The organism is Bradyrhizobium sp. USDA 4354, from assembly GCF_054060315.1.
Genome location: NZ_JBSSDC010000001.1, coordinates 6,522,703 through 6,752,156, shown reverse-complemented (window position 1 = coordinate 6,752,156; position 229,454 = coordinate 6,522,703). Strand labels below are relative to the sequence as shown.

199 protein-coding genes, 5 pseudogenes and 3 riboswitches (2 of these 207 only partly in view) are annotated in these 229,454 nt (G+C 64.6%); of the genes and pseudogenes, 138 read left to right on the top strand and 66 right to left on the bottom strand.

The genetic code is table 11. From position 1 onward, the window contains the following. The 4 genes from ACVIIV_RS31505 to ACVIIV_RS31490 all read right to left on the bottom strand — a co-directional run. Positions 1–393 carry the beginning of a tripartite tricarboxylate transporter permease gene (locus ACVIIV_RS31505; RefSeq protein ID WP_456747659.1) on the bottom strand. The gene continues 1,107 nt to the left of window position 1, outside the view, so the window shows 393 of its 1,500 coding nt (coding positions 1–393); it begins with the start codon at positions 391–393; its stop codon lies beyond the left edge, outside the window. A 60-nt stretch (positions 394–453) separates the two neighbouring features. Beyond that, positions 454–951: a tripartite tricarboxylate transporter TctB family protein gene (locus tag ACVIIV_RS31500; RefSeq protein ID WP_456747658.1), complete on the bottom strand. Its 498-nt coding sequence runs from the start codon at positions 949–951 to the stop codon at positions 454–456. Between the two features lie 86 nt (positions 952–1,037). Further along, complete coding sequence (locus ACVIIV_RS31495) at positions 1,038–2,045, bottom strand: Bug family tripartite tricarboxylate transporter substrate binding protein (protein WP_456747657.1); 1,008 nt, start codon at positions 2,043–2,045, stop codon at positions 1,038–1,040. A 464-nt stretch (positions 2,046–2,509) separates the two neighbouring features. Beyond that, positions 2,510–2,647 carry a hypothetical protein gene (locus ACVIIV_RS31490; protein WP_456747656.1) on the bottom strand — a complete coding sequence of 46 codons (138 nt, stop codon included), beginning with the start codon at positions 2,645–2,647 and terminating at the stop codon, positions 2,510–2,512. Between the two features lie 266 nt (positions 2,648–2,913). On the opposite strand from ACVIIV_RS31490, the gene zigA reads away from it, so the two are divergent. After that, positions 2,914–4,119 carry a zinc metallochaperone GTPase ZigA gene (gene zigA / locus ACVIIV_RS31485; RefSeq protein ID WP_456748873.1) on the top strand — a complete coding sequence of 402 codons (1,206 nt, stop codon included), beginning with the start codon at positions 2,914–2,916 and terminating at the stop codon, positions 4,117–4,119. Positions 4,120–4,242: 123 nt separating this feature from the next. Further along, the gene (locus ACVIIV_RS31480; protein WP_456747655.1) at positions 4,243–5,574 is read left to right on the top strand and encodes an Hsp70 family protein; all 1,332 of its coding nucleotides are present in this window, start codon (positions 4,243–4,245) and stop codon (positions 5,572–5,574) included. A gap of 334 nt (positions 5,575–5,908) precedes the next feature. Here ACVIIV_RS31480 and ACVIIV_RS31475 read toward each other — a convergent pair whose 3' ends face one another. Further along, a complete protein-coding gene (locus tag ACVIIV_RS31475) occupies positions 5,909–6,352 on the bottom strand; it encodes an SRPBCC family protein (RefSeq protein ID WP_456747654.1) in 444 nt (147 codons plus the stop codon). A 188-nt stretch (positions 6,353–6,540) separates the two neighbouring features. After that, positions 6,541–7,611 carry a SphA family protein gene (locus ACVIIV_RS31470; protein WP_456748872.1) on the bottom strand — a complete coding sequence of 357 codons (1,071 nt, stop codon included), beginning with the start codon at positions 7,609–7,611 and terminating at the stop codon, positions 6,541–6,543. Between the two features lie 688 nt (positions 7,612–8,299). Between ACVIIV_RS31470 and ACVIIV_RS31465 the strand changes: the two genes are divergently transcribed. The 3 genes from ACVIIV_RS31465 (at position 8,300) to ACVIIV_RS31455 (ending at position 13,587) form a co-directional block, all read left to right on the top strand. After that, entirely contained in the window at positions 8,300–10,762 is a 2,463-nt protein-coding gene (locus ACVIIV_RS31465) for an arylsulfatase (RefSeq protein WP_456747653.1), read from the top strand. Positions 10,763–10,856: 94 nt separating this feature from the next. Beyond that, complete coding sequence (locus ACVIIV_RS31460) at positions 10,857–11,135, top strand: hypothetical protein (protein ID WP_456747652.1); 279 nt, start codon at positions 10,857–10,859, stop codon at positions 11,133–11,135. Between the two features lie 160 nt (positions 11,136–11,295). Further along, positions 11,296–13,587, top strand: coding sequence for a cytochrome c3 family protein (locus ACVIIV_RS31455; RefSeq protein WP_456747651.1), 2,292 nt, complete (start codon positions 11,296–11,298; stop codon positions 13,585–13,587). Positions 13,588–13,661: 74 nt separating this feature from the next. Here ACVIIV_RS31455 and ACVIIV_RS31450 read toward each other — a convergent pair whose 3' ends face one another. The 4 genes from ACVIIV_RS31450 to ACVIIV_RS31435 form a co-directional block, all read right to left on the bottom strand. Then, positions 13,662–14,351, bottom strand: a complete 690-nt coding sequence (locus tag ACVIIV_RS31450; protein WP_456747650.1) for a hypothetical protein — start codon at positions 14,349–14,351, stop codon at positions 13,662–13,664. A 304-nt stretch (positions 14,352–14,655) separates the two neighbouring features. Beyond that, positions 14,656–15,933 carry a formyl-CoA transferase gene (frc, locus tag ACVIIV_RS31445; protein WP_212429826.1) on the bottom strand — a complete coding sequence of 426 codons (1,278 nt, stop codon included), beginning with the start codon at positions 15,931–15,933 and terminating at the stop codon, positions 14,656–14,658. Positions 15,934–15,995: 62 nt separating this feature from the next. Beyond that, positions 15,996–17,729, bottom strand: coding sequence for an oxalyl-CoA decarboxylase (gene oxc / locus ACVIIV_RS31440; protein ID WP_456747649.1), 1,734 nt, complete (start codon positions 17,727–17,729; stop codon positions 15,996–15,998). Positions 17,730–17,792: 63 nt separating this feature from the next. Continuing rightward, on the bottom strand, positions 17,793–18,488 hold the full coding sequence (locus tag ACVIIV_RS31435) for a GntR family transcriptional regulator (RefSeq protein ID WP_167406570.1): 696 nt from the start codon (positions 18,486–18,488) through the stop codon (positions 17,793–17,795). A gap of 352 nt (positions 18,489–18,840) precedes the next feature. On the opposite strand from ACVIIV_RS31435, the gene ACVIIV_RS31430 reads away from it, so the two are divergent. The 5 genes from ACVIIV_RS31430 (at position 18,841) to ACVIIV_RS31410 (ending at position 25,069) form a co-directional block, all read left to right on the top strand. Continuing rightward, positions 18,841–20,970, top strand: a complete 2,130-nt coding sequence (locus ACVIIV_RS31430; RefSeq protein ID WP_456747648.1) for an acetate--CoA ligase family protein — start codon at positions 18,841–18,843, stop codon at positions 20,968–20,970. 199 nt (positions 20,971–21,169) lie between these two features. Then, positions 21,170–22,012, top strand: coding sequence for an IclR family transcriptional regulator (locus ACVIIV_RS31425; protein ID WP_456748871.1), 843 nt, complete (start codon positions 21,170–21,172; stop codon positions 22,010–22,012). A gap of 107 nt (positions 22,013–22,119) precedes the next feature. Next, complete coding sequence (locus tag ACVIIV_RS31420) at positions 22,120–23,088, top strand: Bug family tripartite tricarboxylate transporter substrate binding protein (protein WP_456747647.1); 969 nt, start codon at positions 22,120–22,122, stop codon at positions 23,086–23,088. After that, positions 23,085–23,570: a tripartite tricarboxylate transporter TctB family protein gene (locus ACVIIV_RS31415; protein ID WP_456747646.1), complete on the top strand. Its 486-nt coding sequence runs from the start codon at positions 23,085–23,087 to the stop codon at positions 23,568–23,570. Before ACVIIV_RS31420 ends, ACVIIV_RS31415 begins: the two co-directional genes overlap by 4 nt. Continuing rightward, on the top strand, positions 23,570–25,069 hold the full coding sequence (locus tag ACVIIV_RS31410; RefSeq protein ID WP_456747645.1) for a tripartite tricarboxylate transporter permease: 1,500 nt from the start codon (positions 23,570–23,572) through the stop codon (positions 25,067–25,069). Before ACVIIV_RS31415 ends, ACVIIV_RS31410 begins: the two co-directional genes overlap by 1 nt. 176 nt (positions 25,070–25,245) lie before the next feature. Here the strand turns inward: ACVIIV_RS31410 and ACVIIV_RS31405 are convergent, their stop codons facing one another. From ACVIIV_RS31405 to ACVIIV_RS31390, 4 genes are all read right to left on the bottom strand, one after another. Further along, positions 25,246–26,979 carry an adenylate/guanylate cyclase domain-containing protein gene (locus tag ACVIIV_RS31405; RefSeq protein ID WP_456747644.1) on the bottom strand — a complete coding sequence of 578 codons (1,734 nt, stop codon included), beginning with the start codon at positions 26,977–26,979 and terminating at the stop codon, positions 25,246–25,248. Between the two features lie 331 nt (positions 26,980–27,310). Continuing rightward, positions 27,311–28,129, bottom strand: coding sequence for a class I SAM-dependent methyltransferase (locus ACVIIV_RS31400; protein ID WP_456747643.1), 819 nt, complete (start codon positions 28,127–28,129; stop codon positions 27,311–27,313). A gap of 409 nt (positions 28,130–28,538) precedes the next feature. Further along, positions 28,539–30,047, bottom strand: a complete 1,509-nt coding sequence (locus tag ACVIIV_RS31395; RefSeq protein ID WP_456747642.1) for an amidohydrolase family protein — start codon at positions 30,045–30,047, stop codon at positions 28,539–28,541. Between the two features lie 680 nt (positions 30,048–30,727). Then, positions 30,728–31,486, bottom strand: coding sequence for a Crp/Fnr family transcriptional regulator (locus ACVIIV_RS31390; protein WP_456748870.1), 759 nt, complete (start codon positions 31,484–31,486; stop codon positions 30,728–30,730). Between the two features lie 337 nt (positions 31,487–31,823). On the opposite strand from ACVIIV_RS31390, the gene ACVIIV_RS31385 reads away from it, so the two are divergent. From ACVIIV_RS31385 to ACVIIV_RS31360, 6 genes are all read left to right on the top strand, one after another. Further along, positions 31,824–32,228: a VOC family protein gene (locus ACVIIV_RS31385; RefSeq protein ID WP_456743153.1), complete on the top strand. Its 405-nt coding sequence runs from the start codon at positions 31,824–31,826 to the stop codon at positions 32,226–32,228. Positions 32,229–32,508: 280 nt separating this feature from the next. Then, entirely contained in the window at positions 32,509–34,311 is a 1,803-nt protein-coding gene (locus ACVIIV_RS31380) for an adenine deaminase C-terminal domain-containing protein (RefSeq protein WP_456747641.1), read from the top strand. A 153-nt stretch (positions 34,312–34,464) separates the two neighbouring features. Further along, the gene (gene gcl, locus ACVIIV_RS31375; protein WP_456747640.1) at positions 34,465–36,255 is read left to right on the top strand and encodes a glyoxylate carboligase; all 1,791 of its coding nucleotides are present in this window, start codon (positions 34,465–34,467) and stop codon (positions 36,253–36,255) included. 11 nt (positions 36,256–36,266) lie between these two features. After that, positions 36,267–37,052, top strand: a complete 786-nt coding sequence (gene hyi / locus ACVIIV_RS31370; protein ID WP_456747639.1) for a hydroxypyruvate isomerase — start codon at positions 36,267–36,269, stop codon at positions 37,050–37,052. A 213-nt stretch (positions 37,053–37,265) separates the two neighbouring features. Further along, a complete protein-coding gene (locus ACVIIV_RS31365; RefSeq protein WP_456747638.1) occupies positions 37,266–38,153 on the top strand; it encodes a 2-hydroxy-3-oxopropionate reductase in 888 nt (295 codons plus the stop codon). A gap of 117 nt (positions 38,154–38,270) precedes the next feature. Beyond that, complete coding sequence (locus tag ACVIIV_RS31360; RefSeq protein WP_456747637.1) at positions 38,271–38,654, top strand: DUF1236 domain-containing protein; 384 nt, start codon at positions 38,271–38,273, stop codon at positions 38,652–38,654. 40 nt (positions 38,655–38,694) lie between these two features. Here ACVIIV_RS31360 and ACVIIV_RS31355 read toward each other — a convergent pair whose 3' ends face one another. From ACVIIV_RS31355 to ACVIIV_RS31345, 3 genes are all read right to left on the bottom strand, one after another. Further along, positions 38,695–39,072, bottom strand: coding sequence for a VanZ family protein (locus ACVIIV_RS31355; RefSeq protein ID WP_456747636.1), 378 nt, complete (start codon positions 39,070–39,072; stop codon positions 38,695–38,697). 76 nt (positions 39,073–39,148) lie between these two features. Further along, entirely contained in the window at positions 39,149–39,757 is a 609-nt protein-coding gene (locus ACVIIV_RS31350; protein WP_456747635.1) for a thiamine pyrophosphate-dependent enzyme, read from the bottom strand. Between the two features lie 10 nt (positions 39,758–39,767). Beyond that, the gene (locus ACVIIV_RS31345) at positions 39,768–40,319 is read right to left on the bottom strand and encodes a thiamine pyrophosphate-binding protein (protein WP_456747634.1); all 552 of its coding nucleotides are present in this window, start codon (positions 40,317–40,319) and stop codon (positions 39,768–39,770) included. A gap of 241 nt (positions 40,320–40,560) precedes the next feature. On the opposite strand from ACVIIV_RS31345, the gene ACVIIV_RS31340 reads away from it, so the two are divergent. Beyond that, entirely contained in the window at positions 40,561–41,610 is a 1,050-nt protein-coding gene (locus tag ACVIIV_RS31340; protein WP_456747633.1) for a hydroxyacid dehydrogenase, read from the top strand. 7 nt (positions 41,611–41,617) lie between these two features. Here the strand turns inward: ACVIIV_RS31340 and ACVIIV_RS31335 are convergent, their stop codons facing one another. Beyond that, positions 41,618–42,586: an ornithine cyclodeaminase family protein gene (locus tag ACVIIV_RS31335; RefSeq protein WP_456747632.1), complete on the bottom strand. Its 969-nt coding sequence runs from the start codon at positions 42,584–42,586 to the stop codon at positions 41,618–41,620. A gap of 136 nt (positions 42,587–42,722) precedes the next feature. On the opposite strand from ACVIIV_RS31335, the gene ACVIIV_RS31330 reads away from it, so the two are divergent. Continuing rightward, a complete protein-coding gene (locus ACVIIV_RS31330) occupies positions 42,723–42,935 on the top strand; it encodes a hypothetical protein (RefSeq protein WP_456747631.1) in 213 nt (70 codons plus the stop codon). A 3-nt stretch (positions 42,936–42,938) separates the two neighbouring features. Here the strand turns inward: ACVIIV_RS31330 and ACVIIV_RS31325 are convergent, their stop codons facing one another. From ACVIIV_RS31325 to ACVIIV_RS31300, 6 genes are all read right to left on the bottom strand, one after another. Next, positions 42,939–43,514: an N-acetyltransferase family protein gene (locus tag ACVIIV_RS31325; protein WP_456747630.1), complete on the bottom strand. Its 576-nt coding sequence runs from the start codon at positions 43,512–43,514 to the stop codon at positions 42,939–42,941. Between the two features lie 6 nt (positions 43,515–43,520). Then, a complete protein-coding gene (locus tag ACVIIV_RS31320) occupies positions 43,521–45,878 on the bottom strand; it encodes an Orn/Lys/Arg family decarboxylase (protein WP_456747629.1) in 2,358 nt (785 codons plus the stop codon). Positions 45,879–46,180: 302 nt separating this feature from the next. Next, the gene (locus ACVIIV_RS31315) at positions 46,181–48,385 is read right to left on the bottom strand and encodes a xanthine dehydrogenase family protein molybdopterin-binding subunit (protein WP_456747628.1); all 2,205 of its coding nucleotides are present in this window, start codon (positions 48,383–48,385) and stop codon (positions 46,181–46,183) included. Positions 48,386–48,392: 7 nt separating this feature from the next. Continuing rightward, positions 48,393–49,409, bottom strand: coding sequence for an FAD binding domain-containing protein (locus tag ACVIIV_RS31310; protein ID WP_456747627.1), 1,017 nt, complete (start codon positions 49,407–49,409; stop codon positions 48,393–48,395). Continuing rightward, a complete protein-coding gene (locus tag ACVIIV_RS31305; RefSeq protein WP_456747626.1) occupies positions 49,406–49,897 on the bottom strand; it encodes a (2Fe-2S)-binding protein in 492 nt (163 codons plus the stop codon). The genes ACVIIV_RS31310 and ACVIIV_RS31305 overlap by 4 nt, the downstream gene beginning before the upstream one ends. A 147-nt stretch (positions 49,898–50,044) precedes the next feature. After that, positions 50,045–50,521 carry an Lrp/AsnC family transcriptional regulator gene (locus ACVIIV_RS31300; RefSeq protein ID WP_456747625.1) on the bottom strand — a complete coding sequence of 159 codons (477 nt, stop codon included), beginning with the start codon at positions 50,519–50,521 and terminating at the stop codon, positions 50,045–50,047. 143 nt (positions 50,522–50,664) lie between these two features. On the opposite strand from ACVIIV_RS31300, the gene ald reads away from it, so the two are divergent. Further along, positions 50,665–51,780: an alanine dehydrogenase gene (gene ald, locus ACVIIV_RS31295; RefSeq protein ID WP_456747624.1), complete on the top strand. Its 1,116-nt coding sequence runs from the start codon at positions 50,665–50,667 to the stop codon at positions 51,778–51,780. A 144-nt stretch (positions 51,781–51,924) separates the two neighbouring features. Here ald and ACVIIV_RS31290 read toward each other — a convergent pair whose 3' ends face one another. Genes ACVIIV_RS31290 through ACVIIV_RS31280 form a run of 3 tightly spaced genes read right to left on the bottom strand, consistent with a single transcriptional unit; the run spans position 51,925 to position 56,020 of the window. After that, a complete protein-coding gene (locus tag ACVIIV_RS31290; protein WP_456747623.1) occupies positions 51,925–53,835 on the bottom strand; it encodes a flavin-containing monooxygenase in 1,911 nt (636 codons plus the stop codon). After that, positions 53,832–54,473, bottom strand: a complete 642-nt coding sequence (locus tag ACVIIV_RS31285) for a TetR/AcrR family transcriptional regulator (protein ID WP_456747622.1) — start codon at positions 54,471–54,473, stop codon at positions 53,832–53,834. Before ACVIIV_RS31285 ends, ACVIIV_RS31290 begins: the two co-directional genes overlap by 4 nt. After that, positions 54,470–56,020 (bottom strand): AMP-binding protein, encoded by a 1,551-nt coding sequence (locus tag ACVIIV_RS31280; protein ID WP_456747621.1) that lies wholly within the window; start codon positions 56,018–56,020, stop codon positions 54,470–54,472. The genes ACVIIV_RS31285 and ACVIIV_RS31280 overlap by 4 nt, the downstream gene beginning before the upstream one ends. Positions 56,021–56,134: 114 nt before the next feature. Here ACVIIV_RS31280 and ACVIIV_RS31275 point away from each other — a divergent pair, with 114 nt between their 5' ends. The 7 genes from ACVIIV_RS31275 to ACVIIV_RS31245 all read left to right on the top strand — a co-directional run bounded on the left by ACVIIV_RS31275 (position 56,135) and on the right by ACVIIV_RS31245 (position 62,553). Next, complete coding sequence (locus ACVIIV_RS31275) at positions 56,135–57,394, top strand: ABC transporter substrate-binding protein (protein WP_456747620.1); 1,260 nt, start codon at positions 56,135–56,137, stop codon at positions 57,392–57,394. Positions 57,395–57,481: 87 nt separating this feature from the next. After that, a complete protein-coding gene (locus tag ACVIIV_RS31270) occupies positions 57,482–58,384 on the top strand; it encodes a branched-chain amino acid ABC transporter permease (protein ID WP_456747619.1) in 903 nt (300 codons plus the stop codon). After that, positions 58,381–59,400 (top strand): branched-chain amino acid ABC transporter permease, encoded by a 1,020-nt coding sequence (locus tag ACVIIV_RS31265; RefSeq protein WP_456747618.1) that lies wholly within the window; start codon positions 58,381–58,383, stop codon positions 59,398–59,400. The genes ACVIIV_RS31270 and ACVIIV_RS31265 overlap by 4 nt, the downstream gene beginning before the upstream one ends. Positions 59,401–59,532: 132 nt before the next feature. Further along, entirely contained in the window at positions 59,533–60,288 is a 756-nt protein-coding gene (locus ACVIIV_RS31260) for an ABC transporter ATP-binding protein (RefSeq protein WP_456747617.1), read from the top strand. Continuing rightward, positions 60,285–60,998, top strand: coding sequence for an ABC transporter ATP-binding protein (locus ACVIIV_RS31255; RefSeq protein WP_456747616.1), 714 nt, complete (start codon positions 60,285–60,287; stop codon positions 60,996–60,998). Before ACVIIV_RS31260 ends, ACVIIV_RS31255 begins: the two co-directional genes overlap by 4 nt. A gap of 163 nt (positions 60,999–61,161) precedes the next feature. Further along, complete coding sequence (locus tag ACVIIV_RS31250) at positions 61,162–61,380, top strand: hypothetical protein (RefSeq protein WP_456747615.1); 219 nt, start codon at positions 61,162–61,164, stop codon at positions 61,378–61,380. Between the two features lie 114 nt (positions 61,381–61,494). Continuing rightward, positions 61,495–62,553 (top strand): YeiH family protein, encoded by a 1,059-nt coding sequence (locus ACVIIV_RS31245; RefSeq protein ID WP_456747614.1) that lies wholly within the window; start codon positions 61,495–61,497, stop codon positions 62,551–62,553. Positions 62,554–62,671: 118 nt separating this feature from the next. Here ACVIIV_RS31245 and ACVIIV_RS31240 read toward each other — a convergent pair whose 3' ends face one another. Beyond that, positions 62,672–63,559, bottom strand: coding sequence for a LysR family transcriptional regulator (locus ACVIIV_RS31240; RefSeq protein WP_456747613.1), 888 nt, complete (start codon positions 63,557–63,559; stop codon positions 62,672–62,674). Positions 63,560–63,743: 184 nt separating this feature from the next. Between ACVIIV_RS31240 and ACVIIV_RS31235 the strand changes: the two genes are divergently transcribed. Together ACVIIV_RS31235 and ACVIIV_RS31230 are read left to right on the top strand one after the other, a co-directional pair. Next, a complete protein-coding gene (locus ACVIIV_RS31235; RefSeq protein WP_456747612.1) occupies positions 63,744–64,112 on the top strand; it encodes a nuclear transport factor 2 family protein in 369 nt (122 codons plus the stop codon). Positions 64,113–64,173: 61 nt separating this feature from the next. Then, complete coding sequence (locus ACVIIV_RS31230) at positions 64,174–64,965, top strand: MBL fold metallo-hydrolase (protein WP_456747611.1); 792 nt, start codon at positions 64,174–64,176, stop codon at positions 64,963–64,965. Positions 64,966–65,027: 62 nt separating this feature from the next. Here the strand turns inward: ACVIIV_RS31230 and ACVIIV_RS31225 are convergent. Then, positions 65,028–65,264, bottom strand: a pseudogene (locus ACVIIV_RS31225) (ABC transporter ATP-binding protein); the annotation flags it as partial. 99 nt (positions 65,265–65,363) lie between these two features. On the opposite strand from ACVIIV_RS31225, the gene ACVIIV_RS31220 reads away from it, so the two are divergent. From ACVIIV_RS31220 to mmsB, 12 genes are all read left to right on the top strand, one after another. Next, positions 65,364–66,536, top strand: coding sequence for a fumarylacetoacetate hydrolase family protein (locus ACVIIV_RS31220; protein WP_456747610.1), 1,173 nt, complete (start codon positions 65,364–65,366; stop codon positions 66,534–66,536). A gap of 546 nt (positions 66,537–67,082) precedes the next feature. Continuing rightward, the gene (gene ytfQ / locus ACVIIV_RS31215) at positions 67,083–68,048 is read left to right on the top strand and encodes a galactofuranose ABC transporter, galactofuranose-binding protein YtfQ (protein WP_456747609.1); all 966 of its coding nucleotides are present in this window, start codon (positions 67,083–67,085) and stop codon (positions 68,046–68,048) included. Positions 68,049–68,163: 115 nt separating this feature from the next. After that, on the top strand, positions 68,164–69,708 hold the full coding sequence (locus ACVIIV_RS31210; RefSeq protein WP_456747608.1) for a sugar ABC transporter ATP-binding protein: 1,545 nt from the start codon (positions 68,164–68,166) through the stop codon (positions 69,706–69,708). Further along, positions 69,705–70,697: an ABC transporter permease gene (locus ACVIIV_RS31205; protein WP_456747607.1), complete on the top strand. Its 993-nt coding sequence runs from the start codon at positions 69,705–69,707 to the stop codon at positions 70,695–70,697. The genes ACVIIV_RS31210 and ACVIIV_RS31205 overlap by 4 nt, the downstream gene beginning before the upstream one ends. Next, positions 70,694–71,674: a galactofuranose ABC transporter, permease protein YjfF gene (gene yjfF, locus ACVIIV_RS31200; protein ID WP_456747606.1), complete on the top strand. Its 981-nt coding sequence runs from the start codon at positions 70,694–70,696 to the stop codon at positions 71,672–71,674. Before ACVIIV_RS31205 ends, yjfF begins: the two co-directional genes overlap by 4 nt. Next, positions 71,671–72,447, top strand: a complete 777-nt coding sequence (locus tag ACVIIV_RS31195; protein ID WP_456747605.1) for a FadR/GntR family transcriptional regulator — start codon at positions 71,671–71,673, stop codon at positions 72,445–72,447. Before yjfF ends, ACVIIV_RS31195 begins: the two co-directional genes overlap by 4 nt. Beyond that, on the top strand, positions 72,444–73,370 hold the full coding sequence (locus ACVIIV_RS31190) for a Gfo/Idh/MocA family protein (RefSeq protein WP_456747604.1): 927 nt from the start codon (positions 72,444–72,446) through the stop codon (positions 73,368–73,370). The genes ACVIIV_RS31195 and ACVIIV_RS31190 overlap by 4 nt, the downstream gene beginning before the upstream one ends. Positions 73,371–73,372: 2 nt before the next feature. Beyond that, complete coding sequence (locus ACVIIV_RS31185) at positions 73,373–74,449, top strand: aldose epimerase family protein (RefSeq protein WP_456747603.1); 1,077 nt, start codon at positions 73,373–73,375, stop codon at positions 74,447–74,449. Next, the gene (locus tag ACVIIV_RS31180) at positions 74,449–75,327 is read left to right on the top strand and encodes an SMP-30/gluconolactonase/LRE family protein (protein WP_456748869.1); all 879 of its coding nucleotides are present in this window, start codon (positions 74,449–74,451) and stop codon (positions 75,325–75,327) included. The genes ACVIIV_RS31185 and ACVIIV_RS31180 overlap by 1 nt, the downstream gene beginning before the upstream one ends. Before the next feature lie 73 nt (positions 75,328–75,400). Beyond that, positions 75,401–76,471: a multiple monosaccharide ABC transporter substrate-binding protein gene (gene chvE, locus ACVIIV_RS31175; protein ID WP_456747602.1), complete on the top strand. Its 1,071-nt coding sequence runs from the start codon at positions 75,401–75,403 to the stop codon at positions 76,469–76,471. Positions 76,472–76,650: 179 nt separating this feature from the next. Beyond that, complete coding sequence (gene mmsA / locus ACVIIV_RS31170) at positions 76,651–78,228, top strand: multiple monosaccharide ABC transporter ATP-binding protein (RefSeq protein WP_456747601.1); 1,578 nt, start codon at positions 76,651–76,653, stop codon at positions 78,226–78,228. Continuing rightward, the gene (gene mmsB / locus ACVIIV_RS31165; protein WP_456747600.1) at positions 78,225–79,415 is read left to right on the top strand and encodes a multiple monosaccharide ABC transporter permease; all 1,191 of its coding nucleotides are present in this window, start codon (positions 78,225–78,227) and stop codon (positions 79,413–79,415) included. Before mmsA ends, mmsB begins: the two co-directional genes overlap by 4 nt. 123 nt (positions 79,416–79,538) lie before the next feature. Here the strand turns inward: mmsB and ACVIIV_RS31160 are convergent, their stop codons facing one another. Together ACVIIV_RS31160 and ACVIIV_RS31155 are read right to left on the bottom strand one after the other, a co-directional pair. After that, the gene (locus ACVIIV_RS31160) at positions 79,539–79,964 is read right to left on the bottom strand and encodes a cupin domain-containing protein (RefSeq protein ID WP_456747599.1); all 426 of its coding nucleotides are present in this window, start codon (positions 79,962–79,964) and stop codon (positions 79,539–79,541) included. Positions 79,965–80,069: 105 nt separating this feature from the next. Further along, a complete protein-coding gene (locus tag ACVIIV_RS31155; protein WP_456747598.1) occupies positions 80,070–80,225 on the bottom strand; it encodes a hypothetical protein in 156 nt (51 codons plus the stop codon). Positions 80,226–80,398: 173 nt separating this feature from the next. Between ACVIIV_RS31155 and ACVIIV_RS31150 the strand changes: the two genes are divergently transcribed. The 15 genes from ACVIIV_RS31150 to ACVIIV_RS31080 all read left to right on the top strand — a co-directional run bounded on the left by ACVIIV_RS31150 (position 80,399) and on the right by ACVIIV_RS31080 (position 95,621). After that, entirely contained in the window at positions 80,399–80,977 is a 579-nt protein-coding gene (locus ACVIIV_RS31150; RefSeq protein ID WP_456747597.1) for a cytochrome c oxidase subunit 3 family protein, read from the top strand. Further along, positions 80,977–81,237: a cytochrome C oxidase subunit IV family protein gene (locus ACVIIV_RS31145; protein ID WP_456748868.1), complete on the top strand. Its 261-nt coding sequence runs from the start codon at positions 80,977–80,979 to the stop codon at positions 81,235–81,237. Before ACVIIV_RS31150 ends, ACVIIV_RS31145 begins: the two co-directional genes overlap by 1 nt. Before the next feature lie 108 nt (positions 81,238–81,345). Further along, positions 81,346–81,798 carry a c-type cytochrome gene (locus ACVIIV_RS31140; RefSeq protein WP_456747596.1) on the top strand — a complete coding sequence of 151 codons (453 nt, stop codon included), beginning with the start codon at positions 81,346–81,348 and terminating at the stop codon, positions 81,796–81,798. 119 nt (positions 81,799–81,917) lie between these two features. Continuing rightward, entirely contained in the window at positions 81,918–83,264 is a 1,347-nt protein-coding gene (locus ACVIIV_RS31135) for a cbb3-type cytochrome c oxidase subunit I (RefSeq protein WP_456747595.1), read from the top strand. 62 nt (positions 83,265–83,326) lie between these two features. Further along, positions 83,327–84,136, top strand: a complete 810-nt coding sequence (locus ACVIIV_RS31130) for an AAA family ATPase (protein WP_456747594.1) — start codon at positions 83,327–83,329, stop codon at positions 84,134–84,136. 3 nt (positions 84,137–84,139) lie between these two features. After that, positions 84,140–86,056, top strand: coding sequence for a VWA domain-containing protein (locus ACVIIV_RS31125; protein ID WP_456747593.1), 1,917 nt, complete (start codon positions 84,140–84,142; stop codon positions 86,054–86,056). 65 nt (positions 86,057–86,121) lie between these two features. Then, positions 86,122–86,784 carry an HAD family hydrolase gene (locus ACVIIV_RS31120; protein ID WP_456747592.1) on the top strand — a complete coding sequence of 221 codons (663 nt, stop codon included), beginning with the start codon at positions 86,122–86,124 and terminating at the stop codon, positions 86,782–86,784. Between the two features lie 6 nt (positions 86,785–86,790). After that, a complete protein-coding gene (locus tag ACVIIV_RS31115) occupies positions 86,791–87,741 on the top strand; it encodes a sugar-binding transcriptional regulator (RefSeq protein WP_456747591.1) in 951 nt (316 codons plus the stop codon). A gap of 321 nt (positions 87,742–88,062) precedes the next feature. Then, positions 88,063–89,373 (top strand): ABC transporter substrate-binding protein, encoded by a 1,311-nt coding sequence (locus ACVIIV_RS31110; protein WP_456747590.1) that lies wholly within the window; start codon positions 88,063–88,065, stop codon positions 89,371–89,373. A 92-nt stretch (positions 89,374–89,465) separates the two neighbouring features. Next, the gene (locus ACVIIV_RS31105; RefSeq protein ID WP_456747589.1) at positions 89,466–90,338 is read left to right on the top strand and encodes a carbohydrate ABC transporter permease; all 873 of its coding nucleotides are present in this window, start codon (positions 89,466–89,468) and stop codon (positions 90,336–90,338) included. 1 nt (position 90,339) lies between these two features. Then, the gene (locus ACVIIV_RS31100; protein ID WP_456747588.1) at positions 90,340–91,170 is read left to right on the top strand and encodes a carbohydrate ABC transporter permease; all 831 of its coding nucleotides are present in this window, start codon (positions 90,340–90,342) and stop codon (positions 91,168–91,170) included. Positions 91,171–91,183: 13 nt separating this feature from the next. After that, positions 91,184–92,191, top strand: coding sequence for an ABC transporter ATP-binding protein (locus ACVIIV_RS31095; protein ID WP_456747587.1), 1,008 nt, complete (start codon positions 91,184–91,186; stop codon positions 92,189–92,191). A gap of 31 nt (positions 92,192–92,222) precedes the next feature. Then, positions 92,223–92,996, top strand: coding sequence for an SDR family NAD(P)-dependent oxidoreductase (locus ACVIIV_RS31090; protein ID WP_456747586.1), 774 nt, complete (start codon positions 92,223–92,225; stop codon positions 92,994–92,996). A 37-nt stretch (positions 92,997–93,033) separates the two neighbouring features. Beyond that, positions 93,034–94,680 (top strand): FGGY-family carbohydrate kinase, encoded by a 1,647-nt coding sequence (locus ACVIIV_RS31085; RefSeq protein WP_456747585.1) that lies wholly within the window; start codon positions 93,034–93,036, stop codon positions 94,678–94,680. Positions 94,681–94,685: 5 nt separating this feature from the next. After that, entirely contained in the window at positions 94,686–95,621 is a 936-nt protein-coding gene (locus ACVIIV_RS31080) for a carbohydrate kinase family protein (protein ID WP_456747584.1), read from the top strand. 7 nt (positions 95,622–95,628) lie between these two features. Here ACVIIV_RS31080 and ACVIIV_RS31075 read toward each other — a convergent pair whose 3' ends face one another. Beyond that, positions 95,629–96,516 carry a LysR family transcriptional regulator gene (locus tag ACVIIV_RS31075; protein ID WP_456747583.1) on the bottom strand — a complete coding sequence of 296 codons (888 nt, stop codon included), beginning with the start codon at positions 96,514–96,516 and terminating at the stop codon, positions 95,629–95,631. Positions 96,517–96,640: 124 nt separating this feature from the next. Here ACVIIV_RS31075 and ACVIIV_RS31070 point away from each other — a divergent pair, with 124 nt between their 5' ends. The 7 genes from ACVIIV_RS31070 (at position 96,641) to ACVIIV_RS31040 (ending at position 105,242) form a co-directional block, all read left to right on the top strand. Next, positions 96,641–98,062, top strand: coding sequence for an amidase (locus ACVIIV_RS31070; protein WP_456748867.1), 1,422 nt, complete (start codon positions 96,641–96,643; stop codon positions 98,060–98,062). Positions 98,063–98,161: 99 nt separating this feature from the next. Continuing rightward, positions 98,162–99,112, top strand: a complete 951-nt coding sequence (locus ACVIIV_RS31065; protein WP_456747582.1) for an ABC transporter permease — start codon at positions 98,162–98,164, stop codon at positions 99,110–99,112. Next, a complete protein-coding gene (locus tag ACVIIV_RS31060) occupies positions 99,109–99,996 on the top strand; it encodes an ABC transporter permease (protein ID WP_456747581.1) in 888 nt (295 codons plus the stop codon). Before ACVIIV_RS31065 ends, ACVIIV_RS31060 begins: the two co-directional genes overlap by 4 nt. A gap of 2 nt (positions 99,997–99,998) precedes the next feature. Continuing rightward, positions 99,999–101,012: an ABC transporter ATP-binding protein gene (locus ACVIIV_RS31055; protein ID WP_456747580.1), complete on the top strand. Its 1,014-nt coding sequence runs from the start codon at positions 99,999–100,001 to the stop codon at positions 101,010–101,012. Next, entirely contained in the window at positions 101,009–102,013 is a 1,005-nt protein-coding gene (locus ACVIIV_RS31050; protein WP_456747579.1) for an ABC transporter ATP-binding protein, read from the top strand. The genes ACVIIV_RS31055 and ACVIIV_RS31050 overlap by 4 nt, the downstream gene beginning before the upstream one ends. A 55-nt stretch (positions 102,014–102,068) precedes the next feature. Beyond that, the gene (locus tag ACVIIV_RS31045; protein WP_456747578.1) at positions 102,069–103,565 is read left to right on the top strand and encodes an ABC transporter substrate-binding protein; all 1,497 of its coding nucleotides are present in this window, start codon (positions 102,069–102,071) and stop codon (positions 103,563–103,565) included. Positions 103,566–103,676: 111 nt separating this feature from the next. Continuing rightward, a complete protein-coding gene (locus tag ACVIIV_RS31040) occupies positions 103,677–105,242 on the top strand; it encodes an amidase family protein (protein ID WP_456748866.1) in 1,566 nt (521 codons plus the stop codon). A 31-nt stretch (positions 105,243–105,273) separates the two neighbouring features. On the opposite strand, the gene ACVIIV_RS31035 is transcribed toward ACVIIV_RS31040, so the two are convergent. Continuing rightward, the gene (locus ACVIIV_RS31035; RefSeq protein ID WP_456747577.1) at positions 105,274–105,600 is read right to left on the bottom strand and encodes a nuclear transport factor 2 family protein; all 327 of its coding nucleotides are present in this window, start codon (positions 105,598–105,600) and stop codon (positions 105,274–105,276) included. A gap of 143 nt (positions 105,601–105,743) precedes the next feature. Here ACVIIV_RS31035 and ACVIIV_RS31030 point away from each other — a divergent pair, with 143 nt between their 5' ends. Both ACVIIV_RS31030 and ACVIIV_RS31025 read left to right on the top strand, forming a co-directional pair. Next, complete coding sequence (locus ACVIIV_RS31030; protein WP_456747576.1) at positions 105,744–109,637, top strand: LuxR C-terminal-related transcriptional regulator; 3,894 nt, start codon at positions 105,744–105,746, stop codon at positions 109,635–109,637. 207 nt (positions 109,638–109,844) lie between these two features. Continuing rightward, positions 109,845–110,819 (top strand): magnesium transporter CorA family protein, encoded by a 975-nt coding sequence (locus ACVIIV_RS31025; RefSeq protein WP_456747575.1) that lies wholly within the window; start codon positions 109,845–109,847, stop codon positions 110,817–110,819. Between the two features lie 171 nt (positions 110,820–110,990). On the opposite strand, the gene ACVIIV_RS31020 is transcribed toward ACVIIV_RS31025, so the two are convergent. After that, positions 110,991–111,617 (bottom strand): alpha/beta hydrolase, encoded by a 627-nt coding sequence (locus ACVIIV_RS31020; protein ID WP_456747574.1) that lies wholly within the window; start codon positions 111,615–111,617, stop codon positions 110,991–110,993. Next, entirely contained in the window at positions 111,614–112,552 is a 939-nt protein-coding gene (locus ACVIIV_RS31015) for a ring-cleaving dioxygenase (RefSeq protein WP_456747573.1), read from the bottom strand. The genes ACVIIV_RS31020 and ACVIIV_RS31015 overlap by 4 nt, the downstream gene beginning before the upstream one ends. Before the next feature lie 128 nt (positions 112,553–112,680). On the opposite strand from ACVIIV_RS31015, the gene ACVIIV_RS31010 reads away from it, so the two are divergent. Next, entirely contained in the window at positions 112,681–113,604 is a 924-nt protein-coding gene (locus tag ACVIIV_RS31010; RefSeq protein ID WP_456747572.1) for a LysR substrate-binding domain-containing protein, read from the top strand. Between the two features lie 449 nt (positions 113,605–114,053). Then, positions 114,054–114,530, top strand: coding sequence for a hypothetical protein (locus ACVIIV_RS31005; protein ID WP_456747571.1), 477 nt, complete (start codon positions 114,054–114,056; stop codon positions 114,528–114,530). 195 nt (positions 114,531–114,725) lie between these two features. On the opposite strand, the gene ACVIIV_RS31000 is transcribed toward ACVIIV_RS31005, so the two are convergent. The 5 genes from ACVIIV_RS31000 to cobU form a co-directional block, all read right to left on the bottom strand. Beyond that, positions 114,726–117,416, bottom strand: a complete 2,691-nt coding sequence (locus ACVIIV_RS31000; RefSeq protein ID WP_456747570.1) for an ATP-binding protein — start codon at positions 117,414–117,416, stop codon at positions 114,726–114,728. Then, positions 117,413–118,447 (bottom strand): ABC transporter substrate-binding protein, encoded by a 1,035-nt coding sequence (locus tag ACVIIV_RS30995; protein WP_456747569.1) that lies wholly within the window; start codon positions 118,445–118,447, stop codon positions 117,413–117,415. The genes ACVIIV_RS31000 and ACVIIV_RS30995 overlap by 4 nt, the downstream gene beginning before the upstream one ends. Positions 118,448–118,606: 159 nt before the next feature. Continuing rightward, entirely contained in the window at positions 118,607–119,239 is a 633-nt protein-coding gene (gene bluB / locus ACVIIV_RS30990) for a 5,6-dimethylbenzimidazole synthase (protein ID WP_456747568.1), read from the bottom strand. A gap of 4 nt (positions 119,240–119,243) precedes the next feature. Further along, the gene (gene cobS / locus ACVIIV_RS30985; RefSeq protein WP_456747567.1) at positions 119,244–120,026 is read right to left on the bottom strand and encodes an adenosylcobinamide-GDP ribazoletransferase; all 783 of its coding nucleotides are present in this window, start codon (positions 120,024–120,026) and stop codon (positions 119,244–119,246) included. Continuing rightward, on the bottom strand, positions 120,023–120,526 hold the full coding sequence (gene cobU, locus ACVIIV_RS30980) for a bifunctional adenosylcobinamide kinase/adenosylcobinamide-phosphate guanylyltransferase (RefSeq protein WP_456747566.1): 504 nt from the start codon (positions 120,524–120,526) through the stop codon (positions 120,023–120,025). The genes cobS and cobU overlap by 4 nt, the downstream gene beginning before the upstream one ends. Positions 120,527–120,653: 127 nt before the next feature. Here cobU and cbiB point away from each other — a divergent pair, with 127 nt between their 5' ends. Together cbiB and cobD are read left to right on the top strand one after the other, a co-directional pair. Then, positions 120,654–121,595 carry an adenosylcobinamide-phosphate synthase CbiB gene (cbiB, locus tag ACVIIV_RS30975; RefSeq protein WP_456747565.1) on the top strand — a complete coding sequence of 314 codons (942 nt, stop codon included), beginning with the start codon at positions 120,654–120,656 and terminating at the stop codon, positions 121,593–121,595. Positions 121,596–121,606: 11 nt separating this feature from the next. Further along, on the top strand, positions 121,607–122,572 hold the full coding sequence (cobD, locus tag ACVIIV_RS30970) for a threonine-phosphate decarboxylase CobD (protein WP_456747564.1): 966 nt from the start codon (positions 121,607–121,609) through the stop codon (positions 122,570–122,572). On the opposite strand, the gene ACVIIV_RS30965 is transcribed toward cobD, so the two are convergent. Together ACVIIV_RS30965 and cobO are read right to left on the bottom strand one after the other, a co-directional pair. Next, positions 122,561–124,009, bottom strand: coding sequence for a cobyric acid synthase (locus ACVIIV_RS30965; RefSeq protein WP_456747563.1), 1,449 nt, complete (start codon positions 124,007–124,009; stop codon positions 122,561–122,563). The genes cobD and ACVIIV_RS30965 overlap by 12 nt on opposite strands. A gap of 7 nt (positions 124,010–124,016) precedes the next feature. Continuing rightward, entirely contained in the window at positions 124,017–124,652 is a 636-nt protein-coding gene (gene cobO, locus ACVIIV_RS30960; RefSeq protein WP_456747562.1) for a cob(I)yrinic acid a,c-diamide adenosyltransferase, read from the bottom strand. A 40-nt stretch (positions 124,653–124,692) separates the two neighbouring features. Continuing rightward, positions 124,693–124,913: riboswitch (cobalamin riboswitch) on the top strand. Between the two features lie 94 nt (positions 124,914–125,007). Here cobO and ACVIIV_RS30955 point away from each other — a divergent pair. From ACVIIV_RS30955 to cobJ, 7 genes are read left to right on the top strand one after another with little or no spacing between them, the layout of a single operon-like run. Further along, a complete protein-coding gene (locus tag ACVIIV_RS30955) occupies positions 125,008–125,382 on the top strand; it encodes a DUF1636 family protein (RefSeq protein ID WP_456747561.1) in 375 nt (124 codons plus the stop codon). Continuing rightward, on the top strand, positions 125,379–126,413 hold the full coding sequence (cobW, locus tag ACVIIV_RS30950; RefSeq protein WP_456747560.1) for a cobalamin biosynthesis protein CobW: 1,035 nt from the start codon (positions 125,379–125,381) through the stop codon (positions 126,411–126,413). Before ACVIIV_RS30955 ends, cobW begins: the two co-directional genes overlap by 4 nt. Next, positions 126,413–129,661, top strand: a complete 3,249-nt coding sequence (gene cobN / locus ACVIIV_RS30945) for a cobaltochelatase subunit CobN (protein ID WP_456747559.1) — start codon at positions 126,413–126,415, stop codon at positions 129,659–129,661. Before cobW ends, cobN begins: the two co-directional genes overlap by 1 nt. Next, positions 129,658–130,821, top strand: a complete 1,164-nt coding sequence (gene cobG, locus ACVIIV_RS30940; protein ID WP_456747558.1) for a precorrin-3B synthase — start codon at positions 129,658–129,660, stop codon at positions 130,819–130,821. The genes cobN and cobG overlap by 4 nt, the downstream gene beginning before the upstream one ends. Continuing rightward, positions 130,821–131,450, top strand: coding sequence for a precorrin-8X methylmutase (locus ACVIIV_RS30935; RefSeq protein ID WP_456747557.1), 630 nt, complete (start codon positions 130,821–130,823; stop codon positions 131,448–131,450). Before cobG ends, ACVIIV_RS30935 begins: the two co-directional genes overlap by 1 nt. Positions 131,451–131,452: 2 nt before the next feature. Further along, positions 131,453–132,184 (top strand): precorrin-2 C(20)-methyltransferase, encoded by a 732-nt coding sequence (locus ACVIIV_RS30930; protein ID WP_456747556.1) that lies wholly within the window; start codon positions 131,453–131,455, stop codon positions 132,182–132,184. Further along, positions 132,181–132,915, top strand: a complete 735-nt coding sequence (gene cobJ / locus ACVIIV_RS30925) for a precorrin-3B C(17)-methyltransferase (RefSeq protein ID WP_456747555.1) — start codon at positions 132,181–132,183, stop codon at positions 132,913–132,915. Before ACVIIV_RS30930 ends, cobJ begins: the two co-directional genes overlap by 4 nt. Here the strand turns inward: cobJ and ACVIIV_RS30920 are convergent. After that, positions 132,891–133,637: a cobalt-precorrin-6A reductase gene (locus tag ACVIIV_RS30920; protein WP_456747554.1), complete on the bottom strand. Its 747-nt coding sequence runs from the start codon at positions 133,635–133,637 to the stop codon at positions 132,891–132,893. The genes cobJ and ACVIIV_RS30920 overlap by 25 nt on opposite strands. On the opposite strand from ACVIIV_RS30920, the gene cbiE reads away from it, so the two are divergent. The 8 genes from cbiE (at position 133,636) to cobT (ending at position 140,838) form a co-directional block, all read left to right on the top strand. Further along, complete coding sequence (gene cbiE / locus ACVIIV_RS30915) at positions 133,636–134,817, top strand: precorrin-6y C5,15-methyltransferase (decarboxylating) subunit CbiE (protein ID WP_456747553.1); 1,182 nt, start codon at positions 133,636–133,638, stop codon at positions 134,815–134,817. The two genes, ACVIIV_RS30920 and cbiE, sit on opposite strands and share 2 nt — an antisense overlap. Further along, positions 134,814–135,182, top strand: a complete 369-nt coding sequence (locus ACVIIV_RS30910; protein ID WP_456747552.1) for a cobalamin biosynthesis protein — start codon at positions 134,814–134,816, stop codon at positions 135,180–135,182. Before cbiE ends, ACVIIV_RS30910 begins: the two co-directional genes overlap by 4 nt. Continuing rightward, positions 135,179–135,961 carry a precorrin-4 C(11)-methyltransferase gene (cobM, locus tag ACVIIV_RS30905; protein ID WP_456747551.1) on the top strand — a complete coding sequence of 261 codons (783 nt, stop codon included), beginning with the start codon at positions 135,179–135,181 and terminating at the stop codon, positions 135,959–135,961. Before ACVIIV_RS30910 ends, cobM begins: the two co-directional genes overlap by 4 nt. Next, positions 135,961–137,271 carry a cobyrinate a,c-diamide synthase gene (locus tag ACVIIV_RS30900; protein WP_456747550.1) on the top strand — a complete coding sequence of 437 codons (1,311 nt, stop codon included), beginning with the start codon at positions 135,961–135,963 and terminating at the stop codon, positions 137,269–137,271. Before cobM ends, ACVIIV_RS30900 begins: the two co-directional genes overlap by 1 nt. Then, positions 137,268–137,999, top strand: a complete 732-nt coding sequence (cobA, locus tag ACVIIV_RS30895) for a uroporphyrinogen-III C-methyltransferase (protein WP_456747549.1) — start codon at positions 137,268–137,270, stop codon at positions 137,997–137,999. Before ACVIIV_RS30900 ends, cobA begins: the two co-directional genes overlap by 4 nt. A gap of 45 nt (positions 138,000–138,044) precedes the next feature. Continuing rightward, a riboswitch (cobalamin riboswitch) is annotated at positions 138,045–138,264 on the top strand. A gap of 37 nt (positions 138,265–138,301) precedes the next feature. After that, positions 138,302–138,979 (top strand): energy-coupling factor ABC transporter permease, encoded by a 678-nt coding sequence (locus ACVIIV_RS30890; RefSeq protein ID WP_456747548.1) that lies wholly within the window; start codon positions 138,302–138,304, stop codon positions 138,977–138,979. 46 nt (positions 138,980–139,025) lie between these two features. Next, positions 139,026–139,775: a precorrin-6A synthase (deacetylating) gene (cobF, locus tag ACVIIV_RS30885; RefSeq protein WP_456747547.1), complete on the top strand. Its 750-nt coding sequence runs from the start codon at positions 139,026–139,028 to the stop codon at positions 139,773–139,775. Positions 139,776–139,785: 10 nt separating this feature from the next. Continuing rightward, positions 139,786–140,838, top strand: coding sequence for a nicotinate-nucleotide--dimethylbenzimidazole phosphoribosyltransferase (gene cobT, locus ACVIIV_RS30880; protein ID WP_456747546.1), 1,053 nt, complete (start codon positions 139,786–139,788; stop codon positions 140,836–140,838). On the opposite strand, the gene ACVIIV_RS30875 is transcribed toward cobT, so the two are convergent. Then, on the bottom strand, positions 140,831–141,403 hold the full coding sequence (locus ACVIIV_RS30875; protein WP_456747545.1) for a histidine phosphatase family protein: 573 nt from the start codon (positions 141,401–141,403) through the stop codon (positions 140,831–140,833). The two genes, cobT and ACVIIV_RS30875, sit on opposite strands and share 8 nt — an antisense overlap. A 72-nt stretch (positions 141,404–141,475) precedes the next feature. Continuing rightward, a riboswitch (cobalamin riboswitch) is annotated at positions 141,476–141,676 on the top strand. Positions 141,677–141,791: 115 nt separating this feature from the next. Between ACVIIV_RS30875 and ACVIIV_RS30870 the strand changes: the two genes are divergently transcribed. The 10 genes from ACVIIV_RS30870 (at position 141,792) to ACVIIV_RS30825 (ending at position 157,630) form a co-directional block, all read left to right on the top strand. Beyond that, positions 141,792–144,149: a TonB-dependent receptor gene (locus ACVIIV_RS30870; protein ID WP_456747544.1), complete on the top strand. Its 2,358-nt coding sequence runs from the start codon at positions 141,792–141,794 to the stop codon at positions 144,147–144,149. A gap of 12 nt (positions 144,150–144,161) precedes the next feature. Continuing rightward, complete coding sequence (locus ACVIIV_RS30865; protein ID WP_456747543.1) at positions 144,162–145,586, top strand: PepSY domain-containing protein; 1,425 nt, start codon at positions 144,162–144,164, stop codon at positions 145,584–145,586. A 148-nt stretch (positions 145,587–145,734) separates the two neighbouring features. After that, on the top strand, positions 145,735–147,183 hold the full coding sequence (locus ACVIIV_RS30860; RefSeq protein WP_456747542.1) for an NAD-dependent succinate-semialdehyde dehydrogenase: 1,449 nt from the start codon (positions 145,735–145,737) through the stop codon (positions 147,181–147,183). A gap of 210 nt (positions 147,184–147,393) precedes the next feature. Further along, complete coding sequence (pdxR, locus tag ACVIIV_RS30855; RefSeq protein ID WP_456747541.1) at positions 147,394–148,911, top strand: MocR-like pyridoxine biosynthesis transcription factor PdxR; 1,518 nt, start codon at positions 147,394–147,396, stop codon at positions 148,909–148,911. A 447-nt stretch (positions 148,912–149,358) separates the two neighbouring features. Beyond that, a complete protein-coding gene (locus tag ACVIIV_RS30850) occupies positions 149,359–151,368 on the top strand; it encodes a hydantoinase/oxoprolinase family protein (RefSeq protein ID WP_456747540.1) in 2,010 nt (669 codons plus the stop codon). Beyond that, the gene (locus ACVIIV_RS30845; RefSeq protein WP_456747539.1) at positions 151,365–152,945 is read left to right on the top strand and encodes a hydantoinase B/oxoprolinase family protein; all 1,581 of its coding nucleotides are present in this window, start codon (positions 151,365–151,367) and stop codon (positions 152,943–152,945) included. The genes ACVIIV_RS30850 and ACVIIV_RS30845 overlap by 4 nt, the downstream gene beginning before the upstream one ends. Before the next feature lie 9 nt (positions 152,946–152,954). After that, positions 152,955–154,250 carry an aminotransferase class III-fold pyridoxal phosphate-dependent enzyme gene (locus ACVIIV_RS30840; protein ID WP_456747538.1) on the top strand — a complete coding sequence of 432 codons (1,296 nt, stop codon included), beginning with the start codon at positions 152,955–152,957 and terminating at the stop codon, positions 154,248–154,250. Then, positions 154,247–155,929, top strand: coding sequence for a long-chain-fatty-acid--CoA ligase (locus tag ACVIIV_RS30835; RefSeq protein ID WP_456747537.1), 1,683 nt, complete (start codon positions 154,247–154,249; stop codon positions 155,927–155,929). Before ACVIIV_RS30840 ends, ACVIIV_RS30835 begins: the two co-directional genes overlap by 4 nt. Positions 155,930–156,032: 103 nt before the next feature. After that, complete coding sequence (locus tag ACVIIV_RS30830; protein ID WP_456747536.1) at positions 156,033–156,965, top strand: N-carbamoyl-D-amino-acid hydrolase; 933 nt, start codon at positions 156,033–156,035, stop codon at positions 156,963–156,965. A gap of 5 nt (positions 156,966–156,970) precedes the next feature. Next, the gene (locus ACVIIV_RS30825) at positions 156,971–157,630 is read left to right on the top strand and encodes a flavin reductase family protein (RefSeq protein ID WP_456747535.1); all 660 of its coding nucleotides are present in this window, start codon (positions 156,971–156,973) and stop codon (positions 157,628–157,630) included. On the opposite strand, the pseudogene ACVIIV_RS30820 reads toward ACVIIV_RS30825, so the two are convergent. After that, positions 157,627–158,290, bottom strand: a pseudogene (locus tag ACVIIV_RS30820) (aspartate/glutamate racemase family protein). The gene ACVIIV_RS30825 and the pseudogene ACVIIV_RS30820 overlap by 4 nt on opposite strands. Before the next feature lie 56 nt (positions 158,291–158,346). Here ACVIIV_RS30820 and hydA point away from each other — a divergent pair. The 13 genes and pseudogenes from hydA to ACVIIV_RS30755 all read left to right on the top strand — a co-directional run bounded on the left by hydA (position 158,347) and on the right by ACVIIV_RS30755 (position 173,924). Further along, a complete protein-coding gene (gene hydA / locus ACVIIV_RS30815; RefSeq protein ID WP_456747534.1) occupies positions 158,347–159,816 on the top strand; it encodes a dihydropyrimidinase in 1,470 nt (489 codons plus the stop codon). A gap of 16 nt (positions 159,817–159,832) precedes the next feature. After that, a pseudogene (locus ACVIIV_RS30810) lies at positions 159,833–160,808 on the top strand (NAD-dependent epimerase/dehydratase family protein). 1 nt (position 160,809) lies between these two features. Continuing rightward, positions 160,810–161,559 (top strand): SDR family oxidoreductase, encoded by a 750-nt coding sequence (locus ACVIIV_RS30805; RefSeq protein ID WP_456747533.1) that lies wholly within the window; start codon positions 160,810–160,812, stop codon positions 161,557–161,559. Then, positions 161,556–162,993 (top strand): annotated as a pseudogene (locus ACVIIV_RS30800) (NAD(P)-binding domain-containing protein). The gene ACVIIV_RS30805 and the pseudogene ACVIIV_RS30800 overlap by 4 nt, the downstream one beginning before the upstream one ends. A gap of 119 nt (positions 162,994–163,112) precedes the next feature. Beyond that, on the top strand, positions 163,113–164,732 hold the full coding sequence (locus ACVIIV_RS30795) for an ABC transporter substrate-binding protein (RefSeq protein WP_456747532.1): 1,620 nt from the start codon (positions 163,113–163,115) through the stop codon (positions 164,730–164,732). 31 nt (positions 164,733–164,763) lie between these two features. Further along, positions 164,764–165,796 (top strand): annotated as a pseudogene (locus ACVIIV_RS30790) (ABC transporter permease). Further along, positions 165,793–166,641, top strand: a complete 849-nt coding sequence (locus tag ACVIIV_RS30785) for an ABC transporter permease (RefSeq protein ID WP_456747531.1) — start codon at positions 165,793–165,795, stop codon at positions 166,639–166,641. Before ACVIIV_RS30790 ends, ACVIIV_RS30785 begins: the two are co-directional and overlap by 4 nt. Further along, the gene (gene nikE / locus ACVIIV_RS30780; protein WP_456747530.1) at positions 166,638–168,308 is read left to right on the top strand and encodes a nickel ABC transporter ATP-binding protein NikE; all 1,671 of its coding nucleotides are present in this window, start codon (positions 166,638–166,640) and stop codon (positions 168,306–168,308) included. Before ACVIIV_RS30785 ends, nikE begins: the two co-directional genes overlap by 4 nt. A gap of 140 nt (positions 168,309–168,448) precedes the next feature. Beyond that, positions 168,449–170,050: an ABC transporter substrate-binding protein gene (locus ACVIIV_RS30775; RefSeq protein WP_456747529.1), complete on the top strand. Its 1,602-nt coding sequence runs from the start codon at positions 168,449–168,451 to the stop codon at positions 170,048–170,050. Positions 170,051–170,067: 17 nt separating this feature from the next. Continuing rightward, positions 170,068–171,009 carry an ABC transporter permease gene (locus tag ACVIIV_RS30770; RefSeq protein WP_225128937.1) on the top strand — a complete coding sequence of 314 codons (942 nt, stop codon included), beginning with the start codon at positions 170,068–170,070 and terminating at the stop codon, positions 171,007–171,009. Continuing rightward, positions 171,006–171,929, top strand: coding sequence for an ABC transporter permease (locus ACVIIV_RS30765; RefSeq protein WP_456747528.1), 924 nt, complete (start codon positions 171,006–171,008; stop codon positions 171,927–171,929). The genes ACVIIV_RS30770 and ACVIIV_RS30765 overlap by 4 nt, the downstream gene beginning before the upstream one ends. A gap of 31 nt (positions 171,930–171,960) precedes the next feature. Next, on the top strand, positions 171,961–172,950 hold the full coding sequence (locus ACVIIV_RS30760) for an ABC transporter ATP-binding protein (protein ID WP_456747527.1): 990 nt from the start codon (positions 171,961–171,963) through the stop codon (positions 172,948–172,950). Continuing rightward, positions 172,947–173,924: an ABC transporter ATP-binding protein gene (locus tag ACVIIV_RS30755; protein WP_456747526.1), complete on the top strand. Its 978-nt coding sequence runs from the start codon at positions 172,947–172,949 to the stop codon at positions 173,922–173,924. The genes ACVIIV_RS30760 and ACVIIV_RS30755 overlap by 4 nt, the downstream gene beginning before the upstream one ends. A gap of 3 nt (positions 173,925–173,927) precedes the next feature. On the opposite strand, the gene ACVIIV_RS30750 is transcribed toward ACVIIV_RS30755, so the two are convergent. From ACVIIV_RS30750 to ACVIIV_RS30700, 11 genes are all read right to left on the bottom strand, one after another. Continuing rightward, positions 173,928–174,215 carry a YciI family protein gene (locus ACVIIV_RS30750; protein WP_071915427.1) on the bottom strand — a complete coding sequence of 96 codons (288 nt, stop codon included), beginning with the start codon at positions 174,213–174,215 and terminating at the stop codon, positions 173,928–173,930. Positions 174,216–174,292: 77 nt separating this feature from the next. Further along, positions 174,293–175,267 (bottom strand): sugar ABC transporter substrate-binding protein, encoded by a 975-nt coding sequence (locus tag ACVIIV_RS30745; protein ID WP_456747525.1) that lies wholly within the window; start codon positions 175,265–175,267, stop codon positions 174,293–174,295. Between the two features lie 42 nt (positions 175,268–175,309). Beyond that, complete coding sequence (locus ACVIIV_RS30740) at positions 175,310–176,287, bottom strand: ABC transporter permease (RefSeq protein ID WP_456747524.1); 978 nt, start codon at positions 176,285–176,287, stop codon at positions 175,310–175,312. Continuing rightward, positions 176,284–177,234, bottom strand: coding sequence for an ABC transporter permease (locus ACVIIV_RS30735; RefSeq protein ID WP_456747523.1), 951 nt, complete (start codon positions 177,232–177,234; stop codon positions 176,284–176,286). The genes ACVIIV_RS30740 and ACVIIV_RS30735 overlap by 4 nt, the downstream gene beginning before the upstream one ends. Then, positions 177,227–178,750 carry a sugar ABC transporter ATP-binding protein gene (locus ACVIIV_RS30730; protein WP_456747522.1) on the bottom strand — a complete coding sequence of 508 codons (1,524 nt, stop codon included), beginning with the start codon at positions 178,748–178,750 and terminating at the stop codon, positions 177,227–177,229. The genes ACVIIV_RS30735 and ACVIIV_RS30730 overlap by 8 nt, the downstream gene beginning before the upstream one ends. Continuing rightward, positions 178,747–180,141 carry an FAD-linked oxidase C-terminal domain-containing protein gene (locus ACVIIV_RS30725; RefSeq protein WP_456747521.1) on the bottom strand — a complete coding sequence of 465 codons (1,395 nt, stop codon included), beginning with the start codon at positions 180,139–180,141 and terminating at the stop codon, positions 178,747–178,749. The genes ACVIIV_RS30730 and ACVIIV_RS30725 overlap by 4 nt, the downstream gene beginning before the upstream one ends. A 54-nt stretch (positions 180,142–180,195) precedes the next feature. Then, the gene (locus ACVIIV_RS30720; protein WP_456747520.1) at positions 180,196–181,080 is read right to left on the bottom strand and encodes an intradiol ring-cleavage dioxygenase; all 885 of its coding nucleotides are present in this window, start codon (positions 181,078–181,080) and stop codon (positions 180,196–180,198) included. Positions 181,081–181,095: 15 nt separating this feature from the next. Then, positions 181,096–181,998 carry an NAD(P)-dependent oxidoreductase gene (locus tag ACVIIV_RS30715; RefSeq protein ID WP_456747519.1) on the bottom strand — a complete coding sequence of 301 codons (903 nt, stop codon included), beginning with the start codon at positions 181,996–181,998 and terminating at the stop codon, positions 181,096–181,098. Positions 181,999–182,019: 21 nt separating this feature from the next. Beyond that, entirely contained in the window at positions 182,020–183,393 is a 1,374-nt protein-coding gene (locus ACVIIV_RS30710) for an amidohydrolase family protein (RefSeq protein WP_456747518.1), read from the bottom strand. A gap of 4 nt (positions 183,394–183,397) precedes the next feature. Further along, on the bottom strand, positions 183,398–184,477 hold the full coding sequence (locus ACVIIV_RS30705; protein ID WP_456747517.1) for a maleylacetate reductase: 1,080 nt from the start codon (positions 184,475–184,477) through the stop codon (positions 183,398–183,400). Continuing rightward, a complete protein-coding gene (locus ACVIIV_RS30700) occupies positions 184,474–184,797 on the bottom strand; it encodes a Dabb family protein (RefSeq protein ID WP_456747516.1) in 324 nt (107 codons plus the stop codon). The genes ACVIIV_RS30705 and ACVIIV_RS30700 overlap by 4 nt, the downstream gene beginning before the upstream one ends. A 107-nt stretch (positions 184,798–184,904) precedes the next feature. Between ACVIIV_RS30700 and ACVIIV_RS30695 the strand changes: the two genes are divergently transcribed. The 7 genes from ACVIIV_RS30695 (at position 184,905) to ACVIIV_RS30665 (ending at position 193,371) form a co-directional block, all read left to right on the top strand. Beyond that, positions 184,905–185,828, top strand: coding sequence for a LysR family transcriptional regulator (locus tag ACVIIV_RS30695; RefSeq protein ID WP_456747515.1), 924 nt, complete (start codon positions 184,905–184,907; stop codon positions 185,826–185,828). Positions 185,829–185,841: 13 nt separating this feature from the next. Next, positions 185,842–187,287: a xylulokinase gene (xylB, locus tag ACVIIV_RS30690; RefSeq protein WP_456747514.1), complete on the top strand. Its 1,446-nt coding sequence runs from the start codon at positions 185,842–185,844 to the stop codon at positions 187,285–187,287. Positions 187,288–187,428: 141 nt separating this feature from the next. Further along, a complete protein-coding gene (locus ACVIIV_RS30685) occupies positions 187,429–188,952 on the top strand; it encodes a sugar ABC transporter ATP-binding protein (RefSeq protein ID WP_456747513.1) in 1,524 nt (507 codons plus the stop codon). Beyond that, a complete protein-coding gene (locus ACVIIV_RS30680) occupies positions 188,945–189,985 on the top strand; it encodes an ABC transporter permease subunit (RefSeq protein ID WP_456747512.1) in 1,041 nt (346 codons plus the stop codon). Before ACVIIV_RS30685 ends, ACVIIV_RS30680 begins: the two co-directional genes overlap by 8 nt. A gap of 89 nt (positions 189,986–190,074) precedes the next feature. Continuing rightward, positions 190,075–191,022: an ABC transporter substrate-binding protein gene (locus ACVIIV_RS30675; RefSeq protein WP_456747511.1), complete on the top strand. Its 948-nt coding sequence runs from the start codon at positions 190,075–190,077 to the stop codon at positions 191,020–191,022. Positions 191,023–191,147: 125 nt separating this feature from the next. Next, positions 191,148–191,615 (top strand): MarR family winged helix-turn-helix transcriptional regulator, encoded by a 468-nt coding sequence (locus tag ACVIIV_RS30670; protein ID WP_456747510.1) that lies wholly within the window; start codon positions 191,148–191,150, stop codon positions 191,613–191,615. Positions 191,616–191,661: 46 nt separating this feature from the next. After that, complete coding sequence (locus tag ACVIIV_RS30665; protein ID WP_456747509.1) at positions 191,662–193,371, top strand: FAD-dependent oxidoreductase; 1,710 nt, start codon at positions 191,662–191,664, stop codon at positions 193,369–193,371. Positions 193,372–193,499: 128 nt separating this feature from the next. Here ACVIIV_RS30665 and ACVIIV_RS30660 read toward each other — a convergent pair whose 3' ends face one another. The 3 genes from ACVIIV_RS30660 to ACVIIV_RS30650 all read right to left on the bottom strand — a co-directional run bounded on the left by ACVIIV_RS30660 (position 193,500) and on the right by ACVIIV_RS30650 (position 197,824). Next, on the bottom strand, positions 193,500–195,035 hold the full coding sequence (locus ACVIIV_RS30660; RefSeq protein WP_456747508.1) for a glucosamine inositolphosphorylceramide transferase family protein: 1,536 nt from the start codon (positions 195,033–195,035) through the stop codon (positions 193,500–193,502). Between the two features lie 28 nt (positions 195,036–195,063). After that, positions 195,064–196,239 carry a glycosyltransferase family 4 protein gene (locus tag ACVIIV_RS30655; protein WP_456747507.1) on the bottom strand — a complete coding sequence of 392 codons (1,176 nt, stop codon included), beginning with the start codon at positions 196,237–196,239 and terminating at the stop codon, positions 195,064–195,066. 238 nt (positions 196,240–196,477) lie between these two features. Further along, positions 196,478–197,824: a lipopolysaccharide biosynthesis protein gene (locus ACVIIV_RS30650; protein ID WP_456747506.1), complete on the bottom strand. Its 1,347-nt coding sequence runs from the start codon at positions 197,822–197,824 to the stop codon at positions 196,478–196,480. A gap of 440 nt (positions 197,825–198,264) precedes the next feature. Between ACVIIV_RS30650 and ACVIIV_RS30645 the strand changes: the two genes are divergently transcribed. Continuing rightward, positions 198,265–199,488, top strand: a complete 1,224-nt coding sequence (locus ACVIIV_RS30645; RefSeq protein ID WP_456747505.1) for an FAD-dependent oxidoreductase — start codon at positions 198,265–198,267, stop codon at positions 199,486–199,488. A gap of 124 nt (positions 199,489–199,612) precedes the next feature. Here the strand turns inward: ACVIIV_RS30645 and ACVIIV_RS30640 are convergent, their stop codons facing one another. Then, positions 199,613–200,542: a GNAT family N-acetyltransferase gene (locus ACVIIV_RS30640; RefSeq protein ID WP_456747504.1), complete on the bottom strand. Its 930-nt coding sequence runs from the start codon at positions 200,540–200,542 to the stop codon at positions 199,613–199,615. A gap of 807 nt (positions 200,543–201,349) precedes the next feature. Between ACVIIV_RS30640 and ACVIIV_RS30635 the strand changes: the two genes are divergently transcribed. The 10 genes from ACVIIV_RS30635 (at position 201,350) to ACVIIV_RS30590 (ending at position 211,493) form a co-directional block, all read left to right on the top strand. Continuing rightward, on the top strand, positions 201,350–202,510 hold the full coding sequence (locus ACVIIV_RS30635) for a transporter substrate-binding domain-containing protein (RefSeq protein WP_456747503.1): 1,161 nt from the start codon (positions 201,350–201,352) through the stop codon (positions 202,508–202,510). Further along, positions 202,507–203,172, top strand: coding sequence for an ANTAR domain-containing response regulator (locus tag ACVIIV_RS30630; RefSeq protein WP_456747502.1), 666 nt, complete (start codon positions 202,507–202,509; stop codon positions 203,170–203,172). Before ACVIIV_RS30635 ends, ACVIIV_RS30630 begins: the two co-directional genes overlap by 4 nt. 10 nt (positions 203,173–203,182) lie before the next feature. Then, positions 203,183–204,436 (top strand): urea ABC transporter substrate-binding protein, encoded by a 1,254-nt coding sequence (locus ACVIIV_RS30625; protein ID WP_456747501.1) that lies wholly within the window; start codon positions 203,183–203,185, stop codon positions 204,434–204,436. 94 nt (positions 204,437–204,530) lie between these two features. After that, a complete protein-coding gene (locus tag ACVIIV_RS30620; RefSeq protein WP_183243481.1) occupies positions 204,531–205,403 on the top strand; it encodes an ABC transporter permease subunit in 873 nt (290 codons plus the stop codon). A 33-nt stretch (positions 205,404–205,436) separates the two neighbouring features. Next, positions 205,437–206,483, top strand: a complete 1,047-nt coding sequence (locus ACVIIV_RS30615) for a branched-chain amino acid ABC transporter permease (protein WP_456748865.1) — start codon at positions 205,437–205,439, stop codon at positions 206,481–206,483. Continuing rightward, positions 206,483–207,199: an ABC transporter ATP-binding protein gene (locus ACVIIV_RS30610; protein ID WP_456747500.1), complete on the top strand. Its 717-nt coding sequence runs from the start codon at positions 206,483–206,485 to the stop codon at positions 207,197–207,199. Before ACVIIV_RS30615 ends, ACVIIV_RS30610 begins: the two co-directional genes overlap by 1 nt. Next, entirely contained in the window at positions 207,192–207,920 is a 729-nt protein-coding gene (locus ACVIIV_RS30605; protein WP_456747499.1) for an ABC transporter ATP-binding protein, read from the top strand. The genes ACVIIV_RS30610 and ACVIIV_RS30605 overlap by 8 nt, the downstream gene beginning before the upstream one ends. 33 nt (positions 207,921–207,953) lie before the next feature. After that, positions 207,954–208,943 (top strand): acetamidase/formamidase family protein, encoded by a 990-nt coding sequence (locus ACVIIV_RS30600; RefSeq protein ID WP_456747498.1) that lies wholly within the window; start codon positions 207,954–207,956, stop codon positions 208,941–208,943. A 13-nt stretch (positions 208,944–208,956) separates the two neighbouring features. After that, positions 208,957–210,696, top strand: a complete 1,740-nt coding sequence (locus ACVIIV_RS30595) for a nitrilase-related carbon-nitrogen hydrolase (RefSeq protein WP_456747497.1) — start codon at positions 208,957–208,959, stop codon at positions 210,694–210,696. Positions 210,697–210,731: 35 nt separating this feature from the next. Beyond that, positions 210,732–211,493: an SDR family NAD(P)-dependent oxidoreductase gene (locus tag ACVIIV_RS30590; protein WP_456747496.1), complete on the top strand. Its 762-nt coding sequence runs from the start codon at positions 210,732–210,734 to the stop codon at positions 211,491–211,493. Between the two features lie 104 nt (positions 211,494–211,597). On the opposite strand, the gene ACVIIV_RS30585 is transcribed toward ACVIIV_RS30590, so the two are convergent. Further along, entirely contained in the window at positions 211,598–211,837 is a 240-nt protein-coding gene (locus tag ACVIIV_RS30585) for a hypothetical protein (protein ID WP_456747495.1), read from the bottom strand. A 359-nt stretch (positions 211,838–212,196) separates the two neighbouring features. On the opposite strand from ACVIIV_RS30585, the gene ACVIIV_RS30580 reads away from it, so the two are divergent. Next, the gene (locus ACVIIV_RS30580) at positions 212,197–213,192 is read left to right on the top strand and encodes a Bug family tripartite tricarboxylate transporter substrate binding protein (protein WP_456748864.1); all 996 of its coding nucleotides are present in this window, start codon (positions 212,197–212,199) and stop codon (positions 213,190–213,192) included. A gap of 7 nt (positions 213,193–213,199) precedes the next feature. Here ACVIIV_RS30580 and ACVIIV_RS30575 read toward each other — a convergent pair whose 3' ends face one another. Together ACVIIV_RS30575 and ACVIIV_RS30570 are read right to left on the bottom strand one after the other, a co-directional pair. Then, positions 213,200–213,322: a hypothetical protein gene (locus ACVIIV_RS30575; protein ID WP_456747494.1), complete on the bottom strand. Its 123-nt coding sequence runs from the start codon at positions 213,320–213,322 to the stop codon at positions 213,200–213,202. 91 nt (positions 213,323–213,413) lie between these two features. Next, positions 213,414–213,650, bottom strand: a complete 237-nt coding sequence (locus tag ACVIIV_RS30570; RefSeq protein WP_456747493.1) for a hypothetical protein — start codon at positions 213,648–213,650, stop codon at positions 213,414–213,416. A 492-nt stretch (positions 213,651–214,142) separates the two neighbouring features. On the opposite strand from ACVIIV_RS30570, the gene ACVIIV_RS30565 reads away from it, so the two are divergent. Then, a complete protein-coding gene (locus tag ACVIIV_RS30565; RefSeq protein ID WP_456747492.1) occupies positions 214,143–215,432 on the top strand; it encodes a c-type cytochrome in 1,290 nt (429 codons plus the stop codon). Between the two features lie 4 nt (positions 215,433–215,436). Here the strand turns inward: ACVIIV_RS30565 and ACVIIV_RS30560 are convergent, their stop codons facing one another. After that, a complete protein-coding gene (locus ACVIIV_RS30560; RefSeq protein ID WP_456747491.1) occupies positions 215,437–215,736 on the bottom strand; it encodes a hypothetical protein in 300 nt (99 codons plus the stop codon). A gap of 51 nt (positions 215,737–215,787) precedes the next feature. Then, the gene (locus ACVIIV_RS30555) at positions 215,788–217,758 is read right to left on the bottom strand and encodes a 4Fe-4S binding protein (RefSeq protein ID WP_456747490.1); all 1,971 of its coding nucleotides are present in this window, start codon (positions 217,756–217,758) and stop codon (positions 215,788–215,790) included. A gap of 218 nt (positions 217,759–217,976) precedes the next feature. Between ACVIIV_RS30555 and ACVIIV_RS30550 the strand changes: the two genes are divergently transcribed. The 10 genes from ACVIIV_RS30550 to ACVIIV_RS30505 all read left to right on the top strand — a co-directional run bounded on the left by ACVIIV_RS30550 (position 217,977) and on the right by ACVIIV_RS30505 (position 227,076). Beyond that, complete coding sequence (locus tag ACVIIV_RS30550; RefSeq protein ID WP_456748863.1) at positions 217,977–218,663, top strand: biotin/lipoate--protein ligase family protein; 687 nt, start codon at positions 217,977–217,979, stop codon at positions 218,661–218,663. Continuing rightward, positions 218,660–219,199: a DUF6505 family protein gene (locus ACVIIV_RS30545; protein ID WP_456747489.1), complete on the top strand. Its 540-nt coding sequence runs from the start codon at positions 218,660–218,662 to the stop codon at positions 219,197–219,199. The genes ACVIIV_RS30550 and ACVIIV_RS30545 overlap by 4 nt, the downstream gene beginning before the upstream one ends. Continuing rightward, on the top strand, positions 219,196–220,203 hold the full coding sequence (locus ACVIIV_RS30540; RefSeq protein ID WP_456747488.1) for a DUF6352 family protein: 1,008 nt from the start codon (positions 219,196–219,198) through the stop codon (positions 220,201–220,203). Before ACVIIV_RS30545 ends, ACVIIV_RS30540 begins: the two co-directional genes overlap by 4 nt. Beyond that, the gene (locus ACVIIV_RS30535; protein ID WP_456747487.1) at positions 220,200–220,715 is read left to right on the top strand and encodes a DUF3305 domain-containing protein; all 516 of its coding nucleotides are present in this window, start codon (positions 220,200–220,202) and stop codon (positions 220,713–220,715) included. Before ACVIIV_RS30540 ends, ACVIIV_RS30535 begins: the two co-directional genes overlap by 4 nt. Next, positions 220,712–221,323: a DUF3306 domain-containing protein gene (locus ACVIIV_RS30530; protein WP_456747486.1), complete on the top strand. Its 612-nt coding sequence runs from the start codon at positions 220,712–220,714 to the stop codon at positions 221,321–221,323. The genes ACVIIV_RS30535 and ACVIIV_RS30530 overlap by 4 nt, the downstream gene beginning before the upstream one ends. Positions 221,324–221,452: 129 nt before the next feature. After that, on the top strand, positions 221,453–222,232 hold the full coding sequence (locus ACVIIV_RS30525) for a molecular chaperone TorD family protein (RefSeq protein WP_456747485.1): 780 nt from the start codon (positions 221,453–221,455) through the stop codon (positions 222,230–222,232). 29 nt (positions 222,233–222,261) lie between these two features. Continuing rightward, complete coding sequence (locus tag ACVIIV_RS30520; protein WP_456747484.1) at positions 222,262–222,480, top strand: twin-arginine translocation signal domain-containing protein; 219 nt, start codon at positions 222,262–222,264, stop codon at positions 222,478–222,480. Between the two features lie 2 nt (positions 222,481–222,482). Beyond that, positions 222,483–225,425 carry a formate dehydrogenase subunit alpha gene (locus ACVIIV_RS30515; RefSeq protein WP_456747483.1) on the top strand — a complete coding sequence of 981 codons (2,943 nt, stop codon included), beginning with the start codon at positions 222,483–222,485 and terminating at the stop codon, positions 225,423–225,425. A gap of 12 nt (positions 225,426–225,437) precedes the next feature. Continuing rightward, positions 225,438–226,034 (top strand): formate dehydrogenase FDH3 subunit beta, encoded by a 597-nt coding sequence (gene fdh3B, locus ACVIIV_RS30510; RefSeq protein WP_027571966.1) that lies wholly within the window; start codon positions 225,438–225,440, stop codon positions 226,032–226,034. A 40-nt stretch (positions 226,035–226,074) separates the two neighbouring features. Beyond that, positions 226,075–227,076, top strand: coding sequence for a formate dehydrogenase subunit gamma (locus tag ACVIIV_RS30505; protein ID WP_456747482.1), 1,002 nt, complete (start codon positions 226,075–226,077; stop codon positions 227,074–227,076). Between the two features lie 28 nt (positions 227,077–227,104). Here the strand turns inward: ACVIIV_RS30505 and ACVIIV_RS30500 are convergent, their stop codons facing one another. Then, on the bottom strand, positions 227,105–227,308 hold the full coding sequence (locus ACVIIV_RS30500) for a hypothetical protein (protein WP_456747481.1): 204 nt from the start codon (positions 227,306–227,308) through the stop codon (positions 227,105–227,107). Positions 227,309–227,645: 337 nt separating this feature from the next. Here ACVIIV_RS30500 and ACVIIV_RS30495 point away from each other — a divergent pair, with 337 nt between their 5' ends. Continuing rightward, positions 227,646–228,725: a HoxN/HupN/NixA family nickel/cobalt transporter gene (locus tag ACVIIV_RS30495; protein ID WP_456747480.1), complete on the top strand. Its 1,080-nt coding sequence runs from the start codon at positions 227,646–227,648 to the stop codon at positions 228,723–228,725. Then, positions 228,706–229,454, top strand: partial view of a TonB-dependent receptor gene (locus ACVIIV_RS30490; RefSeq protein ID WP_456747479.1) — the start only. 1,564 nt of this gene lie beyond the right edge of the window; 749 of the gene's 2,313 nt are visible here — the first part of the coding sequence; its start codon is at positions 228,706–228,708; the stop codon falls past the right edge of the window. The genes ACVIIV_RS30495 and ACVIIV_RS30490 overlap by 20 nt, the downstream gene beginning before the upstream one ends.

The following is a 229,454-nucleotide window of genomic DNA, read 5'->3' as shown; positions in this document are numbered from 1 at the left end:
AACCAGCGTGATCATGATGACGGCGAACAGCGCTCCCACGAAGGAGGAGGTGAAGGCGGCGGTCAGGGCTTCGCCGGGCTTGCCCTGTTGCGCCATCGGATAGCCGTCGAAGGTGGTCGCCACGGACCAGGGCTCGCCGGGTATGTTGAAGAGGATCGAGGTGATGGCGCCGCCGAACAATGCGCCCCAATAGATGCAGGACAGCATGATGATCGCCGATGTCGGCGGCATGCTGAAGGTCAGTGGAAGCAGGATGGCGACGCCGTTGGCGCCCCCTAACCCCGGCAGCACGCCGATGATGACGCCGAGCGTGATGCCGATGACCATCAGCATGATGTTGTAGGGCTGCAGGGCGACCGCAAAGCCGTGAAACAGATTGGCCAACTCTTCCATATCGATACGTCCTGCAGCAGTAACGGAAAATGACGGCGCAGCTCTTACAGGCTAAGCCCCTTAGAGGCCGAGCCATTCCTCGAGCGGACCCTTGGGAAGCGGGACCAGGAACCAGCGCTCGAAAACGAGATAAGTCAGGACCGGCATGCCGACCGCGATTGCGATGGTCGTCAGCCAGCGATAGCCGCCGAGCCAGCGCATGAACCAGGCGATGAACACCATCGAGGAGACGTAGAGGCCGATGAACGGCATTGAGCCGACATAGATCGCGGTCGGCACGACGACGCTCATGACCTGACGCAGCTGTCCCCATTCGGCGAACAGCCGGCCATCGTCGTCGCGCCGCGCATGCCAAAGATTGATGGCGCTCGCACCGACGATTGCGGCGCCGATGTAAAAGGGAAAGAAGCCGGCGCGCGGCCCCTCCGCGCCCCAGTTGATGCCGGCCTTCAGGCTGCCGAAGATCACGATGAGGCCGAACACGCCGATCAGCAGCGCCATGCCGATTTCCAGCGTCTTGTGTGCGGGGCCGGATTCGGATCCGGATCGTTCAGTCATGAGGCCTCCAGGCGGAAACGCAATGTTTCGCGGTCGCGGCAAGCGGGAAGACGACCGTCGTCCTCAGCCGGCACCAATGTCGTGGCTCAATTCCCCGATGCGAGGAAGCCGGCTTCCTTCATCAAGCCTTCGTGGCGCTTCTCCTCCGCCTCGATCCATTTGGCGTAGTCGGCTCCAGTCAGGAAGGTGGTGTTGAAAGCGCCGCTCTTCATGAACTCCTGCCATTCCGGCGTGGCGCGCACCTTCTTGAACAGCTCGACATAGTATTCGACCTGGTCCTTCGTGGCCTTGGGCGACATGAAGATGCCGCGCAGCATGAGATATTCCATCGCAAGACCCTGCGACTTGCAGGTCGGAATATCCTTCCAGGCCTTGCCTTCCGCGATCGGCTCGTCATAGGCCATCGGCTGGGCGTCGAAGACGCAGAGCGGACGGAGCTTGCCGCCGCGCCATTGCGCGACCGCCTCGATCGGATTGTTGACGGTCGAATCGACGTGATTGCCGACGAGCTGGACGGCGACTTCGCCGCCGCCCTTGTAAGGGATGTAAGTGAACTTCGCGTCGATCGCCTTCTCGATGCCGACCGTGATGATCTGGTCTTCCTGCTTGGAGCCGGTGCCGCCCATCTTGAACGAGCCGCTTGGGGCCTTCTTCGCAGCATCGACGTAGTCCTTGACGGAGCTGTACGGCTTCTCGGCATTCACCCACAGCACGAATTCGTCGAGCGCCAGCATCGCGACCGGAGTCAGATCCTTCCAGTTGAAAGGAATCCCAGTCGCCAGCGGCGTCGTGAACAGGTTCGAGAGCGTGATGATGATCTTGTGCGGATTGCCCGACGACGTCTTCACATCGAGGAAGCCTTCACCGCCCGCGCCGCCGGCCTTGTTGATGACGACCAGCGGCTGCTTCATCAGACTGTGCTTGGTGACGATGCCCTGAATGGTGCGTGCCATCTGATCGGCGCCGCCGCCGGTGCCCGCGGGCACGATGAACTCGACCGGACGAACCGGCTCCCAGGCGGCACGACTTGCGGTGCCGTTGGCGCACGACAACACGATTGCCGCCAAAGCGACATTCAGAACGAATGGCTTCATCTTGTTTCTCTCCCTGTCGAAACCTAACGCAGCCGCTCTTTGTCGGCTTGCTCAGCCCATCTTGAGTCACATGCCTGGGGTCACCCTTGCGGTCGATTCTCCCATGGCAGTCCCGGTAGAAACTCTATGAGCAGGGACAACGCGCGACATCCGCTCCTTTCGGCTAAGGTTCCGCCAAGGTTCGCGGGCACGCGTCCTCCTCGGCTGTTCCCGTCCTGCGCTATCGTTTCCCCGTCTTATACTTTGATGTGCAAAATAGTTCTTGGTTGGCGAATGGTATGCGAGATGCCAGCAAACAAACAATCGGCTCGGTGGGTCATGTCGGCGGACCAATCGTCGCAGTTGTGGTCGCGAGCCGGACATGGACACGACAAGAAAATGGCCCCGACGAGCGGGGCCATTTGATCAAACCTGGCGTTCTGCGGATCTGCCAGCCTGCGGTTCGGCGGGCGAAACAGACCCTCTTACAGGCCGAAACGCGGCAAGTCGCCGTTGCGATTCGAGATTTCGGCGCTCACCATCAGGAAGCTGTCGACCGCGGCCATCAGGCGGGCGAACAGCGAGGAGGAGGGGACGAGGGCAACGGAAGCAGTCTTGGACATCGGAAATCCCTTTCTCAAGACAGTCAGTCTTGCTGTCTCATTTCTGGGAACAAACTATGTATACCAGATGCCAGTGTCCATGCTCTTGTTTGCATAGCAGCATTCGTTCTTCCGCATTGCGGCATAGGCGTTGAGCCCTTCCTCGGGCAGGCACGGCGCCTTGACACGGCGTGTCGAACAGAGAATGTAATGTTATAACATTACATAGTGAGATGCCGTGTCTCGCCGTCCTCGACCTATCCCGCTCAAAAGGCTGTTCGATCTCCATGCCCAAACTCCCCGTCACCGTCTTGTCCGGCTTCCTCGGGGCTGGAAAGACCACTTTGCTGAACCACGTCCTGAACAATCGGCACGGCCTGAAAGTGGCGGTGATCGTGAACGATATGAGCGAGGTGAACATCGATGCGGACCTGGTTCGCGATGGTGGTGCCAACCTCTCGCGGACTGACGAGAAACTGGTGGAGATGACCAACGGCTGCATCTGCTGCACCCTGCGCGACGATCTCCTGAGGGAGGTACGTGCGCTCGCCGAAAGCGGGCGCTTCGATTATCTGCTGATCGAATCGACGGGCATTTCGGAGCCGCTCCCGGTCGCAGCGACGTTCGATTTCCGCTCGGAAGAGGGCGAAAGCCTCTCCGACGTCGCCCACCTGGACACGATGGTGACGGTGGTCGACGCCGCCAACCTGCTGAAGGACTATTCCTCGACCGAGTTCCTCGGCGAGCGCAGCGAGGCGCTGGACGGCGACAAGCGGACGCTGGTCAACCTCCTCGTGGAGCAGATCGAGTTCGCCGACGTGATCGTCCTCAACAAGGTGGACGATGCCTCGCCGCAACAGCGCGAGGCGGCGCGGCAGATCATCCGCTCGTTGAATCCCGAAGCCGACATCATCGAGGCCAATCATAGCCGCGTGCCCTTCGACCGCGTGCTCAACACCGGCCGGTTCGACTTCGAGAAGGCCCAGCAGCATCCGCTCTGGTACAAGGAGCTCTATGGTTTCGCCGACCATGTGCCTGAAACGCAGGAATATGGCGTGAAGAACTTCGTCTACCGCGCCCGCCGGCCGTTCGATCCGTCGAAGTTCGACAAGTTCGTCAAGGAATCCTGGCCGGGCGTGATCCGGGCGAAGGGTCATTTCTGGCTGGCGACGAGGCCGCAATGGCTCGGCGAGATCAGCCAGGCGGGAGCGATCGTGAGGACCGAAGCGCTGGGTTTCTGGTGGGCGAGCGTTCCAAAGGAGCGGTGGCCGAACGATGAGGCCTGGCGCAAGCGGCTCGGCCAGTATTGGGACAAGGTGTACGGCGATCGTCGCCAGGAGATCGTGTTCATCGGCACCGACATCGACGAAGCCGAGATTCGCCGCAGGCTGGACGCATGTCTTGTCCAGGAAACGTCCACCATGGACATCGCCGCATGGTCCGCTCTCGCCGATCCGTTTCCGGCCTGGCGTCGAGGCGATCAGTCCAACTGATCGACATGCATACCAGACACTCGGCGTGAGGTCCGGGCTCGATCATCTCGGACCAGGTCTTGCAAGGGGACGGCAAAGCCGTTAGTGCTCTGCCCCCTTTCCAATCATCCGTCAGAGTGGTTCATGTCGAGCGCCTCGCCCGCCGTCTCGATCGGCATCGATTTTGGCACCAGCAATACGGTCGTAGCCCTCGCGGCGGACGACCGCCGGGTCGAGGCCATCCGCTTCGACCACGGCGGACGGCGCCACAGCGTCTACGTGTCGGCCCTCTGCTTCTGGGAGGACCGGCCGGGCGCCGGCGCCCAGGCCGAAGGCGGCCCGTGGGCGATCGAGCAGTTCCTCGAAGGGCGCCACGTCTACCGCTTCCTGCAGTCATTCAAGACGTTTGCAGCGAGCAGCAGCTTCAACACCACCCAGGTCTTCCGGCAGCGCTACAAGTTCGAGGATATTCTGGCGGCGTTCCTGCGCACGCTGGCGCGCCATGGCGGCGACAGGTTCGGCTTCGAGACCTCCAACATCACGGTCGGCCGCCCCGTGCGCTTTGCCGGCGGCAATCCCGACGAGGTGCTGGCAATGCAGCGCTACCGGGCCGCGTTCGAGCGGCTCGGTGCCGGCCACGCGCGCTATGTCTACGAGCCCGTTGGCGCGGCGTTCTCCTTCGCCCGCAGGCTGGAGCGCGATGCCACCGTTCTGGTTGCGGACTTCGGGGGCGGCACCAGCGACTTCTCGGTGATGCGGTTCTCCCGCGCGGGCGGCACGCTTCGCGCCGAGCCGCTCGGACATGCCGGCATCGGCATTGCCGGCGACACGTTCGACTATCGCATTGTCGACCACGTCGTCTCGCCGCGGCTCGGCAAGGGATCCAGCTTCCGCTCCTTCGACAAGGTATTGCCGGTCCCCAGCGGCCACTACACCAACCTCGCGCGCTGGCATCAGCTCGCGATGATGAAGAGCAACGGCGATCTGCGCGAGCTCCGCGAGCTGGCGCGTACCGCGCTGCAGCCGGATCTGCTCGAGGATTTCATCACCATCGTCGATCTCGATCTCGGTTTTGCGCTGTACCGCGCGGTGTCCGATGCCAAGGTCGCGTTGTCGGCGCAGGACGAGACAGACTTCCGCTTCAAGGGTGGCGGCGTCGACATCGGCGCGGCCATTACGCGGAAGAACTTTGAATCCTGGATCGCCGACGATATCGCCCGGTTGGGTGCGACCGTCGACAAGGTGCTGGCCGAGGCCGGCATCACCGCGCGCGAGGTGGAGAAGGTCTTTTTGACCGGCGGCACATCCTTCGTGCCCGCCGTCCGAAAGCTGTTCGCCGAGCGCTTCGGCAACGAGCGGCTGATGTCAGGCGACCAGTTCGAGTCGATCGCCTATGGCCTGGCGCTGATCGGACACAGTCCCGATCCGGACCGATGGACCGCCAGCGGCGGGCTTGCGCCGAAGGTGGGCGCGTGACGATCGTTCGCAATCGGCCGGGCGACCTGCTTCGTCGGCAGCCGCAGTTCAATCGGGCTCTGTAGCGATCGACAGACTCGATGCGGGTTGTTCTCTCGGTTCCTCACTCTCCGTCATTGCGAGCGCAGCGAAGCAATCCAGAATCGTTCTGCGGAGAGACTCTGGATTGCTTCGCTGCGCTCGCAATGACGAGGTGGATAGATTCGCGCATCCGATCGGACAGTGCCGCAGGGTGGGCAAAGGCGCGGAGCGCCGTGCCCACCATCTTTCCGAGGTTGAGAGCGCATTGGTGGGCACGCTACGCTTTGCCCACCCTGCGATGCTGGTTTTACCGCTACTGGTTGATCTCGGGCTCGACCAGCTTCGCCAGATTCCGCAGCGATTCCTGCCAGCCGAGATAACAGGCCTCCGGCGGGATGACGTCGGGAATGCCGGCTTGCGTGATGTCGATCTCGGTGCCGACCGAGACCTTCTTCAGGTTCACGGTCACCTCGATCATACCAGGCAGGTTGGGATCGTCGAACTTGTCGGTGTAGCGCAGGCGCTCGCCGGGCACGAGCTCGACATATTCGCCGCCGAACGAATGGCCGTTGCCCGTGGTGAAATTCCGGAACGACATCTTGAATGTGCCCCCGACCTTGGGCTCGAGATGATGCACGGTGCAGGTGAAGCCGTTCGGCGGAAGCCATTTCGCCATCGCATCAGCCTCCAGGAAGGCGCGATAGACCTTCTCCGGGCTGGTGGCGAGAACGCGGTGCAGACGGATGGTATTGGGCATGGTTGTTATCCTCAGTGATTGATGGGCCCGAGTTCGGCGTCTATGGCCCATTCATGTCACAAGGACGGCGGGGAAGTTGTCGATCCGACACGGCCTTGCAGATTTTCTTGTCGGGAACGCCGGCGGCAGATGGTCTGGCGCGAGCCGCCAGGCAGCCGCCACGCCTCGGCCGTCATCGTGAACGCCCGTCACTTCGTGATGACGTGCTTCGTCGGCGCGACGGTGCTGGTGGGCGCCATCGGTGAGATCGAGAACGTCAGCCACGTATTCCAGCCAGCCGGCCGATTTTCTGCGGCGAACTCGCCATAGCCCTTCAAGTTCAAATATCCCTGCCAGTCGCCGACCGGAAACAGGTATCCGATCTGAGGACCGGCTCCCACCACGCGCGACCGGAAACCACCCAGGATCGGGGGCTGACCAAAATCGTCCGTGATCTGTTGATAGTAGTAGCCGACCAGCCCGACGAAGAGCTGCTTCGAAAGAAACTGCGAAGCACCCCAATCGATGTGGAAATCGGTGCCGCTTTGGTATTGCGTGTCAGGGTTCTTGAAATTGTAAGTGAACCCGGCGACTGCCGAAAATTCGTGCCCCAACTTCTCATTGAAGTAGGTGTAGCCGCCGCCGCCGTCGATCGCGCCGTGACCGATGCCAAGGTTGGCAAGACGGGTTGCCGAGTAGGCGCCGACCGGAATATCGCTGGTCAAATAGGTCATGAAATTGTGGACGCCGGCGTTCCACTTCAGCGTCACCTGCGGATACAGATCGCCGACCGAGGTGACTGAATCGGAGAGCGTACCCGTGCGGGTTGTCGCAAATGGCCCGACCGCCGCTGTCAGCGTTCCGTCGAGCGTTGCGGCGGATCGGCCAAACAAGCCGGTGATGCCGATCGCCAATTGTCCGCCGAGCACCGGCGTCGCGAACGTGTAGGTTGGGTTGAGCAGGAGAAGGTCGCCCTGCGCGTTCAAGCGCAGATTCAAATCGACATTAATGTTGGCGGGGATTCGGCCGACACGAATTTCTCTTGCCGCCGCGGCGCTACCGAAGGCCGAGACGCTGGTGTGATAGTAGACCTCGGCCATTGACCAGCCAGGAACCGCAGGGACCGCCGCAAGGCTGCTGAAGCGCCCCGGAAGCCAGTACGAAACACCGTCCTCATCTGCATAGGCAGCGTCGGACACAAATCCGGCCAATGCCACAGCCACGACGATCGTTGCGCGAATAAGGCAATGAGACTTGGGTTCGGATATGCACTGAATCATCTGCTTGTCCTCCGGCAACCAAACGCCAGTGTATCGATCCGCGATTCATTGTCTCGCGCCAAGGTAGAGAGTTCGTCAGGTTCGGCTCTGCATGTTGCGTTCAAGTCACGCTGATCGCCGCAAATTTCGAGCCCCGCAGAAATACCGACAGCACCATTGATCATAAGTGCAGCGATCCAGGAGGCCTGCTACGCAGGGCCATTGTTGTTGAAGATGTCAGCACTGCACTATAGTGCGCCTCTGTGTGATTGACCGCGGTGCTGCGGCCTACGCTCTCCATAAGCCCTGTAACACAATGCATTCGTCACGCAGTTTGGCTGCGGCGATAGGCCAGTAGAGTTAACCCGTCTGCGCCGCTCGGGTCGTCTCCATCACCCTTTGATTTAAATCAACATTCGACAGCCGGATGCGATCTCAAGTAGAGTGGCTGTAGTGCAGGGGAGTATATTTTAATGGATATTCGCAAGATAGTTATTGCGCTGATCCCCGGCTTGTCACGGCTCCAGCATCTGCAGAGCAAACATAAGGACTAGCACGAGCTCGTCAAAGCGCCGCTCGCGCACGAATCGTCTTGAGCGAGATCAAGACGCAGACTGCCCCAAGGTTCAGATGGGGACGACGTACTGCCGATGGGGAGAAGATTTCGGTTTTCCAGTTCTGGTGCAATTCGGCTTTCAGGAGGTTGCGAATGATGTGCGTCTCGAACCTACAACGCCAAGCCACCTCACGCCTTTTGCTCGCTGCTCTGTTGCTGTTGCCGTTGACACCCAGCAATGGTCACGCGCAGCAAATCACTGACACCCTCGGTTCTCCCGGAGCGACGACCACCATCGATGGCAGATACCTGCCGAATCCGCCGCAGCCGTTCAGGGGCGAGATCAGTCCCAACGCGGTGCAGTCGAAGCCGTACTGGCCCGCGCTGATCGCGCCGCCGAAGGGCGCGCCCAACGTGCTTGTGATCATGACCGACGACGTCGGGTTCAGCGCGCCGAGCACGTTCGGCGGCGTCATCCCGACACCGGCCCTGGACCGCATTGCTCAAATGGGTCTGCGCTATACGCGCTTCCACACCACAGCGCTCTGCTCGCCAACGCGCGCCGCGCTCCTCACCGGCCGCAACCATCACTCGGTGGCTACCGGCGTTGTCGTCGATCAGGCCACTGGCTATCCCGGCTACAACAGCGTCATCCCACGCGACGCCGTCGCTATCGGCGAGATCCTCCGGCAAAACGGCTACGACACATCATGGTACGGTAAGGACCATAATGTGCCGCAGTGGGAGGGGACGCAAGCTGGCCCCTTCCATAATTGGCCGACCGGACCCATCAAGGGTTTTGACTACTATTACGGCTTCACCGGCGACGACGCGAGCCAGTGGCAGCCGAACAACCTGTTCCGCAATACCACTCCGATCCAGCCTTTCCTTGGCAATCCGGGCTGGAATCTCATTACCGCCATGGCCGACGAGGCCGTCGGGCGCATCAAGATGCTGCAGGAGGTCCAGCCCGACCGTCCCTTCATGATCTACTACGCGCCCGGCGGCACACATTCGCCGCATCATCCGACACCGGAGTGGATCAAGAAGATCAGCGACATGCATCTGTTCGACAAGGGCTGGAACGATCTGCGCGAGCAAATCTTCGCCAATCAGAAGAAGCTCGGCGTGATTCCGCAGAACGCCCAACTTACGCCCTGGCCGGATAGCATTCCGAAGTGGGATACGCTTTCGCCTGAGGCGAAGAAGCTCTACATCCGCCAGGCCGACGTCTATGCGGCGTACCTTGCCTACACCGACCACGAGATCGGTCGCGTGATCCAGGCCATCGCGGATGTCGGCAAGCTCGACAACACGCTCGTCATCTATATCAGCGGCGACAATGGCGCGAGCCCCGAAGGCACGCTGCACGGCCTGTTCAACGAATTCGCCGTCGCGAACGCCGTGCATCCGACTGTGGAACTAAACATGAAGTTCTACGACGGCTGGGGCTCCGACCAGACTTATCCCCACTACGCGGTGGGCTGGGCATGGGCCTGGGACACGCCGTACAAATGGACCAAGCAGATCGCATCCTATTTCGGCGGCACCCGCAACGGGATGGCCATGGCCTGGCCGGCGCGCATCAAGGACGCCGGCGGCATCCGGCACCAGTTTCATCATGTGATCGACGTCGTACCGACGATCCTCGAAGCGGCTGGCCTGCCGCAGCCGGTAACGGTCAACGGCATTGCCCAGAAGCCGATCGAAGGCGTCAGCATGGCTTATACGTGGGCGGACGCCAACGCGACGGGCCAGCGGACAACGCAGTACTTCGAGATGTTCGGCAAGCGAGCCATCTATCATGACGGCTGGATCGCAGCGACCCCTCCGTTGAGCCCTCCTTGGGAGCTTAGTTTGGCGGAGCCGCCCACGGATGTCATGAACAGCTTCCGCTGGGAGTTGTACAACATCAACGAAGACTGGACGCAGGCCAACGACCTCGCGGCCAAGATGCCGGACAAGCTACGCGACATGCAGCAGCTGTTTGCTATGGAGGCTACGAAGTACCAGGTCTTCCCGCTCGACGACACGCGCCTGACCAGGTTCATCTCGCACAAGCCGAGTTACTCCGCGGGTCGGACCAACTTCACCTACACAGGTGAACTGAGCAACGTACCGTTCCCGGAAACCGGCTCTGCGCCTAGCCTGCTGAATCGTTCTTATACGATCACCGCAGAGGTCGAGATTCCCCAAGGCGGCGCCGAGGGGATGCTGGTCACCGACGGCGGCCGGTTCTCCGGCTATGGCTTCTATCTGCTGAAGGGGCGGCCGGTGTTCACCTGGAATCTTGTCGCCTTAGAGCGCGTCAAGTGGCAGGGCAAGGATGCGCTGGCGCCCGGCAAACACACGCTGGAGTTCGACTGGAAGTATGATGGCCCGGGCCTCGGCAAGGGCGGCACCGGCTCCTTGAAGGTGGACGGCAACGTCGCGGAAAGTCATCCCATGCCGCGCAGTCTGCCCATCACTCTGATGTGGGATGAGACCTTCAACGTCGGCCTCGACACCGGCACGTCGGTGGACGATCAGGACTACCAGGTGCCCTTTAAGTTCACCGGCAAGATCAACAGACTGAATGTGAGGCTTGGACCAAGCAAGTTGTCATCTGCGAATTAACGGGCGAGCTGCAGGGTGGGGCGGGATCACACGCCCCACCACCTTGTTGTGTCTGACCTTGGTGTTGTCTGCAAGTGGCAGAGGGGGAGGCGTCGTGAAAGTTCGTTTCGTCCTTGTCTCAGCTCTGTCTTTTGGCATTCTGCCCGTCGGATTTTCGGTGTCCCTCGCGCAAACCGCCGGCGAAAGACCTCAGGATATGCTCGCGGCGCAGACGCGCATGCAAGGCTTTGCGTGCGATAAGCCGCTCGGCGCCAGCAAGGATACGAAGCGTTCGAAGCCGGATCATGCGGTCTGGGTGCTCAGATGCAGCAATGCGAACTATCGGGTAAGCCGATTTCCCGACATGGCCGCGAAGGTTGAGGCCCTTCGATGACCAAGTCACGGCGACGCTTTTGATGTGCTGCCTCTGGTGAGCAGACGTGGCAAGAGGCTCGCGAAAGAACCGCAAGCGCGAAAAGGCCGGCACGAAGGCGCGGACGTCTGAACCTGCTCATCCCGCGCAACGGTCCTCGGCCACCCGGCCGAAAGCCTCCGTGCTGCTGCCACTCGGCGGCGCGCTGCTCGTCGTGGTCGCCGGGGTACTGCTCTGGCCCAGGGTTTCGAACCTTACTCCCAAACCGCAGCAGCTCGCCGAGCTGACGTTCGTTGGAAGCAAGGCGTGCAGCGACTGCCATGCTGCGGAGGCAAAGCTCTGGCAGACTTCGCAACACCGACATGCGATGGACCACGCGACGGACCAGTCCGTGCGCGGTGATTTCAACGACGCGGCCTTCGAATACGCCGGCACGCGCTCGCGTTTCTTCCGCAAGGACAAAGAGTTTCTGGTCGAGACCGATGGTCCGGATGGCAAGCTTGCGACCTTCGAGGCGAAGTACACGTTTGGCATCGACCCGCTGCAGCAGTACCTGATCGAGTTTCCGGATGGCCGCGTCCAGGCCCTGTCCATCGCCTGGGACACGCGGCCGAAAGAGCAGGGCGGTCAGCGCTGGTTTCATCTTTATCCGGATAGCGCCATCGCCAGCAGCGATCCCCTGCACTGGACCAAGCTGAACCAGAACTGGAATTTCATGTGTGCGGAGTGCCATTCGACTGACGTGCGCAAGGGCTATGACGCCGAGAAGGATCGCTTCGCCACCAGCTTCTCCGAGATCAGCGTCGGCTGCGAGGCGTGCCACGGCGCCGGCTCGCGCCACGTTGCGTGGGCCCGTGTCAATCCGGCGGCGCGCGGCGCCGATAACGGCCTGCTGGTCCGCTTCGACGAGCGCACCGGCATCACCTGGTCTGCCTCCGCGGGCAAATTGACGCCCGTACGCAGCGCGCCGCCACCTAGCCTGCGCAAGGAGGTCGAGACCTGCGGGCGCTGCCACGCGCGCCGCGGGCAGCTTTCGGAAGACTGGATACCAGGCCGACCGCTCTCCGACACACACCGCGTATCGCTGCTCGACCGCCAGCGCTTTCATGCCGACGGCCAGATGCGCGACGACGAGGAGACCTACAACTACGCGCCGTTCAAGCAGAGCAGGATGTTCGCCCATGGCGTGACCTGCAGCGACTGCCACGACCCGCACAGCGCAACGTTGAAGGCGCCCGGCGATGGCGTGTGTTCGCAGTGCCATACGCCCGCCAAATATGAATCCGTGGCGCACCGGCACCATGCCGATGTCTCGCCGCCACCGGGCTGTCCGGCCTGCCACATGCCGGAGCGCCGCTACATGGTGGTCGACCGCCGCCACGACCACGGCTTCCGCGTTCCGCGCCCCGATCTCTCGGTGCAGACGGGTGCACCGAATGCGTGCAACGACTGCCATCGCGACAAGCCGGCAGCCTGGGCAGCGCATCAGATCGAGGGCTGGTTCGGGCCGGAGCGGCGGGGCCACCAGACCTATGCGCGTGCGTTTCATGCGGCCTGGAGCGAAGCTGCCGACGCACAGACGCAGCTCGCCGCGATTGCCGTATCGGCTGACGTTCCCGGTATCGTCCGCGCCAGCGCGCTCGCGGAGCTTCCGGCGCCGATTCCCGATCTGATCCGGCATGGGCTTTCCGATTCCGATCCGCTCGTGAGGCTCGGCGCGCTCGATCGGCTCGAAGGAGCGCCCGCCGATCAGCTCTGGCCGCTCGCCTCGCCGCAACTGGGCGATCCCGTGCGTGGTGTGCGCATTCGCGCCGCCGAACTTCTGGCCGCGGTGCCTCCAGCAAGTCAGCCAGCGGCCGATCGCGACAGGTTCACGCGGGCGGCTACCGAATTCGTCGCTGCGCAGAAGCTGAACGCTGATCGGCCGGAGGCGCGCACGGCGCTCGGCAACTTCTTCCTGCGCCAAGCCAATCCCGGCGCGGCGGAGGCGGAATACCGCGCCGCCCTCAGGCTCGATCCTTCGTTCGCGGCGGCCGCCATCAACCTGTCCGACCTGTACCGGCAGCTTGGACGCGACAATGATGGCGAGCGAGTGCTGCGCCAGGCTCTCGCCGCGTCGGCGCAGGACGCATCTCTCCACCACGCGCTTGGCCTGACACTCGTGCGCCTGAAGCGTAGCGAGGAGGCGCTCGACGAACTGCGTCGGGCAGCCTCTCTTGACCCCGGCCAAGTGCGGTACGCCTACGTCTATGCCGTAGGGCTGAACGGAATGGGCCGGCGCGACGATGCACTTTCTGTGCTGAACCAGAGCCTGCGCGGACATCCGAACAATCTGGAACTGCTTTCAGCCGCTTTGAGCTTCAGCAGGGAGAAGGGAGATATCGCGGCCGCGCTGGGTTATGCCGAGCGATTGGCGCTCCTCCGGCCCGACGATCCACGATTGACCAACCTCGTCAGGGAGCTCAAGCGATAGCTGAGCCTGGAAGCGAGCCGCCCGCGCTGGCGGGCCTTCGCCGAAGGCAGGCGGCGGCCGGCCTTGCTTCGATGTCAAATTGCCGCCACGTCCTGTGGCGTCACCGTGAACGCCAGCCGATAGCGGCCGACCATCGGATGATTTTGAGCCCCCGCGGCGCAAAGCGCCCACGCTGAGAGCTGGTCGCCAACCGCGCGTTCGACCACGTCGCAATCATAGCCAGACAGCAGCACGATCCAATCGGCAGCGCCGTCCTCTCCCCGAATCTGCTGCTCGGTGGTGGGCGAACTCATGCGGGGCGTGTCGGTGAGCAGGAGGTGGGCGCCCGTCAGCCCCGGCTTCTGCGCCAATGCCCCCAGCGTGTCCGAAAGGTGCGCCTGCAACTCCGCCTCCCGTCCGACGTCCGGCGACGCCTGATGGTCGCAAGCGAGGTCGCCACGCCCCCCGCCAAAGCTCGCGACGATCCGGCACTGGCTGCGGACCATGCCGAGATGATGCGGCATCATTTTCCTCGACCACGGCGTCGGCGCGTTGAGCCGGTCGAGATAGCCTTTTGATGTGAGAACTTCATATTGCTCCAGCTCGTAAAGCACGAAGAAGCCTTCGGGATCCGTCGTGCTGGTCCAGCGCGATCCGCGCCGGAAGCCGGGAATGCTCATCCGCTCCGGAAATTGCTCATGCGAGTGCCAGTCGCCGAACTCGCTGCGCTGGTCGGAGCGGACGTTCCACCACATCGCGACGGCGGCCTTGCCGAGCAGTGACATGGTGACCTCCGCGTTCCCCAGATTGCGTGTAGCAGGGGCCCGGTAGACGAGCGATGGCGCTTCGAAATTGCCTCCGTCGGTCAGGACCGTTGGCTGTTTCGGACGATGACATACTACCCCTGTTTTGCCCGATGGGTCAAATCTGTTTCGTTAAAAACGAAATCCGTTTTTCGCCAAAGGGTTGGCTACTGTGCATGGGGTTGTTTTTTCAGTTTTTGCTTTGAGCCTGTCGATCGCACCGCCTTCAAAGCAAAAAGGGCCGCCCCTTCGGGCGGCCCTTGCGTGTCGTTCAAGGCGGTGCCGCTTACTCAGCGGCCTGCTTCTGCGGCGGGTCGAGCGCGCCGGACTTGTGGATGTCGGCGACCTGGTGATCGCTGAAGCCGAGCACCGAGCGTAGGATCTCGTCGGTGTGTTCGCCGAGCAGCGGCGAACGCTGCACGTCGCTCGGGCTATCCGACAGCTTGATCGGGTTGCCGACCGAGATGTACTTGCCGCGAGTGGGGTGATCGACCTCGACCACGGTGCCGGTCGCGCGCAGCGACTGGTCTTCCGCGATCTCCTTCATCGACAGGATCGGACCGCACGGGATGTCGTCCTTGTTGAGGATCTCCATCGCCTCGAACTTGGTCTTGGTCATCGTCCACTGCTCGATGCGGGCGAAGATCTCGTTGAGCCGCGGCAGGCGGGCAGCCGGCTTGGCGTAGTTCGGATCGGTCTTCCAGGTTGGCTCGCCGATCACGTCGCAGATCTTCTCCCAGACCGGAGCTTGCGTGATGAAGTAGATGTAGGCGTTGGGATCGGTCTCCCAGCCCTTGCACTTCAGGATGCGGCCGGGTTGGCCGCCGCCGGAATCGTTGCCGGCGCGCGGCACGGCATCGCCGAACGGAATGCCTTCGCCGAACTGGCTGTACTCCTTGAGCGGGCCATGAGCGAGACGCTGCTGGTCGCGCAGCTTGACGCGGGCGAGGTTGAGCACGCCGTCCTGCATCGCGGCGGTGACGCGCTGGCCCTTGCCCGAATGCGTGCGCTGATAGAGCGCGGTGACGATGCCGAGCGCCAGATGCAGGCCGGTGCCGCTGTCGCCGATCTGCGCGCCGGTGACGAGCGGCAGACCGTCGCGGAAGCCGGTGGTGGAGGCGGCGCCGCCGGTGCACTGCGCGACGTTCTCATAGACCTTGCAGTCTTCGTAAGGCCCGGGGCCAAAGCCCTTGATCGAGGCGACGATCATCTTGGGGTTGATCGCCTGGATCTTCTCCCAGGGGAAGCCCATGCGGTCGAGCACGCCGGGGCCGAAATTCTCCACCAGCACGTCGCACTTCTTGATCAGCTCGGTAAGGACTTCCTTGCCCTTGGGGTTCTTGGTGTCGAGCGTGATCGAGCGCTTGTTGTGGTTGAGCATGGTGAAATACAGGCTGTCCACGTTCGGGATGTCCTGCAGCTGGCCGCGGGTGATGTCACCCACGCCCGGACGTTCCACCTTGATCACGTCGGCGCCGAACCAGGCCAGCAGCTGCGTGCAGGTCGGTCCGGACTGGACGTGGGTGAAGTCGAGAATGCGAACGCCCGTGAGCGCTTTGGTCATCGTGTTGCTCCGTACTCTGTCTGCCCCTGCTAACCACAGGGAATAAGGGTTGAAGGGGGGACTTACTTCTTCTTCTGCAGAACGCTCTGCGGATTGAGGTTGCCGATGCGGCCGCTCTCCGAGCCCGCCGCCGGATCGATCACCGCATTGATGAGCGTCGGCTTGCCGGACTTCATGGCGTCGTTGACGGCGCGCTTGAGCTCGTCGGGCGAGGTCGCATTCACGCCGACGCCGCCAAAAGCTTCCATCATCTTGTCGTAGCGCGCGCCCTTTACGAACACGGTCGTCGCCGGGTCGGCGTTGGCGCCGTTGACGTCGGTGCCGCGATAGATGCCGTCATTGTTGAAGATGACGACGCAGATCGGAAGATTGTAGCGGCAGATGGTCTCGACCTCCATGCCGGAGAAGCCGAACGCCGAGTCGCCTTCCACCGCGAGCACGGGGTGGCCGGTCTCGAGCGCAGCCGCGATCGCCTGGCCCATGCCGATGCCCATCACGCCCCAGGTGCCGACGTCGAGACGCTTGCGCGGGCGGTACATGTCGATGACGCCGCGGGCGAGGTCGAGCGTGTTGGCGCCTTCATTGACGAGGATCGCCTCGGGATACTCCTTGATGACGTTCTTCAGCACGCCGAGCGCGCCGTGATAATCCATCGGCGACTTGTTGTTCATGAGCTTCGGCGCCATCTTGGCGACGTTCTCTTCGCGCTTGGTCGACACGGCCTTGGTCCATTCGGCGGGCGGAGCGGTCCAGCTTGACCCCATCGCCTGGTTGAAGGCGGAGACCACCGAGCCGATGTCGCCGACGACGGGCGCGACGATTTCGACGTTGGAGTCCATCTCCTTCGGCTCGATGTCGACCTGAATGAACTTCTTCGGCGTTTCGCCCCAGCTCTTGCCCTTGCCGTGCGAGAGCAGCCAGTTCAGCCGCGCGCCGATCAGCATGACGACGTCGGACTCTTTCAGCACGGTCGAGCGGGCGGCGCCGGCGCACTGCGGATGCGTATCGGGGAGCAGGCCCTTGGCCATGCTCATGGGCAGGAACGGCACGCCGCTCTTCTCGACGAAGGACTTGATCTCCTCGTCGGCCTGCGCGTAGGCCGCGCCCTTGCCGAGGATGATGAGCGGGCGCTTGGCGCCCTTGAGCACGTCGAGCGCGCGCTTCACCGAGGCGGGCGAGGGGATCTGCGCCGGCGCAGCGTCGATCACCTTGACCAGCGACTTCTGGCCGGCCTCGGCGTTCATGACTTGGCCGAACAGCTTGGCCGGCAGGTCGAGATAGACGCCGCCCGGACGGCCCGAGACCGCGGCGCGGATGGCGCGCGCGAAGCCGATGCCGATGTCCTGGGCGTGCAGCACGCGATAGGCCGCCTTGCACAGCGGCTTTGCGATCGCGAGCTGGTCCATTTCCTCGTAGTCGCCCTGCTGGAGGTCGACGATCTCGCGCTCGGAGGAGCCCGAGACCAGGATCATCGGATAGCAGTTGGTGGTGGCGTGGGCGAGGGCGGTGAGGCCGTTGAGGAAGCCGGGCGCCGAGACCGTGAGGCAGACGCCGGGCTTCTTGGTGAGATAGCCGGCGATGCCTGCGGCGTAGCCGGCGTTCTGCTCGTGGCGGAAGGAGATCACGCGAATGCCGGCGGCCTGCGCCATGCGGCCCAAATCCGTGATCGGGATGCCCGGCACATTATAGATGGTGTCGATGCCGTTCAGCTTGAGCGCGTCGATGACGAGATGGAAGCCATCCGTCAGCTCCTGCTCGGTGCCCGGTGCTTCGGACTTGGTCGCGGTATTCAGCATGGGCCTTGTCTCCCTGGTCTCAAGGTCGTTGGGGCGAGTTGTTCGCCCTTCTGGTGAACGTTGCTAGGTAAAGAGTTCCTGGCCGTGCGCTTCGACGTAAGCGGCAAGGCCGAGGGTGTGGTCGCGGGCGCGTTTCTCGGCAAGCTCGGTGTCGCGCGCTTCCAGCGCTTCGATGATGCCGAGATGCTCGGGCAGCGAGGTCGCAGTGCGGTCCTTGCGTCCGATGGTCAGCTGGCGATAGCCGCGCACGTGCAGGAGCAGGTCGTTGGTGAGATCGACCAGTACGGGGGATTCCGACAGCGAGATCAGCGCCTGGTGGAAGGCGATGTTGGCCTTGGAGTATTCCTCCACGTGATCCTCGGGCAGGCGGTCCTTGCCGAAATCCTTGAAGAAGTCACGCAGCGCGGTGATATCCTTCTTGCGTGCGGTGGTGGTGATGAGACGGGCGGCCATGCTCTCCAGCGCCGCCCAGGCGCGGATCATGTCGACGATCTCGCTCTTGGTCCTGCGCACCACCATGATGCCGCGGCGCGGCACCGTCTTCACAAAACCGTCCTGCTCGAGCATCGCGATGGCTTCGCGGATCGGCGTGCGGCTGACACCCAAGCGTTCGGACAGCGCGCGCTCGTCGAGCATCACCGGCTCGGGCGTCGAGTAGATGTCCATCTTGAGGATGGCTTCCTTCAAGGCGTCATACGCCTTGTTCTTGAAGCTGCTCTCCGGGGCAATACGAACGATTGCGATGTCTGCCTCGGCCATGTTCGGCAACGCCTTAGTTGGTTTCCGTAGTGACACGACGAATCTCCTCCAGTGGGGAGTCGTCTTTTACAGGAATATTAACGGGAAAGTTTTTGGCATACCACATGCCAGAATGTCAAGCTGCCGATTTTTTGCGGCGTTCTAAGGCATGCACCAGCTTGACAAGTTGGCTTCTGGCATACCAAATGCCATCGCCAGCCATTTTTGATCCAAGCCGGCGGAGTAGTCTTAGGCCTTATGCCACTCCGTTCCCCCGCATGGAACAGAGCGCGGCGAATGGCACGCATCACGGGCAGCCGCTAACCACGCGCGCGCTTTGAAAAGAACGAACTGAGGTCAAGGGAGAAGCCATATGTCCAATTCCAAAGATGCCGTCCGCAAGGTGCTTGACCAAGTCAAGGCGGACAACCGCACCAGCCTGACGGCCCCGGAAGGCAAGCTGGTCTGCGATGCCTACGGCATTCCGGTGCCCAAGGAGGGCGTGGCGAAGTCGGCGGGCGAGGCCGGCAAGATGGCCACGTCGATGGGCTTCCCGGTCGTGATGAAGATCGTCTCGCCGGACATTCTCCACAAGACCGAAGCCGGCGGCGTCATTGTCGGTCTCAAGACGGCCGAGGAGGCCGAGAAAGCCTACGAGACCATTCTCGGCAACGCCAAGAAATATAAGTCCGATGCCAAGATCGAGGGCGTCCAGGTGCAGCAGATGCTGGCCGGCGGCACCGAGGTCATCGTCGGCTCGATCACCGACGGCTCGTTCGGCAAGCTGGTCGCGTTCGGCCTTGGCGGCGTGCTGGTCGAAGTCTTGAAAGACATCACTTTCCGCCTCGCGCCTGCCACAAAGGAAGACGCGCTCTCGATGCTCGACGGCATCCAGGCGCACGAGATCCTGAAGGGTGTGCGCGGCAGCGAGCCGGTGAACCGCAACGCCCTCGCCGACGTCATCGTCAAGGTCTCGCAGCTCGTCACCGATTTCCCTGAGATCGTCGAGCTCGACCTCAATCCTGTGTTCGCGACGCCGAAGGGCGCGACGGCCGCCGACGTGCGCATCGTCGTCGACTTCGCCTACAAGCCGAAGCCCAAGCCGCGCCCGACCGAAGAGATCGTCGCGGCGATGAACCGCATCATGCAGCCGAAGGCGGTTGCGGTGGTCGGAGCGTCGGCCGAAGACGGCAAGATCGGCAACTCCGTGATGAAGAACCTCATCAACGGCGGCTACAAGGGCGAGATCTATCCGATTCATCCCAAGGCCGCCGAGATCCTCGGCTACAAGGCCTACAAGAGCGTCAAGGACGTGCCCGGCGTGATCGACGTCGCGGTGTTCGCGATTCCCGCGAAGTTTGTGGCGGCAGCTCTCGCCGAATGCGGCGAGAAGAAAATCCCCGGCGCAGTGCTGATTCCCTCGGGCTTCGCTGAAGCCGGCGCACCGGAGCTGCAGGCCGAGATCGTCGAGGTCGGCAAGAAGTACGACATCCGCCTGATGGGGCCGAACATCTACGGCTTCTACTATACGCCCGCCAACCTCTGCGCGACCTTCTGCACCGCCTATGACGTCAAGGGCCACGCGGCGCTGTCGTCGCAATCGGGCGGCATCGGCATGGCCATCATCGGCTTCTCGCGCTCGGCGAAGATGGGCGTCTCGGCCATCGTCGGCCTCGGCAACAAGTCCGATATCGATGAGGACGATCTGCTCGCCTTCTTCGAGCAGGATCCGAACACCAATCTGATCGCGCAGCACTGCGAAGACCTCAAGGACGGCCGCGCTTTTGCGGAAGCCGCCAAGCGCGTCTCCAAGAAGAAGCCGGTCGTCGTGCTCAAGGCCGGCCGCACGTCTGCAGGCGCGAAGGCGGCGTCCTCGCACACCGGCGCGCTCGCCGGCAACGACCGCATTTATGAAGACGTGTTCAAGCAGTCCGGCGTGATCCGTGCGCGCTCCTTGCGCCAGCTGCTCGAATTCGCCCGTGGCGTGCCGGTGCTGCCGACGCCGAAGGGCGAGAACGTGCTGATCATCACCGGTGCGGGCGGCTCCGGCGTGCTGCTGTCGGACTCTTGCGTCGACAACGGCCTGTCGCTGATGTCGATGCCGCCGGATCTCGATGCGGCCTTCCGCAAGTTCATCCCGCCGTTCGGCGCGGCCGGAAATCCTGTGGATATCACCGGCGGCGAGCCGCCGATCACCTACGTCAACACCGTGAAGCTCGGCCTGTCGGACGAGCGCATCCACGCGCTGATCCTCGGCTACTGGCACACCATCGTCACCCCGCCGATGGTGTTCGCCCGCAACATGGTCGAGGTGAAGAAGGAGATGGAGGCCAAGGGTTTTGTGAAGCCGATGGTCGCCTCGCTCGCCGGCGACGTCGAGGTCGAGGAAGCCGCCGAATATCTCTACCAGAACGGCATTCCGGCCTATGCCTATTCGACCGAGCTTCCGGTCGAGGTCCTCGGCGCCAAGTACAAATGGGCGCGCGGGGCAGGGCTGCTCTGAGGTTGCGTTCGCCTCTCCCCGCTTGCGGGGAGAGGCCGAATTCGATCGCAGATCGAATTCGGGTGAGGGGGACTCTCCGCGAGTCCATCTCTCACCGTCTTTGTGGAGATAGCCCCTCACCCCAGCCCTCTCCCCGTAAGAACGGGGAGAGGGAGAAGAGGCGGCTCGCGTCTTGTCTGATTGGCAAATGCAGGTCGCGATGAGCAAGAACGTGATCCGGCGCAAATCGCTCGAAGCCCGCTCGCCATCGGAGGCCGAGCACGAGGCGCGTGACGGCGGCGTGCAGTCCGTCGACCGCGCGCTGTCGATCATCGAGACGCTGGCCGAGGACGACGAAGGCTATCGCCTCAGCGATCTCGCGATCCGCACCGGCCTGTCGGCTTCCACCGTGCACCGACTGCTCGCAACGCTCGAAAGTCGCCGCTTCGTGCAGTTCGACCGCGGCGAATCCAGATGGCATGTCGGCGTGCGTAGCTTCACGGTCGGCGCCAGCTTTGCGCGGAGGCGCAATTTCTCCGCGCAGGCGATCCCTTACTTGCGCAAGCTGCGCGATCTCACCCGCGAGACGGCCAATCTTGCCGTTGTCGACGATGAGTTCATCATCGTGCTGACCCGTATGGAAAGCCGCGAGATCATGCGCTCGCTGACCAAGGTCGGCGGCCGCGTCCCCATGGTGACCTCCGGCGTCGGCAAAGCGGTGCTCGCAACCTATTCAGACGAGGACGTCGGCGCCGTCATCCGCCATCACGGCATGCCCCGCCTGACCGAGAAGTCGATCGTGCGGCCGAGTGACCTGTTCAAGGAGCTCGAAAAAATCCGCAAGCAGGGCTTTGCGGTCGATGATGAGGAGGCACAGATCGGCCTGCGTTGCGTGGCCGCGGTGGTATACAACGCCTTGGCCGAACCGCTTGCCGCGATTTCCGTATCCGGCATGACCAGCCGCGTCACCGACGAACGGTTGCCGGAGATCGGGCAGATCGTCCGGGATGTCGCTGCCGAATTGACGGCCGCCCTTGGCGGGTTGATCCCGGCGCCCCGCTAGCCAAAACCCTTTGGGGGGATGTCACTGGACAGCATCGGTCGTTTTGGTTGATATGCGACCAAACGACACAATGCGGCAAACGTCCGCATGAGCCTGGAGATGCCCCCATGTTCCGATTTCCCGTGCGCCTTGTCGGCGCAGCCGTCGCGCTGACCCTTGCGGCAGCCAATCCGGCATTCGCCCAGCAGCTCGAGCTCAAGCTGATGGCGCCGGCGGCCCCGGGCGGGGGATGGGACCAGACGGCGCGCTCGATGCAGCAGGCGCTGGTGGCTTCGGGCGTCGCCCGCAGCGTGCAGGTCACCAACGTACCCGGTGCAGGCGGCAGCGTCGGCATCGCGCAGTTCGTCAACGGCGCCAAGGGCGACGGCAACCAGATGATGGTCAACGGCTTTGTCATGGTGGGCGCGCTCGCCATGAACAAGTCGCCGGTGACGCTGGAGCAGGTGACGCCGATCGCGCGGCTCACCGAGGAAATCCAGGTGATCGTGGTTCCCGCGAACTCGCCGATCAAGACCGCGCAGGATCTGGCCGCCGCGGTGAAGGCGGATATCGCCAAGGTCACCTTTGCCGGCGGCTCGGCCGGCGGCGTCGACCATGTGATGGCCGCGCTGTTCGCCGGCGCCGTCGGCGCCGATGCCAAGAAGATCAACTACATCCCGTTCTCCGGCGGCGGGGAGTCGCTCGCGGCGATCCTCGGCGGCAAAGTCACCGCGGGCATTTCGGGCTTGAGCGAATATGAAGGGCAGATCAAGTCCGGCAAGCTGCGCGCGATCGGCGTGACCTCGGAGAAGCGCATCGCCGGCAGCGACATCCCGACCTTCAAGGAGCAGGGCATCGACCTCGTGATCGCCAACTGGCGTTCGGTTGTCGCACCTCCCGGCATCACGCCGCAGCAGCGCAAGACCTTGAGCGATGCGGTCGAGAAGATGGTGAAGTCGGACGCCTGGAAGGAGATCCTCAAGCAGAAGGGCTGGGAGGACGCCTATCTCGGCGGCGACGCTTTCGCCGACTTCCTGAAGAAGGAAACGGCCCGCGTCACCGACGTGCTGAAATCGGTCGGCCTGGTCAAGTCATGACCTCAGGCGATCCCGTCCTGCCGCCGCGGCGCGTCGACCGCGCCGGCCTCGTCATCGCGGCACTGCTTGCGGTGCTCGCCGTCGTGCTGGTCTGGGACGCGCGCGGTCTGCAATCCGCCGCGATGTACGGGATGGGACCGGAGGCGATGCCGGTCGTGGTCGCCAGCGGCCTTGCGCTGCTGGCGATCGGTAATTTCATCGACGCGCTGCGCGGCAATCTGCCGGCGCGCGAGAGCGCCGATCCTATTCCCGTGATTCTGATCCTCGTCGGCCTTGCGCTGCTGATCGGCATCATCGGTTTTGGCGGCGGCTTCATCCTGGCGACCTCGGCGCTGTTCGTCACGACGTCGGCGGCCTTCGGACGCCGTGCCATCCTTATCGACGCCGTCATCGCCCTCGTGATGTCGACCCTCATCTATCTCGCGTTCGACCGGTTGTTGACGCTGAGCCTGCCTGCCGGCCCGCTGGAGCGATTGCTGTGATGGATACCTTTGCAGCCTTGGCGCACGGCATGGCGGTCGCCGTCCAGCCGATGAACCTGCTTTACGCGCTGATCGGCGTGTTCCTCGGCACGGCCGTGGGCGTGCTGCCCGGCATCGGCCCGGCCCTGACGGTCGCGCTGCTGCTGCCGGTGACCTACAAGCTCGACCCCGGCGGCTCGCTGATCATGTTCGCCGGCATCTATTATGGCGGCATGTATGGCGGCTCGACCACCGCGATCCTGATCAACACGCCGGGCGAGAGCGCCTCGATGGCCACCGCGCTCGAAGGCAACAAGATGGCCAAGGCCGGCCGCGGCGGGCCGGCGCTCGCGACATCCGCGATCGGCTCTTTCGTGGCCGGCACCATCGCCACCATCGGGCTCGCTTTCCTCGCGCCTTGGCTGGTCGATGTCGCCGTGCGCTTCGGCCCCGAGGATTACTTCGCGCTGATGTGCGTCGCCTTCGTCACGGTGTCGGCGACCTTCGGCGATTCCCCGATCCGCGGCCTGACCAGCCTGTTCATCGGCCTGACGCTCGGCCTTGTCGGCATCGACAAGCTGACCGGCCAGGCCCGGCTTGCGTTCGGAGTGCCTGAATTGCTCGACGGGGTCGAGGTGACGACGCTCGCGGTCGGCCTGTTCGCGGTGGGCGAGGCGCTCTACGTCGCATCGCGCCGCCACCATACCGAAGAGAAGCTCGAGCCGGTGCGCGGCTCGCTGTGGATGACCAGGGAAGACTGGAAGCGGTCGTGGAAGCCGTGGCTGCGCGGCACCATGTTCGGCTTCCCGATCGGTGCGCTGCCCGCGGGCGGCGCCGAGATCCCGACCTTCCTGTCCTATTCGACCGAGAAGCGGCTGACGAAGCACCCCGAAGAGTTCGGCAAGGGCGCGATCGAAGGCGTCGCCGGACCCGAAGCCGCCAACAACGCGTCCGCCGCCGGCACGCTGGTGCCACTCTTGACGCTGGGACTACCGACCTCGGCGACGGCCGCGATGATGCTGGCGGGTTTCCAGCAATACGGCCTCAATCCCGGGCCGCTGCTGTTCGCCGAGCGGCCGGATCTGGTCTGGGGCCTGATCGCAAGCCTATTCATTGCCAACATGATGTTGCTGGTGCTGAACCTGCCGCTGGTCGGCCTGTGGGTGCGGCTGCTCGCGATTCCGCAGCCGTGGCTCTATGCCGGCATCCTCGTGTTCGCGACCATGGGCACCATCGCGGCGAAGCCGTCGGTGGTGGAATTGTCGATGCTGGCCGGCTTCGGTGTGCTCGGCTTCCTGATGCGCCGGTTCGACTTCCCGATCGCGCCGGTCGTCGTCGGCCTGATCCTCGGCCCGATCGCCGAGAGCCAGCTGCGGCGCGCTCTCGCCATCAGCCTCGGCGATCCCATGACGCTGCTCCAGAGCCCGATCTCGGCGACCCTGCTCGGTGTCGCGCTGATCGCGCTATTGGCGCCGTTCGTGCTGAAGGGGCTCGGCCGGTTCAAGGCGAATGAGGACTAGGCGTGTACTCATAAACTAATGTCGGCTCTGAGGGCCGAGCGGAAATCTTCTGATCGGCCAGCGCATTACTGCTGTGACCCGAATCGGACGTTTGGCAATCCGACAAGAGACGTCGTGCGGGAATCGTCGAACAGCTCGCTGCAAACAGAAGGGATGGCCCGCAGTTCAATGCAGCCTCACCCCCTCCATCCGGCCTTACCCAGACCGTCGACGAGATGCGCGTGGTCTTCTGGACGAAACCACGGAGCTCTGTTGCGGACATACATATCTAATGCCCCCGGTGCGCGCGAGACGGCCTTTTCCAGTTCTTCCTTCGCTTCCGCTGTGCGGCCAAGCTGGCCCAGCGCCGCCGCGGACCAGCGGTAGATCATCGGAAAATTGGGATACGACCGGGTCAGGCGTTTTGCGGCCTCGATCGAAGCCTCGTATTCGCCGCAGAAATATAAACCGCACGCAATGTGCAACAAGCGGACTGCCAGATAGGGATCGCGGGGATCGAGCCTGATACACACGTTGAGAGACGTGACCCCCTCCTTGTGCCGTCCGGCAAAGATCAGCGTCGCGCCTCGATGGCCATGCGCGATCGCCAGATTTGGACTCATAGAGAGAGCTCGCTCGATCTCCGCCAACGCATCGTCGGCCTCGCCGCGTGCTTGCAAGGCCCAGCCAAGGCACGAACGGGCTTCGGCATCGGCACCATCGAGTGCGACCGCCCGGCGGGCCAAGGCCTCCGCCGAGTGTTGCGCGTCTCGCAGGCCAATCTTCTGGTAGAGCGCGGCCGCTTGCAGCTGGTACAGAGCGAGCGCGCTGTAGCTGCCGCTGAAGGTCGGGTCGAGATCGATCGCCTGTCTGAAGAATTGCTCCGCGCTCTCATCGTCCTCTGCGGTCGCTTTGCTCAGATGCCACAGGCCGCGCTGATAGGCGGCCCAGGCATCAAGGCTGCCCGGCGGCCTGCGCATGGCGCGTCGGAGCTCGGCGTCTGCAATGGCGGGAGCGAGCGCAGTCGTCAGCGCTTCGGTAAGCTCATCCTGCACGGCGAAAATATCTGCGAGATCGCGGTCGTAGCGCTCGGCCCACACATGATTGCTGGTCGCCGCCTCTATGAGCTGCGCGGTCACGCGGATCCGGCTGCCGGCCTTGCGCACGCTACCTTCAAGCACGTAGCGGACGCCGAGCTCGCGCCCGACCTGTCTCACATCAACCGCTCGCCCTTTGTACGTGAACGACGAGTTCCGTGCGATGACGAACAATGAGGGATAACGCGATAACGCCGTGATCACATCTTCGGCGATACCGTCGGAGACGAATTCCTGCTCGGGGTCGCCGCTCATATTGGTCAGCGGCAGCACGGCGACAGACGGCTTGTCAGGCAACGCGAGCGCCGGAATCTCGCGTTTGGGCGTCGCAGTCCGCGGGCCCGGGTCGATGATGATGCGGTAAACGTGGACAGGCCGGGCGATGTTCTTCAGAGTTTGCTCACCCGCTTCCTCAACGTCGAACGGCACCTTGTCGCGCGCGTGATTGAAGACAGTCTGAGAGATACAGATGCCGCCGGGTTCGGCGATGCTCTCGAGCCGGGCCGCAATGTTGACGCCGTCTCCAAAGATGTCATGGGCTTCGACGATGATATCACCGATATTGAGCCCCACACGGAAGAGAATGCGCCTGTCTTCCGCGTCGTCGCAGGTAAGTTCGTTGATGCGGGACTGAAACTGCATGGCAGCCCGCACCGCTTCGACCGCACTTGGAAACTCAGCCAAAAACCCGTCGCCGGTGTTCTTCACGATGCGGCCGCCGTGCTGCGCAATTGCGGGCTCGACACCTCCGGCGAGAAGGGCCGTCAGCTTGGCATGTGTCGCCTCTTCGTCATTGTGCATGAGCCGAGAATAGCCGGCCACGTCGGCGGCCAAGATCGCTGATAATCTTCGCTCGACTCGGACCCGCTCTTGCACCATGGCCGCACCAGGCCCCACCAACCCACCATACTCTAAACGGATCAGAGCGCAGCGCCAAACGCGCCTTGACGTTTCGGTCATGCGCTAAGTTGAAACGTCAACTGTGCTGACCTGGGGTGCGCCTGAGCTGACCGCGGTGCGCACCAATAGAGGTCGAGTCCGGGCCGCCAATATCGCCTTCTGGCCCTAAGGCGAAGATCGCGGTCGCGCTCGGCATGTGAGCCGTTGAGGCCAGACCGGACGTGCCGAGAACGCGCCCAAATCGGCGATTGAGCCAAGGCGGACATCAATGGAGTGAGGCAATCGCTACGAACGATTGCTGCGGAAATGTCAGCTTGCCACCTGCCAGCATCGAATGGTCAAGCCGAGAGGCAGCATCATCCGAAATCGACGTGATCAGTCGTTCCCGCTCAGGCGCCCCTTTGTCCTTCAAGAGCTCAGCCATCGGGGTTGCCGTGAGCTGAAAACGGACATAATCCAGCATCGACGGGAATTCAATCTGTTTGGTGACAGCGGACACATCGACAAAATCAAAGCCCGCCTGCTTTGTCCAATTAGCAATCTCCTCAGCATCGCAAGAGAGATGTTCAGAACGTTTGGTGCGTGATGCCTCTTCTCCGAGACATTTCTCGAGCGCCTGTACAAAAGCGTACGCCGCCGGGGTCCTCTCAATTGCGCTGTAAACGCTAAACCCAGCGCGGCCTGCCGGTTTGAGCACCCGCACCATTTCCTTCAGCGCCAGCAGTCGATCTGGGAAAAATTGTAGCCCGAGTTGACAGAGCACAACATTGAAACTGTCTGCTGCGAACGGAAGGTCAAGCGCGCTACCCTCGATCCATTCGACCTTTGCAGATCTTGTGCGTGCAATCGCGAGCATCGCGATGTTGAGGTCAAGGCCAACCACACGTGCCGATTGACCACGTTGCTCTATCAATCTCGCGACGATGCCCGTACCGCAAGCGATGTCGAGTACGCTATCGCCTCGTTTTGGCGAAATGCGGTCGAGCAGGTCGTTGGCCCATAGCGAAGTGATGGCCGGGACCAGGTAGCGTTCGTAAAGTTCAGGCGCGCTGGCATCCATTTGCCAATGTTCATGGGCCGACATGACTTTCCCCTATGCCCGCTGGCGGAAAGTATCGAAGTGATTGCCGACGGAGCGGGCTCATTCTTTGACGGCGAAAAGCCGCCACCGGCCGGCAACGCCCTTGAGGACATGAGAACCTCGATCCAAGCATTCGACCCTCGTCATTCTCGCCCATGGTAACCCTATCGCGCAAGTCCGTGGCGGATCAATGCGTCAACACGGCTTTCCTGATGCATGAGCCGACGCGCACAACGCATCAGGTTGAGGTTTGAGACTTTCAAATTTGCGCCGAGGACGTCCGCCAAGCAGCGCCGACCGGAAGCCCTAGCAACGCCGCGCAACCGACGCGATTGACCCTGAGCCGAAGTCGGATTTGCGGCAGCCGCGCGTCCATTGCCGGCGGAGCTTGCCCACGCCGTTGGCATCGTTCCTAGGCGGCGCGAACGTAGCCGTAGCGCAGGTTCGACGGTTGCTTCGAAGCTTGCGTGTACTCGTTCTTGAGCGCCGCGAGGCGGTCCTCGGAAAAAGCCGGCATCCTGGTATTCTCGGCCGCCTTCAGCTTGATCTTGTAGAATCTGGTTGCGTTGCCCGCGAAGATCAGCTGCTTGGTAGCGCTGTTGGCATCGCCAAGCGCCGCAAAGCCGTACTTCCTCTGCATATCCTCGGGGATCTCGAGCCGGCGCAGCGCCTCTATCTGCCACTGTGGCGAGCCGTACCAGACCGAGTCGGTGCCCCACATGACGTGGTCAACACCCATCCCCTTTATCAGCGTGCCGATCAGTGCGGCGCAGAACTTCGGATGCGCCACCGCCGAGTTGGCAAAGGACGTGCCGAGCTCGGCATAGACGTTGGCGACGCCGAACTTCTGCGGGACTTCCGCGAGATCGGTGGCCCACTGGATACGGCCGGTCTGCTCGAAATCCGCCCACGCCTTGTCCGGCAGCTCGAGGAACGGCCGCAGCGCCGAGTGATAGATCACGAAGTTCATCTGCGGCCAATCCTTCGCGGCTTTTCCGATGTCCCACGCCGTTGCGTATTCCCAGACGCCGGCGAACGACTTCTCATAATCGGGCGGCAGCAACCCCTTGTGGATACACAGCGTGTTGATGCCGGCCTTCACTGCTTTCTCGTAGAACGGATACATCACCTGCTCGTCGTCGAGCCGCCATGGGAACTTCGAGGGCGCCAGCGGATCGCCAATCGTGTAGGACTTCCAGGAATCCGGTTTGTAGACCTCGATCGCCTTGTCCACCTCATCCATCCAGCCGGGTTGCTTGGGGGTGATGACGCTGTGCGCCAGCAGGCGGCGCGAACCGGCGAAGTCGTTGATCAGTTCTCGCGCCTTGACGATCTGCTCATTGGACAGCAGCCACCAACTCGGGTCGTCGAAGGGCGCGCCGCTCAGGAGCGCCATGTTGGTGTCGCTGTCGTAGTAGATCTCTTTCACATAGTTCTGGAACTTGTACCGGGCGAGCGAAGAGACGCCTTCCTCCTTCATCTTCGGATTCCAGTGCTGGCTCGCAAAGTCCGCCAGCCCCAACAGCTCCTTATGGTCGAAGTCGTCCCGCACGAAATGAGTCTGGACGTCGAAGATGAATTGGCCTGCAAGGCTCTGCGCGCGGGCCAGCATCGTCTCGGGCTCCCGGGCTTCAGCGGGCGCGACCTGGAAAACATTGCCGTAGATGTCGTTCATGGCGAGGAACGCTGCCGCCATGCCGCAGCTCGTGTGCAAGAACTGCCTGCGGCTCAAGCCGAGGTGCCTGCCGTTGACATCAGCGAGCTCGTTGATCCGTGCCTCGACTTTCTTTTGCGTATCGCTCTGCGGGGGCGGGAGATACTCGCCATTGGAGACAATCTGGGTCGGGATAGGCGTTGCCGCCGATGCCGCCTCCGCGCCCGCGACGAGACGCTGTTCTCGCTCACTAAGCCAGGTGCTCATTGTTCTCCTCCCCGTCTGTTGGCCGTCGACCGCGCTAGGCGCGCATGAGACGCGTGTGGCTACTCCCAATCAGTTGGCAGGACCGACTAGGCATACCTCTCCGGTTCAGCTACGCATGAAGCCATCACGCGCCCGAAGCCTAGGCGAATCTCTGCATCGCTTGATCCTGCGAGAGCGGCAGGCATACCCGAGAAGTCACTTGCAGTTGTGGGTATCCGCGCTGATTCAATGCTCAAACTTCCATTCGCGCAAGCGATGTGATCCGACAGTCACGCTGTCCCAAGGCCGCATCATTCTTTCATCTGATCGATTTCAGCCGAAGTGAAAGGTTCGTTGCTCAAATGGATTGCGTCGGCTCATGCCCCCGAGCCGAACACCGCAGCAGCGGCTGCCATCTCGACTCTCTGCCGGAGATCCTGATAGGTGGCTGCGTTAACTGCTGCTTTTGGACCCATAGCCGACCTCAACGCGCAGTGTTCGAATAGCGCATCCGATATGGACCGCTTCAGCGCTTGAGTTGCTGCGCCGGCGTGTCAATGACCAGCGCTTTTGACCCGTTACGGACGTTGGGGGTAGGAGATCGTCACCGCATTGGGCCGCAGCTCGGTCAGAAGAATGCGCATCCGGCGATGCTATTCGAGCATCGTGCTCGCCGGCTTTACCCGGACGCGCCGAAATGGCTAGCATCGCCCGTTTTCATTTACCGATCGGCAGATCGAAACGCGAGATGGCGCTGTACTCGTAGAGAAGATCTTCTCGAGTTCCAGCCGCATAGTGTCGTGGCATTCGCACGCCACCGCAGCGAGCCGCGATGAGTCGATCTCGATTTCGCCTCGCCGCTCAGATCTGATCGCTCCGGAAGCGCGCAGATTGCGCATCAGGAGCGTCACCGTCGTTCGTCGCACACCCAATATTTGCGAAAGCGCGTCCTGGGTGAGAGGCAGGACGTCGTGGTCGATGCGGTCGTGAAGTTGAAGCAGCCAGCGTGCCATGCGGGCTTGCACCGGATGCAGTGCATTGCAAGCCCCGCCCAATTGAAACTGTATCAGCGACGCCTTGAAGTGAAGCTGGACTACGTGCCGGATCGCAGGACTCCGGCTGAATGCGGCATGGAATCGCGCTGCGGGGATACGCGAGGCCGTCCCCCCGGCACGAACGATAGCCGTAACGGCCGCAGGGGACGACCCCAGCACGGAAAGAGTGCCCACTGCCCCCTCGCGCCCTATTGCGGCGCTGGCGACCGTCTGCCCATTCGCCATATCGACCATCACCGAAATGGCGCCACTATGAGGGAAGAGGACGTGCTCGGTATGGTCCCCCACCCGCGAGACGACCTCTTCCCGATCGAGAGTTACCATCTGTAGGTCGGGCGCCAGAAGACCGAGGTCTGCGGTCGGCAGTGCTGCCAGAAGCCGGTTACCAACTCCGCTTACAAGCATCACTGCAGCCCGATGCGAACCATCCGACCCATCGCATTCCGAGCGGCATATGGCGATGACCTCAAACTTTGTTTGAATTCGCATATGCTTTTCGCCACGAAATCCAATTCAGATGCGAAAGCTCTTAACCGCAAAAGTGAAACTCCAAGCACATGCGAAGGCGAATTCTGCTGTTGCAGGATCATTCAATTAGATCCGAGCGCCACGCGCAGACAATTGCAAAATGGGTATGGGTAACACCATAAGGGTTCCAATTTCGGCGCATGGCAAACGCCACAATGAGTGATGCGTAAATTGGTGCGATTGCGCCGCAAGCTGGTTCCCAGAGGAGAGAAGGATGCTAGGAAACGCAAAAGTGGCGGCCCGTCTTCCAGCCAAGGACCTGGAGCGCGCTCGGGCTTTCTACTCCGAAAAACTCGGTCTCGATCCGGTCGAACAGCGCGAGGGTGGATTGCGCTACGTCTGCGCAACTGGCGAGTTTGCGATATTCATCTCGGCCGGGGTGCAATCCGGCACGCATACGCAGATGGGCTGGGAAGTAGAGGATATCGAAGCAACGGTGCGCGAGCTTCGGGCGCGGGGAGTCAAGTTCGAGGAATATGACCTGCCTGGTCTGAAGACCGCTAACGGAATCGCCGAGATAGCCGGCAATTACGCCAGCAAGGGCGTAGCTGAGCGAGGCGCGTGGTTCCGCGACAGCGAAGGCAATCTTCTTGGTATCGGACAGCCGGTTCGATCCTGACCGGCGGGCCGCTCCGGTTTCGAATTGAGGACCTGACCGCCGCTTCTTGCCCAACGGCGACCTTCGACGATGTCTGCTGTTTGTGTCGCCGTTGAGGGATGAGCGGACATCTGGAGCGCCCAAACTAAGCGCATGATTTATGAGTGTATGCCCTAGCGGAAATGAGAAGGCGGGGCGCTTCTGCCCAATGCGTAAGCAAAGGTGCCGTATTATTTGAGTTGCTCCCGCCGCCATCGGCGGCAACCATCGCCGGGCTGTCCATTCCCACGCGAGGGTCCCGATGACCAAGCTCACCCGTTTCTCCGTCGCGCCGCTGCACAGCATGACCCGACGTCTCGCCGATGTCGCATCCGCACGCGCCGCGCCGGATCTGGTCATCACCGGCGCGCGGGTGCTCTCGACCTATTCGGAGCGCATCCATCCGGGGCGGGAGGTCTGGATCACAGGCGGCCGTATCGCGGCGGTGAAGCCGGCCGGAACAGCCCGGAAAGCATGGAGCGAGGTCGCGACTTACGACGCCGCCGGCGGCATCATCGCGCCGGGGCTGGTCGATCCGCACATCCATATCGAATCCTCGATGGTCACGGCCTGCGCCTATGCCGAGGCCGCGCTGCTCAACGGCACCACCACGATCTTCTGTGATAGCCACGAGATCGGCAACGTCATGGACGTCGCCGGCGTCGAGGCGATGCTGGAGGACGCGCGCGAGGCGCCGCTCTCGATTTTTTTGACGGTGCCGTCGACGGTCCCTGCGACCTCGGCTGAACTCGAAACGGCCGGCGGAGATCTCACGCCGGACAAGATCGCCGGCCTGTTCGACCGCTGGCCCGAAGCGGTGGCGCTCGGCGAGAAAATGGACTTTGTCCCGGTTACGATGGGCGACGAGCGCAGCCATGCCATTCTCGCGGCCGCTTTGAAGCGGGGACGTCCGGTATCCGGCCATGTCTACGGCCGCGAATTCGTCGCGGCTTATGCGGCGAGCGGCGTCACCGACACCCATGAGGCGATCGACCGCGACATCGCCGACGATCTGCTCGACGCCGGCGTCTGGATATTCCTGCGCGGCGGCCCGCCAACGACGCCCTGGCACTCGCTGCCGCAGGCGATCCGGACGATCACCGAGCTCGGGGCCTCGCACAAGCGCACCGCGGTCTGCACCGATGATCGCGATGCGGATGATCTCTTGCTGTTCGGTCTCGACTGGGTGGTCCGCGAAGCCGTGAAGGCGGGGATATTGCCGGAGCAGGCGTGGTCGATGGGCTCGCTGCACGGCGCGACGCGCTTCGGCATGGAGGGCGACATTGGCGGCCTCGGCGGCGGGCGTCGCGCCGATCTCGTGTTGATGGACGATCAGCTCAAGCCGCAATGCACATGGTATGGCGGCGAGCTCGTGGTCCAGAATCGCAAGATCACGCCGTGTCTCGATCAGGCATTGTCGCAGCGCTATCAATATCCGAAGGCGGCCTATGCGACCGTGAAGCTGCCTGAGAAGCTGAAGCTGACGCCGAAGCTGCCCGCGAAAGCCTGCACCGTCAACGCGATCAAGACCGCGCTGCCGGGCATCACGTTGATCCACGAGAAAGTGGCGATCGAACCCGCAAAAGACTGGCCGTCGCTGTTCGCGCGCTACGGCCTCTGCTTCGTCACGGTGGTCGAGCGCCACGGCAAATCGGCCGGCAATGTCGCCTATGGCCTGCTCAAGGATTTTGGCCTGAAGCGCGGCGCGGTCGCCTCCAGCGTCGGGCATGACAGCCACAACATCATCGTCGCCGGCACCAACGAGGGCGACATGCAGGTCGCGATCGCCGCGCTCAAGGAGCGGCAGGGTGGCGTCTGCGTCGTGGCCGACGGCAAGTTGAGAGCGCTGGTGCCGCTGCCGATCGCAGGGCTCCTGTCCGACAAGCGCGTCACCGAAGTTGCCGAGGAGGTCAAGGCGCTGAAGAAGGAATGGGCCGAGGCCGGCTGCACCATCCCCTACATGGGCTTCAATTTGATTCCCCTATCGGTCATTCCGGAAATTCGCATCACCGACAAGGGCCTCGTGCTGGTGCCGCAGATGGAGCTGGCGCCGCTGTTCGAGTGAAGCGGCTTTCACGCGTATCTCGATCTAACCGATTGAGACCGCCGCGATTTTTCCACCGCTGCCGCATCGTGGAAAATAAAATCGATCTCGTTGAGATCGGCTTCTGCGCATTCGATGATCTCGCTCGCTGACGCAACTTAAGCGAGGTCCGATATGGCGAAGATGCGAGCTATCGATGCGGCCGTGCGTATCCTGGAGAAGGAGGGCATCTCGACGGCCTTCGGGGTTCCCGGCGCTGCGATCAACCCGCTTTACTCGGCGCTGAAGAAGCGCGGCTCGATCCGCCACATCCTGGCGCGGCACGTCGAGGGCGCCTCGCACATGGCAGAGGGCTATACGCGCGCCAAGGCCGGCAATATCGGTGTCTGCATCGGCACCTCGGGGCCGGCCGGCACCGACATGATCACCGGGCTCTATTCGGCGATTGCCGATTCCATCCCAATCCTCTGCATCACCGGTCAGGCGCCGCGGGCGCGGCTCTACAAGGAAGACTTCCAGGCTGTCGACATCGAGTCGATCGCAAAGCCCGTGACGAAATGGGCGGTGACGGTGCGCGAGCCGGCGCTGGTGCCGCGCGTGTTCAGCCAGGCGTTTCATGTGATGCGCTCAGGGAGGCCGGGACCGGTGCTGATCGACATGCCGCTCGACGTGCAGCTGGCCGAGATCGAGTTCGACGACGAGACCTATGAGCCGCTGCCGGTCTACAAGCCCGCAGCCACGCGCAAGCAGATCGAGAAGGCGCTGGAGATGCTCAATGCGGCCGAGCGTCCGCTGATCGTCGCGGGCGGCGGCATCATCAACGCCGATGCCTCCGACCTCCTGGTCGAGTTCGCCGAGATCGCCAACGTGCCTGTTGTCCCGACGCTGATGGGATGGGGCGCGATCCCCGACGACCACGTGCTGATGGCCGGCATGGTCGGCCTTCAGACCAGCCATCGCTACGGCAACGCCACGCTGCTGGAATCCGACTTCGTGCTCGGGATCGGCAATCGCTGGGCCAACCGTCACACCGGCTCGGTCGAGACCTACACCAAGGGCCGCAAATTCGTTCACGTGGACATCGAGCCGACCCAGATCGGGCGCGTGTTCAATCCCGATCTCGGAATCGTCTCGGACGCCAAGGCCGCGCTCGAGCTGTTCGTCACCGTCGCCCGGGAGTGGCGCCGGTCAGGCAGGCTCCGCGAGCGCCAGGCATGGCCCGCGGCCTGTCGCGACCGCAAGAAGACGATGCTGCGCAAGAGCCATTTCGACAACGTCCCGATCAAGCCGCAGCGCGTCTATGAGGAAATGAACAAGGCGTTCGGCCGCGACACGACATATGTCACCGTCATCGGACTGTCGCAGATCGCCGGCGCGCAATTCCTCGGCGTCTACAAGCCGCGCAACTGGATCAATGCCGGGCAGGCGGGGCCGCTCGGCTGGACGCTGCCGGCAGCGCTCGGCGTGCGCGCGGCGTGTCCTGAGCGCGAGATCGTCGCGCTGTCGGGCGACTACGACTTCCAGTTCCTGATCGAGGAGCTCGCGGTCGGCGCGCAGTTCAATTTGCCCTACATCCACGTCGTCGTGAACAATTCCTATCTCGGCCTGATCCGCCAGGCCCAGCGTGGCTTCGACATGGACTACCACGTCCAGCTCTCCTTCGAGAACATCAACGCGCCCGAGATCGGCGTCTACGGCGTCGACCATGTCGCGGTGGCGGAAGGCCTCGGTTGCAAGGCGATCCGCGTCACCGACCCGAGGGATACGCAGGCGGCGTTTGCGACGGCGCGCGAATTGATGGCCAAGCATCGCGTCCCCGTGGTGGTCGAGTTCATCCTCGAACGCGCCACCAACATCGCGATGGGCACGGAGATCGACAACATCGTCGAGTTCGAGGAGGTGCTGGACCTGCCGCTCGACGAGGTTGGGACCAAGCGGCCCGGCGTGCTGCAGCCGGCGGAATAGGGAAGAGCATCATGCCGAAATTCGCTGCCAACCTCACCATGCTGTTCAACGAGATGCCGTTCCTGGACCGCTTTGCCGCGGCGAAGGCGGCGGGCTTCTCTGGGGTCGAATATCTCTTCCCCTATGATTTCGACAAAGCCCAGCTGCGCGAGCAGTTGGAGGCCCACGGCCTGACGCAGGTGCTGCACAATTTGCCAGCCGGCAACTGGGCAGCGGGCGAGCGCGGCATCGCGATCCTGCCCGATCGCACCGCCGAATTCCGCGACGGTGTGTTCCGCGCCATCGACTATGCCAAGGCGCTCGATTGCGAGCAGCTCAACTGCCTCGTCGGCATTGCGCCCGGGGATGCCGATCCGCGCGAGCTTCAGGAGACGCTGGTCGGCAATCTGCGCTTCGCCGCCTCGACGCTGGCGCGGGAGAACATCAAGCTGCTGGTCGAGCCGATCAACACGCTCGACATTCCCGGCTTCCATCTGAGCGGCACCGAGCAGGCGGTGCAGCTGATCTCCGAGGTGCGGTCGAACAACCTTTTTATTCAGTACGACATCTATCACATGCAGATCATGGAGGGCGATCTCGCCCGTACCATGCAGGAATATCTGCCCCAGATCGCCCACATCCAGCTTGCCGACAATCCCGGCCGCCACGAGCCCGGCACCGGCGAGATCAACTATCCCTTCCTGTTCCGCCATCTCGACGCGATCGGCTATCGCGGCTGGGTCGGCTGTGAATACAAGCCGCGCACCACGACGCTGGAAGGCCTTTCGTGGCATGCAGCGCAGACGTTGGAGACCTGAGAATATAGCCACGTCGACGGTGCGCTCCCTCGCCCGCTTGCGGGAGAGGGCTGGGGAGAGGGTATCTCCGAGATGGGGCTCGGGAGATCCGCTGAGAATCCCTGGGCGGAAAGAACCCTCACCCGGCGCTGCGCGCCGACCTCTCCCGCAAGCGGGAGAGGTGCACCGAGTGCGTGGACGAAATTTGCTACTACAACTGTGAGACATCAAACCATGACCAACATCGGCTTCATCGGACTTGGCACCATGGGACGGCCGATGGCCGGCCATCTTCTGGCTGCGGGCCATCGCGTTCTCCTGCATGATGTCGCGCCTGTTGCTCCCGAACTGATCGCGGCCGGCGGTATCGCCTGCAGATCAGCCAAGCAGGTCGAGGAGGAGACGGATGCCGTCATCATCATGGTGCCGGATACGCCGCATGTCGAAGCCGTGCTGTTCGGCACGGACGGGGTCGCGAGCGGCATCTCGAAGGGCAAGATCGTGGTCGACATGAGCTCGATCTCGCCGTTGGCGACGAAGGAGTTCGCCAAGAAGATCGAGGCGCTCGGCGCGGATTATCTCGACGCGCCGGTGTCGGGCGGAGAGGTCGGGGCGAAAGCTGCGAGCCTCACCATCATGGTCGGGGGGCCGGAGCGTGCCTTCGGCACCATGAAGCCGATCTTCGACAAGATGGGCAAGAACGTCACGCATGTCGGTGCCAATGGCGACGGTCAGACGACGAAGGTCGCCAATCAGATCATCGTCGCGCTGACGATCGGGGCGGTGAGCGAAGCGCTTCTGTTCGCATCCAAGGCGGGCGCGAATCCCGCGCTGGTGCGGAAGGCACTGATGGGCGGCTTTGCCTCGTCGCGGATTCTCGAAGTCCATGGCGAGCGCATGGTGAAGCGCAATTTCGACCCGGGCTTCCGCATCGAGCTGCACCAGAAGGATCTCAACCTCGCGCTCGAAGGCGCGCGCGCACTCGGCCTCTCGCTGCCGAGCACGGCGGTGGCGCAGCAATTGTTCTCGTCCTGCACTGCGCATGGCGGCAAGGCCTGGGATCATTCAGCGATGGTGCGGGCGCTGGAACTGATGGCGGGCCACGAGATCGCCGCAGCCTGAACTGTTACGCGGTAACACTCTCCAGATGTGTGATGCATCTTTCGTCGCGGGGGAACCGGAACAATGCTCGGGCCCCGCGGGTTGAAGCTACACAACAATCACTGGAGGCGTAAGGACATGAAAACCCGTCTTGCGATTACGTTGGCTGCCGCGTCGCTGCTGGCGTCGGGCGCAGCCTTTGCTCAGTCGACGACCGAACAGGGCGCCCGAGACGGCGCGCGCGCGGGCGGCGACATCGGTGGCCCGATCGGCGCGATGGTCGGCGGCACCGTCGGTGCGGCCGTCGGCGCGGGGCTCGAAATTCCGAATGCGGTGCTGGGCGGAATCCCGCGTAGTGACTCCGTCGTGATTCACGAGCGCGTCGTTGTCGGTGAGCCGCTGCCGCCCACCGTGGTGCTGCGGCCCGTGCCGAACTACACCGAGTATCGCTACGCGGTCGTGAACGACCGCCGCGTGATCGTCGAGCCGCGCACGCGACGCGTGGTCAAGATCATCGACTGATCTGCGCAACCTGATACGCTGGTTAGGGCCCTGCGGAGTGTCACTCCGCGGGGCCTTCGCTTGCCACGGGGGTGCTTGTGCGAAAGCGCGTGAGCAGCCAATCGGCTGCGGCCGCGAGCGCAAAGCCAAGGCAGGCGGTGGCGGCATCGACCAGAAAATCCTCCAACCGGGCGTGGCGTCCGGGTGCCCAAAATTGCATCAGCTCGAGCACGCCAATCAGGACGACCGCGGCCGCTGCGCTCAGCAGACGCCGGCGCGGATAGGCGAGGCCGAAGGCCAATCCCACCAGGATGAAGGCAAGCGCATGTTCGCCGTCTTGGCCGAGGTCGGAATGAGGCCGCAGGCCGGGGGGACCTAGAGTGGCGAAAGTGACGGCAGCCGCGAGCAGCCAGGCAAAGATACGAATGAAAAAGGACATCCGGACCGCTTAGCACGGATCTGGTCGGGTTGTCGCGAGGCTGGTATCAGATCGCCGTGTAGTTAATGACAAAATGTCAAAGCGGCTCGCGCACGCCCAGGCCGTGCATGAAGCGTTCCCGGATCTGCACGGGATCGCGGCGGGTGGTGCCCACGCCCGGCTTATCGTCGATCCTGACGCCGATCAGGCTGGGCTCGGAGGCAGCCATCGCATCGTCGACCAGCCGCTCGAAATCCTCCTCGTCTGCGGCCCAAGCGCTGTTGGCAAGACCGGAGCCGATCGCGATGGCGACGATGTCGGCGACGTTCGCTGCCGGTGTCGGCTGCGCGCCGGTGATCTGGTAGATGCCGTTGTCCATCACGATCATCGTGAGGTTTTTCGGCTTCAGGGCTGCGATCGTCGACAGCGCACCGAGCTGCATCAGCAGCGAGCCGTCGCCTTCGAGTGCGAAGACGCGGCGGCCGGGCTGCGCCAGCGCCACGCCAAGCGCGATCGGAAAGGCGAGCCCCATGCTGCCCAGCATGTAGAAATTCTGCGGACGGTGGCCGGCGGCCCAGAGATCGAAATTGGTGTTGCCGATGCCGCCGATCACGGCTTCCTCGTTTCCGAGCTTTGCGATCAGGCGCGAGGTGACGTCGAACCGGTTCATCACCTTGGTGTTGCGATTGTCCAACTCTTGAGTCATCTGGCCGGCCTCACTTGTCGAAGACCTTGCCGCCGGTGAGCAGCGGGTTGAGGATCAGCGCCACCGGCGCCTGCGTGGTGACGGCCTGCTTGATCGAGCGGTCGGCGATGAATTCGAGCTCGTCGAGCCGGGTGATGGTGTGGTGCTCCAGCGCCAGCGAATCCAGCACCGGACGCATGGTGCGGCAGACCAGCGACTGGCCGTAGTTGAACTCGCCGAGCGTGCCGCGCTCGGAGACGAACATGATGAGCGGGATCTGGTAGGGCACCGCGAGCGAGGCAAGCACGTTGGCGAGCGTGGCAAAGCCGGAGGTCTGCATCAGCACCGCGCCGCGCCGTCCGCCCATCCAGGCGCCCGAGACGATGCCGACTGCTTCCTCCTCGCGGGCGGTGGCAAAGGTGGTGAAGAAGGGATCGGCGTGCAGGTTCTTGATCAGCGGCGTCAGCACGCGGTCGGGCACGTAGGGGATGAGGCTGACCTCGTTCCGCTTCAGGGTTTGCAGGACGATGCCGTGCCAGCTTCTTTCGCTGACCCCTTGTGTCTGCTGTTCCGCAATCGCCATTGCGTTCTCCCTTGAACCGCGCATGCTTCTTGGTTCTGGCCGTCGCGGCGGTCTGCCGAACTTGACGCGGGCAGCGGGATTGTCAACATGTCCGCGCCGGCACCGTGATCTGCGCCAGACGGCCTGCCATGGCCGGCACCGCCATGTCATAAGTGCGGCAACGAAGAAACGGGAGGAAGCACCGGAGGGAGCGCGTCGCGCCCTTGCCGAGCTCCCTCGCGAGCGAGCCGGAAGGGTTCTGATGTCGGTCAACAACAAGCGCGTCTTCTACGTCAAATACCTGGCCAATCCGATCTATATCGACATCCTGAAGGCACGGCCCGACGTCCGGCTCGATCGGATCGAGAACGAGAGCTCTGAAGATTTCTATGCGCCGATCCTGAGCGCGGCCCATGTCTACCAGATCGGCGCCGCCCGCGATGAGCTGGCGCCGCATTTCCACGTCGATGCCGCCTTCCTGAAGCGGACACCGAATTTGCTGCTGGTCTCCAGCAATGGCGCAGGCTTCGATCCTGTCGACGTCGAGGCCTGCACGGAGGCAGGCGTCGTAGTCGTCAACCAGTCCGGCGGCAACGCTCACTCGGTCGCCGAGCATGCGCTGGCGATGATGCTGACGCTGTCCAAGCGCATCATCCAGTCGGATCGCCGCCTGCGTCGCGAGCGCGACGTCAACCGCAACGAGCTCGTCGGCAACGAGGTCGAGCACAAGACCGTCGGCATTATCGGCCTCGGCAATGTCGGCCGCCGCATCGCCGCGCTCTGCAAGGGCCTGCTCGGCATGACGGTGCTGGCCTACGACCCGTATTTGTCGGCCGAAGTGATGGCCGAGCGGGGCGGTGAGAAAGTCGAACTCGACGAGCTCCTGCGCCGCGCCGATTTCGTCTCGATCTCCTGCCCGCTGAACAAGGGCAGCCGCAACATGATCAGCGTGCGCGAATTCGCGCTGATGCAGCCGCATGCCTATTTCATCACCACCGCGCGCGGCTTCATCCACGACGAGGACGCGCTGCTGCAGGCGCTGCGCGACAAGCGCATTGCGGGTGCCGGCCTCGACGTCTGGTCCAAGGAGCCGCCGCCGCCTGAGCATCCGCTGCTCCAGCTCGACAACGTGCTGGCGAGCCCGCACACGGCAGGCGTCACCATCGAGGCGCGCCAGAACATGGGCCGTATCGCCGCCGAGCAGGTGCTGGACGTGCTCGACGGCAAGCGCCCGCCGCGCATCATCAATCCCGAGGTCTGGCCGCGTTATGCGGAGCGCTTCAAGCAGGCATTCGGGGTGACGCTGGGATAGGGTGCCGCTACGCCAGCTTTGCGCCGAGCTGCTGAAACACGGCCTCGCAAGTCATGAGGTCGAGATGGCCGCCGCCCGCGTTCTTGAAGAACGTGATATCGGACGGTGACGTTCGCCCCTGCACCCGGCCACTGGCGAGATCGTAGAGGTCGCCGAGCACGTCCGTCTCGCTGATCGCACCGCTTGCGATCGGTTGCAGAACGTCGCCGACGCCGTGGAAGGCGGATTCCCGCCGGTCCACGAAGATGCGGGACCGCTTGGCCGCCTCGTCATCGGCCTCACGGGTTTGCGGCGTATAGCCGCCGACGAGGTCCAGATGCGTGCCGGGCCGCAGATTGCGACCCTTGATCAGCGGCTGGTGCGACCTCGTGCAGGTGGTGATGATCTCGGCCTCGCGCGTCGCCGCGTCGAGATCGGCGGCGGTCTCCGCTGGGATGCCACCCGCAGCCAATCTCATGGCGAGGTCGGCGGCCCGCTCTGGAGTCCGATTCCAGATCAGCACGCGCTTCAGCGATGGCCGGACGGTGCGATGCCCCCGGACCAGCCATTCGGACATCTCACCGGCACCGACGCAAAGCAAGGTCTCGGGATTGGATGGGGCGAGCAGTTTCGCGCCCAGCGCGGAGTCCGCCGCGGTGCGCCAATGCGTGATCTCGGTCCCGTCCATCGCCGCCAGCGGCCGTCCGTTGGTGCCGTCGAACAGCACGCACACGGCCTGCACTGCCGGCATCTTGCCTTCCGCCAGATTGACCGGAAAGCTGGTGAACATCTTGCTCGCCATGTAGCGGCCGGGATCGACCGCGCTGCGGATGACGTATTGCCCTTTCTCGTCTCCGAGGAAGGCGTCCAGCACCTCCATCTTCGGCCGGCGATGCGCTTCCTCCAGGGCCGCGATGAGGATCGGGAACGTCAGAACTTTCGTGACTTCGGTATCGGAGACAAAGTGCAAGGCGAATTCCTCATTGGCGACCGGCATTTGCCCATAAACCCGCGCGGCAGGTTCCGCAACGAATCTTCCGCCGGGACTCGACAAGCCTTGATCCGCGTCAAAATCTCCTTCCCCCGTCCGGCCTAAATGGGATTAGAGTGCCGCCGGGCAGGCAGGAGGTCCCATGTCAACTTATGTCGTCAAGTTCATGAAGGACGTACTCGGACAGTACGGCCGCGAGATCGAGGTCTGCCAGGGCACGCTCGAGATCGACGCCGCCGACGAGGACGAGGCCAGGGAACGGGCGAAAGCGAGATTCTGCAAGGACCAGGCGTTGCACCACTGGTCGCTGCATGCCGACCGCATCCAGGTCAGACCGGCTGATTTTCCCTCGTAAGGCCTAACGCCCGGGTGCAGTGACAGGCGGGGGCGCCGTCGTCCCCGTGCCGAGCGAGCGTTGCACCATGACAGTGTCGGACCAGCGACCGTGGCGATAGGCAACGCCGCAAAGCAGGCCGGCGCGCACGAAGCCGAACCTCTCGTGCAGCGCCAGCGAGGGCGCGTTGTCGGCATCGATATAGCCGATCATCTGGCGGAAGCCGGCCGCGGCGCAGGCGTCGATCAATTCCTGGAGCAACAGCCGCCCGATTCCGCGGCCGAGATGCGCATGGTGGACGTAGATCGAGTGCTTGGCCGTGTAGCGATAGGCCGGGCGCTTGCGGAACAGCACGGCATAGGCATAGCCGACGACCTCGCCGCGATAGGTCGCGACCAGATGCGGCAGGCGGGTCTGCTTCAGGTTCTTGCGTCGGTTGCGCAGATCTTCGGGCTCCGGCGCACCGGTTCCCTCGACATCGCGCGGCACGCCATTGCGGACGTGATGGCGGTAGATTGCCAGCATCGCCTCGACATCGCTTTCGCGTGACGGCCTGACCAGAACGGGGTCGTCACTCGCGCGCGCAGCTGTTTCGTTCATCGGCACCTACTCTGCAACGACGTAAGTGTAGAGCCCGATGCGCCCGTTCGCATCGACCTCCTTGTAGACGCCCTGGATCTCGACGTCGAAGCCCGGGAACGTGTTGAAGCACGTCTCGAACATCCTGAGATAGTCGATCATGGGCCTCGCCCGTTCCGTCAACCGCTCGCCGGGCACAATGGTCGCGATGCCGGGCGGGTAGACCACGAAGGGCGTGGTGGCGATGCGGCCGGCGATCGCCTCGATCGGCAGATAGTCGACATCGTTGCGGAACAGATAGCGCGCGGCATCGCGGGGCGACATTGCGATCTCGGGCATGTGCTCGGGCATGAACTGCCGCGCCTGGAGCGCGCTGACATCGGCGGCGCGGAAGAAGCGGTGCATGTCGCCGCAGAGATCGCGCAGGCGCACGCCTGCGTAGCGCGCCTGCCGCCGCTGATGGAACTCCGGGATTGCGTCGGCCAGCAGCGCATTGTCGTCATGCAGCCTCTTGAACGCGACAAGGCCGGAGATCAGCGTGCCGGCCTTGCTCGCCTCGACGCCGGGGGTGAGCAGGAAGAGCAGGGAGTTGAGGTCGTTCTTCTCGGGGACGATGCGGTTCTCGCGCAAATATTGCGCGACCACCGGGGCAGGGATGCCGTGCTCGGCATACGCCCCGGTGGTACGGTCGAAGCCGGGCGTGAGCAAGGTCAGCTTGTTCGGGTCGGTCATGGCAAAGCCCTCGGTGAGACCGGGGAAGCCATGCCAGGTGCTGTCGGGGGAGAGCTGCCACAGCGCGGGATTGGTGGCGAGTTCGTCGGTAGACAGCGTTTCCCAGGCGACGTTATGCACGGCGCCGGGGCGGCTGACATCGGGAATGCCGATACGGTCGGGAACGAAGGGCTCGAAGAACCAGCGCCGGTCCGGGTTCTGCTCCTTCTCCTCGAATTCCCGGCGCATCGCACGGATCTTCTTGCGCAGCTCGATGCCAAGCCGGATCGTATCGTCCCATAGCACTTCGCCGGAGCGGCCCTTCATCATCTGCGCGCCGACGTCGAGCGAGGCGAACAGCGGATAGAAGGGCGAAGTCGAGGCATGCTGCATGAAGCTCTCGTTGAAGCGGCGGTGCTCGACACGCCGCTTCTGGCCGCGGATGTGACGGTCCTTGATGTGGATCTGCGAGGCCTGCGAGAAGCTCGCCAGCTGCTTGTGGGTCGACTGCGTCGCGATGATGCCGGGCGCATCGGGCGGAAGATTCACCAGTCCCATGGCGAAGCGGCCGGCATAGAGCGGGTGAAACTTCATGAAGCCGGCCCAGGCCTCGTCGAACAGGATGTAATCGCAGAGATGGCCGATGCGCTTGATGATCATCTCGGCGCTGTGGATCGAGCCGTCATAGGTGCACTGCTCGACGACGGCGACGCGGAACGGCCGCTCCTTGCGCCAGGCGTCGCGATCTCTCACCAGGGGATGGTTGCGGATCGCCTCGCGCAGGGTCTTCTCGTCGAGCCTGTCCCAGCGCATCGGGCCGATCAGGCCCCAGGCGTTGCGCACGGTCGGGACGTAGATAGGGACGCCGCCGTTGATCATCAGCGCGCCGTGATGCGCGGCCTTGTGGTTGTTGCGGTCGAACAGCACGAGATCACCGTCGGTGACGAGGGCGCCGAGCGCGACCTTGTTCGAGGTCGAGGTGCCGTTGAGCACGAAATAGGTCTTCTCCGCGCCGAAGATCGCCGCCGCTTCCTTCTGCGCCTTCAGCGCGGGGCCCTCATGGGTAAGGAGGTCGCCGAGGTCGAGCACGGAATTGTCGAGATCGTCGCGGAACACGGACTCGCCGAGATGCTCGACGAACACGCGCCCGATCGGGCTGCGGTTATAGAACACCCCGCCATTGTGGCCCGGACAGGTCCAGAGCTGGTTGCCTTCCTCGGCATAGTCGACCAGCGCGCCGAAGAACGGCGTCTTCAGCGTCTCGGCATATTGCTTGAGACGGCTGATGAGGTTCTTGGCGATGAAAGGCGGGGTCTCCTCGGACAGGAAGACATAGCCGTCGATGAAATCGAGCACCTCGACCGGCAGGTCCTCAAAGCGCTTGCGACGGATCAGGAGGATGATCGGGAAGTCGAGGCCCCGGCGGCGCATCAGGTTGATCAGCGCCGAGGTCTTGCCCTCCAGCCCCTTCTTGCCCCAGTCCACCACCATGCAGCCGATTGCGGCATCGGTCTGCACCGCCATCTCGGCGTCCTCCAGCTTGCGGGCCCGGACCACTTCGAAGCCGGAGCGCTGGATCTCTTCGATGATCTGGTTGAAGCGGACGCCTTCGAGATCGTCGGCGTCGAACACAGGTGCGGCGAACAGGAAGTTGAAGCGCTTGAAATAGTCCATGTCGGGTCCCGAATGTGCAGGAGATACAGCTCTCGGCACATTCGATGACAGTTGGATGACGGGAGCGAGACTGGCTTGGCGGCAGCTAGAGCCGATCCGTCATCCTGAGGCGCGAGCCGTGGGGCGCAAAGCGCACCATGGCGAGCCTCGAAGGATGAACGGCCGGGATGCTGCAGCTGGACTGTCGCCCTTCGAGGCCGTTATGCGGTGCACTCGCACCGCATAACGGCACCTCAGGGTGACGGTCATCCATCTGTGCTCGCGGAGATACGTGTACGCAAACACCGCGGCGATATGTCCGCTCACTCCAGCAGCTTGTCCAGCGTGATCGGGAAGTGCCGGATGCGCTTGCCGGTGGCATGATAGACGGCGTTCGCAATAGCCGCAGGCACGCCGACGATGCCGATTTCGCCGAGACCCTTGATGCCCAACCTGTTGATACGGTCGTCGGGCTCGTCGACGAAAATAACGTCAATGTCGTGGACGTCGGCGTTCACGGGAATATGGTATTCGGCGATGTTCGCGTTCATGATGCGGCCGAAGCGGTGATCCATCACCGTCTCCTCGTGCAGCGCCATCCCGATCCCCCAGACCATGCCACCCATGATCTGGCTGCGACCCGTCTTGGTATTCAGGATGCGCCCAGCCGCGACCGCGCTCACCACCCGCGTTACGCGGATAACGCCGAGCTCCTCGTCGACCTTCACCTCGGCGAAGACGGCCGAATGGGTGTTGCGGGCATGCGCTTTATCCTCGGCAAACTGGTTGAGCTTCTCCTTTTCGATCCGCTCCAGCTTGCTGTGACGCATGACATCGGCAATCGAAACGACAGGTCCGTCCTTGCCGTTGCCGGCGATCATGCCGTCAGCCAAGGTGAGGTTGGTCGCGTCGACGTTCGCGAGCGGCGAGCCCGGCATTGCCTTGGCGAGCCGTGCCAGCTCCTGGCGAATCTCTTCGGCCGCTCCCAACACGGCATGCGCGCTGGACGCCGCCATCCAGGAGCCGCCCTCGACAGGGGCTTGCGGCAGGGTCGAATCGGCGAGCCTGACGCTGATGTTGTCGATCGGCAGCCCGAGGGCATCGGCCGCTACCTGCGCCACGATGGTGTACGTCCCGGTGCCGATATCGGACGCGGCGCAGGAGACCTCGGCATGGCCGTTGGCCGTCAGCACGATGCGGACGGCGACCGGCATCTGCAGCGCCTCCCACACCCCTGTCGCCATGCCCCAGCCGACCAGCTCCTTGCCGTCGCGCATGGAGCGTGGCGCTGGATTGCGCCGGCTCCAGCCGAAGGCTTCGGCGCCGCGGGCGTAGCATTGGCGCAACTGCTTGCTGGTGTAGGGCAGGTCTTCGCTCTGGTCGCGATCGGAATAGCACTTAAGTCGCAGCTCGATCGGGTCGAGCTTCAGCGCGACGGCCAGTTCGTCCATGGCGCATTCAAGCGCGCAAACGCCCGTTGCCGCGCCCGGCGCGCGCATGTCGCAGGGAGTGGCGACGTCGAGGTGGGCGAGCTTGTGCGAGAAGAGGCTGTTGGGGCTCTTGTAGAGCTGGTCCGCCCAACCGGTATCGTTGCGCGAGAAATCCTCAAAGCGCGAGGTGATGGCAATGGCTTCGTGGGTGACGGCATCGAGCGTGCCGTCGGGCCTTGCCCCAAGCCCGACATGCTCGATGGTCATCGGCCGATAGCCTAAGCTGTACATCTGCTGCCGTGTCAGGACCACGCGGACAGACCGTTTCAGCGCGAGCGCGCCAAGCGTTGCCAAGACTACCTGGTGCTGCGGCCGCAGGCCTGAGCCGAAGGCACCGCCGACATAGGGCGAGAGCACGCGGATCTCGTCCGACTTTTTCCCAAAAACGCTGCAGAGAAACTTCTGGACGTTCTGGACGCCCTGGGTCTTGTCGTAGACGGTGAGCCTGCCACTGCCGTCCCAGACGGCTGTTGTCGCGTAGAGCTCCATCGGGTTGTGATGCTCGCTCGGAATGACGTAGTCCGCCTCGTGATGGACGGCCGCTCGCGTCAGCGCTGCTGCCGCGTCACCGCGCGGCTTGTGCGGCTGATCCACCTTAGAAGCCTTGCCGCGTTCGGATTCGAGATCGGTCGCAAACGCCTCCGGCTCATATTCAACGCGGACGCGTGTTGCGGCGAATTTGGCGGTTTCCCAGTCTTCGGCCACGACCAGCGCAATCGGCTGGCCGTTGAACTTGATCCTGTCGTCATAGAGCGGGCGGAACGGCGAGCCCTTCTCCGGCGCCACCTCGTCCTTCCACGCATCATCCTTGTCGGCGAGGGGCGGGCGATGCGCATGGGTGAGCACGTCGACCACGCCCTTCACCTTGAGCGCCTCGCTGGGGTCAAGGCGGATGATGCGCCCGCGCGGAATGGTGGCCTCGACGATGAAACCATGGAGGAGGCGGTCTGCTGCGAATTCGCCGGCATATTTGGCGGCTCCAGTGACCTTGGCCCGGCCGTCGACGCGCGACGTTGGTGTTCCGATATAGGCGTTCATCGGACCCTCATGCGATCTTTTTGTCGGCTTGTGATTGCGGCGTGGCGCTGGTGGCCTGCATCAGCGTACGCACGATGGCGCGGCGCGCCAGCTCGATCTTGAATCCATTATGTGAATGAGCAGTTGCTCCCTGCAGCAGCAGATCGGCGGCGCGCCCAAAATGATCCGGTGTTGCCGCCTGGCCGCGCAATGCTGCTTCGGCCTCGAGGCTTCGCCAGGGCTTGTGAGCCACACCGCCGAGCGCAAGGCGCGCTTCGCTGATCGCGTTGCCCTCCAGTTCCAGCGCGGCTGCGACCGAGACCAAGGCGAAGGCGTAGGACAGCCGGTCGCGGATCTTCAGATAGCTGTAGTTCCGGGCAAAACTGCGCGGCGGCAGCTCGATTGCGATGATGATCTCGCCGCTGCCGAGATTTGTGTCGACATGAGGCTTGTCGTCCGGAAGCCTATGGAAATCGGTCAGCGCGATGGTGCGCTGACCGGTGGGGCCTGCGATGTGCACGAGCACGCCGAGCGCGGCCAGCGCCACGCTCATGTCGGATGGATTGGTCGCGATGCAGGACGTGCTGGCGCCGAGAATTGCGTGGTTGCGGTTGAGACCATCGAGTGCCGAGCAGCCGCTGCCTGGGGTTCGCTTGTTGCAGGGCGTCGCCGTGTCATAGAAGTAGGCGCAGCGCGTCCGTTGCATCAGATTGCCGCCGACCGAGGCCATGTTGCGCAATTGCGCGGACGCGCCGGCCAGGATGGCGCTGGCGAGCAGGGGATAGTGCTGCTCGATCAGCGGATGGTAGGCGAGGTCCGAATTCGGCACCAAGGCGCCGATGCGCAAGCCGCCGTCGGCAGTCTCCTCGATGTCGCGGAGCGGCAGGCGGGAAATGTCGATCAGCCGGGAGGGCCGTTCGACATTCTCTTTCATCAGGTCGATCAGGTTGGTGCCGCCGGCAATCAGCTTCGCGCCTGGATCGGCGGCGAGCAGGCGAATGGCGTCGGCGATGTCGCTTGCGCGGGAATATTGGAAGTTGTTCATGACCGGCTCATTGCCTGCTCGATCGCAGCCACGATGTTGGGGTAGGCGCCGCAGCGGCAGAGATTTCCGCTCATCAGCTCCCGGATCTCCTCGGCTTCCCTGGCGCGGCCCTCGGCCAACAGGCCCGCGGCAGAGCAAATCTGTCCCGGCGTACAATAGCCGCACTGAAACGCATCATGGTCGATGAAGGCCTGTTGCAGGGGATGCAACGTGCCGTCCTTGGCCAAGCCTTCGATCGTCGTGATCTCAGCGCCATCCTTCATGACGGCGAGGGTCAGGCAGGAATTGACCCGTCTTCCGTCGACCAGCACGGTACAGGCGCCGCATTGGCCGTGATCGCAGCCCTTTTTGGTGCCGGTCAACTCCAGACGGTCACGCAGGGCATCCAGAAGCGTGGTCCACGGCACGACCTCGAGTGTGCGCCTGACGCCATTGACGACGAGGCTGATCGGAATGCGTTCGGGGATCTGATCCGTGATGTCGGCCATGCTCTGTTCCCTGCGGAGGGGCCGAGCTGGGCAAATCAGGATCTGACGCGAGGATGCGTTGCCGCCGCTGGCCAATAGCGCCCAACGGATGACGGGTTGGATGGTTCCCGACCAGCTCTCCCGGTCGTCGGAGGTCGTCGGATGAGATCAGCGCTTCTCGCCGAACACCACGGTCGGCACCGCGCGGTTGACGATCTCGCGCAGCGCGAAGCTCGATTGGACCCGCGCGACACGGGGCAAGCGGGACAACTCGGTGCGGTGGATGCGCTCGAAATCCTGAATGTCGCGGGCGAGCACGATCAGGATGTAGTCGTCGGTCCCCGACATCAGGAAGCAGCGCACGACCGAGGGACACTTCACCACCTCCGCCTCGAACGCCTTCAGTGCGTCGTCGCTCTGGCTCTCCAGCGCAATGCGAACCAGCACCGTGGTGGTGAGGCCGAACTGGGCGAGGTCGAGCGCGGCCTGGTAGGCCTGGATGTAGCCGTCGTCCTCCAGCGCCTTCTGCCGCCGCGCTAGCGCCGTGCTCGACAGGCCGACCTTGTTGGCAAGCTCGGTGTGGCTGGCTCGCGCATTGGTCGTGAGTTCCGCGAGGATGGCAAGGTCTTTCCGGTCGAGGGCCAAGGTTTCGTTTCCAGCGTCAAAGGACGTTTCCGCGCCGGAAACCGGCGCGAGCGCAGCCAAACTAGCGGATATTTGCACGAAACCAAACCGACCCTCTCGCTACGATCAACAATGGAATCAACGCATTGTCGAGGGAGATCAAGATGCGCGTCGGTGTGCCCAAGGAGATCAAGGTGCAGGAATATCGCGTCGGGCTCACCCCGGGCGCCGTCCGTGAATATGTCGCCGCCGGGCACCAGGTGACGGTCGAGACCGGCGCCGGCAGCGGCATCGGCGCGTCCGACGAGGTTTATCGGCGGGCAGGGGCTGCGATCGCCGGCAGCGCCCGCGACATCTTCGCCAGGTCCGACATGATCGTGAAGGTGAAGGAGCCGCAGCGAAGCGAATGGGTCCAGCTTCGCGAAGGCCAGATCCTCTTTACTTACCTTCATCTTGCGCCGGATCCCGAACAGGCCAAGGGCCTGCTTGCGTCCGGCTGTACCGCGATCGCGTATGAAACCGTCACCGACGCGGCCGGCCACCTCCCCCTGCTTGCGCCGATGAGCGAAGTCGCCGGCCGCCTCGCCGTCGAGGCAGCCGGCGCCGCGCTCAAGCGGTCGGCCGGTGGCCGCGGTCTGCTGCTTGGCGGTGTCCCCGGCGTGCAGCCGGCGCGCGTCGTCGTTCTCGGCGGAGGCGTGGTGGGAACGCAGGCGGCGCGGATGGCCGCGGGCCTTGGCGCGGAAGTCACCGTGATCGATCGCTCCATACCCCGGCTTCGGCAGCTCGATGATCTCTTTATGGGACGCGTGCGGACGCGCTTTTCGACCATCGAGTCGGTGGAGGAGGAGGTGTTCGCCGCCGACGTCGTGATCGGTGCAGTGCTGGTGCCAGGCGCCAGCGCGCCAAAGCTCGTCACGCGCGCGATGCTCAAATCGATGCGGCCAGGCGCGGTGCTGGTGGATGTCGCGATCGACCAGGGCGGCTGCTTCGAGACCTCGCATCCGACCACGCACGCTGAGCCGACCTACGAGGTCGACGGCGTCGTGCATTATTGCGTCGCCAACATGCCGGGCGCGGTGCCGGTGACCTCGAGTCAGGCCCTGAACAACGCGACGCTGCCGTTCGGCCTGATGCTCGCGGGCAAGGGTTTTGCGGCAGTGCTGGAAAATCCTCACTTGCGTAACGGGCTCAACGTGCATCGCGGGCGGATTACGAACAAGGCAGTGGCGGAAAGCCTCGGGCTGGAGTTTGCGCCGGTTGGAAGTGGCTTGGCGGCTTAGGACGCAACCCGCGTCATTGCGAGCGTGGCGAAGCAATCCAGAACCCCGCCGCGGAAAAAGACTCTGGATTGCTTCGCTTCGCTCGCAATGACGATGTGGGACGAACGCGCCTAAAGGGTGCCACTATCAGTTCTGACAGACTGCCTACCCCTTCGTCAGCCTGTACTGCCGCAGATCCGGATCATGGGTCATGCGCCAGTAATCCACGAACCGCCACGGCATCGCCGAAAACACGCGGCCGCTCGTGTTGCGGTAGTAGGTGCTCATGCCCGGATGGGTCCAGATCATGGCCTCGTGCTCGGCATCCACCTTGCGGACATAGTCGTCGAGCACGTCCTGGCGAACATCAATCGCTGCGACGTCGTGCTCGATCATGTCGACAAGGCACGCCGAGATGTAGCGGCTCTGGCACTCCGACTGAAAGATGACGCTGCCGCCATGAGCCGGTCCGGAATTCGGACCGAGCATACAGAAGAAGTTGGGGAAATCAGGCACGGTGAGGCCGAGGAACGCGGTCGGATTGTCGTTGGCCCAGGATTCACGCAAATCCTTGCCGTCGCGGCCGCGTATGTTCAGGCGCGCCGCCATCTCCGTCACCTTGAACCCCGTCGCGACCACGATGATGTCGGCCGGGCGGTGTCGGCCGTCGGCGGTGACGATGCCGCTTTCGTCGAAATGGTCGATCGCGCCGGTGACGAGTTCGACGTTGTCACGCGTCAAGGTCTTGAACCAGTCGTTGTCGAGCAGGATGCGCTTGCCGTAGGGCGGATAGGTCGGCACGCATTTCTCGATCAGGTCGGGTCGTCCCTGCAATTCGGACAGGATGAAGTCGGTCAGCTCCTGGCGGTGCCGGTCATTGCCCTTGTTGACGGCGCGCTCGGGATGCGGCCAGGCCGGATCCTTGCGCAGGAACGGCAGCAGGCCGTCGCCGTAGCGCCAGAACATGTTGAAGCGGTACCATTGCACATAGAATGGTAGATGCGCGAGCAGCCAGCGCGCGCCCTCGCTGATCGGATCGGCATAGCCCTTCACCGGTCGGGCCCATTGCGCGCTGCGCTGATAGACCGTGACCGAGGCGACGCGGCCGGCGATCGACGGCACCAGCTGCATCGCGGTCGCGCCGGTGCCGATCACGGCGACATGCTTGCCGTCGAGCTCGATATCGTTCGACCAGAGTGCCGAATGCAGGATCGTGCCCTTGAAATTGTCCTCGCCATTGAAGCGGGCGCGGGAGGGATCGTTGAGCTGGCCGATGGCTGAGACCAGCGCGGTGGATTCAAAGGTCTCTTCGCCGTCCCTGGTCTTCAGCGTCGAGATCCAGCGCCGCTTAGCCTCGTCCCAGCGCGACGAGGTCAACTCGGTGTTGACGCGCAGATGTTGCCGGATGCCGTATTCCTCCGCGACCTTCAGCAAATAGCCGAGCAGCTCCTCACGCTGGCAGAAGTAGCGTGTCCACGCATTGCGCGAGCCGAAGGAATAGGAATAGGAGTGGTTCGGCGTATCGACGCCGCAGCCGGGATAGCGGTTGATCCACCAGGTGCCGCCGAGCTCGGCGTTCTTCTCGACGATGGTGTAGGGGATGCCGAGATGGCCGAGTGCCACGCCGAGCGCGATGGCGCAGACGCCGGCGCCGACGATCAGCACGTGCTGCTCGGCGAGCTTGTCGTTCGACGGCTGCTTGGTCCAGCTCGCCTCGCGCGGCACAAAGCCCATCTCCTCGCGCATCAGCGGTGCGTATTCCGGTGCGACGTTCTCGCCGAGGCAGGCACGCATCATCCTCAGCAGCAATTCCTCGCCAGGGTCGGTGATGACGGGCTTTGGCGTGCCCTCGGCAAACAGCTTGACCACCGCGGCGCGGATCTCGTCCTGGATCGCCTTCGGCACCCCGGCCTCGGGATCGGGAATGAGGCGGATGTCGCGCTTGGGCAAGTACGGCGGCTCGAGCCATTTCTCATCGCCGGTCATGTGCACCAGCACCATCAGCAGGCAACGGATATCGCCCTCGGCGATGGTCGAAGCGAGGTCGAGCGGCTTGTGCGGAGATTCGATGTTCATGGCGTGTCCTGATCTCCGGAGGCAGTGAAGAGGCCGCGCGTCATCAACTTGCGATAGGCGGAGATGACGTGGTCGGGCACAGTGGTGACGCTGCCTTGCGAATAGGAATAGCGGCGGCTGAGATAGCCGCGGGCGCCCATCAGCATGTGGACGATCGCCTCGAACTCCTCATCGCTGTAATCCTCGATCGCGCCGGCAAGACGAGCCCGGCGCAGGATGCGGACATAGGCGACCGAGATGTTGTCGAGATGCTTTTGGTAGCCAATCGGCGCAAAGAACTCGGCCTCGTTGAGGATGCGCAAGAATTCCGGAACCTCGCGGATGAAGTCGAAGAAGGCCGAGAAGCGCTCGATCTCCTGCCGCGCCGCGTGCGCATTGCCGGTGCGGGCGCGGATGAACGCGACCATGTCGAGGCCGATCTTCGGCAGCAGCTGGTCGAGCAGCTCCTGGCGGTTCTCGAAATGATTGTAGAAGGTGCCTTGCGCGACGACGGCCTGTTCGGTGATGCGCGCGACGGAGGCTTCGGCATAGCCGTACTTGCCGACGATCTTCGTCGCGGCATCGAAGATCTTCTGCTTGGTCCAGGCGTTGCGCTCGACGCGGTTGAGCTTTGTCACCTTGGCGTTCACGTGCGTCATTCAGACGACTCCAGCTCGGCGCGCAGCACGCGCTTGAGAATCTTTCCGCTTGGGTTCCGCGGCAGGCTGTCGCGGATGATCAGCTGTTTCGGTACCTTGAAGCTCGCCAGCCGGGCGCGGCAGTGCTCGGTGAGGGCAGGGAGCTCGAGGCTCGCGCCCTCGGCCAGCACGACGATCGCAACCGGCCGCTCGCCCCAGCGCGCATCGGAGAGGCCAATCACTGCAACCTCGCGCACCTCAGGCAGATCGTAGATGACGCGCTCGACCTCGGAGGAGGCGATGTTCTCGCCGCCCGAGATGATCATGTCCTTCTTGCGGTCGGTCAGGTACAGAAAGCCCTCGTCGTCGAGATAGCCGACGTCACCGCTGCGGAACCAGTCGCCGAAGAACGCGGACGCCGTCTTCTCCGGATCCTTCCAATAGCCGCGCGTGATCTTGGGACCACGCAGGCAGATCTCGCCATTGACGTTCGGCGGCAGGGTCGTGCCGTCCTCGTCGCGGATCTCGATCTCGACATGGGCAATGGCGCGGCCGGTGGAGCCGATCTTCTCGATCTCGCGGCCGGCCTCCATGAACGTGTCGCCGCCGACGGTCTCGGTAAGACCATAGGCGTCGATGTAGCGCGCGTTGCGGAAGACTTGCGAGAAAGCGCGGATGCGCAACTCCGGCGTCTTCTCGCCGCCGCCGATGGCCCATTTCAGGCTGGAGACGTCATAGCGGTCACGGGTGGGGCAGGTCAGCATCGCCGTGGTCATCACAGGCGCAAACCAGGCGGCGTTGAGCTTGTCCTCCGCGATCGCCGCGAGTGCCGTCTCAGCCTCGAAGTTGCGTTCGATGCGGATGAAGCCGCCATGCCACAGCACGGCGATGCCGGGCAGGTCGAGCGCGCCCACGTGATAGAGCGGGCCGACGACGAGAAGCCGCGTCTCGGCACCAAGGCCGAGCGCGATGGTCTGGTCGACCGACTTCCAGTAGAAATTATCGTAAGAGAGCATCACGCCCTTGGGACGGTCGGTCGTGCCCGACGTGTACATCAGCCGCATCAGGTCGGATGGTTGACGAACATGCATCGGTGCTGGCGCGGCATTGCCCGCGAGACACGTGACGCTCTGCTGCGCGGTTTCGTCGAGCACGACGACCCTCGCGCCCGCGGCATTCGCCGCTAATTCCTCATCGACGATCAGAAGCCGTGCGCCGGCATTGCCGGCGACGTAATGGACCTCGTCGCGCGAGAGGCGGAAGTTGATCGGCAAGAACACCGCGCCGAGATGGCTGGTGGCGAAGACGAGCTCCAGGAACGCCGCGCTGTTCTTCATCAGCACCGCCACGATGTCGCCGGCGCCGATGCCCTGCGCGGCGAGCCAGCCGGCGACCTTGCGGATGCGTGCGTCGAGTTCGGCGTAGGAAATCTCCTCGCCGCGGTATTTCAGCGCGGGCCGCGCCGGCATGCGCCGGGCATGAAAGGCGATGAAGCTCGACAGATTGATCATTTTCGCCGGTTTCGGGCCAATGGCCGGCCTCGTTTCCTCATATGAATTCTGACTCATAATTCATCTTTGGCTTGACGTCACCCCCTGCCTCTGAAATCCTTGGGAATACGGAGACGAGACGATCTCCGGCAAGGGACCAGGAAAACGCCGACCCGAAAGAGGGAGGGGAAAATGACGAGAACCCGCACGCCGGGCATCAGCCGCCGTTCAACGCTGACGCTGATGGGCGCCGGTGCGATGACATTTGCCGCGCCCTGGGTGGCGCGTGCCCAGGCCAAGACCATCAAGATCGGCATGCCGACGATTCTGTCGGGGCGCGTCGCGCAGCTCGGCACGTCCTCGCGCAATGCGGTGATGCTCGAGGTCGAGAAGGTCAACGCCGCCGGCGGTCTCGCCGGCCGGCAGATCGAGATGGTGATCCGCGACTCCAAGGGCCAACCGCAGGAGGCCGCCCGCGTCGCGCGCGAGCTCGTCAACACCGATGGGTGCGAGCTGCTGATCGACGCCGAGGCCTCGTCCGGCGCCTTCGCGGTGCACGAGGTCGCGCGCGATCTCGGCGTGTTCTGCATCCACACCAATTCGGAAACCTCGTCGCTGACTGCGGACCCGAAGCAGCACATTCCCAATGCGTTCCGCACCGCGCGACAGGGCGTGCACGACTCCATCGTCGGCGGCAGCTATGCCGCAGCGATCGCCAAGGCGAAGGGCCTAAAGAAATGGGCAACCTGCTCGCCCGACTATGCCTATGGCCGCGACACCACGGCGGAGTTCACGCTGTACCTCAAGCGCTTTGCGCCCGAGGTCGAGATCATCAGCGAGTCCTGGCCGAAGTTGTTCCAGCCCGACTATACCGAGGTGGTCACCAAGATCCTGCAGGCCAAACCGCAGGCGCTCTATTCCTGCCTGTGGGGCGGCGATCTCACCTCCTACATCGACCAAGCCAACATCTACGCGATGTTCGGCCAGATGGAGGTGTTCGCGGTCAACATGGCCGACTACACCGCGCTTACCGTGGTGAAGAACCTGCCCAAGGGCATCCACTCCGGTAATCGCTACATCAAGACGTTCCCGACCACGCCGGAAAACGCCGCCTGGGGCGACGCCTACAAGGCCAAGTACAATGAATATCCGACCAACTGGTCGTGGGAGAACGCCACTGCCATCATGCTGATGGCGGAAGCGGCGAGGAAGGCGAACTCCGCCGACGGCAAGAAGATCGCAGAGGCGCTGAAGGGCCTCACCATCAAGTGCCCGTTCGGCGCCGACGGTACCGTGACGATGCGCGGCGACGATCACACGCTGGTCGGCTACGCCATCGGCTGGGGCACCACGATCCCGCAGGAACCGTACGTGCCCGAGGTCAAGGCCGGCGACTGGAAGACCATCTTCGAGCTCGAAGCCGAATGGAAGAAGAGCAAGGGCTACACCTGATCACGCGCGCGACGGAGACGGGCGACCGTCTCCGTTACCGTTTCGTTTTCCGCGCCCTGTTGGGCGCGTCGCAATGAAAGTGCTCCCGTGGACATCGACGCGCTTGCCGGCTGTCTCTCCAGTTCCGCCTGCCTGGTGACGCAGACCACCAGCGGCCTCATCATCGGCATGCTTCTGTTCCTGGTCGCGGTCGGGCTGACGCTGATCTTCGGCGTGCTCAAGGTGGTCAATTTCAGTCACGGCGCCTTCTACATGTTCGGCGCCTACTTTGCGATGACGGCCTATCAGCTCACCGGCAGCTTTGCGCTGGCGATGGTGGCGGGCGCGGCGGGCACGGCCGTTCTCGGCCTGATTTTCGAGCGCGTCTTCATGAGCCGTGTCTATGGCGCGGACGTGTTGATGCAGCTGCTCGTCTGCTACGCTTTCGTGCTGATCTTCGACGATGTCGTCCGCATCATCTGGGGGCCCGAGTTCAAGGCGATGGGCATGCCCTCGGCGTTCCAGGTGATGCCGCTGTTCATCGCCGGCGGCGTGGTGCCGCCTTATTATTTGCTGTTGATCGGCGTGGCGCTTCTCGCGGCCGTCGTGCTCGGGTTCGGCCTGTCGCGCAGCCGCATCGGCAAAGTGATCCGTGCCGCCGCTCATAATCCCGGCATGGTCTCGGCGCTCGGCATCAACACCGGCCTGATCTATGGCGGCGTGTTCGCGCTCGGCGGCATGCTGGCGGGGCTGGCCGGTGCGCTTGCCGCCCCGGTGCGCTCGCTCACTCCCGGCATGGGATTTTCCGTGCTGATCGAGTCCTTCATCGTCACCGTGATCGGCGGCATGGGCTCGATCCTGGGCGCGCTGATCGGCGCGCTGCTGCTCGGGCTGATCCGCTCGTTCGGCTCGCTCGGCTTTCCCCTGTTTACGGAAGGGCTGATGTATCTGTTCATGGTGATCGTGCTGGTCTCGAAGCCTACAGGCCTGTTCGGCAAGGAGGCGGCATGACCGAGATCGAGGCCGGCCGCGCGCAAACCCTCGTGCCGGTGCGCAGCGGCGCCGTGCTGCGACGCTATCGCGACGTCCTGATCGCGCTGATCGCCTTCGCCGTGCTGGCGAGCCTGCCGCTGTTCACAGGCAGCAAGGCGCTGCTGGATTTCGTCATTCGCTGCTCGGCCTATGGCCTGTTCGCGACCTCGCTCAATCTGCTGGTCGGCTACACCGGCCTGACCTCGTTCGGCCACGGCATGTTCTTTGGCCTTGGTGCCTACAGCTTTGGCCTGATCATGCAGAAGCTCGGTGTGCCGATTCCGGTCGCCTTCGTCGTGACGCTGGCGATCACGGCGGTGGTTGCGGCCGTCATCGGCGCGATCTGCGTGCGGCTCAAGGAGATCTATTTCGCCTTTGTCACGCTCGCCTTCCAGATGCTGATCCATTCGACGATCCTGTCCTGGGCCTCCTTCACCGGTGGCGACCAGGGTCTGCGCGGCGGCATTCCGCGCCCGGCGTTCCTCGGCATCGATTTGTCCAATCACGTCCATCTCTATGTCACGAGCTGCGCGCTTTTGATCCTCGGCCTGCTTGCGATGCGCCAGATCGCGCAATCGCCGTTCGGCTATACGCTGCGTATGATCCGCGACAACGCCGCGCGCGCGAGCTTCCTCGGCATCGACGTCTGGCGGGCAAAACTCACTGTGTTCGTGCTGGCGGCGCTGTTCGCGTCAATGGGCGGCATGGTGATGGCGCTGTTCGTCTCCGGCGCCTATCCGGAATTCGCCTATTGGACCATCTCGGGCGAAGCCATCTTCATCAACATGCTCGGCGGCGTCTCGACCTTCCTCGGCCCGATGGTCGGCACCGTGCTGCTGCTCCTGCTCAACGACACCGTGACGCGGTTCACCGAGTACCACGGCATCGTGCTCGGCGTTGTCATCCTGTTCTTCGCGCTGGGCCTGCGCAAGGGCCTGCTCGACTTCGTTGCCGAATGGTACGCGCAGCGGCGCAACGCAGGCGAGGGGCGGTAGCCATGTGCGTTACATGTATCGAGCAGTCATTCCGGGACGCACGAAGTGCGAACCCGGAATCTCGAGATTCCAGGTCTGGTCCTGACGGACCATCCCGGAATGACGGTGCCAGACAACGCCGCGAGACGCGCCATGCTTGAGATCCGCAACCTCGCAAAATCCTTCGGCGGCGTGAAGGCGACCAATGACGTCACACTCGACTTCCCTGACGGCTCGCTGACCGCCGTGATCGGACCGAACGGCGCGGGCAAGAGCACGTTCTTCAATTTGATCACCGGCGCGCTAAAGCCGGATTCCGGTCGGGTGCTGCTCGACGGCGTCGATCTCGCCGGCTGCTCGCCGCCGGAGATCGTTCGCCACGGCATTGGTCGGGCCTTCCAGGTCGCCAGCATCTTCAAGTCACTGACGGTGCAGGAGACCATGCTCGCCGCCGTCAGCGCCGACCAGCGCACCTCCGCGGTGCTGCACAAGCGCTTTCCGCTGCCGGAGACGCGGGACCGTGCCGAGCATGTGATGGAGCTCTTGGGCCTTGCCGGCAAACGCCATCGCACCGCCGCAACGCTGTCGCATGGCGACCAGAAGCTGCTCGATATCGCCTTGGCGCTGGTGCTCGAACCGAAGGTGCTGCTGCTGGACGAGCCCACTGCCGGCATGGGCCCGGAGGAGCGTTGGCGCATGATCGACAAGGTGCGCGAGCTCTGGGAGAGCCAGAAGATCACCGTCGTCTTCATCGAGCACGACATGGACATCGTGTTCAAGATCGCCCCGAAGATCGTCGTGCTCTGCTACGGCCGCATCCTCGCGACCGGCACGCCCGACGAGATCCGCAACAACAGCGCCGTGATCGACGCCTATCTCGGCACCGAACACGCGGGAGCCGCCGCATGAGCGCCGCTGTCATCGAAGTTGCCGACCTCGACGTCTACTATGGCACCAGCCAGATCCTGTTCGGCGTCGGCCTCTCGGTGCGGCAGGGCGAGACCATGGCGCTGCTCGGCCGCAACGGCGCCGGCAAGTCGACGACCATGAAGGCGATCATGGGCCTCGCGCCGCCGCGACGGGGAAGGGTCAGCCTGCGCGGCGCGGTGATCTCGGGCCTGAAGCCGCATACTATCGCGCGCGCGGGTCTCGGCTTCGTGCCGGAGGACCGCCAGATCTTTCCGGAGCACACGGTCGAGGACAATCTCGTCATCGGGAAAAAGAAGGGACCCGAAGGCCAGGACGAATGGCCGATCAAGCGCATCTATGAGGTCTTCCCGCTCTTGGAGCAGCTGCGCCATCGCATCGCGGGGCGCCTCTCCGGCGGCGAGCAGCAGATGCTGGCGATCGCGCGCACGTTGATGGGCAATCCGGCGCTGCTGCTGCTGGACGAGCCGAGCGAGGGCCTCGCGCCGATCATCGTGCAGCGGATCGGCGAGCTATTGCGGCAGCTTCGCCAGCTCGGCTCGACCGTCCTGATCGCCGAGCAGAACATGCACTTCTGCCTGGGGCTGGCGAGCCACGCCACAGTTATCGACAAGGGCCAGATCGTCTATGCCGCCGCGATAGACGAGCTGAAGGCCAATGATGCGATCCGGCGGCGTTACCTGGCGCTGTGACTGGAGCGGCGGTGCCGGAATAAGCCCGAAGAAGAAAACTATTGTCTGGGGTCTCTCCGGCGGAAGGAGTTTCCCCACCGGAAGCCAAAAAAGCCAATCGCTTCCATTGCTGTTTGTGGCCGAACCGACGACATTTCTGCCAGAAATTGGTGGATCAGCAGCTATGGAACGCATTGGATTTGAGCCCTTCGGCGAGCAGCTGGTGTCCGCAACCGACGCCCAGCCGAAATCGCGCGCCTCAAAGCTCCTGCTGCGGGCTGGCACCACGCTGTTCTGGTCGCTGGTCGCCGGCATCGTGCTGGCGCGTGCGGCCTTCTTCGAGCCGGGCATCTATGACGGCTTCAGCCGGGTCGCTTCGCTCGCCAGGAGCCTGATCTTCTGAACCTGGTGGTTATTCCAGGCCGAGGATAGAACTTCCCTCGGCCCAGATATGTCGAAAACATATTCCCCAATCGGGCCGCGCTGCGTATAAATCCTTCTCCTCCGGGAGAGATTTGTGTCGCAGAATCAAGCATCCAGCCCGGCCGATTCCAAGCCGGCCACCGCCGTCAGCCGCGCTGCGGCGCTGATTCCGGGCATCCTCCTCTGCATTCTCGTCGCCGGTGTGTCGGCCCTACTGGAGCGGGCGGAACTGGGCGCGTTCGAGCATCCCTATGTCGAGGCGCTGGTGATGGCGATCCTGCTCGGCATGGCGCTCCGCAGCTTCTGGAAGCCGGCCGCGCGCTGGCAGGCCGGCATCGCCTTCAGCGCCAAGCAGCTGCTCGAAGTCGCCGTCATGCTGCTCGGTGCCTCCATCAGCTTTGCCGCTATCGCCGCCTCGGGCATCGCCCTGCTGGCTTCGATCGCGGCCGTCGTTGTGGTCGCGCTCTGCGTCTCCTTCGGCCTCAGCCGCATGCTCGGCCTGTCGACGCGGCTGTCGATCCTGATCGCCTGCGGCAACTCGATCTGCGGCAATTCCGCGATCGCAGCGGTGGCGCCGATCATCGGCGCCAACAACGACGAGATCGCATCCTCGATCTCCTTCACCGCGATCCTCGGCGTGATGATGGTGCTGGGCCTGCCGCTGCTGATCCCGCTGTTGCAGTTGTCTGCGACGCAATACGGCATCCTCGCGGGCCTCACCGTCTATGCGGTGCCACAGGTGCTGGCGGCGACGGTGCCGGCCGGCCTCGTCTCGACGCAGATCGGCACGCTGGTCAAGCTGATGCGCGTCCTGATGCTCGGTCCCGTCGTCGTCGGCCTGTCGCTGATCGCCTCGCGCTGGCACAGCGATGCCAAGAAGACCAATGTCGGCTTCTTCCGCCTGGTACCGTGGTTCATCCTCGGCTTCCTCGCGCTGGCGACCCTGCGGTCCCTGGAGATCGTGCCGGCCACGGTGGTCGGGCCGGTGACGAAGATCACGGGCTTTCTCACCGTGGTGTCGATGGCCGCGCTTGGCCTCGGCGTCGACGTGCGGGTGCTGGCGAATGTCGGTGGCCGGGTGACAGCCGCCGTGACGCTGTCGCTGATGCTGCTGCTGGGGATCAGCATCGCGCTGGTGCATTGGTTCAAGTGACGCCGGCGCGATGTGGATCGCCTTCACACCGACGCGGGAGCCATGGCTGGGCGATATTGGCTAAAAATCCGGCCCATTGTCCGACCGGACATGCGTCGGCGCTCTGGCCTCGCGTAGACTATCGTTGAGTGAGTCGAAGCGCGTTCACTAACGCAGACAACGCTGCAGGCTGATGCCGACGACTTGGATAGTACATGAAGAAACCGGGAGTTGGGGGCGTCCAGTCCTCCAGGACACGGATAAGCCGTCGCTTCGCAATGTACCCCGCGACCTGCTCTTCATAGGCGAGACCGAGGCCAACTCCATTGAGCGCCGCCTGAATCACTAAGTGCGTATCGTCGACTATGAGCGGGCCGTTCACGCTGATCGTGACCGACCGTCGCCCACGTTCGAACTCCCACCGATATGGCCCGCCCGGAAGACGCAGAGTTATGCATCGATGGTCATTCAGATCTTTTGGTTTTTGCGGGATGCGTCGTGACGCGAGATAGCGGGGCGATCCCACTACTGCCAATCGCAATTCCGGCGTGACACGCACCGCGATCATATCTTTTTGAATGTACTCGCCAAGCTGAATACCGGCGTCGAACTCGCCTGCAACGAGGTCTACAGGGCCAGTGACGGTGACGACGTCGAGAACGATGTCGGGATAGGCCTCGGCGAATGCCGTGAGCCGCGGCAATAGCACCATCACGGCCGCCGAGCGCGACATCGCAATTCGAAGGCGCCCAGCAGGTCGGTGCCGAACGCTTCGGGCTCTGTCGAGGGCACGAGCAATTTCCTCAAGTGCCGGAGACAAGTCTTTCAAAAGAGCTGCCCCTGCAGCGGTCGGTGCGACGCTCTTCGTTGTCCGCGCGAGAAGCTGCAACTCGAGCCGCTGCTCAAGCCCCCGGATCGTGTGGCTCAGGGCAGACTGAGACACACCTAGCTTTGCAGCAGCCCGTGTAAAGCTCCGTTCACGGGCGACCATCTCAAACGTAGCGAGCTCGTTCAGTTCGTTTCTCATGATTTATGAATATCGCTCATGACACTATCCTCCACAACACGTATATACTCATAAGAAAGCCTATCCTAGTCTTGGTCAGCATCGAGATGTGAGGCACGCTCGGCACGTGCTGGCGGCCTGACGCTCGGCACCGCGATAGTGGGCCGCATGAATTGGTTCAGTGTGACAGCTTTTCAGGATGGCTATGAATACGGATATTCCCGCCTTGCGCTCGCTGGCGCAGACCTATTTCGACGCCGCCTATGAAATGGATGCTGAGAAATTTGCATCCATATTTCATCCCTCGAGTTCTGTGACAAAGATCGGCGAGGACGGCAACGTGGGCGTGACGCCGATTGCGACGTGGCTAGCAGCCGTCCGCAACATGAAAGCGCCGAAACAACAGGGCCTCGAGCGCGACGACCAGATCCTATCAATCGACGTTGAAAAAGAGCTCGCACTTTTGAAGTTGAAATTGCAGATCCCGCCACGTGTCTTCACGGACATGCTGTCATGTCTGAAGGTTGATGGAACCTGGAAGATCGTTCAGAAAGTGATGACCTCGAATACGTAACGCTTGCGTAGTGAACGACATATCTGCGGCCTGATCTGCGTCAGGCCGCCGCGTTGGCCTCATGATCGTGACATCCCACAGCGACAATGTCCTCTGCGGCAGTTCGGGAGGATGGTGCATCCGGTCTCTCTCGGACGGCTATGTCGAGATGCCGGCCGACCTTTTGCGGGACCCGCAGAATAGACCGGTGCCGCAAGCTGCGCAGGCAGGGGTGTTTCGCCTCTTTGTCAATTGCTTCGCTCTCGCAGGTCCAGGCGCGGAGGGCGTTCTCATCGACAGCGGAGGAGGGGGCTGGGCACCGACAATGGGGCGGCTCGAGCAGACCATGGTGGAAGCCAGGATCGATCCGGCTTCGATCACACTCTTGGCGCTCACCCACTCCCATCAGGATCATGTGCACGGCCTCTTGACTCTCGACGGCCGAGTGCTCTTTCCGAACTTGAAGCAGATCATGATTGCCGATGGGGCTGTGGAGAGTTTTCTCGCTGAAATGCACCTTGCGCGCTTCCAGCCCCTGCTGAAGCCCGTCCGGAGCGGCGATCAAGTGGCTGAGCGACTAAGGGCGGTTGCTCTGCCCGGCCATGCCCCCGGTCACATTGGCTACGCGTTCGAAACGAATGAGGACCGTTTCCTGTTCTTCGGGGACATCGTTCATGTGCCTGCCTTGCAGTTCGGTAATCCCACGCTCAGTTGGGGCTATGACGAAGATCAACCGACCGCACGCGCAACCCGCCTGAAGGTCTTCCACGACGCGGCCGCGACGGGGACGTGGATCGCCGGGGCGCATCTTGGCCGGCCAGGCATCGGTCGCGTGGTACGTAGGGGCGAAGTATACGACTACGAGCCGGCATAAGGCTCGACGCACATGCGATTTCGCCCGCTAGGGGAGAGCGGGAGCGGGTGTGTCGAGAGAGGTCAGATCACGTCCGCCGGTGAATGGCCGCGCAGCTCGATGCTCAGCCTTTGCATGCCCATGTCGTTGATCTCGCCGCCCATCGCTTTGAAGCTTTCCTCGCGGAGCCGAGACATCAGCCCGCGGCGCAGCGCCGGAAACTCCGACGACATCAGCATCGATTGCTGCCGCGGCCACTCCAGCGGGATCGGGATTTCCGCCATGATCGAGCCGGGTCGCTCGGTTATGCGGTGGACGCGCCGCACTGGACTTCGCGCGCCAGACGTTTATTGGTCTTTGCCAATGAGACCGGCCGCTGGTTGATGTGGCTGGTTCTGAGAAACAGCGAGGACGCGGCCATGACGACATTGACGGTGAAAGACCTTCTCCCCGAGGATGGAACGCGGGGAACGCTGGCCGGTCGTGTCTGGCTGCCCCAGGTGAATGGTCCGGCCGTCGTTGCTGTGCGCGGCGATGGCGTATTCGACGTCACCGCAAGTTTTCCGACCATCAGCGCGCTGTGCGAGGAGGACAATCCGACCAGGGCGCTTGGCTCGACCAAAGGCGAGCGCATCGGCGATCTCGAAGCGATCGTGGCCAACACGGCACCCGACGGGCGTGACCCGAAAAAGCCCTGGCTGCTCGCGCCCGTCGATCTCCAGACCCTGAAGGCGGCCGGTGTCACCTTCGCCATCTCCATGCTGGAACGCGTCATCGAGGAACGCGCCAAGGGCAATCCGGCCTCGGCCGAAGCGATCCGCAAGGAGGTGACGCGCCTGATCGGCGACGATCTATCGAAACTCAAGCCGGGCTCGGACCAGGCGATGCACCTGAAACAGGTGCTGATCGATCAGAACGCCTGGAGCCAGTATCTCGAGGTCGGAATCGGCCCCGACGCTGAAGTCTTCACCAAGGCGCCGACGCTGTCGTCGGTTGGCACCGGCATGGATGCCGGCCTGCATCCGAAATCAACCTGGAACAATCCCGAGCCCGAGCTCGTGCTGTTCGTGTCGAGCCGCGGCAAAATCGTCGGCGGCGCCCTCGGCAACGACGTGAATTTGCGCGATTTCGAGGGCCGTTCGGCGCTGCTGCTGTCGAAGGCAAAGGACAACAACGCCTCGTGCTCCATCGGTCCGCTGCTGCGCCTGTTCGACGATAGCTTTACGCTCGATGACGCCCGCAAGCTGGACATCAGTCTGAACGTGACGGGTACGGACGGCTTCGTCCTCGACGGCCATTCCTCGATCAGCAAGATCAGCCGCGATCCCACCGATCTCGTCGCGCAGACCATCGGCAAGATCCATCAGTACCCTGACGGCTTCGTTCTCTTCCTCGGCACCATGTTTGCACCCGTGAAGGATCGCGACGCGCCGGGGCAGGGCTTCACCCACAAGCGCGACGACATCGTCACGATCTCAGCGCCCCAGCTCGGCAAGCTCGTCAACCGCATGCGCACCAGCGACGAATGCGAGCCCTGGACCTTCGGCATCGGCGCGCTGATGAAGAACCTCGCGCAACGGAAGCTGATTTAGTCCGGGCCTTCTTCGCCTCTTCCCGCTTGCGGGGAGAGGCCGGAATTTGCGAAAGCAAATTCCGGGTGAGGGGGAGTCTCCGCGAGACGATCTGTTCGACAAACGCAGAGCTCCATTCACGTCGTCATTGCGAGCGCAGCGAAGCAATCCAGAGTCCTTCCGCGGAGGGATTCTGGATTGCTTCGCTGCGCTCGCAATGACGGGGAGGAGAGATTGCGACTCCATCAGTTACCGTCCCTGCGGAGACTCCCCCTCTCCCCGCAAGCGGGGCGAGGGGGCGCACCTTCACTGCGGTGACCGTGAAGCTCCATCGGCCCCCATAATTTCTTTTCATCTCCGCGTTGCATCCCTGGAACAAAATCTCGCTGAGCGTGTCATAGAACCGCTCGCCGCCGCTCGCGCGCGTTTTCCCCCAAATAGTCAAATAATATGACTAGTCGGAACCCATCTTCCGTGAAATAGTGCCTTCCGTCGGCTCAAAGGCCGGCCTGCGGGTGCCATGCTACCAATCGGCGCCCCGGATAAACCTCTTGGGAGACACGCCTGATGACCCCTAAAGCCCTCTTTGCGGCCAGCGCCATGGCCGCCTTGCTGCTCGCGCTGCCGGCCAGTGCCGGTCAGCTCACCATCGGCTTCTCGCAGATCGGATCGGAATCCGGCTGGCGCGCGGCCGAGACTTCGGTCTCCAAGCAGGAGGCTGCCAAGCGCCAGGTCAATCTCAAGATCGCCGATGCCCAGCAGAAGCAGGAGAACCAGATCAAGGCGATCCGCTCCTTCATCGCGCAGAACGTCGATGCGATCTTCCTCGCCCCGGTCGTCTCGACGGGGTGGGATTCGGTGCTGAAGGAAGCCAAGGAGGCCAAGATCCCGGTCGTGCTGCTCGACCGCGACATCGATCCCTCCGGCAAGGACCTCTATCTCACCGCCGTCACCTCCGACAGCGTGCACGAAGGCGAGGTCGCCGGTGACTGGCTGGCGAAGACGGTCGGAACTAAGGCCTGCAACATCGTGGAATTGCAGGGCACGGTCGGCGCCAGCGTCGCCGCCAACCGCAAGAAGGGCTTTGACACTGCGGTCGCCAAGCACGCGAATCTGAAGGTGGTGCGCAGCCAGACCGGCGACTTCACCCGCGCCAAGGGCAAGGAGGTGATGGAGAGCTTCATCAAGGCCGAAGGCGGCGGCAAGTCGATCTGCGCGGTCTATGCCCACAACGACGACATGATGGTCGGCGCGATCCAGGCGATGAAGGAAGCAGGCCTCAAGCCCGGCAAGGAGATCCTCACCGTCTCGATCGACGCGGTGCCCGACATCTTCAAGGCGATGGCCGCCGGCGAAGCCAACGCCACGGTCGAGCTGACGCCGAACATGGCCGGGCCCGCGCTCGATGCCATCGCGGCGTTCAAGGACAAGGGTACGGTGCCGCCGAAATGGATCCAGACCGAGTCCAAGCTCTATACGGCCGCCGACGATCCGCAGAAGATCTACGACAGCAAGAAGGGTCTCGGTTACTGAGGCGGGCAATACGCCGGATTGCTTCCAGCGGTCCGGCACCCCTTCGAAACCGCTGCGCGAGCGAATAGGCTGGGCGGCCGCATCATCAGCGGACGCCGGTGGGAGTGACGTCGCGATGGAAAACAGTTCCGATCCTGCTTCGCCGCTGTTGGAGGTGCGCGGGATCAGCAAGAGCTTTGGTGCGGTGCGCGCGTTGCAGGAGGTCGACTTCACGCTCCGTGCCGGTGAGATCCATGCGCTGCTCGGCGAGAACGGCGCCGGCAAGTCCACGCTGATCAAGGTCGTCACCGGCGTGTTCGCCCGCGATTCCGGCATTGTCCGGATCAGCGGTGAAGAGGTCGCGCCGCGCTCGGCCAAGGCGGCGCTTGGGGCCGGCATCGCCACGGTTTACCAGGAGGTCAATCTGCTGCCGAATCTTTCGGTGGCGCAGAATCTGTTTCTCGACCGCCAGCCGATGCGTTTCGGCATTGTCCGCGAGGGCGAGATGCGCCGCCGCGCCAAGACGCTGCTTGCGGATTTCGGCCTCGACATCGACGTCGCCGCGCCGCTCGGCAATTATTCGGTGGCCATCCAGCACGTTACCGCGATTGCCCGCGCGGTGGACCTCTCTGCGCGCGTGCTGATCCTGGATGAGCCGACCGCGAGCCTCGACCGCCACGAAGTCGAGATTCTCTTCGGCATCATGCGCAAGCTCGCCGGGCGAGGCATCGGCATCGTCTTCGTCAGCCACTTCCTCGACCAGGTCTACGAGATATCGGACCGCATCACGGTGCTGCGCAACGGCCGCCTCGTCGGCGAGCGCGAGACCGCCTCGCTGCCGCGGCTGGAATTGATCCGGATGATGCTCGGTCGCGAGCTGGCCGAGACCACCAGCGCGCGGGCTTCTGCCACCGAGCACAGGGCGCGCGAGATCTGCGCGAGCTTCGAGGGGTACGGCAAGGCCGGCTATGTCGCGCCCTTCAATCTCGAGCTGCGTCACGGCGAGGTCGTCGGCCTGGCCGGCCTGCTCGGCTCGGGCCGGACCGAGACGGCGCGGCTGGTGTTCGGCGCCGAGCGCGCCGATCGCGGGCAGGCGAGGGTGGGGGGCGCAGCCGTCCGGCTGCAGTCGCCGCGCGACGGCGTCCGACACGGTTTTGGTTATTGCCCGGAGGAGCGCAAGACCGACGGCATCGTTGCCGAGCTCAGCGTGCGCGAAAACATCGTGCTCGCGCTCCAGGCCAAGCGGGGCCTGCATCGCCCGCTGTCGCGCCGCGAGCAGGACGAGATCGCGCGCCGCTACGTCAAGATGCTCGACATCCGCCCGCCCGATCCGGAGCGCCCCGTTGGTCTGCTCTCCGGCGGCAACCAGCAGAAAGTGCTGTTGGCGCGCTGGCTCGCGACCTCGCCGCGGCTCCTCGTGCTGGATGAACCCACGCGCGGCATCGACGTCGGCGCACATGCCGAAATCATCCGTCTGATCCGCGAGCTCTGCGACGATGGGCTTTCGCTGCTCGTGATCTCCTCCGAGCTGGATGAGATCGTGACCTATTCCGACCGCGTGGTGGTGCTGCGCGACCGCGCCCATGTCGAGGAGCTCGCCGGAGAGGCAATCGACGTCGACAACATTCTCGCGGCGATCGCCGCCGATAGCGCCGCGACCGCGCAGGAGGGCCGGGCATGACAGCGCTGCTGCCGCGCCGCGGCCTCGCCCAGATCCTGGCGCTGATCGTTATCCTCGCGGTCGATCGCATGGTGTCGCCGCAGTTCTTCGACCTGCGCCTCCAGGACGGCCGGCTGTTCGGCAGCCTGATCGACGTACTCAACCGCGGCACGCCGGTGGCGCTGCTCTCGCTCGGCATGGTGCTGGTGATCGCGACGCGCGGCATCGATCTCTCCGTCGGCGCGGTCATGGCGATCTGCGGCGCGATCGCCGCGAGCCTTGCCGACAGTCACGGCCTGCCGGTGGTGCTGGCGGCCGCGCTCGGCGCAGGCCTCGTCTGCGGTCTCTGGAACGGCTTTCTCGTCGCGGTGCTCGGCATGCAACCGATCGTGGCGACGCTGATCCTGATGGTGGCAGGGCGGGGCATCGCGCAGCTCATCACCGAAGGGCGGATCGTGACGTTCTCATCGCCGGATCTGGTCTGGCTCGGCAATGGCTCGATGCTTGGGCTGCCGGTGCCGGTCGCGATTGCCCTGGGCATGCTGATCCTTACCGGCGCAGTGGTGCGCGGCTCGGCGCTCGGCCTCTTGATTGAGGCCACCGGCGGCAACGCGCGCGCGAGCGAGCTCGCCGGTGTCGGCACCCGCGCGATGATCCTGGCGGTCTATGTCTGGTGCGGCGTCTGCGCCGCGCTTGCTGGCGTAATCGCGGCGGCGGACATCATGGGCGCGGATGCCAACAATGCCGGCCTCTGGCTCGAGCTCGATGCCATCCTCGCCGTCGTGATTGGCGGCACCTCGCTGTTCGGCGGCCGCTTCAGCCTCGTGCTCGCGGTGCTGGGTGCGCTGATCATCCAGACCATGAACACCGGCATCCTGCTGTCGGGCTATCCGCCGGAGTTCAACCTGCTGGTCAAGGCGGTGGTGGTGCTCGCAGTTCTGCTGCTGCAATCGCCGAAATTCTCTGATCTTGCCGCCATCGCGGCGCGGCTGCGGAGGACCAAGGCATGAAAGGCCTGCCGCCCGTCGTCATCACCGCCATCGTGCTCGTTGCGGGCTTCGCAGCTTGCGCCGTGCAATTCCCCAACATCGCCTCCACCCGGGTGGTCGGCAACCTCCTCACCGACAACGCCTTTCTCGGCATCGTCGCGATCGGCATGACGTTTGTAATCATCTCCGGCGGGATCGACCTCTCGGTCGGCTCGGTGATCGGTTTCACCACCGTGTTCGTTGCGCTGGCGATCGAGCGCTGGGGCGTGCCGCCGCTGGTCGCCTTCGTCGCCATCCTCGCGCTGTCGGCGGCTTTTGGCGCATCGATGGGTGCAGTCATCCATGTCTTCGACCTCCCGCCGTTCATCGTGACGCTGGCCGGGATGTTCCTGGCGCGCGGCGCGAGCTTCCTGCTCTCGACCGAATCGGTGCCGATCACCGCGCCGATCTATTCCACCGTGTCGGACTTCGCCTTACGGATGCCAGGTGGTGGGCGCCTGACCGCCGTCGCCATCATCATGCTCGCGATCGTGGTCGGCGGCGCGTTGCTGCTGCAGCTCACCCGGTTCGGCGCCAATGTCTATGCGCTCGGCGGCAGCCGGACCACCGCAAGTCTGATGGGCGTCGCGGTCGGCAAGATGACGATCAAGATCTACATGCTGTCGAGCCTGCTCGCAGGGATCGCCGGCATCGTCTTCTCCTTCTACACCAGCGCCGGCTACTCGCTCTCGGCCGTCGGCGTCGAGCTCGACAGCATCGCCGCTGTCGTGATCGGCGGCACGCTGCTCACGGGCGGGCAGGGCTCGGTGATCGGTACCTTCCTCGGCGTGCTGATCCAGGGCCTGATCCAGACCTACATCAATTTCGACGGGACGCTGTCGAGCTGGTGGACCAAGATCGCGACCGGCGTGCTGCTGTTCGCTTTCATCGCCTTGCAGCAGGGGCTGGTCGCGCTTGCACGCCGGCCGGTGAGGAAGAGTGCAGGAGCAGCCACATGACCTCGCGCATCGTCGTCATCCCGACGCGGCGGGCCCACTCCAACCATGCGGAGGTGGCTCGCTCGATCGGCGTCGACATCATCGCCGGCCGCTATGCGGAGGGGACGCGGCTGCCAGGTGATGCCGAGATGATCGCGATGTTCGGCGTGTCGCGGCCGGTGCTGCGCGAAAGCGTCAAGACCCTGGTCGCCAAGGGGCTGCTCACCACCAAGGCGCGGGTCGGCACCGTCGTGCGCGAGCGCGGCGCCTGGAACATGTTCGATGCCGATGTGCTGGCCTGGCACCTGGACGCCGGCATCGACAAGCGCTTCCTCAATGACCTTGCCGAGATCCGTCTCGCGGTCGAGCCGCGTGCGGCGATGCTCGCAGCGGCGCAGCGGTCCGAGGAGGACCTGGCCGAGCTCCGCCGCAGCATGGAGCGCATGCGGCGTGAGGCGTCCGACTCGGTGGGCTTTGCCGATGCCGATCTCGCGCTTCATGTGGCCGTGGCGCGTGCCTCCGGCAATCTGTTCATGCGCTCGATCGGCCATGTCATCGAGGCCGCGCTACGCGCCTCGTTCCTGCTCAGCGCCCCGGTCGAGGCGAAGGACCGCGACACCGTGCTGCTCTGGCATCAGAACATCGTCGATGCCATTGCCGGTGGCGACGCCGACGCCGCCTCCGAAGCGATGGTCTTCGTCATTCACAACGGTATGCATCGCCACGAGGACGCCGCGATCGAGACTGCGCCGGGCGAGGTGCTGCCATCCCCGAAATCTGGAGAAAGATCGTGACCGAGCTTCGCATCGCCATCGTTGGCTTCGGCAAGATTGCGCGGGACCAGCATGTGGGGGCGATCGCCGCGACACCAGGCGCAACGCTCGCGGCGGTTGCCAGCCGCAACGCCTCGCTGCCGGAATTACCGCATTTTGCCACCATCGAGGAATTGCTGGAGAAGGGGCCGCCGATCGATGCGGTGTCGCTCTGCACGCCGCCGCAGGTGCGCCGGGCCCAGGCCGCAGCCGCGCTCGCCGCCGGCAAGCATGTCATGCTGGAGAAACCACCCGGCGCCGGCGTCGCCGAGCTCGATCCGCTGATCGCGATGGCGGCGGGTGCGAAGCGGACCCTGTTTGCGACCTGGCATTCGCGCCACGCGCCGGCGGTCGAGCCGGCGCGGCAATGGCTCGCCGAGCACCGCATCGCCTCCGTGCACATCAGCTGGAAGGAAGACGTCCGTGTCTGGCATCCCGGGCAGGGTTGGATCTGGGAGCCGGGCGGCCTCGGCGTGTTCGATCCCGGCATCAATGCGCTGTCGATCCTGACCAGGATTCTGCCGAAGCCCGTGTTCGTCACTGCGGCCGAGCTGGCCTTTCCAGCCAATCGCCAAGCGCCGATCGCGGCGAGCCTGACACTGACGGATATCAGCGGTCTGCCTGTGACCGCCGAGTTCGATTTCCGCCAGACCGGGCCGCAGAGCTGGGATATCCTGGTCGAAACCGATCAGGGCCGGCTGACTCTGTCCAGCGGTGGCGCGCGCATGGCCGTCGACGGGAAGGTGCTTGCCGAGGCCCCTGATGAGGAATATCGCGGACTCTACCGGCGCTTCGTCGAGCTCGCGGCAACCGGCGCAAGTGACGTCGACCTGACGCCGCTTCGCCTCGTCGCCGACGCCTTCCTGCTGGGCAAGCGCACGATCGTCGAACCGTTCGTGGATTGAGCATGGCCGCATCAAGAATCACAAGAGACGTCTTCGGGACGCTGCCGGACGGCCGCAAGGTCGAGCGCGTCGTGCTGCGCGGGGAGGGCGGATTCGAGGCCCGCATCATCAGCCATGGCGCCGTGCTCCAGGCGTTGATCGCGCCAGACGCCAACGGCGGATACGACGACGTCGTACTCGGCCATGACGCGTTCGCCGGCTATCTCGCCGAACGAAAGTTCTTCGGCGCCACCGTCGGCCGCTACGCCAACCGCATCGCCAAGGGTCAGTTCTCGCTCGACGGTGAGACGGTGCAGCTTTCCGTCAACAACGGCCCGAACGCGCTGCATGGCGGGCTCGACGGTTTTGACCGCAAGCTCTGGGAGGTTGCCGAAATCGAAGAAGGCGCCGAGCCCGCGGTGACGCTCACTTACACGAGCCCGCACGGCGAAGAGAATTATCCAGGCAAGCTCGACGTCCGCCTGACCTATCGCATCACCGGCCCGACCGAGCTGTCGCTGATGATGGAAGCGCGAACCGACCGGCCGACGATCGTCAACTTGACCAACCACAGCTTCTTCAATCTCGAAGGCGCCACATCAGGCACGCCCGTTCTCGACCATCGCTTGACCGTCGCGGCCGAGCGTTTCCTCGCCATCGATCCCACCGCCATTCCGCTGCCGGAGCCGCCGCGCGCGGTTGCCGATACGCCGTTCGATTTCCGCAGGGCCCGGCCGGTCGGCGAGCGGATCCGTGAGAGCGATCAGCAATTGCGAAACGGCAGGGGCTACGATCACACCTATTGTCTCGGGCGCGACGGCAAGCTCGCGCTCGCGGCGCGGCTCGAGGCGCCGCGCTCAGGCCGCATCATGGAGCTGTTCACCAATCAGCCCGGCCTCCAGGTCTATTCCGGCAACTATCTCGACGGCACCATTTCGGGCAAGGGCGGCAAGCTCATCCGTCAATCGGATGCCATGTGCCTGGAGCCGCATATCTGGCCTGACGCGCCGAACCGGCCGGACTTCCCGAGCCCGCGCCTTGATCCCGGCGGGGTGTATCGTCATCAGGCGGTTTATCGCTTTTCGGTGAGGTCGCCATGATGGAACAGGTGCCAACGACCGTCCTCTCGGACCATCCTTGCCATCTCGGCGAAGGTCCGACCTATGACGTGACCACCGATACGGCCTGGTGGTTCGATATCCGCGAAGGGCTGCTGTTCGAGGCAAAGCTCGGCAGCGGCGGCATTCGCGTCCACGCACTCGGCCGCATGGCGAGCGCGCTCGGACGCATCGATGCCGAACGCCAGTTGATCGTCGCGGAGGACGGACTCTACATTCGAACGCCTGCCGATGGCGCGATGACGCTATTCTGTCCGCTCGAAGCCGACAATCCCACGACCCGGTCCAACGACGCACGGGTGCATCAATCCGGCACGTTCTGGATCGGCACCATGGGACGCAAGGCGGAACCAGGGGCAGGCGCGATCTATGCCTTCCATCGCGGCAAGATCTCGTTGCTGTTCCCCCGCATCAGTATTCCCAACTCGATCTGCTTCTCGCCCGATGGCGCGATCGGCTATTTCGCCGATAGCGCGCGCGCCGTGCTCTACGCGGTGCCGCTCAATCCTGCGACCGGCCTGCCGCGCGGCGAGCCGGAGGTGCTGTTGCGCCACACCGGCATCGGCGGCCTTGATGGCTCGGTATGCGATGCCGACGGAAAGATCTGGAATGCCTGCTGGGGTGCGAGCCGTATCGATGTCTATTCTCCGCAAGGCGAGCGCCTTCGCTCGCTGAGCGTGCCGGCAAAGCAGGCGAGCTGTCCCGCCTTCGTCGGCCCCGATCTGTCGCGCCTCCTCGTCACCTCGGCCTGGCAGGACATGGACGCGGCCGCGCGCGCCGCCGATCCGCAAGCCGGTTGCACTTTTCTACTGCAGGCATCCGCGCGCGGTCGCGCCGAACCCGACGTCAAGCTCGCATAGGAGACCTGAGGCAGCCCACGATCACGTTCTCGACGCTAGGAAGAAAACAGTCTGACACCCAAGGGAGTGAAATATGCTGAAACTGAAGACGACATTTCTCGCGCTGGCGCTGGCCGGCGCTGCCACGATGGCCACAGGCGTCACCGCTTTCGCCCAGAAGGCGACAGTCGGCATCGCTATGCCGACCAAATCCTCGGCGCGCTGGATCGACGATGGCAACAACATGGTCAAGGTGCTGAAAGAGCGCGGCTACAACACCGACCTGCAATATGCCGAGGACGACATTCCGAACCAGCTCTCGCAGGTCGAGAACATGGTGACCAAAGGCGCCAAGGCGCTGGTGATCGCTGCGATCGATGGCACCACGCTGTCCGACGTGCTCAAGCAGGCAAAAGCAAAAGGCATCACGGTGATCGCCTATGACCGCCTGATCCGCGGCACGCCCAATGTCGACTATTATGCGACCTTCGACAATTTCCAGGTCGGCGTGCTCCAGGCGCAATCGATCGAAAAAGGCCTCGGTCTCAAGGAAGGGAAGGGTCCCTTCAACATCGAGCTGTTCGGCGGCTCGCCCGACGACAACAACGCCTACTTCTTCTACAACGGCGCGATGAGCGTGCTGAAGCCGTATATCGACAGCGGCAAGCTCGTCGTCGTTTCCGGCCAGATGGGCATGGACAAGGTCGCGACCCTGCGCTGGGACGGCGCCACCGCGCAGGCGCGCATGGACAATCTGCTCAGCGCCTACTACGGCAACAAGAAGATCAATGCCGTGCTGTCGCCCTATGACGGCATCTCGATTGGCATCATCTCCTCGCTGAAGGGCGTCGGCTACGGCAGCGCCGACCAGCCGATGCCTGTTATCTCGGGCCAGGATGCCGAGGTGCCCTCGATCAAGGCCATGCTGCGCGGCGACCAGTATTCGACTATTTTCAAGGACACCCGCGACCTCGCCAAGGTCACCGCCGATATGGTCGACGCCGCGCTCGCCGGCAAGGAGGTCACCGTCAACGACACCAAGACCTATGAGAACGGCGTCAAGACCGTGCCGTCCTATCTGCTCAAGCCGGTCGTGGTCTACAAGGACAATTGGGAGAAGGTGCTGGTCGACAGCGGCTATTACAAGAAGTCGCAGTTCCAGTAAGCTTCTTTCTTCTCCCTCTCCCCGTTCTTACGGGGAGAGGGTCGGGGTGAGGGGCTCTCTCCACACCGGCAGTTGCCCTCGCGGAGACTCCCCCTCACCCGGAATTCAAGCTGCGCTCGAATTCCGGCCTCTCCCCGCAAGCGGGGAGAGGCGAAGTAAACCAAGGGACACCAAAGCCAATGACCGCCATGCTGGAGATGCGCAACGTCAGCAAGAGCTTCGCCGGTGTGCAGGCGCTGCGCGACGTCAACTTCTCGGTTCACGCCGGCCAGATCCACGCGCTCGTCGGCGAGAACGGCGCCGGCAAGTCGACGCTGATGAAGGTGCTGAGCGGGGTCTATCCGCACGGCAGCTACGAGGGCACCATCATCTTCGAGGGCGAGGAGCGGCGTTTCCGCGACATCAACGATTCCGAGGCGCTCGGCATCATCATCATCCACCAGGAGCTGGCGCTGATCCCGCTGATGTCGATCGCGGAAAACATCTTCCTGTCGCATCCGCCGTCGAAGTTAGGGGTGATCGACCGCGACGAGGTCTATCGGCGCACGCGGGAGCTGCTGGCGCAGGTCGGCCTCAAGGAATCGCCGGATACGCTGATCACCGATCTCGGCGTCGGCAAGCAGCAACTGGTCGAAATCGCCAAGGCGCTGTCCAAGCGGGTGCGGATGCTGATCCTCGACGAGCCGACCGCGAGCCTTAACGAGGCCGACAGCGCCGCTCTGCTCGAACGCCTGATGGCGTTCCGCGAGCAGGGCATCGGATCGATCCTGATCTCGCACAAGCTGAACGAGGTCGCCAAGGTCGCGGACCACATCACGGTGCTGCGCGACGGCCGCACCGTCGACAGCATCGATTGCCATGCCGAGCCGATCCAGGAAGACCGCATCATCCGCAGCATGGTCAACCGCGATCTCGCCCACCGCTTCCCGGAGCGCAGCGTGAAGATCGGCGAACCTGTGCTCGAGGTCGCGAATTGGTCGGTCTATCACCCCATCCATACCGAGCGGCAGGTGATCAAGAACGTCAATTTTGGTGTCAGGCGCGGCGAGGTCGTCGGCATCGCCGGCCTAATGGGCGCGGGCCGCACCGAATTCGCCATGAGCCTGTTCGGCCGCTCCTGGGGCACCAACATCAGCGGCAGCCTCCGCCTCGAGGGCCGGGAGATGGCGCTTCCGAGCGTCGCGGCCGCGATCGACGCCGGCTTCGCCTATGTCACCGAGGACCGCAAGCAACTCGGGCTGATCCTCGCCGACGACGTCCGCAAGAACATCACGCTGGCGAGCCTCGACCAGGTCGCGCCCGGCCGCGTGATCGACGACATCGCCGAGCTGAAGGTCGCCAGCGACTATCGCAACCGCATGCGCATCCGCTGCTCCGACGTCTACCAGGAGACCGGCCAACTCTCCGGCGGCAACCAGCAGAAGGTGGTGCTGTCGAAATGGCTGATGACCGACCCCAAGGTCTTGATCCTGGACGAGCCGACACGGGGTATCGATGTCGGTGCCAAATACGAGATTTACTGTATCATCAACGAGCTCGCGGAGGCCGGCCGTGGCGTTGTGGTGATCTCCTCGGAGATGCCCGAGCTGCTCGGCATCTGCGACCGCATCTGCGTCATGAACGACGGCGCCTTCGTCGGCGAATTCCCGGGCGCAGAAGCAACGCAGGAAAAGATCATGCGCGCCATCATGCGCAACGAACGAAGCATTGGGAACGCCGCGCCCGCGGCCGTGGAGATGGGAGGATCGCAGCCATGACCGACAAGACGGTGTCGCTGCCCGAGGAGCGCCGTCACGGCAGCTTCATCAAGAACAATTTGCGCAACTACGGCATGCTGATGTCGCTGGTCGCGATCATGCTGTTCTTCCAGGTCGTCACCGGCGGCACGCTGCTGCAGCCGCTCAACCTCACCAATCTGGTGCTGCAGAACAGCTACATCGTCATCATGGCGCTCGGCATGCTGCTGGTGATCGTCACCGGCCATATCGACCTCTCGGTCGGCTCGGTCGCGGGCTTCATCGGTGCTGTCGCCGCGGTTCTCATGGTGACCTACAAGGTCGATTACACGCTTGCCTTCATCGCCTGCCTTCTGGTCGGCGCCGCCATCGGTGCGGCGCAGGGCTATTGGGTGGCCTATTTCAAGATCCCGTCCTTCATCGTGACGCTGGCCGGCATGCTGGTGTTCAAGGGCCTTGCGCTTGCGGTGCTGCAGGGCCAGTCGCTCGGTCCGTTCCCGCCGACCTTTCAGAAATTGTCCTCCGGCTTCATTCCGGAGCTGCTGCCCGAGGCCGGCACGCTGCATCCGACGTCCATGCTGATCGGTGCCGTGCTCGCGCTTGGTCTCGTCTACGCCAGCGCCAAGGGGAGGTCGCGCGAGCAATCGCACGGCATTGAGGTCGAGCCTTACGGTTTCTTCCTCGGCAAGAGCATCCTGCTCGCGTGCGCCGTACTCTATTTCACCTATCTGATCGCCTCGCATCGCGGACTGCCTAACGTGCTGGTGATCATGACCGCGCTGATCGCACTCTACGGTTTCGTCACCCGCCGCACCGTGATCGGCCGGCAGATCTATGCGGTCGGCGGCAACGCCAAGGCGGCAAGCCTGTCTGGCATCAAGACCGAGCGGCTGACCTTCCTGACCTTCGTCAACATGGGCGTGCTCGCCGCGCTCGCCGGCCTCGTCTTCGCCGCCCGCCTCAACACCGCGACGCCCAAAGCGGGTCTTGGCTTTGAGCTCGACGTCATCGCCGCCTGCTTCATAGGCGGCGCCTCGGCCTATGGCGGGGTGGGGCGGGTCGGCGGTGCCGTGGTCGGCGCCATGATCATGGGCGTGATGAACAACGGCATGTCCATCCTCGGCATCGGCATCGACTATCAGCAGGTGATCAAGGGCCTGGTGCTGCTCGGTGCGGTGTGCATCGATGTCTATAACCAGCGGCGGTGAGGCCGTCGTGCCCCGGATGGAGCGGCGCGCAATCCGGGTTCTGTCCGCTCGGCGAGACTGTCCCGCATTCCGCTGCGCTCCATGCGGGCCACGGTCGCAGCCCGCTACTGCGTCGTAAACAGCTCAAGACTGCAGCACCGGTACCAATCCGTAGCGCAGCATCGTCTCCTTCATCTTTGCTGGATCGGGCGTGCCGGCGGCTAGCAGGACCGCCATTTCCTTGAAATATTGAGGGCCAAGCGCGCCGGGGGTGAGTATGCACAGGCACGTCGCCGGCCGGGGTGAACGATTTGTGAAGCCGTGCACCACGCCGCGCTTGATGAACGCGGTCTCGCCCGGCGCCACGTCGACGTCCATTCCATCGATCCGCCAGGTCGAGATGCCACTTAGTCCATAGATCGTTTCGTCCCAACGATCGTGATAGTGAGGGATCGGCATTCGCGCGTTCGGCTGGAGGGTCATCTCGAACAGATCGAGAGCGCCGGCAGTGTCGTCCTTGCTCCGGAGAAAGGTCAGCTGCAGCGCACCAAGATTGATGATCTCAGGCATAGCGAACTCATTGGGTCGTGTGCAGTGGCGAACTTTACCGCGTTACGGCGATGAGCCAAAGCGCTCTGTTGTCGGGATAGGCTGCGACGCTTTCGCACCCGACGATTATTGCGTCGTGAAGAGCACCACGGCGATGGCAACCGAGAGGCTCACCGCCGAGACGGTTGCCACGGTCGACAGCACACCCATTCGCCGGAGCGCGATGGCGAAGGCGATGATGATGGGTGTCGCGGCCATCAGCCCGATTTGTGCATCGCTCATCTCATCGCTCGCCGTCTTGTGGAACCGCCGGATGCGCCACCCTATGGCGGCGGTGCGGACGGGACGTTGCGATAGCGCAAACGTCGCTCTGGCTGGTTGCACTATTTGTGCGGCGACAAAGTCGGAACCGCGCCGGTGAGATATCTGTCCGGTGTCCTGATCCGGAAAAGACGATGTCGGCGACAGATTGCGAACAACGAGAGACCGGCTGGGGAATCCTCGAGGATCTTCCCGGCGATCCCATGATCTGGGTGCTGATTTTCAGCGAGCTCGCCGCTTTCGGCCTGTTTCTCGGCGCTTTCGTCATCGCTCGCGCGGTTCATCCGGCTGTTTTCGCGGCCGGTCAGGCCACACTCGATACGCATCTGGCCGGAATCAATACCGTTGTTCTGGTGACGAGCGGCTGGGCCGCGGCCCGGGGCGCGGCCGCGGCACGTGCGGACCGCAGGCCGGCCGCGCGCGGCTGGCTGTTTGGAGCGATGGCGCTCGGCACGCTCTTCATCGCGATCAAGCTGTTCGAATATGCCAGTGAGATCGCGCTAGGCAACGGCCTGGAGACCAGCGCGTTCTTCACGCTGTACTTCCTGCTCACCGGATTCCATCTTCTGCATGTCGGCCTCGGCATCGTGATCCTGGCCGTAGTTTCTCGGGGTGCCAACGCAGCAGGCGTCGAGACCGGAACCGCTTTCTGGCACATGGTCGATCTGCTCTGGATCGTGATGTTCCCGATCATCTATCTGGTGCACCCGTGATTCCGGATCGTCTCGACATCGCCTGGATCATACTGATCGGTCTTGCGCTGGCGACCATTCTGGTCCCGCCGTTGGTGTGGCGCCCCTTGCTCGCCAATGCCTTGCTGCTGACCTTCGCCGCCCTCAAGGGCCGTCGCATCGTGCTCGATTTCCTTGATCTTCGCGCAGCGCCGGCGCTTTGGCGTGGCCTCGTCAGCGCCTGGGTCGTCATCGTGGCGCTGTTTGCTTGGCTCGCATCCGCCATCGTGGTCCTGGTCTGATTGCGGCGTATCGCTGCGCTCGTTGCGCTTCGTCAAAGAGTGATCTGCGCCCATCGGCAATAAATCACACCATCGCATTTCTTCAGGAATCAACAGAAAGGATTGGCAATGGCTGAACGCCTGACCAAGTCGGCCGCTCGAAATGTCTTCTACGGCGGCTCGGCCTTCTTCTTCGCCATCTTCATAGGGTTGACGGCGCACAGCCATTACTACATGGCCACGACCTCCACGGACGCGGCGATGCTGACGTCGTCGGTCGCCCGCGGCAAGCATGTCTGGGAAAAGAACTCCTGCATCAACTGCCACACCCTGCTGGGCGAGGGCGCCTATTTCGCCCCGGAAGTCGGCAACGTCTGGGATCGCTGGGGCGGCAACGAAGACCCGGCCGCCGCGCGCGAGACACTGAAGGCCTGGATGCAATCGCAGCCCTCGGGCGCGCCGGGCCGGCGGCAGATGCCGCAGTTCAACCTCACCGACCAGGAGCTCGACGATCTCGCCGACTTCCTGCAATGGACCAGCAAGATCAAGCGCCAGGAGTGGCCGCCGAACAAGGCCGGCTAGGGGACGATCCGGACCCGAAGGGCCGCGTTGGCGCAAAGTGTGAAGCGGTTTTCCGAAAAGATCATGCTCAAACGACAAGAGCACACAGCTTTCCTCTTTCAAGACAGAGAGAACCTGAGATGAAATATCAAACCCAGAAAGTCGCGATGCTGTATTTCTACGGCGCGCTGACCCTGTTCCTGGCCCAGGTCCTGTTCGGCCTCGTCGCCGGAACGATCTACGTCCTGCCCAACACGCTGTCGACCCTGCTGCCGTTCAACATCGTCAGGATGATCCACACCAACGCGCTGATCGTGTGGTCGCTGATCGGCTTCATGGGTGCAACCTACTTCCTGTTGCCTGAGGAGACCGAAACCGAGCTGTACAGCCCGCTGCTGGCCAAGATCCAGTTCTGGATGTTCTTTGGCGCGGCAGGTGTGGCCGTGGTTGGCTATCTCTTTCACTATCACGAGGGCCGCGAATTCCTGGAACAGCCCTTCATCATCAAGGTCGGCATCGTCGTCGTCTGCCTGATGTTCCTGTTCAACGTCACCATGACGGCGCTGAAGGGGCGTAAGACCACGATCACGAACATCTTGCTGTTCGGCCTGTGGGGTGTTGCGATCTTCTTCCTGTTCGCCTTCTACAACCCGGTGAACCTCGCGGTCGACAAGATGTACTGGTGGTACGTCGTTCATCTCTGGGTCGAGGGCGTCTGGGAGTTGATCATGGCCTCCGTGCTGGCCTATCTCATGATCAAGCTCAACGGCATCGACCGCGAGGTCGTGGAAAAGTGGCTCTACGTCATCATCGGGCTGGCGCTGTTCTCCGGCATCCTCGGCACCGGCCATCACTTCTACTGGATCGGCGCGCCCGGCTACTGGCAGTGGATCGGCTCGCTGTTCTCAACACTGGAAGTCGCGCCGTTCTTCACCATGGTGATCTTCACGGTGCAGATGACCTGGAAGGCCGGCCGTAAGCATCCGAACCGCGCTGCGCTGTTGTGGTCGGTCGGCTGCTCCGTGATGGCGTTTCTGGGCGCCGGCGTCTGGGGCTTCCTGCACACGCTGTCCTCGGTGAACTACTACACTCACGGCACGCAGGTCACCGCGGCGCACGGCCATCTCGCCTTCTTCGGCGCCTATGTGATGCTCAATCTCTCCGTCATGGCCTATGCGATCCCGCAGATCAGGGGACGTGCGCCTTACAACCAGTGGCTCTCCATGGCGAGCTTCTGGATCATGTGCACGGCCATGATGGTGATGACCTTCGCGCTGACCTTCGCCGGCGTGGTCCAGGTCCATCTCCAGCGCGTGCTCGGCCAGGGCTACATGGACGTGCAGGATCAGCTCGCGATGTTCTACTGGGTCCGGCTCGGCTCCGGCGTGTTCGTCGCGATCTCGGCACTGATGTTCGTGTGGGCCGTGCTGGTGCCCGGCCGCGCCCGTCAGCCGGTCATCCCCGGCGCATTGCAGCCCGCTGAGTAGTGCAAATGGCGGCCGCGGTTCGCCGCGGCCGCCACGCTTCCTGGTAAGTTCGGAGAGACATCATGAAAGTTGCCCTTCACACCGTGACCTCGGCGCCCGCTCTGCCGGCCTATGTCGCAAGCGGCAATGAATGCGCGCTGTTCGAGCACGCCTGGCGGCACCAGCTGCCGGTGTTGCTGAAGGGGCCGACCGGCTGCGGCAAGACCCGCTTCGTTGCGCATATGGCGGCGCGGCTGGGCCTGCCGCTGCACACCGTCGCATGCCACGACGATCTCACCGCGGCCGATCTCACCGGCCGCTATCTGCTGCGGGGCGGCGACACTGTTTGGACCGACGGCCCTTTGACGCGGGCGGTGCGCGAGGGGGGCATCTGCTATCTCGACGAAGTCGTGGAAGCGCGCAAGGACGTCACCGTCGTGCTGCATCCCCTGACCGACGATCGCCGCATCCTGCCGCTGGAGCGCACCGGCGAGGAGCTCGCCGCGCCGAAGAGCTTCATGCTCGTGGTTTCCTACAACCCCGGCTACCAGACGCTGCTGAAGGCGCTGAAGCCGTCGACGCGACAGCGCTTTGTCGCCATCGAGTTCGGCTTCCTGCCGCCCGAGCAGGAGATCGCCGTCGTGTCCGCTGAAAGCGGACTGTCGCCGGAGCGCGTGCGGCCGCTGGTCGGGCTGGCTGGCCGGCTGCGCGCGCTCAGGGGGCACGATCTGGAGGAGGGCGTCTCGACCCGGCTCGTCGTCTATTGCGCGACCCTGATCGCGGCGGGCACGCCGACCGCCGATGCCGTGCTGGCCGGCATGATCGAGCCGCTCACCGACGACGCCGACGTCAAGGCGGCGCTGCTCGACGTCGCGCGTGCTGTGATCGGGTGACTCATGCTCGACTTCCTCGAACTTGAGGAGACGGTCGGCCGCGCCTGGCACCGGATGGTGGGCGGCACGGCGAGCTATCCGGTTCACGACGATCACGCTGTCGCGCTCGCCGAGGTGAGGGGCCGGCTCGCGGTGATGTTCCGCGCGCTTGGCGGCGAGACGGGCGTTCAGATCGCCAGCGCAGGCGCACGCCGGGCGGGCCATCGTCTCGGCTGGCGGCAGCGCATCGGACTCGGAGACGAGCGACTCGAGCAGCCGGGCCGCGACGGCGCGACCATCTTCCTGCCCGATCGCATCGCGATCTTTCCCGATCGGGCCTTGAACGCAGCGCTCTATCGTTGGCTTGCGGCGTGGTTCGCAGCTGCGCCGATCGAGGCGATCGCGGAAGCCGATCCGCTGCGGCGGGACCTCCTGGTGTTGCGCCGGGCGAGCGAAACCGCGGTCTGGGTGCTCACGCAATTCCCCGGGCTCGTCGTTGATTATGCGCAGCTCGCCGCGTCCACCGCCGAGGCCCGGCCTCGTCGCCCTTTGCCGCGCATCGAGCAGGAGATCGAGCAGATCGTCCTGGCCTTGCTCGGAACCGGAAAGGCGCCCGCAGGCAAGCTATGGTCCGCGATGATGGCGACGGGCCCGCTTCCGGACAAGGCGCCACCGGGCTATCGCTCGATCCTGCCGTGCCCGCTCTGGGGCGATTGCTGGACGCGCGAGCTCTCGCCCGCACATGGGGGCGAAGACGAAGCCGCACCGGGCGCGGAGGCCGCGGCGAAGGACGATCGCAAGCGCTTCGCTGTCCGCGAGCGCGAGGACAATGCCAATCGCCGCGATCCCTTCGTGCTCAACCGCTTCGAGAAGATTCTCGCGATGGCCGAGATGGTCAATGTCGATCGCCCCGCGGACGACAGCGAGGACGAGGACGCGCAGAAGGCCGCCGACGATCTCGAGGAGATCACGCTCAGCCGCCGCAGCGGCAAGCCGGCGAGCCGGTTCAAGTTCGATCTCGACCTGCCGCCGGAGGCCCTCGATGCCTCGCGCCTGAATGCGGACCTGACCTATCCCGAATGGGACTATCGCAGCAGCTCCTATCTGCCCGATCATTGCCGCGTGCTCGCATCTGCCGCTTCTGAGACCGGTGAAAGCTGGACGCCTGACGAGACCATGCGCCGGCACGTCCGCCAGGTGCGTCGCCGCTTCGAGATATTGCGGCCCCGTCACGAATTGATGCGTGCGCAAGCCGATGGCCACGACCTCGATCTCGACGCGCTGGTGCGCGCGAGGTGCGACCTCCGCGCCGGCAGCGGCAGTGGTCTCGATCGCGTCCACATGGCGATGCGCCCGCAAGGGCACGATCTCGCCGTCACGCTGCTCGTCGATGTCTCGCTCTCCACGGACGCCTGGGCCAGTGGCTACCGCGTGCTCGATGTTGAGAAGGAGGCGCTGCTCGTGCTCGCGCATGGGCTGTCGGCCTGCGGCGATCACCATAGCATCCTGACCTTCACCTCGCGACGGCGGTCCTGGGTGCGGATCGAAACGGTCAAGGCGTTCGGCGAGCCGATGAGCGGCGTGGTCGAGCGCCGCATCGGCGCGCTGAAGCCCGGCTACTACACGCGGATCGGCGCGGCCGTCCGTCACGCCTCGGCCGAGCTTGCGCGCCAGCCGCAGCGCAAGAAGCTGCTGCTCGTCCTCACCGACGGCAAGCCGAACGACGTCGATCACTATGAGGGGCGCTTTGCGATCGAAGACACCAGGAAGTCCGTGCAGGAAGCGCGCCGGCTGGGTATCGCGGTCTTCGGCGTGACGATCGACGCGGCCGCGCAGTCCTATTTTCCGACGCTGTTCGGGCGCAGCGGCTATGCGATCGTCGGCAACATCAAGCGGTTGCCCGCGGCGCTCCCGGCAATCTACCGGCAGGTGGCGCACTAAAGACCGCGCGCGGTGTTGTCGCTTGAGCTATTGCTCATCGATTGGGTATATGATCGAATGGCCGGATGGACCAGGGCCGGCCAAAACCCGATCTGATCATCTTTGACTGCGACGGCGTGCTCGTCGACAGCGAGCTCCTGAGCTGCCGCTGCCTGTCAGAGGTGCTGGCCGAATTTGGTCTCGTGCTCAGCGAGGAGCAGGCGCTCGAGCTGTTTCTCGGACGCAGCACCAAAGCGATCGAGCAGCACTACCGCGATCTCGGTCAGGTCGTGCCGGATGGATTCCTGCCGCGATTGAAGTCGCGCGTGCTGGAGACGTTCGCCGCCTCGCTCGAGCCGATTCCCGGGGTGAAAGCGGTGGTCTCAGGGCTGACCGTGCCGTTCTGCGTGGCCTCGTCCAGCGACATCGACCGCGTGTCGCTCTCGCTCGACGTCACTGGTCTTCGGGCGCATTTCGGCGATCGGCTCTATACCGCGCAGATGGTCAGGCACGGCAAGCCGGCGCCGGATCTCTTTCTCCATGCAGCGGAGAACATGCGCACACCGCCCTCACGCACGCTGGTGATCGAGGACAGCGTCAGCGGCGTGCAGGCGGGCAAGGCGGCCGGCATGACCGTCTGGGGATTTCTCGGGGGCGGCCATTATCGCACGCGCGACGGCCGGGCTATATTGTCGGCCGCCGGGGCCGATCGGGTCTTCGCGCGCATGAGCGATTTCTGGGAGGCGTGAGCCCGCATGGCCGCCGAGAACGACAAGTCGAGGCTCGACGACGCCGCGCGCGCCGGCTGGCTCTATTTCATTGCCGGCCACACCCAGGACGAGATCGCAAAGATGCTCCAGGTCTCGCGCGCCTCGGCGCAGCGGTTGGTCTCGCTGTGCCTCGCTGAGCGGCTCATCACCTTCCGCCTTGAGCACCCGATTGCCGCCTGCATGGAGCTGGCGGCGCGCCTGAAGGAACGCTTCAATCTCGTTCATTGCGAGGTGGTGCCGGCAGATCCTGCCGCGCCTCAGGCGACTGCGGGCATTGCCGAACGCTGCGCCAATCTGCTCGACTCCACGCTGCGCTCGGAGACGCCCGTCATCGTCGCGCTCGGCACGGGCCGGGCCGTGCGCGCGGCGGTCGAGCGCGTCACGCCGATCGACCGGCCCAATCACCAGATCGTCTCGCTGGTCGGCAACATCTCCGCCGACGGCTCGGCGAGCTTCTACGACACCGTCGGCCGGCTCGCCGACCGCACCGGCGCGCGGCACTATCCGATGCCGCTGCCGTTCCTGATGTCGTCGGAGGACGAGCGCAACAAGATGGTGCGCATCGAGCCGATCGCGAAGGTGAAAGCGGTCGCAGCCAAAGCGGATTTGCGCCTCGTCGGCATCGGCCAGATGGATCAGAAGGCGCAGGTGCACATCGACGGCTTCGTCACCCGCGACGAACTGTTCGAGATGATGCGGCTCGGCGCCATCGGCGAGATCACCGGCTGGGCTTATGATGCCAAGGGCCGCCTGCTCAAGGCCGGCACCAACAAGCGCCTGACCAGCATCCCGCCGGAGGTGCCGGCGAAGACCACGACGATCGGCGCCGCGGTCGGCGCAGCGAAGGTGACCGCGATCGCCGCGGCGTTGAACGGGGGCCTGATCAACGGGCTGATTACGGACGAAGCGACGGCAAGGGCGATTCTGGAGCGGTAGGGGCGGGCGGTCTCGCCACTTGCGCTGCTGTCATCATCCGCCTTGTGCGCAATTGCGCACTGGGGCGGATGATCCAGTACGCTGCGGCCTCTCTTGGGGCAAATCACTCCTTGCACGGAGTGCTGGATGCCCTGCCGGAGCCTGTCATTGGCTCGCCGAAGGCGAGACCCGGTGGGGCATGACGGGAAGGTTGTCGCACCGCAGCACTCATAAGTTGCCGAAACGCCCGCGCGCCTGCTTGACAATCGCACGTCCTTGCGTTGAACATAAGCCCAACGCGTGGGCATATGCTCAAAAGCGCGAGTTCCAAGGGAGGTCATCATGAAACACGTCCTCGGCGCCGTCTGCGGCGCGTCTGTTCTGCTGGCCGTCCCCGCGATGGCCGAAACGACCCTGACGATCGCCACCGTGAACAACGGCGACATGATCCGCATGCAGGGGCTGACGGGGGAATTCACCAAGAAGAACCCCGATATCACCGTGAAATGGGTGACGCTGGAGGAGAACGTGCTGCGCCAGCGCGTCACCACCGACATCGCCACCAAGGGCGGTCAGTTCGACGTTCTCACGATCGGTACCTACGAGGTGCCCATCTGGGCCAAAAAAGGCTGGCTGGTGCCGCTGACCAATCTCGGCGCCGATTACGACGTCGCTGACCTCTTGCCGAAGATCAAAGATGCGGTCTCCGCCGACGGCAAGCTCTACGCCGCGCCGTTCTACGGCGAGAGCTCGATGGTGATGTACCGCACCGATTTGTTCGAGAAGGCCGGCCTGAAGATGCTGGAAAAGCCGACCTGGGACTTCGTCATCGACGCGGCCAAGAAGCTGACTGACAAGAGCGGGGGCACCTACGGCATCTGCCTGCGCGGCAAGGCTGGCTGGGGCGAGAACATGGCGTTCCTCTCCGCAATGGCCAATTCCTACGGCGCGCGCTGGTTCGACGAGAAGTGGCAGCCGCAGTTCAACACGCCGGAATGGAAGACGACGCTCACCACCTATGTGAACCTGATGAAGGAAGCCGGACCTCCCGGCGCGAGCTCCAACGGCTTCAACGAAAATCTGGCGCTGTTCAACGCCGGCAAATGCGCGATGTGGATCGATGCCACCGTGGCGGCGTCCTTCGTCACCAATCCGAAGGACTCCAAGGTCGCCGACAAGGTCGGCTTCGCGCTCGCGCCCAACACCGGGCTCGGCAAGAACGCCAACTGGTTGTGGGCCTGGAATCTTGCGATCCCCGCCGGCTCCAAGAAGAGCGAAGCGGCCGAGAAGTTCATCGCCTGGGCAACCAGCAAGGACTACACCAAGCTCGTCGCGTCGAAGGAGGGCTGGGCCAACGTGCCGCCGGGCACGCGCAGCTCACTCTACCAGAACCCGGATTATCTCAAGGTCGCACCCTTCGCCAAGCTGACGCTGGCTTCGATTGATGCGGCCGATCCGAACAAGCCGACGGTGAAGCCGGTGCCTTACGTCGGTGTGCAATACGCGGCCATTCCCGAATTCCAGGGCATCGGTACGCAGGTGGGCCAGCAGTTCTCGGCCGCGCTTGCGGGATCGATGACGGTCGATGCCGCGCTCACCGCGGCGCAATCGGCGACCGAGCGCGAGATGAAGCGCGCCGGCTACATCAAGTGAACCCGAGCTCTTCCTCCTGAGCTCAGACTCGCGGCCGTCCGCCCATCCCCGGATGGATGGCCGCCTTCTTCTTCCCGGCAGAGGAGAAGCGAGTGGCAACCCGGCAGACGCAATTCCTTGCACGGTCGCTCCTGACCCCGGCCGTCGGGCTTCTGTTCGTCTGGATGATCGTCCCGCTCGCGCTGACGATCTATTTCTCCACGCTGCATTACAGCCTGCTCGATCCCGGCTCGGAATCGTTCGTGGGCCTGGAGAACTTCCGCTACTTCCTCACCGATCCCGCCTTCCTTGCCTCGCTCCGGAATACGCTGGTGCTCGTTGGCTCCGTGCTGGCGCTGACTATCCTGCTCGGCATCCCCCTGGCGCTGCTGATGGACCAGCCCGTGATCGGCCGCAATTTCGTCCGCCTGATGGTGATCGCGCCATTCTTCGTAATGCCGACGGTGAGCGCGCTGGTCTGGAAGAACCTGTTGATGCACCCGGTGTCGGGATTGTTCGCCTGGCTCGCTTCGCTGTTCGGTCTGACGCCGATCGATTGGTTCAACGATGTACCGCTGTTTGCGGTGATCCTGATCGTGACGTGGCAATGGCTGCCGTTCGCGACGCTGATCCTGCTCACCGCGCTGCAGTCGCTCGACGAGGAGCAGAAGGAGGCGGCCGAGATGGACGGTGCCAGCGCTGTCTCGACCTTCATCTACATCACGCTGCCCCACCTCGCGCGCCCCATCACGGTGGTGATCCTGATCGAAACGATCTTTCTCCTCACCGTGTTCGCCGAGATCTTCGTCACGACCGGGGGCGGGCCGGGCTTGCAGACGACCAATATCGCCTTCCTGATCTATTCGCAGGCGCTGATCCAGTTCGACGTCGGCAGCGCCTCCGCGGGCGGCCTGGTCGCCGTGGTGATCGCCAACGTCGTCGCCTTCTTCCTGGTCCGCATCGTCGGCCGCAATTTGGAAGCCTGACATGGCACGGATGGCGACGACGCGGCGGGTGGCGATATCGACGGCGGCGGCCTGGCTGTTCGGCTTCCTGATCTTCTTTCCGATCCTGTGGATGGGGCTGGCGAGCTTCAAGACCGAGCTTGAGGCATTCGCGGTCCCGCCATCCTTCCTGTTCTTCCACTGGACCACGGAAAACTACGCGACCGTGCAGGAGCGCAGCGATTATTTTCATCACGCGATGAACTCGATCATCATCGCCGGCGGCTCGACGCTGATTGCGCTGTTGATCGCGATCCCCGCGGCCTGGTCGATGGCGTTCTCGCCGACCAAGCGCACCAAGGACATCCTGCTCTGGATGCTGTCGACCAAGATGATGCCGCCGGTCGGCGTGCTGGTGCCGATCTACTTGATCTACAAGACGGTCGGCCTGCTCGATTCCCGCATCGGCCTCGTCTTCATCCTGTGCCTCGGAAACTTGCCGATCGTCATCTGGATGCTGTTCACCTACTTCAAGGAGATCCCGCGCGACATCTTAGAGGCCGCGCGCATGGACGGCGCCACCATCGGCCGCGAGCTGGTCTATGTGTTGACTCCGATGGCGATCCCGGGGCTCGCCTCGACGCTGCTGCTCAACCTGATCCTCGCCTGGAACGAGGCGTTTTGGACGCTGAACCTGTCGACCTCGAGCGCCGCCCCACTCACCACCTTCATTGCCTCCTATTCGAGCCCGGAAGGGCTGTTCTGGGCAAAGCTGTCGGCGGCGTCGACGCTGGCGATCGCGCCCATTCTCGTCCTCGGTTGGTTCAGCCAGAAGCAGCTCGTGCGCGGGCTCACCTTCGGCGCGGTGAAGTAGGGGCAGCCGGATCATGGGTCAGATCACACTTCAGGGCGTGCAAAAGTCCTTCGGCCCCGTGCACATCATCAAGGGCGCCGACTTGGACATCGCCGACGGCTCCTTCGTGGTGTTCGTCGGTCCCTCCGGCTGCGGCAAAACCACGCTGCTGCGCCTGATCGCGGGGCTCGAGGACGTCTCTGGCGGCAAGATCCTGATCGACGGCAAGAACGTCGTCGACACGCCGCCTGCCAAGCGCGGGCTGTCGATGGTGTTCCAGTCCTACGCGCTCTATCCGCATATGAGCGTGCGCGGCAATATCGGCTTCGGCCTCAAGATGGCGGGCCTTGCCAAGGACGAGATCAACCGCAAGGTCGAGGCCGCCGCCGCAACGCTGAATCTCACGCCCTATCTTGATCGCAAGCCGCGCGAGCTCTCAGGCGGCCAGCGCCAGCGCGTCGCGATCGGCCGCGCCATCGTGCGTGAGCCCAAAGCGTTCCTGTTCGACGAGCCGTTGTCCAATCTCGACGCAGCGCTGCGCGTGCAGATGCGTATCGAGGTGACGCGGCTGCAGAAGCAGCTCGGCACCACCGCGATCTACGTCACCCACGATCAGGTCGAGGCGATGACCATGGCCGACAAGATCGTCGTGCTCAACGGCGGCAGGATCGAGCAATATGGCTCGCCGCTGGAGCTCTACGAGAGGCCGGCCAATCTGTTCGTCGCCGGCTTCATCGGCTCGCCCAAGATGAATTTCGTCACCGGCGAGCTCGCTCGGCAACGCGGTGCCGCCACGATCGGGGTGCGGCCGGAGCATCTGAAGATCGAGCGGGACGGCGCCGGCGGCTGGCAGGGAACGATCGCGGTGGCCGAGCATCTCGGCAGCGACACCTTCCTTTACGTCGATGCAGGTCCCCTCGGCATGCTGACGGCGCGCTACATCGGCGAATTGAGCCTGCACGCCGGCGACCGCGTCTCGCTGGTGCCGGATCCCCAGCGCATTCACCGCTTCGACGACGGCGGCAACGCCCTTCGAGGCTGACAAAGAAACGGCAAGACAACGGATAGACACCATGTACCTGGAAAAATTCAAGCTGAACGGCAAGACCGCGTTCATCACCGGCGGCGGGCAGGGCATCGGCCTTGGCTGCGCGGAGGCGCTGGCCGAGGCCGGCGCCAGGGTCGTCATCGGCGACCGTGACAGCAAGGTCGCCGATAGTGCGAAGGCCGAACTGAAAGCGAAAGGCTACGACGTCGAGACCGCAATCATGGACGTCACCGACACCAAACGCGTGGCCGAAGTCGCGAACGACCTCGTTGCCCGTCACGGCAAGGTCGACATCCTCGTCAACAATGCCGGCATCGCGCGCAGCGAGACGCCGGCCGAGACCGTCACCGACGAGCACTGGCTCAACGTCATCGACGTCAACCTCAACGGCACCTTCTGGTGCTGCCGCGAATTCGGCAAGCACATGCTGAAGGCCAAGAGTGGCGCCATCGTCAATGTCGGCTCGATGTCCGGCTTCATCGTCAACAAGCCACAGGAGCAGTGCTTCTACAACGCCTCCAAGGCCGGCGTGCACCATCTGACCAAGTCGCTGGCCGCCGAATGGGGGGCACGCGGCATCCGCGTCAACGCGGTGGCGCCGACCTATATCGAGACGCCGCTCAATGCCTTCGTGAAGAGCAATCCGAAGATGTACGACGCCTGGATCGGTGGAACCCCGATGGCGCGCATGGGACAGGTCGAGGAGATCGCCTCCGTCGTGCTGTTCCTCTCGTCCGAGGCCGCGAGCCTGATGACGGGCAGCATCGTGCTGGTGGATGGCGGTTACACTTGCTGGTAGGCTTGCGTCAAAGCTGACGAGGCGACCGGGAGCGACCATGCCGCGAGCGTATATCGGCGTCGATGTAGGGACCACGAGCACGCGGGCAGGGGTGTTTGACGAGGCCGGCACGCTGCTCGCTATGGCGCGTCACCCGATCCGGATCTGGCACGAGGCAGGCGATATCGTCGAGCAGTCGTCCCAGGATATCTGGGACGCCTGCGCCGCATCGGTACGCGCGGCGACGACGGAAGCTGGCATTACACCCGATAGCGTCGGCGGTATCGGCTTCGACGCCACCTGTTCGCTGGTCGTTCTCGATCGGCAAGACGAGCCGCTCACCGTCAGTGGATCCGGCGAGGCGCAGCGCAACGTCATCGTCTGGATGGATCACCGCGCCAGGGCCGAAGCGCGATTGATCAACGAGACCGAGGATGCTGTGCTGCGCTATGTCGGCGGCTCGATCTCGCCGGAGATGGAGATGCCGAAGCTGCTATGGCTGAAGCGGCATCTGCGCGCGAGTTTTGACGCCGCCGGCCATTTCTTCGATCTGGCGGATTACCTGACCTGGCGCGCGACAGGCTCGGTGCAGCGCTCGACCTGCACTGTGACCTGCAAGTGGAATTACCTCGCCCATGCGGGCGGCGGCTGGAGCGCGCCGTTCTTCAAGCGCATCGGTCTGTCCGATTTTGTCGCCGAGAGATACGCGCGCATCGGCACCGAGATCGTCGCACCCGGCACGCGGTTGGGCGCAGGTCTCACGCACTCGGCCGCGACCGAGCTCGGCTTGGCACCCGGCACGCCGGTCGGAGCGTCGCTGATCGATGCCCATGCCGGCGGCATCGGTGCGATCGGCGGTCGCGACGGGGCGGGCGGAGCGAGCGACGTCTGCGACCGTCTCGCCTACATCATGGGAACGTCGGCCTGCATCATGGCGACGACGAAGCAGCCGTGCTTCGTGCCGGGCGTGTGGGGGCCTTATTACTCCGGCATGGTGCCGGAGTTCTGGCTCAACGAAGGCGGCCAGTCGGCGGCAGGCGCCGCCATCGATCATCTTCTCAAGTCGCATCCCGGTTTCAGCGGGGTCAGCGCGGCGGCGCGCAGTGAGGGCCTCGACCTCATCGACTTCCTCGAGCGCCGCATCATCACGCGCGCGGGCAATGCCAGTCGCGCTGCGCTGCTGGCGCGCGACGTTCATGTCTTGCCCGAGTTCATCGGCAACCGCTCGCCTTATGCCGACCCGGACACGCGTGCAGTGATCGCCGGCCTCGATCTCGACACCGACGTCGGTTCGATGGAGCGGCTGTTCGTCGCCGGCCTCTGCGGTCTTGCCTACGGGCTCGCCGAGGTGATCGAGGCGTTTGCCGCGCATGGCGTGCGCTCGAACATCATGATCATGGGCGGCGGCGCCAGCCGCAGTCCTTTGGTGCGGCAGATCATGGCGGATACCACCGGCCTCACCGTTGCGCTGCCACAGACGAAGGAACCTGTGCTATTGGGCGCCGCGATGCTCGGGGCGGTCGCCGGCGGCGCCTACGCCTCGATCGGCGAGACTATGGCCGAGATGTCGGCGCTGGGACGCAAGAGCGAGCCGACCGCGCCCGACATGGCCGCGTTTCACGCTCGCAAGCGTGAGGTCTACAAGCTGCTGCGCGACGTCGATCGCGGCAGCCGCGCGGCGATGCGCGACATGGCCAGAGGTTGAAAGCCATGCTGATTGCCTGCGGCGATGCGCTGATCGACTTCGTACCGACGCAAAATGTCGACGGCCGCGAGGCTGTGATGCCGGCGGTCGGCGGCTCCTGCCTCAACGTCGCGATTGGAATGGCGCGGCTCGGCGCGCCGACCGCTTTCGTCGGCGGCGTCTCGACCGACCTGTTCGGGCGGATGATCGCCGATCATGCCGCGGCCTCCAATGTCGACCTCAATCTCGCGACCCGCAGCGATCACCAGACCACGCTCGCCTTCGTCCGCATCGTTGCGGGCGAGTCGCACTACGCGTTCTACGATGCCGAGACCGCAACGCGGAATTGGACTTACCAGCGCGGGACAATTCCGCTCGACACGGTTGAAGCTCTCCATGTCGGCTCGACCACGCTCGTCAACGACCAGGGCGCGGCCGAGACCATGGCGCTGATCGCAGACGCGCGGGCGTCCTCCACGATCTCCTTCGATCCGAACTGCCGGCCGAACCTCGTCAAGGACAAGCCAGCCTATCTCGCGCGCATGACCGAGTTCGCGGGAAGCGCCGATCTCATCAAGATGTCGGACGTCGATTTCGCTTATCTCTTCGGCGAGGAACCATATCACCAGCGCGCGAGCACGCTGCTCGCGCAGGGCACGGGCCTCGTCGTCATCACCCGCGGCAATCATGGCGCCGTCGCGTGGCATGCGGGGGCAGGGCAGATCGAAGTCGCCGCGCCCAAGGTTGAGGTCGCCGACACCATTGGCGCAGGCGACAGCTTTCAGGCGGCGCTGCTGTTCGCGCTGCACAAGCAGGGACGCATCGCCCGAGCGCGATTGAAGGACATCGGCGCAGACGAGCTCCGCCGCGTGTTGTCCTTCGCCGCCAGTTGCGCGGGCCTGACCTGCACCCGTCCGGGTGCCGATCCGCCCTGGAGCCACGAGGTCAGTTGGAGCTCGTAGCGTCGCCTCACATTCGCGCGACCGCTTTCTCGGCACATTTGAGGAAAGTTCCGATCAGCGGACTCTGGGAATCCCGCCGCCAACAGACTGCGATCTCGAGGGAGTCGGTGACGTCACGCAGTGGCCTGAACACGATGCCGCGTGGCGCGCCGAGCTGCGCGCAGGCCGGCAGGATGGCGAGACCTTCACCGGCCAGAACCAGGCTCATCGCCGAATGCACCGTCTCCACCCGGCTGGCGATTGGCATCACCACTTGATGCCGACGTAGCAAAGGAATGACCGCGGAGGAGGCGGGTCCATGGTCCGGGTGCGGGAGCGCGATCAGCGGACGGCCCTGCAGCCGGGCCATCGGCACGGAGGTCAGGCGGGCGAGTGGCGAGCGGATCGGCATGGCCAGCATGAAGGGCTGCGCGCCGATCCGTGCCACCTGGATCTCGGGATGATTGATTGCGGGCATGCACAGCGCGACCGTGACGCTGCGGTCGAGCACCCGGGCCTCGCGCGTCGAAGCGCTGAGCTCGGCGAAGCTGAGGTCGACGCCGGGAACCGCGCGGCGCAGTTCGGGGATGAGCTGCGGCAGCATCGCATTCGCCAGCACGAACATGTAACCCACCGACAGGCGGCCGCGCCGTCCCGAAGCAACCGCGCGCGCGGCTTCGGCGCCGTCGGCCGCAAGGGCGAGCGCTTCGCTGGCGCGCGCCAGCAACGCCTGGCCCGCCTCGGTCAGATCCATGCCGCGAGTGCCGCGACGGAACAGGGGCGCGCCGATCTCTGCCTCGAGCTTGCGGATCTGGACCGAGAGCGGCGGCTGCGCCATCCGGAGCCGCTCGGCGGCCTTGCCGATGCTGCGCGCCTCGGCGACGGCGACGAAATAGCGGAGCCGGCGAAGATCCATTGGCATACCGAGAGCGTATGGGTTGGCGACCAAAATCGTATTGGACGGCGAGTTAACAAAACTGTCATTCTCGCTGTCAATGTCTTCGGGCCAATGGCGGCCCGCTTCGGAGCGTAACGTGACGATGAACGGCGATCCCTGTCTCTTGTCCGCAACCGAGCTGCGCGGTCTCATCGCCGGAAAGCGGATTTCGCCCGTCGAGCTCACCCGCGCCGTGCTTGCCCGCGCCGAGGCGCTCCAGCCCGAATTGAATTGCTTCATCACTCTGTGCGGTGATGAGGCGATCGCGGCGGCGCGCGAAGCCGAGCGCAAGGTGATGGCGGGCGAGGAGCTCGGCCTGCTGCACGGCATACCCGTCACCGTCAAGGACATCGTCAATACCAAGGGCGTAAGGACCACCTTCGGTGCCGTTCCCTACAAGGACAATGTGCCGAACGAGGATGCCGTCGCCGTTGCACGGTTGCGCGCGGAAGGCGCGATCCTGATCGGCAAGACCACGACGCCAGAGTTCGGCAGCAAGTGCCTCACCGATTCACCCCTGTTCGGTTGTACCCGCAATGCCTGGGACGCCGGCCGCTCCTCCGGCGGCTCCAGCGGCGGCGCGGCGGTGGCGGTGGCGAGCGGCATCGCGCCGCTCGCGATCGCCACCGACGGCGGCGGCTCGACCCGAATTCCGGCCGCCTGCAACGGCGTGGTCGGGCTCAAGCAGAGCAACGGCGTCATCCCGCACAGCCAGGCGCTGGACGTCTTCGGCAACCAGACCTATGTCACGCCGACCACGCGCACGGTCGCCGACACCGCGTTGATGATGCAGGCAATGGCAGGTGAGGATGCCTGCGATCCCTGGTCGATTGGCGTTCCCGTGCCCGACTTCGTCGGCACCGCCGCTCCGCGCGGCGACCTGCGCGGGCTGAGGATCCTGTACTGCCTGACGCCGCCCGGCCGTCCGGTGTCCGCCGAAGTCGGCGCCAATTTCAAGGCGAGCCTCGACCGGCTGGCGGGCTTAGGGGCGGAGCTCGAGGAATTCTCTGGCGATGGTTTCGACGTCGAGCCGATCTGGCGCGCCATCAACCACACGGTCTGGCGCACGCGCTTCGCAAAACTGGCGACTGAACACAAGGACGAGCTGAGCGAGGCCTTTCTCAAGCAGCTCGCGCTCGCCAGCGAAGTCAGTGGCGTCGACTACCAGGAGGCGATGTTCGCGCGCACCGCGTTGTTCCGTCGCGTGCAATCGCTGCTTGCACGCCGTCACTTCCTGGCGATGCCGACCCTGACGCGCACCGCGCTGCCGATCAAGCAGGACCTGTTCGGCAGCATCGAGATCGATGGCCGGCATTTCGACAGCGTCCGGCCGCACTGGTTCCCCTGGACCATGCCCTTCAACATGACCGGCCATCCCGCGATCAGCCTTCCCTGCGGCATTGCCCGCGACGGCCTGCCGATCGGGCTTCAGCTCGTCGGTCGCTTCCGGGCGGACGCAGAATTGCTGCGCGTGAGCGCATTGTTCGAGGCTTCAAGCGATCTTCTGTCCCGCTGGCCGTCTTGAGGGGATGGGCATGCAGCAAGCAGCTTGTGTGCAAAGGACTTGCCTCCGGCGTCCAGACATGTTGATCGTGCCGCGGGTGAGCCCTGAAGCCGAGCACGCATGAGCGTCTTTGTCCTCCGACGTCTGTTGACCTTGCTGGCGACGCTGGTCGGCGCATCGCTGATCATCTTCCTGGTGCTAGACGCGCTTCCGGGCAATGCCGCGCAGATGCTGATGGGCGCCGACGCCTCGCCGGACGCGGTGCGCGCGCTCACCGTCAAGCTCGGGCTCGACCAGCCGCTGGCCGTTCGCTACCTGCAATGGATCAAGGGCCTCGTCGTCGGCGATCTCGGCAACTCTTATGTCTACGGTACCCCGGTCGCCAGCCTGATCGCGGAGCGGCTGGTGCTGACCATTCCGCTCGCGATCATGGCGATGACGGTTACGGTGACGCTGGCGCTCTCGGCCGGCATCTACACCGCCGCCAACCACAACAAGCTCGGCGATGTCGGGGTGATGTCGCTGACCCAGGTCGGCATCGCGCTGCCGAACTTCTGGTTTGCGATCCTCTTGGTGCTGTTGTTCTCGGTGCGACTGCAATGGCTCTCGGCGGGCGGCTTTGCCGGCTGGGAGGACGGCATCTGGCCAGGGATCAAGTCACTGCTGCTGCCGGCGATCTCGCTTGCCGTGGTGCAGGCCGCGATCCTCGCGCGCGTTACGCGATCGGCCGTGCTGGAAGTGCTGCGCGAAGACTTCGTCCGCACCGCACGCGCAAAAGGCCTCGGCAAGCGCGAGGTGCTGTGGAGCCATGTGCTGCGCAACGCCATGATCCCCGTGATGACCGTGATGGGGCTGCAATTCGCCAACCTGCTCGCCGGCACCATCGTGATCGAGAACGTGTTCTACCTGCCGGGCCTCGGCCGCCTGATCTTCCAGTCGATCGCCAACCGCGACCTGATCGTGGTGCGGAACTGCGTGATGCTGCTCGCCGCCATGGTCGTCATCGTCAACTTCGTCGTCGACGTGCTCTATGCCTATATCGATCCTCGCATCAAGGTTCACGACCTGTGAGCGCGCCTCTGACCATCGACGCGCCGGTTGCAACGCGTCCTCTGCCGGCCCGCACCTTCTGGCGCCGCGCGCTGCGCCACCGCAGCTTCGTGCTCGGCGGCACGCTAAGCCTGCTGGTGCTCGCCTCGGCGCTGCTGTCGCTGGTGTGGACGCCGTGGTCTCCCTACGAGATCGACATCGCCGCAAAGCTCAAGCCGCCCTCGGCATCGCACTGGCTCGGCACCGATTCCTTCGGCCGCGACATCGTTTCGCTGCTGCTTGCGGGGGCCCGCTCCACCATCATGGTCGGCATCATTGCCGTGAGCATCGGTCTCACCTTTGGCGTCTGCCTCGGCCTGATCGCCTCGGCCCGGCGAGGCTGGACCGAAGAGATCATCATGCGCTTTGCCGATTTCAGCTTCGCGTTTCCGGCCGTGCTCTCCGCGATCATGCTTGCCGCCGTGGTGGGGCCGGGCATGGTGACCTCGATCGTCGCGATCGGCATCTTCCAGATCCCGACGCTGACGCGGCTGACGCGCGGCTCGGCCAACGCGATCTGGGCGCGCGAATTCGTGCTGGCCGCGCGCGCCGCGGGCAAGGGGCGCTTCCGCATCACCATCGAGCATGTGCTGCCGAATATCCTGTCGATCCTGATCGTGCAGGTCACCATCCAGTTCGCGCTCGCCATTCTCGCCGAAGCCGCGCTGTCCTATCTCGGTCTCGGCACGCAGCCGCCGCAGCCGTCCTGGGGACGGATGCTGAACGATGCGCAGACGCTGCTGTTCCAGTCGCCGATGCTCGCGGTCTATCCGGGCGCTGCGATCGCCATCGCGGTGCTCGGTCTCAATCTCCTCGGTGACGGGCTGCGCGACCTGCTCGATCCCCGGCTGGCGCGGGAGCGATGATGATGGGCGAGCGCTCCAACATGCCGCTGATCGAAGTTGACAATCTCGGCGTCCGCCTCAACACCAGCCGCGGCCCGGCGCAGGCCGTGCGCGGCGTCAGCTTCTCGCTCAAGCGCGGCGAGACGCTCGGGCTCGTCGGCGAATCCGGCTGCGGCAAGTCGGTCACGGCGCTGTCGTTGATGGGGCTGCTGCCGGACAGCGCGGCCGTCACCGGCAGCATCAAGCTCGACGGCGACGAGCTCGTCGGGCTTTCGGACGCCGATTACTGTCGCCTGCGCGGCAACCGCATCAGCATGATCTTCCAGGAGCCGATGACCGCGCTCAACCCGATGCACACGATCGGTAACCAGGTCGCCGAGCCGCTGCGCCGTCACAAGAGATATTCGGCGGCGCAGGCGCGGAAAGAAGCGATCGCCTTGCTCGACCGCGTCGGGCTGCCCGATGCTACCAGGCGCGTCGACGCCTATCCGCATCAGTTCTCAGGCGGGCAGCGCCAGCGCATCACCATCGCCATGGCGCTCGCCTGCGAGCCCGACCTGTTGATCGCGGACGAGCCGACCACCGCGCTCGACGTCACCATCCAGGGCCAGATCCTCGACCTTATCGCCGATCTCGTCGAGGAGCGCGGCATGTCGATGATCCTGATCTCGCACGATCTCGGCGTCATCGCCGAGAACGTGCAGCGCATGATGGTGATGTATGGCGGTACCGTCGTCGAGAGCGGGCCGACCGACGAGGTGTTCCGCCGCATGGGCCATCCCTACTCGCAGGGCCTGTTCCGCGCCCGGCCGAAGCTCGGCGCGCGCAAGGGGACGCGGCTGAAGACGATCTCGGGCACGGTGCCGGAGCTCGCCGACCTGCCGTCCGGTTGCACCTTCTCCGATCGCTGTCCGCTCGTGATCGATCAGTGCCGCGCCGCGCTGCCGCCGATGGTGGATGTCGGGCCCGGCCATTTCGCACGCTGCATCCGGACGGATGTCTCGATGGCCGAACGCGTCGGAGCGCTGACCGCATGACCGCTGCGCCGCTTCTCGATGTGAAGGATCTCGAACAGCGCTATACGCTGCCGCGCGAAAGCCTGTTTCGCCCGCCAGGGCAGGTGCGCGCGCTCAACGGCGTCAGCGTGCGGGTCCAAGCCGGCAAGAGCCTCGGCATCGTTGGAGAGTCCGGCTCCGGCAAGTCCACCTTCGCGCGCGTCGTGATGGCGCTGGAGCGGCCGACCTCAGGGCAGGTCGCGCTGCTCGGCCGCGATCTCAACCGCATTCCTCCCGACGAGCTGCGCCGCGCCCGGCGCGATTTCCAGATGGTGTTCCAGGACCCCTATGGCTCGCTCGACCCGCGCCAGACCATCGCGCGGATCGTCGCCGAGCCGCTGACTGTGCTCGAAGGCGCCGACCGCACCACGTTCCGCGACCGCGTCGCCGCGGTGCTGCGGCAGGTGGGTTTGCGCGATGCGGACATGGACAAATATCCGCACGAATTCTCCGGCGGCCAGCGCCAGCGCATCGCCATTGCGCGTGCGCTGATCACGCAGCCGAAGCTGATCGTCGCTGACGAGCCGGTCTCCGCGCTCGACGTCTCCGTGCAGGCGCAGGTGCTGAACCTGATGCAGGATCTCCAGGAGCAGTTCGGCCTCAGCTACATCCTGATCAGCCATGACCTCGCGGTCGTCGACTATCTCTGCGACGAGGTTGCGGTCATGTATCTCGGCCGCATCGTCGAGCAGGGGCGGCCGGAGGATCTGTTCGAGCGCTGTGCCCATCCCTATACGCGCGCGCTGCTGGATGCCGTGCCGCGGGCGCGCGCCGGGGGCGGCCGGCGGCGGCGCGGAGCCCAGGCGATCGCCTCGCAATCGGCGGCAGCGAGCGGATGTCCTTATGTCGCGCGCTGTGCACTTGCCGACCAGCATTGCCGCGAGGCACTGCCTGAGCTACGCAGGGTGGGTGAGGGGCACCTCGCCGCCTGCCACAAGGCCGAGGCCGTGATGGCATTGCCGCAGGCGGTGATGGAAGGTTAGTGTCCGGACCAGGATTGGCGTAGGCTGAAGACAACAGCAGGCCGGGGAGTTACGCATGTTCAGGAAACTATCGATCATCGCATTTGCCCTCACACTTGCCGCAGCGCCTTTGCCGGTGCTGGCGCAGAGCAAGAAGGACAGCGTCGTCATGGCGATGGCGCTGGAGCCGCCGGGCCTCGATCCCACCAATGCCGCCGCCGCCGCGATCGCCGAGGTCACGCTCTACAACATCTATGAGACGCTGACCAAGATCAACGAGGACGGCTCGGTCTCGCCGCTGCTGGCCGAGAGCTGGACGGCATCGCCCGATTTGAGGACCTATACGTTCAAGCTGCGCAAGGGCGTCAAATTTCAAAATAGCGAGCCGTTCAATTCCGCCGCGGTGAAATTCTCGTTCGAGCGCAACGCCGCGCCGACCAGCACGAACAAGGACAAGAGCCTCTACCAGGCCTTCGAGAAGGTCGAGGCGCCTGACGCCGACACCATCGTGATCACCATGAAGTATGGCGAACCGAACCTGCCGTTCCTGCTCGGGCAGGCGGGCGGCTCGATCGTCGAGCCGAAGAGCGCGGCCACCAACGTGACCCAGCCGGTCGGCACCGGGCCCTACCAGCTTGGCGCCTGGGCCAAGGGCTCTTCGATCACGCTGACCAAATGGGCCGACTATCGCAACGCCGCTGCGGTCAAGCTGTCGAAGGTGACGATCCGCTTCATCTCCGATCCGGCGGCGCAGGTAGCGGCGCTGCTCTCGGGCGACGTCGATGCGTTCCCGCGCGTCTCGGCTCAGCGCACCATTGCCCAGTTCAAGGCCGATCCGCGCTTCACCGTGCTGGTCGGCGGCTCCAGGGCCAAGACCATCGTCGCGATCAACCACCGCAAGAAGCCGCTGGACGACGTCCGCGTCCGCCGCGCCATCCTTGCCGCGATCGACCGCAAGGCCATGATCGACGGCGCCGTCGACGGCTTCGGCACGCCGATCGGCAGTTTCTATGTGCCGGGTGCGCTCGGCTATGTCGATACCACCGGCATCAACCCGTACGATCCTGAGAAGGCAAAGAAGCTTCTGGCCGAGGCCGGCGTCACCACGCCGCTCGAATTGTCGCTGAAGCTGCCGCCGCCGTCCTATGCGCGGCAGGGCGGCGAGATTGCCGCAGCCCAGCTCGCCAAGGTCGGTATCGTCGCCAAAATCGAGAACGTCGAATGGGCGCAATGGCTGTCGCAGGTATTCGCCGGCAATGGTCCGCACAATTTCGATCTGACCATTGTCAGCCATGTCGAGCCGTTCGACCTCGTCAAGATCACCGAGCCGGACTACTACCTCGGCTACAACAACGAGAAGTTCAACGCGCTCTACAAGCAGATCGTCTCGACGCCGGACGAGGCCACCCGCGCAAAACTGCTCGGCGATGCCCAGCGCATGCTCGCGACCGACGCCGTCTCCGCCTATCTGTACCAGCCGCAGCTGATCACCATCACCAACAAGAAGCTCAAGGGCGTCTGGAAGGACGTGCCGCAATACGAGAACGATTTCTCGACGTGGCATTGGGAGTAGGGGGAAGGGCACCGCTGAGGCGCGCGCTGCCGATTGCTGTGCCCTCTTCCCTTGTGGGAGAGGCCCAGAACAAAATTTGAAAAACAACCCCATGCACAGTAGCCGGGTGATATCGCTCATGCTCTGGCCAGTGGGCATGTCACTGCCACAGCGCTTGCCAAAGCCTATCTCGCGCGCATTGAGGCCTACGACCGCGATGGACCCAAGCTCAACTCGGTACGCGCGCTCAATCCCGATGCGCTCGCGATCGCGGGCAAGCTCGACGGCACCAAGCCCTCGGCCAAGCGGCCGCTGGCGGGCATCCCGATCCTGGTGAAGGACAACATCGCGACCGGCGGCGAGCAGCCGACCACGGCAGGCTCGCTGGCACTGGAAGGCGCGTACGCCAAGGCCGACGCCACAATCGTCAAGCGGCTGCGGGACGCCGGCGCGGTGATCCTCGGCAAGGCGAACCTGACCGAGTTTTCCAACATGCTCGCGGTCGACATGCCCGCCGGCTACTCGTCGCTGGGCGGTCAGGTGAAGAACCCCTACGCGCCGGCGCTGGTCGACGATCACGGCATCCCGGTCGTGTCCCCGGGAGGCTCGAGCGCGGGGTCGGCGGTCGCAGTGGCGGCAGGTTTGTGTGCCGCCTCGATCGGCACCGAGACCTCGGGCTCGCTGCTATTCCCTGCCAGCCAGAACGGCCTCGTCACCGTGAAGCCGACGGTCGGACTGATCAGCCGTGCCGGCATCGTGCCGATCGCGCATAGCCTGGACACCGCGGGGCCGATGACGCGCAACGTGCGCGATGCGGCGCTGCTCCTCAACGTGCTGGCGGCCAAGGACCCGCTCGACCCGGCGACGCAAAAGCAGCGGCGGCCCGCCGATTACACCGATGGCCTCGCCGCCGACGCTATGAAAGGCGCGCGTATCGGCGTGCCGAGCGATCCCGCCGACCCGCTGAACGATCCCTTCTACGGCAAGTTGCCATCCAAAGGAGCGGAGGTGATGGCCGAGGCGATCAAAGTGCTGGAGGACCTCGGCGCCGTGATCGTGCGCGCCAGCATGCCGACGGCCGGCTGGATGAGCGGACCAGGGACGATCATGGCCGTGCTCAACCGTAATCCGCTGAGCCCTAACAAGGGCAATCCAGTCACGCAGCGGATCGTCCTCGTCTACGAGCTGAAGCGAGATCTCAACCTCTACCTGAGGGATTGGGCGACCAACACCGCCACCCGAACCATCACCGACATCGTGGCCTTCAACGAGGCGAATGCGGGCAAGGCGCTGCGTTTCGGCCAGGACCTGTTCCTCGCCGCCGACCTCACCAGAGGCGACTTGCGCGAACGCGAGTACAAGGCGGCACTTGCCATGGACCTGCTCAGCGCCAGGACCCGCGGCATGGATGCCTACATGAACCGGCACGAACTCGACGCCGTGCTGTTCCCTGGCAGCGCAGGCGCCGCAATCGCCGCGAGGGCCGGCTATCCCAGCGTCATGGTGCCGTGCGGCTTCGTCGCCGGGATCGATGGCAAGGATACGCCCGACTATCCGCTCGGCGTCACCTTCGCAGGCCGCGCCTGGAGCGAGCACAAGCTGCTGCGTCTGGCCTACGCCTACGAGCAGGCTTCCGACATGCGCAGGCCGCCGACCGGCTTGCCCGCGCTTTACGCTTCACTGCTCGCGCTTGTCTAGGACCCGCTGTGGGCTACATTCTTGCCGCGGGTTAGTGTGAGGGACCGCAGTTTAGCTCCTTAATCCTCCCGGCGGCGTCAAACGCAAAATGTGCAGTCATGACACCAGTATTAGTGCTGTACGAGATAATGATCCTATCGTGCGAGGGATTGAGATTGTCCAATTGGCCTGCCGGATGGTCTCGGAGGCGGTCGACCCAATGGGCACGAAGTGCCTCGCGGCCGGTAATGGTTTTGACGCCGCCGCAGCCGCAGTGCACCACGGCATCCTCGGCATACATGTCCAAGATCGCTTCGATATCGCCCGCGCGGTAGGCATCGAGCCAGTCAATCGCAACGGCCATCGGGTCAAATGGCATATTTCTCACCTTCAAGCCCCGCGATTGCAGGTAGGGTTAACCCCGCGAAGCCTCTTTCTCTAATCGATTAGTTGTATTTTAATAACCTCACCCGGAGCCGGCCATATGCCGAAGCACATAGATGCCGGGCCGAGGCAGAGTCCATGTTAGACGTGACTGCCAATCAGGGGGTATCCGCGCGCATCCGGCTCGTGATCGGGGATCGACAGCCAATCGTGCTACAGGGGCTGAAATCGATACTCGGGGCGCAGCCGGATTTCGACGTGGTGGCATCGTCCAGCGATGGAACGGGCTGCCTCGAGGCAATCCGGAACTTGACACCCGACGTCGCGCTTCTTGCTGACACCTTGCCAGATCTGACGGCGACCGAGATCCTCGCGGTTGCGAAAGCTGACAATCTTCCCACGCGCCTGGTGTTCTTTACCGAGTCCGAGTCCGACCACGATCTAACCGCAGCGATTGCTGCTGGCACCTGCAGCGCAATTTCGAAGTATGCCTCCCCCGACACCATGCTGCGATCACTGCGACTGATGACGAGGCGCAGTGTGTCGCCCGGGCAGTTCGATCTCGCGCCAAGCGGCACGGCAGCTGACGGCGGCGGCAAAATTGAAAGAATGCTGGAGCTCTTGACGCACCGGGAACGTCAAATTGTACGACTGGTGTCAGAAGGAATGTCGAACAAGGAGATCGCGCGCCAGCTAAACCTTTCCCCAGGGACAGTCAAAGTACACCTGTACAATATATTTCAGAAGCTTGAGATTACCAACAGAACCGTGCTCGCCACTCTGGCGTTGCTGCAACGCCCCTCCGGCTTCGGCACGCTCGCGCTGGCCTTTCTGGCGATCACCATTGCGGACGAACTCAAGGCGTCGGAAGCGAACGACATGCTTCCGAATGACGACAGCATTGGCCACGCGGGAGAGCACGCCGAATATGAGCCCCTGAAGAAAGCTATTCTCCGGCACCTTGTCATCTGGGAATCCGCCGAGACGCCTCCGCTCACCCAGAGAGATTTGTCTGCCAAACTGAGCCAAGTCACGAGCCCGGCGGTGGCAGTGGAAGCGCTGCACGCGGCCGAGCAATCCGTAGGCCCGAAACCGTGGAAAGACCACGGTTCTGTTGGATCGAGCGCGCCCAATCTTGCTACGCTCTTGCCGCGAGGAATGAACGGCACGCAGATTGGAGGTGACCCGACTCCGGAACATCAAGTCGCGCGGCCTGCTTCCAATCCGACGACGGTTCACGGAGAGTACGGCACCTCCGCCACTCTCGCCGGCGCGCTGATCTACGCATTGCACGATCCCCATCTCGCCCTGCGGTCGCATGACCCGGGTCAAGCGTCGATCGACAGCTTCCAGGTCGCCACCGGAGAGGATGCAGCGACAAAGCTGGCCGCGATCACCAATGCCGATGCCAACCATGTAGATAACTCAGCCTCGGGTTTCCTTGCGCACGATTCCCGCCCGCCTTCCGCGTTGGTGACCACTGAACACGAAAGCGTCGCTGGAGAAGGCGCTCGGGGCCAAATGAGCGATGGCGCCGCGGGTGACAACCTGCAAAAGCCTCTCGCCTTATTGGACCTTGGTCACGATGCCGGTATTGGCGGATATGGCCGCGGTGAACTGATTGGCGTCAATGTCGATGAAAACGTTGTTCATCGCTCCCCGATCGATTCCAATTCTGCCTCGTCCTCCTCTGTCTTCGATTTCGCATCTGGACCGGGCAGGATCAATCTTGCAGCTTTCGGAGCCCTTGCTTGGCTCCATATGACGGCAGCGAGCAAGTCCATACCGCCACATACGCTCGCCTGGATCTACAACTCCGCAACCAATGAAACGATCGTCTACGTGAATACGACCGATCATGTTCTTGATATCGGGGATCGCGGCCTGCTCGAAATCCATCTGCAGGGAATTGTGTCCATTGCAGATTCAGATTTCGTCCACCAGCCGGAAGGCGCGGCTGTCGCGATCACCTTGGAAGAGCTGGAAGGAGCGCTGATATCGGTGGCCGCAACCGATGAGATTGTCCTGAGTGCGGACAATGTCCATGGCATCGTCGGCACGAGCGAGAGCACAATCGGGACGGAGGGAGCCTGGAGCAGACTGGCCGACGACGGCCTGAGGTTTCAATTCGGGCACACTCGGGCCGGCTCAGGGGCGTCGTCGAGGTTCAGAACCTCCGCCAGCGATTCGGCGGATGCAACGGAAGAGAGCAATGGTGCCTCTGGCGCGTCGGTTCGCGTATCATCAATCCAGCCTGTTCAAAGCGCGACGGCTACGGCAGTTGGAAACCTCACGTTCAAGAGTGAGCCGATCAAAACGGACACCGGCATTTTGTCCATTGGGGCGAACGAGGTGGTCGGACCGAGCATCGCAACGACCGCTAGCACGGACCGCGGCAACTCGCAGCACGCTTCGGAGCCAGACTCTGCAAAGGCGGCAGCCACTGAGTCGGCCAAAGCCGGCTCCAAACCGGGCAACGGCGGCGGCAATGACGCCGAGCATCGCGCTCCGCCTTCGGACGCTTCGCGAGGGTCAGCGAAAACGGCAGAACAAGGCGGCGTGGACCACGGCAAATCCGGGCACTCAACCGCTGCAAACGCACCGGAAGCAGCCGAGATCGATCAGGGCGCGGCAACGGCCGCTAGCGCCGGCCGCGGCAACTCGCAGCATGCTTCGGAGCCAGGACCTGCAAAGGCGGCAGGCACGGAGTCGATTGAAGGCAGCGTCAAACCGGGCAACGGCGGCGGCAATGGCGCCGAGCATCGCACTCCGGCTTCGGACGCTTCGCGAGGGTCAGCGAAAACGGCAGAACCAGGCGGCGTGAAACACGGCAATGCGGGGCACTCAACCGCTGCAGACGCACCGGAAGCAGCCGAGATCTATCAGGGCGTGGCAACGGCCGCTAGCGCCGGCCGCGGCAACTCGCAGCATGCTTCGGAGCCAGGACCGGCAAAGGCGGCAGGCGCGGAGTCGATTGAAGGCAGCGTCAAACCGGGCAACGGCGGCGGCAATGGCGCCGAGCATCGCGCCCCGGCTTCGGACGCTTCGCGAGGGTCAGCGAAGACGGCAGAACCAGGCGGCGCGGAACACGGCAAATCCGGGCACTCAACCGTTGCAGACGCACCGGAAGCAGCCGAGACCGGCGAACCGAGCGCGGCAACGGCCGCTAGCGCGGGCCGCGGCAACTCGCAGCACGCTTCGGAGCCAGGACCGGCAAAGGCGGCAGGTACGGAGTCGATTGAAGCCGGCGTCAAACCGGGCAACGGCGGCGGCAATGGCGCCGAGCATCGCGCAGCGGCTTCGGACGCTTCGCGAGGGTCGGCGAAGACGGAAGAATCAAGCGGCGTCGAACATGGCAACTCGGGGCACGATCTCCACCCACAATCTGCAAACGCACCGGAAGCAGCCAAGATCAATCAGGACGTGGCAACGGCCGCTAGCGCGGGCCACGGCAACGCGCAGCACGCTTTGGAGCCAGGGTCTACAAAGGTGGCAGCCACGGAGGTGACCGAAGCTGGTTTCATACCGGGCAATAGCGCCGAGCAACACGCTCCGGTTTCGGACGTTGCGAGCGCGTCAGCGGCAGTGACGACGGCAGAACCGGCCGTTGCAGAGCACGGCAATTCGGGGCACTCAACCTCGGCAAACAGGCCGGAAGCAAGCGAGACTGTCGAGCCGAGCGTTGCGACCGGCGGTGACGCTGGAGGCGGAAACCCTAAAAAGGCTTCGCAATCTGCTGCAACCGCATCAGAAGCCGCACAGCCGCCTAAAGCTGCGTCCGAGACCGGCGGGGCAGATCAAGACCTGGTGTTCCGCTTCGATGGCAAGGCAGCTCCTTCCACTCTTGTCGCGGCAGTCGAGCCTAAGGAATTTCATGCTCCTCCCGATCCGCACGTTCCGCTCGGTCAGGAGAAGGACCTCGAGATGATCGTCAAAATGGTCTCTCATGGACTGGACGAACACACGGCCAACCACGGCAATAATGGTCCGCATCACGGCCTTGTACCTGCGCCTCATGACTTGCTGATTTGAAACGTTGCATCGTCATTGACTGAACGCGCGCAGGAGTGCGACAGCGAGGGCCCGATGTTGAGCCCTCATCTCTTGTAAGCATCGGTGAGAGTGGCGCGGATACCGCTGTTGCCGCAGAGGTATTGAACGTTTGCAACCCCCATGCGTTAGTCGGCCGGTGACGCCATGCACCATCCGGCATGACGATGCGGCCACGGAGTCCTGTCCTTGCTCAAACTCTACAGATGGCCGTCCGACGACTGGCAGAACATCGGCGCGGACATGCCGTCCGAGATCATCTGGGCTGATCTGCTGAATGCGACTGAAGAAGAAAAGCAATTCGTCGAGCGGTTGCTGAAGATCCGCATTCCCTCGCAAGAGTCGCTCAGCGAGATCGAGGCGTCGAGCCGACTGATCTTCGACCACGGCACGCTCTATCTCAGCTCGCCGGCGGTCCGGCTCAGCGAGGATAACGAGGCCGAGATCACGCCGGTGGGTTTCGTCATCGGCCCGCACGTGCTGGTGACGGTGCGCTTTGCAGAGCTGCCGATCTTCGACGACATCGGCAAGAGCGTCGGCTCCGACGCCAGCCTGGAGAACGGCATGTGCGTGTTCGCCAGCCTGCTCGAGGCCATGATCGATCGCGGTGCCGATGTCCTGGAGCATCTCGGCGCCAAGGTCGATCGGCTCTCGCGGGGTGTCTTCAAGGGCGGGCTGGTGCCCACCCAACGTCCGGTGCGCTCCAGCCGCAGGATGCGCGAGGCTCTGGAGAACATCGGCGAGCTGGCCGACCGGCTCGCCAAGGCGCGCGATGTCCTGCTCGGGGTGGGCCGCATCGCCTCGTTTGCCGGCGACGTCGGCAGCGAGTGGATCACGGCTTCGTCGAAGAAGCGCCTTGAGGCCGTGTCGAAGGACGTCGTCTCGCTCAGCGATTACGAGACGCGATTGTCGGACAAGATCCAGCTTCTGCTCGATGCTGTGCTCGGCTTCGTCAACATCCAGCAGAACGAGCTGTTCAAGATCCTGACGATCGTGTCGGTCGTCGGCGTACCGCCGACCATCCTGGTCGGCATCTGGGGCATGAACTTCAAGCACATGCCCGAGCTTGACTGGACCTTCGGCTATCCGCTGGCCTGGCTCGCAGTCATCGCCAGCGGCGTGCTGCCGCTGATCTGGTTCAAGCGGCGCGGCTGGTTCGAGTGATGGCCGGTTCGTAGGGTGGGTTAGGCTCACGGCTGCGCGAAGCGCATCCGCGAGACGTAACCCACCATCTCTCTCTGCGCGGTGACCGAAGCGGTGGGTTACGCCTTGGCGACTGCGCATTGCGCAGCCGCCAAGACTAACCCACCCTACACATTGTCGATGCTCGTCAGATCATGCCGCTTCGGCGTCGACGTTGCCGATCCAGTCGCGGGCCAGCGTCACGTCGGCTTGCGACAATTGGTGGTCTGCCGGCAGGACCTTGTGGGTGACGTTCGCACCTGCTTGCGACAGCAACGCCGCGAGCCGTGCCGAATTGTCCGCGGGCACGATCGGGTCGCCCTGTCCGGAGAGGAGCAGAACGGGCTTGCCTGCAAGATCGGCGTTCGGCGGATCCGACAGCGGCACCATGGCGCGCAGCAGGATCGCACCGGACAACGCCTTCGGCTTCAGCAGCAACAGCGCCGCCGCGATGTTGGCGCCGTTGGAGAAACCGACCGCGATGGGCGCTGCAAGGCCGTAACGTTGCCGCGCCTCCGCGACGAAGTCGCCGAGCTCGCGCGCGCGGCGGCGCACGTCGTCCTCGTCGAACACGCCCTCGGCGAGCCGGCGGAAGAAGCGCGGCATGCCGTGCTCGAGCACGCGGCCGCGCGGCGAGAGCAGGGCGGAGCCGGGCGAGATCATCTTGCCGAGTCCGAGCAGGTCGTTCTCGTCGCCGCCGGTGCCGTGCAGCAGCAGCAGCGGAGGGGAGCCCGCGTTGCCTGCGGGCTCGAAGCGATGGATGAATGCGGTTTCGGTCATGACGCGGTCTCTTCCAGGCTCGGCAGAACGCCTTCGATCTGCTTGCGATGCTGTTCGAGGAAGCTCGGCAGCTTCAGGTCTCGCCCCAGTGTCGCGACGGGCTCGTCGACGGCGAAGCCGGGGATGTCGGTCGCGATCTCGAACAGCACGCCGCCGGGCTCGCGGAAGTAGATCGAGCGGAAGTAGTTGCGGTCGCGCTGCTCGGTCGGGTGCAGGCCGTGATTGCTCACGAGCCTCGCAGCCATCTTGCCCTGCTCGGTATCGTCAGCCGCGCGGAAGGCGATGTGGTGCACCGAGCCGCCGCCCTGGTGCCCGCGCAAGAAGCCTTTGGCCTCGTAGATGTCGACGACGCTGCCTTCGGCATCGCCCGGCGCCTTGAAGCGGATCACCGAGCCCTCGCGTCCCGTCTCCTTGAAGCCGAACACGTCGGTGAGGACGGCAGCGGTCTTCGCCGCACTGTCGAGCAGCAGGGTCACGCCGTGAAAGCCGCGGATCGCATGCTCGGCCGGCACGTCGCCATTGCTCCAGCCCGGCTCGTTCTCGGCACCGGGAACGCCGACAAGAGCGAGCGCCATGCCGTCAGGGTCGGTGAACGGCAGCACGGACTCGCCAAAGCGCTTCTCCAGCGCCTCGTATGCGATGCCCTTCTCGGTGAAGCGCTGCGTCCAGTAGCCGAGCGAGCGCTGCGGCACGCGGAAGGCGGTCTGGTGGGTCTCGCCGACGCCGCGGCGGCCGGCCGAGACGCCCGCCCAGGGGAAGAAGGTCAGGATGGTGCCGGGGCGGCCGGTCTCGTCGCCGTAATAGAAGTGATAGGTGCCGGGATCGTCGAAATTGACCGTCTTCTTGACGAAGCGGAGGCCGAGATCCCTTGTGTAGAAGCCGAAGTTACGGATCGGATCGCCGGCTATCGCGGTGACATGGTGCAGTCCAGACATTGTCGTCCTCCAGATTTAGGGAGCGGTCTTGCTCTGGCCGGAAATATCGTTCCGCTTTGGATTGGAGACAATCCATGCAAATATGACGGCTATGTCTACGATTTGGAAACAATTCGCGGAACCAAGCCTTGGATAAGGTCGGCAGCCTCCGGGCCTTCGTGAAGGTGGTGGAAAGCGGCAGCTTTGCGGAAGCCGGCCGGCAACTGCGGCTGTCGCGCTCGGCGATCAGCAAGTACATCGCCGACCTCGAGGAGAGCCTCGGCGTGCAGCTATTGAACCGGACCACCCGGCACGCCAGCCCGACCGAGAACGGCCAGCGCTATTTCGAGCGCGCGGTCGTGATCCTCTCGGAAATCGAGGCCGCCGACCAGGCCGTGACGCAGGCCCAGTCGGCGCCGCGCGGGCTGCTCCGCGTCAACGCGCCAATGTCGTTCGGCACGATGCGGCTCGGGCCGGTGCTCGCCGATTTCATGGCGCGTTATGGCGAGCTTCAGCTCCAGATCGTGCTCAGCGACGATCTGCTCGATCCGGTGCAGGACGGCTTTGACGTGACCCTGCGGATCGCGGAGCTGGAATCCTCCAGCCTGATTGCGCGAAAAATCATGCCGGTGGCGCGCATGATCTGCGCTTCGCCGGATTATCTCGCGCGCCATGGCACGCCGAAACATCCGCAGGGTCTGCGCGAGCACGCCTCGCTGACCTACGGCTTCCTGCTCACGGGCAATCAGTGGAAGCTCACCGGCGCGGACGGCGACCACTGGATCCAGCCGGCCTGGTCGCTCTGCGTCAACAACGCGGAGGTGCTGCGCGACGTCGCGATCAAGGGCAGGGGGTTAGCGCTGCTGCCGGAGTTCATTGCCGCCGATGCTTTGCGCAAAGGCGAGCTGCGGACGGTGCTGGATGACTATTCCGCGCCGCCGCTCGCGCTCTACGCAGTGTATCCGCCGACGCGGCATCTGTCGGTGAAGGTGCGGCTGTTCATCGATTTTCTGGTGGAGCGGTTTGGGCGCGAGGAGGAGGACGTTGGCGGGCGCAGACGTACTGGCTCGTGAAGCCATGAATCTGCCGGGGCAACGGCTCGCAGCGATCTGTCGCGATTAGCCGAGAAGGGGAACTACACGGCGGCCAGTCCGGGATTTGCCTTTGAAATGGTGAGCGGCATGGGCTCTTCCATTGTCAACGTTGTTGACAGTGATTCCTCGGAATTGCTCTTCCGCGAACGATTGGATGAAGTCCGGTAACCAGCAAAGGCCATGACGATTGTGCCTTTGCTGAGAGTCCCGTGCCGTTGCTGGATACGATTATACCGCAACGGAAACTTGAACTTCTCCCCATCGCTTGGGACTCATATTTGCGTCCCGACTTCGCGCCTCAGGACTGAGAGAGCTTCAGCCGCTGTCGGGGCGTTGCCGAGGGCTCTCTTCCGTGCCACCGCGAAGAGCCGGGCACGACGAGTAGCTCGCACTTCTCGACTTGATTTCAACAAGCGCAGGAGGAAGCTATGTGGAAGTCTCTCACCTTTTTCCTTTCTGGCGTGGCATTGGCCGTCGCGGCGTCAACAGCCGTAGCCGGTGAGCGGGTGCTCGAGTTCAAGCTGATCACGAAGCCGATCGACCTCAAGGTCATAGAGGCCGCAAACGTCGAAGGACAGACGGTTGTGTCCGGGAAGTTCTTCGGCGTCGCCGTCTTCAACGATGGCCGTATCGGAGTGAAGGAGTTCGTCAATACTTCGGACTTGCTCAAAGGGTCGGGCCCCTTCTTCGGCTATAGCACTTACACGTTCGAGGAAGGCTCGATTACGGCGCGCTACACCGGATCGGCGAAAGACGGCAAATCGACGGGCGAATACAAAATCCTGTCGGGCACAGGTGCCTATGCGAACGCCACGGGTACGGGAACGATCGAAAGCGCGCCGAACCCATTCAAGGGCGTCAACCTGCTAAACATAAAGCTCGTCGTCAAGACTTCGGGCTCGTGACGGCGCAATGCGCACAGGTCCCGCACAAAGGTAGTTGATCCCTTGCGTGGCGATTGGCCCGGCCGGAAACACATCGCCGGCCGGGCGACTTGCTGAAGAACTGGCCGGGGTGGTGAGACTGATCTTCCCGCTTGGCCGGCTGACTGGATAGATGTCCGTAGGAGTGAATGCTTGGGAGCTCCAACCTGAGCAAATCTAGCTGACCGATCGCGGATCGGCAGGTTGAAGCAGATCGTCCAGCGCCTGCATCGATGCCCGTTGAAGCTCGGCGAGCTCGCGTGCAGCGTCCTGGCGCTCAGGCTGTGACATCGCGGGCGCCGCCAGCTCGACGTCGCGGCTGCGCTCGAACAGGCGGACGAGCCCGAGCGCGCCGGCGGCGCTGCCGAGCTGGTGCGTGAACCGCGCGAGCTGCTTGTGATCGCCAATCGCGGCGGCCTCGGTGATGTCCACGATCAGCCTGTCGCTGGTCTCCTGCAGCAAATGATGCAGTTTTGCGATCTGCGTTGGGCCCAAGAGCTCTTTCTGGTCGTCGAGAAAGTGCCGGTCGATCAATGCGCCCGCCGCGAGCTGCGGTGCGGCCGGCTCGTCCTGGTCATCCTCGATCGCCTCGCGCAGCGCGTTGATCAGGATCGGCTTGCTCACGACCTTGGCGATGCCTGCGCCTGCGAGCCGGTCGCGGGCGCTGCGCGACACGTCGGCGGTCACGGCGATGATGCGCGGCATCTTCGGCAAGCCGAGCTTGGCGATCCGCGAGGCCGCTTCCACGCCGTCCATGTCGGGCATGTGCAGATCCATCAGGATGACGTCGAACGCCTGATCGCGGGCGAGCTCGACGGCCGATGCGCCGTTCCTGGCGATCGTGGCGCGGTGGCCGAGCCTCTTCAAAATCGCTTCGCCAACTTCGCAATTGACGGGATCATCGTCGACCAGCAGCACATGCAGCTGTCGCGACGGCGGCGCAAGTGCGCCTTGCACGATGCCATTTCCGGCAAGGCCGAGTGGCACTTCGAGCGCGAAGGTGCTGCCCGTGCCCGGCGCGCTCTCAACCGTCAGCTCCCCGTGCATCAGGCGGGTGAGGCGGCGTGCGATCGCGAGGCCAAGGCCGGTGCCGCCGAAGCGCCGCGCGATGCTGTCGTCGGCCTGGACGAAATCCTCGAAGATCCGCTCGTGCAGGTCGGGCGCGATACCGATGCCGGTGTCGCGCACGGTCATGCGCAGCAGCACGTGATCGTCGCGCCGCTCGGCCGCCGCGTTCACGCAGATCCCCCCGCTCGGGGTGAACTTGATGGCGTTCCCGATCAGGTTGAGCAGGATGCGATTGAGCCTGACGGGATCGCCATGCGCGGCGGTGTTGACCGTTGCATCGGAGGCGAGGTCGAAGGTCAGCCCCTTGTCCAGGGCTTGCGGGCGCATCAGGTCGGCAGCGGCCTCGATGAGCTGGTCGAGACGGAAGTCGCGCGTCTCCAGCATTTCGGTGCTGGCCTCGAGGCGCGCATATTCCAAGACCGCATCGACCAGCGCGATCAGCGTTTCGCCCGACGCCGCCGCGGTCGCGAGGTGGCGGCGCTGGACCTCGCTGAGGCTGCCGTCGTCCAAGAGCTGCAGCACGCCCATGACCCCGTTCAGCGGCGTGCGCAACTCGTGGCTGACGACGGCGAGGAAGCGCGACTTGGTTTCGTTGGCCGCGACCGCCGCGCTGCGCGCGCGCTCGGCGGCGTCGTGCTCGGCAAGCGCCTGATCGCGTGCCTTCTCGAGCTCGGAGGTGCGCTCGACCACCTTGCGCTCGAGCGTCGCGTAGGACTCGCGCAAATGCGCGGCCATGCGGTTGAACTGGTCGCCGAGCGCCTCCAGCTCGTCACCGGTCTTGATCGCGAGCCGCTGGCCGAGATCGCCGCTGCCGATCCGCTTGGCTCCTTGCGTGAGCATCTGGATCGGCACCGTCATACGCCGGCTGAGAACGAGGGAAACCAGCACCGCACAGGCCAGCAGGATGAAGAGCAGAAACGTCGAGCGGCCGATCGAGGCGTAGATCGGCGCGTAGGCTTCGGTGAGCGGCAGCTCGACGAACACCAGCCAGCCGAGCGAGGGCACCGTCGCATAGGTCGACAGCACGCGCTGGCCGGACAGATCCTCCTTGACCAGGCCGCCGGAGGGCGGCCCGATGCCGTCGAGCGCGGCGCGGACGTCGGCATGGCCGGAGAGATCGCTGCGCTGGAGCGCCCGCCACAGGTCGGGATGCGCGATCAACACGCCCATGCGGTTGACCACATAGGCCTTGCCGGTGTTGCCGACCCTGATTCCGGCGACCAGGTCCCAGATGAAGCGCAGATTGACCTCGGCGACGATCACATTGGGCGCGCGGCCGGTGCCGCGCGTGGCGAGTGTCATGAACGGCTCGGTGTCGCCGAAGAAATAGACGGGGCCGTAGTAGGCACGGCTGTCATTGGCGCCGCGGAAGGCCGGCGAGGTGGAGAGGTCGGCGTTGCTGCCGACCTTGTCGGCGACGCGGCGCGACACTCGCACCTGCTCGCGGCCCTGCGCGTCGAGCTGGGCGATTTCCGCGATCGCAGGCGAGAGGCGCAGGAGACGGATGGCGTTCAGCCGCTCGTCCTCGTCGCTCGACAGCTCCGGCGGCAGGCGCGCGAGCCATCTGATCTGGTTCTCGATCTGGCCGATGAACTGGCCGATCTGAATGGCTGCGGAGGCCGCCTGTTCGCGCTGGGTCGCCGCCAGCAGCTGCTTCTGCTCGCGATAGGAGAACCAGACGTCGAAACCGGTGTTGATGGCGAGCGCGGCAAAGGCGAGGGCGACGATCGAGTAGAGATATTTTCTGAACAGCCGGCCGGGAGGCGTCCGCGAAGGTCCCTGGTCGGCCGGCTCGTTCACTCGCGGATCTCGTCGGCGCGCGCCAGCAGTGTGAAGGGGATGGTCAAGCCGAGGGTGCGGGCGACCGTGCGGTTGATCAACAGCTCGTATTTGCGTGGCGATTGCACCGGCAGATCGCCGGCCTTGGTGCCGCGCAGGATGAGATCGACATAATCGGCCGAGCGAACCTCGAGCGTGGGGCCGTAGCTCATCAGCCCGCCGGCATCCATGAAATAATGGAACGGATAGATCGTTGGTACGCGATATTTGTCGGCCGCCGCGACGACCGCCTTGCGGTTGACCACGAGGAAGCTGTCGACCAGTGCGACCATCGCCGCCTTGGGCGGTTCGGAAAAGCGCTTGACAGCCTCGTCGATCTCCGCGGGCGCGTTGACGGGTGCGGGGATCGCGGACACGCCGCACGACGCGGCCTCCTGCTCGATCGATTCGAGGAAGAAACGCCCGCCGCGCGGCGTGGTCGCGGGATTGAACAGGATGCCGACGCGCGTGACGTCGGGCACGGCCTCGCGGATCAGCTGAAGCCATTTGCCGCCCATCTCGGCGGTGCTGTTGGTGAAGCCGGTGGCGTTGCCGCCGGGATGTGCGAGGCTTTCGACGAAGCCATTGCCGACGGGATCGTTCGCGGTCGCAAACACGACCGGGATGGTCTTGGTGGCGGCGAGGACAGCCGCGGTTTCGACGGTCGATCCGGTCAGGATCACGTCCGGCTTGAGATCGAGCAATTCCTGAACGGCCGCCTTCAGTCTGTCCGGTGCGCCGAAGGTCGAGCGGACCTCGAGGCGGAAGTTGACGCCTTCGACCCAGCCGCGCTGCCGCAAGCCGACAATGAGGCCGCCCAGGCGGGAGGTCGCGCTGTCGATCATGCTCCGCCTGGTCAGCTCGTCGTCGAGCGGCAATGCCGTCAGCGAGGCGACGATCCGCATGCGATCCGGCGTTGCGCCGAGCGCGATCCACCCCGCGGCCGATGCACCTGCAAGGCGAAGGAAGCCGCGGCGATTGATCGCCACGGAAACGAAAGACCGCCCGGTCATGGAATGCGTTGCACGATCGCTCTGCCTGGCTGGATGCTTAGCGCGAAAGCCGGATGCCTACAATTGACGAAAAGCGCATGTGAATGTTCGTTCACACGCCTTCGGCGGTCCGGCATCCCATCCATCCGCGACCGTCCTGCTGCAATTCGAGCGCGATGGCTAGCGCCGCAGCGTGAACTCGTCCGCACCGCGTCGGTATTCCCATTCCGCTCGCTCCAGCTCGGGCCGGTCGCATTCGGCTTCCGGATAGCCGATGCAGAGATACGCGATGAACTTCCAGGTATCAGGCACCTCGAGCACGGCGTGAATGCGATCCGGATTGAGGATCGACACCCAACCAACGCCGATACCATCGGCTCGTGCGGCGAGCCACATCGCGGTGATCGCGGCGACCACGGAGTATTCCGTCGTTTCGGGCATCGTCGCGCGGCCGAGGCCGTGGCCGATGTCGCTGGCCTTGTCCGCGAACACCGCGAGGTGACCGGGAGCCTGTTCGAGGCCCGACAGTTTCAGCGTGGCATAGCGCGCCGCGCGGTCGCCGGAATAGCAATTCAGCGCGTCGGCGTTGCACGCCTTGAAATCGTCGGTGACGGCCTGGCGCCGCGCGGCGTCATCGACGGTGACGAAGCGCCAGGGCTGGCTGAGGCCGACCGAAGGCGAGAGGCAGGCGGTCTCGATCAGTCGATCGATGGCGTCCTCGGGCAGCGGATCACTGCGAAAACGGCGCACATCGCGGCGCCACACGAACAGCTCGCGCAAGTGTTGGCGGAAGATATCGTCGAACTCGACCATGAGGTCAGGGTCCCATCTGGAAGGAGGCGGCCACCAGCAGGATCAGGATCTCGCCCGTCTGCTCGAACGCGCCGAGGATGTCGCCGGTCTGCCCGCCGATCTGGCGGATGGCAAGGCGCGCCAGCATCAGGCCGGCAATCGACAGCAGGATCAGGCCGACCAGCGCCTTGCCCGGCCCCAACGCCAGGGCAAGCGCGAGCGTTCCAACAGCGAAGGCAATGGCCACGCTATGGCCAGGCGGCGATCCGGCGCTGGCCGATAGGCCGTCAGGCCGCGCCGGGGCGACCAGCGACATGAAGGCCGGCACGCCGGCGCGGGCAGCAGTGTGCGCCGCGCACAGTGCGAGCGTGACGGCCCATGGATTTGCGATCGTCGCAAGCGCGCTCCAGCGCAGGCCGAACGACAGGATCAGCGCGCAGACGCCATAGGTCCCAATCCGGCTGTCGCGCATGATCTCGAGCTTGCGCTCGCGCGTGCGGCCGCCGCCAAGTCCGTCCGCGGTATCGGCAAGCCCGTCCTCGTGCAGCGCGCCGGTGATGAGGGCGGTCGCGGCCAGCGCGAGCAGGGCGGCAAGGTTCGGTGTCAGTCCGAAGCGAATGGCGATCTTGTAGACCAAGGCGCCGGCGAGGCCGACAAGCAGTCCCGCGACGGGCAGAGCCCAGGTCGCGCGCGCGATCGCACCGTCACCGGCGGGCTTCGACGATGCCACGGGCAGGATCGTCACGAATGACGCTGCGATTCGGAGATCGGCGACGACGTCCCGCAAGAGTTCGGCGCGCGGCATCATTTCAGCTTCATCGGCAGGCCGGCGACGATGAACTCGACCTCGTCGGCGACGCCAGCAATGATCTGATTCATGATTCCGGCGGCGTCGCGAAAGCTGCGCGCCAGCGCGTTGTCGGGTACGATGCCGAGGCCGACTTCATTGGTGACGAGCACGACCGGGCTTTTGAGATGGAGCAGGGTGGCGGCAAGCGCATTCACCTCGTGCTCCCAGTCGCGCTTCGCGTGCATCAGGTTGGAGAGCCAGAGTGTCAGGCAGTCCACCAGTCGTGCGCTGCCGCCATCGGTTGCGACTAGCACCTGCACGAGATCAAGCGGCACCTCGCGTTCGATCCAATCGGTTCCGCGTCGCGCGCGGTGTCTTGCGATGCGTTCCTCCATTTCGCCATCGAGCGCTTCGGCCGTCGCGATGTACACGGGCTGGCCGGGAAAGCTGCGCGCGCGCGCTTCCGCCCGGGTGCTCTTGCCCGATCGCGCCCCGCCGGTGATCAAGATAACGGCCATGAAGGTCTCCTGTCGGCCAGCACTAATCATCAAATCCGGCCAAAGACAAAGCCGAAATCAGGCGGCGAGGGGCTTGCGCTCAGCCGCCGTCTTGCGCAACAGGGGCGGAGTGAAACAGGAGATTTGCGTGAGCTTTGCGGGCGCGATGGTGGTGGCAATGGCGGTGGATGCCTTTCTGGGCTGGCCGTCATGGCTGTTCGCGCGGATCGGCCATCCCGTCACCTGGCTCGGCCGGTTGATTGCCGCCATCGACTCCGCCTGGAATCGCGCGTCTGATCCGCCGGCATGGCGCCGAGCTGCTGGCGTGGCCGGCGCACTCGTGGTGATTGCGCTCTCCATCGCGCTCGGCTGGGGGCTTCAATCCATGCTTCCCGCAGGTTGGATCGAGATCGTGTTGGTCGGCATCCTGGCCTGGCCGCTGGTGGCGTTGCGCTCGCTGCATGATCATGTGGCTGCTGTCGCGAAGCCGTTGAGCGCCGGCGATACCGCCGCTGCGCGCGAGGCGGTCTCGCGCATCGTCGGTCGCGATCCCGCAGCGCTCGATGAAGCCGGCATCGCGCGCGCGGCGATCGAGAGCCTCGCGGAAAACGCCTCCGACGGGATCATCGCGCCGGTGTTCTGGGGCGCGCTGTTCGGCCTGCCCGGAATCCTCGGCTACAAGGCCATCAACACGCTGGATTCGATGATCGGCCATCGCAGCGAGCGACACGAAGCCTTTGGGTGGGCAGCCGCGCGCATCGACGATGTCGCCAATTTCATACCGGCGCGCCTGACCGGATTCCTGTTCGTGCTGCTGGCACCGAGGCGATCGGAGGCGCTGTCGTGCATGACGCGCGATGCGCGCCGGCATCGTTCGCCGAATGCCGGCTGGCCGGAAGCGGCGATGGCGGGCGCACTTGGCGTACGGCTCAGCGGCCCCCGCATCTATCATGGCAGCGCGACCGACGAGCCCTGGCTGAACGAAGGCGCGCGCGATCCGCGCGCCGCCGACATCGGCGAGGCACTGACCGTCTACCGTCGCGCCATGCTGCTGCTCGCCGGCCTCCTTGCGGTCCTGGCTTTCGCATGAAAGAACGGGGCATGCGCGAACACGGTGGAAATCTCGATCTGGCCCAGCGGCGGTTTGGCGGCCGCGCGGAGGATTGGATCGATCTGTCGACGGGGATCAACCGGCTGCCGTATCCCGTGGGCGAGGTGAGCGCGCGCGCGTGGAGCGCGCTGCCGTCGCGCGCCGAGATCGAGGCGCTGCATCATGCGGCGCGGCACGCCTATCGCACGAGCGCACCGGTTGTTGCGATGAGCGGTGCTCAGGCCGTCATTCAATTGCTGCCGCAACTCGCGACGCCCGGGCGCGCGCGCATCCTCGCGCCGACCTACAATGAATTTGCCGGGGTCCTGTCGGCCGCGGACTGGGAGGTCGAGGAAGTCGGGGAATTCGATGCGCTGGCGGGCGCGGACCTCGCGATCGTTGTCAATCCCAACAATCCCGACGGGCGGTGCCATTCGCGCAAGGATCTGCTCGCGCTGCTGTCACGCGTCGGCCATCTTTTGATCGACGAGAGCTTTGCCGATGCCGATCCGCAGCTGTCGCTTGCACCCGAAGCGGATCGACCAGGACTGTTGATCCTACGGTCGTTCGGAAAGTTTTATGGCTTGGCCGGCCTGCGGCTAGGATTCGCCATTGGTCATGCCGCCGACATCGACGGGCTTGTCGCGATGTCGGGTCCATGGCCCGTTTCGGGCGCGGCGATCGAAATCGGCTGTCGTGCCTTACGCGATGATGCCTGGGCGGAGGCAACGTCGGCGCGGCTCGCACACGACTGTCTTCGTCTCGACGCGATGGCACATTCGCAAGGCTGGCGGCTCATCGGCGGCGCACAGCTGTTTCGTCTTTACCAGACGCCTGACGCGCTTGCTGCTCAAGAGCGGCTCGCGTGCGACCAGATATGGTCGCGCGTGTTCGCGCAACAGCCGACATGGCTGCGGCTCGGGCTTCCCGGCAGCGAAGCCGAATGGGCGCGCCTTGCCGCGGTCCTAGCGCGCTAGCGCGAGCAAGCCTTCGACGTCGAGATGGGTTTCGATGTGATCGGCGAGGGCGTCGAGCGCGCTTTCCACTCTGGCGTGATAGGGCTCTTCGCCCGCGGGAATGTCGAGCTTCGCCAAGAACGCCTTGCGGAAATCGTCCGACGTGAACAGGCCATGCAGATAGCTGCCTTGCACCCGCCCATCCGGCGAGACCGCGCCTTCCGGCCCGCCGTTCAGTTTCGCGAACGGGCGGGCGCAATCGGGGCCCTCGGTGCGACCGATATGGATCTCGTAGGCTTCGATCGGCTGCTCCGTGGCGGCATGCACGGCCACAACCCGCGTCAACGTCTTCTGCGGGCTCATCACTGTCTTCACGTCCAGAAGTCCGAGGCCCGGTGTCTCGCCCGCAGCGCCTTCGATGCCATCGGGATCGGCGACGCTGTGCCCCAGCATCTGATAGCCGCCGCAGAGGCCGAGCACATGACCGCCCCTGCGGTAGTGCGCGAGGAGATCGATGTCCCAGCCTTGCGCGCGCAGGAAGGCGAGATCGCCGCGGGTGGATTTGGAGCCGGGAATGACGACGAGGCGCGCGTCGCCGGGGATCGCGTCGCCCGGACGCACCATCACGAGATCGATGCCCGGCTCGAGCTTGAGCGGATCGAGATCGTCGAAATTGGCGATTCGCGACAGCGCGAGGCAGGCGATCTTGCATTGGCCCGGCTTGCGCGCATCGCGCAGGCCGAGCGCATCCTCGGCGGGCAGCTCGCCGGCGCGCGAAAACCAGGGCAGCACGCCGAGGCCGCGCCAGGACGTCTTCTGCTCGATCAGCCTGTAGCCGTCATCGAACAGCGTGGGGTCGCCGCGGAACTTGTTGATGACGAAGCCCTGGATCATCGCGGCATCGTCGGGGTCGATCACCGTCTTGATGCCGACAAGCTGGGCAATGACGCCGCCGCGGTCGATGTCGCCGACCAGCACGACCGGCACGTTCGCCTTGCGCGCGAAGCCCATATTGGCGATGTCGGCCTTGCGCAAATTCACCTCGGCCGGGCTGCCGGCGCCCTCGACTAGCACGAGATCAGAGCGCGCCTTCAACCGCTCGAAACTTTCGAGCACTGCACCCATCAGCGACGGCTTCATCGCCGCATAGTCTCGCGCACGGGCGGTCGCGATGCGCTTGCCGTGAACGATGACCTGCGCGCCGACATCGGTCTCGGGCTTGAGCAGCACCGGGTTCATGTCGGTGTGCGGCTCGACGCCGGCGGCGAGGGCCTGAAGCGCCTGGGCACGGCCGATCTCGCCGCCGTCGATGGTGACGGCGGCATTGTTCGACATGTTCTGCGGCTTGAACGGGAGCACGCGCAAGTCCCGCCGCGTGAAGGCGCGGGCCAGGCCGGCGACGATGAGCGATTTGCCCACGTCCGAGCCGGCCCCCTGGATCATCAGCGCGCGTGCCATCGTGCCTTCAGAACTCGACGCCGGCCTGAGCCTTGATGCCGGAGCGGAACGGGTGCTTGACCAGCGTCATCTCGGTGACGAGGTCGGCGATCTCGATCAACTCGTCCTTGGCGTTGCGCCCGGTGAGCACGACATGCGTCATCGGCGGCTTCTGCGTCGTGAGGAATTCGACCACCTCGGCGACGTCGAGATAGTCGTAGCGGAGCGCGATGTTGATCTCGTCGAGCACGACCATGCGCAGCCGCTCGTCAAGGATCAGCTCCTTGGCCTTCTCCCAGCCGGCGCGTGCGGCGGCGATGTCGCGGGTGCGGTCCTGCGTCTCCCAGGTGAAGCCTTCGCCCATGGCGTGGAACTGACAGAGATCGCCGAAATGGCCGGTGAGCAGCCGCCGCTCGCCGGTATCCCAGGCGCCCTTGATGAATTGCACCACCGCGCAAGGCAAGCCATGGGCGACGCAGCGGACGATCATGCCGAAAGCGGAGGAGGATTTTCCCTTGCCGGCGCCGGTGTGGACGATGATCAGGCCCTTTTCGCCGCTCTTGGTCGCCATGATCTTGTCGCGGGCGGCCTTCTTCTTCGCCATTTTCTGGGCGTGCCGGGCGTCGGTTTCCTCGGTTGTTTGGGTATCCGGTTCAGGCGTCATCGGTCCCGGTCCTTCGGCTTGACAAGTGGCGGCCACCGGCAAATGGTGGTCCGGCGTTGGTTCCTGTCCTATGACAGGCGAAGAGGGAATGCGATAGGGTCCGAATCGGCAAGATTTGGATCCAAACTGCAGCCGCCCCCGCGACCGTGACCGGAGAGATGCCCGAAGCCACTGATTCCCTTTGGAATCGGGAAGGCGGGGATCGAAGGGCCAAAACCCTGCTCCGCAAGCCGGGAGACCTGCCAGCGCGGACGAGTTTTGGACCGGCGGACGGGGTGTTCCGCGACGGGGAAACGGGCCTTCTGAAGAATGGTCCGTGTGCCTCATCGCCTCCCGCTGTTATCTGGAAGAGGCGATGACCGTCACACTTCACGTCTGCATCACCTGCCGCGCCGGCCAGACGCTCGGCGAGGGCGAGACCACGCCCGGCAAGCGCCTGCATGGTGCGATCGTCGACGCGGGCGTGCCCGACGGCGTCAATGTGGTTCCCGTCGAATGCCTGTCGGCCTGCAGCCAGGGCTGCTCGGTCGCGCTCAGCGCGCCCGGCCGCTGGTCCTATGTCTATGGCCGCCTGTCGGATACGAACGCGCGCGACGTGGTCGCAGGCGCTGCGGCCTATGCCGCTGCGCCGGATGGCATCGTGCCCTGGCGCAGCCGGCCGGAAATATTCCGCAAGCAATCGCTTGCCCGCATTCCCCCCATCCCCGTCGTGCCGGAGGCCGCCGAATGAACTCGCTCGCAAAAGTCCCGGTGACGGTGGTCACCGGTTTTCTCGGCTCCGGCAAGACCACGCTGATCCAGCACCTGCTCAGCAATGCGAACGGCAAGAAGCTCGCGGTGCTCGTCAACGAGTTCGGCAGCGAGGGCGTGGATGGTGAGATCTTGAAGTCCTGCGCCGACGCCAATTGCCCGGAGGAGAACATCGTCGAGCTCGCCAATGGCTGCATCTGCTGCACGGTGGCCGACGATTTCATTCCGACCATGGAGCAATTGCTGGCGCGACCGGTGCGGCCCGATCACATTCTGATCGAGACCTCGGGCCTGGCGCTGCCAAAGCCGCTGCTGAAGGCGTTCGACTGGCCGGAAATCCGCTCGCGCATCACGGTCGATGGGGTGATCGCGCTGGCTGATGCCGAAGCTGTGGCCGCCGGCCGCTTCGCGCCAGATCCGGCGGCTGTCGAAGCGCAGCGCGCGGCGGACGAGAATCTCGACCACGAGACGCCGCTGTCGGAGGTGTTCGAGGACCAGATCGCCTGCGCGGACATCGTGCTGCTGACCAAAGCCGACCTTGCGGGCGTGGCTGGAATCGAAGCCGCCAAGGCGGCGATCAGCGCCGAGATGCCGCGCCGCGTGCCGATGCTGCCCGTGACGGATGGCGCGATCGATGCCCGCGTCATCCTCGGCCTTGGCGCGGCGGCCGAAAATGATCTCGCCGCGCGGCCCTCGCATCATGATGGCGAGGAGGAGCACGAGCACGACGATTTCGCCTCGGTCGTGATCGATCTTCCGGAAGTTGCTGACGTCGATGCGCTGGTCGCTTCCGTGCAGCGTCTGGCGCGCGAGCAAAACGTGCTGCGCGCCAAGGGCTATATCGCAGTCGCGGGCAAGCCGATGCGGTTGTTGCTGCAAGCGGTCGGCGAGCGCGTGCGCCACCAGTTCGACAAGCCCTGGGCCGCGGGTCTCAGGCAGTCAAAGCTCGTCGTGATCGGCGAGCATGGCGACATCGATGAGGCCGCGATCAGGTCAGGATTAGCTATCTGATGCACGTCGTCTTCCGCGAGAGCCGCGGTCTCGAGGAGACCGCGACGCCAAGAGACATCGGCCAGGACCCGGCCGATCTCGTGGTGCTCTCGTATTCGGATTCCGATCTCGCCGCGTTCGCGGCCGGCTGGCGGCGTGGCCAGGGCAGCCTGCCGTCGCTGCGGCTCGCGAATCTTTCCGAGCTCCGCCATCCGCTGTCGGTCGACACCTATGTCGAGCGCACGCTGTCGCAGGCGCGCGGCATCCTGGTGCGCCTGATCGGCGGTGAGTCCTACTGGCCGTACGGGCTCGCAGCCCTGCAACAGCTCGCCAAGGACCGTAACATCGTGCTGGCCGTGCTGCCGGCCGATGGGCGCGATGACCCGCGGCTGGACGCGTATTCGACCTTGCCGGTCTCGACGCTGCGGCGGCTCAAGGTGCTCTGCGACACCGGCGGTCCGGTCGCGGCGCAGGCCGCGATTGCGCAGCTTGCGCTCGCCTCAGGTCTCTACGCTGGCCCGGTCGTTGGCGAGATGAGCGTGCCCGAGATGGGCTTTTATGATCCTGCGCGAGGCGTCATTGCTGCGCCGGTGGGCGACGAGGGGAAGCCGCGCGCGCTGGTGACGTTCTATCGCTCCTATCTCACCGCTGCCGACACCGGCCCCGTGGATGCACTCATCGCGGCATTGCGCGAAGAGGGCTTTGACGCGCATGGCGCGTTCGTCACTTCGCTGAAGGCCGCGGGCGTCGCCGATTGGCTGCGCGCGCATCTTGCGCAAAATCCGGCGGCTGCGATCGTCAATGCGACGGCGTTTTCCGCGGTTGGCGACGACGGCACCACGGCGTTCGATGCCGCATCCTGCCCGGTGTTCCAGGTCGCGCTCTCGACGGCGCGGCGTGAGGACTGGGCGGAATCGCTGCGTGGCCTGTCTCCCGGCGACCTCGCGATGCATGTGGTGCTGCCCGAAGTCGACGGCCGCTTGTTTGCGGGCGTGGTGAGCTTCAAATCGGCCGAGATGCGCGACCCCGATCTGCAATTCTCGCATCTGGCGCACAGGCCCGACGCGGAGCGTGTGAAGGCCGTCGCCGCGCGCGTAGCGGCCTGGCGGCGCCTTGCCGAGACGCCGGCCGGCGAGAAGCGGCTGGCGATCGTGCTGTCGAACTATCCGGGCCGTCCGCACCAGATCGCGCATGCGGTCGGTCTCGATGCGCTTGCCTCGGTCGAAGCCCTGGTATTCGACCTCGCGGAAGTCGGCTTCGAGGTTGCGCCGATCGACGCGCTCGGCGAAACGCTGCTGAAGCAGAATTTGACCTGGGCCGTGGCCGATTATCGCGCGGCGCTCTCGCGCCTGCCGCAATCCTTGCAGGACGATATCGCGCAAGCCTGGGGCGCGGTGGAGAACGATCCGAGCTGCCGCGACGGCGCGTTCCATTTCGCCGCGATCCAATGTGGTCAGTCGATCGTCGCAGTTCAGCCCGAGCGCGGCGATGCGGCCTCGCGCGATGCCGACTATCACGATCTCGCCCGCACGCCGCGCCATGCCTATGTCGCGTTCTATCTCTGGCTCAGGCAGCAGGGCTGTGATGCGGTCGTGCATATGGGTGCGCATGGCACGCTGGAATGGCTGCCCGGCAAATCCGTGGCGCTGTCTTCGTGCTGCTGGCCCGAAGCTTTGATCGGCGATCTCCCCGTGATCTACCCCTTCATCGTCAACGATCCCGGCGAGGCCGCGCAGGCCAAGCGGCGCATCGGTGCGGTCACGCTCGGCCATCTGCCGCCGCCGCTGGAAACGTCTGCGGTGCCGGAAGGCTTGCGCCGGCTGGAGCGGCTGCTCGATGAATATTCGACCGCTGACGGTCTCGATCCCGCCCGCCGCCAGCGGCTGATCGCGGCGATCCGTGATGAGGCGCGTGCCGCTGGTCTCGAAGACGATCTCGGCCTCGACGCCTCAGCCGCGCCGGCCGAAGCCATCCCGCTGATCGACCGCTTCGTCTGCGACCTCAAGGAAAGCCAGTTTGGCGACGGCCTGCATGTGTTCGGCCGTGGCGCTTGCGGCGACGCCGAGCGCGATGCGCTGCGTTCCGCGCTCGCAGGCCAGCGCGTTGCGCCGGGACCGTCGGGCTCGCCCTATCGCGGACGTCAGGACGTGCTGCCGACCGGGCGCAATCTCTTCGCCGTCGATCCACGCGCGGTGCCGACGCCGTCGGCGCATGCGCAAGGCATCAAGCTCGCCGAGGAGCTGCTCCGCCGGCACTTGCAGGATCACGGCGACTGGCCGAACGGCCTCGTCGTCGATCTCTGGGGCTCGGCGACGATGCGCACCGCCGGCGAAGAGTTTGCGATGGCGCTGCACCTGGCCGGCCTCGCGCCGCGCTGGGATCACGCCTCCGGCCGCGCCATCGGCTACGACATCATCCCGCCGGCCGAGCTCGGCCGTCCGCGCATCGACGTCACACTGCGCGTGTCGGGCCTGTTCCGCGATGTCTTCGCAGGCCTTGCGCAATTGTTCGAAGCCGCCTCCGAGGCACTCGCGGCGCGCGAGGACGAAGGCGAGGAGAATCCGTATCGCCACCGCACCTCGCGCGTGTTCGCGCCGCGCCCTGGACAATACGGCGTCGGCCTTTCGGCGATCCCGGACGCCTTCACGCCGGAGACACGCGAAGCCGCCGGCGAAGCGTGGTTGTCGGCGTCGTCCTGGGCATTCTCGGTGGATGGTACAATGCAGCCGGATCGCGCAGGCATCGAATCGCGCCTCGCGTCCGCAGACGCTTTTGTCCATATCCAGGACTTACCCGAAACCGATTTGCTGCTCGCCGCCGACTACGCCGCGCATGAAGCAGGCGTCGCTGCGGCTGCAGCTCACCTGGGTGCGGGCGCGCCGTCACTCTATCATCTCGATGCGACACGGCCCAGCGAGCCGCATGCGCGCACGCTGACGGAAGAGATCTCACGTGTTGTCCGGTCACGCGCGGCCAATCCGGCCTGGATTGTCGGCATGATGCGTCACGGTTTTCGCGGGGCCGCCGAGATCACCGCGACGCTGGAGCACATGGCCGCCTTCGCGCATCTCGCCGGCGCCGTGCCGCCGCATTTGTTCGACCTCTATTACGACGCGACGCTCGGCAACGACGACGTCCGCGCCTTCATGGCGCGCGAAAATCCGACGGCGCTCGCCGCAATGGAGACGTGCTTCACGCGCCTGCACAAAGCCTCGCTGTGGCGGACGCGGCGCAATTCGATCGCCGCTGCGCTGAAGGAGGCGTCATGAGCGCTTCCGCAGTCAAGGGCTGGTGTCCCGGCGCGCTGCGGCCGATGCAATCGGGCGATGGGCTGGTGGTGCGCGTGCGTCCGTTCGGGGGACGCCTTGAAGCACCACAAATCTCCGGGATTGCGGAACTGGCCGAGCGCTTCGGCAACGGTCTGATCGACGTCACGAGCCGGGCCAATCTCCAGATCAGGGGCGTCAAGGAGGATGGCCATCGGCCGTTGCTCGACGGTCTTGCACGATTGGCATTGCTCGATCCCGACGCCGATATCGAAGCCAGGCGCAACATCCTGGTGACGCCGTTCTGGAGCAACGGCGACGAGACGCAGTCGCTCGCCGCGGAGCTCGAGGAGGCGCTCGCCGATTCCGCCCTCGCGCTTCCCACCAAGTTCGGCTTCGCCATCGATGACGGACGGTCGCGCGTTCTGGCTGGCGATTCCGCCGACATCCGCATCGAGCGCGACCGCTCGGGCCGTCTCCTGGTGCGGGCGGACGGCGCAAGGCTCGGCCGCTGCGTCGAACGCGGACAGGCCGTGAGCGCGGCGCTGGCGCTCGCAAGCTGGTTCCTCATCTCCGGCGGCGCGAGGGGCGGGCGAGGGCGCATGGCAGCCCACATCGCTTCCGGCGCAGCGTTGCCTCAATCGCTGCGCGGCGAGACCGAGCCGGCGCCCGTGATGGCCGCGGCGCGGCCCGGGCACTATCCGCAAGGCGCGATGGTCGGCGTCGCGTTCGGGCAGATGCTGCACGCGACGCTCCATCAGTTCTCCGGTTGCGGACATCCGCTGCGCATGACGCCCTGGCGGATGGTGCTCAGCGAGGGCAAGCGCGAGATGCCGAATGGTGCGGGCCTCATCACCGAGCCACATGACCCGGCGCTGCGCGTCATCGCCTGCAGCGGCGCGCCGCGCTGTCGGGAGGCCCACGCCGATACGCGCGCGCTCGCAGCAGCGCTTGCGCCGCGCATTGCCGCCGATACGCGGCTTCACGTTTCCGGCTGCGGCAAGGGCTGCGCCCATTCCGGCACGGCTGCGGTTACGCTGATTGCGACTCTCGCCGGGTTCGATCTCGTTCGCGACGGCTCGACCCGCGACGCGCCGGTCCTGCGTGGGCTGAGCGGCGCCGATATCGTCAGCGATCCCTCCATCCTGGTCGGAGGGAACTGATGCCGCACATTTACGAGACCGATGGCGCGGCGATTTACCGGCAGTCCTTCGCCACCATCCGGGCCGAGGCAGATCTTTCGTGCTTCACGCCCGACGAGGAACCGGTGGTGGTGCGAATGATCCATGCCGCCGGCATGGTCGGCCTCGAGGCGCATATCCGCTTCACATCAGGCATGGCGACGCTCGCGCGCGCGGCCTTGCAGAAGGGCGCGCCGATCCTGTGCGACGCGCGCATGGTCTCGGAAGGCATTACGCGTGCGAGATTGCCCGCGGCCAACGCCGTGATCTGCACACTCGGCGATCCCGCCGTTCCCGCGCTGGCGCAGTCCATCCGCAACACCCGCTCGGCGGCGGCGCTGGAGTTGTGGCGGCCGCATCTGGACGGCGCGATCGTCGCGATCGGCAATGCGCCGACCGCGCTGTTTCATCTGCTCAACATGCTGGAGGATCGCGACTGTCCGCGGCCGGCAGCGATCATCGGCTGTCCCGTCGGCTTCGTCGGCGCGGCCGAATCCAAGGCCGCGCTGATGGCAGATCCCCCGGTACCGGCACTGACGGTCGAGGGTCGCCTCGGCGGCTCCGCGATCACGGTTGCTGCCGTGAACGCGCTGGCAAGCCGGAGCGAATAGCGATGGGACGCATCATCTGCTGCGGTCTCGGCCCCGGCGATCCTGATCTGATGAGCGTGCGCGCCGATCGCACGGTGCGCGGCGCGCAGCATGTTGCCTATTTCCGCAAGAAGGGGCGGCCCGGCCAGGCGCGCCGCATCGTCGAGGGCATGCTCGCTGCCGGCGTCACCGAATATCCCATGGAATATCCGGTCACCACGGAAATCGCCTTCGACAGCCCTGATTACGTGCAACTGCTCGCCGGATTCTATGACGAATGGGCCGAGCGCCTGGCGCGCCTTTCACGCGCCGTCGACGTGGTCGTGCTCTGCGAAGGCGATCCCTATTTCTACGGCTCGTTCATGCATCTGCACACACGCCTGCAGGGCCGTGCCGAGATCGAGGTGATCGCCGGCATTCCCGGGATGGTCGGCTGCTGGAACGGCGTCGGACAGCCGATTGCGCTCGGCGACGACGTCACGACGGTGCTGATGGGGACGCTTGCCGAACACGAGCTCGAGCGGCGCATGCGCGATTCCGATGCGCTCGTCGTCATGAAGACCGGCCGCAATCTTGCGAAGGTGCGCCGCGCGCTCGCAGCCGCAGGCCGGCTGGACGACGCCTGGCTGGTCGAGCGTGGCACCATGCCGGGCGAGCGTGTCGCGCGGCTCGCCGAGATCGATGCTGCCGACTGTCCCTATTTCGCGATCGTGCTCGTGCACGGCAAGGGCCGGCATCTGGACGCGGCCGAATGACGGGCGTCCTGACCATCGCGGGTCTCGGGCCCGGCAGCGACGCGCTGGTGACACCGGAGGTCTCCGCCGCGCTCGCGGCGGCGACCGATATTCTGGGCTATGCGCCCTATGTCGCACGCGTGCCGCCGCGGCCTGGGCTCGCCCTGCATCCCTCCGATAATCGCGAAGAGCTGCAACGCGCGAGCGAGGCCTTGCGGCTTGCCGCCGAAGGCGGGCAGGTCGTCGTCGTCTCCTCCGGCGATCCCGGCGTGTTCGCGATGGCATCTGCCGTGTTCGAGGCGCTCGAACAGGTGCCGCAATATCGGGAGGTTCCGATCCGCGTGCTGCCCGGCGTCACCGCGATGCTGGCGGCGGCCGCCCGCGCCGGCGCGCCGCTCGGCCATGATTTTTGCGCGATCAACCTCTCGGACAACCTCAAGCCGTGGGCAGTGATCGAGAAACGCCTCCGCCTCGCGGCGGAAGCCGATTTTGCCATCGCGATGTACAATCCGCGCTCGGCGAGCCGGCTGGAGGGTTTTGGCCGCGCGCTTGCGGTGCTTCGAGACGCCGGTTGCGGCGAGCGACTCGTGATCTTGGCGCGCGCGATCAGCGCGGCTGATGAAAAGATCGAGATAGTGACGCTGAACGAAGCGACACCCGAGATGGCCGACATGCGCACGCTGGTGATCGTCGGCAATTCGCAGACGCGCCGCGTCGGTCGCTGGGTCTATGCGCCGAGGCAGGTCCGATGACCGAGCCACTGCATCACTTCGGCGACGCTTTCGACCCGCAACCGCTCGGGCAGTTGCGGCCGCGAGATCATGATCACGGGCAGGCCGAGCCTGCGGGCCGCGTCGATCTTGGCGCGTGCGCCGTCGCCGCCGGAATTGCGGGCGACGATCAAGGCGATGCCGCGCGTGCGCATCATCTCCAGCTCTCCGTCGAGGGTGAAGGGGCCACGCGACACGATCACATCGGCCGCGAAGGGCAGTGGCGCTTCGGGTGGATCGACGAAGCGCAGCGTGTAGCCATGCTGCGGCTTCATCGCGAACGGCGCGGTGTGCTGGCGGCCGATGGCGAGGAACACTTTTGCCGGCGCCTCGGGCAGCGCGGCGACGGCGGCGTTGACGTCGACGACCTCGATCCAGTTGTCGTTGGGCGTTTTGGCCCAGGGCGCGCGCTCCAGCGCAATCAGCGGCGCGCCCGTCTCCGCGCAAGCGGCGACGGCATTGCGGCTCATCTCGGCGGCGAACGGATGCGTTGCGTCGACCACATGCGTGATGGCTTCACGACGAATGTAGTCGGCAAGGCCGCTCGCGCCGCCGAAGCCGCCGATGCGGGTCGGCAGCGGCTGATCGGCGGGCGCGCGGGTGCGGCCGCCATAGGAATAGACGGCGTCAATCCCGGCGCGCGCGAACTCCGCGGCGAGGAGGCTCGCATCGGCCGTTCCGCCCAGAATGAGGGCGCGAATCATGACTGATCCCTGGCTGACCATCATCGGTATCGGCGAAGATGGCCTTGCTGGGCTGTCCGAGGCAAGCCGAAAGGCGCTCGCCAAGGCTGAAACCGTCTTCGGCGGTGAGCGCCATCTCGCTCTTGCGGAGGTTGGCAGCCGCGGCCGGCCGTGGCCGGTGCCGTTCGATGCCAATGTCGTGCTGAGCCGCCGCGACCGACCGACGGTGGTGCTCGCCTCCGGCGATCCGTTCTGGCACGGCGCCGGCGCTGCACTCGCCGAGAAGCTCGGCAGCGACGAATGGATCGCGCATCCCGCGCCGTCGACCTTCTCGCTTGCGGCCGCGCGCTTGGGCTGGCGACTGGAGGCCACGAGGTGCATCGGCCTCCATGCGGCGCCGTTCGAGCGTCTGGTGCCGCATTTGGTGCGAGATGCGCACATTATCTGCCTGATGCGCGACGCAGCGGCGGTCGGCGATCTCGCGAAATGGCTGACCGAGCGCGGATGGGGCGCGTCACTGATGTGGACGCTCGAGGCGCTTGGCGGGCCACGGGAATACACTGACCAGCATCGCGTCGACCTGTTTGCCGAAAAGGTCGCCGCTGATCTCGTCGCGGTGGCGGTGTTGGCGAGGGGAACACAGGGCATTCCCCGCAGTTCGGGTCTTTCAGACGATCTCTTCGTCCACGACGGCCAGATCACCAAGCGGCCGGTGCGCGCGCTCGCCTTGTCGGCGCTGGCACCGCGGCCCGGCGAACGGCTGTGGGACGTCGGCGCGGGCTCGGGTTCGATCTCGGTGGAGTGGGCGCTGTGCGGCGGGAAGGCGATTGCATTCGAAGCGCGCGAGGATCGCGCCGCGAACGTTCGCAAGAATGCCGCCGCGTTCGGTCTGGCGCATCGGGTCACAGCCGCCACGGGGAGGGCACCTGAAGCTCTTGCCGGGTTAGAACTGCCGGATGCCGTCTTCATTGGCGGTGGTCTCGACAACGCGTTGTTTGATGCGATCTGGTCGCGCCTCGCACCTGGAGCGCGTCTCGTTGCACATTCAGTCACGCTGGAAACGGAAGCGCTGCTCGGCGAGTTGCACCAGCGCCACGGCGGCGAGCTGATGCGGGTCGAGATCGCACATGCCGCTCCGCTCGGCCGTTACCGGTCCTGGGAGACCGCACGGGCCGTGGTGCAATGGAGTGTGGTCCGATGAAGGTCGCCGGGCTCGGATTCAGACAGGATGTGACGCTGGCTTCGCTGCGCGAAGCGCTTTTGGCGGCCGGCGGTACCGAAGGGCTTGCGGCGGTGGCAACTGTCAGCGACAAAGCCGACACCGACGCGCTGAAGCAACTCGCACGAGAGTGTGGTGTGCCCATCAGGGCTGTTCCGGCCGATATGCTGGCAGGTATCGACACGCTCACGAAGTCGAATCTCGTCACAGAAAAGTTCGGCACGGGATCGGTGGCCGAAGCAGCGGCGCTTGCCGCTGCCGGCCCGCGCGCGCGATTGCTTGCAACACGTGTGGTTTCGCAGGATCGCACTGCGACCGCGGCGATTGCGGAGGGAGACGGCGCATGACGGTGCATTTCATCGGCGCCGGGCCGGGCGCTCCCGATTTGCTGACGCTGCGTGGCCGCGACCTGATCGCCGCTTGTCCGGTCTGCCTCTATGCCGGCTCGCTGGTGCCAACGGGCGTGCTGGCGCATTGCCCGCCCGGCGCGCGCATCGTCAACACCGCGCCGTTGTCGCTCGACGAGATCATCGCGGAGATCGCTGCGGCGCATGTCGAGGGCAAGGACGTCGCGCGGCTGCATTCCGGCGACCTTTCGATCTGGTCGGCGATGGGCGAGCAGCTCCGCCGTCTGCGCGCGCTCGGTATCCCTTTCACGGTGACGCCTGGAGTGCCGTCCTTCTCTGCCGCTGCGGCAGTGTTGGAAACCGAGCTGACGCTGCCCGGCCTTGCTCAGACGGTCGTGCTGACGCGCACGCCGGGCCGCGCCAGCGCGATGCCCGAGGGCGAGACGCTCGCCGCCTTCGCCGCGACCGGCGCGGTGCTCGCAATCCATCTCTCGATCCATCTGCTCGGCCAAGTCGTCGCCGAGCTCACGCCCCATTACGGTGCGGACTGTCCGGTCGCGATCGTCTGGCGCGCGAGCTGGCCGGAGCAGCGTATCGTGCGCGCGACGCTCGGCACGCTCGATGCTGCTGTGGGCAGCGAGATGGAGCGGACCGCGCTGATCCTGGTCGGCAAGACGCTTGGCGCGGCCGATTTTGACGAGAGCCGCCTCTATGCCGCCGACTATGATCGCCGTTACCGGCCGGTCGGCGCCGAGCCGCGCTTTCCGGAGGCATCGTGATGGCGGCCGGCCTCGTCATCTCCGCACCTGCTTCCGGCGTCGGCAAGACCACGCTGACGCTGGCGCTCGCCCGCTCCTGGCGCAATCGCGGCCTCAACGTGCAGTGCTTCAAGAGCGGACCCGACTACATCGATCCGGCGTTCCACGCCGCCGCCACGGGGCGCGCCTCCGTCAACGTCGACAGCTGGGCGATGGACCGCGGAGCAATCGCGCATCTCGTCAGCCGCGGTGCGGACGCCGATATCGTGCTCGTCGAGGGCTCGATGGGCCTGTTCGACGGTGTTGCTGCACGTGGCGTCTCCGGCACCGGTGCCACCGCCGACATTGCGGAGATGCTGGGCTGGCCGGTGGTTCTGGTGATCGATCCGTCGGGCCAGGCGCAAACTGCGGCGGCGATCGCCGCAGGCCTTCGTGATTACCGCGCCGGCGTGCGCCTTGCGGGCGTCGTGCTCAACCGCGTCGCCAGCCCGCGGCACGAAGATCTCGTGCGGCGCGCGCTGAAGGATTCCGGCATTGACGTGTTCGGCGCGCTGCCGCGCCATGCCGAGATCAGCCTGCCGAAGCGGCATCTTGGCCTCGTGCAGGCCGAGGAGCAGGCCGAGATCGGCAAGCTGATCGACGAGGCCGCGCGTTTTGTCGCCGAGCATGTCGATCTCAATGCGGTGCTGCGATCGGCAGCCAGCTGGTCACCACAAGTGACGACGAGCGGTCTGAATGTGACGCCGCCCGGCCAACGCATTGCACTGGCCCGTGACGCCGCTTTCTCCTTCGTCTATCCACATATGCTGGAGGCCTGGCGCGCGGCGGGCGCCGAGATCGTGCCGTTCTCGCCGCTGGCCGATGAAGCGCCCGATGCGAGCGCCGACGTGTGCTGGCTGCCCGGCGGCTATCCCGAGCTTCATGCCGGCAGGATCGCGGCCAATGCACGCTTTCGCAGCGGCCTTCGCGGCTTCGCGGAGACACGGCCCGTGCATGGCGAATGCGGGGGTTATATGGTGCTGGGCGCCGTTTTGACCGACGCCGACGGCGTCCGTCATGAGATGGCGGGGCTGCTCGGCCTGGAGACCAGCTTTGCCAAGCGCCGCATGCATCTCGGCTATCGTCTTGCCGAACTGGCTGCACCGATGCCGGGGCATGAGGTCGGCGCGCGCCTGCGCGGCCACGAGTTCCACTATTCGACCATCGTTGCCCAGCCTGATACGCCGCTGGCGGTCGTGCACGACGCAACCGGCACGGTCATTGCCGAGACCGGCTCGCGCCGAGGCCATGCCACGGGCACGTTCTTCCATCTAATCGCGGAGGACCGGTGAGCGGTTTTGTCTCTTTCGTCTCCGCCGGCCCCGGCGATCCCGAGCTCCTGACGGTGAAGGGCGCCGCGCGGCTGCGCGAGGCCGATGTCGTGCTCTATGACGATCTTGCCTCCGGTGCGATCCTCGATCTCGCCCGGCCCGGCGCCAATCTCGTCGCGGTGGGAAAGCGGGCCGGGCGTCCCTCGACCAAGCAGCACCACGTCAACCGTCTCTTGGTCGATTATGCCGCAACCGGCGCGCGCGTGGTGCGGCTCAAGTCCGGCGATGCCGGCGTTTTCGGCCGGCTCGAGGAGGAGCTGGAAACGTTGCGCGAAGCCGGCATCGGCTACGAGATCGTTCCCGGTGTCACGTCCGCCTGTGTCGCCGCCGCCCAGGCCGGCATCCCCCTGACCCGTCGGCATACCTCTCGCCGGGTGCAGTTCATCACCGGTGCTGATGTGACTGGCGAGCTGCCGCCGAACCTGAATTGGGCAGCGCTGGCTGATCCCGAGGCCACGACCGTGGTCTATATGGGCCGGCGCACCTTTCCGGCGCTTGCCGCAAAATTGATCGAACATGGGCTTGCCCCAACCACCCCGGCGCTGTTCGCCGAATCCCTCGGGCGGTCTGACGAACGGCTGGTCCGCACCACCATTGCCGAGCTCGCCGAGCAGCTTGCGCGCGGCGGGGCCGCTTCCACCGCGGCCGTGATTCTGTTCGGCGCGCTGGCGGGGGATTATCCGTCATGACGGCTCCGGCAGCGGTTCGCCCCTTGACGCCGGCTCGGCGAAAGGGGCACACAAGAGAGGCATGGTGCTCGACGCGGCGCAAAGCGCCTGAGCATAATCGGGAATGGGGGTGGGCGGACCCAGTTGCGGCGTCCAAAACCCCAGCCGCCCCCGCGACTGTAAGCGGTGAGGGGCTCCGATCAGCCACTGGGCCGCAAGGTCCGGGAAGGCCGGAGAACCCCTGTGAACCGCGAGCCAGGAGACCGGCCCTGCACGTTTTGAGGCCAAGGCCGTCGGGTGTGACGGCAGGAAGGAATTGAGCCATGCATATCGAACCCGAGGTCGTGACGGGCGCCAAGCTCGTGTTGAGTTACGCAACCGGCATCGCCGCAGGCGGTGTTGCGTTGAAGCTTGCGGCCGAAACCGTGCGCGAGCAGGGCGCCCGCTCGTTCGCGGCGCGCACGCTCGCCACCACGGGCCTCGTCTTCACCTTCTTCCAGGTCCTGCCGCATTTCCCGGTCGGCGTCTCCGAGGTGCACTTCATCCTCGGCTCGACCCTGTTCCTGCTGTTTGGTGCTGCGCCGGCGGCCTTCGGCCTCGCGTTCGGCCTCTTGCTCCAGGGTGTGTTGTTCGTGCCGACCGACCTGCCGCAATATGGCATGAACGTCACCACGCTGCTGGTGCCGCTGTTCGCGATTAAGGCGCTGGCGAGCCGGATCATTCCGCGCAATACGGCCTACGTCGATCTGCAATACCGCCAGGCGCTGGCGCTCTCGACCGCCTATCAGTCCGGCATCGTCGCCTGGGTGGCGTTCTGGGCGCTCTACGGCTCCGGCTTCGGTGCGACCAACCTCGCCAACATCGCGGCGTTTGCCGGGTCCTATGCGCTGGTGATCGTGATCGAGCCGCTCGCGGATCTCGCCGTGCTGGCGCTGGCGAAGTCGCTGCGTGGCGTCACCGCGCCCGGCCTCGTCACCCCGCGCCTGCACAACGCGGCCTGAGAGACAAGCGAAAGGGCGGCCGTGATGGCCGCCCGTCGCGCTCGCGATGCTCACGCTCTCCCTGATAGGCATCGGTTGCGGCGATCCCGAGCAGCTCACGCGCGCCGCGATCCAAGCCATCAACGCGGCCGATCTCGTCCTGATCCCGCGCAAGGGGACTGCGAAGTCTGATCTCGCTGATCTCAGGCGCACGATCTGCGCCGGCGTGCTCACCAACAAAACGACGCGCATTGCCGAATTCGACCTTCCCGTGCGCGATGCAGCCGAGGCGGACTACCGCAAGGGCGTGGACGATTGGCACGATGCGGTGGCCGCGGCCTGGTCCCAGACGATCGCGAGGCACCTCGAAGGCGATGGCAAGGTTGCGCTGCTGATCTGGGGCGATCCGTCGCTCTATGACTCCTCGCTGCGCATTGCGCGGCGGCTCGATCCCTTGCCGACGATCGAAGTCGTGCCCGGCATCACCTCGATCCAGGCGCTGTGCGCGGCGCATGCACTGCCGCTCAACGACATCGGCGAGCCGTTCCTGGTCACGACGGGGCGGCGCTTGCGCGACGGCGGCTGGCCGCAAGGTGTCGATACCGTGGTGGTGATGCTCGACGGCGGCACCGCGTTCCAGTCGCTGGATCCAGAGGGCTTGCAGATCTGGTGGGGTGCCTATCTCGGCATGCCCGACCAGATCATCATGTCCGGCGCGCTGGCCGAGATCGGCCCGCGCATCGTCGCGTTGCGGCAAGAGGCGCGCGAACGGCATGGCTGGATCATGGACAGCTACATTCTCAAGCGCCGGCGTTGAGTGAGGCAGCATGCTTCCCGAATGGGTTTACCAGAACTGCCCGGAGGTCTCCGCGGTCCATCGCGAGGCGGCCATTGCGCGGCAAGCGCAACTGACGAAGCCGACCGGCGCACTCGGCCGGCTCGAGCAGCTCGCGATCGAGCTTGCAGGTTTGCAGGCGACGGAGCAGCCCCGCGCTTCGCGGGTCCCGATCATCATCTTCGCCGGCGACCACGGCATCGTCGCGCAGGGTGTGTCAGCCTATCCGCAAGAAGTGACCATCGCGATGATGGCGAACTTTGCGGGTGGCGGCGCCGCGATCTCGGTGCTGGCGCGCGAGCTTGGCTCGAGCCTGGAGGTGGTCGACGCCGGCACGCTGGCACCAGGGGAGATGGCGGGCGTCGTCACCGACAAGCCGCGCTCCGGCACGCGCGATTTCAGCGTCGAAGCTGCGCTCACGCCGGCGGAATTGGCCTTCGCCTTCGAAGCCGGCCAGCGCGCGGTGGCGCGCGCCGAGGCCAGTCAGCCCGATCTGTTGATCTTCGGCGAGATGGGCATCGGCAACACCACGACATCCGCCGCGATCGCGGCGAGCCTGCTTGGCGTGAGCGCCGAGGAGATCGCGGGCAGCGGTACCGGCGTCGATGCGGCCGGCCGGGCGCACAAGGCGCGGGTGATCGATGCGGCGATCGCACGCCACGGCGTCGCCGGAGCCTCGCCCGAAAAGATCCTGTGTGCCGTCGGCGGCCTCGAGATCGCTGCGATCTCAGGCGCTATCATTGCGGCCGCGCAGCGCCGCATTCCCGTGTTGATCGACGGCTTCATCGTGTCGGTCGCGGCGCTGGCGGCGGCGCGTCTCAATCCGTCCTGCCAGCCGTTCCAGCTAGCCTCGCATCAATCGGCGGAGCAGGGACATCGGCTGGTGTTGCGCGCGCTCAACGTGCAGCCGTTGATCAGCCTCGATCTCAGGCTCGGCGAGGGATCGGGCGCGGCCATCGCGCTGCCGCTGGTCCGCTCGGCCTGTGCGCTTCACAACGGCATGGCGACGTTCGCACAGGCCAATGTGCCGGATCGGCCTAGCTGATCCGCTGATTGACGAAAACGACCCGCCAACCGCCCGCGAGCCGGTCGATCCGGGTCAGCGACAGCGGATCGATCACGAGGCGCAAGGCGGCTTGCGGCGTCAGGTCCAGCGCGATGCAGAGCGCGGCGCGGATGGTGCCGGAATGTACGACCAGCGCTGCGGAGCCTGCGCCAATCCGCGACAGACCGAGCCGGACGCGCGCGACCTGATCCGCAAAGCTTTCGCCGTTCGGCGGTCGTCCGCGCGCCGGATCGCGCCAGAACTGCGCATAGGCATCGCCACCGGTCGCGGCGAGCTCGTCATGCCGATGGCCGGTCCAATCGCCGAAATCCTGCTCGCGGAATTCGCTGACCAACTCCGGTTCGAGCCCCAGTGCGCGCGCCGTGTCGACCGTGCGTCGCGACGGGCTGGCATAGCTGGCGCGATCCGGCGGCAAGCGCTGCCGCAGAGCCGCCAATGCCGCGTGATCGCCGAGGTCGGCCCGCGCATCGGCTGCATGGATCGTCCCGGCCACGCCCTTGACGGCCGCATGCCGTATCAACCAGAGGAAGGTCTCGCCTTCCATGCTCATCTCCAAGGAAGTTGGTGGCTGTTGCCGCAACGCCGCAACTGGCACATTGACTCTGTCTTGGAGGTAATCCTAGATGCTCGCGACGGTTTTCCCGAGAGGGAATGAAAAGGGAATGCGGTGCGGGGCGTTGTCCCCAATGCCGCGGCTGCCCCCGCAACTGTGAGCGGATAATCCTTCGTCACGAGCCACTGGGTCCTCGGTCCCGGGAAGGCGACGAAGCGGTCATGACCCGCGAGCCAGGAGACCTGCCGTCAGCCGTGGTCACACGCGAAGATGTCGGTCGGGGAGTACAGACATTCGGCTTCATCGGACGGCTGACAAGCCCAGGATGAGACCTCGTTCGCTGTGACGTGCCACTGACGTCATACCGAGGTTTTGTACTGTGTCTTCCATCCGTATCGCACGACCGCGCCGCTTCCTGCTTGCCTCCGTGGTCCTTACGTCGTTTGCAGCCGCCGGCCTGGCTCCCGCGCTGGCACAGCAGGCCCGCGAGCCGCTGCCGCCTGTTGAGGTGTCGCCCGCTCAATCCCGCAAGCAGGCGAGGCCAGTGGGCCGGGAGGCGCAGCGCGCACGCCGTGCGGCTGTACGCAGGCCGGAATCTGCATCCGCAGCGCCCAAGCCTGTCGTGCCGACCGCCGCAGTGCAGACGCCGCTCAACAGCAATGCGGTGGCCGAAAGCGCCTCGCGGCTCGGCCTGACGGTGCGTCAGACGCCCGCGACGGTCGAGGTGATCTCGGCCGAGACCATGCGCGAGCAGGGCTATCGCACCGTCTCTGAGGTGGCGCAGGGCGCGGTCGGCGTCACCTCCGGCGACAACCCGGCCGAGCCTTCGGCCTTCTCCATGCGCGGCTTCACCAACAGCCAGATCAACACGCTCTACAACGGCATCAAGATCGGTCCGCAGAACATGACCTCGCGGATCGTCGACACCGCCAATCTGGAGGCCGTGGAATTCTTGAAGGGCCCGGCCTCGCTGATCTCGGGCGAAGGCGCCGCGGGCGGCGCCATCAACTTGGTCAACAAGCAGCCGCACACCGGACCGATCCGCAACGAAGCTGATTTATCGTGGGACTCGCTGAATTCGTTCCGCGCGCATTACGGCTCGGGCGGCAGCACCAACGTGCAGGGGCTGGACTACCGCTTCGACATCAGCCGTTCCACGCTCAACGGCTTTGCCGACGACACCAACGTCAAGACGTTCGGCACATCCGGCCAGCTCAATTACCGCATCTCCGATAGCCTCAAGATCTGGGGCGCGCTCGAATACCGGGAGGATCGCTCGAAAGCCTATTGGGGCGCGCCGCTGGTGCCGGTCGCCTTCAGCGGCTCGCATGCGACGACGGGGATCGTCTCCGGCAACTATGTCTCGAATTACAACGGAACCAATCTCGGCGCCGTCACCATCGACGACCGCACCTTCAACACCAATTACAATGTCCTCGACAACCGCAACGTCGCCCAGGAAGTGTGGCTGCGCGGCGGCTTCGAGCTGAAGCTCGCGCCTGACTTGACGCTGAAGAGCCAGGCCTATGGCTACGGTGCGGAGCGGAAATGGTTCAACAACGAGATCGAGGCGTTCAATTCCACCACGAACCTCGTCGATCGCGAGCGCTTCTATGTGGCACACAGCCAGCGTCTGGTCGGCAACATCACCGACTTGATCTGGGACACTGATATCGCGGGCTTCGACAACCGGCTGGTCACGACGCTCTCGTCGAGCTATCTCGATTTCGTAAGGCCCGGCGCGGCAAACTTTCCCGGTGATTCCGTTTCGCGCGTCGATCCCAACCGCGGCTTTTACGGCCTGCTCACGACACAGCAGCAGACCGCGCGCATCGACAACGAGGCGCTGTCGTTCGAGGACCGGCTGAAGCTGACACGTAGCTTCGCGCTGATCGGCGGCCTGCGTGTCGAGCACATCGGGCTCGACCGCAACTCGACCGACAAGAACGGTCTGGAGAAGGCAGGCTTTCCATTCACGAAAGACTGGGCGCCGGTGACGGGACGCATCGGCTACACCTGGGAGGCCGTTCCTGGCCTCACCTTCTTCAGCCAGTACGCCACCGGTGCCGACATCGCCGCCAACAACATCTTCCTGCTGGGGCCGACCCAACCGCTCGACCTGACGACGGCGCGTACCTATGAGACCGGGGTCAAGCACCTGTTCTGGGACAACAGGGCGGAATGGTCGTTCTCGGCCTACGACATCCTGCGCAAGAACGTCTATGCCGCGGCCGGCGGCATGCAGCTGAATATCGCCGGACGACAGGAGTCCAAGGGCGTCGAGCTTGCCGCCTCCGTGCGCCCGATCGAGCCGCTGCGGCTGTGGGGCAACATCGCCTATGTCGATGCGCGCTATGCCGACTACAATTTCGCCGGTGGCTCGTTCTCCGGCAACACGCCGCCGAACGTGCCGCGTATCGTGGCCAATGTCGGCGCGTCGTATCGGTTCTTCACGCCCTGGCCAGTGGAGCTCGGCATCACCGGCCGCCATGTCGGAGACCGCTACAACACCGATGCCAACGTGGTGACGATGAAGGCCTACACAGTCGCGGACGTTTACGCCTTCATCGACTTCCCCAGGACGGTGTTCGCTGCGGTCGATCAGGCCCGCCTGACCTTCCGTGTCCGCAACATCACCGACAAGCGCTACGCGATCTGGGGCGATCCGTTCTACCCCGACCAGATCCTCCTGGGCGCGCCGCGCACCTACGAGATCTCGGCGGCGTTCAAATGGTAGGGCGCTGAACGCATGATGGGGGCGATCGTCCTGCTGCATCGCTGGCTCGGGATCGCGTTCTGTCTGCTGTTCGCGATGTGGTTCGCGAGTGGAATCGTGATGCACTTCGTTCCGTTCCCGTCATTGACGGAAGTGGAGCGATTTGCCGGACTCGCGCCGGTGGATCGCGGCGGGCCGAGGATCTCGGTGACGGAGGCCGTTGCGGCGAGCGGGATCGTCGATGCCACGCGCGTTCGGCTGATCCAGCGGGGTGATGGACCAGTCTACATCGTGTCGGGACCGTCCCGTTCGCGTGCGGTCCGCGCCTCCGACGGAGCGGATGGGTCAGTGACGTCCGCCGATGTCGCGCTCACCATCGTGCAAGGTTATGCTCGTCAGCGTGGGCTCGACGCGCTGCGGGCTGCGATCGTCGCTCGTTCAGACTACGATCAATGGAGCGTGCCGAACGGTTTCGATCGGCATCGCCCCTTGTTCCGCGCGGCTCTCGGCGATGCCGCCGGAACGGAGGTCTATGTCTCGTCACCGACCGGCGAGGTGGTGCTTGATACGACGCGTAGCGAGCGCGGGTGGAATCTTGTCGGCAGCGTCCTGCACTGGATCTATCCGACGTTTCTGCGGAGCAACTGGGCGCTGTGGGATCGGGTGGTCTGGACGCTGTCGCTGCTCGCCTTGATTGCAGCATTGCTTGGTGCGGTTCTCGGGATCGTGCGGGTGAGGATACGAGGCGGCCGAATCTCGTCTCCCTACCGGGGCTGGCATGTCCTGCATCATCTCATGGGCCTCGTGGCGACCGTGTTCGTGCTGTGCTGGATCTTGAGCGGCTGGCTCTCGATGGATCACGGGCGGCTGTTCTCGCGCGCGCAGTTGACCCCGACAGAGGCCGGCCTGTTGAACGCCGCGCCGGATTGGCGGGACGCTTCACCGCTCGATCTTCCGTCCTCGGCTCGCGAGGTCGAATGGTTCGCCGTTGCCGGCAATGTCTACCGGCGCGATCGGGTTGCCCTTGCCAGTCAGACATTGATCAGGAGAGGGGATGCGTCGCGCGACGGACGGGCGGCATTCCTGGATGCGCAGGAGATCGGGAATCTGACGGCGCGCCTGGCCGCCGGCTGCGCCGCACCGTTCGTGCTCGCCGGCAACAACGACTATCCGGCGCAATCCAGTATTCCGGGGGCTCCTGTCTACCGTTCGACCTGCGGCGATCTCTGGTTCGACGTCGATGCCGCCAATGGCAACGTGCTGCAAAGACTGGATCCGTCGCGGCGCGCTTATCGCTGGCTCTACAGCGCGCTGCACACGCTTGATTTTCCGATTCTGCTGGCTCATGCGCGACTGCGTGATGCTCTCATTGTCGGCCTCTGTACGCTCGGACTGATGTTCTCCATCACTGGCATCGTCATCGGTTGGCGACGCTTGCGGGCTTGGCTGGCAGGCTAAAGCAGGCCGCAACTGCGGGACGCGGTGTGGGTTGGCAGAGCAGCGATGCGCTGAGCGGCATCACGGTCTCTTTTCGCCGGCCGGCTTTCGGTGTAGCTCTGCGCCGGCCTGGAACGGCGGAAGCCGATCCAGACGACGACCGCAAATCATGGAGGCAGCAAGGATGTATCCGAAAATTCAGATGTTCATCGCCGGCGAGTGGACCGATGGGTCGTCCGGCAAGTCGGAGGACATCCTCAATCCCGCCACCAGCCAGCCGATCGGCAAGACCCCGCACGCCTCGCGCGCAGACCTCGACCGCGCGCTGGACGCCGCCAAGGCCGGCTTTGAGGTCTGGCGCAAGATGTCGCCGTTCGACCGCTATAAGCTGATGCGCAAGGCCGCCGACGTCATCCGCTCCCGCGCCGCCGAGATCGCGCCCGTGATGACCATGGAGCAGGGCAAGCCGGTGGTGGAAGCGCAGGGCGAGACCATGCTGGCCGGCGACCTCATCGACTGGTTCGCGGAAGAAGCACGCCGCGCCTATGGCCGCATCGTGCCGCCGCGGATGGGCAATGTCTCCCAGCTCGTGACCAAGGAGCCGGTCGGCCCGGTCGCGGCGTTCACGCCGTGGAATTTCCCGATCAATCAGGCGGTGCGCAAGATCTCGGCCGCGCTCGCCGCGGGCTGCTCGATCATCGTCAAGGGCCCGGAAGAGACACCGGCGAGCTGCATGGAGCTGGTGCGGGCCTATGCGGATGCGGGCATTCCTCCGGGCGTGGTCCAGCTCGTGTTTGGCGTGCCGGCGGACGTGTCGGAATATCTCATTCCGCATCCGATCATCCGCAAGATCAGCTTCACCGGCTCGACTGCCGTCGGCAAGCATTTGGCCGCGCTCGCCGGCCTGCACATGAAGCGCGTCACCATGGAGCTCGGCGGCCATGCGCCGGCGATCGTGTTCGCGGATGCCGACCTCGACAACGCCGCCAAGATTCTCTCGGCCAACAAGTTCCGCAACGCCGGCCAAGTCTGCGTCTCGCCGACGCGCTTCCTGGTTCATGAGAGCGTCTACGAGCCCTTCGTGGACAAGTTCGTGGCGGCGGCCAAGAGCCTCAAGGTCGGCAACGGCCTCGACAAGGATACCCGCATGGGACCGCTGGCGAATCCGCGCCGTGTCGATGCCATGGAAGGCTTCGTCTCCGATGCAGTCCAGCGCGGCGCCAAGGTGCAGGCCGGCGGCAAGCGTATCGGCAATGAAGGCTTCTTCTTCGAGCCGACCGTGCTGACCGACGTGCCGCGCGATGCCCGTATCATGAACGAGGAGCCGTTCGGCCCGCTGGCGCCGATCACCGCCTTCCGCAGCTATGACGAGGTGGTGGCCGAAGCCAACCGTCTGCCTTACGGTCTGGCGGCTTATGCCTACACCACATCGACCAAGACGATGCAGGCCATCGGTGCCGACATCGAGAGCGGCATGGTCTCGATCAACCATCACGGCCTCGCGCTGCCCGAAGTGCCGTTCGGCGGCATCAAGGATTCCGGCTACGGCTCCGAAGGCGGCCTCGAAGCGATCGAGGGTTACCTCAACACGAAGTTCGTTACCCAGGCGAGCGCGTAACAAGCGATCGTAGGGTGGGCTGCGTTCGCGCGAGCCCACCCCACGAAGTCGTCATTCCGGGGCGCGCAAAGCGCGAACTAGGGTTCGCAATTGCGCACCTGAGAATCCATCGCGCAGCGCGTGATGCCGACAAATGGATTCCGGGCTCGCGCCAAGTGGCGCGCCCCGGAATGGCGGTGGATAGTATTTGCGTTGCCTGACGGGCGAGACATGGACAACAGCCGTCACCCGAGCACGCGCGTCTCTCTTGCCGGGATGCATATCGACCGGACTTCCGCGGTGCCGCTGCACCTGCAGATCGCGAAGCATATCCGTGATGGCATTCTGTGCGGCGCTTTTCCCTCCGGAACGCAATTTCTGGGATCGCGCGAGATCGCGCGCGAATTGGGTTGCTCACGCACGGTGGTGCTGACCGCGTGGGATCTGCTCTATGCCGAGGGCTATCTCGCATCGACGCCGCGCGGCAGCGTCATGGTGGCCGCCGTTACGGCCCCGAATGTGGAGCCCGCGTCGCCTGCCGCCAAACCTGCGCACATGTCGGAGCGTTGGCGCTCGCTGCTCGACCTGGACTACGAGACCAACTGGCCCTCCGTGTTTGCACCCGGCGCGCCCGACGTCTCGACCTTTCCGTTCAAGGACTGGTCGCGCCTGCTGCGCCAAGCCTGGAAAAATCCAAGAGAGCAGGAGTGCCTCGATCTTCCGCCCGAAGGCCATCCGCGGTTGCGGAGCGAGATCGCGAACTTTCTCGGCTCCGTGCGCGGTCTCGTTTGCTCGCCGGAAGAGGTCGTCGTCACCTCCGGCACGTCGGGGGCATTGGATTTCTGCAGCCGAATGATCCTCGATCCCGGCGACGAGGTCTGGGTCGAGGAGCCCGGCTTCGTCGAGGCGCGGTGGGCGCTGACGGCGGCCGGCGCGAAGCTCGTTCCGATTCCGGTCGACAACAAGGGGCTGGTCGTCTCGGAGGGAATCCGGCGCGCGTCGCGCGCGCGGCTGATCGTTGTCACGCCGTCGCATCAATATCCGCTCGGGGTCAGCATGGGACTGGAGCGGCGGCTCGAGCTTCTCGACTGGGCGAACAAGAACGACGTCTGGGTGATCGAGGATGATTACAATTCGGAGTTCAGGCATCAGGACAGCATGATCGCCTCGCTGCGTTCGCTCGATCGCGAGGGCCGGGTGATCTATTTCGGCACCTTCTCGAAAATCATGATGCCGAACCTGCGGCTCGGATATCTCGTCGCCAACAGGCATTTCATCGAAGGATTCGTCAAGGGCCGCGCGCGCATCGACGTGCACACCTCCGGCATCGGACAGCTCGCTTTGGCGGAATTCATGCGGGAGGGGCATCTGCTCCGCCACCTGCGCGGGATGCGGCGGGTCTATGCGAGCAGGCGAAAGGCGCTGATCGATGCGATCGCAGCGCATATGCCGGATGACCTGACCGTGTCCTCCGCCGTCACCGGCCTGCACCTGGTGGCGCTGTTCACGGATGCAATGCAGGCACGGATGAGCGATCGCGAGGCGGCCGCGATCCTGAAGCAGGCCGGTATCCACGTGCAACCGCTGTCGCAGAATTTCCTGGAACGGCCGACGCGGCAAGGCCTCGTGTTCGGCTACGGCCGGCTGCGCGTCGAGGATGCCGCTGCGCTGCTTGCGAGAATCGCAGCCTGCATCGGCGGCGCTTCTCGCAACGCACCATCCAACCCGGCCAATACGCCCTCTTACTGATCGTACAATAAAGAGAGGCTGAGCCGACTGCCGTGCATAGCTCGTAGGCACCGGGAGATCCCGCGCTGCCGATTGATCGCCTGCAAATTAGACGGCTGATTCTGCCTGCTTGGATTGCGGTGCAACAGGCATCGCGATTTGCTCAGAGAAATCCGTGGTGCACTGCACGTTTCCGGAGTGGAATGGCGCGCGTTCGCGTGCTGTCTGGGCAGGCACCGCTGCACCAAAACGTGCATCCGGTGGCGCGGTGCGCTGCGCCGGCAGCTTGCTGGCCCAGCGAATTGCGACAACTCTGGCCCTATCGGAGACCACCGCTCTGTCGCACGCTCGCAGACGATGGCATGACAGGGGATGCATGATGAGCGCTCTCGGTTCGGCATTCGAGGTGGCGATGGACGGGAAGGACCCGGCGTCCGGTTCGGACGTCACGCGTAGCTGACCCCAGACATGAGTGCTTTCGAAAACCACTGGGAAGTCGGCACCGATATCGGCGGCACCTTCACCGATATCATCGCCATCAGGCGCGGTTCCGCGGAGGCCCGGATTGCAAAAGTGCCGTCGCGCCCCGGCGCGCCGGTTCAAGCGATGCTGGAGGCGATCGAGGCGGTCGGCTTGCGCAAGAGCGAGGTCAGGCGCTTCGTCCATGGCACCACGCGCGTGACCAACGCGATCGTCGAGAACCGGCTGCCGAAGGTGGCGCTGGTCGCGACCGATGGCTTTGCCGACGTGCTCGAGATCGCACGCTATCGCCGCCGCGACCTCTACCGGCTCGACATTCCCCCGAAATCGCCGCCGCTGGTGCCGCCTGAACGCTGCTTCGGGCTTGCCGAGCGCCTCGATCACGAGGGTCGGGTGCTGAAGCCGCTGGATGAAGCGGAGATGGAGCGTCTGGTCGCCTGGCTGAAGGAGACCGGCGTTCAGAGCGTCGCGGTCGCTCTCCTTCACGCTTATGCCAATCCAGTACACGAGAAGATGCTCGGCGAGCGCCTCAAGGACGTCGTCGCCCATGTCTCGCTCTCGCACGAGGTCAACCCCGAGGCACGCGAATATGAGCGGACCTCGGCAACCGTATTCAACGCCGCCGCGATGCCGATCGCGGTGGAATATCTCAGCGAGCTGGAGCAGCGGCTGCCGATCGGACCCGGCCTGCAGGTGTTTCATTCCGCCGGCGCCATGGTCCCGATCTCGGCGGTGAAACGTCGGCCGCTGGTGATGGCGATGTCAGGGCCGGCCGCCGGTGTCTCGGCCTCCGTCAGCATCGCGCGCCAGCTCGGCACCTCGCGGATGCTGACGTTCGACATGGGTGGCACCACGACCGACGTCTGCCTGATCGTGGATGGCCTGGCCGAGATGACCGACGGCCGCATGCTCGGCGACAAGCCGCTGCGGCAGCCCATGCTCGCGGTGCATTCCATCGGCGCGGGCGGCGGATCGATCGTCCGTAACGGTCCCGGCGGCCTGACGGTCGGGCCGGAGAGTGCCGGCTCCGAGCCGGGGCCGGCCTGCTATGGCCGCGGCGGAACGGAGCCGACCATCACCGACGCCAATGCCGTGCTCGGCTATCTCAATCCCGAGACCAAGCTTGGTGAACGCATCGGGATCGACATCGAGAGCGCCAAGCGTGTCATCGAGCCGATTGCTCGCGCGCTCGGGTTGAGCCTGACCGAAACGGCGCTCGGCATCATCAAGGTCGCGAACGCGACCATGGCCCGCGCGCTGCGCCGCGTCACGGTCGAGCGCGGCATCGACGGACGCGACTGCACGCTGCTCGCCTTCGGCGGCGGGGGCCCGATGCATGCCGCCGGCCTCGCCGATCTCTACGGGATCGCGGAGGTCGTCGTGCCGAGCGCCTCGAGCGCATTCTCGGCGCTGGGCTGCCTCACCGCCGATTTCAGCTTCCTGCAGCAGCAGACTCTTCGCGCAGCCCTCGACGGCATCGATTTCGCCCGCGTGTCGGAGCGGATCGAGGCCTTGATTGCCGATGCCTCGGCGCCGCTTCTCGCCAATGGCGTTGCGAAGGCGGAGATCCAGGTCGAGCTGGTGGCCTTGATGCGCTATGCCGCGCAGAATGACGCCATTCCAGTGCCGTTCACGCTGCCGCTCGATGTCACCAGGCTCAAGCAGGATTTCCTGACGCGGCATCACGAGCTGTTCGGCTATGCGACCGGTGAGCCCTGCGTCATCGAATCCGTGCGGGTGCAGGCGCGTCGCCCGTCGACGACCGTCGTGAGCCGGCCGACGACGGCAGTGAGGGCGGTGTCTGCGGGTACGCGCAGCTGCGCGTTCGACGGCTTCCATGACATTGCAACCGCAATCATCGACCGCGCCGCGCTGACCGACATCGTCCACGGTCCGGCCATCATCGAAGACGCGTGGTCGACGGTGGTTGTGCCGCCGGGCTGGCAAGCGAAGCCTGATACCGCCGGCAATCTGTTCCTGACGCGGAGAACGGCATGAAGCTCGATCCGTTCGTCGTCGAGGTCATCAGGCACGGGCTCTCCGCCGCGGCCGAGGAGATGAGCCTCGTGATGACACGCTCGGCGCGCTCGCCGCTGCTGCGCGAAGCCGGCGATCTGTCGTCCGCCATCACCGACGGCCGCGGCGGCCTGGTCGGACAGGGCCGCGACATCCCGATCCATCTCGGCGCGATGGCCTATACGATCCCCGAGTTGCTGAAGGTGGTGCCGCGGGAGAGCCTGAACGACGGCGACGTCGTGATCTACAATGTCGGGGCGCTCGGCGGCAATCATCTCAACGACGTCAAGGTGGTGCGACCCGTCTTCTTCGAGGGCGAGATCGTGGCCTTTGCGATCAGCCTCGCGCACTGGCCCGACATCGGCGGCACCTGGCCCGGCAGCTACTTCGCCAAGGCCGTCGACACATTCCAGGAGGCGATGCGGATTCCGCCGGTGCTGATCGCAACCTCAGCCGGCCTCAATACGCCGATCGTGCAACTGCTCAAGGCCAACGTTCGCGACGCCGAATCCTGCGAGGGCGATCTTCTGGCGCAGATCGCGGCGACCAACGCCGGCGAGAAGCGCATCGTCGAGCTCTGCCGCGAGCACGGCAAGACGGTTTTCATGGCGACGCAGTCGCGCCTGCACGACCTCTCCGAAATCGAGATGCGCGAGGCGATCCGCGCGCTGCCGGACGGCGTCTACGAGGGCGAGGATTACCTCGACGACGGCAGCGCAAACAACGCACCGGCGCGTATCCACGTCAAGATCACCATTCGCGGCGACGAGGCGACCTTCGACCTCTCCGGAAGCTGCGACCGCGTCTCCAATTTCTGCAACACGACGCCGTTCATGGCGCGCTCGGCTGTCGCCTATGCCGCGCGCATCATGAGCGGACGCGACATGCAGCAGAATGCCGGCGCGCTGCGGCCGCTGACCATCATCACGCGCCCGGGCTCGATCCTCGAGCCCGGCTGGACCGCGTCCGTCGCCGCCGGCAACCATGAGACGTCCATGCGCATCGTCGATGCGATCTTTCGCGCGATGCAGGACACCATTCCCGAGCGCCTCTCGGCCGGCGGCGCGACCACCGCGGGCGTGCTGTTCTTCGCCGAGCCGCGGCCTAATGGTTCGTGGAAGATGCTCTACGAGGTTCATGGCGGCGGCGAAGGTGCGCGGCACGATCGGGCCGGTATCTCGGCAACCCGGGTGCATCTGTCCAACACCTCGAACACACCGGTCGAGGTGATCGAGGCGAATTACGCGATCCGGCTCGAGCAGCAGGCTATCCGACGGAATTCCGGCGGCGCGGGCGCGCATCGTGGCGGCGACGGTTCGGTTCGCACCTACCGCATCCTGGCGTCGTCGATGCACCTGACCACCTGCATCGAGCGCATGGTGATTGCGCCTTGGGGCATGCAGGGCGGCTATCCCGGCAAGGCCTGCCGCATCTCGCTGGTCAGGCAGGGCGCGAACGTCGCCATCGACGGCAAGTCGAACCTGGTGTTGCAGCAAGGCGATCTCGTCACGATCGAGATGTGCGGCGGCGGCGGTTACGGCGCTGCGGCCGCGAAGTGAGGAATTGCGATGAGCAGATTGTTGCGAACCGGGCTGAATGCGGGCGACAGCGCGCCGATGGCCGTGGTCGGCGGCGAGGGCGTCTACTTTCATCTTGCGGACGGCCGCGAGCTGATCGACGGCAGCAACACCGGCGGCGGCCTTGGCCATCGCCATCCCGCGATGGTGGAGGCGATCCGCCGTGCGGCGGATACGCCGGTCGTCAACGAAGGCTGGACCTGGGTCGGACGCGAGCAGGCCGCCGACGATCTCATGACGACGGCGTTCAAGGGCGAGGAGGACTGGGTCGGTGCGGTGCGCTTCTGCATCAGCGGCAGCGAGGCCAACGACATGGCGCTGTCGCTCTGCCAGGCGTTGACGCAGCGCTCGGCGCTGGCGACGCGCGAGCGCGCCTATCACGGCATCACCGGCCTGTCGCGCAGCATGACGGTGCAGCCGCAATGGCACGGGGGTCTTGCGGTGCACGCCGGTGGTTCGAAGCTGCCGGCGCCGATGGCCCCGGTGCGGATCCTGCCGGCGCCGGATGGCGCGATCTATGGCGCGCCGGCCAACAACACCCCGCCGAGCGAATATCTCGCCGATGCCACGCGGCTGCTCTCGGACACGGCGGCAACGATCATCGACTACACGCAAGGCGGCATCTACTACGACGGCGCCTATCAGGACGAGGTGGCGCGCTGTGTGCGGCAGGCCGGCTCGTATTGGATCGCCGACGAGGTCGTCACCGGTGCCGGTCGCGCAGGTCGCTGGTTCGCATTCCAGGGCGCGCAGAGCCGCCCCGACATCGTGACGCTCGGCAAGTCGCTCGGCGGCGGCGCGGCGGCGGTGGCTGCGGTCGTGGTGTCCAAGGACATCGTCGAGCGGCTCAAGGGCACGAGCTGGCAGAACTACGGCACGCTCCGCGGCCATCCGATCAGCATGGCTGCCGTCAGCGCCTACCTGAAGGTCGTCACCGACGACAGGATTCTGGAGCACGTGCAAAACCTGGAGAAGCTGTTCGCCCGACGCCTGCTCGCGATCGCGCAAAAGCATCCGAGCGTGCAGCGCGTGGCCGGGCAGGGGCTGCACTGGACGGTGGAGCTGCACGGCCCGGATTGGCGCACATGGCAGGCCGACACCACGGAGGTGCCGATCGCCTCGCGCGTCGCGGAGCGGGCGCTGGAGGCGGGCGCGGTGATCGGGACCAGCGGCGAGCAGACCTCGCTGTTCCTGGCGCCGCCGCTGGTGATCTCCGAACGCGAGGCTACGCTGCTGCTCGATGCGCTCGACCATGGCCTCGACATCGCCGACAAGGAGCACGGGTGACCGCCGACCACGCAGCACCTCGTCGCTCGCCGGCCTGGCCGGCGGATGAGCCCTGGCATCTCGCGATGCCGTCGGGAACGTTGTACGACGCGCTGGCGCGCGCGGCGGATGATCGTCCCTCGCATCCGGCGACGGTGTTTTACGGCGCGAGCCTGAGCTACGCCGAGTTGCGCGACCGCGTCGATGCGATGGCCGGCTTTCTGCAAAGAGTTTGCGGCATCAAGCGCGGCGACCGCGTCATGATCGCGCTGCAGAACTCGCCGCAATATATCATCTCCTATTATGCGGTAATGCGGGCGGACGCTGTTATCGTCCCGGTCAATCCCATGAACAAGACCGCGGAGATCGCGTATCTCGCCGCGGATAGCGGTGCCAGAATCGCGATCATCGGCAGCGAGTTGACTGAGATCTTTGCGCCGCTGGTGGGCGATGCCATCATACATGCGATCGTCGCGCAGTATCGCGACGAAGTTCCAGCGGGCACGCCCTATACGCTGCCGCTCTGCGTGACCGAAGCGCCGTCGGAGGTGCCGTCATCGCCGGGCTGGCATCCCTGGTCGCTCGCGATCGCGCAAGGCCTGCAGCCGGGCGCGATGGAGGCCGGGCCGGACGATCTCATGATCCTGCCTTACACCTCGGGCACGACAGGCAAGCCCAAGGCGTGCATGCACACTCATCGCAGCGCGCTGTTCACCGCCGTGCTGCAGGCGCGCTGGTACGGACTGGACGGTGGTGACGTGATGACTGGCTTCATGCCTTTGTTCCATGTTGCGGGCATGCAGGGTTCGATGAATGCCGCCATCGTCACCGGCGCCACGCTGCTGCTGATGGCGCGCTGGGACAAGGATCTCTTGCCGGACCTGTTCGAGACCTATGGGGTGACGTTCTGGAATGCGGCGCCGACCATGATCGTCGACGTGCTCGCAAGCGCCAGCTTCCGCGACAGATGCTTTGCGAAGCTCAAGGTGCTGACCGGCGGCGGCGCGGCGATGCCGACGGCGGTCGCCGAACGGCTGAAGGGGCGGTTCGGCCTCGATTTCGTCGAGGGCTACGGCATGACGGAGACGATGTCGCCGACCCATCTCAATCCGATGGCGGCGCCGAAGCCGCAGTGCCTCGGCATCGCTGTGCAGGAGACCGACGCGAGGATCATCGACCCCGAAAGCCTGATCGAGCTCGACGACAATGTCGTCGGCGAGATCGTCGTGCATGGGCCGCAGGTGCTGCAGGGTTATTGGAACAGGCCGGAGGCGGATGCCGAAGCCTTCATCGAACGCGACGGCAAGCGGTTCCTGCGCACGGGCGATCTCGGCTATCGCGATGCTGAAGGCTATTTCTTCGCCGTCGACCGCCTGAAGCGGATGATCAATGTCAGCGGCTTCAAGGTGTGGCCGGCCGAGGTCGAGGCGGCGATGTACCAGAACCGCGCCATCCGGGAGTGCTGCATCGTTTCGGCGCCGGACGATTACCGCGGCGAGACGGTCAAGGCGCTGGTGGTGCTGGATGAAGCCGCGCGCGCAACGACGTCCGCGGACGACATCGTCGGCTGGGCGCGGGGCGCGATGGCGAGCTACAAGGCACCGCGTGCCGTCGTCTTCGTCGAGTCCCTGCCGCGCACCGCCAGCAACAAGATCAACTGGCGGCTTTTGCAGGACGCCGAATGGGGGCGGACGGCATGAAAGCTGCTTGGCTGGAAAATCGGCGCGAGGCTGCGTTATGCTGCGTGCGCCGGAACATCCCTAAAGCCGCTGCCTCCCCCGAGAGATCACCAGGAAATCGCTGATGCGTATCGTCAAAGTTGCTGCCGCCCAGATGGGCCCGATCCAGAAGGCCGACAGCCGCGAGGCCGTGGTCAAGCGCATGATCGCGCTGATGGACGAGGCCAAGAGCAAGGGCGCCGACTTGATTGTGTATCCCGAATTGGCGCTGACGACGTTCTTCCCGCGCTGGTATGTCGAGGACCGGGCCGAGTTCGACATCTGGTTCGAGCGCGAGATGCCGAATGCGGCGACGAGGCCGCTGTTCGAGCGCGCCGCGCAGCACGGAATCGCGATGAACTTTGGCTATGCGGAGCTGACGCCGGACGGTCATCATTTCAACACCGCGATCCTCACGGATAAATCCGGCACGATCGTTGGCAAATACCGCAAGGTCCATTTGCCCGGCCATGTGGAATACGACACCAAGCGCTCGCATCAGCACCTGGAGAAGCGCTATTTCGAGCCGGGCGATCTCGGCTTCAACGTCTGGCGTGAGCTGGGCGGCATCATCGGCATGGCGATCTGCAACGATCGCCGTTGGCCCGAGACCTATCGCGTCATGGGCCTGCAGGGCGTCGAGATGGTGCTGATCGGCTACAACACGCCGTCGGTGAATGCGGAGAAGAGCGAGGAGGGCATCGAGAAGCGCCTGTTCCACAATCGCCTCTCGGTGCAGGCCGGCGCCTATCAGAACGCGACCTGGGTGGTCGCAGTGGCCAAGGCCGGCGTCGAGGACGGCCACCCGTTATTCGGCGGCAGCCTGATCGTCGATCCCAACGGCGAGATCGTCGCGGAAGCCAGGACCGAGGGCGATGAGGTTCTGGTTCACGCCTGCGATCTCGACGCCACCATTTTCGGCAAGACCACGATCTTCGATTTCGCCCGCCACCGCCGCATCGAGCATTACGGGCTGATCACCAGCCAGACCGGCGCGGTGCTGCCGCCGGAGAAGTGACGCCGATGGCGGACAAGGGCATATCACTGCGTGAACTGGATCCGCGCGATCGCTACAAGCTGCTTTGCGGTGTGGTCGTGCCGCGGCCGATCGCGCTGGTGACGACGCTGGACGAGAACGGCGCGGTCAATGCTGCGCCCTTCAGCTTCTTCAACGTGTTCTCGGAAAGTCCCGCGCTGATCGTGCTCGGGCTCCAGCACAAGCCGGACCACTCGCCGAAGGACACGACCCGCAACATCCATCGCGACGGCGAGTTCGTCGTGCACATGGTGGATGAGGCCTTGTCGGTGGCGATGAACGATTGCGCGGTCGACTTTCCCTCCGGCAACAGCGAGGTCGCCGCGACGGGGCTTGCGACACTTCCCTCCGTCGAGGTGAATGTGCCGCGTCTCGCTGCGGCGCCCTTTGCGCTGGAATGCCGGCGCCACGTTGTGCTGAACTTCTCGCCGGATCGCGAGCTGCTGGTCGGCGAGGTCTTGCGGGTTCACGCCCGCGAGGGTCTCATCGACGCCGCCAACATGTATGTCGATCTCGACGCCTACCGGCCGATCGGCCGCATGTTCGGCAATCTCTACACCATGCAGCGGGACACGTTTGCTCTTGTCCGCGAGAGCCATGCGCAATGGCTCGCGCGCCAGGAAACCAAAGAGCTGAAGGACGCCTAGTGAGCCGAGAACCGCACCGTACCCAGCGCTATGGTGACGGCCGCCTGTGTCGGGTCGATCACGGGAATGCGCAGCGCGTCTTCGAGCGGACGGCGATGGCGCGCCATGCCGGCGCAGCCCATCACGATGGCGCGGGCACCGTCCTCGTCGCGCAGCGCGCGGCCGACCTCGATCATCCTGGCGAGCGTGCCTTCGCCCGAGGCGGTTTCCGCAACGCTCATGTTCAGCGGCCGCTCGCCGGCGAGACGGTCGGTCAGGCCCATCTGCCTGAGATAGCGCATGTGACGCGGGATCGAGCGCTGCGCGATCGCAATCACGCCGAAGGTTTCGGCGCGCGAAAGCGCCGTCAGCACGCCGCACTCGGCAATGCCGAACACGGGGCGGTCAGTGCCCTCGCGGCAGACCTGAAGCCCGGGATCGCTGTAGCAGGCGATGACGAAGGCGGCCGAGCTGTTGTCGCTTTCGACCAGTCGTCGCAGCGGCATCGCGACGCTGTCGACATCGGCCTGGCTATCGATGCCGAACGGACCTTCGGCCAGCGACCGGCAGACCAGCTCCGGCCCCGCCCTCGAAACCGAGCGGCTTCAACGCATCCTCCAGTCCTTGCGTGACCGCAGGGTTGGAGTTCGGGTTGATGACGAGAATGCGCGGCCGGGACATGATGGTCTTCCTGCGAAATTACGAGTACGTGCCTTGAGCCTATCACGGAGTGCCTCATGACTGAACCCGCTTACGACCTGATCATCCGAGGCGGCCGCGTCGCCACCACGACCGACGTCTTCGAGGCCGACGTCGCCATCTCAGGCGAGACCATCGCGGCGATCGGCCGCGGACTTCCCCCAGCCAAGCGCGAGATCGACGCGCGCGGCAAGCTGGTGCTACCCGGCGGCGTCGACAGCCACGCCCATATCGAGCAGCTGTCGGCCGCCGGCATCATGAACGCCGATACCTTCGAGAGCGCCACCGTGTCGGCGGCGTTCGGCGGCACGACCACAGTGATCCCGTTCGCCGCGCAGCATGTCGGCATGAAGCTGCCGCAGGTCGTGGAGGACTATCACGCACTGGCGAAGAAGGGCGCCGTGATCGACTATGCCTTCCACATGATCATTGCGGATGCGACCAGGGAAACGGTCGAGGAGCACATTCCTGCGCTGGTGAAGCAGGGCCACGCCTCGATCAAGATCTTCATGACCTATGACCGGCTCAAGGTCGACGACGAGCCGCTGCTCGACATCCTCCTCGCCGCGCGCCAGTCCGGTGCGATGCTGTGCGCGCATGCCGAAAACCACGGCATCATTGCCTGGATGGTGAAGCGGCTGCTTTCGCGCGGCTACACGATGCCGAAATACCATGCCGTCAGCCATGCCCGTGTGTCGGAAGCGGAAGCCTTCACCAGGCTGATCGGCATGGCGGCGCTGATCGATCAGCCGATCATGATCTTCCATGTCTCCACCGCCGAGGGCGCCAAGGTGATCCGCGACTCGCGCGGGCAGGGGCTCAAGGTCTTCGCCGAGACCTGTCCGCAGTATCTGTTCCTCACCGCGAACGATCTCGACAAGCCCGGCGCCGAGGGTGCAAAGTGGATGTGTAGCCCGCCGCCGCGCACGCATGCCGATCAGGAGGCGCTGTGGCAGGCGCTCTCGCTCGGCGATCTCCAGACCATCTCCTCCGATCACGCGCCGTACCGCTTTGATGAGACCGGCAAGCTGCGCGCCGGCCCCAATCCCAATTTCAAGCAGGTCGCCAACGGCCTGCCGGGACTGGAGCTGCGGCTGCCGCTGCTGTTCGATGCGATGGTGTCGAAGGGACGGCTGGGCCTGGAAAAATTCGTCGAGCTGACCGCGACCGCGCCGGCCAAGATTTACAATCTGCATCCGCGCAAGGGCTCGATCGCGGTCGGCGCCGACGCCGATATCGCGATCTGGGATCCCAATCGCGAGGTCACCATTGCGGACGAGATGATGCATGACCTCGCCGGCTACACGCCGTTCGCGGGCCGCAAGCTGAAGGGCTGGCCGGTGTCGGTGCTCTCACGCGGCCGCGTGATCGTCGACGGCAACAAGTGTCTGGCGAGCGCCGGCAGCGGAAAGTTCCTGGCGCGCAGCGGCGGCGAGGCGGCAAAGCCGATCGGCCGGCTCGTGGCCGACATGGATCCGGAACGGAATTTTGGAGCAAAGCTGCTGTGACGGTGGATCGCGCGCGATGAAGATCGTCATCTTCGGCGGCACAGGCTTTGTCGGCCTCAATCTGGCCGAAGTGCTGCTCGCGCGCGGGCACGAGGTGACGCTGTATGATCGTGCGCCGCTGCCGTTATCCGCACAGCGATCTCTTGCCGACTACGGCACACGGCTCAATCCCGTGCAGGGCGACATCACCGACGCAGAAGCCATCGACGCCCTTGTCGCAAAGGGCTGCGACGCGATCGTGCTGGGCGCCGCGGTGACTGCGGGCGATGACCTCGAACGGGCATCGCCCGTGCGTGTTCTCGAGATCAACGTCATGGCGCAGATCCCGATCCTGCAAGCCGCGATCCGCCATGGCGTTCGCCGGGTCGTCAATCTCTCGCTCGGCATCGGCCTATGGCGCATCGGGCGGGCGGTTCGAGGTCCTCGACGAGGAAACGCCCTGCGATCCCGTCTCGTTCTACGCCATCAGCAAGTTCACTTCGGAACGCTCCGTAGCGCGCCACGCCGAGCTCTTTGGCGGCGATTTCCTGAGCGTCCGGTTGAGCGCGGTGTTCGGTCCCTGGGAGCGGGCCGGCGCGGTGCGTGATACACCAAGCCTCCAGTTCCAGATTCTTGCCGCGTTCACGCGCGGCGAACCGGCTCTTCTCCCCGCGCCAGGCATCAAGGATTGGACCTACGCCCCGGACGCCGCCGAAGCCGTCGCCGTGCTGATCGAAGCCGAGCGGCCGCGGCACCGGCTCTATAATATCTCCAGCGGTGCGGCCTGGTCGGCGCTGCAATGGGGCGAGGCCTTTGCGGCGCTGCATCCCGGGCTGGAGTGTCGGCTCGCGTCTCCCGGAGAGAAGACGTTCATCAAGCTCCACGGCGGGGATCGCGCGCCGATGTCGGTCAAGCGGATGGCCGACGAGTTCGGCTGGCGCGCGCGGTTCGGCTGCGCGGAGTCGGCCGCCGCGATGAGCGCCTGGTGGATGCAGCACAGGGAAGGGGTCTGACATGCGGCTGCAGGGGCGCACGGCCATTATCACCGGAGCGGGCTCGGGCATCGGCCGCGCCAGCGCAAAACTGTTTTCCGAGGAAGGCGCGCGTCTCGCTCTGGTCGATCGCGATGCCGCAGGGCTCGAGGAAACCCGGCGACTGGTCGGCGAAGCAACCGTGCATGCTGGCGACGTCGGCGATGCCGCATTCGCCGAGACGGTTGTCGGCGATGTCGTGGCGCGGCACAGCGGGCTCGACATCCTGATGACGGTGGCCGGCTTCTCCTGCGGCGGCACGGTGCTCACGACGAGCGTGGAAGACTGGGATGCGGTGTTTCGCACCAATGTCGGCGGCACCTGGCTATGGGCGCGGGCCGCCGTGCCGCAGATGCAGCGGCAACAGAGCGGCTCGATCATCACGCTGGCCTCGCAGCTCGCCATTGCCGGCGGCAAGGGCAACAGCGCCTATATCGCGGCCAAGGGTGCGATCATCAGCCTGACGCGGACCATGGCGGTGGATTTCGCAACGGACGGCATTCGCGTCAACGCGATTGCGCCGGGCGCGATCGACACGCCGATGCTTCGCCGCAGCTTTGCCCGGCACGCCAATTCCGAGGAAGTGCGTGAAGCCTCGCGCAACCGTCACGCCATGAAGCGATTCGGCCAGGCCGAGGAGATCGCGCAAGCCGCGCTGCATCTCGCCAGCGATGCCTCGTCGTTCACGACCGGCACCGTGATGGTGGTCGACGGAGGCTGGCTCGCGGCATGAGTGAGGCGCTCACCCAGCTCGAAGCCGATATTCGCGCCGACCTGGCGCGGATCGCGCATCCCGGCGCCGCGTGGCTCGAACCGAAGACGGGACCAGATAGCAGGCCGGCGCTGGATGTCCTCATCGTCGGCGCGGGGCCAGTCCGGCATCGCCATCGGCTTTGGCCTGATGCGCTCGCGCGTCAGCAACATCCTGTTGCTCGACAAGGCCGAGGAGGGGAAGGAGGGCCCGTGGCTCACCTATGCCCGCATGCCGACGCTGCGCAGCCCGAAGGACTACACCGGTCCGGACCTCGATATCCCGAGCCTGACCTATCAATCCTGGCACGAAGCCCGTTTCGGCGAGGAGAGCTGGCAACAGCTCGGTCTGATCGAGCGCGAGCATTGGGCGGAGTATCTGCTCTGGCTGCGGCGTACGATCGGCTTGCCGGTGCGCAATGCTTGCGAGCTCCTGGAGATTGCGCCGGCTGTCGATGGCCTGCTCGCCGCGCGCGTGAAGCATGCCGAAGGGGTCGAGACGCTTTATGCGCGCAAGGTTGTGCTGGCGACGGGGCAGGAGGGCATGGGCGGCTGGACTATTCCGGAGCCGCTTCGCGATCTGCCGGCGACTTCGGTCGCGGCCGTCGCCGACGATATCGATTTCGAAAGCCTGCGCGGCAAGCGCGTGGCCGTGATCGGTGCCGGCGCTTCCGCCTTCGACAATGCGGCAACCGCGCTGGAGGCAGGGGCCGCCGAGGTGCACCTGCTGTGCCGCCGTGCGCAGATCCAGGTGATCCAGCCCTATCGCTGGCTGACCTTTCGCGGCTTTCTGCGTCATCTCAGCGATCTCGACGATGCCTGGCGCTGGCGCTTCATGCGAAAAATCCTCGAGATGCGCGAAGGATTTCCGCAACCGACTTACGACCGTTGCGCGCGTCACGCCAATTTCACATTGCACGAGGGTGCGCCGGTCGAGGCGGCGCGCGAGACCGGCAAAGGCATCGAATTGCAGACGCCGCGCGGCGCCATCACCGTCGATTTCGTCATCTGCGGCACCGGCATCGACATGGACTTTGCCGGCCGCACCGAGCTCTCCAGATTCGCTGACAACATCGCCAACTGGGCCGATCGTTACGAGCCCCCCGAGAGCGAACGCAGTGAACGGCTCGGCCGCTTTCCCTATCTTGCCGACGACTATGCCTTCACCGAGCGCGTGCCGGGCAAGACGCCGTGGATCTCGGACGTTCATCTCTTCGCCATCGCCTCCACCATGAGTTTTGGTCCATCAGGGTCGTCGATCAACGCGATGACGACCGCGGTACCCAAGCTGGTGAACGGCCTGACACGCGGCCTGTTCCGCGCCGATGTTGAACGGCACTGGGCTTCGCTCGGCGCTTATGACGTGCCGCAGGCCATCGTTACGCGGCAAGCGCGAACAATAAAGGAGCAGCGATGATCGTCCATGCGCCGCCGCGACGTTGCATGCCCACGCGCGGGCCATGAGATTGGCGCGCAACTTGCTTCTTTCTTGACCAGTCTGCCGGCCTTCCTCTTCGAAAATTCAAGGGAAAACGAATGCGTTTTGTGTCTTTCAGGTCTGCGACCTCAGTCTTCGCCACCACTGCACTGTTGCTGATCGCCACCGCGCCATCGCAGGCGCAAACCAGGGCGGAGACGTTGCGCTACGTCACCGGCTCGGCCGTCAACACGCTCGATCCCAACATCCCCGGCTCGACCCGCGAGTCTTTCGCGCTGAGCATGAGCACCTATGACCGCCTGGTCGCCTTCGGCCGCAAGCAGCTCAACGGCAAATGGGTGTTCGATCTCGACACCATCACGGGTGAGCTCGCCGAATCCTATGACGTCAGTCCTGACGGGCTGAAGATCACTTTCCGCCTGCGCAAGGACGCAAAATTCCAGGACGGCTCGCCCATCACCGCCGAGGACGTGAAATGGTCGCTTGACCGCTGCGTCACCGCGCCGATCCTCGGCAAGGCACAGCTGCTGACGGGCTCCCTGACCTCGGCCGATCAGTTCAAGGTGATCGATCCCCTCACCATCGAGGTGACGCTGCCCAAGCCGGACAAGCTCGCACTGCCGAATCTGGCCACCGTCTATCCCATGATCATCAACTCGAAGCTCGCCAAGGCGCATGCGACGCCGGATGATCCCTGGGCCACCGCATGGCTCAAGGAGCATACGGCCGGCAGCGGCGCCTATGTGGTCGAGACCTTCAAGCCGGGCGAGCAGGTGATCCTCAAGCGGGACGAGAGCTGGAATCGCGGCTCGGCCAACAAGCCCGCGTTCTTCAAGCGCGTGATCGTCCAGTCGGTGCCGGAACCTGCGACCCGCGCCAATCTGGTCGAGCGCGGGGATGCCGATCTCGTCGTCGATCTGCAGGCCAGCGATGTGCAATCGCTGGAGGCCAAGGGCAAGCTCAAGGTGATCTCGACGCCGCAGTACAATGCGATCACCTACGTCTCGATGAACAATCAGATTCCGCCCTTCGACAACGTGAATGTGCGCCGTGCCATCGCTTATGCGCTGCCCTATGATGACATGTTCAAAGCAGCTCTGTTCGGCCGCGGCGCGCCACTGTTCGGCGTGACCTGGCCGGACGGCAAGCCGCTGAACGGCATCTATCCGTTCCAGCAGCCGGTGAAGATGGATCTCGACAAGGCCAGGGAATATCTGAAGGCTGCGGGACTTCCGGAAGGCTTCTCGACCACGTTCAGCTTCAATGTCGGCCAGTCCTCGACCGCGGAGCCAATGGCGGCGCTCGTCAAGGAGTCGCTTGCCAAGATCGGCATCAAGGTCGACATTCAGAAGCTGCCGGATGCACAGATGTCGACGCAGATCAACGAGAAGAAGCTGCCCTTCTTCACCGAGGGTATCGTCGCCTGGCTGCCGTCGACCGACTATTTCTACCGCAACTTCTACACCGGCAATCAGCGCTGGAATTACAGCTCGATCAACAATCCCGACCTTGCCGCGATCGCACAGGAGGCGCGCTTCGAGCCGGATAAGGCCAAGTATGAGGAAGCCGGCCGCAAGCTCAACGCGATGCATTTCGACCTGATGCCGCAGATCATGCTGTGGCAGCCGAACCAGGACGCGGTGATGGCGTCGTCGATCGAAGGCTACACCTATGAGTTCCATCGTCAGGTGGACTATCGCGATGTCAGCCGCAAGTGACATCCGCGGCCGGCAGGGACGCTGAATGGTGATGACCGGTCTTGGTGCAACGATGGTGCGGGCGGGCAGGCGGCTTTTGTCGTCGCTGCCGGCACTGTTCGGTGTGCTTGTCTTCACCTTTCTGTTGATGCGCGTCCTGCCCGGCGACCCCGCGGTGTTCTTCGCCTCGGGGCCCAATGCCGGAAAGGAAGAGATCGAGCAGATCCGCAAGCAAATGGGGCTCAACAAGTCGGTGCCGGAGCAGCTCGTGCTCTATCTCTCCGACATCGGCCACGGCAATCTCGGCCGCTCCATGATGACGGGACAGCCGGTGCTCAAGGATCTGCGCGAGAGATTGCCGGCCTCGCTGGAGCTCACCTTCACTGCGCTCCTGATCGCGCTGATCGCGGCGGTCCCGCTCGGCGTGGTTGCTGCCTTGCGGCCTGGGTCGATCATCGATCACGGCGTGCGGCTATTCTGCGCGCTCGGTGTCTGCGTGCCGACCTTCGTCTCGGGCCTGCTCTTGATCTACGTCTTTTACTATCTGCTCGGGCTTGCGCCTGATCCCACCGGGCGGATCGACGTCTTCACCTCGCTGCCGCCGCAGCGCACCGGCTTTCTCTCGATCGATTTCCTGCTCGCCGGCGATGTCGAGGGCTGGTGGGCGGCCTGCAAGCAGTTGATCTTGCCGGCGGTGAGCATGGCCCTTTTCGTCATTGCGCCGCTGGCGCGGATCACGCGGGCCTCGATGCTGGTGTCGCTCGGCAGTGATTTCGTGCGCACCGCGCGCTCGGTCGGATTGTCCTGGCACAAGGTGGTCGTGACCTATGCGCTGCGCAATGCGATCCTGCCCGTCATCACCATCGCCGGCATCGTGTTCTCGACCATGCTCGGCGCCAACGTCCTGGTGGAGAAGGTGTTCTCCTGGCCGGGCGTGGCCTCCTACGCGCTCGATGCGCTGCTGTCCTCCGACTATGCGCCTGTGGCAGGGCTTCGTGCTGCTGATGGCCAGCCTGTTCGTGCTGGTCAATCTCGTGGTCGATATCTGCTATGGCATCGCCGATCCCAGGGTGTCGATCGAATGACCAGCGCAACTCTCCGCCATTCGGTCTGGATCCTGCGCGGCAATCCGCTCACGGCGGTGGCCGCGGCCGGGGTGACGCTCTTCGTCCTGCTCGCGATCGTCGGGCCGTGGATCGTGCCTTACGATCCCGTGGCCTCGAACGTCTCGGAGGCCCTGCTGCCGCCGAGTGCGACGCACATTGCCGGCACCGACCAGCTCGGGCGCGACGTGTTCAGCCGTCTCATCATTGCCGCGCGGCTCGACCTTGCCATCGCGGTCTCGGCCGTCGGCATCTCCTTCGTGATCGGGGCCGTTGTCGGCGCGTTCTGCGGCTATGCTGGCGGACGGCTTGATCGCGCCGTCGGCCGTTTCGTCGACGTGATGATGGCCTTTCCGCTGTTCGTGCTGGCGATGGCGATGGTCGCGGCATTGGGCAACCGGATCGAGAACATCGTGATCGCAACCGCGATCATCAATCTTCCCTTTTACATCCGCTTCGCACGGGCCGAGGTGAACGTCAGGCGCAATGTCGGCTGGGTCGAGGCGGCGCGCGCCTGCGGCGAGAGCCATTTCTCCGTGGTGCTGCGCTTCCTGCTGCCGAACATCTTGCCGGCGATGGCGGTACAGATCTCGCTCAATCTCGGCTGGGCCATCCTGAACGCGGCCGGATTGTCCTTCATCGGCCTCGGCGTCAAACCGCCGACGCCGGAATGGGGCATCATGGTCGCGGAGGGCGCGCGCTTCATCTCGACCGGGCGGTGGTGGCTGGTGGCCTTTCCAGGCCTTGCGCTGATGTTGGCGGTGCTGTGCTTCAATCTCCTCGGCGACGGGATGCGGGACATTCTCGATCCCCGGATGCGCACATGAGCGAGGGACTGCTAGGGATCGACGACCTCCATGTCGCGTTCTCGACGCGGCGCGGCATGGTCGAGGCCGTGCGCGGCGTGACGCTCACGGTCAAGGCCGGCGAGATGCTCGGCCTTGTCGGCGAGAGCGGCTCAGGCAAGTCGGTCACCGGCTTTGCGACGACACGGCTGCTCGATGCAGCCGGCCGCGTCACCGGCGGCAAGATCCTGTTCCGCGGGCAAGACGTGACGAAGCTCCGGGGCGATGATCTTCGACAGTTGCAGGGCGCCGCGATGTCGATGATCTTCCAGAACCCGCGGGCGGCGCTCAATCCGATCCGCGCGATCGGGCTGCAGATCGCGGACGCGATCCTCACCCATAAGCGGATCTCGAAAGACGCCGCGCGCGCCGAGGCGCTGGAGTTGTTGCGCGCGGTTCAGATCCGCGATCCCGAGGCCCGGATGAACGCCTATCCGCACGAGCTCTCCGGCGGCATGTGCCAGCGCGTCATGATCGCGATCGCGATCTCCTGCAATCCCGCGCTGCTGATCGCCGACGAGCCGACCACCGGGCTCGACGTCACCACGCAGAAAGTGGTGATGGATCTCCTGGCAGACATCGCCGCCGCGCGCGGCATGGCGACGATCCTGATCACGCATGACCTCGGCCTCGCAGCGCGCTATTGCCGCCGCATCGCCGTGATGGAGCGCGGCCGCATCGTCGAGGAGGCGAGCCCCAGCACTCTGTTCGGCGCGCCGCAGCACGCCTATACGAGGCGCCTGGTGGCGGCATCGCCGACGGCGACGTCCCGGATCGAAGATCTCGTGACCGAGGAGGAGCGGGAGCGTTACTCTGCTGTTGTCAGCAAGCCGAGGCAGGAGCCCGCACACGGGACACCGCCGCTGCTGGAGGTGCGGAAGCTCGCGAAGCGTTTCGACCAGGGCTCTGCGGCAGTCGCCGACTTTTCGATGACAATTGCTGGCGGCGAGAGCGTCGGCCTGGTCGGCGAGTCCGGATCCGGCAAGAGCACGACCTCGCGGATGATCTGCCGGCTGATCGACCCGAGCGAAGGCGACATCGTGTTCGACGGGCATTCGATCGGCCACGTCGCGGCGCGCGATTTTCACCGCTCGCCATTGCGCAAACACATCCAGATGGTCTTTCAGGATCCGAACGAGAGCCTGAATCCGCGCTTTACGGCATTCGATTGTATTGCCCACCCCTTGATACGGCTCGACGGCATGCACGGGGGTGAGGCGCTGCGCAAGCGGGTCGAAGAGTGCGCGGAGCGCGTGGGACTGCCGCTCGATCTGTTGCCGCGGTTTCCGCATCAGCTCTCCGGAGGGCAGAAGGCCCGGGTCGGCATCGCGCGCGCCATCGCCTGCCGGCCGCGTCTGTTGGTGCTGGATGAGCCGACCGCCGCGCTCGACGTCTCGGTTCAGGCGGTGGTTCTGCAGTTGCTCGACCGCCTCAGGCGCGAGAACGACATCGCGCTGCTGTTCGTCAGCCACGATCTCAACGTGGTGCGCATGCTGTGCGATCGCACCATCGTGCTGCGCAATGGCGGCATCGTGGAGCAGGGCGAGAGCCGGGCGCTGTTCGATAATCCGAAGACTGACTACACGCGCAAATTGGTCGAGGCGATCCCGCACATCGAGACCGGGCCGACGCTGGCGACCGCTATCTGAGTGCCTATCGGCCGGAATGGCGATGAGATCCCGCTGGCGAAGGCGCATTTAGTGGCATACCATTTGCTTGCAAATGGGTTCGGTTTCACTTGCCCTTTGCCAATGAACAGCTGGCATCACGGCATTACTGGGAGGACTTCATGGATCGCAGGACCGTATTGAAGGGACTGGCTGGCGCGAGCGGTCTGGCATTGACCGGCCTCTCGGCCCCGGCGATCGCACAAGGCGCGTCCGCGCGGACCCTGCGTTTCGTGCCGCAGGCCAATCTTGCCAATTTCGATCCGATCTGGGGCACGCAATATGTCGTGCGCAATGCCGCCGCGATGGTCTGGGACACGCTTTACGGCATTGATTCCTCGCTGCAGCCGCAGCGGCAGATGGTCGAGTCCGAGGAAGTGACCGACGACGGCACGACCTGGACGTTCAAACTGCGGCCGGGACTCAAGTTCCATGACGGCGAGCCGGTGCTGAGCAAGGACGTCGTTGCAAGCCTGACGCGCTGGTCGGCTCGCGATCCGATGGGGCTGATGATCAAGGCGCTGCAGCAGGAGCTCACGGCCGTCGACGATCGCACCTTCAAATGGGTCCTCAAGCAGCCCTTCCCGAAGATGCTCTACGCGCTGGCCAAGAACAACTCGCCGTGCGGCTTCATCATGCCGGAGCGCATCGCGCAGACCGATCCGTTCAAGCAGATCACCGACTATGTCGGCTCCGGGCCGATGAAGTTCGCGAAGGGCGAGTGGGTGCCCGGCGCAAAAGCCGTGTTCGAGAAGTTCGCCGACTATGTGCCGCGGCAGGAGAAGGCATCCTGGCTCGCGGGCGGCAAGCAGATGCAGCTTGATCGCATCGAATGGATCGTGATGCCGGATCCGGCCACGGCAGCCGCTGCCTTGCAGAACGGCGAGGTCGATTGGTGGGAAAACCCGATTGCGGACCTCGTGCCGGTCCTGAAGAAGAACAAAAACATCAGCGTCGATATCGGCGATCCCCTCGGCAATATCGGCTCGTTCCGCATGAATCATCTGTTCGCGCCGTTCAACGACGTGCGGGCGCGGCGCGCGGTGCTGATGGCGCTTAGCCAGGAAGACTATATGCGCGCGATCGTCGGCGACGACACCGCGTTGTGGAAGCCGTTGCCCGGCTTCTTCACGCCGGACACGCCGCTCTACAGCGAAGTCGGCGGCGAGATCCTGAAGGGCAAGCGCGATTTCGATGCGGCCAAGAAGCTGCTCGCCGAGAGCGGCTATTCCGGCCAGCCGGTGACGTGCCTCGTGGCTCAGGACCAGCCGATTACCAAGGCGCAGGGCGACGTCACTGCGGACCTCTTGAAGAAGCTCGGCATGAACGTCGACTTCGTCGCCACCGACTGGGGCACGGTGGGCTCCCGCCGCGCGCAGAAGACGCCGCCGGGGCAGGGCGGCTGGAACATGTTCCACACCTGGCACGCGGGCGCGGACTGCATCAATCCGGCTCCCTACACCGCCGTTCGCGCCAATGGCGACAAGGCCTGGTTCGGCTGGCCGAACAGCCCCGGCACCGAGAAGGAGGTCACGTCCTGGTTCGAGGCCAAGAACGTCGACGAGGAGAAGGCCGCCATCGGTCGCCTCAACAAGGCGGCGCTCGATGACGTCGTCTACGCGCCGACCGGCTTCTTCCTGAGCTACACCGCGTGGCGCAAGAACGTCTCCGGCATCACCAAGGGGCCGCTACCGTTCTTCTGGGGCGTGTCGAAGTCTGCATGATCGTACGCTGAGGCCAGATGCTCTCCTACATCCTCCGTCGCATCGTCGCGACCTTGCCAGTCATGGCGATCGTCGCGCTGTTCGTGTTCAGCCTGCTCTATATCGCGCCGGGTGACCCGGCCGTGGTGATCGCGGGCGACCAGGCGAGCCCGGAGGATGTGGAGCGCATCCGGCAGAGTCTCGGCCTCGACCGTCCGTTCCTGGTCCAGTTCGGAGGCTGGGTCTGGCGCATCCTGCACGGCGACCTCGGCACCTCGATCTTCACCAACCTGCCGGTCTCGGCGATGATCGGGCAACGTCTTGGACCGACGCTGTCGCTGATGATCGTCACCCTGCTGCTCACGATCGTGGTGGCGGTGCCGCTCGGCGTCGTGGCGGCATGGAAGGCCGGCAGCCTGATCGACCGCGTCATCATGGGCTTTGCCGTGTTCGGATTCTCGCTGCCCGTCTTCGTGGTCGGCTACATGCTCGCCTACATCTTCGCACTCGAGCTGGAATGGCTGCCGGTGCAGGGCTATACGCCGCTCAGCTCCGGCTTCTGGCCGTGGCTGGAAAACCTGATCCTGCCGGCGATCGCGCTCGGCTGCGTCTATATCGCGCTGGTTGCGCGCATCACCCGTGCAGCCATGCTCGAAGTGCTGCAGCAGGACTATATCCGCACCGCCAAGGCCAAGGGCCTCGGGCAGGGCGGCATCCTGTTCATTCACGCGCTGAAGAACGCGGCGGTGCCGATCGTGACCGTCATCGGGATCGGCATCGCGCTCCTGATCGGCGGCGCTGTCGTGACCGAGAGCGTGTTCGCGATCCCCGGCCTCGGGCGCCTGACGATCGATGCGATCCTGCGCCGAGACTATCCGGTGATCCAGGGCATCGTGCTGCTGTTCAGCTTCGTCTACGTCCTCGTCAATCTGATGATCGACGTCGTCTATACGCTCGTTGACCCGAGGATCCGCTATTGACCGATACGACCCTCAACCAGCAATCGTTTCCCACCGGCCTCGTCCTCGCGCGGCAATTGCCGGAGATCCTCCGGCCGGTCAAGATCCGGCGCGGCCTCATCGGTCTCCTGCGCGGCCATCCCACCGTTGCGATCGGCGGCGCGCTGTTGCTGACGCTGGTTCTGATCGCGATCTTCGCGCCTTATGTGGGAACAGTCGACCCGACCGCGCTGGCGCCTGCGAAGCGCACCCGCGCGCCGTCGGCCGATTTCTGGTTCGGCACAGACGTGCTCGGCCGCGACATCTATTCACGCGTGCTGTTCGGCGCGCGGGTCTCGCTGACGGTCGGCCTGTCGGTCGCGATCTTCGCGTCGGCCGTTGGCCTCGCCATCGGCATGGTCTCCGGCTTCATCCGCTGGGCCGACGGCATCCTGATGCGGTTCATGGATGGCTTGATGTCCATTCCGCCGATCCTGCTCGCGATCGCGCTGATGGCGCTGACGCGCGGCAGCGTCGGCAACGTCATCCTGGCCATCACCATCGCCGAAATCCCGCGCGTTTCGCGCCTCGTTCGCAGCGTCGTGCTGTCGCTGCGCGAGCAGCCCTATGTGGACGCGGCGGTCGCCTGCGGCACGCGCACGCCCATGATCATCCTGCGTCACATTCTGCCCAACACGGTTGCGCCGATGCTGGTGCAGGCGACCTATATCTGCGCCAGCGCCATGATCACCGAGGCGATCCTGTCCTTCATCGGCGCCGGCACGCCGCCCACCATTCCGTCCTGGGGCAACATCATGGCCGAGGGCCGCGCGCTGTGGCAGGTGAAGCCCTACATCGTGTTCTTCCCGGCGGCGTTCCTGTCCGTCACAGTTCTCGCCGTGAATTTGCTCGGCGACGGTCTTCGCGATGCGCTCGATCCGCGCATGGCCAAGAGTCTGTGATGTTGCCTCTGATGGATCGAGGCTGATCGCGATGGCGCTGCTCGAAGTCGAGAACCTCCAGACCCATTTCCGCACCCCTGGCGGCATCAACCGTGCGGTCGACGGAGTATCCTTCCATGTCAACGAGGGCGAGACGCTCGCCATCGTCGGCGAGTCCGGCTGCGGCAAGTCGGTGACGTCGATGTCCTTGATGCGGCTGATCCCGGAGCCGCCGGGCAGGATCGCAGGCAGCATCCGTTTTGCCGGCAGGGATCTGCTCAAGCTGTCCGATCGCGAGATGCGCGCGATCCGCGGCAACGACATCTCGATGATCTTTCAGGAACCGATGACGAGCCTGAACCCGGTCCTCACCGTCGGCCGCCAGATCCGCGAGACCTTGATGATCCATCAGGGCCTCGACAAGCAGGCCGCCGAGACGCACGCGATCGAGATGCTGACGCTGGTCGGCATTCCCGAACCGAAGCGCCGCGTGCGCGAATACCCGCACCAGCTGTCGGGCGGCATGCGCCAGCGCGTCATGATCGCCATCGCGCTCGCCTGCAATCCGAAGCTCCTGATTGCGGACGAGCCGACCACCGCGCTCGACGTGACGATCCAGGCACAGATCCTCAAGCTGATGCTGGACCTCAAGCGCCGGGTGGGCGCCGCCATCATCCTGATCACCCACGATCTCGGCGTCGTCGCCGAGATCGCCGAACGCGTCATGGTGATGTATGCCGGCCGCAAGGTCGAGGAGGCGCCGGTCGCGGAGCTGTTCCGCTCGCCGCGGCATCCCTATACGCAAGGCCTGCTCGGCGCCGTGCCGAAGCTAGGCTCCTCGCTCGCCGGGTCTGCAACGCGGCTCGCCGAGATCCCGGGCCAGGTGCCTGACTTGCGCAAGCCCATTATCGGCTGTGTCTTTGCCGGCCGCTGTACGCTTGCGACCGATCTCTGCCGGCAATATGCGCCGGGGCTTGAGGAGAAGGGCCCGCGCCACGTCGCCGCCTGTCATTACGCCGCCAAGGGAGCCGTCGCGGCATGAGCCCTCCGCTGCTCCAGGTCAACGACCTCAAGAAGCATTTTCCGGTGAAGACCGGCCTGTTCGGCCGCAAGTCCGAATTCGTCTATGCGGTGGACGGCGTCTCCTTCGAGATCGCGCGCGGCGAGACGCTGTCGCTGGTCGGCGAATCCGGCTGCGGCAAGTCGACGGTCGGCCGCGCCATCCTGCGGCTGTTCGAGATTACCTCGGGCCAGGTCATTCTCGATGGCCAGCGCATCGACGACGCACATCCGAGCACGATGCGCCAGATGCGCCGCCGCGTGCAGGTGGTGTTCCAGGATCCGTTCTCGAGCCTCAATCCGCGCATGCGCGTACGCGATATTCTCGCCGAGCCGATCCGCAATTTCGGTCTCGCCAAATCCGCCGAAGACCTCGAGGTCCGCGTCACCGCGCTCATGGACACCGTGCGGCTGCCGCGCGAGGCGCTGAACCGCAGGCCGCACGAATTCTCCGGCGGCCAGCGCCAGCGCATTGGCATCGCGCGTGCGCTTGCGGCCGAGCCCGAGCTGATCGTGTGCGACGAGGCGGTCTCAGCGCTCGACGTCTCGGTCAAGGCGCAGATCGTCAATCTGTTGCAGGATCTCCAGCGCGAGTTCGGCCTGGCGCTCTTGTTCATCAGCCACGACCTCGCGATCGTCGAGCACATGACTCATCGCGTCGCGGTGATGTATCTCGGCAAGATCGTGGAGGTCGCCCCGCGCCGCGAGATCTTTGCCGCGCCAAGGCACCCCTATACCAAGGCGCTGCTTTCGGCGGTGCCGCTGCCCGAGCCCGGTGCCCAACGCAATCCCATCATCCTTAGGGGCGACGTGCCGAGCCCGATCAATCCGCCGCGCGGCTGCCGCTTCCACACCCGTTGCCCCTTCGTTTTCGACCGCTGCCGGACCGAGGAGCCGACGTTGCGCTCCACCGGAGCCGAGCAGTGGGTGGCCTGTCATCTCGAAGAGCCGCCGTAGGACTCAACCCTGCCGGCGCAGGAAGCCCGTGATCGTGACCTTTTCCCAGATGCCGGCTGCGGCAAAGGGATCAGCGCGGTTGAAAGCTTCGACCTCGGCGCGGCCGGGTGCCTCGATCAGGAACAGGCTGCCGATCATGGTCGCGCCGTCGTCGGAGACAAGCGGCCCCGACATCACGATCTTGACGCCGAAGCGCGAGGTATCGCTCAGAAAGGCCTTGTGGGCGTCGTAATTGGCAAGCCGCGTCGGCAGCGCGCCGGTGCGGTCCAGAGCGTGAATGGCGAACAGCATCGTTGTCTCCGTTTCTTGCTTCGGTTCTTGGGACGGCCGCTAGCTGCGGCCGTCCGGACTTGGCGCGATCGGCTGAACTACTTCGCGCTGAGCTTGCCGGCGTCCTCGAAGGTCGGGCAGGTCCGCTGCTCCAGCGGCACGTCGAACGGCCCGTAATTGTCCTTGGTGATGACGGTCGGCTTCAGCACGATCTCGCTGATGACTGGCTGGTTGCGCAAGGAGCGGATCGCCATCATGGTGCCGAGGCAGCCTTGTGCGAATCCATTGTAGTCGCCGCTTGCGAGCAGCTTGCCGGATTTGATCGCGTCGATCGCCTCCTTGGTGCCGTTGATGCCGATCACCTGCGCCTTTCGGTTGGCGCCGTCGAGCGCTTCGATCGCACCGACTGCCATGGCGTCGTTGGCGGCGAGCACGCCGTCGATCTGCGAATTCGACTGCATCAGGTTTTCCATCACCTGGAGCGCCTGGAGCCGCTGGTAATTGCCGGGCTGCGAGGCCAGCAGCTTGGCCCCCGGAACCTCCTTCAGCGCATCATTGAAGCCGCGCACGCGGTCGACATTGGTCAGCGAGCCCTTGACGCCCTCAATGATGACGATGTTGCCCTTGCCGCCGAGCGTCTTGAGCAGGAAGCGCGCGGTCTCGAGGCCAAGGCTGTAATCGTCGGCGCCGACGAAGGACAGGAACTTGCCGCCCGCGGAGCGGTCGGTGATGTTCACGACGGGGATCTTGGCTTCGTTGATCTTCTCGACGCCCGGCACCATCGCCTTGTAATCGACAGGCGTGAAGACGATTGCGCTGGGCTTCTTCACCACGACGTCCTCGATCTGGCTGAGCTGCTCGGGGATCGAGTCCGGCTTGGTCGGGATGTATTGCAGCGTCTTCGCGTTCAGCGTCTTCGCCATGTTGTCGGCGCCGACCCGCACCGTCTGGAAGAACGGGTTGGTCTGGTTCTTGGTGAAGACGGCGATGGTCTCGCCATCGGCGCGCGCCCCAGTGGTGAACCCGGCCGCCATCAGCAGCGGCAGCGCCATATAGCCCAGTTTACGTTTCATGTTGCCTCCATCCCTCATTTTGCTTGTTGGAACTCTAGGAACTCATTGCGCGCGGCGGCGGGTCTTCATGTCGAGCCAGACCGCGAGAATGACGATGACGCCAGTGACGAGCGGCTGCCAGTTGGCGCTGACCGAAAGCAAATTCATGCCGTTCAGCACCAAGGTCAGGATCAGTGCGCCGATGAAGGTGCCGAACACGGTGCCGACACCGCCGAACAGCGAGGTGCCGCCGATCAGCACGGCCGCAATCGCCGGGAGTGTCAGGCTCTCGCCGATGTCGGCCTCGGCCGAATTGAGCCGCGACAGGAAGATGATCGAGGCGAGTCCCGCCATGGTGCCCGATACCGCGTAGACCAGCAGCAGGCGCCGCGCGACCGGAATGCCGGAGAGGCGGGCCGCAACGGGATTGGCGCCGATCGCATAGATCTCCTGGCCCCAGATCGTCCGCTGCGCGAACAGCGTTCCGATGCCGAGAAACACCAGCAGCAGATAGACCGGGATGGGCAGGCCGAACAGATAGCCGCTGCCGATCTGGCGGAAGCCGGCGGGGAAGCCGTGCAGGGTCTCGCCCGCCATGTACCAATAAGTGAGGCCGTTCAGCACCCAGAGCATGCCGTAGGTGGCGATGAAGGAGGGGATGCGGAGCGCGGTGACCATGATGCCGTTGAGAAATCCGACAATGCCGCCGCAGGCAAGCCCGGTGAGGATGCCGAGCGCCGGCGAGCCGGTCTTGTGGATCACGGTGCCGGCGATGCAGGCGGACAGGGCGACATTGGCGCCGACGGAGAGGTCGAGACCGGCAGTCAGCACCACCAGCGTCAGGCCGGAGGCGATGAAGAAGGTCAGGCTCGCCTGCCGGAGCACGTTGAGGATGTTGCCGAGGCTCAGGAAGGAGTCGCTGAGCACGGCGAGCACGGCGCAGATCAAGAGCGCCGCGAGCAGGCGGTAGAACAGCTGGACCGCGTCCTGCGAGAGGAAGGAGCGGGGCGGCGCGACGGTGCCCTTGGTGATGTCGGTCATGCGCGGCTCCTGAGGCCGTCGAGGAACAGGGCGACGATGACGAGCACGCCGACGCTTGCGACCTGCACCGAGGACGGCAGCGAGATCAGGTTCAGACCGTTGCGCAACACGCCGACGGAGAGGACCCCGAGCAGCGTGCCGAGCAGCCAGCCATTGCCGCGCTCGAACGAAGTGCCGCCGACCGCGACAGCCGCGATGGCATCGAATTCGAGGCCAAGGCCGGCGGTGGGATGGCCGGAGTTCATCCGTGCGGTCATCAACAGGCCCGCAATGCCGGCCATGGCGCCGCCGATCGCGTAGACCGCGATCAGCAGCTTATTCGGAGAGAGACCGGCGTAGCGCAGCGCCTCGCGGTTGCCGCCGAGTGCGAAGATGTAGGTGCCGAAGCGGGTGTGATAGAGCAGGCCGTGAAACACCGCATAGGTCACCAGCGCCATCACGATCGGCACGGGGACGCCGAGAAGCGTTGCCGAGTAGATGTCGCGCACGCTGTGAGGAATGCCGACCACGCTCTGGCCGTCGCTCACGATCAGTGACAGGCCCTGCGCCATGCCGAGCGTGCCCAGCGTCGCGACGAAGGGCGGGATGCCCAGGATCGCGACCAGCCAGCCATTGGCGACGCCGAAGGTGGTGCCGACCAGAAGGCCGACTCCCAAGCCAAGCAACATCGATTTCGTGGCGAGTGACACGATCGCGACGCAGAGCGAGGTCAGCGTCAGCACCGCGCCCATCGACAGATCCAGCCCCTCCGTCATGATGATCAGCGTCATCGGCAGCGCGAGCATGGTCAGGATGGTCGACTGCACCAGCACGTTGGAGAGGTTGGCGACCGACAGGAAGCCGGGCGCGATCACGCTGAACAGCGCGATCAGCAGCACCAGCACCATGGCAACGCCGGGGATGCGTTGCAGCGGATTGGGCTCCGAGACGATCGCGGCTTCACGCATGATGCATCCCCAGTCGCACGATGTTCTCCTCCGTCAATTCGCTGCGTGTCAGATGTCCGGCGATGCGCCCCTCGCGCATCACATAGGCGCGGTCGCAGACGTGGCAGATCTCGACCTGCTCGGACGAGATCATCAGCGCAGCCGCACCTTCCGCGACGAGGCGGTCGATCAGCGCAAAGATCTCCGACTTGGCGCCGATATCGATGCCTCGCGTCGGCTCGTCGAAGATGAAGAGTTTCGAGCCGGCAGCCAGCCATTTGCCGATCACGACCTTCTGCTGGTTTCCCCCCGAGAGCAGGCCGACGGTCTGTCGCGCACTCGGTGTCGCGATCCTCAACTGGCGGATCAGGCTGTCGGCGGTGCGCTGCGCACTGCGCTGGTCGAACAGGCCGCTCGGAAACAGCTTTCGCAGCGCCGACACCACCAGATTGTCGCTCACCGAGCGCAGCAGCGCGAGACCCTCGCTCTTGCGGCTCTCCGGGATCAGCGCGATGCCGCGGCGGGCGGCAAGGTCGGGTTCACCGGAGATGGTCTTGCCGTCGAAGATGATCTCGCCCGATGTCACGGGATCGGCGCCGAAGATGGCGCGTGCGACCTCGCTGCGGCCGGAGCCGACCAGCCCGCACAGCCCCACGATCTCGCCTCGCCGCACCTCGATGTTGATGTCCGAGATGCCGGTCGGTGCGGTCAGGCCCTTGACCTCCAGCAACACCTCGCCGGGCTTGTCGGCAAAATGACGCGGATAGGTCATGTCGACGTTGCGGCCGACCATCATGCGCACGAGCTGGTCCGGCGTGACGTCGGCGGGCCGGACACCGTCGATGCGGCGACCGTCGCGCAGCACTGTGATGCGGTCACCGAGCGCGAACACCTCGGCCATGCGGTGCGAGATGTAGACGATCGACACGCCGTCGGCCTTCAGTCGCCCGATCAAAGCGAACAAGAGTTCGGTCTCGCGGTCGGACAGCGCCGCTGTCGGCTCGTCCATCACGAGGATGCGGGCGTTCTGGCTGATCGCCTTTGCGATCTCGACCATCTGCTGCTGTGCCACCCCGAGCTTGTCGACGGTGGTGGAGGGATCGATGTCGAAGCCGATGGTGTCGAGCACGCGCTTGGCGTCGGCCAAAATCCTGCGGCGGTCGATGGTGCCGGGAATGCGGCCCTTCGGCTCCCGGCCGAGGAAGATGTTCTGGGCGATATCGAGATAGGGGACCAGCGAGAATTCCTGGAAGATGACGGCAATGCCGAGCTTCTGCGCATCTGCGGTCGAGGAGATCGCGACCTTCTCGCCCTTGTGATAGAACTCGCCGGCGTCGGCGCGGTAGGCACCGCACAGCACCTTCATCAGGCTCGACTTGCCGGCGCCGTTCTCGCCGAGCAGCATGTGGACTTCGCCGGGGTAGACGGCAAAGGACACGTCGTCCAGCGCCTTGACGCCGGGAAACTCCTTGCTGATGCCGCGCAGCTCGAGCAGCGGGACAGGCGAGGTGACCTCGATCGGGAGCGCGTCGCTCATACCTTGGCTCCGCTCGCAAAGATCTTTCCGGGATTCATCAGACCATTCGGATCGAGCGCGGTCTTGATCTGCCGCATCACATCGACGGCCTCGCCGAGCTCATCGGAGAGATAATCGATCTTGCCGAGCCCGATGCCGTGCTCGCCGGTGCAGGTGCCGTCCATGGCGATGGCGCGGGCGACCATGCGGGCCTGCAGCGCCTTGGCGCCTTCGATCTCCTCGGGCTTTGTCGGATCGATCAGGATCAGCATGTGGAAATTGCCGTCGCCGACATGGCCGACGATCGGCGCGGTAAAGCCATGCTTGTCCGCATCGCGCCGCGTTTCGGTGAGGCATTCCGCCAGGCGCGAGATCGGCACGCAAACGTCGGTGATCATTGCGCGCGCGCCGGGTCGCAGGCCGAGGCCGGCATAGAGCGTGTTGTCGCGGGCGTGCCAGAGCCGGCTGCGGTCTTCCTGCGCCTTGGCCCAGGCAAAGCCGTGGCCACCATGGTCGGCGGCGATGGCCTGCGCCGCCTCGGCCTGCTCGGTGACGGAGACTTCCGAGCCGTGGAATTCGAAGAACAGGGTAGGTGCCTCGCGATAGCCGAGCTTGGCGTAGGCATTGATGCCGCGCATCATGACGTCGTCGAGCAGCTCGATGCGGGCCACGGGGATCGCGGACTGGATCACGGAGATCGCAGTGTCCACCGCATCGTGCAGGGTGTCGAAGCTGCAGACCGCGGCCGAAATCGCCTGCGGCACGGGGTGCACCTTCAGCGTGATCTCGGTGATGGCGCCGAGCGTGCCCTCCGCGCCGACGAACATGCGTGTCAGGTCGTAGCCGGCCGCCGATTTCCGCGCACGCCGGGCGGTGCGGATCACGCGGCCGTCGGCCAGCACCACCTCTAGCGCCATGACATTGTCCTTCATGGTGCCGTAGCGCACCGCCATCGTGCCGGAGGCGCGCGTCGATGTCATGCCGCCGATCGAGGCGTCGGCGCCGGGATCGATCGGGAAGAACAGGCCGGTGTTGCGAAGTTCTGCGTTCAATTGTTTGCGCGTGATGCCCGGTTGCACCACGACATCCATGTCGCTGTCGTGCACCGCCAGCACCTTGTTCATGCGCGCGAAGTCGAAGCAGACGCCGCCGGCGACCGAGGCGGCATTGCCTTCGAGCGAGGTTCCGGCGCCGAACGGGACGATCGGCATGCCCGCGCTTGCGCATAGCTTGACGATCTCGACCACTTCTTGGGTCGTCTCGGGGAAGACGACGATATCGGGCGGCAGGCTCTGATAGTGCGACTCGCTCTGCCCATGCTGATCGAGCACGCCGCGCGCCACGCTCGCGCGCGTACCGATCATGGCGGTGAGGCGCTCGGCCAATATGCCCGTGCTGACCCGCGGTCCCATCCTCAGCTCCCGTCTGCTCCCCGTTGCCGGACTCTTGTTGGTCCGTCGCCCAGCTTAAGCGGCTCTCGCGTTGCTCGCGAGCTGCTTCAAGCCGAAATCATAGTTGAGATGAAAATAATCGCGCTCCACCATGCGACCATCCGGCGCACGGCCGGCGGGATGCCGGACGAACTCGCAGATCAAGCTGTCCTTGACGCCGAACACCACGTCGCTGTCGAGATATTGGTCGCCGGCAACGAACACGTGCGTCACGAGCTGTTCGAAACCGGGCGCTGAGATCATGAAGTGCACGTGGGCGGGCCGCCAGGGATGGCGCCCCTGTGCCTCCAGCATGTCGCCGACCGGGCCGTCATGCGGGATCGGATAGGCGGCGGGCCTGATCGACCAGAAGTGGAAACGGCCGTTGCTGTCGGTGTGGAAGCGGGCGCGCATCGCGAGATCGCCGATCTTGTCGAGCTGCTGCACGTCGTAATAGCCATCGTCGTCGGAATGCCAGACGTCCACGATGGCGCCGGCCAGCGGCTTTCCGTCCACGGTCGCGACCGAGCCGGTGACCAGCATCGGATCGCCTTCCATCGGCCCGGAGATGTCAGCGCCGCTGCCCTTCTCCGGCGCCGCCTGGACGAAGAACGGCCCGAGCACCGTCGTCTCGGTCGCGCCTTCGGGCACCGGATGGTTGATGGCATCGACCAGCATGGAGACGCCGAGCGTGTCCGACAGCAGGATGAACTCCTGGCGCTTGTCGTTGCACATATGCCCGGTGCGGGTCAGGAAGTCGATGCCGTACTCCCATTCCTTCTGTGTCGGCCGCACCTCGCGGACGAAGGCATGAAGGTGACGCACCAGTGCCTCGCTGACCTCTTTGATGCGCGGATCGGTTGCGCCCGCGATCCGCTCCAGCACCGCGTCCGTGATCGTGTTCTCGTTGAAGTTACGCATGTAAGCCTCCGTTGATCACAGCTTCGGCTCGCCGAGGCCGGACAGCCGCTCGAGATGTTTGACGGTCGCGATGAAATCGGTCTCGCCGTCGCCCTGTGCGACCAGCGAGCCGTAGGTCTCGCGCACCTGGGCTGCGAGCTGAAGCGGCACGCCGACGGCGTGGCCGGCACCTAAGATGAGATCGAGATCCTTGGCCATCTGCTTGCAGGAGAAAGTGGACTCGAAGTCCCGCGCCCGCAGCGGCGCGGTCTTGTACTTCACCATTGGTGAAGCCACCGCGCTGTCGTCGAGCACCTTCAAGATGTCCTGCCAGGCGATGCCGCCCTTGCGCGCCAGCGCCAGGCTCTCCGCCATCATCGCGGCCGACACCGCGATCATCAGATTGACCGACAGTTTTGCATAGCGCGCCTCTTCAGCGGGGCCGAGATAAGTCTGGGCACGGGTAAAGGCGGCGAACAGCGGCTTTGCGCTTTCGAAGGCGTCGTTCGGCCCTGAGACAAAGCAGGTCAGCGCGCCGGTGTGAACGATGCTGGCATTGCCGGAGACCGGCGAACGAAGATAGGCAATGCCGCGTGCCTGCGCGGCGGCGGCAACTTCGGTGGAAGCTTCGACACTCACGGTGCTGGTCTCGATGAGAACAGCACCGGGCGTCATCGCGGCGATCATGCCGGTGGGGCCGAGCAGCGCGCCGCGCAAGGCGGCGTCGTCGGGCAGGGACGTGACGACTGCGGTCTTGCCGCTCACGGCCTCGGCGGACGAGGCGGCAATCGCAATCCCTTGCGCGCGCGCCTCGTCGATCCGCGCTGCGCTCTGGTCGAAGGCGCTGACGGCAAAACCGGCCTTGGCGACGAGCACCGACATCGGCAGGCCCATCTTGCCGATTCCGATGAAGGCAACATTCCTTGGCGTATCTGTCATTGTTGTTGTCCATTGGCGCCTTCAGGTGGCGCGTCCTTGTCGTTCGATGTCCTGCACCAGCCGCCGGCCGGATTGTGCCAGCAACTCTTTCTTGGTCTCCAGCCCCTCGGCCAGCAACTGGCCGTTCCGCTTCTTCCAGGCGCCGCCGATCATGACGGACTCGATGTTGGCGAGGCTCGTCTGCATCACGACGGTCGCGACGGGATCGTGCACCGGGAAGAGGTTGAGATCGGAGGCGTTGATGATGACGAGGTCGGCAAGCTTGCCCGGCGTCAGCGAGCCGATCTGGTTCTCGCGGCCGAGCATCCGAGCACCTTCCGTTGTGATCCAGCGTAGCGCCTCGCGGATGGGAATGGTGGTCGTCACCGGAATAGTCCCACTGGTCTTGCGGGTCTCCGCATTGTCGAGCGCCCGCTGCATCGACAGCGCAACGCGGGCTGCGGAGAGGAGATCGCCGGCCAGCACGGATTCGAGATCAATGCCGATCGTCGGCCGCACGCCGCGCTTCAGGAGGCGTCCAGTGATCGGAAAGCCGTGGCCCTGGATCATTTCGTTCTCAGGTGTCACCGAGAAGGACACGCCGAGATCGACCATCCGATCCAGGAGATCATCAGGCAAATCGTTGGCATGGACGATATTGACGCCCGCGCCGACGAGGCCCGCCTCAATCAGCTTCTCCCAGCCGCCGGGCGTCTTGGCCGGTCCGCCGCCCTGATGCATCGAGGCGATCAAGTTCAGCTCCCGCGCCAGGCGGAAATCCTGCACGGCGACGTCGAGCGTCGAATAATGCGGACCGAGAATGGCGAGCCCGAGCGTGACGAGGCCGCCGCGGTCGGCGAGGGGGCCTGCCAGCAGCCGTTCAACCTCGCGGCGCGGATGCGGCACTTCCGAGAAATGGCGCTCGCCCGGCTTCGGCTCCGGCTTGGGCGAGCCATGGAAGAACGCGGCGCGGATGCCGCTCTCGATCAGGCCGCGCACCGCAGCGTCGGTATGATCAGGCGTCGGATTGTTGTGGCACCAGTCGACCAGCGTGGTGACGCCGTGGTTGATCTGGTTCAGCGCGCCGACCAGCGTCGCGATGTGGATGTCCTCGGGCCGGAACACGGTCGCGAGGCCCGCATGCATGCGGCGGAAGTATTCGAGCAGCGTCCAGTTCGCGGCGAAGCCGCGCAAGCCTGTCTGCCAGGTGTGCATATGCGCGTTGATCAGGCCCGGGATGACGATGCGGCCCTTGCCGTCGACGATTTCGGTCTCGGCGGCGCCGCTGCCAAGATCGATCGATGGGTGCATGTCGATGATCCGGCTGCCCTCGATCAGGACGTCGCCGGTGCGGAGATCGCCAATCGCATCATCCATGCTGATGACGGTGGCGGATCTGATTAGCGTGCGCCGCATTGCGTCACGCCGCCGCTTTGATGGCGCTCGGCCGCTCGCCGGCCCAGGCGCGCGCGATCAGGTCGCGGATGGCGCCACGTTCGAGTGGCCGCGGATTCCAGTAAGCGTTGGTGACGGCGAGATCGGCCGCCTTGTCGATGCCGCTCTCAGGCATGCCGACGTCGCGCAGCGCAACCTTTGCACCCAGCCGCTTGGCAAGGTCGTACAGCCCTTGCGATGCATCTGCCGAGCCGATCGCGCGCGAGATGCGTGTCATTGCATCGGCTACTGCCGGTGCGTTGTAGGCCAGCGCATGCGGCAGCACGATGGTGTGGGTTTCGGCGTGCGGCAGGTCGAAGGTTCCGCCCAGCGTGTGGCAGAGCTTGTGATGCAGCGCCATGCCAACGGTGCCCAGACAGACACCGCACAGCCAGGCGCCATAGAGCGCTTCGGTGCGGGCCTCGCGGTCGTCGGGCTTGGCGGCGATCGCGGGCAGGGCGCGCGCCAGCGCGCGGATGCCTTCTTCCGCCATCAGCGACGTCACGGGATTGGAATCGCGCGCGTAGAGCGCCTCGACAGCATGCGCGATCGCATTGATGCCGGATGTCGCGGCCAGACTCGCCGGCAGCGTCAGGGTGAGATCGACATCGTAGATCACGGTCTCCGGCAGCACGGCGGCGTCGCGCACCGTGGTCTTCAGGCCGTTCTCGGTCTGGCCGACGATCGGCGTCATCTCCGAGCCGGCATAGGTGGTGGGGATGCAGAGCTGGTTGACCCCGGTGCGCAAGGCCAGCGCCTTGCCGAGACCGGTGGTCGAGCCGCCGCCGAGCGAGACGACGCAGTCGGCCCCGCACGCCTTCATCGCCGCGAGCGCGCGCTCCGTGACCTCGACAGGCGTATGCATGACCGCGCCGGGAAAGATGCCGGCATAGAGCGGGCCGAGGGCTGCACCGAGGCTCTTGCCCTGCGCCTCCTGCTGCGGCGTCGTTAGCACCAGCGCGCGCTTGCCGCCGAGCCGCTCGACCTCGGCCTTGGCGGTGGCAAGCGTGCCGCTGCCGAACACGACGCGGCAGGGCAGGTTTTCAAAGGTGAACGAACCGATCATGCGCCGGTCTCTTTGATGGGATAATCGACCTGGAAGCGCCCGATCCGCAAGTCGCCCAACGCCTCGCGCACGCGCAGATGTTCGGGGTGATTGGCGTAGGCGCTGAGCGCCGCCTGGTCGGTGAATTCGGAGAACAGGACCACGTCGCAGGCGTAATCGACCGCGCTGACGTCCATGCCGACTTCGATATGGGTGAGGCCGTCGATCCGGCCCTTGAGGCCCTCGAACAGGGTCTTGACCTTGATCCGGGCGGCGGAGCGCTCCTCAGGGGTCTCCCCGCGCAGCCGCCACATCACGATGTGCCTGATCGGGCCCGACATTTCCTGATTTCCTCGCCTGCCATTGTGCCTTGTTGGGGGCATTTTGCCTTGCAGAAATCGGAATTAAAGGTCAAAATTTGTAAGTCTCTTTTCCTGTTTCCGCAAAAATGGACCGGCTGCTCCAACTCGAAGTCTTCTCCAAAACCGCCGAGCTCGGCAGCCTGTCCAAGGCCGCCGAGATGCTGCGGATGTCGAACGCGGCTGCCAGCCGACATCTCAGCGCGCTGGAGGAGCGCCTTGCGGTTCGCCTGATCGAGCGCAACACGCGCCGGCAATGGCTGACCGAGGCAGGGCAGGAACTGTTGCAGCGCTGCAGCACGCTGCTGAACGAACTCGCCGAGGCCGAAGACGCCGTCTCTGACCGCGCGCTGTCGCCGAAGGGGATGCTGCGCGTGACGAGTTCGCTGTCTTTCGCGATGATCTATCTCGCGCCGATGCTGCCCGCCTTCCGCGCGCTCTATCCTGATCTCAACGTGCAGATCATCAGCGCGAACCGCTATCTGGACTTCATCGAGGCCGGCATCGACGTCGCGATCCGCACGCGCGAGCACGAGCCGGACTCCAACATCGTCGTCCGCCGCATCGGCCAGATGCACCGCGTGCTCGCTGCGGCCCCGTCATATCTGCAGAAGCACGGCCTGCCGGAGCATCCCGCCGATCTCGCCCGCCACAACATGCTGATCTACAATCTCGCCAACGATCCCTATTCGCTGCGGCTAAGCAAGGGCAGCACGACGCAGACCGTCCGGATCGCACCGACGCTCGACAGCAATGACGGCCAGATCATCTGCGGCGCGGCGCGCGCCGGGCTCGGCATCCTGATCCAGCCGCTCTACATCGTGCAGAGCGATATCGCGGCCGGCCGACTGGTGCCCGTCCTGAGAGGCTGGGAGCTGCCGTTGCTCACCATGAACATCGCCTATCAGAACCGTGTTCGGCTGCCCGCCAAGATCAGAGTGTTTTCCGACTTCCTGGTCAGCCACATCCGCGAGCATTCGGAGCCGGGGATCTGGATCGACACGGCGAAGTGAGCGGGAAGCATTCATGTATCTCGGCATCGATCTCGGCACCTCGGCGGTCAAGACCGTTCTCGTCGACGATGCACAACGCGTGATTGCAAGCGAGAGCCGGCCGCTCGCGACCGCCTCGCCGCAAGCAGGCTATTACGAGCAGGATCCCGCGCAGTGGATCGCTGCGACCTTTGCGACGCTGGATGCTCTGAAGGCATCGCATGCCGGCGCATTGGCGGCGGTCGAGGGCATTGGACTGTCCGGCCAGATGCACGGTGCCACGCTGCTCGATGCGAGCTTGAGACCCTTGCGGCCCTGCATCCTCTGGAACGACGGACGCTCCGCCGCGGAGTGCCGCCTGCTGGAGCAGCGCTGGCCCACCTTGCGTGCGACGACGGGCAACAGGGCCATGCCGGGTTTCACCGCGCCGAAGCTGCTCTGGATCGCCGAGCACGAGCCTGACATCTTTGCGGCGACCAAGCTCGTTCTGCTGCCTAAGGCCTATCTGCGCCTGGTGCTCTCAGGCGAGGCCGTCGAGGATGTCTCGGATGCATCGGGATCGCTGTGGCTCGACGCCGCGCGCCGGGACTGGTCGGACGCAGCCCTGGCAGCGACCGGCCTGTCGCGCGATCACATGCCGCGTCTGGTCGAGGGATGCGCGCCCGCAACGACGCTGCGCAGTGAGCTCGCGCAGCGCTGGGGTATGATCAAGCAGCCGGTGATCGCGGGCGGTGCCGGCGACAATCCGGCCGGCGCCGTCGGCATCGGCGCGATCCGGCCGGGAGCCGCGTTCGTGTCGCTGGGAACCTCGGGTGCCCTCATGGCGCCGACCGACAGGATCGCCGCGAATCCCGATCGCGTCGTGCACACGTTCTGCCACGCCATTCCCGGCATGTGGATTCAGGCCGGCGCGATCCTCTCGGCCGCCTCCTGCCTCGCCTGGGCCGCGCGCCTGTTCGGGGTCAGCGAGGCCGAGCTGCTGGCGCCGCTTGGAGCGCGCCCGCAGGCGCCGTCGCACGTGAGCTTTCTGCCCTATCTCGCGGGCGAGCGGACCCCGCACGACGATCCCGCCGCGCGCGGCATGCTGGATGGCCTGAGCCATGGCACCGATCGCGGGACGATGGTGCAGGCGGTGCTTGAAGGCGTTGCCTTCGCGCTTGCCGATTGTCGCGACGCACTCGCGGATGCCGGCATTGCGATTGCGGAAGCCGATGTCATTGGCGGTGGTTCACGGTCCCGGTTCTGGCTCGCGGTGCTGGCCAACGTGCTGAACGTTCCGGTTCATCGCTTTGCCGGAGGTGAGACCGGCGCGGCGTTCGGTGCGGCGAGATTGGGGCGACTTGCTGTCACGCGTGAGGCAATCGGTGACGTATGCACGCGACCGCAGCGCATCGAAACATTTGAACCCGACGCTGCACTGGTCGATGCCTATGCCGAACGGCTTCCCGCGTGGCGCGAACTGTATCGGCCGCGCCACTAGCTGGCCCAATCTGGTTTGCATACTTCGGTATACTCGCCTTCGGTATTGCCCTGCGTCACCCGCTTTTGTTTAATGACCAAACCGCGCTGACAAGAACGATTGAGACGCGGGTGGGAAACGCATTGTGCGCCGGGAGGCACGATGAACGATCCGATCCTCGAGATGCGCGGAGTCTCGAAGACCTTCTTCGGCATCAAGGCGCTGCGGGCCGTCGATCTCACCGTCTATGCCGGCGAAATTCATGCCCTGATGGGGGAGAACGGCGCCGGCAAGTCGACGCTGATGAAGATCCTGTCCGGCGCCTACCGGCCAGATCCCGGCGGCGAGATCCGCATCGAGGGCAGGGCGGTGCGGATCGAAGGTCCGCTCGGCGGCCGCGCTGCGGGCATCTCCATCATTTATCAGGAGCTGTCGCTCGCTCCCAATCTCACCGTGGCCGAGAATATCTATCTCGGCCGGGAAATATCGCGATCAGGTTTGCTGGCACGCGCGGCGATGCGCGAGGGTGTCGGCCCCATCTTGACGAGACTGGGTGCGGACTTCCTGCCGTCGACTCTGGTGGCGCATCTGTCCATGGGCCAGCGGCAACTGGTCGAGATCGCGCGTGCGCTGCATGCCAGATCAAAGATCCTGATCATGGATGAGCCGACCACCTCGTTGTCGGCCGCCGAAAGCGAGCGGCTGTTCGCGCTGATCCGCCAGCTTCGCTCTGAGGGGCTTGCCATCATCTACATCTCGCATCGCATGGACGAGGTCTACGCGCTCGGCGACCGCGTCACCGTGCTACGCGACGGTCGGCTGGTCGGCTCGCTCGACAAGCCGGAGATCCGCGCCGACACCATCGTCCGGCTGATGGTCGGTCGTGACGTCTCCTCGTTTTACAAGAAGGATCACGATCCGGAGGCGGGACGGGGGCACCCCGTGCTCGCAGCGATCGACATGGCCGATGGCCAGCGCGTCAAGGGTTGCTCGCTCACCGTGCATGCGGGCGAGGTGGTCGGGCTCGCCGGCCTGATCGGCGCCGGCCGCACCGAGCTTGCACATCTCATCATCGGTGCGACGCCCAAGGCCTCCGGCGGGCTCGAGCTGGAGGGACGTCCGGTCGATATCCGCACGCCGGGCGAGGCGCTCGAGGCCGGGATCGCCTATCTGACCGAGGACAGGAAGGCGCTCGGCTTGTTCCTGGACATGTCGTGCCTCGACAACATCAATCTCGCTGTGCTCGGGCGCGATGCGAAGCTCGGCTGGGTCCTGGATCGCGACAAGGCGCGCGAACGCGCCGACCGGGCTTTCGCAGGGCTCAGCATTCGCGCCGCCAATGTCGGCGTCCCCGCCGGCGGTCTGTCCGGCGGCAACCAGCAGAAGGTGCTGCTGTCGCGCCTTCTCGCCATTGCGCCCAAGGTCCTGATCCTCGATGAGCCGACGCGTGGCGTCGACGTCGGCGCCAAGTCGGAGATCTATTCGATCATCGACAATCTGGCCAAGGCCGGCACCGCGATCCTCGTCATCTCGTCCGATCTGCCCGAGATCATCGGCATCTGCGACCGCGTCGTCGTGATGCGTAGCGGGCACATCGCCGGCGAGGTCACACGCGGCCCGAATTCGCCGTTGAACCAGGAAGACATCATGGCGCTTGCCACGGGGATGGAACATCTCGATGCCTGACAATGTTGCTTCGGAGGCCAAGCCCGCTGTGAAGACGACCAACGGCGCTGCCGCAGAGACAAGGCGTCAGCGGGTGAGGATGCTGATCAGCGCGCTCGGCATGCTGCCGGTGCTGCTGATTCTCTGCATCGGCTTCCACCTGCTGTCCGAGGGCCGCTTCTTCACGGGACAGAATCTGGGCATCGTGCTGCAGCAGGCCGCGGTGAACACCGTGCTTGCCGCAGGCATGACCTTCGTCATCCTCACTGGCGGCATCGACCTCTCGGTCGGCTCGATCCTGGCGGCGTCCGCGATGGCTGGATTGACGCTCTCCAAACTGCCGGAGCTCGGGATGCTGTGGCTGCCGGCTGCGCTGCTCACGGGCCTTGGCTTCGGAATCATCAACGGCGCGCTGATTGCGCTCCTTCGCCTGCCGCCCTTCATCGTCACGCTCGGCTCGCTCACCGCGGTGCGCGGTCTGGCACGGCTGCTGGGGGCCGACACCACCGTGTTCAATCCATCCATTCCCTATGCTTTCATCGGCAACGGCTCGCTGACGCTCGTTCCCGGCGTCGCGTCGATCCCGTGGCTCTCGGTGATCGCCTTGCTCGTCATCCTGGTCTCGTGGCTGGTGCTGCGCCGGACCGTGCTCGGCGTGCATATCTATGCGGTGGGCGGCAATGAAAGCGCGGCGCGGCTTGCCGGTATCAAGGTCTGGGCCGTGCTGATCTTCGTCTACGGTGTTTCCGGACTTTTCGCCGGGCTCGGCGGCGCCATGCAGGCGGCACGGCTTTACGCCGCCAACGGCCTGCAGCTCGGTCAGTCCTACGAGCTCGACGCGATCACCGCTGTGATCCTCGGCGGCACCTCGTTCGTCGGCGGCATCGGCTCGATCTGGGGCACGCTGGTCGGTGCGCTGATCATCGCCGTGCTCTCGAACGGCCTCATCCTCATCGGTGTCTCGGACATCTGGCAATATGTGATCAAGGGCCTCGTTATTATCGGCGCCGTGGCACTGGATCGGTACCGGCTGCAAGGCTCTGCCAGGACGTGAAAGGCTCCGCGAGAGCTTGAAAATGCGATGTTCCGGTGCGGCCACTGGTCTGCCGTGCCTGACATGAAGACAGACCAGGGAGGAAGTCCATGTTGAAGACGATCATGCTCGCCGGCGCCGCCATGGCGCTTGCCCTAGGCACCGCACCATCTTTCGCCAAGGAGCTCAAGTCGATCGGCGTCTCGCTGGGATCGATGGGCAACCCGTTCTTCGTCGCGCTGTCGAAGGGCGCCGAGTTCGAGGCCAAGAAGACCAATCCCAATGTGAAGATCACGACGGTCGGCTTCGAATACGACCTCGGCAAGCAGGTCACCCAGATCGACAATTTCATCGCCGCCGGCGTCGACCTGATCCTGCTCAACCCTGGCGATCCCAAGGCGATTGGGCCGGCGATCAAGAAGGCGCAGGCGGCGGGCATCGTCGTCGTCGCCGTCGACACCGCGGCCGAAGGCGCCGACGCCACCGTGACAACGAACAATGTGCAGGCCGGCGAGATCTCCTGCCAGTACATCGTCGACAAGTTGGGCGGCAAGGGCGACGTCATCATCGAGAACGGGCCGCAGGTCTCCGCAGTGATCGACCGCGTCGTCGGCTGCAAGAACGTGTTCGCGAAGAATCCCGGCATCAAGGTGTTGTCCAGCGACCAGGACGGCAAGGGTTCGCGCGAAGGCGGTCTCACTGTCGCGCAGGGCTATCTGACACGCTTCCCCAAGATCGATGCCATCTTCGCCATCAACGATCCGCAGGCGATCGGCACCGACCTTGCGGCGCGCCAGCAGAACCGCAGCGGCATCGTGATCACAGCGGTCGACGGCGCGCCTGATATCGAGGCCGCACTGAAAGATCCGCAGTCGCCGCAGATCCAGGCTTCGGCGTCGCAGGACCCGTTCTTCATGGCGCGGCGGGCCGTGCAGGTCGGCGTCGGCATTCTCAACGGCCAGAAGCCGGCCTCGACCGTCGAGCTCCTGCCGTCCAAGCTCGTGACCAGGGACAACGTCGCCGAGTACAAGGGCTGGACCTCGGATCGCTCCCAGTAAGACGCGGTCCGCGAGGACGCGCGAAACACGAGACGACGGGCGGCGTTTTGATCGACGCCGCCCGCGGGCTGACTGTTGTGTTAGCCTCGCGCGATCTCGATCGCTCGATTCGGAAAGCACTTCTCGTGAAAGCCAGGACATCCGGCACCGCGTGGCGGCATGCCAATATCGGCCGCCTGCTCAATAACGCCGTGCGGCGTTTCGAAGGCCGCGTGCTCGAATTGATGAGCGAGCGCGGGCACGACGAGACGCGCATCGCACATGTCGGCCTCACGCGCAATCTGGACGTGGAGGGGACGCGGCTCACCGAGCTTGCCCGCCGCGCCTCCATGAGCAAGCAGGCGATGGGCGAGCTGGTCGACCAATGCGCCGAGCTCGGCCTCGTCGATCGCATCGCGGACCCGATCGACCGGCGCGCGCGCATCGTGATGTTCACGCCGGCCGGGCGCAAATGGCTCGATGCGTTCCGCGACGCCGTCGACATCGCCGAGCAGGAGATGCGCGCCGAGCTTGGCAAGGCCACGATGGACGCAATCCTGAAGGGGCTGGCGGTCTACGGCGCGAAATTCGACACGCTCGACGATGCCGATTAGTCAGGCTACTTGACGATATCGTCAGGCGACCTTACCATGCAAGATAGTGCTGGTAGGGAGAAGCGTCTTGGAAGCACGTCTGACGGCCGCGGTGCTCATCGTGGGCGGAGGCCCCTGCGGGCTGATGCTGGCCAACGAACTCGGCCGCCGCGGTGTGTCCGCGATCCTGGTCGATGAAAAGCCGGGCACGGCATTCAATCCGCAAGCCAATGCGACGCAGGCGCGCTCGATGGAGCACTATCGGCGGCTGGGTTTTGCCGACGAGATCAGGCGGGAAGGGTTGCCCGCCGACTATCCGACCGACGTTGCTTACTTCACGCGCTATACCGGCTACGAACTAGCGCGCTTTGCACTGCCGTCATCGGCGCGCGCCGGCGAGCTCATCAAGGGCATGTCGGGCTCCTGGAGCGCGGCGGAGCTGCCGCACCGGGTCTCGCAGAAATATGTCGAGACGGTGCTGCGTCGCCATGCCGAACGGCTCCCCGGAATCAAGCTGAACTATGGCCACCGGCTGGTCAGCTACGTCGAAAGCGATGACGGCATCGTCGGCGAGATCGAATGCCTCGATGACGGCAGCCGCTTTCAGGTTCGGGCGGACTTCCTGGTCGGCGCCGACGGGCCGCGCTCGATGGTCCGGCAATCGCTGGGGATCGTCTATGGCGGCGAGACCGGGACGCAGCGCGATTTCATGGGCGGCCGCATGCTGGCCGTGTATCTTCGCTCGCCGGAGTTCTACGCCAGCATCCCGCATGCCAAGGCGTGGATGTACAATTGCTTCAACGGCGACCGCCGCGCCTTCATGGCATCGGTGAACGGACGCGACGAATTCGCGTTTCACACGCAGCTGCGGCCGGGCGAAGACGAAAGTGCAATCACGGTCAGCGACGCCAAGGCCGCGTTCCAGCGCGCCTGCGGTGCGCCGATCGAATGCGAGGTGCTGTCGTTCCTGACCTGGACCGCCGGTCACGCGCTGGTCGCGAACGGGATGCAGCGGGGCAGGGTGTTCCTCGGCGGCGACGCGGCGCATCTGTTCACGCCGACCGGCGGGCTCGGCTACAACACCGCGATCGAGGATGCGGTCAATCTCGGCTGGAAGCTCGCCAGCGTCGTCAAGGGCGTGAGCCCGGCGACGCTGCTTGATAGCTACGAGGTCGAGCGGCGTCCGGTGGCGCTCCGTAACACCGATTACGCGCGGCGCTTTGCCGACTCCCTTGGACTCTTCGCGCCAGCGCCGCAGATCGAGGACGCCACGGACGAGGGCCACGAGGCGCGGCGGACGGCGGGCATCTACCTCGATCAGCACGCCCGTGCCGAGTTCAATATCCCCGGCGTCACCTTCGGCGGACGCTATGACGGCTCGCCGATCATCGTCTCCGACGGCAGCCAGCCGCCGCCGGATGCTGCGAACGTCTACATCCCGAGCGCCTGTCCGGGCGGCCGCGCACCGCATGCCTGGCTGGAGAACGGCGTGTCCCTGTATGACCTCTTCGGGTTCGAATGGACGCTGCTGCAGTTCGGCGAGGTCGCGCTGGCTCACGCTGCGGTCGCGGAGGCCGTGCGCACGCTCGGGGTCGATGTGAAGCTCGTCACGCTACCGGCATCCTTACGCGACCTCTATGAGGCTGATCTCGCCCTGATACGTCCCGACCAGATCGTGGCCTGGCGCGGTGCCGCATCCCAGGCGGGAACGATCGGACACATCCTTGCACGCGCGCTCGGGCACAGCGCCAGCGACGACGCGCGACTGGCAAGCTGATCGGTTGCTGCCGCTGCATTCGGCTGCCAGCTCATGCGGGCTTGAGCGAAGCGCTGGCCTCTTGCGGTCCCGCGCTGGTCGATATCGCGGTCGACGACGCCACGAGGAATCTCTTCAGTCACCTGCGCTTAGCGGGCGGCGGAGAGGTTGGTTCGCGCAGATAATACGGCCGATGGGATTTTGCTCGTGAAGGCACTGGTCTTGGGTTGAACGCGCGATCCGTCGATCACCTCGAGCCGGCCGGAGCGGTTCAGCGTGTGCAGCTTCCTACCGGGCCATGGCGGGCCGGGCGTCAGCGAGTGGCGGACGATCTGCTTGAATGTCGTCGGCGACAGTTCGGTCACTTCTGCCAGGGCGAGCGCTGCGCCATACCCATCGGCGCAGTTCTGGACCGGTCGCCACAATCTGTCATTGAGGGTGACGAAGTTTCCTGCCGGCCGCGTGCTTGCACGGTCGATCAAGACCGGATTGCTGGCGTGAGGTAACCAGGGCCCCACGAGGCGATCCGCGTAATAGATTGCCAGGGAATCCGAATAGCCGCCCGTTCCGTCGCGCCAAGCGCCAAACAGATAATGCAAGCCGTTGTGGCGTGTGATCGTCGCGTCCGCCAGTTCGAGGCCGGACAGCAGTGTCGCGTCCCGCTCCCATTTGTCCGGAAAACGAACGCATTTGTAGAGCGCGACGTCGCCGTGGAGCGAGCTCTCTGGGATCATCCACAACGCGCCATCGCTCTCGATCAGAAACGGATAGGAGAGGTGCCAGGGCTCCTCCAGCACCGGAATCACCTCGCCGAGCGGCCCCGCGTCATTGAACTCGATCGCCGAAATGATGCCTTTTCCGACACGGTGATCGAGATCTTCGAAGAAGACGAATGTCCGTCCCTGCCACGTGATGGGAAAGGGATCGGCGTAGAAGTGGTTGCCTGGATCTCCCAGAACCTTCCAGCTTGGACCTGACAGATCTCCGGTCTGCCAGACGCCCGCGCCGTCAGTGAAGCGCCATCCGATATGCCAATGCGGGGCATAGCAGCAGAGGCGATAGATTTCCTTGGCGATCGATACCGCAAGGCCGCGAGCAACATAGCCAACGGGTCCGCGAGGCAGGCCATTTCCAGCGGGGCGCGCCAGCTGCGGCACGATGCGCGGCCTTCCCGACAGGATCGCCGCCACCATGGTCAGGGTTCGCGCCATGACCGTTTCGAGTGCGCCGCTGAGGCCTGCGGCAGTTTCTCCGGATGGATGGCCGCGGTCGAGGACTGAACCGTCGATCTCGTTGACGATGTCGATCACGGGCAGGTCGCCGGCGAGAATGGCGGCGAGCGCGGCGTTTTCGCCGGCAATTCCGTTGAACAGCGGCCGAAGATACAGCCGGGCAGAGCAGTTCGGATCCCGCGCGGCACCCGTAAAATCGACGATCACGTCGGCCGTCTCGGTATGAACCTGCGTCTGTTCCGGATTTATGCCGAGCTTGCTGGCGCCATTATGTTTGCCCTTGTGCAACACCACGCGTTCGAGCTCGAACAGGGCATCGAGACCTGCCGGCCGCGGCTCCGCCGTCGCCGTCCATGCAATTTGCACCGGCACGTCGCGTCCGTCGACCGACAGCGTCCTGCTGTCCATCCAGCGCCGCGCGTACTCACGTTCACAGCGAAACTCGATGATCATGTCGAGCCCATCTATTCCAATCGGCCGGTCAAATGACCTGGTCGAGAATTCGAACGTATTCCTCCACCATTGCATCTACCGAATAGCGCAACCTCAAGCCTTTGGCATTTTGTCGCAGTTCATCGCTCAGCTGTTTGTCCGTCAGCAGCTCGGAGACGGCCGCGGAGAGCTTCGCGCGATCGGAGGCATCGACGAACAATGCAGTCGGTCTTCCTTCGTAGGATAACACTTCGCGCAGCACGGGAAGATCGGTCACGACCGAGGGAACGCCGGCGTTCGCGGCCTCGACCGCGGCCAGACCGAAGGTTTCGGCCTGTGTCGGAAATACGAACACGTCCAGACAGGCCAGGAAGTCTGCCATCCGGCTGGGCGCGATTTCGCCGAGCAAATGCAGTCGGTCCGAGACGTTCAAGTCGTTCGCGAGTTGCCTCACCCGGGCCTCGTCGGCTCCCTGGCCGGCGAGCGCAAGGTGCCAGGACGGTTGATCCGGCAGCAGACGTACCGCCATATCGAGCCGTTTGTGCGGATGCAGTCTTGCTGCGCAGCCAAGCAGGATGCAGTCCGGCGGCAGATTGAACTTGTGTCGTGCAGCCTCCTTCGACAGGGTGAGGGCCTTGTCGTCGAAGCCGTGCGGCACATGCACCATGCGCGACCGATAGGCCGCAGGGTACCGCGAATATTCGCGTTCCATGTCCTGCGAGTTGAGCGTGATGCGGTCGAAGAAGCCAAGGCTGCCCATGACGATGTCGGCAGTGCGAATCGGCCAGCTCATCGACAGCGCAGATGAGACCTGATTTGCGATGACAGGCGCGCGGCTGACGAGGCGCGTCATGCCTGCGCCGATGACGTTGCCGAAATGCTGAAACGTCAGGACGGCGTCGGGCCTGGTGCTCCTGATGTGATGGCCGAGCGTCCACAGCATCTGCGCGAGCGCCACCGGATTGCCGGGCCGGCTCGGTGCGCAGTAGAGCGTATCGGGCGGCTCATCGAAGGAGTCCGATTTGCGGAAGAAGAACAGATTGGTGACCCGGTAGCCGCGCGCGGTCAGCCCGGCGCCGAGAAGCCGGGAGATCTCCTGCGCGCCGGCGTTCTCGGCCTGGGTTTGCGCGAGAAGCACGTGCAGCTTCGGCCCGCCGCTGTCCGGCCGCGCCGGTGCCATCGCGCTCGTCTCGCCCAATTCCTTGTTCGGTTGATAGTGGAGCACGGATCCCGACCCGCTAAAGAAACGAAATCTTCACCTTCTTAACTCCGTACCTATCATGCGGGCATCGCGTGGACACCGACGAGCAACAAACGGAGTTAATGGGAGGCTCTGACCACGATGTCGTTCGCGCAGCATTTCCACCGGTTCCCGGCTGGTGCGTAGCGAGCGCGTTAACCAATAGATCTGGCGCGCTGCCGGCGCGCAACTGCGGATGACCCGAGCGGCGGCGCGGCGACACCTAGTCATGCGAGTCCGCACTGCGAACGGCATAGGTGCCGCGCCTCGATGCAGAGAAGCGCAGGAGCACCAGAATGGAAGGATCCACCCCGCTTCGCCGGCGGCAGAGAACGTTCAGGGCGATGGTCGCGAGCGCGAGCGACACGGTGGCCGAAATCGCCGCGCCAAGCACGCCGAGCCAGGGAATGAGGACTAGAAATCCCGCGAGCCGCAGTGCGACGTTGGCGGCAACGACGGGAACATAGATTCGCTCATGGCCGGTCAGCTGCAGGATCGCAGCGGACGGGCCGCCTGCCGCCTGGATGGCGGTTCCGATTGCGAGCACGATCAGGACCGAGTGCTGTGCGGTGAAATGAGGTCCGAACAGGTTGAGGAGATAGGGGCCGCCGATCCAGATCGTGGCGAGACCGGCGACAACGCAAAGCGCCGTCACTTCCGCCATCAATTGCAAAGTCCGCTCGAACTCCTGGTGGTTCTTGCTGAAATACAGCGAAGGAAGTCGGCGTGCGCCGAAGGTGTACAGTGCTGCGGACACCATGGCGAAGATGTTGGCGAGGCGCGAGGCGGCAAAGTAGATTCCTGCGGTCGTCGGATCCAGCATCCAGTAGACCAGAATGACGTCGAAATACTGGTTGGCAACCTCAAGGATGGATGCGAGCCAGAAGTGGAGGGCGCTCGATCGCCAGCGGGCCGTCTCGGAGCGCGCCGGAGTACCGCGCAGGTCCGGCAGCACTCGCGCGATCGAAACGATCTGCGCAACCAGGCCCGCCGACATGGCCATGGTCATCACCGCGAACAACTCGGCGGGATCGAGTTGCCGATGGCCAAACAGCATGGCGAGCAGGAACAGGACGACGATGACCCGCCAGAAGAACTCGCGATTTCCCTCGCCCATGAGAATGCTGACCAGCGAGCGAGCGATCTGGCTGCCAAGCATCACGCCGGCATTGACGGCGGTATAGGCCGACACCGCAAGGACCTGAAGCCACCAGTCGCCTCTCATGCTCGCCACGACGGCGATCCCGCCGATCACGATCAGCATTGCGACCAAGGCGATTCTGAAGCTTGACAGGAGGACACCTTTGGTAAGGTCCGGCCGGTCGCCGACCTGATACTCGTTCAGGAATCGCACCAGCAAGGATTCCTGGCCGACCAGTCCCACGACGGCTGCGATCTGGGCCACCGAAAGCCAGGTCGCAAAGATGCCGAAGCCGTCGGGCGACATCGTTCGTGCCGCCAGCGAGAACAATGCAAACGCGAGCACGCCGCTGCCAACCTTGAGAAGGATGGTCCCGACAACACCGCGCGTGACATCGCGCCGCATGAACTGGAGGATGGATTCGATCATGGAAGGGACATGTTCCGATACCGACGACAGTCTAGCATGCCAAAAAATCGCGAGTGTTAATGGACGGATTGGGAGATCTCGCCGGTCGTGACGGTATCGCGGTTACGCCCGTTGCTTCACTCTGGAACATCGCCGTCCCCATTGTCCCAAACAGTGCAAGGTCCAGCTCGATCGATTGACGGCATAGCGCCGCATCGACGACCGCAGAAGGCGAGATCAGCCGTTGAGTGCCGAATGGCTCGCGGGGATCGGCCGCCAAGATGTCGGAAACCGGAATTTGCAGAGCATCCCGAGCAAGACGCGTGCCGCGACGTTGGCAGCGAACCCGGCGCTTCCGATCGTTAACCTCAATCTTCGGAAATGATCGCACTTGGCTCTGCGATGCGACATCAGGCGAGAGAATTGCACTGGAAGCGCCGTTAACCGTGGGAGCAGGAGCCATGACGACGGATAGAACCGTGACCGAGCCGATCGATGGGAACGAGACCGCAACGATCGTCTCGGACATCGCCATTGTCGGTGGCGGACTTGCGGGATCGCTTGCGGCGGCCGTGCTGGCGCGGGCAGGGCATCGCGTCGCTCTCGTCGACAAGCGAGCGGTCTATCCGGACGAGTTCCGGGTCGAGAAGATCGGCGGCCATCAGCTGGAGTTGCTTCGCAAGCTGGGCTTCCTCAGCGCGCTCGACGATGTCGCTTGCCGATACGATCGGGTGCTCAATATCCGAGAGGGCAAAGTGGTCGATGTCAGCGTCGGCCAGGCTTACGGATTTCCCTATGCCAATCTCGTCGCCATGGCGCGCAGCCAGATACCAGATCGATCCAACCTGATCGTCGACGAGGTCACAGGGATCAGCAGCAGCGACGACGTCCAGCATCTTGAGCTGGCTTCCGGACGGCGCGTGACGGCTCGCCTCGTTGTTCTCGCCACGGGCATGGCGGGAGTCCTGGGTTACAAGCTCGGCATCAGGCGGCGCGTGCTGGCCGAGCGCCATTCGGTTTCGTTCGGCTTCACGATCGCTCGCAGGGACGGTAGCCCGTTCGATTTCGAGGCGTTGACCTGCTACGGCGAACGCACGGCGGACGGTATCGACTATCTCAGCCTGTTTCCCGTTCATGCCGGCATGCGGGCCAATCTCTTCATGTTCCGCGATCCGACCGATCCGATCATGCGCGAGTTGCGCCGCGAACCGGAAGCGACGGTCTTGCGCCTGCTGCCGGGATTGCAATCCTATCTCGGCGATTTCCGCGTGACCGACCGGGTCCAGAATTGGGTGATGGATCTGACTGTCGTCGAGGGACATCTCCAGCCCGGCGTCGTGCTCATCGGCGATGCGTTCCAGACCAACTGTCCCGCCGCAGGCACGGGCGTTGCCCGTCTGCTGGTGGACGTCGACCGTCTCTGCACCGAATACGTGCCGCGGTGGCTCGTGACCGCAGGCATGGGCCGGGAGAAGATTTCGCAATTCTATTCCGATCGCGACAAGATCGCGGCGGACCAGCAGTCGCTCAAGATGGCGCGGTTTCGCCAGGCGCTGACATCCCGCAACGATATCGGCTGGGACGTGAGGCGGCGGTTGCACTTCCTGCGGCGCAGTCTCGCACACCGTGTCGATCAAATGAATCCGGGTTGGCTCGGGCGTGTCCGCGGCGCGTTGCGCGCCTAAAGCGCGATGAGATCAGGATGAATCGTCATCGTGCTTTAGGTTACTGTTTGAGCATGATCTTTACGGAAAACCGCTGCACACTTTTCCGGGTCATGCTCTAGGTTCTGCGCCCCTGCGCCTGCCGTCAGTCAGCGCGCGGCAGTTGGGGTGCGGGCGGTTGGAGCCTCAAATCCGACAGCCGCTTGGCCGCCAGCTTGAGCCAGGGAGCCTGCTTCAGCGCGAAGAGGGCGATGGCGCCCATGGTGCTGCCGACTTGTGTGACCGCCCACATCGGCGAAGGCTGCCCGCCGAACAATTTCTTGTATGGCTCGTCGCCAATGGTGAAATCGAGCATCTGATCTCCGCGCTCGATGCAATCCCGCGCCACCTGTTCGAACATCAACGCGCCGAGAGACTGGCTCTTGTACCCGGCGATATCGAAGGCGCTCATGATGACGAGGAAGCTGCCCCGATGGCATAGTCCGAGCACGGCGGCAATCACGTCGCCGTCCATCTTCATGGCATAGAGGCGGACAAAGGAGCCCAGGCCACGAAGGGCGACGTCGGAATAGAAGTCGTAGTATTCGGGGCGCTGCAGCAGGTCTCCGTCGCCCTGGGCGTGAAAGCGCGGGCCGCGAAACCTCCTCATCACGTCCATCGCCTCGAGCACCGAGGCGCTGTCGGCGCAGCAAGAGAAGCTCAGCGCGCCCTTCTTCTGGAGCTGACGATATTTCTTTGCGAGCTCCTTCTGATAGGAGCGATCCATCGCGCTGGCCCGCCACTGCTCGAACGGCGCGACGAGAACCGTCGCGTAGGCATTGGTGTCCATCGATACGCGGCGGGACTTGGCCAAGAGGTTTTCGATCGGAAGGCGCGCGTCGGGCAGCTTGGCCATTCGGAGCAGATCGAAGGGGCGGACGAGGCGCCGAATCTGGCCGCATGCAGCCGCGTCGTCGAGCAGTTGCGAAAACACGTCCGGGCTGCAAACCGGCGCCAGATAGTCGGAAACGCGCAAGTCGGCGAACTCGACGGTTCGTATCGGACCACGCCGGATCCGGAGCAGGGGCAGCACCATCGCGAGGGCCCCCGTCGCGCGGTGCCGGACCACGACGACCAGAGCTGTTGCACCCGCTTCCGGCGCGAGCCTGGTGTAGAGGCTATGCAGCCAGATCGGATGCTGGAACGCAGTGGCAACCGAGCGATCAAACAGCTCTGCATATTCCGGAGACAGAAACTCGAACGACTGCTCGATGACGATGTCGAACGTGTTGCTAAGCTTTTTCATGAGCAATCGAGGAAACCAGGTCCATTCGCGAGCGTCGATCGAGCCGTAGCTGCGCTTATAGCAAGGTCCTTACGGGTCAGACACCGGCAGCGTGCGATTTGCATTAATGCGTTCAACCATGTGCGTATCGTTACCAAACTCTTAATGCCGGAGGTGCATGGACCTGAGGCCGAGGATGAGATCGTGGCGCTGCCGGCAGAGACGCCTGTCGCTCGTGGCGGGAAGTACCGATGCATTCGGATTGGCATGGGGTCCATCGGCGGGCTCGACCTCGCAGCCTTCGATGGCGCGCGTCCGGCCCGAAAACATGACTTCCGGCGTGCCCTGATGTCTCCGTCGCATCGAGGCGGTGCCGCGGCTTGGCTGCACAGTTTTGCTGCACCACGATACGAATCGTGGCAGCTTTCGCTGCAATAACGCGCTTGACTTCGTAACTGATCTCAACGACCGTGCTACGCGAGCGTTGGGCAGTTCAGCCCGTCAACGCAGCGAGCTTCAACCATTTCCAACATCACGCGGGTTGCGCGTGCTCGGTTGGCGGCGAGGGCGCCCTCGGCTTAACAGCCGATGGGCGCCTTTTTTATTTTGGGACGAGTGATGGCGCGGACGAAATATCGGATCGGCGTAATGCTCTCGACGACGGGGTCCTATAGCGTCGTCGCGCGCTCGATGCTGAACGGGGCGCTGCTCGCCTTTCGCGAGATCAATGCCAGCGGTCGCGACATTGCGCTGGAGCCGGTCGTCGTCAATCCGTCCGGTGACCTCGCGAGCTATCGTTCGCTCAGCCTCGAGCTTCTCGGTTCCGGCGTCCGCCATGTGGTCGGCTGCTACACCTCGTCGAGCCGCAAGGAGGTGATCCCGTGTTTCGAGAAGCTCGACGGGCTGCTGTGGTATCCGTCTCACTACGAGGGATTCGAGAGTTCCGACAACGTCATCTATACCGGCGCCGCGCCGAACCAGCACGTGCTGCCACTCGTCGACTACCTGGCATCTCGCCTCGGTTCGCGCGCCTTCTGCGTCGGCTCCAACTACATCTGGGCCTGGGAGAACAATCGCATCTTCCGAGAGGCATTGACTGCGCGCGGTGGCGCCGTGCTCGCCGAACGATATCTCTCGGTCGGCGATACCGAGGTCGAACAGGTGATTGCGGCAATCATCGACCAACGCCCCGACTTCGTCTTCAACAATTTGATCGGTACCAGCGCCTACGCCTTCTTCCGGGCGTTCCGGGCCGCCTGCCGCGCGCGCGGCATCGATCAGGCTGCGGAGATCCCGGTTGCGAGCTGCACGCTGTCGGAACCGGAATTGCCGGAGATCGGCCCGGATGCGATCGATGGACATCTATCCTCGAGTGTCTATTTTTCCTCGCTGAACTCGGCGGAAAACGGCGCCTTCATTCGCGCCTACACCACGTCCTTTCCGGATGGACCGGTCTCGTCGGCAGACGCCGAAGCGTCCTACATCGCCGTCAAGCTGCTCGGAGCGGCCTTGTCGCAGGCCGGCACCGACGACGCCCGCACGGTACGTGCCGCCGTGGCAGACCAGCGGCTGCACGCACCGCAAGGCGAGGTTCGCATCGACCGCCAGACTTTCCACGCTTGGCTCACGCCTCGGATCGGTCGGTCGACCGCCAGCGGGCAGTTCGAAGTCCTGCTGGAATCCCGCGAGCCGATCGCGCCAGATCCCTATCTCGTTCAGTCGTCGCCGCGCTTTGCCAGCGCAATGCGCTCTCCGCTTTTGAAGGTGGTGCAATCATGAGCTCCCGACTGCTACAGAATTTCAAGGGCGGCCGTGCCATCGTCGTCACCAGGCGAGGAGGGTGGGAGAGCGCGCTCGAAACGACGCTGGCCAAGCTCGGCGTTTCCACGGAATATCCTGAGATCATCGACGGTCGTGCGCAGATCGATGTTGGGAGCCTCCAGGCCGACCGTGACATCCTGTTCATCGACGGCGATCTCGAAGGTGCAGTCGCGATCGAGGTCAATCCCGCCTCGCGATTGCCGCCCGCGCCGGTGATCGGCCTCGTTGGCGTCGAGGCGCCGAGCCGGCTCAAGGCGCTCGTCAATCTGGGCGCGACCTCGTTCCTGCGCAAGCCGGTGCATGGCGGCGCCGTCTACACGTCCTTGTTCATGGGCATCAACCAGTTCCTGCTGCGTGCCGAGATGTATGAGCGCCTGCAGGGCCTCGAGGAGCGCCGCCGCGGTCGCCGCGCGGTGATCCGGGCCGTCATCCTGCTGATGCGGCAGGACGGCCTCGACGAGGAGGGAGCCTATTCCCAGCTTCGCCGCGACAGCATGCGCGCGCGGCAGAACATGGAACTCTATTGCGAGGAGTTTCTGAGCAAGCGGGCGAAGCCGCCCGACACGTCCAGCCGCACGACCGGCATCACGCTGCAAGGCGGCAACAAGCAGGCCATCTAGGAGAAGCAAAATGAGCAAGTCTGTATTGCGGGGGCTGCGCGCCGCAGCCCTCACGGGGACGCTTGTCCTCGGATCATCCCTTGGATCACAATCGGCGCTCGCGGCGGAAAACCCGATCAAGCTCGGCGTGCTGGAGGATCAGTCCGGCGATTTCGCCGCGGCCACGATCGGCAAGGTTCACGCCATCCAGCTCGCCGCCGACGAGATCAACAAGGCCGGCGGCATCATGGGCCGGCCGTTGGAGCTCGTCGCTTACGACACGCAGTCCGACAATACCCGTTACCAGGAGTTCATGCGGCGCGTGCTCCAGCGCGACAAGGTCGATGTCGTGTTCGCAGGCTTTTCCTCAGCCTCGCGCGAAGCGTACCGCCCGATCGTCGACCAGTTCAACGGCTTCGCCTTCTACAACAACCAATACGAAGGTGGCGTCTGCGACGGCCACATGATCGTGACGGGTGCCGTGCCCGAGCAGCAGTTCTCGACGCTCATTCCCTACATGATGGAGAAGTACGGCAAGAACGTCTATACGCTCGCGGCCGATTACAATTTCGGCCAGATCTCGGCGGAGTGGGTGCGCAAAATCGTCAAGGAGAACGGCGGCAAGATGGCCGGCGAGGAGTTCATCCCGCTCGGCGTGTCGCAATTCTCCCAGAGCATCCAGAACATCCAGAAGGCCAAGCCGGACTTCGTGGTGACCCTGCTGGTCGGAACCGCGCAGGCTTCCTATTACGAGCAGGCGGCCTCCGCCAACGTCAACCTGCCGATGGCCTCCTCGGTCAATGTCGGCCAGGGCTACGAGCACAAGCGCTTCAAGCCGCCGAGCCTCAAGGACATGTTCGTCACCACCAACTACATCGAGGAGATCGACTCGCCCAAGAGCAAGGAGTTCTATGCCAAGTTCAAGGCCAAATTCCCGAGCGAGCCTTATGTGAATCAGGAGGCGGAGAACTCGTATCTCGCGGTCTATCTCTACAAGCAGATGGTGGAGCGCGCGAAATCGACCAAGCGCGAGGAGATCCGCAAGGTGATCGCGCTAGGTGACGTCTGCATGGACGCGCCGGAGGGCAAGGTCTGCATCGACCCGAAGAGCCAGCACATGTCGCACACGATCTATCTCGCCAAGGTGGGCGCCGATCATTCGATCTCCTTCCCGAAGGTCTGGGAGGACATCAAGCCGTACTGGCTGGGCGAAGCCGGCTGCGATCTCACCAAGAAAGATCCGATGGCCCAGTACACGCCATCGAATCCTCCGCCGAAACCCTGACCGGCGGCGGGTCGCCCCGGCCTTCGCGGCTGGCCGGGGCGATCACGGACATCTGCGGCGGCGACGCCGCATCCTCCCACATCCTGGTTGATTCATGGATATCGCGACCCACGTCTTCTCGGCGCTCTATCAATTCGGCGACGCCTTCGCGTTCCTGGTGCTCTCGGCCTGCGGGCTCGCGGTGATCTTCGGCATGATGGGCGTGATCAATCTCGCCCATGGCGAGTTCATCATGTGCGGCGCCTACGTCACCGCTGCAACCGTGCATGCCGGACTGCCGTTGCCGCTGGGAATACTTGCCGGCACCCTCGTGTCGGCGCTGGTCGGCGTCGTGGTGGAGCTCGCGGTGATCCGCCATCTCTACGACCGGCCGCTCGACACCATCGTCGCGACCTGGGGGCTCAGCCTGATCGCGACGCAGGGCACGCTGATCATGGTCGGCTCGACCATGGCCGGTGTCGGCACGCCGTTCGGCAGTTTCCAGGTCGGCGACTACTCCTACTCGATCTATCGCATCGTGCTGTTCTGCGCCGCGCTCGGCGTGCTCGCCGCGCTCTACGCACTGTTCAACTGGACGCGTTTCGGCGTGCTGGCACGCGCAACTATCCAGGTGCCGCATATGGCGGCCGCGCTCGGCGTCGACACGCGCCTGATCTACAGCCTCACCTTCGCCTGCGGGGCAGGGCTCGCCGGCCTTGCCGGCGGTCTCTATGCGCCGACCATGACGCTGGTGCCGACCATGGGCGCGACCTTCATCATGGAGGCCTTCGTCACCGTCGTGATCGGCGGCGCCGACGTCTTTCTCGGCACGGCACCGGCCGGCGGCGTGCTCGCGGTGGTGAAATCGGCGATGACGTCGTGGCAGGGGCAGCTGTTCGGCCAGATCGGCCTGCTGGTCGCCGTCATCATCGTCGTCCGGGTGCTGCCGAAAGGCATTTCCGGTTTCGTGCTGCGCGAGCGCACCTGACGGAGTGATGGCGTCGTGGCTGGTCTTCTCGCAATGTTTCGCCGTCTCGAAGGCCCGCAGACCGTCGGTCGCGGTCCGGCCTTCTGGGGCCTGTTCGCACTCGTGCTCGCCGTCGCCTTCGCTTATCCGCTGTTCAGCGACGGCTACACCGTCGGCAACACCGTCTATTTCTTCGTCTGGGTGTTCATCGCGCTCAGCCTGTGCCTGATCTGGGGTTATGGCGGTTCGCTGTCCTTCGGCCAGACCGCCTTCTTCGGGATCGCTGGCTATGGCTACGGCATCCTCACCATCAATTTCGGCTCGGCCTACGGCTTCACGCTGGTGGCGGTGGTCGCGGCGGTGGCGATCGCCGCGCTGTTCGCGGTCCTGCTCGGCTATTTCATGTTCTTCGGACGCATCGCCGGAGTGTTCCTCGGCATCGTCACGCTCGCCGTCACCTTGATGCTCGAGCGCTTCATGGCACAGACGGCGGGGCCGGAATGGCACATCGGAGCTGCGCGGCTCAACGGCTTCAACGGCATGAGCGCGATGCCGCCTCTGACCATCCCCTGGCCGGGCGAGCCGATCGTGCTGTTCGCCGATGTCGGGCTCTACTACCTCGTGCTGGGCCTTCTGGTCTTCGTCTACCTGGGCCTGCGTATCCTGATGAACTCCTCGTTCGGCAACGTCATCGTCGCGATCCGCGAGAATCCTGAAAGGGCGGAGATGCTGGGCTACGACATCCGCAAGTACCAGCTCATCACCTTCGTCATCGGCGCCGCACTCGCAGGGCTCTCCGGCGTGCTCTACACAGTGTGGGGGCAATACATCACGCCGTCGAGCATGGGCATGACGGCGGCTGCGCTGCCGCTGATCTGGGTCGCCGTGGGCGGCCGCAGCGATCTGACCTCGACCGTGATCGGCACGCTGGCGGTGCTCGCCGCGTTCCAGGCGCTGACGATCTATGGCAGCCAGTATGCGCTGGTCTTCATGGGCGTTCTGCTGGTGCTCACGGTCCTGATCGCCCCGAACGGTCTCGTGCTCGAGGTGATGAACTGGCTCGGCCGCATCGCCGGCCGCCTGACGCAGAGGGCCGGTTGATGTCGCTGCTCGAATTGCGCAAGCTGAACAAGCATTTCGGCGGCCTGCACGTGACCAATTCCGTGGATCTCACACTGCAAGCCGGCGAGATCCATTGCCTGATCGGCCCGAACGGCGCCGGCAAGAGCACGCTGTTCCGCCTGATCCTCGGCGAACATCATCCCGGCAGCGGCGATATTCTCTTCGCCGGAGAGAACATCACGGCGCTGAAATCCTTTGCGCGGATTCACCGCGGCCTCTCGGTCAAGTTCCAGGTGCCCGGCGTCTTCAAGGGCCTGTCGGTCCGCCAGAATCTCGAGATCGCCCTGCAGAGCCGGCATCGCGGGGCGGAGCTCGAAGCGGAGATCGGCCGGCTACTGACCTTCCTCGGGCTGGAATCGGAGCAGTCGCAGATCGCCGGCAATCTCAGCCATGGCCAGAAGCAATGGCTCGAGATCGGCATGGCGGTCAGCCTCAAGCCGCGCCTTCTGTTGCTGGACGAGCCTACGGCCGGCATGTCGCCCGAGGAAACCTACATGACCGGCGAGATGGTGCAGCGGCTCAATGACGACGGAATGACGGTGCTGGCGATCGAGCACGACATGACCTTCGTCCGGCAAGTCGCGCACCGCGTCACGGTGCTGCATCTCGGCCAGGTCTTCGCGCAGGGCTCGATCGACGAGATCGTGGCCGACGAACGCGTGGCGGCGATCTATCTGGGGCAGGCTCATGCTTGATCAGCCGCGCAAGGAGGTGATCCTGTCGACGCTGGGCTTGCGCGCCGGCTATGGCGGCAAGCCCGTGCTCCAGGGGCTCGAGATCGAGGTGCGGGAAGGGGAGATCGTCGCCGTCATCGGTCGCAACGGCGTCGGCAAGTCCACGCTGATGAAGAGCCTGATCGGGCTCGTGCCGGCGATGAGCGGTTCGATCGTCTATCGGGGCGAGGCGGTGGAGTCTCTTCCCGCGCACAAACGGGCGCGCCTCGGCATGGGTTATGTGCCGCAGGGGCGCGACGTGTTTCCGCGGCTGACCGTCGGTGAGAATGTCGCGGTCGGAGCCGCGATCAAGGGCGGCGGCATTCCTGAAGGGGGCCGGCGCAAGATCGTCGAGGCTTTTCCGATTCTCGAAGAGCGTTGGCATCAGCGCGCCGGCACGATGTCCGGCGGCCAGCAGCAACAACTCGCGATCGGACGGGTCCTGATCGCCGATCCCAACCTCATCCTGCTCGACGAGCCCTCGGAAGGCATCCAGCCCAACATCGTCCAGGATATCGCGCGCAACATGGTCGAGCTCAACCGCAGCACGGGCGTGACCATCATCCTGGTCGAGCAGAACCTCGACATGATCCGCGCCATGGCGCAGCGCTGCTACGTCATGGACAAGGGGCGCATCGTCGCCAACCTCGATCGCGCGGCGCTCGACGACGCGGCCGAGATGCGCCGTCATCTCGCGGTCTGAACGTCTAGCCTACGACAGAAGGGAGAGAAGAAAATGTCCTGGCAGAAAGATTCCATCATGGCCCGCAAGGGCGTCGCCAAGGGCGAGCGCGGCAGCCGGTACACCATCACCGAGACCGAGCAGGGCAAGTACCACTATGTCTACGGCCCGTATGTGAAGCCGGTGCTCACCATCGATCCCGGCGCCGTCGTCTCCGCGGAGACGCATGATGCGTTCGAGGGCGCCATCAAGAAGGAGACCGACAGCCCGTCGAAGATTCTCAACTTCCCGTTCCTCAATCCGCAGAATGGGCCGATCCACGTCAACGGCGCCGAGAAGGGCGATACGCTCGCGGTCTATATCGAGAGCATCGTGCCGCGCGGGCCGCAGCCCTGCGGCACCACCGTCGTGATGCCGGATTTCGGTGGCCTCGTCAGCACGGGGCAGACCGCGCTGCTCAACCCGGCATTGCCCGAGCGGGTCAAGAAGCTCGAGATCGATGCCAAGACCGGCACCAAATGGAACGACAAGATCACGCTGCCCTACGAGCCATTCATTGGCACGATCGGAACGTCACCGGAGATCGAGGCGATCTCCTCGCTGGTCCCAGACTACTACGGCGGCAACATGGACCTGCCGGACGTCGGCGTGGGCGCCATTATCTATCTGCCCGTCAACACCAAGGGCGCGCTGCTCTATCTCGGCGACTGCCACGCCGCGCAGGGCGATGGCGAGCTCTGCGGCGTTGCGATCGAGCATCCGACCGTGACCACGGTACAGGTCGATCTCATCAAGGGCTGGACCGTTGCCTGGCCGCGGCTCGAGACCAAGGACTTCATCATGACGATCGGCTCGGCGCGTCCGATGGAAGATGCGGCCCGCATCGCCTATCGCGAGCTCTGCCGCTGGATGGCGGCGGACTACGGCTTTGACGAGATCGATGCCTACATGCTGCTGACCCAGGCCGGTCGGGTGCGTCTCGGCAACATGGTCGATCCGAAGTATACGCTCGGCGCCTCCATCAAGAAGTCCTATCTCGGTTAAGGCCAGCCAGCTCATGTCCACCGTGCACAAGGTCGCCACCGTCCAGTTCGAGCCGATCATGTTCGAGAAGGAGCGCAACATCGCGCGCCTGCTCGAGCTCTGTGAGCAGGCGACGGCAGCCGGCGCGAAGCTCATCGTCACGCCGGAAATGGGAACCACGGGTTATTGCTGGTTCGACCGTGCCGAGGTTCAGCCCTTTGTCGAGAGGATCCCGGGGCCGACCACCGACCGGTTTGCGGCGCTGGCTCGCAAGCATGACTGCTACATCGTGGTCGGCATGCCTGAAGTCGACGAGGACGGCATCTACTTCAACACGGCCGTCCTCGTCGGGCCCGATGGCGTCGTAGGGCGTCATCGCAAGACGCATCCCTATATCTCCGAACCGAAATGGGCGGCGGCGGGCGACCTGCACAATCAGGTTTTCGACACGCCGATCGGACGGATCGCGCTCCTCATATGCATGGACATCCATTTTGTGGAGACTGCACGGCTGATGGCGCTGGGGGGCGCGGACGTCATCTGCCATATCTCCAACTGGCTCGCGGAGCGAACGCCGGCGCCTTACTGGATCAGCCGTGCCTTCGAGAACGGCTGCTACGTGATCGAGAGCAACCGTTGGGGACTCGAGCGTACCGTCCAGTTCAGCGGCGGAAGCTGTGTAATCGCGCCGGACGGCAAAGTGATCACGGTCCTCGATAAGGGCGACGGGTTCGCTCTGGCCGAGATCGATCTCGACATTGCGCGTGCGCGCCGCGTGCTCGGCGAACCCGTTTTCCTTCAACGCCGGCCGGAGCTTTATCCGGAGTTGCTCACCGACACCTTCAGCTGGAATCCGCGCGATTTTTTCGGTCTTTACGGCCACGAGCCCTGGCCTGAAGGAGTGCGCTCACGGATTAGCGTGGCCCAATTCGCTCCCAGCGCCAGCACTGTGCGAAATCTCGACGCGATCACGAACCTTGCGCGGCAGGCCAAGGCCGACGGCGCGATGCTCGTCGTATTTCCAGAACTCGCGGTCACCGGCCTCGCACATCCGGCGAGATCGGCGCAGGCGGTATCAGGCCCTGTCACGGAGAGCCTGCAGGCGCTCGCTGTACAGCTCCAGATCTGCATCGTCTGTGGCATGGCCGAGCGCGCGGGCGATGCCGTCTACAACAGCGCCTGTCTGATCACGCCGGATGGAAAGATCACGCTCTATCGCAAGACGCATTTGACGGAAGAGGAGCGGAGCTGGGCCACAGCGGGCGATGACTGGGCCGTGGTCGACACGCCGATCGGGCGCGTAGGCCTCTTGATCGGCCACGATGCGGCGTTTCCGGAAGCGGGGAGGGTGCTTGCACTTCGCGGCTGCGACGTCATCGCATGCTGCGCAGCGGTCAAGGGACCTTTCGCTTCACCACATCCGGGCACGTCCATTCTGCAGCCGGCACCGATCCCGACCGGCGCCGATCCGTATCATTGGCATCACTTCCGTGTTCGCGCCGGTGAGAACAACGTGTTCCTGGCGTTTGCCAATGTATTCGATCCCGAACACGGCTATCCCGGACTGAGCGGCGTGTTCGGCCCCGATACGTTCGAATTCCCGCGCCGCGAAGCGATTGCAGCGGACGGCACGAGCCTTGCTACAGCTCTCGTCGACACCACCAATCTCGACAGCGTGTATCCAACCAACGTCGTGCGACGAAAGGATCTCGTTTCGATGCGTATGCCGCACAGCTATCGCGGGCTGGTCAGGGCAATGGCAAATAATCACTGAACGTATCCCTCGACAGGGAAGAAAAGGAGCCGATCATGGATCTAGGACTCGCGGGTGCCAAGGTTCTCGTCACCGGCAGCACCAAGGGAATAGGTCGCGCGATTGCGGAGACCTTTGCCGCCGAGGGCGCAAATGTCGGCATCTGTGCGCGCAGTCAGGCGGACGTCGACAGCACCGTTGCAGCGCTCAAGAGCAAAGGCGTCGCGGCCTTTGGCGCTGCGGTCGACGTGTCCGATGGTGCGGCGCTCAAGGCCTGGGTGGTCGATATGGCGGCCAAACTCGACGGAATTGACGTCGTCGTGGCCAATGTGAGCGCGCTCGCCATCGGGCAGGACGATGAAAGTTGGGCCAAGGAATTCTCGACCGACATGATGGGCACGGTCCGGCTGGTGAACGCGGCCATGCCGTATCTCGAGAAGAGCGGTGCCGGTGCGATCGTCACCATCTCCAGCGTCTCCGGGCGTGAGGTCGATTTCGCGGCCGGCCCCTACGGCACCTTCAAGGCCGCCATCATCCACTACACGCAGGGTCTCGCCAATCAGCTCGCGCCCAAGGGCATCCGCGCCAACACGGTCTCGCCGGGCAACACCTATTTCGAAGGCGGTGTCTGGAACACCATCAAGGACAACAATCCCGAGCTCTACAAGACGGCGCTCGCGCTCAATCCCACGGGCCGGATGGGCACGCCGCAGGAGATGGCGAACGCAGTCGTATTCCTCGCAAGTGGCGCCGCCAGTTTCATCACGGGAACGAACCTCGTCGTCGACGGTGCCCTGACGCGCGGTGTGCAATTCTGAGGCGTGAACGCAGCTCCCGCCCCGACCGCGCGCCAGAGTGCTGTTGCCTTCACAGGCGCGCGTGACGGAACGGCAGGCACCATCATGTGCACTCGTCAACCTCGTCATTGACGCCAGTGGTGGTTACGAATGTGAGCTGCGCCGAACGCGGCGGCGCCGCCGGGGTGTTCGAGCCCCATTCGTCCCGCCGGGGTCAACGCGCCGCCGTTCAACACGTCGCGATCGGGATACATCGAGGCAAAGGTCGCGGGCTCCTGGTCGGCGAAGGACCAGGCCGCGGAGGCCGATGATATCGTTGCTGTCGAGATCAGCGTTGCAGCGACCAGGATCTTGAATGCAGTCATAGCGATTCTCCATTGCTTGCGGTGCGGAGAGTCGCTAGGCGAAGATCGCTGCTCGGCTGGTGGCGTTTCCGGAATTGTCTTCTGTCTCCGGTGATATAGGCAGCGTGGTCCATGGTCCCCACCGGATATGCATCACACTTGCGAGAAGGTGGCGTCAGCCATGGCGCACATTCATCCACGAATGTCTGACGCATTCCCGAAACGGAAATCTGTCGCTCATGTCATAATCGAGCGCGCGATCGCACACAGCCGGCCCGGGCGCTGCTGCCCGTACAGTGCAGGGCAGCAATTGTCCCGCGTGGGTGTTCCAGGCCTCTTGTTTGTGTATGATGGTTAGCTCAGTCCCGAATACGCAGAAGATGTTGCTCCTCTCACGGCGAGAACTGCTCGATACGGCGGCGCGCCTCACGGCGCTGGCTGCCTGGCCCGGTGGTGCAACCGCCGACGATTACCCCTCCCGCCCCGTCAAGCTGGTCATTCCCTATACGGCTGGCGCCGCAGGTGATCAGATCGGCCGTCCCTGGGCCGACAAGATCGGGTCGCTGCTGGGGTCGGTCTATGTCGAGAATATCGGCGGCGCCGGCGGTGCGATCGGCTCCGCCGCGGTGGCGCAGAGCACACCGGACGGCTACTCGCTTCTGCTTGGCAATGGCAGCACCCAAGTGACGATTCCGTTGTCATCGGCGCAGCCTGCCTACGACACGGTTCGCGATTTCCGCGCCATCTATCGGCTGATTACAAGCACGCTTGCATTCGCAGTTCATCCGTCCCTGCCGGTGAAGGATCTGCGGGAGCTGGCAGCTTTTGCGAAGGCCAATCCGGGCGGGCTTTCCTATGGGACGCCGGGGGTCGGCACCGGCAATCATCTCGTCGGAGAGATGTTCAGGCAGCAATCGGGTCTTGGGGCGGACTTGGTCCATGTCCCGTACCGGGGCATGGGGCCCGCGACCAACGACCTCGTCAGCGGCCAGATCAACTCCGTCATCGCAGTGGTCTCGAGCCAGCTCCTGCAATTGCACCTTGCGGGCAAGCTGCGGCTGATCGCCGTGACGAGCGACCGGCGGTTGAGTGGTGCGCCGGAAATTCCGACGGTCATCGAATCCGGCATGCCCGGCCTCAGATATGCCGGCTGGTTTGGCTTGTTTGCCCCAAGGGCAACCCCGGATGCGATCGTGGAGCGGATCGCTGCGGCGACCCGCACGGCGATGGCTGATCCCCAGTTGCAGGAAAGCTATCGTTCGCAAGGTCTGGAGCCGGACATCGATTCAGGCCCCGATAAATTTCAGCGCCTCGTCGAGGACGAGCTCACACGCCTCGCTCCCATCGTTAAGTCGATCGCGCTCAAGCGCGACTGAGCGCTTCTCAGAGACGCACCCCGGTCGTAGCAAACGCCTGAGCGACGGGCTCCTGAACGCGATTCAAGATCATCATCCCCGCAACTGCGATCACCAGGGCCGCGACGCAGCCAAACAAAAAAGCCTTCATCCTCAGCCTCCCTCGATTGGACCAGCAAGCCATCTATACGACACGGCTTGTCGCGAGCAAGCTCGTTGATCGCTCCAAGGCATCCGCGGTCCTATGGGCTCTTGAACACGGGATCGGCGGAAAACGCATTGCCCATTAAGCCAAGGGACTGAAGCTCGGCGCTGTTCAAATCGACTTCCAAAATTGCGAGTAGCAGCGCGAGCACGACGGCAACGAGGACGAGGACAGGAGAGGCTTCTCGCGCGCCGGTATCTTGCAGGCCATCAGTGGCACGAAGAACGCGCAGCCGCGCAATCATCCGCAGAATTGGCCCCGTTCGCCCCTGCATGCCGTCTTCCTTGACGTGAGCAGCCAAAATGTAATGTCTGCCTATCGGCATTCAAGCGGAGGATGTCGGGAGTTGGGCTGTTGCGCCGCAGGATTCGGAACGGAAGGAGCCTTTGCAAGTTTCTTGCAATTCTAGTGAGCGCATCGGAGACCTCGCGTGAAACTCCCGAGAACGATTTTGTGCTTCGCAGCACTGTGCTTTGTTGAGAGCGCCGTGGCCCAGCCCGCGCAAACTGGCTCATCGACGACGCAAACCCCTCCTGAAGAGAAGGGCCAAGCGCAGCCGCAAGGTTGGACGGGCCCGATCAATACCGGCTCGGGTGGTGCGCCGGCCGGAAGTCCCCAAGGCCAGAGTCCGCCTGGAATGCAGGCCGCTCCTGAGGGATCGTCCAAAACCACGACGGCCCCGGCCAAGTAGACCGGTCCCGGATATTCATTTCCGTTGCCTGTTCTGGCAATCTTGAGAGCGTGAATGTCAGCAGGGCGGCCAGGAATGAACAGATCACCTTTGTGCACGAAGGTGGCCGCAGCGCTGTGGGCCATCTTTGCCGCATCGTCGGTGCATGCCGACATGGTCGGACACGGTGGCCCGATACGGTCTCTTGCCATTTCGCCCGATGGCGACAGCCTTCTCTCCGGCAGCTTCGACACGGCCGTCATCCGCTGGTCGCTCAAGACGGATACCGCCGAGCAAGTGCTGCGGTATCACGCCGATGGCGTCAATGCCGTCGTCTTTTTGAAGGACGGCCGCATGATCACGGCCGGCGCCGACGCACGAATTGCGGTGTGGACGGCGGGCCGGCTGGAGCCGGACCGGCTGCTGGAGGGACATGTCGCGCCGATCGTGGCTCTTGCCGTGTCGCCCGACGGGGCGCTGCTCGCATCGGCTTCATGGGATCGGACGGTGCGGCTCTGGTCGCTAGCGGACGGCACGTCCCGCGTGCTCGAAGGGCATACGCAGAACGTCAACGGCGTCGCTTTCCTGCCGGACGGCAGACTTGTCAGCGTCGGCTATGATCTTGCGCTGCGAAGCTGGCGTTTGCCGGATGGCCAGCCTGACATCGTGACGCTGCCGGCGCCGCTGAATGCGGTGGCCGTGGCGCCGGATGGTGAAATCGTCACAGGCGCAGTCGATGGCAGGCTGCGCATGCTGACCACGGACGGCAAGGTCAGCGGCGAGGTCGCGGCCAGTCCGACACCGGTGGTGGCCTTGACGATGTCGGCGGACGGCGCGTTGATCGCTGCGGCCGGGATCGGCGGTACAGTGGCGGTCATCGATCGCAAGTCGCGCAACCTGCTGCGCACGCTGGTTGGGCCCGGGCTGCCGGTGTGGTCGGTCGCCTTCCTCCCAGACCGCGAGACACTGATGACGGGTGGTGCGGACGGCAGGATCAGGCGCTGGAATGCGCGCACCGGCGATCCCATCGGCTCGGGGCGGATCGGCACACCGGCGGATCCGCTCGCCGCCTATGCCGGCGATCATGGCGCCGATGTATTTCGGGCGTGTGTTGCCTGTCACACGCTCTCGGACAAGGAGGTGCAGCGTGCGGGCCCGACACTTGCGGGGCTATACGGCCGCAAGATCGCTTCGCTCCCGGGATATCGCTTCTCCGATGCGCTGAAGAGGATGGACATCGTCTGGACGCCGGAAACGGTCGCAAGACTGTTCGAAATTGGGCCGAATACCTACACCCCCGGCACCAAGATGCCGGAGCAGCGTATCGGCTCGGCCGAGGACCGGCGCGCGCTCACCGAGTTTCTTGGCCGCGCGACGTCGCGATAGCGCCTCAGATCGAGTCCCAATTGTCCATCGGGAAATCCCTCATTTCCGGATGCTGCTTGAGGATCTGGATGACGTCGATCGTGGGGTGCTCCTTGAGCGCTTCCGCCACGCAATGGTTGACGTATTTCCGGCGCGACAGCCACGCGATCTTCTTGCCCTTGGCTTCGGCCTTGCAGGCGACGATCGCCTGCTTCACGGCCACTTTCTGCGCCTTGGTCAGCGGAGGCGCGGCAGCTTCGGCGACTCCGCCGGCTATAGCGATGAAGATCATGGACGTCGACAGAGCTGTGATCAAACGAGACATGGTGATGCTTCCCCCGGTTTCCGACCCTGCGAAGATGTCTGTTCGTCTTGTTTAGTCCTTGCCATTGCGTTCGCGGAGATAATCATCCGTCGTTCGCGGCGGCGTTCGTTCCGGAACGCCCTTGAACGGATCGAATTGCTGCTCGCTCATGACCACGACGCGGCAGTCTGCGCACATCCTGAGCGCCTCGATCCGCTTGTCGCCGGCCGGGTACATCCAGTGCCGGCCTTCGAGCTTGGCCGCGATGCGGTCGATCGTGCTCTTCACGCCGAACGGCGTGCCGCAGCGGACGCAGAGTGCGGGCTCCTCTTCCTTGATAATCGCGGCGGGAGCGCGCGCGGCGCGGAAATCGATCTGCGGCTTGAGGCTGATGACCTTTTCCGGGCAGGTGCTCTGGCACAGGCCGCACTGCACGCAGGCGTCCTCGATGAACTTCAGCACGGGCCGCTCGGGATCGTCGCGCAGCGCGCCGGTCGGGCAGGCCGAAACGCAGGAGAGGCACAGCGTGCAGCCGTTGGTATCGACGGTGATTGCGCCGATCGGCGCGCCTTGTGGCAGGGCGATCACGTCGACTGGCTGCGGCGCCAGTCGGTGCAACTCGCTCAGGGCGAACCGCAAGAGGTCACGCCGCTTGCCGACGGTCTTGAAGGTCGCGGGCGTCGCGACCGCGGCGAGCATGCCGATATCAGTCAAATGCTCGCCGAGCACATCGGGATCGTCCGTTTCGATGGCGGCGAGGCGACGGCCCGCAAATCCAAGACCGTCGAGGATCGCTTCGGCCATCGCGATCGTCTGCGACAATCCGGTCACATCGTGGCGCGGCTTGGCACGGAGCAGGAAGCGCACAGCGGATACGCCATAGGCGAATGCGCCGACGATCGCTTCCAGCCCCACCTGCGTGAGCTCGTTGACGGCAAAGGGAAGCACGTTCGCCGGCAGGCCGTCGCCATGCCGCGCGAGGGCGTCGATCAGAGGCGTGCCGTGCGGGCTGTCATGAAAAAGCAGCACTGCATTCGCGCCACCGGCCTCGCGGTAGGCGAGCAGCATGGCGCGAATTCTCTGGAGCTGCGCATCGGCGGGCGGCAGCGCGTAGGAGACCGCGCCGGTCGGGCAGGCAGCCGCGCATTGGCCGCAGCCCGCGCAGATGTTCGGATCGATTGCGACATGATCGCCGTCAGGCGTGATCGCCCCGGTCGGGCAGAGATCGAGACAGCGATGGCAGCCCGTGCGCTTCGAGCGCGAATGGGCGCAAAGCGCGGGCGCAACGTCGACATATTTCGGCTTGTCGAAGCTGCCGACGAGATCGCGCGCGGTCAGCACGGCGCGCAGCACCGCAGCGGGATCTTTCGTGTCGGCGCGAAGATAGCCGTCGCGCAGGTCGTGGGCGGGAAACAGCGGCAGATCGCCGGATAGATCGAGCACGATATCGCAGCGCGAGGTGACGCCGCTTCGCGGCGGCTCCAGCACGAAACGATCGCGCGAGGAGGGGCGTGGACGCGCATAGTCATCGATTGCAAGCTCAAACGCGCCGAAATGTCCCTTCGCGGAGCGGATCGTGCCCTTCACGATCGGGAAGGCCGTTGCAGCTGGCGGCACCGTGTCATCGAGCTGCTTCAGCATCACCGTGACGTCGAGGTGATCGGCAAGCAGGCGGCCGGCCTCGATCGCGGCCTCATCGCGCCCGTAGATCAGGATCACACCCTCACTCGACAAGGTGACGAGCGGATAGTCCGGGGCCGGGATGGAGGCGGATGCGAGCAGGGCGGCCATTTTTGCACCGGCGCGCGCGCCGTCGCGGGACCAGCCGGCCGTTTCGCGGATGTTGACGAAGCTGATTGCATCAGGCCGTTCGCCGGCCTCTTCCGAGAACTGCATTGCCTGCTGCGTGCAGGCGACCGTCAAAACGCCTTCCGCCGCGGCAATCTTGCGGAAATGATCGAGCTCCGCACCGCAGAGGTGGCGAAAGCTCTTGACGTCGCTGTTCGGGCATCCGCGCCGGATCGCAGGCACGTCGAGACGCATCGTGTCTTCGCACGAGCAGATCAGGACGGTCTTCGATGGCTGCTCCAGGTTAAGCCCTCCGCCATTCGGACGCCGACGACGGACTCGCGCCGGCCCTTCGCCTCGTATAGACATTATCCATCGGGAAGAAAAGGAAAGCGGAGGACGGCCTGCCGTCGACCCCAGTGAGCCATGTTTCCCTGGCGGAACCGATCCACCTGCCGCCGCCGTTCACATTGGTGCGGCTGCGCGAGAGTGGCGACGCTTTTGCCCATGCATGCCGCATTGCACCGGAAAGCGGCGCCGGAACGCTCGTCTATGTCGGCCGCTTCGACCTCGCAGAGTTCGCCGTGGTGCTCGAGCCGGCCGAGCCGCTGCGCAGCGCGCGGCGCGCGTTCTACGCTTGTATGGTCGCGCTCACGGATGCGCTTCGCGCCTATGCGCCACCGAGCAAGCCCATCACGATCGGCTGGCCGGATGCGGTCAGGATCGACGGGGGGCTGGTCGGAGGCGGACGGATGGGTTGGCCGTCCGCCGCTGACGAGGATGCGCCGCCGCCCTGGCTGGTATTCGGGGCCATGATCCGGACGGTTGGCATGAACGATGACGATCCAGGCGTTCACCCGCTGGCCTCTGCGCTCGACCAGGAAGGCTTTGGCGAGGCTGGCGCGGCGCAGATCACGGAGAGCTTCGCCCGGCACCTGATGTTGACGCTGGACGGATGGCGGGTTGACGGCTTTGACAGCGTCGCGCGCGACTATCTCACCCGGATGCCGCGTGAAAGGCAGACAATTCTGCGCATTGATGATTGCGGTGATGTCCTGACGCGCCGTATCGGGACCGATATGATCGAACGAAGCGACCTCGTCCAGGCTCTCGCAACGCCGTCCTGGCTTGATCCGGCCCTCGGAGGACCCCGCCTGTGAAGCTCCTGCGCACCATCGCACTCGATCCCTCCGACACCTTTGTGTTCGACGTGGCTGCGGAGCCAGGCGAATGGGCCGTCTCCGGCGCTTTCCGCTTCTGGGAGGGCGACGGTGCGAAGCTCGAGGGCAAAGCGCGGGCGGCGTTTCGCGGTGGTTTCCTCGGGGTACAATCCTGGGGCTGGTCGACGCTGGCGCAGATCGTTCCGGCGACCGAAGACGATTGCCGCAGCCTGGTCGATCTCCTGGCCAGGCAACTGGTCGACCGTTTCGGCGCGCCGGACATGGCGGCAGCGAAGGCGGCAGCGGAAGAGGAGGTCGCTTTCGCGCAGTCGCTTTGCAGCCCTCCGGTCAGCTCGCTTATTGCAGTGCACCGCACCGCGAGCGACGGCGAGGTCCGCGAGTCCTTCCGCCGGCTGCAACTCCGGGAAGGGCAGGGACACGGCAAGGCGTTCTCGTTCATGGAAATGGAGGACGACATCCAGCCTGACCGCGATCTCAGGCTTGCCGATCTGGGCCGGGAGCCGACTGTCAGATGAACGATTTCTGGATCGCCTGTGGCCATCATCTGCTCGACCGCGACGCGGGCGGCGGGCTCCGTGTCACGGACGAATTTCTCAAGGCCTATTTCGCCCGTCCCGAGCTGATGCCGCCGGACGACGCGTGCCCGGTCGAACGCCGCCTGCACCGCGAATTGCTCGCCGATCCACGCCAGGCGGTCAGCGCCGGCGAAATCGCCGGGATCGTCGATGCCGATGCCCGGGAAAATTGGCACTTCGTGCTGGCGTTCCGCGACCTTCTGTTGCGGCATCCGACGCTCGAAGCCGCCTATCTTGCATCGGTGAGATCAGGTGCGAACGATCTGCCGCCGCTGTTCGTCAACCAGCTCGTGCACGTCATCCTGCGGAACGCGCTCGATGGCTGCGACGACCCGTTCGTGCTGCGCGCGGCCGAATTGTTCTTCCGGACCCAGCGCATCCTGCCGCATGAGCACGCACTGTTACTCGGCGACGAGGAGATCGTCGGCGGCCGGAGCCCGACCCCGGTGCTCTCTCTGATGTCGATGCTGGGCGCCACCACCGATGCGGTGGTCGACGTGTTGAGCGAGGAGAATGCCGAGGCCTATTGGCAGCGTAGCGATCAGTTCGACATGGCCCTCGACCTTACGGCGGGCGGCCGTGGACCGGCTGCACTGGCGCAGGCGATGACGCGCTGGGTCTCCCATCTGCTCGGCATCGACGTCCTGATCGAGCCGCTACGCGCGCTGCACGAGGCAAGGCTCACCTGGTATGTCGGGCTCGATGCGGATGCCACGAGGCTTGGCGACCGTCTGTGGCACGGCGAAGACCTCGGCGAGCGCGACGCCGATCGTGTGCTCGCACTGTTCCGGCTTACCTTTGCGGATTCAAGCCGTGTCCTTGACGGCGTCGGGGGTGAACCGGTCTACCTGATCCTGTCGATGACGGCGGATCAGAAGCTTCGGATCAAGCCGCAGAATCTGCTGACCGGTCTGCCGGTAAAGCGTCTGGAGATGGCGACATGAGCCCTGCGGCATTGCCGTCCCTTTCGATTGCCGTCGGCGTCGTGGTCGAGCGGCGCAAGGCCGATTCGCCCTGGGTCGATTTCGTCTGGCGCGGAATCGCCGTCCTGCCAGACGCGCCGGTGACGCAAGCCTGGACCGTGCTTCGCGAGCAGGACGGTACGACCCTGTTCTATGCCGGAAGCGCGACTGTCGATCTCTATCCGTCCGAGACGGCGCGCTATCGCGACAATCTCGCCTCCGGAAGTCCGAGCGTCTGGACTGTGCTGTCGCCTTCGGAAGGCCCCTGGCCCTATGCCGTCACCGCGGTGACCGCCGACCCGGCCGAGGGCGAAGGCTTCACTGAAGCCGCCGACAATCTCGTCGAAGCCGTGCCGATGCCGGAGGTGCTGCGCGAAGCGATTGAAAGCTTCGTGGCCGAGCACCATGTCGAGCGGGAATTCGTCAAGCGCAAGCGGCGCCGCGCCGATCCGGAGGCGCTGGCACGGCGCGAACATGAAGGCGGACAGGAATGAGTGAGGAGGAATTCCTTGCGCGTTGGTCCCGCCGCAAACGCGAATCGCGGGCGGAGCCGACGAAGCCTGCCGCGGCGCAGCCCATGCCGCCGTCCGAGGCCAAGGACGACGAGGCTGAGTTCGATCTCTCGAGTCTGCCGTCGATCGACGAAATCAATGCTGCGACAGACATCACGGCCTTCCTCAGCAAGGGCATTCCCCGGGAGTTGAGCCGTGCGGCTCTTCGCCGCGCCTGGGCGACCGATCCCGCCATTCGCGACTTCGTCGGGCTTGCGGAGAATGCATGGGACTTCAACGACCCGACTGCGATGCCGGGCTTTGGCCCGCTGGATTGCTCCTCGGAGGAGCTGGCAGCACTGGTCGATCGCATTGTCGGCGGCGTGCGCGAGGCGGCCCAGTCGCTTGCCGAGGCCTCGATCGAAACGGCGGATTCTCCGGCGGAATCGCATCAAGCCGATGTGACAGTCGTTTCCAATCTCGTTGAGCCGTCCGATGAGATGGAGCATCAGCCAATCCCTGCTGCAGTGCAACCGACAGTGGGTGAAAGATCTGCGGATTCTGCCGAGCCGGTCAGGCCCCGTACGCATGGCGGTGCACTGCCGCGCTGAACCCCGACCAAAGGCTATAGGTACAGCCTATGGCAGGCGATTGACCACTGCTGGAACCCGGATTACGCTACCTACTGCTTTGTAACAAAAGCGATAATCAAGCAGACGGGACTTGGATGGGAGGTCCACGTGCGTGATGACGGGCTTGATCGCGCGATCGATGCTGCGGGCGGCATCGCTCAGCTTGCGCGCAAAATAGGCATCAGCCAGCCCTCCGTGTCGAATTGGACCCGCGTGCCCGCACAACGGGTGGTTGCAGTCGAATCCGCGACCGGCGTTTCCCGGAATGATCTGCGGCCCGATCTTTACGGCGAACAAGCCGGCTTCGCCGAGCTCCTCGACCCCATCGATGCGGCGCGCGCGCAGGAATACGCGCTGCTGGCGGTGCTGCTGTCTGCGCCTCCGTCGAAACGCCTGCTCGATCAGCTCGCTGTGATGAGCTGCGACGCGACGCCTCTCGGGCGCGCGCATGCGGCGCTGGCCGACGCCGCCTCAAGTGCCGTCGCAGCGAACGTCGAGCGGGAGTATTTCGATCTGTTCGTCGGGCTCGGCCGCGGCGAATTGTTGCCCTATGCCTCCTATTATCTCACGGGCTTTCTCAACGAGCGGCCCTTGTCGCGCCTGCGCGGCGACCTGACGACGCTCGGCATCGAGCGGATTGCCAACAATTCCGAACCCGAGGATCACGCCGCCATCCTGTGCGAGATCATGTCGGGCCTTGCCGACGGCCGCTTCGATGCCTCGCCCGAGGCGCAGCGCGCCTTCTTCGAAAAGCATGTGTCGCCCTGGATGGGGCGGCTGTTCGCCGACATCGAGAGCGCCGGGGATGCCCGTTTCTATCGAGCGGTCGGCGCGCTCGGCCGCACCTTCATCGAAATCGAGACGGAAGCATTCACATTCGCCAGCTGACCGAGGTGCCTCGGTCCGGGAGAGATGCGATGAGTGACGAGACGAAAGCAAAGGTCGGACGCCGCGACTTCCTTCGCAAGGTCGGCTTGGGCACGGCCGGTGTCGGCGCGACGCTTGCGACACCGTTGGTCGGGTCCGCGCAGGCGGACAGCGAGAACAACGATGAGAAGCGCAAGGCGCGCTACAAGGAATCCGATCACGTGAAGGCTTTTTACCGCGTCAATCGTTATCCGGCTAACGGAGGCTGACCGTGCTGATCAAGCGAACACACCAGCATTCCCCGCGCCAGGGTTCCGTCATCGAGTCTGTTGCGAGACAGGCCGGCGGTCTCGACCGCCGCAGCTTCCTGCGCAAATCCGGTATTGCCGGCGGCGCGCTCGCTGCGCTTGGCACCATGCCGCTCAGCGGGGTGCGTAAGGCGGAAGCGGTGACGACCGGTCCGCTCACCGCAGGCGCGACCGTCCGCAAGAGCATCTGCACGCATTGCTCGGTTGGCTGCACGGTGACGGCCGAGGTCTTGAACGGCGTATGGATCGGCCAGGAGCCCAGTTGGGATTCGCCGATCAATCGAGGCTCGCATTGTGCCAAGGGCGCATCGGTACGCGAACTCGTGCACAGCGAGCGGCGGCTGCGCTATCCGATGAAGCTCGTGGGCGGGCAGTGGACACGCGTGTCCTGGGACACCGCGATCAACGAGATCGGAGACAAGCTTCAGGCTGTACGCGACAAGTCGGGCCCCGATTCCGTCTATTGGCTCGGTTCGGCCAAGATGACCAACGAAGGCGCCTACCTGTTCCGCAAGCTCGGTGCGTTCTGGGGGACCAACAACACCGATCACCAGGCTCGCATCTGCCATTCGACTACCGTCACCGGCGTCGCCAATACCTGGGGCTACGGTGCGATGACCAACAGCTACAATGATATTCGCAATGCGAAGACACAGGTCGTCTTGGGCGGCAATCCGGCCGAAGCGCATCCGGTATCGCTGCAGCACCTGCTCGAGGGGAAGGAGCTGAAAAAGGCCAACTTTGTCGTAATCGACCCGCGCCTGACGCGCACGGCCGCGCATGCCACGGAATATGTGCGGATGCGGCCGGGCACCGACATCCCCATACTCTATGGCATGATGTGGCACATCCTCCAGAATGGCTGGGAGGACAAGGAGTTCATCCGGCAGCGGGTCTACGGATTCGACGATGTCCGCAAGGAAGTGGAAAAGTGGAATCCGGAAGAAGTCGAGCGCGTTACCGGCATTCCCGGCGAGCAGCTCAAGCGCGTCGCCAAGATGTTTGCCACCGAGAAGCCGGCCACGCTGATCTGGGCCATGGGCCAGACCCAGAAGACCGTCGGCACCGCCAACGTGCGCGCCAGCTGCATCCTGCTGCTGATGACAGGCAATGTCGGCGGAGAGGGCATGGGAGCCAACATCTTCCGTGGCCACGACAACGTGCAGGGCGCGACCGACGTCGGGCTCGATATCGTCACGCTGCCGTTCTACTACGGCCTCGCCGAAGGCGCCTGGAAGCATTGGTCGCGGGTCTGGGAGGTCGACTACGACTTCCTGAAATCGCGCTTCGACTCCAAGCAGATCATGGAAACTCCCGGCATTCCTCTGACCCGCTGGTTCGAGGCGGTGACGCTGCCGAAGGATCAGGTCGCGCAGAAGGACAATGTGAAGGCGGTGTTCGTGCAGGGGCACGCCTCCAACAGCATCACCCGCATTCCTGAGTCCCTCAATGGTCTGAAGGGGCTCGAGTTGCTCGTCATTGCCGACCCGCACCCGACGACCTGGGCCTCGCTTGCCGTCGAGGCGGGCCGCAAGGATGGCGTCTACATTCTGCCGGTCGCCACGCAATTCGAGTGCAAGGGCTCGCGCGTCGCCTCCAACCGCTCGCTGCAATGGGGCGAGCAGATCGTGAAGCCAATCTTTGAATCGAAGGATGATCTCGAGATCATCTACCTAATGGCGAAGAAGCTCGGTTTCGCCGACCAAATGTTCAAGAAAATCAAGGTCGAGAACAATCTTCCTGAAGCGGAGGATGTGCTGCGCGAGATGAACCGCGGCAGCTGGTCGACCGGCTATTGCGGGCAATCGCCCGAGCGCCTCAAGGCGCACATGAAGAACCAGGCCAAGTTCGATATGCTGACGATGCGGGCGCCGAAGGACGATCCCGAGGTCGGCGGCGATTATTACGGCCTGCCTTGGCCATGTTGGGGATCGCCGGAGGTGAAGCATCCCGGCACGCCGCTGCTCTACAACACCAATCTGCACGTGATGGACGGCGGCGGCACGTTCCGGCCGCGGTTCGGCATCGAGCGCGAGGAGAAGCTGCCGGACGGCACGACCCGGAAGGTGAGCCTGCTTGCGGACGGCTCGTACTCGTTGGGGTCGGGAATTCAGGACGGCTACCCGGAGTTCACGCTGGCGAGCCTGAAGAAGCTCGGCTGGGACACCGAGCTCACCGAAGCGGAAATGGCCGTGATCAACAAGATCAATCCCGCCAATCCGGACGCGGTGTCGTGGGCGCTCGACCTGTCGGGAGGCATCCAGCGCGTGGCGCTGGCGCATGGCTGCGTTCCCTACGGCAACGGCAAGGCGCGCATGAATGCCTTCGGCTTGCCCGACCCGATTCCTGTTCACCGCGAGCCGATCTACACGCCGCGCGTCGACCTCGTCGCCAAATATCCGACGCTGCCTGACGCCAAGCAGTTCCGGATGCCCAATATCGGCTTCTCCGTGCAGAAGGCAGCGGTGGAGAAGGGAATTGCAAAACAGTTCCCGCTCATCCTGTCGTCCGGCCGTCTGGTCGAATATGAGGGCGGCGGCGAGGAGACCCGGACCAACCCGTGGCTTGCCGAATTGCAGCAGGACATGTTCATCGAGATCAATCCTGCCGATGCCGCCGAGCGCGGTGTCAAGGACGGTGGCTGGGTTTGGGTCACGGGAGCCGAGAACAATTCCAGGGCGAGAATGAAGGCGCTCGTCACCGAACGAGTCGGCAAGGGTGTGGCCTGGATGCCTTTCCACTTCGGCGGTTGGCTCGCAGGCAAGGACCTTCGCGACAAATACCCGAAGGGCACCGACCCGATCGTGCTCGGTGAAAGCGCCAACACGATCACCACCTACGGATACGATCCCGCGACGAACATGCAGGAGACCAAGGTCACTCTTTGCCAGATCGCGGCGGCATAAGGAGCAACGACGATGGCACGTATGAAATTCCTCTGCGACGCCGACCGTTGCATCGAGTGCAACGCTTGCGTCACCGCCTGCAAGAACGAGCACGAGGTGCCCTGGGGCATCAACCGGCGCCGCGTCGTCACCATCAACGACGGCAAGCCGGGCGAGCGCTCGATCTCGATGGCCTGCATGCACTGCACGGACGCGCCCTGCGCGGCGGTGTGTCCGGTGAACTGCTTCTACACCACAGCAGATGCCGTGGTGCTGCACTCCAAGGACCTCTGCATCGGCTGCGGCTATTGTTTCTACGCTTGTCCGTTCGGCGCTCCGCAATATCCGAAGGTCGGCAATTTCGGCTCGCGCGGCAAGATGGACAAATGCACCTATTGCGCCGGCGGCCCGGAAGCCGACGGCAGCAAGGAGGAATACGAGAAATACGGTGCGAACCGGCTGGCCGAAGGCAAGCTGCCGCTGTGTGCCGAAATGTGCTCGACCAAGTCCTTGCTTGCGGGCGACGGCGAGATCATTGCGCAGATTTACAAGGAGCGCGTCATGAAGCGCGGCTATGGCTCGGGTGCATGGGGCTGGAAGACCGCATATCGCGAGACAATCGAGTCCTGACGTGGGCAGCCGAAGGGCGCGCAATACCGGGGAGGACGTGATGGCGTCGTTTGGAAGGTTCATTCGTCTGGCGTTGGGCGCCTGGGCGCTACTTCTTTTGGTGACGGTGGCGCCCGCGAGTGCGCAACAGGTCAATCCGACCGCAAGCTCGGTCAAGGAGGAGCAGCTTCTGCAGGAGCTCAACCGGATTCAGGGCCGCGTCAGCATTCCCGATCAGCGCTCCGGCGTTCTCGAGCAGCCGCAGGGACGGGAGTGGCGGGAATTCCGCAATGTGACGCTACCTTGGATCGGCGGCATCGCTATCCTCGGCATGATCGCGGCCATCGTGATTTTCTATCTTACCGTCGGGATGGTGCGTCTCGAAGCCGGACGGTCGGGCCGCACCATCGTGCGCTTCAACGCGTTCGAGCGGTTCGTGCACTGGCTGACGGCAACCTGCTTCATCGTCCTCGCCATATCAGGGCTGAACATCACGTTCGGTCGGCCGTTGCTGCTGCCCCTGATCGGCTTCGAGGCTTTCTCGGAATGGTCGCAATGGGGAAAGTACGCCCATAACTATCTGAGCTTCCCGTTCACCATCGGTGTCGTCCTGATCTTCCTGATGTGGATCGGCGGCAATATCCCGAGCAAGGTGGATATCGAATGGGCCAAGCGCGGCGGCGGCATGATCGGGCATGACCATCCGCCGGCCTACCGCTTCAATGCCGGCCAGAAGATGATCTACTGGATCGTCGTGATCGGCGGCGGACTGGTTGCAGCGTCCGGCTATGCGCTGATGTTCCCGTTCTACGGCACGGGAATCGAGGGCATGCAAATGGCCCAGATCGTCCACTCGATCGTGGCGGTCCTGTTCGTCGCGGCGATGATCGCGCACATCTATATCGGCACCATCGGCATGGAAGGTGCGTTCGAGGCCATGGGTTCGGGCGAAGTCGACGTCAACTGGGCTCGCGAGCACCATAGCCTCTGGCTCGACGAGCAGATGGCGCGAACCGGGCCGAACGACGGACAATCGCAACCCGCAAGCGCGGCTGCCGAATAAGGCGGAGCACCTACGCGGGCGCTCCGACCTACCGAGACGGCTCCTTCGCAAACAAGACGGAGCGATCCTGCAGCTCCTGCTCTGGAAGCTGGTCGGCCTTTCCTGTCTGCATGTCTTGAATGGACGCCATGCCGTGCTGACCGAAATGAGGCACGGCATGCGGCCTAAGCACGCTGTTGGCCGCACCGGCGAGAAGCATGGCTGCAATAAGCGAGAGCATGAGGAGTTTCATGCGCTGTCTCCGTCTGCCATCTCCACCCGGCACGATGAATACACCCGGATCGTCGCATCGGATGTGAGCCGCTTCACAGCGATGGGTTCCACTTGCTGGGGCGGTCCAAGCTCTCCAGACGACCGTCAACTTCGTCGTCAAAGTGGATACCTGCTTGCCAATGCAAGCGCCCCCTCCCGTACCGGCGCTGTGATCCGCTGACGCGGAATTCTTCCATCAGGCCAGCCATTTGGCCTGCGTTCCGTCGGCTTGTCAGGCGTGAGCGCGAAACTGGTCCAGCTCTTGCTCTTGCCAGTATGAGAGTTTTTGATAAACGTCATACTGTGGGGTCGGACGGATGGTGCGAGTGGCGAGACGGAATTTGCGGGCGGTCGAACCCGGAACGGTGGCGCTGCTCGGCGGGCTCGTTACCGCCAACATCGCCGCATGGGCCTGGGCATTCGCTCTGTTCGGGGAACGGCCGACGGTGATGGCGACGGCGCTGCTCGCCTGGGTGTTCGGCCTCCGTCACGCCGTCGATGCCGATCACATCGCCGCGATCGACAACGTCGTGCGCAAGCTGATGCATGCGGGCGAGACGCCGCGTAGCGTCGGTCTCTATTTCGCGCTCGGCCATTCCACCGTGGTCGTGGTCGCGACCATGCTGCTGGCGCTGGGCGTCGTGAGCCTCGGCGGCGACAGCCTGCTCAAGGAGATCGGCGGCCTGATCGGCACCTCGGTGTCGGCGCTGTTCCTGCTCGCGGTTGCGGCGATCAATCTCGTCATTTTCGCCGGTCTGTGGCGGACGTTTCGCGCGGCACGGGACGAGGGCGTCCATGACGCTGCGCAGCTTGACGCGCTGCTTGCCAGCCGCGGCGTCCTGGCGCGGCTGCTCGGCCCGATGTTCCGCCTGGTGACGAAGCCGTGGCATATGTATCCGCTCGGCTTCCTGTTCGGCCTCGGCTTCGATACCGCGACCGAGATCGGTTTGCTCAGCATCTCCGCCAGTGAAGCCGCACGCGGCGCCTCGCTCGCCGATGTCCTGGTGTTCCCGGCGCTGTTCGCGTCAGGCATGGCGCTGGTCGACACTGCCGATTCCGCGCTGATGGTGAGCGCCTATCGCTGGGCGTTCGTCGATCCCCTGCGAAAGCTCTGGTACAACCTCACGATCACCGGTGCTTCCGTCGCGGTCGCGCTGTTCATCGGCGGCATCGAGGCGCTCGGGCTGATCGGCGATCGGCTCGGCCTCTCCGGCGGCATGTGGACGCTGGTCGAGGGCCTCAACGAGTCGCTTGCCAATGTCGGTTTCGCCGTCATCGCGCTGTTTGCGATGGCTTGGCTCGTTTCGGTCCTGCTCTATCGCCGCATCTTTGCCGACGGCCGCCACTCTGCCGCGACGCAAGGTTTGGAATGCGCCGATGCGACGGAGGCGGCTTGACCCCGGCCGTCGTGGCGGCGCACTGACGGCACTCTCGGCCTTGGCGCTGCTCGCGGATCACGGCCACGTCTTCGCGCAGAGCAATAGCGCCTCGCGCGAACTGCCGCCGGTGCAGGTCAGTGGCGGCGAGACGCCGGGGCGCAAGAAACCGGTCGCATCGCGCCGCACTGGCGTGCCGCCACCGGCCGGTCATCGCATCTTTGTGTATCCAGCAGCGACGCAGCCGTCAGATGCGCGCAGCGTCGCCTCGGGTGCAAAGGGCCAGCCCAGTATGGCCAGCGAGATCACCATCTCGGGCGAGGAGATCAATGCACGCCCTTTCACGCGGCCGGGCGAAGCGCTCGAAGCCGTGCCGGGCCTGATCGTGACGCAGCATTCCGGCGAGGGCAAAGCCAACCAGTATTTCCTGCGCGGTTATAATCTCGACCATGGCACCGACCTTGCCATCACCGTTGATGGCGTCCCCGTCAACATGCGCACCCACGCGCACGGCCAGGGCTATGCCGATCTCAACTGGCTGATCCCGGAAACCATCGCCGCAGTGGATGTGCGCAAGGGGCCGTACTTCGCCGATGAAGGCGACTTCGCCTCGACCGGAAGCGTCCATATCGGCCTGATCGACCGCACCAAGGGACTCGCGCAGGTGAGCGCCGGCAGCTTCGGTTATCGCCGCCTGCTCGGCATGGATTCCGCGAAAGTCGGAGACGGTTCGCTGCTGGTGGCCGGCGA

Excerpts from the sequence above, each read along its gene's own strand:
- ACVIIV_RS31290 (WP_456747623.1), bottom strand. The coding sequence starts at position 53,835 with ATGAACATCGAATCTCCGCACAAGCCGCTCGACCTCGCTTCGACCATC.
- cobD (WP_456747564.1), top strand. The coding sequence starts at position 121,607 with ATGCGCGAACACGGTGGAAATCTCGATCTGGCCCAGCGGCGGTTTGGC.
- hyi (WP_456747639.1), top strand. The coding sequence starts at position 36,267 with ATGCCGAAATTCGCTGCCAACCTCACCATGCTGTTCAACGAGATGCCG.
- ACVIIV_RS31155 (WP_456747598.1), bottom strand. The coding sequence starts at position 80,225 with ATGAGCGATGCACAAATCGGGCTGATGGCCGCGACACCCATCATCATC.
- cbiE (WP_456747553.1), top strand. The coding sequence starts at position 133,636 with ATGACTGATCCCTGGCTGACCATCATCGGTATCGGCGAAGATGGCCTT.
- ACVIIV_RS31475 (WP_456747654.1), bottom strand. The coding sequence starts at position 6,352 with ATGCCCAATACCATCCGTCTGCACCGCGTTCTCGCCACCAGCCCGGAG.
- ACVIIV_RS31395 (WP_456747642.1), bottom strand. The coding sequence starts at position 30,047 with ATGAGCACCTGGCTTAGTGAGCGAGAACAGCGTCTCGTCGCGGGCGCG.
- ACVIIV_RS31110 (WP_456747590.1), top strand. The coding sequence starts at position 88,063 with ATGAAACACGTCCTCGGCGCCGTCTGCGGCGCGTCTGTTCTGCTGGCC.
- ACVIIV_RS31330 (WP_456747631.1), top strand. The coding sequence starts at position 42,723 with ATGTCAACTTATGTCGTCAAGTTCATGAAGGACGTACTCGGACAGTAC.
- ACVIIV_RS31055 (WP_456747580.1), top strand. The coding sequence starts at position 99,999 with ATGGGCGAGCGCTCCAACATGCCGCTGATCGAAGTTGACAATCTCGGC.
- ACVIIV_RS31070 (WP_456748867.1), top strand. The coding sequence starts at position 96,641 with ATGAACGGCGATCCCTGTCTCTTGTCCGCAACCGAGCTGCGCGGTCTC.
- ACVIIV_RS30640 (WP_456747504.1), bottom strand. The coding sequence starts at position 200,542 with ATGGTGCTGCCCCTGCTCCGGATCCGGCGTGGTCCGATACGAACCGTC.
- ACVIIV_RS31345 (WP_456747634.1), bottom strand. The coding sequence starts at position 40,319 with ATGGCGATTGCGGAACAGCAGACACAAGGGGTCAGCGAAAGAAGCTGG.
- ACVIIV_RS31265 (WP_456747618.1), top strand. The coding sequence starts at position 58,381 with ATGACCGAGATCGAGGCCGGCCGCGCGCAAACCCTCGTGCCGGTGCGC.
- ACVIIV_RS30605 (WP_456747499.1), top strand. The coding sequence starts at position 207,192 with ATGCTTGATCAGCCGCGCAAGGAGGTGATCCTGTCGACGCTGGGCTTG.
- ACVIIV_RS30755 (WP_456747526.1), top strand. The coding sequence starts at position 172,947 with ATGAGCCCTCCGCTGCTCCAGGTCAACGACCTCAAGAAGCATTTTCCG.
- ACVIIV_RS31250 (WP_456747615.1), top strand. The coding sequence starts at position 61,162 with ATGGAACGCATTGGATTTGAGCCCTTCGGCGAGCAGCTGGTGTCCGCA.
- ytfQ (WP_456747609.1), top strand. The coding sequence starts at position 67,083 with ATGACCCCTAAAGCCCTCTTTGCGGCCAGCGCCATGGCCGCCTTGCTG.
- ACVIIV_RS31285 (WP_456747622.1), bottom strand. The coding sequence starts at position 54,473 with ATGACGCACGTGAACGCCAAGGTGACAAAGCTCAACCGCGTCGAGCGC.
- ACVIIV_RS31325 (WP_456747630.1), bottom strand. The coding sequence starts at position 43,514 with ATGAACGAAACAGCTGCGCGCGCGAGTGACGACCCCGTTCTGGTCAGG.
- ACVIIV_RS31130 (WP_456747594.1), top strand. The coding sequence starts at position 83,327 with ATGAAAGTTGCCCTTCACACCGTGACCTCGGCGCCCGCTCTGCCGGCC.
- cobJ (WP_456747555.1), top strand. The coding sequence starts at position 132,181 with ATGACGGGCGTCCTGACCATCGCGGGTCTCGGGCCCGGCAGCGACGCG.
- ACVIIV_RS31385 (WP_456743153.1), top strand. The coding sequence starts at position 31,824 with ATGCTAGGAAACGCAAAAGTGGCGGCCCGTCTTCCAGCCAAGGACCTG.
- cobT (WP_456747546.1), top strand. The coding sequence starts at position 139,786 with ATGCTTCCCGAATGGGTTTACCAGAACTGCCCGGAGGTCTCCGCGGTC.
- nikE (WP_456747530.1), top strand. The coding sequence starts at position 166,638 with ATGAGCGAGGGACTGCTAGGGATCGACGACCTCCATGTCGCGTTCTCG.
- ACVIIV_RS31160 (WP_456747599.1), bottom strand. The coding sequence starts at position 79,964 with ATGCCTGAGATCATCAATCTTGGTGCGCTGCAGCTGACCTTTCTCCGG.
- ACVIIV_RS31135 (WP_456747595.1), top strand. The coding sequence starts at position 81,918 with ATGAAATATCAAACCCAGAAAGTCGCGATGCTGTATTTCTACGGCGCG.
- ACVIIV_RS31240 (WP_456747613.1), bottom strand. The coding sequence starts at position 63,559 with ATGAGAAACGAACTGAACGAGCTCGCTACGTTTGAGATGGTCGCCCGT.
- ACVIIV_RS31450 (WP_456747650.1), bottom strand. The coding sequence starts at position 14,351 with ATGTCACTGCTCGGCAAGGCCGCCGTCGCGATGTGGTGGAACGTCCGC.
- ACVIIV_RS30570 (WP_456747493.1), bottom strand. The coding sequence starts at position 213,650 with ATGCAGGGGCGAACGGGGCCAATTCTGCGGATGATTGCGCGGCTGCGC.
- ACVIIV_RS31435 (WP_167406570.1), bottom strand. The coding sequence starts at position 18,488 with ATGGCCGAGGCAGACATCGCAATCGTTCGTATTGCCCCGGAGAGCAGC.
- ACVIIV_RS30660 (WP_456747508.1), bottom strand. The coding sequence starts at position 195,035 with ATGATCATCGAGTTTCGCTGTGAACGTGAGTACGCGCGGCGCTGGATG.
- ACVIIV_RS31220 (WP_456747610.1), top strand. The coding sequence starts at position 65,364 with ATGACGACATTGACGGTGAAAGACCTTCTCCCCGAGGATGGAACGCGG.
- ald (WP_456747624.1), top strand. The coding sequence starts at position 50,665 with ATGCGCGTCGGTGTGCCCAAGGAGATCAAGGTGCAGGAATATCGCGTC.
- cobU (WP_456747566.1), bottom strand. The coding sequence starts at position 120,526 with ATGGCCGTTATCTTGATCACCGGCGGGGCGCGATCGGGCAAGAGCACC.
- yjfF (WP_456747606.1), top strand. The coding sequence starts at position 70,694 with ATGAAAGGCCTGCCGCCCGTCGTCATCACCGCCATCGTGCTCGTTGCG.
- ACVIIV_RS30625 (WP_456747501.1), top strand. The coding sequence starts at position 203,183 with ATGAGCAAGTCTGTATTGCGGGGGCTGCGCGCCGCAGCCCTCACGGGG.
- ACVIIV_RS31425 (WP_456748871.1), top strand. The coding sequence starts at position 21,170 with ATGAGCAAGAACGTGATCCGGCGCAAATCGCTCGAAGCCCGCTCGCCA.
- ACVIIV_RS30650 (WP_456747506.1), bottom strand. The coding sequence starts at position 197,824 with ATGATCGAATCCATCCTCCAGTTCATGCGGCGCGATGTCACGCGCGGT.
- ACVIIV_RS31115 (WP_456747591.1), top strand. The coding sequence starts at position 86,791 with ATGGCCGCCGAGAACGACAAGTCGAGGCTCGACGACGCCGCGCGCGCC.
- ACVIIV_RS30930 (WP_456747556.1), top strand. The coding sequence starts at position 131,453 with ATGGGACGCATCATCTGCTGCGGTCTCGGCCCCGGCGATCCTGATCTG.
- ACVIIV_RS31415 (WP_456747646.1), top strand. The coding sequence starts at position 23,085 with ATGACCTCAGGCGATCCCGTCCTGCCGCCGCGGCGCGTCGACCGCGCC.
- ACVIIV_RS30580 (WP_456748864.1), top strand. The coding sequence starts at position 212,197 with ATGTTGCTCCTCTCACGGCGAGAACTGCTCGATACGGCGGCGCGCCTC.
- ACVIIV_RS31065 (WP_456747582.1), top strand. The coding sequence starts at position 98,162 with ATGAGCGTCTTTGTCCTCCGACGTCTGTTGACCTTGCTGGCGACGCTG.
- ACVIIV_RS30535 (WP_456747487.1), top strand. The coding sequence starts at position 220,200 with ATGAGCCCTGCGGCATTGCCGTCCCTTTCGATTGCCGTCGGCGTCGTG.
- ACVIIV_RS30675 (WP_456747511.1), top strand. The coding sequence starts at position 190,075 with ATGTTGAAGACGATCATGCTCGCCGGCGCCGCCATGGCGCTTGCCCTA.
- frc (WP_212429826.1), bottom strand. The coding sequence starts at position 15,933 with ATGACCAAAGCGCTCACGGGCGTTCGCATTCTCGACTTCACCCACGTC.
- ACVIIV_RS30585 (WP_456747495.1), bottom strand. The coding sequence starts at position 211,837 with ATGACTGCATTCAAGATCCTGGTCGCTGCAACGCTGATCTCGACAGCA.
- ACVIIV_RS30575 (WP_456747494.1), bottom strand. The coding sequence starts at position 213,322 with ATGAAGGCTTTTTTGTTTGGCTGCGTCGCGGCCCTGGTGATCGCAGTT.
- ACVIIV_RS30890 (WP_456747548.1), top strand. The coding sequence starts at position 138,302 with ATGCATATCGAACCCGAGGTCGTGACGGGCGCCAAGCTCGTGTTGAGT.
- ACVIIV_RS30750 (WP_071915427.1), bottom strand. The coding sequence starts at position 174,215 with ATGCTGTTCGCCATTCACGCTCTGGACCGCACCGGCGCGCTGCCGACG.
- ACVIIV_RS30505 (WP_456747482.1), top strand. The coding sequence starts at position 226,075 with ATGGCGTCGTTTGGAAGGTTCATTCGTCTGGCGTTGGGCGCCTGGGCG.
- ACVIIV_RS30615 (WP_456748865.1), top strand. The coding sequence starts at position 205,437 with ATGTTTCGCCGTCTCGAAGGCCCGCAGACCGTCGGTCGCGGTCCGGCC.
- ACVIIV_RS30775 (WP_456747529.1), top strand. The coding sequence starts at position 168,449 with ATGGATCGCAGGACCGTATTGAAGGGACTGGCTGGCGCGAGCGGTCTG.
- ACVIIV_RS30825 (WP_456747535.1), top strand. The coding sequence starts at position 156,971 with ATGGCGGACAAGGGCATATCACTGCGTGAACTGGATCCGCGCGATCGC.
- ACVIIV_RS30555 (WP_456747490.1), bottom strand. The coding sequence starts at position 217,758 with ATGCGTCTCGACGTGCCTGCGATCCGGCGCGGATGCCCGAACAGCGAC.
- ACVIIV_RS31500 (WP_456747658.1), bottom strand. The coding sequence starts at position 951 with ATGACTGAACGATCCGGATCCGAATCCGGCCCCGCACACAAGACGCTG.
- ACVIIV_RS31470 (WP_456748872.1), bottom strand. The coding sequence starts at position 7,611 with ATGATTCAGTGCATATCCGAACCCAAGTCTCATTGCCTTATTCGCGCA.
- ACVIIV_RS31260 (WP_456747617.1), top strand. The coding sequence starts at position 59,533 with ATGCTTGAGATCCGCAACCTCGCAAAATCCTTCGGCGGCGTGAAGGCG.
- ACVIIV_RS31310 (WP_456747627.1), bottom strand. The coding sequence starts at position 49,409 with ATGAACAACTTCCAATATTCCCGCGCAAGCGACATCGCCGACGCCATT.
- ACVIIV_RS30595 (WP_456747497.1), top strand. The coding sequence starts at position 208,957 with ATGTCCACCGTGCACAAGGTCGCCACCGTCCAGTTCGAGCCGATCATG.
- fdh3B (WP_027571966.1), top strand. The coding sequence starts at position 225,438 with ATGGCACGTATGAAATTCCTCTGCGACGCCGACCGTTGCATCGAGTGC.
- ACVIIV_RS30645 (WP_456747505.1), top strand. The coding sequence starts at position 198,265 with ATGACGACGGATAGAACCGTGACCGAGCCGATCGATGGGAACGAGACC.
- ACVIIV_RS30830 (WP_456747536.1), top strand. The coding sequence starts at position 156,033 with ATGCGTATCGTCAAAGTTGCTGCCGCCCAGATGGGCCCGATCCAGAAG.
- ACVIIV_RS30710 (WP_456747518.1), bottom strand. The coding sequence starts at position 183,393 with ATGCGGCGCACGCTAATCAGATCCGCCACCGTCATCAGCATGGATGAT.
- zigA (WP_456748873.1), top strand. The coding sequence starts at position 2,914 with ATGCCCAAACTCCCCGTCACCGTCTTGTCCGGCTTCCTCGGGGCTGGA.
- mmsB (WP_456747600.1), top strand. The coding sequence starts at position 78,225 with ATGACCGACAAGACGGTGTCGCTGCCCGAGGAGCGCCGTCACGGCAGC.
- ACVIIV_RS31095 (WP_456747587.1), top strand. The coding sequence starts at position 91,184 with ATGGGTCAGATCACACTTCAGGGCGTGCAAAAGTCCTTCGGCCCCGTG.
- ACVIIV_RS30965 (WP_456747563.1), bottom strand. The coding sequence starts at position 124,009 with ATGGCACGCGCGCTGATGATCCAGGGGGCCGGCTCGGACGTGGGCAAA.
- ACVIIV_RS30565 (WP_456747492.1), top strand. The coding sequence starts at position 214,143 with ATGAACAGATCACCTTTGTGCACGAAGGTGGCCGCAGCGCTGTGGGCC.
- ACVIIV_RS30860 (WP_456747542.1), top strand. The coding sequence starts at position 145,735 with ATGGAGGCAGCAAGGATGTATCCGAAAATTCAGATGTTCATCGCCGGC.
- ACVIIV_RS30740 (WP_456747524.1), bottom strand. The coding sequence starts at position 176,287 with ATGACCGACATCACCAAGGGCACCGTCGCGCCGCCCCGCTCCTTCCTC.
- ACVIIV_RS30630 (WP_456747502.1), top strand. The coding sequence starts at position 202,507 with ATGAGCTCCCGACTGCTACAGAATTTCAAGGGCGGCCGTGCCATCGTC.
- ACVIIV_RS30875 (WP_456747545.1), bottom strand. The coding sequence starts at position 141,403 with ATGGAAGGCGAGACCTTCCTCTGGTTGATACGGCATGCGGCCGTCAAG.
- ACVIIV_RS30705 (WP_456747517.1), bottom strand. The coding sequence starts at position 184,477 with ATGATCGGTTCGTTCACCTTTGAAAACCTGCCCTGCCGCGTCGTGTTC.
- pdxR (WP_456747541.1), top strand. The coding sequence starts at position 147,394 with ATGGACAACAGCCGTCACCCGAGCACGCGCGTCTCTCTTGCCGGGATG.
- cobS (WP_456747567.1), bottom strand. The coding sequence starts at position 120,026 with ATGATGCCGCGCGCCGAACTCTTGCGGGACGTCGTCGCCGATCTCCGA.
- mmsA (WP_456747601.1), top strand. The coding sequence starts at position 76,651 with ATGACCGCCATGCTGGAGATGCGCAACGTCAGCAAGAGCTTCGCCGGT.
- ACVIIV_RS31045 (WP_456747578.1), top strand. The coding sequence starts at position 102,069 with ATGTTCAGGAAACTATCGATCATCGCATTTGCCCTCACACTTGCCGCA.
- ACVIIV_RS30590 (WP_456747496.1), top strand. The coding sequence starts at position 210,732 with ATGGATCTAGGACTCGCGGGTGCCAAGGTTCTCGTCACCGGCAGCACC.
- ACVIIV_RS31315 (WP_456747628.1), bottom strand. The coding sequence starts at position 48,385 with ATGAACGCCTATATCGGAACACCAACGTCGCGCGTCGACGGCCGGGCC.
- ACVIIV_RS30805 (WP_456747533.1), top strand. The coding sequence starts at position 160,810 with ATGCGGCTGCAGGGGCGCACGGCCATTATCACCGGAGCGGGCTCGGGC.
- ACVIIV_RS31400 (WP_456747643.1), bottom strand. The coding sequence starts at position 28,129 with ATGTCGGCCCATGAACATTGGCAAATGGATGCCAGCGCGCCTGAACTT.
- ACVIIV_RS30845 (WP_456747539.1), top strand. The coding sequence starts at position 151,365 with ATGAAGCTCGATCCGTTCGTCGTCGAGGTCATCAGGCACGGGCTCTCC.
- ACVIIV_RS31320 (WP_456747629.1), bottom strand. The coding sequence starts at position 45,878 with ATGGACTATTTCAAGCGCTTCAACTTCCTGTTCGCCGCACCTGTGTTC.
- ACVIIV_RS30530 (WP_456747486.1), top strand. The coding sequence starts at position 220,712 with ATGAGTGAGGAGGAATTCCTTGCGCGTTGGTCCCGCCGCAAACGCGAA.
- ACVIIV_RS30635 (WP_456747503.1), top strand. The coding sequence starts at position 201,350 with ATGGCGCGGACGAAATATCGGATCGGCGTAATGCTCTCGACGACGGGG.
- cobG (WP_456747558.1), top strand. The coding sequence starts at position 129,658 with ATGAGCGCTTCCGCAGTCAAGGGCTGGTGTCCCGGCGCGCTGCGGCCG.
- ACVIIV_RS31150 (WP_456747597.1), top strand. The coding sequence starts at position 80,399 with ATGTCGGCGACAGATTGCGAACAACGAGAGACCGGCTGGGGAATCCTC.
- ACVIIV_RS30680 (WP_456747512.1), top strand. The coding sequence starts at position 188,945 with ATGCCTGACAATGTTGCTTCGGAGGCCAAGCCCGCTGTGAAGACGACC.
- ACVIIV_RS31495 (WP_456747657.1), bottom strand. The coding sequence starts at position 2,045 with ATGAAGCCATTCGTTCTGAATGTCGCTTTGGCGGCAATCGTGTTGTCG.
- ACVIIV_RS31205 (WP_456747607.1), top strand. The coding sequence starts at position 69,705 with ATGACAGCGCTGCTGCCGCGCCGCGGCCTCGCCCAGATCCTGGCGCTG.
- ACVIIV_RS30760 (WP_456747527.1), top strand. The coding sequence starts at position 171,961 with ATGGCGCTGCTCGAAGTCGAGAACCTCCAGACCCATTTCCGCACCCCT.
- ACVIIV_RS30745 (WP_456747525.1), bottom strand. The coding sequence starts at position 175,267 with ATGAAACGTAAACTGGGCTATATGGCGCTGCCGCTGCTGATGGCGGCC.
- ACVIIV_RS30955 (WP_456747561.1), top strand. The coding sequence starts at position 125,008 with ATGACCGTCACACTTCACGTCTGCATCACCTGCCGCGCCGGCCAGACG.
- ACVIIV_RS31080 (WP_456747584.1), top strand. The coding sequence starts at position 94,686 with ATGCTGATTGCCTGCGGCGATGCGCTGATCGACTTCGTACCGACGCAA.
- chvE (WP_456747602.1), top strand. The coding sequence starts at position 75,401 with ATGCTGAAACTGAAGACGACATTTCTCGCGCTGGCGCTGGCCGGCGCT.
- cobN (WP_456747559.1), top strand. The coding sequence starts at position 126,413 with ATGCACGTCGTCTTCCGCGAGAGCCGCGGTCTCGAGGAGACCGCGACG.
- ACVIIV_RS30715 (WP_456747519.1), bottom strand. The coding sequence starts at position 181,998 with ATGACAGATACGCCAAGGAATGTTGCCTTCATCGGAATCGGCAAGATG.
- ACVIIV_RS31360 (WP_456747637.1), top strand. The coding sequence starts at position 38,271 with ATGAAAACCCGTCTTGCGATTACGTTGGCTGCCGCGTCGCTGCTGGCG.
- ACVIIV_RS31030 (WP_456747576.1), top strand. The coding sequence starts at position 105,744 with ATGTTAGACGTGACTGCCAATCAGGGGGTATCCGCGCGCATCCGGCTC.
- ACVIIV_RS31235 (WP_456747612.1), top strand. The coding sequence starts at position 63,744 with ATGAATACGGATATTCCCGCCTTGCGCTCGCTGGCGCAGACCTATTTC.
- ACVIIV_RS30600 (WP_456747498.1), top strand. The coding sequence starts at position 207,954 with ATGTCCTGGCAGAAAGATTCCATCATGGCCCGCAAGGGCGTCGCCAAG.
- ACVIIV_RS30935 (WP_456747557.1), top strand. The coding sequence starts at position 130,821 with ATGCCGCACATTTACGAGACCGATGGCGCGGCGATTTACCGGCAGTCC.
- ACVIIV_RS31085 (WP_456747585.1), top strand. The coding sequence starts at position 93,034 with ATGCCGCGAGCGTATATCGGCGTCGATGTAGGGACCACGAGCACGCGG.
- ACVIIV_RS31125 (WP_456747593.1), top strand. The coding sequence starts at position 84,140 with ATGCTCGACTTCCTCGAACTTGAGGAGACGGTCGGCCGCGCCTGGCAC.
- ACVIIV_RS30910 (WP_456747552.1), top strand. The coding sequence starts at position 134,814 with ATGAAGGTCGCCGGGCTCGGATTCAGACAGGATGTGACGCTGGCTTCG.
- ACVIIV_RS31120 (WP_456747592.1), top strand. The coding sequence starts at position 86,122 with ATGGACCAGGGCCGGCCAAAACCCGATCTGATCATCTTTGACTGCGAC.
- ACVIIV_RS31430 (WP_456747648.1), top strand. The coding sequence starts at position 18,841 with ATGTCCAATTCCAAAGATGCCGTCCGCAAGGTGCTTGACCAAGTCAAG.
- ACVIIV_RS30995 (WP_456747569.1), bottom strand. The coding sequence starts at position 118,447 with ATGACCGGGCGGTCTTTCGTTTCCGTGGCGATCAATCGCCGCGGCTTC.
- ACVIIV_RS31390 (WP_456748870.1), bottom strand. The coding sequence starts at position 31,486 with ATGCTTGTAAGCGGAGTTGGTAACCGGCTTCTGGCAGCACTGCCGACC.
- ACVIIV_RS31340 (WP_456747633.1), top strand. The coding sequence starts at position 40,561 with ATGTCGGTCAACAACAAGCGCGTCTTCTACGTCAAATACCTGGCCAAT.
- xylB (WP_456747514.1), top strand. The coding sequence starts at position 185,842 with ATGTATCTCGGCATCGATCTCGGCACCTCGGCGGTCAAGACCGTTCTC.
- ACVIIV_RS31015 (WP_456747573.1), bottom strand. The coding sequence starts at position 112,552 with ATGTCTGGACTGCACCATGTCACCGCGATAGCCGGCGATCCGATCCGT.
- cobF (WP_456747547.1), top strand. The coding sequence starts at position 139,026 with ATGCTCACGCTCTCCCTGATAGGCATCGGTTGCGGCGATCCCGAGCAG.
- cobM (WP_456747551.1), top strand. The coding sequence starts at position 135,179 with ATGACGGTGCATTTCATCGGCGCCGGGCCGGGCGCTCCCGATTTGCTG.
- ACVIIV_RS31005 (WP_456747571.1), top strand. The coding sequence starts at position 114,054 with ATGTGGAAGTCTCTCACCTTTTTCCTTTCTGGCGTGGCATTGGCCGTC.
- ACVIIV_RS31075 (WP_456747583.1), bottom strand. The coding sequence starts at position 96,516 with ATGGATCTTCGCCGGCTCCGCTATTTCGTCGCCGTCGCCGAGGCGCGC.
- ACVIIV_RS31350 (WP_456747635.1), bottom strand. The coding sequence starts at position 39,757 with ATGACTCAAGAGTTGGACAATCGCAACACCAAGGTGATGAACCGGTTC.
- ACVIIV_RS31410 (WP_456747645.1), top strand. The coding sequence starts at position 23,570 with ATGGATACCTTTGCAGCCTTGGCGCACGGCATGGCGGTCGCCGTCCAG.
- ACVIIV_RS30865 (WP_456747543.1), top strand. The coding sequence starts at position 144,162 with ATGATGGGGGCGATCGTCCTGCTGCATCGCTGGCTCGGGATCGCGTTC.
- ACVIIV_RS31280 (WP_456747621.1), bottom strand. The coding sequence starts at position 56,020 with ATGAGTCAGAATTCATATGAGGAAACGAGGCCGGCCATTGGCCCGAAA.
- ACVIIV_RS30850 (WP_456747540.1), top strand. The coding sequence starts at position 149,359 with ATGAGTGCTTTCGAAAACCACTGGGAAGTCGGCACCGATATCGGCGGC.
- ACVIIV_RS31380 (WP_456747641.1), top strand. The coding sequence starts at position 32,509 with ATGACCAAGCTCACCCGTTTCTCCGTCGCGCCGCTGCACAGCATGACC.
- ACVIIV_RS31490 (WP_456747656.1), bottom strand. The coding sequence starts at position 2,647 with ATGTCCAAGACTGCTTCCGTTGCCCTCGTCCCCTCCTCCTCGCTGTTC.
- ACVIIV_RS31335 (WP_456747632.1), bottom strand. The coding sequence starts at position 42,586 with ATGCCGGTCGCCAATGAGGAATTCGCCTTGCACTTTGTCTCCGATACC.
- ACVIIV_RS30725 (WP_456747521.1), bottom strand. The coding sequence starts at position 180,141 with ATGGGACCGCGGGTCAGCACGGGCATATTGGCCGAGCGCCTCACCGCC.
- ACVIIV_RS31035 (WP_456747577.1), bottom strand. The coding sequence starts at position 105,600 with ATGCCATTTGACCCGATGGCCGTTGCGATTGACTGGCTCGATGCCTAC.
- ACVIIV_RS31465 (WP_456747653.1), top strand. The coding sequence starts at position 8,300 with ATGATGTGCGTCTCGAACCTACAACGCCAAGCCACCTCACGCCTTTTG.
- ACVIIV_RS31140 (WP_456747596.1), top strand. The coding sequence starts at position 81,346 with ATGGCTGAACGCCTGACCAAGTCGGCCGCTCGAAATGTCTTCTACGGC.
- ACVIIV_RS30500 (WP_456747481.1), bottom strand. The coding sequence starts at position 227,308 with ATGAAACTCCTCATGCTCTCGCTTATTGCAGCCATGCTTCTCGCCGGT.
- ACVIIV_RS31480 (WP_456747655.1), top strand. The coding sequence starts at position 4,243 with ATGTCGAGCGCCTCGCCCGCCGTCTCGATCGGCATCGATTTTGGCACC.
- cobW (WP_456747560.1), top strand. The coding sequence starts at position 125,379 with ATGAACTCGCTCGCAAAAGTCCCGGTGACGGTGGTCACCGGTTTTCTC.
- ACVIIV_RS30495 (WP_456747480.1), top strand. The coding sequence starts at position 227,646 with ATGGTGCGAGTGGCGAGACGGAATTTGCGGGCGGTCGAACCCGGAACG.
- ACVIIV_RS31185 (WP_456747603.1), top strand. The coding sequence starts at position 73,373 with ATGGCCGCATCAAGAATCACAAGAGACGTCTTCGGGACGCTGCCGGAC.
- ACVIIV_RS31195 (WP_456747605.1), top strand. The coding sequence starts at position 71,671 with ATGACCTCGCGCATCGTCGTCATCCCGACGCGGCGGGCCCACTCCAAC.
- cobO (WP_456747562.1), bottom strand. The coding sequence starts at position 124,652 with ATGACGCCTGAACCGGATACCCAAACAACCGAGGAAACCGACGCCCGG.
- ACVIIV_RS31365 (WP_456747638.1), top strand. The coding sequence starts at position 37,266 with ATGACCAACATCGGCTTCATCGGACTTGGCACCATGGGACGGCCGATG.
- ACVIIV_RS31255 (WP_456747616.1), top strand. The coding sequence starts at position 60,285 with ATGAGCGCCGCTGTCATCGAAGTTGCCGACCTCGACGTCTACTATGGC.
- ACVIIV_RS31020 (WP_456747574.1), bottom strand. The coding sequence starts at position 111,617 with ATGACCGAAACCGCATTCATCCATCGCTTCGAGCCCGCAGGCAACGCG.
- ACVIIV_RS30560 (WP_456747491.1), bottom strand. The coding sequence starts at position 215,736 with ATGTCTCGTTTGATCACAGCTCTGTCGACGTCCATGATCTTCATCGCT.
- ACVIIV_RS31180 (WP_456748869.1), top strand. The coding sequence starts at position 74,449 with ATGGAACAGGTGCCAACGACCGTCCTCTCGGACCATCCTTGCCATCTC.
- ACVIIV_RS31275 (WP_456747620.1), top strand. The coding sequence starts at position 56,135 with ATGACGAGAACCCGCACGCCGGGCATCAGCCGCCGTTCAACGCTGACG.
- ACVIIV_RS30720 (WP_456747520.1), bottom strand. The coding sequence starts at position 181,080 with ATGCGTAACTTCAACGAGAACACGATCACGGACGCGGTGCTGGAGCGG.
- ACVIIV_RS31090 (WP_456747586.1), top strand. The coding sequence starts at position 92,223 with ATGTACCTGGAAAAATTCAAGCTGAACGGCAAGACCGCGTTCATCACC.
- ACVIIV_RS30700 (WP_456747516.1), bottom strand. The coding sequence starts at position 184,797 with ATGTCGGGCCCGATCAGGCACATCGTGATGTGGCGGCTGCGCGGGGAG.
- oxc (WP_456747649.1), bottom strand. The coding sequence starts at position 17,729 with ATGCTGAATACCGCGACCAAGTCCGAAGCACCGGGCACCGAGCAGGAG.
- ACVIIV_RS30840 (WP_456747538.1), top strand. The coding sequence starts at position 152,955 with ATGAGCAGATTGTTGCGAACCGGGCTGAATGCGGGCGACAGCGCGCCG.
- ACVIIV_RS31210 (WP_456747608.1), top strand. The coding sequence starts at position 68,164 with ATGGAAAACAGTTCCGATCCTGCTTCGCCGCTGTTGGAGGTGCGCGGG.
- bluB (WP_456747568.1), bottom strand. The coding sequence starts at position 119,239 with ATGGTCGAGTTCGACGATATCTTCCGCCAACACTTGCGCGAGCTGTTC.
- ACVIIV_RS30730 (WP_456747522.1), bottom strand. The coding sequence starts at position 178,750 with ATGAGCGACGCGCTCCCGATCGAGGTCACCTCGCCTGTCCCGCTGCTC.
- ACVIIV_RS30785 (WP_456747531.1), top strand. The coding sequence starts at position 165,793 with ATGACCAGCGCAACTCTCCGCCATTCGGTCTGGATCCTGCGCGGCAAT.
- ACVIIV_RS30735 (WP_456747523.1), bottom strand. The coding sequence starts at position 177,234 with ATGCGTGAAGCCGCGATCGTCTCGGAGCCCAATCCGCTGCAACGCATC.
- ACVIIV_RS31305 (WP_456747626.1), bottom strand. The coding sequence starts at position 49,897 with ATGGCCGACATCACGGATCAGATCCCCGAACGCATTCCGATCAGCCTC.
- ACVIIV_RS30770 (WP_225128937.1), top strand. The coding sequence starts at position 170,068 with ATGCTCTCCTACATCCTCCGTCGCATCGTCGCGACCTTGCCAGTCATG.
- ACVIIV_RS31100 (WP_456747588.1), top strand. The coding sequence starts at position 90,340 with ATGGCACGGATGGCGACGACGCGGCGGGTGGCGATATCGACGGCGGCG.
- ACVIIV_RS31050 (WP_456747579.1), top strand. The coding sequence starts at position 101,009 with ATGACCGCTGCGCCGCTTCTCGATGTGAAGGATCTCGAACAGCGCTAT.
- ACVIIV_RS31230 (WP_456747611.1), top strand. The coding sequence starts at position 64,174 with ATGATCGTGACATCCCACAGCGACAATGTCCTCTGCGGCAGTTCGGGA.
- gcl (WP_456747640.1), top strand. The coding sequence starts at position 34,465 with ATGGCGAAGATGCGAGCTATCGATGCGGCCGTGCGTATCCTGGAGAAG.
- hydA (WP_456747534.1), top strand. The coding sequence starts at position 158,347 with ATGACTGAACCCGCTTACGACCTGATCATCCGAGGCGGCCGCGTCGCC.
- ACVIIV_RS30795 (WP_456747532.1), top strand. The coding sequence starts at position 163,113 with ATGCGTTTTGTGTCTTTCAGGTCTGCGACCTCAGTCTTCGCCACCACT.
- ACVIIV_RS30610 (WP_456747500.1), top strand. The coding sequence starts at position 206,483 with ATGTCGCTGCTCGAATTGCGCAAGCTGAACAAGCATTTCGGCGGCCTG.
- ACVIIV_RS30520 (WP_456747484.1), top strand. The coding sequence starts at position 222,262 with ATGAGTGACGAGACGAAAGCAAAGGTCGGACGCCGCGACTTCCTTCGC.
- ACVIIV_RS30695 (WP_456747515.1), top strand. The coding sequence starts at position 184,905 with ATGGACCGGCTGCTCCAACTCGAAGTCTTCTCCAAAACCGCCGAGCTC.
- ACVIIV_RS30685 (WP_456747513.1), top strand. The coding sequence starts at position 187,429 with ATGAACGATCCGATCCTCGAGATGCGCGGAGTCTCGAAGACCTTCTTC.
- ACVIIV_RS30620 (WP_183243481.1), top strand. The coding sequence starts at position 204,531 with ATGGATATCGCGACCCACGTCTTCTCGGCGCTCTATCAATTCGGCGAC.
- ACVIIV_RS31355 (WP_456747636.1), bottom strand. The coding sequence starts at position 39,072 with ATGTCCTTTTTCATTCGTATCTTTGCCTGGCTGCTCGCGGCTGCCGTC.
- ACVIIV_RS30900 (WP_456747550.1), top strand. The coding sequence starts at position 135,961 with ATGGCGGCCGGCCTCGTCATCTCCGCACCTGCTTCCGGCGTCGGCAAG.
- ACVIIV_RS30540 (WP_456747488.1), top strand. The coding sequence starts at position 219,196 with ATGAACGATTTCTGGATCGCCTGTGGCCATCATCTGCTCGACCGCGAC.
- ACVIIV_RS31420 (WP_456747647.1), top strand. The coding sequence starts at position 22,120 with ATGTTCCGATTTCCCGTGCGCCTTGTCGGCGCAGCCGTCGCGCTGACC.
- ACVIIV_RS30920 (WP_456747554.1), bottom strand. The coding sequence starts at position 133,637 with ATGATTCGCGCCCTCATTCTGGGCGGAACGGCCGATGCGAGCCTCCTC.